The organism is Myxococcus sp. CA033, assembly GCF_013336625.1.
Taxonomy (GTDB): Bacteria; Myxococcota; Myxococcia; order Myxococcales; family Myxococcaceae; genus Myxococcus; species Myxococcus llanfairpwllgwyngyllgogerychwyrndrobwllllantysiliogogogochensis.
Genome location: NZ_JABUMU010000003.1, coordinates 343,059 through 571,528, shown reverse-complemented (window position 1 = coordinate 571,528; position 228,470 = coordinate 343,059). Strand labels below are relative to the sequence as shown.

General features: G+C 69.7%; 184 protein-coding genes (2 of these 184 cut by a window edge). 104 read left to right on the top strand and 80 right to left on the bottom strand.

The features are described 5' to 3' along the window. The 3 genes from ettA to HUA78_RS12605 form a co-directional block, all read left to right on the top strand. Nucleotides 1-261 carry the end of an energy-dependent translational throttle protein EttA gene (gene ettA / locus HUA78_RS12615; protein ID WP_141648596.1) on the top strand. 1,419 nt of this gene lie to the left of the window's left edge, so only the last 261 of its 1,680 coding nucleotides appear in the window; its start codon lies off the left edge, out of view; the stop codon is at nt 259-261. A gap of 94 nt (nt 262-355) precedes the next feature. Continuing rightward, on the top strand, nt 356-856 hold the full coding sequence (locus tag HUA78_RS12610; protein WP_174460037.1) for a hypothetical protein: 501 nt from the start codon (nt 356-358) through the stop codon (nt 854-856). Nucleotides 857-1,289: 433 nt separating this feature from the next. After that, complete coding sequence (locus HUA78_RS12605) at nt 1,290-2,930, top strand: LysM peptidoglycan-binding domain-containing protein (RefSeq protein ID WP_174476361.1); 1,641 nt, start codon at nt 1,290-1,292, stop codon at nt 2,928-2,930. A 169-nt stretch (nt 2,931-3,099) separates the two neighbouring features. Here the strand turns inward: HUA78_RS12605 and HUA78_RS12600 are convergent, their stop codons facing one another. Further along, nucleotides 3,100-3,894: a PH domain-containing protein gene (locus HUA78_RS12600; RefSeq protein WP_174476360.1), complete on the bottom strand. Its 795-nt coding sequence runs from the start codon at nt 3,892-3,894 to the stop codon at nt 3,100-3,102. Further along, entirely contained in the window at nt 3,887-4,486 is a 600-nt protein-coding gene (locus HUA78_RS12595; protein WP_174456921.1) for a PH domain-containing protein, read from the bottom strand. The genes HUA78_RS12600 and HUA78_RS12595 overlap by 8 nt, the downstream gene beginning before the upstream one ends. Before the next feature lie 357 nt (nt 4,487-4,843). Between HUA78_RS12595 and HUA78_RS12590 the strand changes: the two genes are divergently transcribed. From HUA78_RS12590 to HUA78_RS12580, 3 genes are all read left to right on the top strand, one after another. After that, on the top strand, nt 4,844-5,551 hold the full coding sequence (locus HUA78_RS12590; protein ID WP_246137801.1) for a hypothetical protein: 708 nt from the start codon (nt 4,844-4,846) through the stop codon (nt 5,549-5,551). Further along, complete coding sequence (locus HUA78_RS12585) at nt 5,544-6,596, top strand: GNAT family N-acetyltransferase (protein WP_174476359.1); 1,053 nt, start codon at nt 5,544-5,546, stop codon at nt 6,594-6,596. The genes HUA78_RS12590 and HUA78_RS12585 overlap by 8 nt, the downstream gene beginning before the upstream one ends. A gap of 155 nt (nt 6,597-6,751) precedes the next feature. Further along, nucleotides 6,752-7,915 carry an acetyl-CoA carboxylase biotin carboxylase subunit family protein gene (locus HUA78_RS12580; protein ID WP_141643072.1) on the top strand — a complete coding sequence of 388 codons (1,164 nt, stop codon included), beginning with the start codon at nt 6,752-6,754 and terminating at the stop codon, nt 7,913-7,915. A 10-nt stretch (nt 7,916-7,925) separates the two neighbouring features. On the opposite strand, the gene HUA78_RS12575 is transcribed toward HUA78_RS12580, so the two are convergent. Together HUA78_RS12575 and HUA78_RS12570 are read right to left on the bottom strand one after the other, a co-directional pair. Continuing rightward, on the bottom strand, nt 7,926-8,498 hold the full coding sequence (locus HUA78_RS12575; protein WP_174456919.1) for a TIGR02265 family protein: 573 nt from the start codon (nt 8,496-8,498) through the stop codon (nt 7,926-7,928). A gap of 10 nt (nt 8,499-8,508) precedes the next feature. Beyond that, entirely contained in the window at nt 8,509-9,282 is a 774-nt protein-coding gene (locus HUA78_RS12570) for an alpha/beta hydrolase (RefSeq protein WP_174476394.1), read from the bottom strand. A gap of 218 nt (nt 9,283-9,500) precedes the next feature. Between HUA78_RS12570 and HUA78_RS12565 the strand changes: the two genes are divergently transcribed. The 6 genes from HUA78_RS12565 (at nt 9,501) to HUA78_RS12540 (ending at nt 17,844) form a co-directional block, all read left to right on the top strand. Next, nucleotides 9,501-9,692 carry a hypothetical protein gene (locus HUA78_RS12565; protein ID WP_141643074.1) on the top strand — a complete coding sequence of 64 codons (192 nt, stop codon included), beginning with the start codon at nt 9,501-9,503 and terminating at the stop codon, nt 9,690-9,692. A 106-nt stretch (nt 9,693-9,798) separates the two neighbouring features. Further along, the gene (locus tag HUA78_RS12560; RefSeq protein ID WP_371745561.1) at nt 9,799-11,904 is read left to right on the top strand and encodes a hypothetical protein; all 2,106 of its coding nucleotides are present in this window, start codon (nt 9,799-9,801) and stop codon (nt 11,902-11,904) included. 75 nt (nt 11,905-11,979) lie between these two features. Then, the gene (locus HUA78_RS12555) at nt 11,980-13,836 is read left to right on the top strand and encodes a lamin tail domain-containing protein (protein ID WP_254623677.1); all 1,857 of its coding nucleotides are present in this window, start codon (nt 11,980-11,982) and stop codon (nt 13,834-13,836) included. After that, nucleotides 13,824-14,309: a thermonuclease family protein gene (locus HUA78_RS12550; RefSeq protein WP_174456917.1), complete on the top strand. Its 486-nt coding sequence runs from the start codon at nt 13,824-13,826 to the stop codon at nt 14,307-14,309. The genes HUA78_RS12555 and HUA78_RS12550 overlap by 13 nt, the downstream gene beginning before the upstream one ends. Before the next feature lie 284 nt (nt 14,310-14,593). Further along, nucleotides 14,594-16,861: a PAS domain-containing protein gene (locus HUA78_RS12545; protein WP_174468070.1), complete on the top strand. Its 2,268-nt coding sequence runs from the start codon at nt 14,594-14,596 to the stop codon at nt 16,859-16,861. 125 nt (nt 16,862-16,986) lie between these two features. Next, nucleotides 16,987-17,844, top strand: coding sequence for a hypothetical protein (locus HUA78_RS12540; RefSeq protein ID WP_174460033.1), 858 nt, complete (start codon nt 16,987-16,989; stop codon nt 17,842-17,844). On the opposite strand, the gene HUA78_RS12535 is transcribed toward HUA78_RS12540, so the two are convergent. Then, on the bottom strand, nt 17,841-18,821 hold the full coding sequence (locus HUA78_RS12535) for a TerC/Alx family metal homeostasis membrane protein (RefSeq protein ID WP_174456915.1): 981 nt from the start codon (nt 18,819-18,821) through the stop codon (nt 17,841-17,843). The two genes, HUA78_RS12540 and HUA78_RS12535, sit on opposite strands and share 4 nt — an antisense overlap. A 270-nt stretch (nt 18,822-19,091) precedes the next feature. Between HUA78_RS12535 and HUA78_RS12530 the strand changes: the two genes are divergently transcribed. Next, complete coding sequence (locus tag HUA78_RS12530; protein WP_141643080.1) at nt 19,092-19,499, top strand: low molecular weight phosphatase family protein; 408 nt, start codon at nt 19,092-19,094, stop codon at nt 19,497-19,499. Between the two features lie 136 nt (nt 19,500-19,635). Next, a complete protein-coding gene (locus HUA78_RS12525; protein WP_174476357.1) occupies nt 19,636-21,180 on the top strand; it encodes a DUF4153 domain-containing protein in 1,545 nt (514 codons plus the stop codon). Here the strand turns inward: HUA78_RS12525 and HUA78_RS12520 are convergent. The 3 genes from HUA78_RS12520 to HUA78_RS12510 all read right to left on the bottom strand — a co-directional run bounded on the left by HUA78_RS12520 (nt 21,161) and on the right by HUA78_RS12510 (nt 24,217). Next, a complete protein-coding gene (locus tag HUA78_RS12520; RefSeq protein WP_174476356.1) occupies nt 21,161-22,021 on the bottom strand; it encodes a TonB family protein in 861 nt (286 codons plus the stop codon). The genes HUA78_RS12525 and HUA78_RS12520 overlap by 20 nt on opposite strands. Before the next feature lie 290 nt (nt 22,022-22,311). Further along, complete coding sequence (locus HUA78_RS12515; RefSeq protein WP_174460029.1) at nt 22,312-22,959, bottom strand: hypothetical protein; 648 nt, start codon at nt 22,957-22,959, stop codon at nt 22,312-22,314. 148 nt (nt 22,960-23,107) lie between these two features. After that, complete coding sequence (locus HUA78_RS12510) at nt 23,108-24,217, bottom strand: ATPase, T2SS/T4P/T4SS family (RefSeq protein WP_174476355.1); 1,110 nt, start codon at nt 24,215-24,217, stop codon at nt 23,108-23,110. Between HUA78_RS12510 and HUA78_RS12505 the strand changes: the two genes are divergently transcribed. After that, nucleotides 24,208-24,816 carry a DUF1579 domain-containing protein gene (locus HUA78_RS12505; RefSeq protein WP_141643085.1) on the top strand — a complete coding sequence of 203 codons (609 nt, stop codon included), beginning with the start codon at nt 24,208-24,210 and terminating at the stop codon, nt 24,814-24,816. The genes HUA78_RS12510 and HUA78_RS12505 overlap by 10 nt on opposite strands. Nucleotides 24,817-24,826: 10 nt before the next feature. On the opposite strand, the gene HUA78_RS12500 is transcribed toward HUA78_RS12505, so the two are convergent. Continuing rightward, complete coding sequence (locus HUA78_RS12500) at nt 24,827-25,045, bottom strand: hypothetical protein (RefSeq protein WP_174456909.1); 219 nt, start codon at nt 25,043-25,045, stop codon at nt 24,827-24,829. Between the two features lie 260 nt (nt 25,046-25,305). Between HUA78_RS12500 and HUA78_RS12495 the strand changes: the two genes are divergently transcribed. After that, nucleotides 25,306-26,916: a hypothetical protein gene (locus HUA78_RS12495; RefSeq protein WP_174476353.1), complete on the top strand. Its 1,611-nt coding sequence runs from the start codon at nt 25,306-25,308 to the stop codon at nt 26,914-26,916. 7 nt (nt 26,917-26,923) lie between these two features. On the opposite strand, the gene HUA78_RS12490 is transcribed toward HUA78_RS12495, so the two are convergent. From HUA78_RS12490 to HUA78_RS12465, 6 genes are all read right to left on the bottom strand, one after another. Then, nucleotides 26,924-27,286: a cupin gene (locus tag HUA78_RS12490; RefSeq protein WP_141643088.1), complete on the bottom strand. Its 363-nt coding sequence runs from the start codon at nt 27,284-27,286 to the stop codon at nt 26,924-26,926. A 150-nt stretch (nt 27,287-27,436) separates the two neighbouring features. Beyond that, entirely contained in the window at nt 27,437-28,867 is a 1,431-nt protein-coding gene (locus tag HUA78_RS12485) for an efflux transporter outer membrane subunit (RefSeq protein ID WP_174476352.1), read from the bottom strand. Between the two features lie 13 nt (nt 28,868-28,880). Beyond that, the gene (locus HUA78_RS12480) at nt 28,881-30,062 is read right to left on the bottom strand and encodes an HlyD family secretion protein (protein ID WP_174456906.1); all 1,182 of its coding nucleotides are present in this window, start codon (nt 30,060-30,062) and stop codon (nt 28,881-28,883) included. Further along, nucleotides 30,062-30,514 (bottom strand): DUF3302 domain-containing protein, encoded by a 453-nt coding sequence (locus HUA78_RS12475; RefSeq protein ID WP_174465629.1) that lies wholly within the window; start codon nt 30,512-30,514, stop codon nt 30,062-30,064. Before HUA78_RS12475 ends, HUA78_RS12480 begins: the two co-directional genes overlap by 1 nt. 96 nt (nt 30,515-30,610) lie before the next feature. Continuing rightward, nucleotides 30,611-31,969 carry a glucose-6-phosphate dehydrogenase gene (locus HUA78_RS12470; protein WP_174465630.1) on the bottom strand — a complete coding sequence of 453 codons (1,359 nt, stop codon included), beginning with the start codon at nt 31,967-31,969 and terminating at the stop codon, nt 30,611-30,613. A 16-nt stretch (nt 31,970-31,985) separates the two neighbouring features. After that, the gene (locus HUA78_RS12465) at nt 31,986-33,833 is read right to left on the bottom strand and encodes a glycoside hydrolase family 15 protein (RefSeq protein WP_174476351.1); all 1,848 of its coding nucleotides are present in this window, start codon (nt 33,831-33,833) and stop codon (nt 31,986-31,988) included. A gap of 349 nt (nt 33,834-34,182) precedes the next feature. On the opposite strand from HUA78_RS12465, the gene HUA78_RS12460 reads away from it, so the two are divergent. Together HUA78_RS12460 and HUA78_RS12455 are read left to right on the top strand one after the other, a co-directional pair. Then, a complete protein-coding gene (locus HUA78_RS12460; protein ID WP_174476350.1) occupies nt 34,183-35,658 on the top strand; it encodes a Tox-REase-5 domain-containing protein in 1,476 nt (491 codons plus the stop codon). 12 nt (nt 35,659-35,670) lie between these two features. After that, the gene (locus HUA78_RS12455) at nt 35,671-36,387 is read left to right on the top strand and encodes an immunity 52 family protein (protein ID WP_174476349.1); all 717 of its coding nucleotides are present in this window, start codon (nt 35,671-35,673) and stop codon (nt 36,385-36,387) included. A 27-nt stretch (nt 36,388-36,414) separates the two neighbouring features. Here the strand turns inward: HUA78_RS12455 and HUA78_RS45930 are convergent, their stop codons facing one another. Next, nucleotides 36,415-37,104 (bottom strand): hypothetical protein, encoded by a 690-nt coding sequence (locus tag HUA78_RS45930; RefSeq protein WP_217439214.1) that lies wholly within the window; start codon nt 37,102-37,104, stop codon nt 36,415-36,417. A 242-nt stretch (nt 37,105-37,346) separates the two neighbouring features. On the opposite strand from HUA78_RS45930, the gene HUA78_RS12445 reads away from it, so the two are divergent. The 5 genes from HUA78_RS12445 to HUA78_RS12425 are packed head-to-tail and all read left to right on the top strand — an operon-like array spanning nt 37,347 to nt 47,421. Then, a complete protein-coding gene (locus tag HUA78_RS12445; protein ID WP_174456902.1) occupies nt 37,347-38,246 on the top strand; it encodes a DUF2135 domain-containing protein in 900 nt (299 codons plus the stop codon). A 33-nt stretch (nt 38,247-38,279) separates the two neighbouring features. After that, entirely contained in the window at nt 38,280-38,858 is a 579-nt protein-coding gene (locus HUA78_RS12440; RefSeq protein ID WP_141643096.1) for a DUF1175 family protein, read from the top strand. Beyond that, nucleotides 38,855-40,471: a hypothetical protein gene (locus tag HUA78_RS12435; RefSeq protein WP_217442443.1), complete on the top strand. Its 1,617-nt coding sequence runs from the start codon at nt 38,855-38,857 to the stop codon at nt 40,469-40,471. The genes HUA78_RS12440 and HUA78_RS12435 overlap by 4 nt, the downstream gene beginning before the upstream one ends. Next, complete coding sequence (locus tag HUA78_RS12430; RefSeq protein WP_174476347.1) at nt 40,468-45,186, top strand: MG2 domain-containing protein; 4,719 nt, start codon at nt 40,468-40,470, stop codon at nt 45,184-45,186. Before HUA78_RS12435 ends, HUA78_RS12430 begins: the two co-directional genes overlap by 4 nt. A gap of 3 nt (nt 45,187-45,189) precedes the next feature. Further along, nucleotides 45,190-47,421: a hypothetical protein gene (locus HUA78_RS12425; protein WP_174476346.1), complete on the top strand. Its 2,232-nt coding sequence runs from the start codon at nt 45,190-45,192 to the stop codon at nt 47,419-47,421. Here HUA78_RS12425 and HUA78_RS12420 read toward each other — a convergent pair. Genes HUA78_RS12420 through HUA78_RS12410 form a run of 3 tightly spaced genes read right to left on the bottom strand, consistent with a single transcriptional unit; the run spans nt 47,418 to nt 49,843 of the window. Next, complete coding sequence (locus HUA78_RS12420; RefSeq protein WP_174460020.1) at nt 47,418-48,776, bottom strand: HAMP domain-containing sensor histidine kinase; 1,359 nt, start codon at nt 48,774-48,776, stop codon at nt 47,418-47,420. The two genes, HUA78_RS12425 and HUA78_RS12420, sit on opposite strands and share 4 nt — an antisense overlap. Then, nucleotides 48,773-49,492 (bottom strand): response regulator transcription factor, encoded by a 720-nt coding sequence (locus HUA78_RS12415; protein WP_174457107.1) that lies wholly within the window; start codon nt 49,490-49,492, stop codon nt 48,773-48,775. Before HUA78_RS12415 ends, HUA78_RS12420 begins: the two co-directional genes overlap by 4 nt. Nucleotides 49,493-49,504: 12 nt before the next feature. Next, nucleotides 49,505-49,843: a hypothetical protein gene (locus HUA78_RS12410; protein WP_174460019.1), complete on the bottom strand. Its 339-nt coding sequence runs from the start codon at nt 49,841-49,843 to the stop codon at nt 49,505-49,507. A gap of 193 nt (nt 49,844-50,036) precedes the next feature. Between HUA78_RS12410 and HUA78_RS12405 the strand changes: the two genes are divergently transcribed. Then, nucleotides 50,037-51,362, top strand: coding sequence for a hypothetical protein (locus HUA78_RS12405; RefSeq protein WP_174476345.1), 1,326 nt, complete (start codon nt 50,037-50,039; stop codon nt 51,360-51,362). 147 nt (nt 51,363-51,509) lie between these two features. Here the strand turns inward: HUA78_RS12405 and HUA78_RS12400 are convergent, their stop codons facing one another. Then, nucleotides 51,510-52,400 (bottom strand): zinc metalloprotease, encoded by an 891-nt coding sequence (locus HUA78_RS12400; protein WP_174456895.1) that lies wholly within the window; start codon nt 52,398-52,400, stop codon nt 51,510-51,512. Between the two features lie 421 nt (nt 52,401-52,821). Between HUA78_RS12400 and HUA78_RS12395 the strand changes: the two genes are divergently transcribed. The 6 genes from HUA78_RS12395 (at nt 52,822) to HUA78_RS12370 (ending at nt 61,256) form a co-directional block, all read left to right on the top strand. Then, a complete protein-coding gene (locus HUA78_RS12395; protein ID WP_174476344.1) occupies nt 52,822-56,436 on the top strand; it encodes a DUF456 domain-containing protein in 3,615 nt (1,204 codons plus the stop codon). 10 nt (nt 56,437-56,446) lie between these two features. Then, nucleotides 56,447-56,875 carry a DcrB-related protein gene (locus tag HUA78_RS12390; RefSeq protein ID WP_141643105.1) on the top strand — a complete coding sequence of 143 codons (429 nt, stop codon included), beginning with the start codon at nt 56,447-56,449 and terminating at the stop codon, nt 56,873-56,875. Between the two features lie 221 nt (nt 56,876-57,096). Beyond that, nucleotides 57,097-57,771, top strand: a complete 675-nt coding sequence (locus HUA78_RS12385) for a DUF4142 domain-containing protein (RefSeq protein WP_246137214.1) — start codon at nt 57,097-57,099, stop codon at nt 57,769-57,771. A 168-nt stretch (nt 57,772-57,939) separates the two neighbouring features. After that, nucleotides 57,940-58,920, top strand: coding sequence for a hypothetical protein (locus tag HUA78_RS12380; RefSeq protein WP_174476343.1), 981 nt, complete (start codon nt 57,940-57,942; stop codon nt 58,918-58,920). A 30-nt stretch (nt 58,921-58,950) separates the two neighbouring features. After that, the gene (locus tag HUA78_RS12375; protein ID WP_174456892.1) at nt 58,951-59,703 is read left to right on the top strand and encodes an ATP-binding cassette domain-containing protein; all 753 of its coding nucleotides are present in this window, start codon (nt 58,951-58,953) and stop codon (nt 59,701-59,703) included. Nucleotides 59,704-59,762: 59 nt separating this feature from the next. Continuing rightward, nucleotides 59,763-61,256, top strand: a complete 1,494-nt coding sequence (locus HUA78_RS12370) for a glycine betaine ABC transporter substrate-binding protein (RefSeq protein WP_254623694.1) — start codon at nt 59,763-59,765, stop codon at nt 61,254-61,256. 4 nt (nt 61,257-61,260) lie between these two features. Here the strand turns inward: HUA78_RS12370 and HUA78_RS12365 are convergent, their stop codons facing one another. Together HUA78_RS12365 and HUA78_RS12360 are read right to left on the bottom strand one after the other, a co-directional pair. Then, a complete protein-coding gene (locus HUA78_RS12365) occupies nt 61,261-62,235 on the bottom strand; it encodes a heme A synthase (RefSeq protein WP_174476342.1) in 975 nt (324 codons plus the stop codon). Nucleotides 62,236-62,761: 526 nt separating this feature from the next. Beyond that, a complete protein-coding gene (locus HUA78_RS12360) occupies nt 62,762-65,716 on the bottom strand; it encodes a sigma-54 dependent transcriptional regulator (protein WP_174476341.1) in 2,955 nt (984 codons plus the stop codon). Between the two features lie 140 nt (nt 65,717-65,856). Here HUA78_RS12360 and HUA78_RS12355 point away from each other — a divergent pair, with 140 nt between their 5' ends. Further along, the gene (locus HUA78_RS12355; protein WP_371745560.1) at nt 65,857-66,861 is read left to right on the top strand and encodes a hypothetical protein; all 1,005 of its coding nucleotides are present in this window, start codon (nt 65,857-65,859) and stop codon (nt 66,859-66,861) included. Between the two features lie 3 nt (nt 66,862-66,864). Here the strand turns inward: HUA78_RS12355 and HUA78_RS12350 are convergent, their stop codons facing one another. Then, on the bottom strand, nt 66,865-68,277 hold the full coding sequence (locus tag HUA78_RS12350; RefSeq protein ID WP_174476340.1) for an NAD-dependent succinate-semialdehyde dehydrogenase: 1,413 nt from the start codon (nt 68,275-68,277) through the stop codon (nt 66,865-66,867). Nucleotides 68,278-68,412: 135 nt separating this feature from the next. On the opposite strand from HUA78_RS12350, the gene HUA78_RS12345 reads away from it, so the two are divergent. The 6 genes from HUA78_RS12345 (at nt 68,413) to HUA78_RS12320 (ending at nt 75,315) form a co-directional block, all read left to right on the top strand. Further along, nucleotides 68,413-70,155, top strand: a complete 1,743-nt coding sequence (locus HUA78_RS12345; protein WP_174476339.1) for a sigma 54-interacting transcriptional regulator — start codon at nt 68,413-68,415, stop codon at nt 70,153-70,155. A gap of 213 nt (nt 70,156-70,368) precedes the next feature. After that, the gene (locus HUA78_RS12340) at nt 70,369-71,103 is read left to right on the top strand and encodes a Dickkopf N-terminal cysteine-rich domain-containing protein (protein WP_174476338.1); all 735 of its coding nucleotides are present in this window, start codon (nt 70,369-70,371) and stop codon (nt 71,101-71,103) included. 106 nt (nt 71,104-71,209) lie between these two features. Beyond that, complete coding sequence (locus HUA78_RS46365) at nt 71,210-72,217, top strand: hypothetical protein (RefSeq protein WP_254623675.1); 1,008 nt, start codon at nt 71,210-71,212, stop codon at nt 72,215-72,217. Between the two features lie 46 nt (nt 72,218-72,263). Beyond that, on the top strand, nt 72,264-74,285 hold the full coding sequence (locus HUA78_RS12330) for a serine/threonine-protein kinase (protein ID WP_174476337.1): 2,022 nt from the start codon (nt 72,264-72,266) through the stop codon (nt 74,283-74,285). Then, nucleotides 74,285-75,010 carry a hypothetical protein gene (locus HUA78_RS12325; protein WP_217439211.1) on the top strand — a complete coding sequence of 242 codons (726 nt, stop codon included), beginning with the start codon at nt 74,285-74,287 and terminating at the stop codon, nt 75,008-75,010. Before HUA78_RS12330 ends, HUA78_RS12325 begins: the two co-directional genes overlap by 1 nt. 62 nt (nt 75,011-75,072) lie before the next feature. Next, nucleotides 75,073-75,315 (top strand): hypothetical protein, encoded by a 243-nt coding sequence (locus tag HUA78_RS12320; RefSeq protein WP_174460009.1) that lies wholly within the window; start codon nt 75,073-75,075, stop codon nt 75,313-75,315. Nucleotides 75,316-75,329: 14 nt separating this feature from the next. On the opposite strand, the gene HUA78_RS12315 is transcribed toward HUA78_RS12320, so the two are convergent. Together HUA78_RS12315 and HUA78_RS12310 are read right to left on the bottom strand one after the other, a co-directional pair. Beyond that, a complete protein-coding gene (locus HUA78_RS12315; RefSeq protein WP_174476336.1) occupies nt 75,330-75,896 on the bottom strand; it encodes an imm11 family protein in 567 nt (188 codons plus the stop codon). Between the two features lie 9 nt (nt 75,897-75,905). Then, a complete protein-coding gene (locus HUA78_RS12310) occupies nt 75,906-77,255 on the bottom strand; it encodes an AHH domain-containing protein (RefSeq protein WP_174476335.1) in 1,350 nt (449 codons plus the stop codon). A gap of 221 nt (nt 77,256-77,476) precedes the next feature. On the opposite strand from HUA78_RS12310, the gene HUA78_RS12305 reads away from it, so the two are divergent. The 6 genes from HUA78_RS12305 (at nt 77,477) to HUA78_RS12280 (ending at nt 84,209) form a co-directional block, all read left to right on the top strand. Then, on the top strand, nt 77,477-77,929 hold the full coding sequence (locus HUA78_RS12305; protein WP_174476334.1) for a biopolymer transporter ExbD: 453 nt from the start codon (nt 77,477-77,479) through the stop codon (nt 77,927-77,929). A 125-nt stretch (nt 77,930-78,054) separates the two neighbouring features. Further along, nucleotides 78,055-78,759: a phosphatase PAP2 family protein gene (locus HUA78_RS12300; protein WP_254623673.1), complete on the top strand. Its 705-nt coding sequence runs from the start codon at nt 78,055-78,057 to the stop codon at nt 78,757-78,759. A gap of 47 nt (nt 78,760-78,806) precedes the next feature. Beyond that, a complete protein-coding gene (locus HUA78_RS12295) occupies nt 78,807-79,235 on the top strand; it encodes a hypothetical protein (protein ID WP_174476332.1) in 429 nt (142 codons plus the stop codon). 204 nt (nt 79,236-79,439) lie between these two features. Next, on the top strand, nt 79,440-81,188 hold the full coding sequence (locus tag HUA78_RS12290; RefSeq protein ID WP_174460003.1) for a histone deacetylase: 1,749 nt from the start codon (nt 79,440-79,442) through the stop codon (nt 81,186-81,188). Between the two features lie 54 nt (nt 81,189-81,242). Continuing rightward, a complete protein-coding gene (locus HUA78_RS12285) occupies nt 81,243-81,902 on the top strand; it encodes an acyltransferase (RefSeq protein ID WP_174456881.1) in 660 nt (219 codons plus the stop codon). Nucleotides 81,903-82,172: 270 nt separating this feature from the next. Further along, on the top strand, nt 82,173-84,209 hold the full coding sequence (locus HUA78_RS12280; RefSeq protein ID WP_217439210.1) for an ATP-binding protein: 2,037 nt from the start codon (nt 82,173-82,175) through the stop codon (nt 84,207-84,209). A 71-nt stretch (nt 84,210-84,280) separates the two neighbouring features. Here the strand turns inward: HUA78_RS12280 and HUA78_RS12275 are convergent, their stop codons facing one another. Together HUA78_RS12275 and HUA78_RS12270 are read right to left on the bottom strand one after the other, a co-directional pair. Further along, nucleotides 84,281-85,435 carry a hypothetical protein gene (locus HUA78_RS12275; protein ID WP_174476331.1) on the bottom strand — a complete coding sequence of 385 codons (1,155 nt, stop codon included), beginning with the start codon at nt 85,433-85,435 and terminating at the stop codon, nt 84,281-84,283. Between the two features lie 131 nt (nt 85,436-85,566). Beyond that, complete coding sequence (locus HUA78_RS12270) at nt 85,567-87,543, bottom strand: HEAT repeat domain-containing protein (protein ID WP_174476330.1); 1,977 nt, start codon at nt 87,541-87,543, stop codon at nt 85,567-85,569. Between the two features lie 119 nt (nt 87,544-87,662). On the opposite strand from HUA78_RS12270, the gene HUA78_RS12265 reads away from it, so the two are divergent. The 4 genes from HUA78_RS12265 (at nt 87,663) to HUA78_RS12250 (ending at nt 90,475) form a co-directional block, all read left to right on the top strand. Then, nucleotides 87,663-88,121 carry a hypothetical protein gene (locus HUA78_RS12265; protein WP_174476329.1) on the top strand — a complete coding sequence of 153 codons (459 nt, stop codon included), beginning with the start codon at nt 87,663-87,665 and terminating at the stop codon, nt 88,119-88,121. A gap of 8 nt (nt 88,122-88,129) precedes the next feature. Beyond that, the gene (locus tag HUA78_RS12260) at nt 88,130-89,290 is read left to right on the top strand and encodes a VCBS repeat-containing protein (RefSeq protein WP_174476328.1); all 1,161 of its coding nucleotides are present in this window, start codon (nt 88,130-88,132) and stop codon (nt 89,288-89,290) included. A gap of 70 nt (nt 89,291-89,360) precedes the next feature. Then, nucleotides 89,361-89,792 carry a hypothetical protein gene (locus HUA78_RS12255; protein ID WP_174476327.1) on the top strand — a complete coding sequence of 144 codons (432 nt, stop codon included), beginning with the start codon at nt 89,361-89,363 and terminating at the stop codon, nt 89,790-89,792. Next, entirely contained in the window at nt 89,789-90,475 is a 687-nt protein-coding gene (locus HUA78_RS12250; RefSeq protein ID WP_174476326.1) for a hypothetical protein, read from the top strand. The genes HUA78_RS12255 and HUA78_RS12250 overlap by 4 nt, the downstream gene beginning before the upstream one ends. Nucleotides 90,476-90,540: 65 nt before the next feature. Here HUA78_RS12250 and HUA78_RS12245 read toward each other — a convergent pair whose 3' ends face one another. From HUA78_RS12245 to HUA78_RS12225, 5 genes are all read right to left on the bottom strand, one after another. Beyond that, entirely contained in the window at nt 90,541-91,377 is an 837-nt protein-coding gene (locus tag HUA78_RS12245) for a Hint domain-containing protein (protein ID WP_141643443.1), read from the bottom strand. Nucleotides 91,378-91,422: 45 nt separating this feature from the next. Further along, nucleotides 91,423-92,994, bottom strand: coding sequence for a M4 family metallopeptidase (locus HUA78_RS12240; RefSeq protein ID WP_371745559.1), 1,572 nt, complete (start codon nt 92,992-92,994; stop codon nt 91,423-91,425). A gap of 165 nt (nt 92,995-93,159) precedes the next feature. After that, entirely contained in the window at nt 93,160-93,972 is an 813-nt protein-coding gene (locus tag HUA78_RS12235; protein ID WP_174476325.1) for a hypothetical protein, read from the bottom strand. A 46-nt stretch (nt 93,973-94,018) separates the two neighbouring features. Further along, on the bottom strand, nt 94,019-95,764 hold the full coding sequence (locus HUA78_RS12230; protein ID WP_174476324.1) for a M1 family aminopeptidase: 1,746 nt from the start codon (nt 95,762-95,764) through the stop codon (nt 94,019-94,021). A gap of 87 nt (nt 95,765-95,851) precedes the next feature. Then, on the bottom strand, nt 95,852-96,688 hold the full coding sequence (locus HUA78_RS12225) for a Hint domain-containing protein (RefSeq protein ID WP_174459993.1): 837 nt from the start codon (nt 96,686-96,688) through the stop codon (nt 95,852-95,854). Between the two features lie 476 nt (nt 96,689-97,164). On the opposite strand from HUA78_RS12225, the gene HUA78_RS12220 reads away from it, so the two are divergent. From HUA78_RS12220 to HUA78_RS12210, 3 genes are all read left to right on the top strand, one after another. Then, nucleotides 97,165-99,198: a neutral/alkaline ceramidase gene (locus tag HUA78_RS12220; RefSeq protein WP_141643439.1), complete on the top strand. Its 2,034-nt coding sequence runs from the start codon at nt 97,165-97,167 to the stop codon at nt 99,196-99,198. 307 nt (nt 99,199-99,505) lie between these two features. After that, nucleotides 99,506-100,846 carry an AHH domain-containing protein gene (locus HUA78_RS12215; RefSeq protein ID WP_174476323.1) on the top strand — a complete coding sequence of 447 codons (1,341 nt, stop codon included), beginning with the start codon at nt 99,506-99,508 and terminating at the stop codon, nt 100,844-100,846. 19 nt (nt 100,847-100,865) lie between these two features. Then, a complete protein-coding gene (locus tag HUA78_RS12210) occupies nt 100,866-101,441 on the top strand; it encodes an imm11 family protein (protein WP_174476322.1) in 576 nt (191 codons plus the stop codon). Here HUA78_RS12210 and HUA78_RS12205 read toward each other — a convergent pair. Both HUA78_RS12205 and HUA78_RS12200 read right to left on the bottom strand, forming a co-directional pair. Next, nucleotides 101,438-101,866: a PilZ domain-containing protein gene (locus HUA78_RS12205; RefSeq protein WP_174476321.1), complete on the bottom strand. Its 429-nt coding sequence runs from the start codon at nt 101,864-101,866 to the stop codon at nt 101,438-101,440. The two genes, HUA78_RS12210 and HUA78_RS12205, sit on opposite strands and share 4 nt — an antisense overlap. A 191-nt stretch (nt 101,867-102,057) precedes the next feature. After that, nucleotides 102,058-103,128, bottom strand: a complete 1,071-nt coding sequence (locus HUA78_RS12200; RefSeq protein ID WP_174476320.1) for a DNA ligase — start codon at nt 103,126-103,128, stop codon at nt 102,058-102,060. Nucleotides 103,129-103,431: 303 nt separating this feature from the next. Here HUA78_RS12200 and HUA78_RS12195 point away from each other — a divergent pair, with 303 nt between their 5' ends. Next, a complete protein-coding gene (locus HUA78_RS12195; RefSeq protein WP_174476319.1) occupies nt 103,432-103,917 on the top strand; it encodes a gluconokinase in 486 nt (161 codons plus the stop codon). Between the two features lie 275 nt (nt 103,918-104,192). After that, entirely contained in the window at nt 104,193-106,535 is a 2,343-nt protein-coding gene (locus tag HUA78_RS12190; RefSeq protein WP_174476318.1) for a M12 family metallopeptidase, read from the top strand. Here HUA78_RS12190 and HUA78_RS12185 read toward each other — a convergent pair. After that, entirely contained in the window at nt 106,532-107,488 is a 957-nt protein-coding gene (locus HUA78_RS12185; RefSeq protein ID WP_174476317.1) for a LysR family transcriptional regulator, read from the bottom strand. The genes HUA78_RS12190 and HUA78_RS12185 overlap by 4 nt on opposite strands. A 120-nt stretch (nt 107,489-107,608) precedes the next feature. On the opposite strand from HUA78_RS12185, the gene HUA78_RS12180 reads away from it, so the two are divergent. Then, nucleotides 107,609-108,634, top strand: coding sequence for an NAD(P)-dependent alcohol dehydrogenase (locus HUA78_RS12180; protein WP_174459987.1), 1,026 nt, complete (start codon nt 107,609-107,611; stop codon nt 108,632-108,634). 27 nt (nt 108,635-108,661) lie between these two features. Here HUA78_RS12180 and HUA78_RS12175 read toward each other — a convergent pair whose 3' ends face one another. Both HUA78_RS12175 and HUA78_RS12170 read right to left on the bottom strand, forming a co-directional pair. Beyond that, nucleotides 108,662-109,696, bottom strand: a complete 1,035-nt coding sequence (locus tag HUA78_RS12175; protein ID WP_174457484.1) for a phosphotransferase — start codon at nt 109,694-109,696, stop codon at nt 108,662-108,664. Between the two features lie 68 nt (nt 109,697-109,764). Next, a complete protein-coding gene (locus HUA78_RS12170) occupies nt 109,765-110,391 on the bottom strand; it encodes a phenylalanine--tRNA ligase beta subunit-related protein (RefSeq protein WP_174476316.1) in 627 nt (208 codons plus the stop codon). A 353-nt stretch (nt 110,392-110,744) separates the two neighbouring features. Here HUA78_RS12170 and HUA78_RS12165 point away from each other — a divergent pair, with 353 nt between their 5' ends. Both HUA78_RS12165 and HUA78_RS12160 read left to right on the top strand, forming a co-directional pair. Further along, nucleotides 110,745-111,800, top strand: coding sequence for a zinc-binding dehydrogenase (locus HUA78_RS12165; RefSeq protein WP_141643427.1), 1,056 nt, complete (start codon nt 110,745-110,747; stop codon nt 111,798-111,800). A 261-nt stretch (nt 111,801-112,061) separates the two neighbouring features. After that, nucleotides 112,062-113,684, top strand: a complete 1,623-nt coding sequence (locus HUA78_RS12160) for an ABC-F family ATP-binding cassette domain-containing protein (protein ID WP_174459984.1) — start codon at nt 112,062-112,064, stop codon at nt 113,682-113,684. Between the two features lie 17 nt (nt 113,685-113,701). Here HUA78_RS12160 and HUA78_RS12155 read toward each other — a convergent pair whose 3' ends face one another. Genes HUA78_RS12155 through HUA78_RS12145 form a run of 3 tightly spaced genes read right to left on the bottom strand, consistent with a single transcriptional unit; the run spans nt 113,702 to nt 117,331 of the window. Then, nucleotides 113,702-115,141, bottom strand: a complete 1,440-nt coding sequence (locus HUA78_RS12155; RefSeq protein ID WP_174465264.1) for an aldehyde dehydrogenase family protein — start codon at nt 115,139-115,141, stop codon at nt 113,702-113,704. 25 nt (nt 115,142-115,166) lie between these two features. Further along, the gene (locus tag HUA78_RS12150) at nt 115,167-116,621 is read right to left on the bottom strand and encodes an aldehyde dehydrogenase family protein (protein ID WP_174459982.1); all 1,455 of its coding nucleotides are present in this window, start codon (nt 116,619-116,621) and stop codon (nt 115,167-115,169) included. Between the two features lie 29 nt (nt 116,622-116,650). Continuing rightward, the gene (locus HUA78_RS12145; RefSeq protein ID WP_174457479.1) at nt 116,651-117,331 is read right to left on the bottom strand and encodes a TetR/AcrR family transcriptional regulator; all 681 of its coding nucleotides are present in this window, start codon (nt 117,329-117,331) and stop codon (nt 116,651-116,653) included. A gap of 114 nt (nt 117,332-117,445) precedes the next feature. Here HUA78_RS12145 and HUA78_RS12140 point away from each other — a divergent pair, with 114 nt between their 5' ends. Genes HUA78_RS12140 through HUA78_RS12130 form a run of 3 tightly spaced genes read left to right on the top strand, consistent with a single transcriptional unit; the run spans nt 117,446 to nt 120,039 of the window. Next, a complete protein-coding gene (locus HUA78_RS12140; RefSeq protein ID WP_174457478.1) occupies nt 117,446-118,078 on the top strand; it encodes a phospholipase D-like domain-containing protein in 633 nt (210 codons plus the stop codon). Further along, nucleotides 118,075-118,680 carry a glutathione S-transferase family protein gene (locus HUA78_RS12135; RefSeq protein WP_141643421.1) on the top strand — a complete coding sequence of 202 codons (606 nt, stop codon included), beginning with the start codon at nt 118,075-118,077 and terminating at the stop codon, nt 118,678-118,680. The genes HUA78_RS12140 and HUA78_RS12135 overlap by 4 nt, the downstream gene beginning before the upstream one ends. Nucleotides 118,681-118,689: 9 nt before the next feature. Continuing rightward, nucleotides 118,690-120,039 (top strand): ATP-binding protein, encoded by a 1,350-nt coding sequence (locus HUA78_RS12130; RefSeq protein ID WP_174457477.1) that lies wholly within the window; start codon nt 118,690-118,692, stop codon nt 120,037-120,039. Nucleotides 120,040-120,133: 94 nt separating this feature from the next. On the opposite strand, the gene HUA78_RS12125 is transcribed toward HUA78_RS12130, so the two are convergent. The 3 genes from HUA78_RS12125 to HUA78_RS12115 form a co-directional block, all read right to left on the bottom strand. Next, a complete protein-coding gene (locus tag HUA78_RS12125) occupies nt 120,134-120,886 on the bottom strand; it encodes a helix-turn-helix transcriptional regulator (protein WP_174476315.1) in 753 nt (250 codons plus the stop codon). Between the two features lie 80 nt (nt 120,887-120,966). Beyond that, nucleotides 120,967-121,863 carry a fatty acid desaturase gene (locus HUA78_RS12120; protein ID WP_141643419.1) on the bottom strand — a complete coding sequence of 299 codons (897 nt, stop codon included), beginning with the start codon at nt 121,861-121,863 and terminating at the stop codon, nt 120,967-120,969. Between the two features lie 201 nt (nt 121,864-122,064). Then, on the bottom strand, nt 122,065-122,424 hold the full coding sequence (locus HUA78_RS12115; RefSeq protein ID WP_141643418.1) for a helix-turn-helix transcriptional regulator: 360 nt from the start codon (nt 122,422-122,424) through the stop codon (nt 122,065-122,067). A 697-nt stretch (nt 122,425-123,121) separates the two neighbouring features. On the opposite strand from HUA78_RS12115, the gene HUA78_RS12110 reads away from it, so the two are divergent. Genes HUA78_RS12110 through HUA78_RS12100 form a run of 3 tightly spaced genes read left to right on the top strand, consistent with a single transcriptional unit; the run spans nt 123,122 to nt 127,453 of the window. Beyond that, on the top strand, nt 123,122-125,227 hold the full coding sequence (locus tag HUA78_RS12110) for a HEAT repeat domain-containing protein (RefSeq protein WP_174457476.1): 2,106 nt from the start codon (nt 123,122-123,124) through the stop codon (nt 125,225-125,227). Between the two features lie 40 nt (nt 125,228-125,267). Continuing rightward, the gene (locus HUA78_RS12105) at nt 125,268-126,227 is read left to right on the top strand and encodes a ParA family protein (RefSeq protein WP_141643416.1); all 960 of its coding nucleotides are present in this window, start codon (nt 125,268-125,270) and stop codon (nt 126,225-126,227) included. Between the two features lie 8 nt (nt 126,228-126,235). Further along, nucleotides 126,236-127,453: an extensin-like protein gene (locus HUA78_RS12100; protein ID WP_174459978.1), complete on the top strand. Its 1,218-nt coding sequence runs from the start codon at nt 126,236-126,238 to the stop codon at nt 127,451-127,453. A 47-nt stretch (nt 127,454-127,500) separates the two neighbouring features. Here the strand turns inward: HUA78_RS12100 and HUA78_RS12095 are convergent, their stop codons facing one another. From HUA78_RS12095 to HUA78_RS12080, 4 genes are all read right to left on the bottom strand, one after another. Continuing rightward, nucleotides 127,501-128,496, bottom strand: coding sequence for a M48 family metalloprotease (locus HUA78_RS12095; protein ID WP_174457474.1), 996 nt, complete (start codon nt 128,494-128,496; stop codon nt 127,501-127,503). Beyond that, entirely contained in the window at nt 128,496-129,086 is a 591-nt protein-coding gene (locus HUA78_RS12090; protein ID WP_174476314.1) for an SH3 domain-containing protein, read from the bottom strand. The genes HUA78_RS12095 and HUA78_RS12090 overlap by 1 nt, the downstream gene beginning before the upstream one ends. 20 nt (nt 129,087-129,106) lie before the next feature. Next, nucleotides 129,107-131,563: a CHASE2 domain-containing protein gene (locus HUA78_RS12085; RefSeq protein ID WP_174476313.1), complete on the bottom strand. Its 2,457-nt coding sequence runs from the start codon at nt 131,561-131,563 to the stop codon at nt 129,107-129,109. Between the two features lie 250 nt (nt 131,564-131,813). Beyond that, the gene (locus tag HUA78_RS12080; RefSeq protein WP_174457471.1) at nt 131,814-132,404 is read right to left on the bottom strand and encodes a DUF924 family protein; all 591 of its coding nucleotides are present in this window, start codon (nt 132,402-132,404) and stop codon (nt 131,814-131,816) included. A 125-nt stretch (nt 132,405-132,529) separates the two neighbouring features. On the opposite strand from HUA78_RS12080, the gene HUA78_RS12075 reads away from it, so the two are divergent. The 4 genes from HUA78_RS12075 to HUA78_RS12060 all read left to right on the top strand — a co-directional run bounded on the left by HUA78_RS12075 (nt 132,530) and on the right by HUA78_RS12060 (nt 137,530). Beyond that, complete coding sequence (locus HUA78_RS12075) at nt 132,530-133,087, top strand: TspO/MBR family protein (RefSeq protein ID WP_141649192.1); 558 nt, start codon at nt 132,530-132,532, stop codon at nt 133,085-133,087. 199 nt (nt 133,088-133,286) lie between these two features. Continuing rightward, nucleotides 133,287-133,844 (top strand): RNA polymerase sigma factor, encoded by a 558-nt coding sequence (locus tag HUA78_RS12070; protein WP_246137869.1) that lies wholly within the window; start codon nt 133,287-133,289, stop codon nt 133,842-133,844. Further along, a complete protein-coding gene (locus HUA78_RS12065; RefSeq protein ID WP_174476311.1) occupies nt 133,841-136,822 on the top strand; it encodes a CHAT domain-containing protein in 2,982 nt (993 codons plus the stop codon). The genes HUA78_RS12070 and HUA78_RS12065 overlap by 4 nt, the downstream gene beginning before the upstream one ends. Nucleotides 136,823-136,927: 105 nt before the next feature. Further along, nucleotides 136,928-137,530 (top strand): hypothetical protein, encoded by a 603-nt coding sequence (locus tag HUA78_RS12060; RefSeq protein ID WP_174457469.1) that lies wholly within the window; start codon nt 136,928-136,930, stop codon nt 137,528-137,530. On the opposite strand, the gene HUA78_RS12055 is transcribed toward HUA78_RS12060, so the two are convergent. The 3 genes from HUA78_RS12055 to HUA78_RS12045 all read right to left on the bottom strand — a co-directional run bounded on the left by HUA78_RS12055 (nt 137,524) and on the right by HUA78_RS12045 (nt 142,619). Further along, nucleotides 137,524-137,691, bottom strand: a complete 168-nt coding sequence (locus HUA78_RS12055; RefSeq protein WP_174457468.1) for a hypothetical protein — start codon at nt 137,689-137,691, stop codon at nt 137,524-137,526. The two genes, HUA78_RS12060 and HUA78_RS12055, sit on opposite strands and share 7 nt — an antisense overlap. A 154-nt stretch (nt 137,692-137,845) precedes the next feature. Continuing rightward, on the bottom strand, nt 137,846-139,789 hold the full coding sequence (locus HUA78_RS12050) for a PAS domain-containing protein (protein ID WP_174457467.1): 1,944 nt from the start codon (nt 139,787-139,789) through the stop codon (nt 137,846-137,848). Between the two features lie 187 nt (nt 139,790-139,976). Continuing rightward, the gene (locus tag HUA78_RS12045) at nt 139,977-142,619 is read right to left on the bottom strand and encodes a M1 family aminopeptidase (protein ID WP_174476310.1); all 2,643 of its coding nucleotides are present in this window, start codon (nt 142,617-142,619) and stop codon (nt 139,977-139,979) included. 138 nt (nt 142,620-142,757) lie between these two features. Between HUA78_RS12045 and HUA78_RS12040 the strand changes: the two genes are divergently transcribed. After that, the gene (locus tag HUA78_RS12040) at nt 142,758-143,687 is read left to right on the top strand and encodes a DnaJ domain-containing protein (protein ID WP_174457465.1); all 930 of its coding nucleotides are present in this window, start codon (nt 142,758-142,760) and stop codon (nt 143,685-143,687) included. Between the two features lie 13 nt (nt 143,688-143,700). Here HUA78_RS12040 and HUA78_RS12035 read toward each other — a convergent pair whose 3' ends face one another. After that, the gene (locus HUA78_RS12035) at nt 143,701-144,699 is read right to left on the bottom strand and encodes an endonuclease/exonuclease/phosphatase family protein (RefSeq protein ID WP_141645408.1); all 999 of its coding nucleotides are present in this window, start codon (nt 144,697-144,699) and stop codon (nt 143,701-143,703) included. Between the two features lie 237 nt (nt 144,700-144,936). On the opposite strand from HUA78_RS12035, the gene HUA78_RS12030 reads away from it, so the two are divergent. Next, nucleotides 144,937-145,506 carry a hypothetical protein gene (locus HUA78_RS12030; RefSeq protein ID WP_141645409.1) on the top strand — a complete coding sequence of 190 codons (570 nt, stop codon included), beginning with the start codon at nt 144,937-144,939 and terminating at the stop codon, nt 145,504-145,506. A 17-nt stretch (nt 145,507-145,523) separates the two neighbouring features. Here the strand turns inward: HUA78_RS12030 and HUA78_RS12025 are convergent, their stop codons facing one another. After that, on the bottom strand, nt 145,524-145,922 hold the full coding sequence (locus HUA78_RS12025; protein WP_141645410.1) for a DUF3037 domain-containing protein: 399 nt from the start codon (nt 145,920-145,922) through the stop codon (nt 145,524-145,526). Next, entirely contained in the window at nt 145,900-146,685 is a 786-nt protein-coding gene (locus HUA78_RS12020) for a HipA family kinase (protein WP_174457463.1), read from the bottom strand. The genes HUA78_RS12025 and HUA78_RS12020 overlap by 23 nt, the downstream gene beginning before the upstream one ends. 184 nt (nt 146,686-146,869) lie before the next feature. On the opposite strand from HUA78_RS12020, the gene HUA78_RS12015 reads away from it, so the two are divergent. The 4 genes from HUA78_RS12015 to HUA78_RS45925 all read left to right on the top strand — a co-directional run bounded on the left by HUA78_RS12015 (nt 146,870) and on the right by HUA78_RS45925 (nt 150,823). Beyond that, a complete protein-coding gene (locus HUA78_RS12015) occupies nt 146,870-148,471 on the top strand; it encodes a S8 family serine peptidase (protein ID WP_141645412.1) in 1,602 nt (533 codons plus the stop codon). 295 nt (nt 148,472-148,766) lie between these two features. After that, nucleotides 148,767-149,204: an organic hydroperoxide resistance protein gene (locus HUA78_RS12010; protein ID WP_174457462.1), complete on the top strand. Its 438-nt coding sequence runs from the start codon at nt 148,767-148,769 to the stop codon at nt 149,202-149,204. Nucleotides 149,205-149,702: 498 nt separating this feature from the next. Next, complete coding sequence (locus HUA78_RS12005; protein WP_174457461.1) at nt 149,703-150,248, top strand: GNAT family N-acetyltransferase; 546 nt, start codon at nt 149,703-149,705, stop codon at nt 150,246-150,248. Nucleotides 150,249-150,376: 128 nt separating this feature from the next. Beyond that, nucleotides 150,377-150,823, top strand: a complete 447-nt coding sequence (locus HUA78_RS45925; RefSeq protein ID WP_141645415.1) for a hypothetical protein — start codon at nt 150,377-150,379, stop codon at nt 150,821-150,823. A 515-nt stretch (nt 150,824-151,338) separates the two neighbouring features. Here the strand turns inward: HUA78_RS45925 and HUA78_RS12000 are convergent. Then, entirely contained in the window at nt 151,339-151,671 is a 333-nt protein-coding gene (locus HUA78_RS12000) for a DUF4286 family protein (protein WP_174457460.1), read from the bottom strand. Then, nucleotides 151,659-152,888: a DUF6068 family protein gene (locus HUA78_RS11995; protein ID WP_174467619.1), complete on the bottom strand. Its 1,230-nt coding sequence runs from the start codon at nt 152,886-152,888 to the stop codon at nt 151,659-151,661. The genes HUA78_RS12000 and HUA78_RS11995 overlap by 13 nt, the downstream gene beginning before the upstream one ends. Nucleotides 152,889-152,993: 105 nt before the next feature. Here HUA78_RS11995 and HUA78_RS11990 point away from each other — a divergent pair, with 105 nt between their 5' ends. Beyond that, nucleotides 152,994-154,994, top strand: coding sequence for a hypothetical protein (locus HUA78_RS11990; protein ID WP_174467618.1), 2,001 nt, complete (start codon nt 152,994-152,996; stop codon nt 154,992-154,994). 7 nt (nt 154,995-155,001) lie between these two features. Here the strand turns inward: HUA78_RS11990 and HUA78_RS11985 are convergent, their stop codons facing one another. After that, nucleotides 155,002-156,687: an amidohydrolase gene (locus tag HUA78_RS11985; RefSeq protein WP_174476309.1), complete on the bottom strand. Its 1,686-nt coding sequence runs from the start codon at nt 156,685-156,687 to the stop codon at nt 155,002-155,004. A 362-nt stretch (nt 156,688-157,049) separates the two neighbouring features. On the opposite strand from HUA78_RS11985, the gene HUA78_RS11980 reads away from it, so the two are divergent. Continuing rightward, a complete protein-coding gene (locus HUA78_RS11980) occupies nt 157,050-157,580 on the top strand; it encodes a hypothetical protein (RefSeq protein WP_141645420.1) in 531 nt (176 codons plus the stop codon). 34 nt (nt 157,581-157,614) lie between these two features. On the opposite strand, the gene rnz is transcribed toward HUA78_RS11980, so the two are convergent. Next, nucleotides 157,615-158,541 (bottom strand): ribonuclease Z, encoded by a 927-nt coding sequence (gene rnz / locus HUA78_RS11975; RefSeq protein WP_141645421.1) that lies wholly within the window; start codon nt 158,539-158,541, stop codon nt 157,615-157,617. A gap of 112 nt (nt 158,542-158,653) precedes the next feature. On the opposite strand from rnz, the gene HUA78_RS11970 reads away from it, so the two are divergent. The 4 genes from HUA78_RS11970 (at nt 158,654) to HUA78_RS11955 (ending at nt 164,450) form a co-directional block, all read left to right on the top strand. Next, nucleotides 158,654-159,352 carry a DUF2293 domain-containing protein gene (locus HUA78_RS11970; RefSeq protein ID WP_141645422.1) on the top strand — a complete coding sequence of 233 codons (699 nt, stop codon included), beginning with the start codon at nt 158,654-158,656 and terminating at the stop codon, nt 159,350-159,352. A gap of 133 nt (nt 159,353-159,485) precedes the next feature. Further along, a complete protein-coding gene (locus HUA78_RS11965) occupies nt 159,486-160,214 on the top strand; it encodes a TetR/AcrR family transcriptional regulator (RefSeq protein WP_246137434.1) in 729 nt (242 codons plus the stop codon). Beyond that, a complete protein-coding gene (locus HUA78_RS11960; protein ID WP_141645424.1) occupies nt 160,211-161,323 on the top strand; it encodes an efflux RND transporter periplasmic adaptor subunit in 1,113 nt (370 codons plus the stop codon). Before HUA78_RS11965 ends, HUA78_RS11960 begins: the two co-directional genes overlap by 4 nt. Nucleotides 161,324-161,336: 13 nt before the next feature. After that, nucleotides 161,337-164,450, top strand: a complete 3,114-nt coding sequence (locus HUA78_RS11955) for an efflux RND transporter permease subunit (protein WP_174476308.1) — start codon at nt 161,337-161,339, stop codon at nt 164,448-164,450. Nucleotides 164,451-164,497: 47 nt separating this feature from the next. Here HUA78_RS11955 and HUA78_RS11950 read toward each other — a convergent pair whose 3' ends face one another. The 3 genes from HUA78_RS11950 to HUA78_RS11940 form a co-directional block, all read right to left on the bottom strand. Then, nucleotides 164,498-164,995 carry a hypothetical protein gene (locus HUA78_RS11950; RefSeq protein ID WP_174476307.1) on the bottom strand — a complete coding sequence of 166 codons (498 nt, stop codon included), beginning with the start codon at nt 164,993-164,995 and terminating at the stop codon, nt 164,498-164,500. A 6-nt stretch (nt 164,996-165,001) separates the two neighbouring features. Further along, the gene (locus HUA78_RS11945) at nt 165,002-165,457 is read right to left on the bottom strand and encodes a hypothetical protein (RefSeq protein WP_174476306.1); all 456 of its coding nucleotides are present in this window, start codon (nt 165,455-165,457) and stop codon (nt 165,002-165,004) included. Nucleotides 165,458-165,535: 78 nt separating this feature from the next. Then, nucleotides 165,536-166,261, bottom strand: a complete 726-nt coding sequence (locus HUA78_RS11940) for a hypothetical protein (protein ID WP_254623672.1) — start codon at nt 166,259-166,261, stop codon at nt 165,536-165,538. 80 nt (nt 166,262-166,341) lie between these two features. On the opposite strand from HUA78_RS11940, the gene HUA78_RS11935 reads away from it, so the two are divergent. The 3 genes from HUA78_RS11935 to HUA78_RS11925 all read left to right on the top strand — a co-directional run bounded on the left by HUA78_RS11935 (nt 166,342) and on the right by HUA78_RS11925 (nt 167,925). After that, nucleotides 166,342-166,899, top strand: a complete 558-nt coding sequence (locus HUA78_RS11935) for a DUF2378 family protein (RefSeq protein ID WP_174476304.1) — start codon at nt 166,342-166,344, stop codon at nt 166,897-166,899. Further along, nucleotides 166,883-167,368: a hypothetical protein gene (locus tag HUA78_RS11930; protein ID WP_174476303.1), complete on the top strand. Its 486-nt coding sequence runs from the start codon at nt 166,883-166,885 to the stop codon at nt 167,366-167,368. Before HUA78_RS11935 ends, HUA78_RS11930 begins: the two co-directional genes overlap by 17 nt. An 80-nt stretch (nt 167,369-167,448) precedes the next feature. Next, the gene (locus tag HUA78_RS11925) at nt 167,449-167,925 is read left to right on the top strand and encodes an NUDIX hydrolase (protein WP_141645431.1); all 477 of its coding nucleotides are present in this window, start codon (nt 167,449-167,451) and stop codon (nt 167,923-167,925) included. A 140-nt stretch (nt 167,926-168,065) separates the two neighbouring features. On the opposite strand, the gene HUA78_RS11920 is transcribed toward HUA78_RS11925, so the two are convergent. The 3 genes from HUA78_RS11920 to HUA78_RS11910 all read right to left on the bottom strand — a co-directional run bounded on the left by HUA78_RS11920 (nt 168,066) and on the right by HUA78_RS11910 (nt 169,557). Further along, nucleotides 168,066-168,485, bottom strand: a complete 420-nt coding sequence (locus HUA78_RS11920; RefSeq protein WP_141645432.1) for a hypothetical protein — start codon at nt 168,483-168,485, stop codon at nt 168,066-168,068. 205 nt (nt 168,486-168,690) lie between these two features. Beyond that, nucleotides 168,691-169,257, bottom strand: coding sequence for a DUF99 family protein (locus tag HUA78_RS11915; RefSeq protein WP_174457450.1), 567 nt, complete (start codon nt 169,255-169,257; stop codon nt 168,691-168,693). Between the two features lie 96 nt (nt 169,258-169,353). Beyond that, entirely contained in the window at nt 169,354-169,557 is a 204-nt protein-coding gene (locus tag HUA78_RS11910; protein ID WP_015346287.1) for a cold-shock protein, read from the bottom strand. 253 nt (nt 169,558-169,810) lie between these two features. Between HUA78_RS11910 and HUA78_RS11905 the strand changes: the two genes are divergently transcribed. After that, on the top strand, nt 169,811-170,365 hold the full coding sequence (locus tag HUA78_RS11905) for a hypothetical protein (RefSeq protein ID WP_174457449.1): 555 nt from the start codon (nt 169,811-169,813) through the stop codon (nt 170,363-170,365). A 69-nt stretch (nt 170,366-170,434) separates the two neighbouring features. On the opposite strand, the gene HUA78_RS11900 is transcribed toward HUA78_RS11905, so the two are convergent. Together HUA78_RS11900 and HUA78_RS11895 are read right to left on the bottom strand one after the other, a co-directional pair. After that, the gene (locus HUA78_RS11900; RefSeq protein WP_141649347.1) at nt 170,435-172,963 is read right to left on the bottom strand and encodes a sodium-translocating pyrophosphatase; all 2,529 of its coding nucleotides are present in this window, start codon (nt 172,961-172,963) and stop codon (nt 170,435-170,437) included. 290 nt (nt 172,964-173,253) lie between these two features. Continuing rightward, on the bottom strand, nt 173,254-174,339 hold the full coding sequence (locus HUA78_RS11895; RefSeq protein WP_254623671.1) for a hypothetical protein: 1,086 nt from the start codon (nt 174,337-174,339) through the stop codon (nt 173,254-173,256). A gap of 826 nt (nt 174,340-175,165) precedes the next feature. Here HUA78_RS11895 and HUA78_RS11890 point away from each other — a divergent pair. The 4 genes from HUA78_RS11890 (at nt 175,166) to HUA78_RS11875 (ending at nt 182,341) form a co-directional block, all read left to right on the top strand. Then, a complete protein-coding gene (locus HUA78_RS11890; protein WP_174457447.1) occupies nt 175,166-176,323 on the top strand; it encodes a substrate-binding domain-containing protein in 1,158 nt (385 codons plus the stop codon). A 134-nt stretch (nt 176,324-176,457) separates the two neighbouring features. After that, nucleotides 176,458-177,498 carry a Virginiamycin B lyase gene (locus tag HUA78_RS11885; protein WP_254613967.1) on the top strand — a complete coding sequence of 347 codons (1,041 nt, stop codon included), beginning with the start codon at nt 176,458-176,460 and terminating at the stop codon, nt 177,496-177,498. A 203-nt stretch (nt 177,499-177,701) separates the two neighbouring features. After that, entirely contained in the window at nt 177,702-180,476 is a 2,775-nt protein-coding gene (locus HUA78_RS11880; RefSeq protein WP_174476302.1) for a hypothetical protein, read from the top strand. A gap of 53 nt (nt 180,477-180,529) precedes the next feature. Next, a complete protein-coding gene (locus HUA78_RS11875) occupies nt 180,530-182,341 on the top strand; it encodes a DUF4397 domain-containing protein (RefSeq protein WP_174476301.1) in 1,812 nt (603 codons plus the stop codon). 105 nt (nt 182,342-182,446) lie between these two features. Here HUA78_RS11875 and HUA78_RS11870 read toward each other — a convergent pair whose 3' ends face one another. From HUA78_RS11870 to HUA78_RS11840, 7 genes are all read right to left on the bottom strand, one after another. Beyond that, nucleotides 182,447-182,956 (bottom strand): hypothetical protein, encoded by a 510-nt coding sequence (locus tag HUA78_RS11870; protein WP_141641836.1) that lies wholly within the window; start codon nt 182,954-182,956, stop codon nt 182,447-182,449. 93 nt (nt 182,957-183,049) lie between these two features. Further along, complete coding sequence (locus HUA78_RS11865; RefSeq protein WP_174457444.1) at nt 183,050-184,393, bottom strand: TIGR00366 family protein; 1,344 nt, start codon at nt 184,391-184,393, stop codon at nt 183,050-183,052. Nucleotides 184,394-184,486: 93 nt separating this feature from the next. Continuing rightward, nucleotides 184,487-185,200, bottom strand: a complete 714-nt coding sequence (locus HUA78_RS11860; RefSeq protein ID WP_174468063.1) for a hypothetical protein — start codon at nt 185,198-185,200, stop codon at nt 184,487-184,489. A gap of 134 nt (nt 185,201-185,334) precedes the next feature. Beyond that, nucleotides 185,335-186,777 (bottom strand): proton-conducting transporter membrane subunit, encoded by a 1,443-nt coding sequence (locus HUA78_RS11855; RefSeq protein ID WP_174476300.1) that lies wholly within the window; start codon nt 186,775-186,777, stop codon nt 185,335-185,337. Continuing rightward, on the bottom strand, nt 186,774-188,129 hold the full coding sequence (locus tag HUA78_RS11850; protein ID WP_174476299.1) for an NADH-quinone oxidoreductase subunit L: 1,356 nt from the start codon (nt 188,127-188,129) through the stop codon (nt 186,774-186,776). The genes HUA78_RS11855 and HUA78_RS11850 overlap by 4 nt, the downstream gene beginning before the upstream one ends. Continuing rightward, nucleotides 188,116-191,697 carry a DUF2309 domain-containing protein gene (locus HUA78_RS11845; RefSeq protein ID WP_174459961.1) on the bottom strand — a complete coding sequence of 1,194 codons (3,582 nt, stop codon included), beginning with the start codon at nt 191,695-191,697 and terminating at the stop codon, nt 188,116-188,118. Before HUA78_RS11845 ends, HUA78_RS11850 begins: the two co-directional genes overlap by 14 nt. A gap of 9 nt (nt 191,698-191,706) precedes the next feature. Continuing rightward, a complete protein-coding gene (locus HUA78_RS11840) occupies nt 191,707-193,353 on the bottom strand; it encodes a SulP family inorganic anion transporter (RefSeq protein ID WP_174464959.1) in 1,647 nt (548 codons plus the stop codon). A gap of 228 nt (nt 193,354-193,581) precedes the next feature. Between HUA78_RS11840 and HUA78_RS11835 the strand changes: the two genes are divergently transcribed. From HUA78_RS11835 to HUA78_RS11765, 15 genes are all read left to right on the top strand, one after another. Then, entirely contained in the window at nt 193,582-194,178 is a 597-nt protein-coding gene (locus tag HUA78_RS11835; RefSeq protein WP_141641829.1) for an RNA polymerase sigma factor, read from the top strand. Next, entirely contained in the window at nt 194,175-194,813 is a 639-nt protein-coding gene (locus HUA78_RS11830) for a hypothetical protein (RefSeq protein ID WP_174476298.1), read from the top strand. Before HUA78_RS11835 ends, HUA78_RS11830 begins: the two co-directional genes overlap by 4 nt. A gap of 60 nt (nt 194,814-194,873) precedes the next feature. Next, entirely contained in the window at nt 194,874-196,349 is a 1,476-nt protein-coding gene (locus tag HUA78_RS11825) for an ATPase domain-containing protein (RefSeq protein WP_174457437.1), read from the top strand. 25 nt (nt 196,350-196,374) lie between these two features. Further along, nucleotides 196,375-196,749 carry a two-component system response regulator gene (locus HUA78_RS11820; protein WP_141641826.1) on the top strand — a complete coding sequence of 125 codons (375 nt, stop codon included), beginning with the start codon at nt 196,375-196,377 and terminating at the stop codon, nt 196,747-196,749. A 23-nt stretch (nt 196,750-196,772) separates the two neighbouring features. Further along, the gene (locus HUA78_RS11815; protein WP_174457436.1) at nt 196,773-197,594 is read left to right on the top strand and encodes a hypothetical protein; all 822 of its coding nucleotides are present in this window, start codon (nt 196,773-196,775) and stop codon (nt 197,592-197,594) included. Nucleotides 197,595-197,774: 180 nt separating this feature from the next. After that, a complete protein-coding gene (locus HUA78_RS11810) occupies nt 197,775-203,678 on the top strand; it encodes a HAMP domain-containing protein (protein ID WP_174476297.1) in 5,904 nt (1,967 codons plus the stop codon). After that, on the top strand, nt 203,675-204,508 hold the full coding sequence (locus HUA78_RS11805) for a CheR family methyltransferase (RefSeq protein ID WP_174476296.1): 834 nt from the start codon (nt 203,675-203,677) through the stop codon (nt 204,506-204,508). Before HUA78_RS11810 ends, HUA78_RS11805 begins: the two co-directional genes overlap by 4 nt. Then, on the top strand, nt 204,505-205,059 hold the full coding sequence (locus tag HUA78_RS11800) for a chemotaxis protein CheB (protein ID WP_174459954.1): 555 nt from the start codon (nt 204,505-204,507) through the stop codon (nt 205,057-205,059). The genes HUA78_RS11805 and HUA78_RS11800 overlap by 4 nt, the downstream gene beginning before the upstream one ends. Continuing rightward, nucleotides 205,056-206,162 carry a two-component system response regulator gene (locus HUA78_RS11795; RefSeq protein ID WP_174476295.1) on the top strand — a complete coding sequence of 369 codons (1,107 nt, stop codon included), beginning with the start codon at nt 205,056-205,058 and terminating at the stop codon, nt 206,160-206,162. Before HUA78_RS11800 ends, HUA78_RS11795 begins: the two co-directional genes overlap by 4 nt. Before the next feature lie 30 nt (nt 206,163-206,192). Next, nucleotides 206,193-206,597, top strand: a complete 405-nt coding sequence (locus HUA78_RS11790; protein WP_141641820.1) for a hypothetical protein — start codon at nt 206,193-206,195, stop codon at nt 206,595-206,597. After that, nucleotides 206,590-206,850 (top strand): DUF5985 family protein, encoded by a 261-nt coding sequence (locus HUA78_RS11785; protein WP_141641819.1) that lies wholly within the window; start codon nt 206,590-206,592, stop codon nt 206,848-206,850. Before HUA78_RS11790 ends, HUA78_RS11785 begins: the two co-directional genes overlap by 8 nt. Nucleotides 206,851-206,862: 12 nt before the next feature. Beyond that, complete coding sequence (locus tag HUA78_RS11780) at nt 206,863-207,129, top strand: DUF5985 family protein (RefSeq protein ID WP_141641818.1); 267 nt, start codon at nt 206,863-206,865, stop codon at nt 207,127-207,129. An 83-nt stretch (nt 207,130-207,212) separates the two neighbouring features. Next, entirely contained in the window at nt 207,213-208,382 is a 1,170-nt protein-coding gene (locus HUA78_RS11775) for an alkaline phosphatase PhoX (protein WP_174464955.1), read from the top strand. Nucleotides 208,383-208,439: 57 nt separating this feature from the next. Next, nucleotides 208,440-209,393, top strand: coding sequence for an aldo/keto reductase (locus HUA78_RS11770; protein WP_174459952.1), 954 nt, complete (start codon nt 208,440-208,442; stop codon nt 209,391-209,393). 201 nt (nt 209,394-209,594) lie between these two features. After that, a complete protein-coding gene (locus HUA78_RS11765) occupies nt 209,595-212,027 on the top strand; it encodes a GAF domain-containing protein (protein ID WP_174476294.1) in 2,433 nt (810 codons plus the stop codon). Here the strand turns inward: HUA78_RS11765 and HUA78_RS47685 are convergent. Further along, nucleotides 211,996-214,284, bottom strand: a complete 2,289-nt coding sequence (locus tag HUA78_RS47685) for a S41 family peptidase (RefSeq protein ID WP_174476293.1) — start codon at nt 214,282-214,284, stop codon at nt 211,996-211,998. The genes HUA78_RS11765 and HUA78_RS47685 overlap by 32 nt on opposite strands. Nucleotides 214,285-214,628: 344 nt before the next feature. Here HUA78_RS47685 and HUA78_RS11755 point away from each other — a divergent pair, with 344 nt between their 5' ends. The 3 genes from HUA78_RS11755 to HUA78_RS11745 all read left to right on the top strand — a co-directional run bounded on the left by HUA78_RS11755 (nt 214,629) and on the right by HUA78_RS11745 (nt 219,107). Continuing rightward, on the top strand, nt 214,629-215,141 hold the full coding sequence (locus HUA78_RS11755) for a hypothetical protein (protein ID WP_174476292.1): 513 nt from the start codon (nt 214,629-214,631) through the stop codon (nt 215,139-215,141). Between the two features lie 744 nt (nt 215,142-215,885). Next, nucleotides 215,886-217,724 carry a protein kinase gene (locus HUA78_RS11750; RefSeq protein ID WP_371745556.1) on the top strand — a complete coding sequence of 613 codons (1,839 nt, stop codon included), beginning with the start codon at nt 215,886-215,888 and terminating at the stop codon, nt 217,722-217,724. A 78-nt stretch (nt 217,725-217,802) separates the two neighbouring features. Further along, nucleotides 217,803-219,107: an AarF/ABC1/UbiB kinase family protein gene (locus HUA78_RS11745; protein WP_174457426.1), complete on the top strand. Its 1,305-nt coding sequence runs from the start codon at nt 217,803-217,805 to the stop codon at nt 219,105-219,107. Nucleotides 219,108-219,120: 13 nt separating this feature from the next. On the opposite strand, the gene HUA78_RS11740 is transcribed toward HUA78_RS11745, so the two are convergent. After that, complete coding sequence (locus HUA78_RS11740; protein WP_141641810.1) at nt 219,121-219,525, bottom strand: response regulator; 405 nt, start codon at nt 219,523-219,525, stop codon at nt 219,121-219,123. Nucleotides 219,526-219,738: 213 nt separating this feature from the next. After that, entirely contained in the window at nt 219,739-220,959 is a 1,221-nt protein-coding gene (locus tag HUA78_RS11735) for a sensor histidine kinase (RefSeq protein ID WP_217442440.1), read from the bottom strand. A gap of 312 nt (nt 220,960-221,271) precedes the next feature. On the opposite strand from HUA78_RS11735, the gene HUA78_RS11730 reads away from it, so the two are divergent. Further along, nucleotides 221,272-221,973 (top strand): response regulator transcription factor, encoded by a 702-nt coding sequence (locus HUA78_RS11730; RefSeq protein ID WP_217442439.1) that lies wholly within the window; start codon nt 221,272-221,274, stop codon nt 221,971-221,973. Between the two features lie 193 nt (nt 221,974-222,166). On the opposite strand, the gene HUA78_RS11725 is transcribed toward HUA78_RS11730, so the two are convergent. From HUA78_RS11725 to HUA78_RS11705, 5 genes are all read right to left on the bottom strand, one after another. Beyond that, nucleotides 222,167-223,210: a methyltransferase gene (locus HUA78_RS11725; protein WP_371745555.1), complete on the bottom strand. Its 1,044-nt coding sequence runs from the start codon at nt 223,208-223,210 to the stop codon at nt 222,167-222,169. Further along, the gene (locus HUA78_RS11720) at nt 223,207-224,094 is read right to left on the bottom strand and encodes a tryptophan 2,3-dioxygenase family protein (RefSeq protein ID WP_174457424.1); all 888 of its coding nucleotides are present in this window, start codon (nt 224,092-224,094) and stop codon (nt 223,207-223,209) included. Before HUA78_RS11720 ends, HUA78_RS11725 begins: the two co-directional genes overlap by 4 nt. A 156-nt stretch (nt 224,095-224,250) precedes the next feature. Further along, nucleotides 224,251-224,646, bottom strand: coding sequence for a response regulator (locus HUA78_RS11715; protein WP_141641807.1), 396 nt, complete (start codon nt 224,644-224,646; stop codon nt 224,251-224,253). Then, a complete protein-coding gene (locus HUA78_RS11710; RefSeq protein ID WP_141641806.1) occupies nt 224,639-227,584 on the bottom strand; it encodes a response regulator in 2,946 nt (981 codons plus the stop codon). Before HUA78_RS11710 ends, HUA78_RS11715 begins: the two co-directional genes overlap by 8 nt. 3 nt (nt 227,585-227,587) lie before the next feature. Continuing rightward, nucleotides 227,588-228,470 carry the 3' portion of an FIST signal transduction protein gene (locus HUA78_RS11705; protein WP_174476291.1) on the bottom strand. Its footprint extends 281 nt past the window's final position, so 883 of the gene's 1,164 nt are visible here — the last part of the coding sequence; its start codon lies off the right edge, out of view; the stop codon is at nt 227,588-227,590.

Genomic DNA, 228,470 nt, shown 5'->3' with positions numbered 1-228,470 from the left:
CCCACCAACGATTTGGACGTGGAGACGCTGCGCAGCCTCGAGGACTCGCTCTTGAGCTTCGCCGGATGCGCGGTGGTCATCAGCCACGACCGCTGGTTCCTGGACCGCATCGCCACGCACATCCTCGCCTTCGAGGGCGACAGCAAGGCGTTCTTCTTCGAGGGCAACTTCCAGGACTACGAGGCGGACAAGAAGAAGCGCCTGGGCCCCGACGCCCTGGAGCCGCACCGCATCCGCTACCGCCCCATTTCAAAGAACTAGTCAGACGGGAATCTCTCCGCTCTCTCCCAGAGGGAGCGGAGGCCCGGTTTTTCGGGGGTTGATGAAGGTTCACTGGCGGTTCTACCGTTGGGGAATGAACCTTCGACTCGGATGGATGTGGAGTGGAGTGATTGCCGTGGCGCTGGGCCTGGCGGCCTGCAACGCGGGGGACGTGAGCGGCGAGGAGAATGGCTCGCTGGAGACGTCCGAGGCCGCGCTCTGCAGTGTGGAGCAGACGTGTCCGAGCGGGACGCCGGTGACGTGCTCCTCTCCGACGACAGGCTGTACTTCGGGCCCTGACAACGGTGGCTGGGTGGAGTGCGACGGCGTGCGCACCTACTGTCCGCCGGCGTGTACCTGCGGCACGACGCGCTACACGGCGACCCGGTCCGGTGAAGGGGCCACCTGTGGCGCCGCGGCCACCCAGGCGCGCAGCCTGCTGACCTCCACCGTGGCCGCGAGGTGCCCGGCGGGTGGCTGCGCCATCTCTGACTCCCTGGGCACCTGCGTCCCGCTGGGTCCCAACCGCACGGATGGTTTCCGCATGAGCATCACCCGCACGTACTCCTGCAAGGAGCCCGCGAACTGCCAGTAGCCGGAAGCCCCGCGGATTCCCACGTCCGAAGCCGCGCTGACGTGAGTACCGCAGTACGGAATCTTTTCAATCACAGTGCCCTGCTGGCTCCGGCCGGCGGGGCATTGTTGTCTTCAGGACAGACACCCTCGTGGTCAGCCCAGACTCCCGGCCCGCAATTGATTGCATCAGTTTGATCAAAAAATAGTCGTGAGGCTGAACGCGATTTGTGACGGATTGGTCACAGATTCTCCGGATTTGCTGGATTAACGCGTTGCATTAACAGGCGGACAGCCCGTGCGGGGTTGTAGCGCTCCCTCTGGGGCAGGGCGAAGTTCGGTGGGTTCGCAACTTTTCGCGGATGATCTTGAAAATCCGGGAGGTGTCTGTGGATGCCCTCCCTGGTGGCAGTGATTGGGGAGGGGCGCCTCGGACCTCATAGGGAGCCATCCACATGACTGTCAGGAACAACGTCAGCAACAGGGACAACAGCAACAGCTACCGCATCCGGGAGCGCGACACGCTCAGCAAGATCGCCGCCCGGAACGGCACCACCGTGGATGCGCTGGCCCAGCTCAACAACATCGCCGACCCGAACCGGATTCGGGCGGGGACGACCATCCAGCTTCCCTCGGCCCGCGACGGGTTTGAGGGCACGACGGCCAACCCCACGCAGACCAACGTGGGCGCGCGGCAGAATCCCGGCGACACCTTTGACGCGGGCACCACCGCGGCGGCGGGCCTGACGTCCCCCAACGCGTCGGGGACGAACAACGGCTACCGCAACATCCAGGACCTGGGCGCCTTCACCCGCGGCGGCTCCAACTCCGAGGCGGCCATCGTTGTCGGCACCTCCGAGGGCAACCGCCGTCCGGATGGCTCCTTCACGTCCAGCTACGGCGGCCACACGGACCCGGGCAACGCGGCGCACAACCGTGGCTCGTTCTCCTACCAGGGCACGGGCGCCAACACCCCGCAGCAGGCCGACCAGATCTGGAACCGCGAGCTGACCAACGCCACGCCGCGCTACGAGGCCGCCGCCCGCGCCGCGGGTCTGGACCCGAACAACGCGCTGCTGGCGTCCACGTACTTCGATTTGCACACCCAGTCGCCTCGCGCCGCGCAGAACTTCATCAACCGTGAGATGCCCCGGCTGGCGCAGGACCCGCGCGGCGTCACCCGCGACTCGCTCATCGATGCGCGCGTGAACGCGTACCGCAACGACCAGGGCGTCCTGCGCGCCGCCGGCTTCAACCACAGCGAGTCCCGCCTGCGCGCCGACCAGACGCGCCGCGAGACGGCGCTCGTCACGGCGCTGGATGCGCGTGGCTATCGCTCCGGTACGACGCAGGCCGACGGCGTTCCTCAGGGCCAGGTCCCGGTGCCCACGCCGCGCCCTGTCTCGGAGAACCCCACGGTCGCCCCGACGCCGCGCCCGGCCTCCGAGCGCCCCACGGCCGCGCCCACGCCGCGCCCGGCCTCCGAGCGCCCCGCCACCACGACCAACGGCGCGACGCCGACGAACCTCAACGACACCGAGCGCGTCGCGGCGACGACCGACCGCGCGGCCGTGCAGACGCGCACCCCGTGGATCAGCCAGTACGACGCCAGCCAGGTGGAGCGCGCTGGTGACAAGGCGTGCTTCCGCGCGGCGACGGCGATGGCTCGGCAGAGCGGCGCCAACGTGACGGACGTCACCCGCCGCATCCAGGTCGCCACGGGCGAGGGCCCCAACGGCATCACCGTGGACCGCCAGGCGGCGGAGCGTGGCCGGAACTACATCGACCAGCAGCTGGCCGCGGGCAAGCCGGTCGTCGTGGGCGTCAACCACAAGTCGACCGCCAACGTGGGCAACGCCGACGGCATCACCGACCACTTCGTCGTCATCACCGGTCGTGGCGTGGACCAGCAGGGCCGCACCTACTACACGTTCAACGACCCGGCGACGCGCAACCAGAGCCGTGGCGCGGACACCAACCCGAACAACCGCTTCTACGTCGACGAGAACACCGGCGGCCTCACCCGCCCGGGGCCCCGCACGGGCTACGTCGTCGGCCGCCAGTTCGACGTGTCGATGATTCGCCCCAACGCGTAGTCGTCGCCTGACGCGCGGAAGGACAGAAGCCCGGCGGCCCAGGTGGCCGACCGGGCTTCTTCATGTCCACGAACTGGAGCGGAGTGGCTCGTCGGCACCGCTCACGAGTTCCGAGGAGTCGAGCGAGGCGAGAGGGCGTCCCCGCCAGCGCACCGGCCAGGCGTGCCGCTCACGACGCCCGAGGAGTCGCGCGCGCCGCCGGTCGCTCCGCCAGCGTGCCTCGCAGCGCGCGGACCTCGGCAAGCACCTCGTGCGCCGCCTCCAGTGTCGACGGAGCCGGCGCGACTGTGGGCTCCGGACTCGTGGCCAGCTCCGAGGGCTCGCCCAGGCCGGTGTCCCGGTGTTGCCGAACGCACTCCATGATGGCGTCGCGAATCGCCTCGGGGTTGCTCACGCCCCGGAAGCGGGCCTCGTGCAGGTGCTCCTGCATGTCCGTGTCCGACTCGCGGGAGCGCGAGCCACTGCCTCCGCCCGCCGTCTCCACCTTCACGTCGGCGATGCCCAGCACCCGCTGGACGGGGTTCTGCTGGATGGAGATCTGCTGGATGTTGGCGAAGGTCATCGTCTTCTCCCGCAGCGACATGACGCCCTCGCGGACGCGCAGGCTCCGGTCCGTCAGCGCATACCAGCGCAGCTCGTAGTCGAGCCGGACCACGAAGAAGCTCAAGGGCAGCACCAGCACCAGGAAGCCCAGCCACGCGACGACCTCCACCGCGTAGATGAGCGTCGTCACGAGCGTCGTGGCGGGAAGGCCGCGAAGCATGGGCGCGAGCATCTGGCTCAGGAAGGCCCATGCCACCACCGCGCCCACGACGGCCACCACGTGCTTGAACCCCAGCAGCACCCGTCGATAGAGCAGGTACTGCGGCGCCGCGCGGAACACTCGCATTGTGCCCTCGGGAAGCTGGGGCTCGGGGTCCACCTTCAAGAACCGCAGGAGCCAGGCGTGGGGCACGTCACTCATCCGCCTGCTCCTTCGCGGTGCGCGCGCCCAGCTCCTGACGGAGCGCGCGGACCTCGGCGGCGACCTCGCGCAGCGCGGCCGTCAGCGCCTCCGACTCACCTGTCGCCAGCGCGGAAGACTTCGCCACGGCGGAGCCCCGGTCCCGGGTGCCGCGCATCTTCGAGTAGAGCAGGTCGCGCATCGCCTCGAAGTCCTGGATGCCCTCGATGGTGATTTCCGCCTGGGCGCTGCCGCTCGCCGTCTGAATCTGGATGCGCGCGAGTCCCAGCCACCGCTCCACGACATGGCTGGACAGGTGGATGTCCTGGATGCGCGCATAGGTGAGGGACACCTCGCGTCGGAAGAGGATGCCCCACCGCATGGTGATGCCCTCCTCGTCCAGCTCGTAGCGCAGCGTGCGGAACTTGAAGTAGCGCAAGAGCGCGAGGATGGGGAACCCAGGTCCCGCCAGCAGCGAGCCGAGCAGGTAGTTGGTGAGCAGGCTCGAGTGTGGCTGCAGCACCGTGGGCAGCTTCCACGGCGAGGCGGGCCGCGCGGGCACGAGCGCGGGCTGGGGTCCGGGCGGGGATGTCACGGGACCGCCGAGAGTCATGAAGGGCTCACCTGGGTGCTCCTCCGGAAATCGCTGTCTGTTCTCAACGTGTGGGCGCGACACCCATTTCATACGCTGGTCCACCTGTGCCGTCATGTCCCCCGGGATGAGGCTGCGTCCACCAGGCCACCGCGCCCGAGACTCGCGTGCGGCGCCTTGCGAGGCGTGGGCTCGTCGGCTCATGGACAGCGGTCCTTGAGAAGTCGAGAGGCCGCTTCGGCGGTGCCCCACTCCGAGACGTGTTGCCTGTGGAGCACGTCACGATTGCGGGCCAGGGCTGATTCATCAAAAACAGACCCGCGAGGATTCCGGCCCGCGGGTCTTTGCTCCGCATCCGCGCACCCTACCGTGGCGCGCATGAACCTGATGCGCTGGCTGAGTCTCGAGGAGATGTTGTCGGGGATTGAAACACCGGAGGGCTGCTCCGCGGAGCAGCTCGCGCGGGAGGACCTCCCTCGACTGACGGCCCTGCTGGAGAGCTGGTATCCGGACATCCGGGTCGGCACGGAGAGTCGTCACCTGGAGCCCTCGTTCTACGAGCGGGAGTTCTTCCTGCGAGGCGAGTCTCCGGACCGCTCGCTGTACGGCATCCTCGTGCGTGACCGCGCGAGCGGGGACATCATCGGCCTGCTGACGATGGAGCGGAACGTGCGCGGGCTGCAGCTCTCCGCGGCCCTGGGTGTCTTGGAGCCCTCGCGGCGCGGGCTGGGCATCGGCTTCCTGGGCACCGCGGCGCTGGAAATCGTGGGCCGCAACATCGGCGCGGAGGTGGTGCTCTACTACTCCACGCTGAAGACGGCGCGCGCGCAGCGCAACGCGGAGAACCAGGGCTTCAAGCTGGTGGGCCTGGTGCCCGCCTTCGACGTGGATGCCATCGCCCCGGGCAAGGTGAAGCGCGTCTACGAGGCGCTCTATTCGAAGGTCCTCGTGGAGTCGGAGCGCATCCATCTTCCCGAGTGGGAGGCGCTGACGCCCTCCACCCGCGCGCTCTACACGCACCTGTTCGGTCCGCATCCGGCGCAGACCGCCAGCGTCCCCGCTCCGTCGGAGCGCCTGCATGGTTGAGGTGCGGACCTACGAAGGGGACGCGGTGGATGCGTCCCAGTTCGTCAACCGCGTCTGGGGCAAATACTACGGAGCGCAGGGGCCGCTGACGGACTTCCAGCCTCGGATGCTGGACTGGTTTCTCTTCGGCAACAGGCTCGCGACGCGAGAGTACCGTCTGGCCGCGTACTCGGGCGGGAAGCTGGCGGGAGTCCTGTTCGCGGAGCCCATCCGGCTCCGGCTGGGGACTCGTACCGTGGAAGGCACATACGGGAGTTGGCTCAGTGTGGACCCCGCATTCCGAGGAACGGGCGTGGGGCAGAAGCTGACGGAGACAATGTCCTCGCGTCAGCGCGAGCGCGGGGCCTTGCTGATGCTGGGCTGTATGGAGGACGGCAGTGTGGCGGAGCGCTTCTGGAGGAAGACTCCTGGCCTGCGAGCCTTCGACACGCTGGGTCTGTGGCTTCGCGTGTTCGACGCGGCGGCGGTGGCGCGCTGGTCCAAGACGGCGGCCGAGCGCGCTCTCTTCACGCTCGCGCGGCCATGGCTGCGCGGGAGCGCTCCGTCCGTGGACACAGTGGAGGGCATCCGGCCCTATCGTCCGGAGGACCTGCCCGCGTGCATGGCGCTGGTGGAACGGATGATGGAGTCGGTGAGCCTGGGATACGCCTACACGCCCGAGCGGCTCGCGCATCAGCTCCAGTACCGGGACGTCCCACGCACCCTCGTCCTGGAACGCGACGGCGCTGTGCGAGGATTGGTCAACTTCTACACGCTCCAGATGAATGCCCGGGGCCCGCTGACCATCGCCCTGGTGGACCTGCTCGCCTTCCACGAGTCGGTGCCCCGCGCGGAGCAGAAGCGCCTCTTGCGCGTGGCCATGCGGGACATGGTGGAGCAGGGGGCGAGCTGCGCGGTGATGCTCCGGGGGCCGTGTGTGTCCAGTCGGCTGATGCTCGGGACGGGGTGGCTGCCCTGGGCGGGGGGCACCCGGGTGATTTGCGCGCTGCCATCTCCAGAGGTGGAGTGGCCCACCGCCCCGCGAGTCTTCACACACCTGCGCTGAAGGACTCCGAGCGGGCGGCCCGCTCAGGGTCCGAGTCCCGGGGCGAGGGCGGGCACGCCCCCCTCGGGGCGACAGGTGGGCGACGACAAGGAAGTGGGCGCGGGCGCGCATCGCGCTATGGTCCATGGGTACCGGGACTGTCGCCCCGAGGAGCCATGAACTTCGTCTTCATCTCTCCGCACTTCCCGTCCCACTTCTTCCACTTCGTCACCGCGCTGCGCGAGCGGGGCGTCACGGTGCTGGGCATCGGCGACGCGGCCTATGAGTCCCTGCGCCCCGAGCTGCGCGACTCCCTGCGCGAGTACTACTTCGTCTCCAGCCTGCACGACGAGGACTCCCTCACGCGCGCGGCCGGCTACCTCACGTGGCGCCATGGCCGGCTGGAGCGCATCGATTCGCTCAACGAGTCCTGGCTGGAGGTCGAAGCCCGGCTGCGCGAGGACTTCCATGTCCCGGGCCTCCAGCCGGCGGACATCCACCGCATGCGCTCGAAGTCAGGCATGGCGCAGGTCTTCCACCAGGCGGGCGTGCCCCACCCGGACCTCATCCGCGTGCGCGACGCCGCGCAGGTGAAGGAGTTCGCCAGCCGCGTGGGCTACCCGCTGGTGCTCAAGCCCGACGTGGGCGTGGGCGCGGCCAACACCTTCAAGGTCTCCAGCGACGCGGACGTGGACGCCGCCCTGGCGCACCCGCTGCCCACCACGTACGTGGGGCAGCCCTTCGTGCGCGGCACCATCGTCACGTACGACGGCATCGTCGACCGGCACGGCGTCATCGTCTTCACCCTCAGCCACGAGTACAGCGACGGGGGCATGGAGACGGTGGTGGAGCGGCGGGACATCTCCTTCTGGAGCCACCTGGAGATTCCCCCCGCGCTGGACGTGCTCGGCCGGCAGGTGGTGGCCGCCTTCGGTCTGCGCGAGCGCTGGTTCCATCTGGAGTTCTTCCGGCTGCCGGATGGCCGCTTCGTCGTGCTGGAGGCCAACCTGCGGCCTCCCGGTGGCTTCATCCCCGACATGATGAACTACACGTGCGACATCGACGTGTACCGGCTCTGGGCGCGGGTGATGACGGGGGACCCGGTGGCGGACTTCCGCTACACCCCGCGCTACCACGTGTGTCACAGCGCGCGCCGTCACGGCCGTCGCTACAAACACACGCATGAAGAGGTGGTGAAGCGGCTCGGGTCCGCGTTCATCCTCCACCGCGAGCTGCCGCCCATCTACCACAGCCTGCTGGGCGAGGAGATGTACCTCACGCGCCACACGGACCTGGACGCGATGCGGGACGCGGTGCGCTTCATCCAGGCCACGGCCTAGCGCCGCCGCGTCAGCGCTCCGTCCACGTGAGCAGGTAGGTGGTGTGGCTTTCCTCCACGGACAGCGTCGTCACCTTCGGGGACTCGCCGCCGCCCACGCGAATCATGTGCTCGAACAGCGACTCCGAGTAGCCGGGACAGTCGAGCACGGAGTTCATCCGCATCTCGTACGTGGTGGGGCCTTTCTCCACGAGCTCCACCTCCGTGTAGTTGTCCGTGCCGCGCAGGGTCTGCGGCATCCGCTGCACCAGCCGTTTCGGGCCCAACAGCCGCATGACGCCGTACACGGCGCGCCCGATGAGGGTGCGGCCGTAGCCATCCACGTGCGCGGCGGCCAGGTGGCGGAAGGACTCCTCCAGGGGCATGCCGGGCCAGGTCTCCTCGGCGATGACGCGCAGGCACTGCGCCCACATGAGCACGGGGTAGGCCGGCAGCAGGGGCCGGTCCACGTCGACGCCCACCTGGCGCAGTCTCGTCTTGAGGCGGGGGGAGATGCGGCCCTGGAGGCCGTGTTGGATGAGACCCTCCACGACCTGGACGTAGACCAACCGGTGTTCGAGCGGGACGTGCTTGCCGGACTTCACGCCGTGCGCCTCACGTCAGCAGCCAGCGCATCGCGGTGGGCAGTCTGCGCTGCCAGTCCTTCTCGTGGTGCTCACCCCCGGGCTCCAGCACGAGCGACACCTCATGGTCGGCGTAGCCCAGGCCCTTGAGGTGTTCGTAGAAGGCGCGCGTGGCCTCGCCGTAGTTGAGCGGGAGGCCGTCCGCGTCGATGAACTCCTGGGCGCCCGCGTCCAGGTAGATGCGCGTCCAGCGGCGGGGGTGGGCGCCCCACTCGGAGAAGAGGCGGCCGTCGCTCCACATGACGGTGGGGGACAGCGCGCCGATGCGGCCGAACACCTGCGGGTAGCGGCAGCCCAGGTACAGCGAGATGAGGCCGCCCAGGGAGGAGCCCATGGCTCCGGTCCACTCGGCGCCTTCGCGCGTGCGGTAGTTCAGGTCGACCAGCGGCTTGAGGTGCTCCACCAGGAAGCGGCCGTAGGCTTCGCCGCGCGCCTTCACCTTGCCGCTCGAGTCGTCCCAGGGCGAGTACTCCTGCAGCCGCCCGGTGCCCGAGTCCACCGCGACGATGATCCACGGCTCCAGGTGGCCTTCGCCCACGCCCTCTTCGAGCGCGAGGTTGGCGCACCAGGTGTCGAAGAGGGCGGACTCTGGATGCGCGAAGACGTTCTGCCCGTCGTGCATGTAGAGCACGGGGAAGCGATGCCAGGGCATCGAGTCATAGGCATCCGGCGTGTAGATGCGCACGGTGCGGGAGAAGCCCTCCTGAGGGGAGGGGAAGTCTCGGACGATGTGGACGTGGCCCATGAATGCGAGGCGCAGCATACATGGATGTCCCCCCATTGCTCCGCCCCTGGCCGGCCGGTGGTCATGGACCCCACACCCCACGGGAGGCCGTGGGCTGCTCGCACCTGGAGCAAGGAGGCTGGCCCCGGGGCTGCACGGGACGTCGGGAAACATGAGGCCGTCGGTCTCCCCTGCAATACTGACAATGCAGCGGGCCGCCCCCTCCGGAGTCCCCCTCGATGGAACTGAACCGACTGCACCTCTCCGCGTTGTTGATGTCGACCGAGGCCGACGTGCGTCGCGCGAGGGCCGCCTTGGATGGGAGTGAAGAGGCGCGCTTGCGTTATGCCGCCGCTCAGGCGCTCGCGGTGGCGGCGAAGTCCGTCACGGAGGAGCTGCTGCTGGCGGCGCCTCCCGATGTCCGGGTGTGACGCCGTTGCGTCTGGCCCGTGGACGGCCGGTCCGAGGCTCGGACGGCGTCGGGGCGAGGCGCTCCTGTAGGGAACGGTGGTCTCGGGCGTGCAGTGCCGGCGCCGCGTGCCTCGGTTCCTCGGGATGTTGTTCCATGGGTTGTTGGGTGGGTGGTTGCTCGGCGCGTCGCCGGTGCTCGCCGCGCCGTACGAGGTGGAGCCCGAAGTCGACGGTGAGCTGGAGCTGCTCGCGCTGCTGGAGGACGGGACGCTCTCCGCGGAGACGTGGGCCGCGCTGGTGGCGCTGCGGCGGGCGGGCGTGGAGCCCGAGCAGGCGACCCGGGCGGCGCTCTATTCACTGCCCGGGCTGACCTATGCGGAGGTCGATGAGCGATTGAGGGAGCGCGGGGCCTCGATGCCCGAAGTCCTCACGGACGAGGAGCGACGTCGACTCGCGCCCTTCCTGGTGAATCGAGTTCCAGGGGAACTGTCGGGGGACGCGAGGCTGCTGACAGCCTTCGCCCTGTCCGACTCGGTGCTTCCTCCGGTGGCCTTGCAGGTCCGGGCCGGTGGGCTCGCGGGACTTCGCGTGGGCGTGCTCGCGACGTGGGCACGTCGGAGGTTGGGGACACTTCGACGAGACGCGCGCACGCGGAGCCTCGTGGTGGACGCGCCCGGCTCGGCGGTGTTGCTGCCCAAGTTCCACGCGCAATGGACGGGCACGAGTGCTTCCGTGCTGGTGGGCACCTATCGGCTGGGGTTCGGACAGCGCCTCACGCTGGACACGACGGCGCTTCCTTCACCGGAGGGCTTCCTCGCGGACGATGGCGTGCGGCCTCCCGGCGCGCTAGAGCGGGAGTGTCTGTTGTCGAGCGCCGCGTGTGCCGAGGCCGAACGCGAGGCGGACGTCACCCCCGACTTCCGCTGGGACGAGGGCTTTCGTGGCGTGGCGGGCACCGTGCGCGGCGCGGTGGGTCGTGGCCTGGAGCTGTCGCTCACGGGCTTCGGCTCCTACCAGAGCCGTTCACTCCAGCGGTCCGCTGTGTTGGACCGGGCGACATGTGAGTCGTCGCGAATGGGCGCGTCGGGCTGCGAGGCGCCAGAGGTCCTCGTCCCCTTGTCGCGCGCTCGGCTGGAGCCGCTTCGGGCGCGCACGCTGCCTGGTGTCTTCAGCGAGTGGGCCGGTGGTGGCAACGCGACGCTCGCCCTGTCGCCGCGAGCGCAAGTGGGAGTGACGGGCTGGGCCGCGAGGCCCGTGTGGCCGGTGAAGGGCGCCACGCTCGACTTCCAACCGCACGCTCGTTACCCGATGGGTGGCGGCTTCGGCGCGGTGGGGCTCGATGCCTCGTGGGGGCTGGGAGCGGTGGACCTCTTCTTCGAGGGCTCGCGCAGCTTCGACTCCGCGCCGGCCGGTGGTGGGAGCTGGGCGGCCCTTCAGCGCACGGTGCTCTCCGGCACGGGTCAGGAACTGGAACTGGCACTGCGCTACTACGGACGTGGGTTCGCCAATCCCTACAGCGGTGCCACCTCGGGACCGGACCTGCTGGAAGGACAGCGGGTTCGCAACGAGCTGGGTGCACGGCTGCGCTATCTGTATCGCGATGCGGCGACGTGGCGGTTTCGCGGCCAGGTGGATGGTTGGACGTTGCCCGCCGATGGCGCGGTGAAGGGCACGGCGGGATTGACGCAGGTGAGAGCCTCCGCACGCGTGGACTGGCTGGCGTGGACGTGGCTGCGACCGTCCCTGCAATTGGAGGCGCGTGAGGCGGGGCTGGGGCAGGCCCTCGCATGCTCCGACACGGACGACAGCGCGGAGTTGGAGGAGGTGCCCGCCTGTTCCCGAGAGAGCCGGTGGGGCGTCACCGCGCGAGTCCGTTCAGAGTTCTCGGAGTCCGTCAGCGTCGCGGCGCAGTCCGGGTACACACGGGTGGTCGAGCCGGGGACCTCGAAGGCCCGAAACGATGGCCGTGCCCTCGTCGAGCTGAAGCTGCGTCCCGTGGAGTCCTTGCGACTGGGGGCCCGAATCCAGTGGAAGGATGAGGACCTCTCCGAGCGCACCCGACTTCGACAGGAGGTCCGTACGACGGTGGACCTGGGGTGGACGCTCCTGTCCGCGACGACGGTGCGTGGTCGGTATGTCTGGGTGGTGGACTTGAAGGATGCGCGAGCGGCGAGGACGCCGCCGGACGCGCCGAGACACCTGTTCCAACTGGAAGTGGAGACGCGCTTCTGACGCGTGTCCTGGAGACGCAGTGAGCCGAGAAGGGAAGGCATCGATATGAGGGGTTGGGGATGGAGGCTGGGGTGGATGTGCTTGTTGAGCGTGGGCGCGTGTGGCGCGCCGTTGGAAGAAGGGATGGAGGCCGCCTGCTCGGGCGTGCTGCCGGGGGACCTCGTCATCACCGAGTACCTGAATGACCCCGAGGGGACCGATACGGGGCGGGAGTACGTGGAGCTCCACAATTCCCTCAAGGTGCCCGTGAGCCTGGAGTCGATGACGCTGTACGCGGCTCGCTCGGACGGCTCGCAGGAGAAGGGGTTCTTCTTCGGGGGCCCGCTGGCGGTGGCGCCCGGTGACTACCTGGTGCTGGGAGATGTCCGCGAGGGACCCGTGCCCGCGCACGTGGACCAGTCCTATGGCGAGGAGCTGGGCGCGCTGGGCAACACGTCGGGGAGGCTGGGTGTTCGATGTGGCGAGCGGGTGATTGACGAGGTTTCGCTCTCGGCGCCGGCGAAGAGCGGCGTGGCCCGTGTCTATGACGGACGGCTCGTGCCGGACTCCGCCGGCAATGACGACCCGGCGCGCTGGTGTGATGGCGCGGGCTCGGACGTGGCAGGGGTGTCCCAGGGAAGCCCCGGCACCGCGAATCCCCCCTGTGCGCCAGCGGAAGGCGCATCCGAGGAGAGCGGGAGCACGGAGACCTGCCTCCCCCTGGGCTCCCAGGTTCCTCGCGAGGTGAAGCGTCCTCGCGCGGGTGAGTTGGTCATCACGGAGCTGATGGTGAATCCACTCGGGGACGACACGGTGGGCGAGTGGGTGGAGGTCCTGGCCACGGCTCCCGTGGACCTCAATGGCTTGACGTTGGGCACCGACACCACGAGCACGAAGGTTCAGGGCTCGAACTGTCTGTCACTTCCCTCCGGAGGGTACGCGGTGCTGGCCCGACGCTCCGAGGCCGTACTCAACGGAGGACTGCCCGCGCCCGTGGCCACGTTCGGTGTGGACCTGCGCAACACGGGAGGTGTCGTGCAGGTGCGGGCCGGTGAGGTGCTCGTCGATGCCGTCGCATATGGCGCGGCGGAAGACGGTGTCGCGATTCAGGTGTCCGCGGGGATGACGAATGCGTCCAGCAATGACTCAGCGGATGTGTGGTGTCGTGCCTCGGAGGCGTATGGCTCGCGCGGCAACCTGGGCACCCCGGGGCGCGCGAACCGGGCCTGCGTGTCGGGCGGGGGCGGGGTGGATTCCGGTGCACCGGATGGTGGCGCTCCCGATGGAGGGCGCGACCCGAGTGGTGGCTCCGACGCGGGCTCCACGGGTGGAGGAACCCGAGACGGGGGACAGGACGGCGGTCTCCGAGACGCCGGTGTTCCGGACGCGGGGAGCCCCGCGCGCACGTGTATCGACCGGGTGACGGGCACCCCGCGCCCGGTCCGGTTACCGGAGGTGGGCTCGCTCGTGCTCACGGAGTTCATGGCGGACCCGAGCGCGGTGGCAGACAGCGCGGGGGAGTGGGTGGAGGTCCTCGCGCTGCGCGAGGTGGACCTCAATGGCGTCACGCTGATGAATGAGGGAGGCATGAGTGTGGTGCTCGACGCGACGCTCTGTCTGTCGTTGAAGGCCGGCGCCCGAGGGGTGCTCGCGCGCGGCGCGGACACTGCGCTCAATGGTGGACTTCCCTCGGTGCTCGCCACGTTCTCCTTCAATCTGTCCAATGCCTCGGGCAGCCACTCGCTCCGCCTGGCACTGGGGAGCCGGGTGCTGGATGTCATCACCTGGACGAGCGCCGCGACGCCGGGGGTGTCGCTGCAGGTCAGCCCGGCGAGCAGCGACCCTCAGCGCAATGACGTGCCGGGGAGCTTCTGTCTCGCGCCCTCGTCGGCGCGCTATGGCCTGGGAGACCGGGGAACGCCGGGCCTGGAGAACCGCGCATGCGTGCCCTGAGCGCCGCGCTCGCCCTGCTGGGGCTGCTCGTGGCCTGTGGGGGTGACGCGGGGACGCGGTGTGGACCCGACACGGGCCGGGTGGTGGAGGTCATCGACGGTGACACCGTCTTGCTCGAAGGTGGTGAGCGCATCCGCTACCTGCTCGCGGACACACCGGAGAGCACGGCGGGAAGACACGACTGCTTCGGGCAGGAGGCCCTGGCCTTCAACCGGAGCCTCGTCGAAGGACGGCGGGTGACGCTCGTCGACGCGGAGGCGTGTGAGGACCGCTTCGGCCGACGGCTCGCCTACGTCACCGTCGATGGACATGACGTGAGCGCGCTGCTGGTGGAGCGGGGCTTCGCGTGCGTGCTCCATGTCCCGCCCGCCGGCGACTCCCGACGGGTCGAGTTCGAGGCGCTGGAGTTCCAGGCGCGAAGGGCCCGCCGGGGCCTGTGGGGCGCCTGCTCGCCGGTGCCGTGCTCGCGATGAGTCACTGGGACACGGAGCGCCCACGTGCCCGCCTCCCGAGCGGGGGGTCACCCATGCGGCCCGAGAAGACAGGAGCCTGGAAGCTTCGGGCTCCCTATTCCAATCCTGACGGCCATGCCTACGCGCCAATCATCCAGGTCGAGCCACTCCAGCGAGTGGCCGACGAAGGGCGGGCCAGCGGAAGCGCGCACCCGGGGGGGCATGCGCTGTCCGACTGGAACCTGCCCGGCCTGGCTTCACCCCCACCTGGACGACGCCTGGACCCAGACGGGCGGGGCGCTCGCATGAACCCCTGCCCCGCGCCCATCGGTCCGCTGTCGGACCTCCTGTCCTCCCGTCGGGAGGACATCGCGCGGAGGTGGGAGGAACGCGCGGGGGCGTCGCGCGGCGAGGGGCTGCTGCGGCTTCCGACCCAGACGACGGGCTCGCTGGAGTGGGTGGACTCGGTGGTGGACCTCCTGCGGCTCTTCGGTGTCTCGGCCGAGCACGAGGTCCAGCTCCCCACCGACGGACAGGGCGCCGAGCGCTACCGGGCGGGAGCGAACATCGCCGCGGTGGTGCGCGAGTACGGCCTGCTGCGCGACGTGCTCGTCGAGGTGCTGGAGGAGTCGGGGTGGCCGCCGGACTTCAAGGGCCTGCGCGCGCTCAACCGAGCCATCGACGCGAGCATCGCCGACGCGGTGACACGGCACGCCGCGGCACATGAGCAGACGCTGCGGCTCACGGAAGCGAAGCTGCATGACATCCTGGACCACGCACCGCCCGCCATCTATGCGAAGGACGCCACGGGCCGGTATCTCTTCGTCAACCGTGCCTTCGAGCGCGGGAGCGGCCTGATCAGCGAGAAGGTAGTGGGCCACACGGACGACGAGTTGTTCACTCCGGAGGCGGCGGCCGAGTTCTCCTCCAATGACCGGCGGGTCCTCGAGTCGGGTCAGCCCCTGGAGTCCGACGAACACGTGCGGTTGAGGGACGGCTGGCACATCTACCAGTCGCTCAAGTTCCCCCTGCTCGGTGTCGGGGGGCAGGCGCATGCGGTGTGTGGCATCTCCACGGACGTCACCGAGGTCCGGCGCATCCAGCGCGAGCGGGACGAGGCCCGCGAGCGCCTGCGCCGGGTCATCACCGAGCTGCCCGTCGTGCTGTGGGCCACGGACCCGGTGGGCAACATCACCCTCTTCGAGGGCGCGGGCCTGCGCGCCATGGGCGTGCGGACGGAAGATGTCGTGGGCCGGAACACCTCCGAGGTGTACGCGAGCCGACCGGAGCTGCTGGACGCCGCGCGGCGCGCCCAGGAAGGGGAGACGTTCTCCCTGGAGCTGGAGGTGGGCGGTGCCTGGTTCATGGCCTTCATCTCCCCGGAGCTGGGGCCGGATGGACGGGTGATGAGCGTGTCGGGCGTGTCCCTGGACATCACCGAGCGCCGCCGCGCCGAGGAGGTGCTGCGCCAGTCGGAGACGCGCTACCGGCTGGCCACGCTGGCCACGCGTGACGTCATCTACGACTGGAACCTGTCCACCGGGCACATCCAGTGGAGCGAGCTGGCCAACCGGCAGTTCCGCCTGCCCCCGGAGATGCCGGGGTTGGACATCGAGGGGTGGACGCGGTCCATCCATCCGGAAGACCGGGAGCGCGTTGGCCGGGACATGCAGCGCATCATCGACATGGGCCTGGACCACTGGCGCGACGAGTACCGCTTCCGCCGGGGAGACGGCTCGTGGGCCATCATCGAGGACCGGGGGCAGGTGGTCCGCGACGCGGCGGGACGGGCCCTGCGCATGGTGGGCGCCATGCACGACGTCACCGAGCGGCGGGTCGCGGATGAGGAGGCCCGGCGTCGCGCGGAGTTCGAGCAGCTGCTCATCGGCATCGTCAGCCACGATTTGCGCAACCCCCTCTCCGCCATCACCATGGCGTCCACCACGCTGCTGCGACGCGAAAGCCTGGATGAGCGGCAGCGCAAGGTCATCGACCGCATCCTCTCCAGCGCCGAGCGCGCCACGCGCATGCTTCGCGACGTGCTGGACTTCACCCAGGCGCGGCTGGGCGGCGGCATCCCCATGCAGCCCCGGCCGCAGGACCTGCACGAGCTGACGCGGCAGGTGCTGGATGAGGTGCGGCTGGCCCACCCCGAGCGGGTCCTGGAGCTGGAGTCCCGCGGTGACGGCGCGGGAGCGTGGGACCCGGACCGGTTGGCGCAGGTCATCACCAACCTGGTGAACAACGCCCTCGCCTACAGCCCCAGCCACTGCCCGGTGCTGGTGCGCACGCATGGCACGCGCGACGCGCTGATGCTCAGCGTGCACAACATGGGGACGCCCATCCCCCCGGAGCTGCTGCCGCGCCTGTTCGAGCCCATGAAGCGCGCCGAGCGCCTGGAGTCCCAGGACGGACGCGGTGGCCTGGGGCTGGGCCTCTTCATCGTCAAGCACATCGTGGATGCGCACGGCGGCCGGCTGCGTGTGCGCTCCTCGCAGCAGGGCGGCACCCTCTTCATGGTGCGGCTGCCACGCGCGCCCACTCCCCAGACACCCATGAATCCAGGGCCTTGAGGGCCTGCCCTCCGGTTGTTGCCCGCGAGGTGTCCTGCAGCGACCGGGCAGGCATCGGCCACTTGCTCCGGGAGGCGCACCCGGCTAGCACGGGGGCCTCAGTATTACTTCCCTCGGAGGGGTGAATGAAGAAGGTCTTCATCGGGCTCGGTATCGGTTGTGGCGTCCTCATCCTTGGCGTCATCGCCGCCGTCGTCGTGGGTGGCGTGTGGGTCGCGAAGAAGGCGGGCGGCAGCATCGAGGCCGTCCAGAAGATGCAGGTGCAGCAAAAGGAGATGGCGGAGCTGAACAAGAGCCACCCCTTCGAGGCGCCCGCCGAGGGTGACGTGCTGTCGCTACAGGAGGAGCGCCTGCTGACCTACCTCTCCGTGCGCGAGTCGGCGCTGCCCGTCTTCAAGACCTACGAGGAGAAGTCCAAGGCGTTCCAGGAGGAGCACGACACCAAGAACGCGGACGCGAACCCGTCCTTCAACGCCGCGATGGAGGCCGCCAACCTGGCGATGGGGATGATGGCGGACGTGCGCACCGCGTACATCGCCAGCCTGAAGAAGAACGGGATGTCGCCCAACGAGTTCCAGACCATCACCAGCACCGTCTACGCGTCGATGGTGGCGGAGGGCTCGGAGGCGGTCCAGAAGATGAGCGCCAAGGCCGTGGAGGCCATGCAGAAGCAGCTCAAGATGGTGGACGGCAAGCTGGAGAACGCGAAGCTGTCCGCCGAGGAGCGCGCGGAGCTCGAGGAGTCCCGCACCGGGCTCCAGGAGCAGATTGAAGCCCTGTCGGACGCCGCGAACGGCACCGGCGCCGAGGGCCTGTCCGACGCGGCGAAGCAGGCCGCCGCCGCCAACATGGCGCTGCTCAAGAAGCACGAGGAGCGCGTCAAGGTCATGGCCAACGCGGCCTTCGACGGCTTCGTGCTCGGCGGCGCCACCGACGAGCTGAGCGGCGCGGGCGCCGGCGCCGACGGGGAACTCCAGGACTAGCGTCGCGCTGGGGTCTCCGGCTCCGGCCCCTCCCCTTCGGAGGAGGCCGGAGCGGGGTGCCCCAGGGTGTCGCGACGCCGGGCGCGGACGCTCGCGATGACGGAGGCGCCCACCAGCGTGGCGATGATGGCCACCGAGGGCAGCGGCGGGATGTGGAGCCAGGGTTCCACCACCATCTTCAGGCCCGCGAAGCCCAGCACTCCCGCAAGGCCGTAGTGCAGGTAGCGCAGCTGGCCCAGCGTGCCCGCCAGCACCAGGTACAGCGCCCGCAGCCCCAGAATCGCGAAGGCGTTGGAGCTGTAGAGGATGAAGGTGTCCTGCGTCACCGAGAAGGCGGCCGGCACCGAGTCCACCGCGAAGAGGATGTCCGTCAGCTCCAGGCCCAGGAGCGCCAGCAGGAGCGGCGTGGCCACGCGGTGGCCGTCCTCGCGCCGGACGATGAACTTCTTGTCATGGACCTGCTGCGTCACTGGCAGGTGCTTGGCCAGCCAGCGCACCGCCCGGTTGTCCTTCTGCTTCGCCGGGTCCTCGCGCGCCACGCGCAGCGCGGTGACGAGCAGGATGGCGCCGAAGACGTAGGACACCCAGCTCCAGCGCGCCAGCGCGGCGGCCCCCACGAAGATGAAGAGGGCGCGGAAGACGAGCGCCCCGAAGATGCCGAAGAAGAGCACCTGGTGCTGCGCGCGCAGGGGGACCGACAGGCTCTGGAAGATGACGAGGAAGACGAAGGCGTTGTCCAGGCTGAGGCTCTTCTCGATGAGCCAGGCCGCCACGTACTCCTGGGCCGCGTGCCCCCCGAGCACCGCCCACACCAGTCCGCCGAAGCTCAAGCCCGCCGCAATCCACACCCCGCTCCAAATCCAGGCGGCCCGGCGTGACTCTCCGTGATGCCCCCGGTGCGACAACAGGTCCACCGCGAGCAGCGTCAGCACCGCCGCCCAGAAGACCCCCCAGAGCCATGTGGGAATCGCATGCATGTTCGTCGTCTGAACCTATGCATCCTCCCTGCGGGCGGAGGAGGTTCCCGCACGCGCCGCGTCAGGAATGGGGTGGGCCAGACACCCCTGGGCAAGGGGGATGTGGGCTGACGAACCCATACGGGCAGGCAGGGGGCTTTTCGCTCTCTTTGCGAGCATCCCTTCACGGGATGTGTCAGTTTCCGCGCGGGGCAGCCCGTGAGGGGAGGCCCAAGACGGTCGCGTGGGGGAGGGGCGCGACGAGCCATGGAATCTGGAGGAGTCGTACCGATGAACAAGGTCATCTTCGCCTGCGTGCGCAACGCTGGCCGCTCGCAAATGGCGGCGGCGTTCTTCAACGTGCTGGCGGACCCGGAGAAGGCGCGGGCCATCTCCGCGGGGACACAGCCTGGCGAGCGCGTGCATCCGGAGGTCCTGGAGGCGATGCGTGACGCGGGTCTGGATTTGAAGGACGCGCGGCCCCAGCAGCTCACGGAGGAGCTGGCCCGGGACGCCCACTGGCTCATCACCCTGGGCTGTGGCGAGGCGTGTCCGCATGTGAAGGGGCTCCAGCGCGAGGACTGGCCGCTGGACGACCCGCAGGGCAAGTCGGAGGTGCTGGTGCACCGCATTCGCGACGAGGTGGCCGCGCGCGTCGCGGGCCTGCTGGAGCGCGAGGGCTGGATGCGCGCCGGCTGAGCCGCCGGCCGGCCAGTGGGGCCGGGGAGCCGGCTGGGGTGGGGGGCCGACCGCTCGCCCGCTCTGGCCGCACGGCGCCGGGCCCCGGGCGCATCCTGCGGACGTTCGAGCCGATGTCCGTCCGAGGTGCGCCGTCATGTCTTCGACTCTCTCTCCCATGCCCCTGGTGGCGCCGTCCGCGCCGCCACCCCTGCCGTCCACGCCCTGGCTGCCCCAGGCGCGCGCGCCACGCCGCACGCTGGTGGCCGCCCTGGCGCTGGGGGTGCTGGCGGAGGTGCTGTTGGACCGGCCCCACTGGGGCGTGTCCTTTCCATTGATGGCGCTGTCGCTGGTGGCGGTGCTCGTGGGCCTGGGCGGACGCGAGGGCTGGCAGCGCGCGCGGCCCAACGCGTGGTTGCTGGCGCCGCTGCTCGCCGTGGCGGGCTTCGTGGCGGTGCGTGACAGCCCGTGGCTCGTGGTGCTGAACGTGCTGACGGCGGGGACGCTGCTCTTGCTGCTGATGCACTTCTGGGGCGCGGGCCGGGTGCAGCGGCTGGGGCTGGGAGGCTATCCCGGGGTGGTGCTGGGCACCGCGCTGCGCGGCCTGCTCCATCCGCCCGCGCTGGTGCGCGACTCGGTGGACCTGGGCGCCGCGAAGCGGCAGGCGCCGCGCCTCATGCCCTTCGCGAGGGGCGTGTTGCTCGCCGTGCCGGTGCTGGCGGTGTTCGCCATGCTGCTGTCGTCGGCGGACGCGATGTTCGCCTCGGCCGTGCAGCGGGTGTGGAGCGTGGACGTGGGCGCGCTGCTGGGCGCATCGCTCATCAGGGGGATGGGCGTGTTCCTCTGCGCGGGCCTGGCCGCGAGCGCGCTGGGGCACGCGCTGCGGCGGCGCACGGGGAGCGAGGCGGGAGAGGCGGAGGTGGCGCCCGCGTCGCCACGGTTGGGGCTCACGGAGGCGCTGACGCTCATCCTCGCGGTGGACGCGTTGTTCTTCGCCTTCGCGGGCTTCCAGGTGGCGTACCTCTTCATCGGCGACGCGTCGTCTCCGGCGCCCGGGTACTCGTATGCGGAGTACGCGCGCCGGGGCTTCTTCGAGCTGATGGTCGTGTCCATGCTGACGCTGGGGCTGGTCATGGCGCTGGCGCGGTGGACCCGCCGCGAGTCACCGCTGGCCAGGACGGTCTTCCAGGCGGGGGCCTCCATCATGGTGGCGTTGACGCTGGTCATCGTCGCCTCGGCGGTGCAGCGCATGACGCTGTACGAGGACGCGTTCGGCTACACGCGCCTGCGCCTGTTCACCCATGTCTTCATGTTCGCGCTGGGCGTGGTGCTCGCGTGGCGCGGCGTGACGCTCTGGTGGCGACCGGAGCGCTTCGCCGTGGGCGCCTTCGTCACGGCGCTGGGCGCGGTGCTGGCCGTGAATGTCATCAACCCCGACGCGCTCATCGTCCGGCTCAACCTCACGCGGGGGGAGCCGGGGGCCTCGGTGGATAGCGAGTATCTGCACTCGCTCTCCGGGGATGCCGTGCCGGAGCTGGTGCGTGGGCTCTCCTCGGGGAAGCTCGAGGGGGTGGCGCATCTGAAACAGCACTACGTGGACGTGTGCGAGGACGTGTCCTGGCCGGAGTGGAGCCTGGCGCGCTGGCGGGCGTGCCGGGCGCTGGAGTCGGCGGAGGAGCGCGTCAGCGCAGGTGGTAGTTGAAGGGCAGCTCCACCGTGACGCGAGGGCCGAGCGCGGCGGGCGGAGGCGGGAAGGGGGCCGCGTCACGCACCGCCGCCTGGGCCGCGTCGCACAGGACGAAGTGGGGGCAGTGGCCCACGACGGACAGCTCGAGCAACTGGCCCCGGGCTCCGACGGTGATGCGCAGCGAGAAGCGGCCTTCGATTCCGGCCATCGCGGCCTGGTGCGGGTAGCGCACGTTCTCGAAGCGGTCGCGGAACATCACCTCGAAGTACTCCTCCTCCCAGGCGTTGCGCTCCTCGCGGGAGGGGGGCGGCTGCGCGACGGGGAGCAGCCCCGCGCTGCTCGCGGCGAGGACGCTGTTCACCACGCCGCCGATGACCCCGCCCGCCACGCCACCGGAGACTCCGCCGGGCGTGGCCGTGGCGAGGGCCTCGTCCGCGGACTTCGCGTCGGCTGTCTCATGCGGAGGTGGCGCCTCGGGAGCCGGGAGCGGCCGAGGCTCCGAGGGCCGGGTGAAGGCCTTCGACGGGTGGGGCTTCGACAGGGGGCGTGCGCGTCGCGCGGAGGCCTGACGCGGCGTGGACGGCGAGCTGGCGGCGGGAGCGGGGGGCGGCGGCGGAGGCGCGGCGAGCAGGCGCAGGACGAGCATGTCCTCGTCTTTCGTGACGAGCCGGGGCGCGAGGGTGGAGCCGTGCCAGAGGGTGTCCAGTCCCACGAGCGCGAGCACGTGGAAGGCCACCGCGAGCGGCACCACCCAGAAGGTGCGTGAGTTGTCCGCGGCCCGGCGTGAGCGCGCGTGGGCGACGGAGGCGAAAAGCGGCGTCTCGGCGTGGCCGTCCTTCGGACGTTCGTCCGGCATGTCCCAACCCCCTTTCCTCCCGCTTGGAACGACAGTCTAGCGGGAGGCCCCATCCACCTGACACGTGGGTAGTGCCGGTCCTCGTCGCGGTGAAGGGGACCTGCCCCAGGGCGCCAGGCGACAGTGCTGAATTCCTGCCCGATTCATGCGCGTTCCATGAGGAACGTGTCCACCAGACCTCACTTCAGGACCCGTGAGGGTGGCCGCAGCTCCGGCACTGCCTCGCATCACCGGAGGCGGCGACGAACTGACGGCAGTCACAGTTCAGGACGAAGCAACTGTGCTGGTTGTCATAGCGCCCGCCAAAGGGGTGCGGGACGAGCGTCTGCACGGAGACCTTGGGGATGCTGAAGGTCGACCCGGAGGTGTTGTTGGAGAAGCCCACGAAGAGAGGCGTGGGGATGGTCGGGGTGCTCCAGCGCCGTCTGGAACTTCACGGTGCTGGCCTTCACCTCGAAGAAGGCCCACCGGGGGCTCGTCGGCGTGCAGGAGAGCCTGGCGGCGAGGTCCACGCCATTGCCCGTATTGTTCTGCACCGCGCCCCGGACGTCGAAGCCGAGGTGCTTGAGGAAGTCGTGGGCGATGCGCTCCCCGGTGTCACCAATCCAGGCGCTGTCCATGTACGTGATGCTGTCGCAGCGCTGGAGGATGACGACAGGCTGCCCGCCGCGTCCGCCGGTTTCGCCCCAGGGGTAGCACGTGGCGGTGATGGGGTTGCCCTGCCGGTACTCCAAGGTGCCGTTGCGGGGCATGGACACCCGGATGAGATGGAGCTCGAAGTCCGCGCCCCGTCCCATCGCCTGCTCGATGGTCTGCGCGCCTTGCTGGGCGGGGATGCCGTACTGGCCGTTGAGCGCGTTCTTGAGGCGGTCCTCGACGAACTCCTGGGCATTGCGCTGGGCTTTCGAGCACTGCGCGTCATTCACCTTCACTTCCATGTAGTGGATGACGGTGCCGCGCCTGGTGACGACCTGGGTCCGCGAAGCAAGGCATGTACGAGGGGCCCGAGAGGACGGGTGTCCCCGCCAGGATGCAGGGCCCGCGTTCGCGGAAGGCGCTCGTGCGTCACGCCAAGACGCGTGGGCTTCAGCCCTTGGCCACGGCGGGAGGTGCCCACGCCCCGACGTGGCTCTGTCCCGAGTCGTCCCGCGTGACGGTGTGCAGCGTGCGGACCGGCTTGCCGGTGGCCGCGTCCAGCACGTGGTGGACGATGAGCGGCGTGACGGGCACCTCGGGCAGGGCTTCGTGGAGCTTCGCGAGGACGGCCTCGGGGCTCTGTGCTTCGAGGACGAAGGCGGTGGCGTGGCCGGTGAGCGCGGAGTTGATGAGCACCTGGAGGTCCTGCGGGCCGCGAGGCTCGTCCGCCAGAATCACGTCCGGGTCCTGCCGGAGGAACGCGCGGACCACCTGCGCGAGCGGCGCGGTGTCACCCACCTTCACCATCCCGAGCCGCGCATCCACGGCGCGCGGTTGCTCCAGCGCGACGAGGACGTTGGTGAAGTCAGGCAGTGCTTCCATCGCCGCGTGGAGGGACGTGCCGCGCCCGGTGCCGCGCGCGCCGGAGAACACCACCGGCTGTCCCTGGAACAGCGTATCGAGCCGCAGGAAGCGCTCCGTGAGGAACGCGGCCTCCGAGGGCTGCATGCCCAGCGAGCTGAACGGAGGCTGCGCGGCGCGGAGCTGACGGTCCCGGGCGTAGACGGTGACGCTGGGGGCGACAGGGCCCTCCTGGAACGTCACCCAGAAGAGGACCTCCGGGTCCTCGGCGCCGGGCGGGAACTCGACGGTGCCACGCGCGGGGCGCGCCTCGTCCTGGCCTCGTTGGGACAGGGTGTGGAGGGCCTCGCTCAGCGACGCATGCAGCGCGGGAGCGAAGGGCTGACGCACGGGCAGCCGGTCTTGTCCGAGCATGCCCTGATGCCCGGGCGCATCGGCGCGGACGGTGAAGAACGAGGCGCCCGCCGTGAGGTCGTCCCCGTCGGCGTCGGCCCACACGGAGAAGACGAGGGTGCGCGTCCGCGCGGCGATGGAGAACAGGGCCGCCGCGGCCTCCTCGGGTGAAGCGGGGAGGGGCGGCGGACTGGGGACGGGGATGCCCTCGTCGGCGAACTGTTCGAGCAGACCGGCAATCAGCGCGGAGAGGGTCGTGGCGAGTGTGCTCAGGCGTGGGCTCCCGTGGGGTGCCGATGATGGCATGCGTCACGAGTCTTTGTGGTGACGATGACGAGGCTCGGGGCTACGAAGAGGGCATGAGCCAGGACTGGAATGCGACGAACGCGCCCACGACGGACTTCGACCCGGGCGCGGAGCACCGGGTGTTGACCGGAATGGTGGGCGCCTGGGAGGGCCTGACGCGCACATGGTTCGACCCGTCCGGTGCGCCCGAGGAGTCGCGCACCCACGCGAGCATCGAGCCGTTGCTCGGCGGGCGCTTCGTGCGCATCGACTACCACTCCACGGCGATGGGCAAGCCGCACGCGGGCCAGTTCATCCTCGGCTTCGACCGCACGGAGGAGCACTACACCGCGGCCTGGGTGGACAGCTTCCACATGAGCGCGAACATGATGGTCTCCACCGGCGCGCCTCGGGACGACGGACGCGTGTCGATGCTCGGAAGCTACACGGCGAGCATGTGCGACGAGCAGGGCGTCACGCAGAAGCAGCGCTGGGGCTGGCGCACGGTGATTCACCAGCCGGACGCGGACACCGTGGTTCTGGAGTCCTTCAACATCTGGCCCGAGGGCCGCGAGGACCGCGCGGTGGAGACGCGGCTGACGCGCCGCCGTCAGGGATAGTCACCGCGCTTCAGCGCACGCGGCGGAGCGAGGCCTTCGCGCCGGGCTCCACCGCCACCCGCATGTGCTCGGCCTCCTTGCGTGAGGGGAAGGTGTGCTCGAAGCCGCCCTCGACCGAGAGGAGGAGTCCCCTCGCCCGCGCGGCCAGCTCCACGCCTCGCACGGCGATGGAGCGCACTCTCCGCCGGTCCACTGCCACCCCGCCCTGGACGAGTTCGTCAGCCCGCACGGCAGGGTGTTCCAGGGCTCGGGCAGCGTCGCCGCTTCCTTCACCGCGCCCTGGGGCGTGAGCTGGACGCGTGTCCCGCGCGCCCCGGGAAAAATCCTGGGACGTGGACTCCTCGGCGCGGGCGGAGGTGAGGGCGATGGACAATAGCTGGAAGAGGAGCGCCCGCCGGGCGTTGCGCATGGGATAACCCTGGCGGACGGACGGCGTGCGCGACCGGAGGGACGCGCGGGCAGGGCCCAGGGCCCGGTGAGAGGACGTGCATGAAGCTGGATGACCTGGTGCTGGCGTTGACTGTCTCGTTGCTTCGCGTGGAGCGCGAGCAGTGGCTGGACGTCCTGACGCGGTTGGAGACGAACCTGGGGTCGGGGTGGACGCTGCGGCTCCTGGAGGTGCCAGGGACGTATTCGGTGGGCGCGCGCACGCGAGAGGGTCGGGAGCTGTCGCTGGAGGCGTGGCGCGAGGTGCTGGATGGCGAGGAGCTGGTGAGCGTCCGCGCCATGGACCTGGGGGGCCTGGGACCCGGTGAGCTGCCGGACCATGTGGCCGCGGCCTTCGTCAACTCGGAGGCCCTGGTGCTGGACGTGCGCACGAAGCAGGGCAACACCCTCTACCAGCTGGAGATCGTCTTCAGCAGCTCCTCGCTCATCACTCCCCGGCAGTTCGTGGACTTCGCCCGGGCCCAGTCGAACGCGGAGCGCGTGCTGGAGGCACTCTCACTTGTCATCACCGACTCCAATACGATGAACCAGCGTCCCGCCGTGTCGGCGTCACAGGTGGCGGACTACCTGTGCTCGCGCGAGGGGGCGGCGCTGTTCGATTTGATTGGCGGGGATCTGCTCAAGGAACTCCAGTCCACGGTGCTCCGCCACGGCGGCGCGATGGTGCTCTCCGAGGACTTCCGCCCCTTCTTCCAGACACTGGACCCGGACGACTTCGAGCGGAGCCTCTTGCCGCCGGAGCGACTGGCGGAGTTCGTCCCGTCGGACGAGCGGGTGTACCTGTCGGGCGATGACTTCGGGCGGGACTTCGTGACGCTGGTGGAGGCGCAGCCCTTCGCGGAGGAGGTCTGGGCGCGCGCGGCGGAGAACCTCAACCGGTTCACCGCGCCGGATGCGACGCCATACACCTCCCAGTCTCTGAAGGAGTTGCTGGCCACGGCGGAGCCAGCGGCGGTGCATGGGATTCCCTCCGGCAATCTCATGGAGGAGCTCCAGATGACCTGCAAGGCGCGCGGCGCGGAGCTCATCATCCCGGAGCCATTGCGCGAGCGTGTGCGGGCGCAGGGGTACACGAAGGAGCAGCAGGCGAAGGACCCTGGGTTGATTCCGGAGCGGGAGCGACTGCGACTGGTGCCCAATGACTCGCGCTACCAGATGTACCTGTTCAACGCGCTGAAGGTGGCGCGCTCGCCGCTCCTGTCACCGCGCGCGACGACGAACACGCGGGCGGAGCTGCTGTCGAGCCTGAAGGACGCGGAGGAGTTCGCCACGCGCAAGGGCTCGCCCTTCGCCGAGGCCTTCGGACTGGCGCGCTTCATCCTGGAGAACACCGGCTTCCAGTTGCGTGACGCCGCGCCGGAGCGGCTGGCCGCGGTGCGCGAGGCGCTGCGGAGCGTGGGGCTGGGAGAGCGGGCGTGCGACGCGTTCGAGCGGCGCTTCTCGCTCGTGACGCTGTTCCAGGTGTTCCCCTCGTCCGAGGAACGGCTAAGGGGCCTGCTGGCGTGCTCGGTGGCGGATGTCTTTGGCGGGATGGGCTCGTGGAACGACGAGTTCTTCGAGTCCGACGAGGACCAGGCCTGGTACGAGCGGGTGACGCAGCGGCTGTTCCGCGCGCTGCGCGAGTTCTTCGTGACGATGGTGAACGCGCGCTGAAGGCGCGTCAGGCGTCGCGGTGGACGGTGCCCGGGGAAAAGGCGGGCAGGCAGATGGCGACGTACTCGGCGCCCTCGGGCTCGGGGGTGCTGTAGCGGACCCACTCGCCCGGCTCGCAGATGACGGCCTGTCCGCCGCGCACGTCGAGGAACCCGCCCTTGTGTTCGACGCGCAGGACGCCGGCGAGGACGAGGGTGATTTCCTTGAACTCGGGCTTCTGGCCCGGCTCCTCCCAGCCGCCCGGGCTGTTCATGTGGGCGACGCTGACGTCGGAGGTCTTGGTGGTGGCCCGGCCGACGAACTCATGGATGAGCTTCGGTTTGTTGCCCACGGCTGTCACGCGCATGGGGGCGGGAATCAGGGTTGGCATCGAGGGCTCGGTGAGACGGCGGGGTGATGTGTCCGGGTGGGGCACGTTACAGCACGCGGCGGCGGACACCCACCCCTTCCGAGTGAACCGAGGCACCCGCCACTGTTCGACGCGACAGGAACAGTCCGTCGCTACCGGATGTCACGCGGGCTACTTCGCGGCGGGCTTCGGCTCGGCCGGGACGGAGAAGCCGCCACCCAGGGCGAGGTGGAGGTTGATGCGCTGAATCAACTGCTCGCTGCGCACGCGCAGCAGGGCGACTCGTGCCGCGTCCGCGAGGAGGGTCTGCTGGAGCAGCGCGAGCAGGTCGACCTTCCCGACGCGGTAGTCGACATTCAGGAGCTCCAACGCGCGCGCGTGCTCGGCGACGGCCCGCTCCAGGATGACGCGACGCTCGTCGAGCACGCGCGCGCTCGTCAGCGCGTTCTCCACCTCGTTCGTGGCGCGCAGGGCCGCGGACGCGTACGCGCCGAGCGCCGCCTCCTGCTCCGCCGTCCGCGCGCGCACCTGCGCCGCCAGGGCCCCGCCGTGGAAGAGGGGCGCGAGCAATCCCGCCGCCACGCCGCCCGTGGGATTGGTGAGCGTCTCCTTCAGCACCACCACGTCGCTGTCGACCAGGCCCACGGCGCCCGTGAGGCGCAGCGAGGGAAGCCGCGCGGCCTTGGCCTCCTGCACGTGGTTGAACGCGGCGGCCACGCGGCGCTCGGCGGCCATCAGGTCGGGCCTCCGCTCGAGCACCGAGGCGGGAATGCCCGCGGGCACCGGGCCGGGCAGCTCGACCAGGGTGCCCCTGGGCTCCAGGGTCCCCGAGGGATAGCGCCCCGCGAGCAGCTCCACCGCGCGCACCGCCTGCACCCGCGTCAGCTCCAACTGCTTCACGGTGTCGCGGTACGAGTCCAGGTTCGCCTGCGCCAGCACCAGCTCGTGCTCACTGATGACGCCGACCTGCAGCCGCGTGGTGGTGAGCTGGACCAGCTCCTCTCCCATCCTGACCCGCTCGACGGCGATGCATTGCAGGAGGTGGGCTTCGGTGGCCAGCAGCCAGCCCTTGGCCAGGGTCGCCGCGAGGGACTGCCGGGCGAACTCGAATTCGGCCTCTGCCGCGGCCAGCGTCTCCCGGGCCGCGTTGCGGCGATAGCGGAGCTTGCCCCACAGGTCGACCTCCCAGCCGGCGGAGATTTCGATGCCGCGCAGCACACCATCCAGCCCCTGGCCAAACCCGATGGATTCCTTCCCCTCCAGGTCGACTGTGGGAATCAGCCCCGCGCGGGCGACGCCGAGCATCGCCGACGCCTGGTCCACCCGCGCCGAGGCTGAGCGGAGGTCCGGGTTGTGTCCGAGCGCCTCGGCGACCAGTGCCTGGAGCTGTTCGTCCTGGAACGTCGCCAGCCACCCGTCCTGGATGCCGCCCTCCGGTGCGCCCGCCGCCGACCACGCGGTGGCGAGCGAGGTGTGAGGGAGTGCCTGTTTGACGACCTCGGGTCCTCGCGGCGGAGCGCGTGTGGGGCAGCCGCAGACGCCCCCGCCCACGACGAGCACCGCCCAGGCCCGGAGCCATCCCCACCGCCGGCGCTCGACCATGCTCCACCCTTCCTCAGTGCAGCTTGAGAATCAGCCAGTCCAGCTTGGTGCCCACCCGGAGAATCACCTTGCGCAGCACGTGCACCGGGTGGAACGACTGGGTGTAGATGGCGGCGTGGCCGCGCGCTCCCGCCGGGAGGACCTCGTCCGCCTCCGACTTCTCGACCTTGAGCGTGACGGCGTAGCGTCCGGGAGGCAGGGCTTCCCCGCCCGTCTCGGGCAACACCCCCGAGGTGGGGAGCTGCCCCTGTCCGGTCGCCCAGACCACGGATTTGACGTGGCACTTGATGACGCGGTTCGGGAACGCCTGGAGCGTGACCTCCGCCTCGTCGCCCGGCTGGACCTGGTGCAGCTCGTTCTGATGGAAGTAGGCGACCACGTTCTGCTCGTCCTCCACGAAGCTCATGACAGGCGAGATGGGCAGCGCCGCCGCGTAGGAGCCCGCGCGAAGCTGGAGGTTCACCACCGTTCCATCCGCGGGCGCGTACGTCACGGTCTCCCGGAGGCGCCACTCCGCATCCGCCAGCGAGGCGAGCGCCTGCTGCTGTCCGGCTTCGGCCTGGGCGAGCTCCACGAGCGTGCCGTCCACCGTCCGCGCCTCGAGCCTCTGGGTGACCTGCCCCACGGCGGCGTTCGCCGCGGCCAGCTCACCCTCCAGGTTGCGGACCTCTGTCTCCACCTGCTGCAAGTCGAACTGAGTGCCGGAGCCATTGGAGGCGAGGACCTTGTGTTGCCGCACGCGCCGCCGGGCCAGGTCCAGCCGGGCCGCGACGGAGGCCCTTCTGCCCTGGGCCGTCTTGCGCTCCAGTGACAGCTGCTTCTCGATGGCGCGAGCACCCGCGACCTTCGCGTCCAGCTCCCGCACCCTGGCCTTCAGCCCATTCACCTCCAATTGCGTGGACTCAGGGTCGATACGGAAGAGCACGTCCCCTTTCTTCACCGCGCTGTTGGGCTGGACGGGCACCTCGATGACGCGTCCGGAGATCCGCGGGACGACCTGCACGACGTAGTTCATCACCCGCGCGTCCGACGAGGACGGCGCGTACACGTTGGCCAGCAGGATGAGCACCGTGATGCCGATGATGGGCAGGGTGATGATGATGACCTGGGAGACGAAGTTCCACGGCAGCAGCTTGAGCTTGAAGAAGATCAGCCAGACGACGCCCGCGTAGACGAGGAGCAGCAGCAGTTCCATCAGTGCGGCTCCCCTCTCTCTTCGGGGGACGGTCCTTCGGAGGGTGTGCCTGGGGGGGCCGGAAGCGCGGCCTCGTCGGCCTCGGGGCCGTGCGGAGGAGGGACCCGGTCATGCCCGTAGGCCAGCTTGTACAGGGACGGCTTGGAGTAGGCCCAGAGCCATGCCAGCGGCCACAGGAGCCCGCCGAAGAACAGCGACAGCAGGCACAGGGTCTTGATGGCATCCAGCTGCGGGTGATGGCGCTTCTCCGCGATTTTTTCCGGGAGGATGTGGAGCAGCCAGAACCCGGAGATGAGAATCACCGGGCCGATGATGATGACAATCCAGCTGAACACCTCCGCTGCGGTGTCCATCGCGTCGCCGCTGAGAAGCGACGCGTGCGCTGGACGCGGAGCCCACGCCGCCAGCCCCCACCATCGCAGCGCGGTGGTGGCCCCCCTTGGCCATCTCATGATGTCCGCCCCCTTGCTCCGACGACAAGCTATGAGGGGTTTCCCTACCGTCAAGGGGACGTTCGAGCGCGCGGCACTCCCGTCTGGCATCACTGTTCAGCGACCGGAGGGCCCCGCGCTTCCCGCCGGATACTCGCGCAGGGGGACTTCACCTCGCCGCCAGCCCGCGAGCACCGGCTCGACGATTCGCCACGCCTCCTCCACCTCGTCGTCCCGGAGGGTGAGCATGGGCTGTGCTCTCAACATGTCGAGCAGGAGGTTCGAGTACGCGAGCCGTCCGGTGGCATGCGACCGCAGCTCCAGGTCCTGGGTGACCAGCGTCAGCTCCGGCCCGTTGATGTTCACCGCGAGGCGGACGTAGGGCTCCGACAGGCCGATGCGCAGCACGTTCTGGCCACCAGTCTGGCCTCGGTAGGCGTGGTCCGGCTCGAAGCGGAAGTACACCGCCACCTCGGCGTGTGACTGGGCCAGCGCCTTGCCCGTGCGCAGGACGAAGGGCACGCCCGCCCAGCGCCAGCTCGCCAGTTCGAGCGTGAGCTCCGCGAAGGTCTCCGTCTCGCGCGAGGCCTCGACTCCCCGCTCCCGGGAGTAGGCGGGCACCTTGTGTCCATCGATGCCGCCGTCCACGTACCGGGCGCGGACGCTGCGCTGGCGCACCTGCTCCGCGGTCATGGTCGGAATCGTCCGGAGCACGGCGGCGCGGGCGTCCCGGATGGAGCGCTCGTCGGAGCGCGCGGGCTGCTCCATCGCGACCAGCGCCAGCACCTCCAGGAGGTGGTTCTGAATCATGTCGCGGAGCGCGCCTGCGCGGTCGTAGTACGACGCGCGGCCCTCGACGGTGAGCATCTCGTCCCAGGTGATGGTCACCCGCTCGATGTGCTGCTGGCTCCAGATGGACTCGAGCACACGGTTGCCGAACCGCAGGGCGAAGACGCGCTGGACCAGTTCGTCCGACAGGAAGTGGTCGATGCGGAAGACCAGGGTGTCGGGGAAGCGCAGCCGCAGCAGTTCATTGAGGCGTTGGGCCGAGGTGAGGTCGACGCCGAAGGGCTTCTCGACCGCCACCACGCTGCCTTTCGGGAGGCTCGCCTCGGAGAGGGCCGCGAGCACCGGCTCGAACAGATGTGCTGGCAGGGCGAGGTAGGCGAGGACCGACGGGTGGATGCCGCCAAGCGCGCGCCGGAGGTCCTCGCCGCGCGTGGCATCCGCTCGCCGGTAACGCAGGCGGCGGAGGACCTCCGTGCGAGTCCGCGCGGAGGCGCGCGTCGCATGCGCGTCCAGGGCCTCGCGCATGCGCTCGCGGAATTGCTCCTCGGTCCAGTCCATCCGATCGACCCCGGTGAGGGTCAGCCCCTCGGGAGTCTTCTGCTGCTCGACGAGCTCCGCCACGGCGGGGAGGAGCAGCCGCGCCGTCAGGTCTCCCGAGGCGCCGATGATGACGAACGGGTCGATCATTCCCTCACCCTCCGGTCTACGAGTCCAGCGGGGGTTTGTATCCTTCAGCCAGGAGGTAGGCGCAGTTCACGAGCGTCAGGTGGCTGAACGCCTGGGGGAAGTTGCCGAACAGCCTGCGCTCCTTGGGCAGGTACTCCTCGGCGAGCAGGCCCACGTCGTTGCTGAGCGCCAAGAGCTTCTCGAAGAACCGCTGGGCGTCCTCTTGGCGCCCCATGAGGTGGTAGGTGTCCGCGAGCCAGAAGGAGCAGGCGAGGAACGCGCCCTCCTCACCTTCGAGCCCGTCCACGCTGTCCTCCGTCCGGTAGCGCAGCACCAGCCCGTCCGGCATCAGCTCCTGCTCGATGGCGAGCACCGTTCCCGCGACGCGAGGGTCGTCCGCCGGGAGGAACCCGCTGAGCGGGATGAAGAGCAGGCTCGCGTCCACTCCCTTCGAGCCGTAGTACTGGGTGAAGGTGTTGCGTTTGGCGTCGTAGCCCTTGCTGCACACCTCGTCGAAGATGGTCTGCCGCAGCTTCACCCACGGCGCCTTGTCCTCGCTCAAGCCGTACTCCTCAATCACTCGCACCCAGCGGTCCACGGCGGTCCATGCCGACACCTTGGAGGCGGTGAAGTCGTGCTTCGGACCGCGCATCTCCCAGATGCCATGGTCCGGATTTCTCCAGACCTCGGACACGCGCGTCGCGACGCTCTTGAGGGCCTTCCGGGCGCGCTCCGGCAACGTGCCCTTCAGCTTCGCGTGGAGGTAGAGCACCCCGGCGAACTCGCCGAGGATGTCGAGCTGGAACTGCGAGTAGGCCCCGTTGCCGATGCGCACGGGGCGGGCCCCCTCGTAGCCGTTCAGCCAGTCCAGCGAGACTTCGGTGAGGCGTCGCTCGCCCCGGATGCCGTACATGATTTGCAGCTGGGTCGGGGCGCCTCCAATGGCATTCACCATCCAGTTGCCGAAGGCCTCCGCCTCGTCGGTGAGGTTGCCGCGCATGAGCGCGTGCAGCGTCAGGACCGCGTCGCGAATCCAGCAGAAGCGATAGTCCCAGTTGCGCTCTCCGCCTGGAGTCTCCGGGAGTCCGAAGGTGGGCGCGGCGACGAGCGCACCCGTGGGTTGGAAGCTGCATGCCTTGAGGGTGATGAGGGAGCGGACGACCTCGTCCTGGTACTTCGCGGGCAGGCGGATCTTCGAGGCCCAGTCCTCCCAGAAGGACTGCGTCTCCCGCAGGGCGGCCTCCGCGTCCAGCACGTCGGGGATGTCGCTGTAGGGGCGGCCCCAGGACAGCACGAAGGAAATCCGCTGGCCGGCGCGAACCGTGAACTCCGATTCGAACGGCGGGGGCGCCTCACCGGCTCCGCCTCGCAGGTAGAGGGCATCCGGGCCGGCGACGGCCGCGGAGGCACCGTCTCGATTGCTGACCAGGGGCACGGTGTAGCCGTTGCCGAAACGGGGACGCAGATCGGAGCGCATCTTCACGGTGCCTCGGACTCCCTCCACCTGGCGCACCAGGTGCGGGCTGCCCTTCCGGATGGGCATGAAGTCCACGAGTCGCACCGCGCCTTCGTCCGTCACGAGCTCCGTTTCGACGATGAGCGTCTTGCCGCGGTAGCGGCGTTTCACCTCGCGCACGGGTGACGTCGGAGCCACCTTCCACCGCCCGTTGTCGGCGGTTCCCAGGAGCGAGGTGAAGCACGCGTCCGAGTCGAAGTCCGGGAGGCAGAGAAAGTCGATGGAGCCGTCCTTGGCCACGAGCGCGGCGGTGTACAGGTCGCCCAGGAGCGCATGGTCCTCGATGAGCAGGCCTGGTTCCGCCTGGGTCTCGCTGCCCCACCCGGTCCTCGGGGCCTCCCTCGTCTGCACGGTCTCTGTCGAAGCCATTTCATCCCCCCTGGGTATGTCTGTGCGTTGTGCGAGAAAGGTAGGCGCCGACACTTCGGATGCAATTCGAGCCCAGGGCTCGTCGTCGCGAAGCCCCAGCACGCGGGCGGCGGAGCGCTAGGGAGTTCGGGTCGGATGGCTCGGATGAGGGAGCCCTCCACACGTCGAGCGTTGGCCTTGGTTTCCGCCGGGAACGTCGAGTGTGGGCGTGGTCTTGGAGCGTACCAGACCTGTCGTGTCGTTCAGCTTGGCGTGGGCTGGCGATAGCTTGAGGCCGCCGTGGCTCATCCTCATGGAGGAATGAGTCCCACGGTCGAAGAGCCTCGCCTCGATGAGACTGGGATGGGCCATGCGCGCTGACGTGCGGTTGTTGGGAGTCGTGCTGCTGACCATCACCACGGGGTGTGCGGCGGGCACCTCCGCGTCGAGCAGGGGGAGGACTCTGAACCACGCGCAGCGAGTGGCCGCCACACGTGGGGGTGGAGAACTCACGTACCGTGGCTCGCCGCTTGCCTCCGTGGGCGCGGCTTCTCAGGCGGACGCGTGGGAGTCGCTGCTCACGAATGCAGGGTTCGAGGCACGGGACGAGCGTCCGATTCCAGGAGGCCCGCTCACCCCATCACTGGCGGCGCGACTGCTGAGAGGGCTGTTGAGGAAGCCCGTCACGCTGGGGCAGTTTCCCTCGCGTCTCGCGGTGGGGCACTTGCTGCGCGGGGTGCTGAAGGGGGGCGAGGTGTCGCGCGCCGAGTTGGTGCGTCGAGTGGGGCGCTTCACGCCTCTGGCGGTACTTCGTCCTGACGGCTGCCTTGCGTGGGTGCGAAGTGGGGCGACGCAACAGCGAGTCGCGCCTGTCCAATGGAGGGACGGCGCCTTCCGCGCGCACGGCTTCGAGCTGGGCCGTTTCTATGACGGGCGCACGGGTGTCTTCAGGTTGCTGGATGACGAGCTGCGGGAGGTGGATGGGCGTCTCTTGGCGGAGGTCCATGACGACGCGGACTACGTGGGCCGCACACTGGATGGGGCCGAGATGGCGTTCGTGAAGCTGGCGCTCTCCCTTGGCCACTTCTTCACCTACCCGTTGGACAGCATCGCCTCACTCAAGAATCTGCCCGCTGGTGTGGCCGCGCTCATCCAGTCATCGCCGGAATACTTCGAGCGCTTCCGGTACATGACGCGGGGCGAACAGGTTCAGGCGGTGGCGGAGCTGGCCACGAACCTCCTGCTCACGACGGGCACCGCCGTGGCGACGACGCGCACGGTGACCGGAGCGCTGGCGGGGGCCGAAGCCACGGTGCCGGTGCTGACCTTGTCAGCACAGGGGGCGCTGACCCTCGAGCGGGTAGCGGTGCCAGTGGGACGCGCGGCGGCGGTACTGGGCGGTGGCCCTGGCGCCGCCATCATTCTCCATCGAGAGAACGTGTCCGGCGGTCAGTCCTCGCCTTCGGATGGGCCGGGTAGATGGGAGGCAGCTCGGGAGTCGATGAGCGAGCACTCACGCCGGTACGAGAAGCAAGTGACGGGGGCCCCCAAGGGACAGATCTACAAGGTCGAAGACGTGAGTTTCGATGGGTTCAAGGACGGGGTTCTGCTGGAAGCCAAGGGGACGGGTTACGCCAAGTTCATCCCCGACGCCGTGGAAAACGGTGGTTGGTATCAGGGCTTCAGGAAAATAGTGCTTCAGGCCGAGCGACAACTCGAAGTGGCCAACGGCACTCCTGTTCGCTGGCACTTCGCGGAGCGCGAGGCCGCGGATTTTGTCCGCGAGATTTTCAGGAACGAAGATCTCGGTAGGATTACCGTCGTGCATACCCCGCCGTCCCTGTAGGTGCCTGGCCAGATGACTGAAAAGTACTACGCGGGGGTCTACTGGCCGGGACGGCGTTCCCCTGTGGAAGAGCATGCTCGTCGTGCCGAAACCTTCTTCCGAAACCTGGCCCTCGTGGACCCGGCCTTCGCGCAGTGGTTCGAGCAGGCAAACTCCCGGGACGCCGCGCGCGAGCGTGGATTCGAGCCGGACCTGAAGACCTTGTTGAGACTGTTCGGCCTGGAGAAGTATCAGCAAGGGGCTGGTGACGTTTCCTTCGCGGCCTGGAACGGCTCGTCCGAGGGAAACAGCGTGGTGAGCATTTCCTGTGGCTCGCGCTCACGTCATGTGGTGGACCGGTGCACCCTGACGCTTCCTTGGACGGGACCTGTCGCGGAGCGGCTCCTCTCGTCGCTGTCACTCCCCCAGATTGTGAGCGCCATGGCGCTGGCTTGGGAACCGGAGTGGGGCATCTCCACATCCATTGCCCATCGCGACAGTTCGTCGGAGTTCGCGGGCTCTGGCACGTTCGTGGGGTGGGTCATGTACATCTCTCGACAACGGGGCGAGGTGCCGACGCTCCCTGCCCCGGTGCGCATCGAGCCGGTGGGCAGCATTGGGACGCTCATCGTTTTGACCCCGGAGCGCTTCACCGCGTCCAACCCAGAGCATGTGGCCTTGGCTGAGACAGTGCGCGAGTTGTTGTCGAGGGCTGACCTCATGCGGCCCGTGACGGACTCACCTGCCTGACGCTCCGTACCTGGGCGACGCACACCCTCACGAAGGCAATCCCCACACGTCCATCGCGATGTCCGGCGGAGGCCGGTAGTCCTCGAGCCGAGGCATGGGCACGGGCTCGCCCGGTCCACCGGCGATGTCCTCGTACGTCAGCCAGCGTCCATCCGGCGCGGTGACGCGCGAGATGTAGTCCCACTCGCACGAGTCGTTGAAGATGACGAAGCACCACCCGTTGGAGCAGAGAATCGGCGTGTCGCCACCTCCGGAGTCCTCCACGAGCTGGAGCTGCCGCGTCGATATCGTGACCTCACCCCGCTCCAGCGCGTACAGCACCGCGAGCACCTCGTCCTCCGTCAGCTTGTGCTCGCTCGGCTGCTCCTGGAACTCCAGCCGGTTCCCGAACGGGTCCTCACCGTGGAACCGCCGCACCCCCGGCACCGCGAAATCCCACGTCACCGGACGCTTCGCCTCGTACATGCGCGAGGCCAGCGCATCCAGCGTCGCCACGCGGAAGGCCGGGTGCGCCTTCTTCGCCGGAAGAAACGGCTCCTCCACGCCGAGATGAAGCCCCCGCCCGTCCGGCAGCTCGAACCAGAGCCCGCCCCGCTTCGCGAGTTCTGGGGGTTTGGGAATCTCTCGCAGCCCGAGCAGGTCGCCGTAGAAAACACGGCCTCTTGCCTCCTCGCCTCGGGGCATCGCGAGCTGGATGTGATCGAGCCCTTGAATCATGTTCGCCGCTCCCCCTGTCGTGGCGCGTGAGTCTGCCGGGACTCCTGGTGCGGCAGAAGGGCCTCGTGCTGGCCCCAGCCACGTGTCCCCAGGCCCGCGCCTGGTGACACGCGTGGCCGTGATTCCACGGGGTTCCGCCCCTATTGACGATTGGCAGGCGACTTGAAATGGAAGGTGAAGCGGGCGCAGTGTGCCCATCACCGACGCCTTTGTCGGACCCCTTTCCCTTTCAAGGACGCGCGATGCTTCCCGTCATCCTCGCCCTGCTCCTGTCGCAGACTCCGCCCGCAGCCAACCCGCGCCAACAGGGCGTGCCCATCGGCAAGGGCAAGATACTGCCCACCGTGCGCCTCAGCGCGCCTTCCGGCGGTTGGACGGTGGACCGGATGCTGCTCATCGAGGGCACCGTCAGCGACCCCTCCATCGACCCCATCGTCGTGTCCCTCAACGGCGACCGCTACCTCATGCGCACCTTCAACGGGCGCTTCAGCCGCAAGTTCCCCGCGGCCAGCGGGAAGAACGTCGTCACGGTGATGGCCACGAATCAGGCCGGCACCGCGCGCACCCAGGCCACCAGCTACGCGCAGGTGCCGCCCGTCCCGTTCAAGGTCATCCTCACCAGCGACACCGACGGCGTGTACACGGACCTGCACGTCTACGAGCCCACCGACACCAGCGAGAAGGACGGCCAGCTCGCGGTCTCCTCCATGGCCCACGTGTACTGGGCGGACACCTCCAGCCCGTCCGGCGGAACCTTCTTCCTCAACTCGCAGGGCGGTGACTTCGACCAGCCCGCGTATGGCCCGTACCTCTACATCCACCGCGCGCCGCCCAAGGGCGTGTACCTGGTGGCGACCAACTACTGGCCCAGCGGCGACAAGGCCCACACCCTGGCCACGCTCAACCTCGCGCTCTTCGAGGGCACGCCGAACGAGGTCCGCCGCATGGTGCGCATCCCCCTGGCCACGCCCGGCACCACGCGCGTGCTCGCCTGGGTGAATGTCCTCGGCGACGGCCAGGCGGAGGTCTACGTCCCCTCGCAGGACCCGAAGCCCACGCGCAAGGGCTGGCCCACGAACCTGGACGCGGCCCTCAAGGAACTCCAGACGAATGGCGACGGCGGCGGCGAGGGCGACTACTGACGCGCGCTGTCTGACGCGCCCACGTCCACCGCCATGCTCGCCCTGTCCCTGCTCCTGCTGTTGGAGGCCGCCGCGCCCGCGCCCGAGTCGCGCGACGTGCTGCTGCGCCGGCAGGTGGCCCAGGTCGCGCTCGCGCAGCTGAAGCAGCAGGACGCCTTGTGGCACCCGGACCAGCGAGACTGCGCGGGCCTCATCCGCTTCGCCTTCCGCACCGCCTACAAGCGCATCGCCCCGGAGCGCCTCGCCACGCCACTGTGGACGGACGCGCGGGGCAAGCCTTCCGACTTCGCGGACGCGGAGACGTTGCTGCACCACAGCCTGGTTTTCCTGGGCCGGGACGAGGCCACGCGCGACGCGGTGCGCACCGGTGATGTGCTCGCGTTCCGCCAGGAGCAGGACTCAGGTCCCAACTTCCATCTCATGCTGGTGGTGCGCCCGGAGGACCGGGCCCATGCACCCGCGCGGGTCGTCTACCATCCGGGGGAGAAGGGCGCCGCCGTTCGCACCGGGCTCCTCCACAACCTCGCCGACGAGGCGCCACGAGAGTGGCGTCCGGTGCCCACCAACGGCGCCTTCCTCGGCTTCTTTCGTTTCAAGGAGTGGATGCCATGACATCTCCGTCGAGCCCTTCCCCGGGCACGCCGCCTCCGGCGAGCCCACCGCCTGGTCGCGGCGGTCCTCCCAAGGGCCTGTTGATTGGTGTGGGCGTTGTCGTCGTGGGCGCGGCGGTGGCGGGGGCTTTTGTCCTCGGCCGTCGCTCCAGCTCGTCCTCCGGCGGTGACGAGGGTCCCAGCACGCCGCTCATGAGCGGCGCGAGCACGAACCCGGCCGCGGCCGCGCAGGTGGAGGGATTGCCGGAGCCGACCACCGCGGAGCTGGAGGTGCCCGGTACTGTTGCTCCCCAGGCCGTCTGGTTGGACGTGCACCATCCGCCCAAGGTGCGTGACGCGCTGGCGCGCAACGCGTGGCTGCGCTCGCAGCTGTCGCAGCCGCTGGGGCAGGGCTTCGTGGGCGGCTGGGCCGCGTTCTTCGGCTCCACGGGCGAGGACCTGAAGGGCGACTTCAAGGGCGCGGTGCTGGACCTGCTGGTGGGCCGCGTGGGCAACACGCCGTTCCGCGTGGCATGGTTCGCTGGTGATGCGCGCGCGAGCACGCCCGCGTTCATCGTTCCCAAGGCGACGAAGTCCGCGACGGCGGCCTTCAACGCGCTGGACGCGGTGGCGAGCCGAGGCACCCTCACGGCGAAGACGTGCCCGGGTGGCACGCCCACCGCCGTCGCCGAGGGGCTGGAGCTGAAGCGCTGGCTGGTGGCGGAGCAGACGCTGTGGGCGGGCAAGACGCCGGACCGTCTGGTCATGGCGCGCCACCCCGTCGCGGTGCTCCAGGGCCTGTGCGCCGAGGTGCCGGAGCTGAGCGCCGAGGACAACGTGGACGTGGAGCTGGGTTTCCAGCCCGAGTCGTTCGGCCGAGACGCGCAGCTGTTCGCGCACGTGCTGGGGCTGTCGCCGGACACGCGCCTCCAGTTCGGCGTGGAGGGTGACCGCCTGGTGGGCCGGGGCATCGCCGGCGAGCTGATGGAGGGCACCGTGCGCCTGGACAAGGCGGCGCTGTCCGACGAGCTGCTGAAGCTGGTGCCGGAGGAGACGCCGGTGCTGCTGGCCATGCAGCTGAAGCTGCCGGAGACACTGTCGGCGGAGACGCTGAAGGCGTTCTGGAAGTCGGGCGGCGAGGGTGCGACGCGCACGCGGCAGGTGGCGGTGGTGTGGACGCCGCGCGGGGACTCGGCGCTGCCTCAGGAGGTGGCGGTGCTGTGGGGGCGGCCCGAGGATGGGACCGCGCTGGAGGGCTTCTTCTCCGGCGGCAGGCTGCGGCAGGCCACGCTGTGCAACCACGTGGTGCTGGCGTCGAGCGAGGCGGAGCTGAACGTGCTGCGCATGTCGTGCGCGGGCAGCAAGCCGAGCATGCTCGCCGCGCCGGGGCCGGTGCTGGCGGGGCTGCGTGAGCCGGGCTCGTTGGCCTTCGGGGTGAATCTGGGACGGCTGCTCAGCGGCCTCACCATGGACGGCTTCCTGTCCGAGTCCCGAGTGGGGCGCAACGCGCCGATTCCGAAGGCGGCGCCCCCTGAAATCGAAGCGGCGCGGCGCGACCTGGAGTCGCTGCCGTACCTGGGCCTGCGCGGCACCGTGCAGGGCGATTCGCTGGTTCCTGGAGGTTTCGGGTCATGAGGATGGTAGCTCGACTCGCGGTACTGACGGCGGTGGCGCTGTCCGGCGTGGCGATGGCCAAGCCGCTCTACATCACCGTGCCGCGCTCGTATGGCAGCGGCGAGCCGGTGGCGGTGGACGTGGCCTTCGAGGACAAGGGGCCGGTGGAGCTGCGCGTCCTCAAGCCCGACAACGTGGATGCGTTCATCCGCGCCCAGGGCGACCTGCGGCGCGCGTACCAGACGCCGCCGACGATGAACAACCCGGGCCGCGCGCTCAGCCGCGGCGTCAACGCGGTGGGCCTGCCGGGCCGGTGGTTGCTCGACGGGCTCAACCAGAACTTCCGCGAGGACATGCTGACCGTCCTGCCGCCCGCGCCCAACGTGCCCGGCTCCAACGAGCCGTTGGCCAAGGTGGCCGAGGGCGCCAAGAAGCTGGTGGGCGTGCCGCCGGGCTTCACCGTGACTCGCAGCCAGTGGCTCAACCTGGACCTGGGTGGCGCCGAGCGCGACTTCAACGTGCCCGGCTTCAACTCGAGCGGTGGCTACGGCTTCCAGGAGCGCCGCGTGCTGCTGGCGCCGCTGCCGGCCGGCACCTATGTCCTCCAGTTGGTGCAGGGGCTCGTCGAAGGTCAGGTGGTGCTCGTCGTCAGCGATTTGACGGTGCAGCTGAAGCAGACGGATGGCGAGGTGCTGGTGCGCGTGGCCGGCAAGGACCAGAAGCCGGCGGTGGGCGCGCAGGTGCAGGTGTACCTGCCCAAGGGCAAGGGCCCCGCGGGGAAGACGGACGCCAAGGGCGAGGTGCGGCTGGACGTGACGGAGCCGCGCATCATCGCCACCGCGTCGGTGGGTGCCGACACGGCGATTGTCGACACGGACTTCTACTCCACGCTGGCGGTGGCGCCGGACGTGTTCATCTACAGCGACCGGCCCATCTACAAGCCGGGCCACGAGGTGAAGTTCCGCGGCGTGCTGCGCCAGCCGGACACCTTCCTCGCGCGGCTGTTCACGCCGAAGAAGAAGGATGTCGTGGTGAAGCTCGTGTCCCAGGAGGGCCGCGCGCTCACCACGCGAGTGTCGGTGGACGAGTTCGGCGCCTTCCACGGCACGCTCAAGGTGCCTGACGATTTGGGCACGGGCGTGCTGCGCGTGGAGGCGGAGCTGGACGGTCAGCCGCACCAGGGCGAGGCGCGCGTGCAGGACTACGTGAAGCCGACCTTCTACCTGGAGGCGGAGCCCGAGTCGGAGACAGTGGTGCCCGGCCAGTCGCTGCGCGTGAAGGTGCGCGCGCGTCGCTACGCGGGCGGCGTGCCCGCTGGCGCGAAGTATGAGGTGTTCCTGTATCGCAGCCTGCTGGACGCGCCCGCATGGGTGGATGACGCCGGCAAGGGTGGCCAGGGCAGCGACGTGACGTACGGCTCGCAGTCCAGCAACGAGGGCAAGCTGAGCGTGCCCGAGCGGCTGTACTCCTCCGTGGCGGAGCGCGGAGTGACCGAGGACCCGTGGGCCAGCGCCACCGGTTTCGATGCGAGCGGCGAGGCGGCGATTGAGGTCGCGGTGCCGGAGCTGAAGGCAGGGGAGGAGCGGCTGCCGTATCGCTACTCGCTCACCGTGCGCGCGCGGGATGACCAGGAGACGTTCGCCAACTCGACGACGTCGTTCTTCCTGTCGAAGGTGGAGGTGCTGGGCACGGCGCGCTACTCGGACGCGGTGGTGGCCAAGGGCGGCGAGGCGCTGCTGTCGGTGCGCGCGACGACGCTGTCGGGCAAGGCCTACGGCGTCACGCAGGGCGAGGTGGAGTTCGTGCTGCGCAAGGCGGACGGCGCGGAGAAGAGCCTGGGCAAGCGCTCGTTCACCACGGCGGCGGACGGGACGCACCGCGAGAAGGCGCCCACGTCGGACGTGGGCGCGGTGCTGGCGCGCGTGGTGGTGAAGGACAAGCGCGGCGAGACGTGGCAGGGCGAGGAGTCGCTGCTCGTCATCGGCTCGGCGGACGAGGCGGTGGCCCAGGTGCCCAACCTCACGCTGGCGTCGCTGTCGGGCACGCTGGAGCCGGGGGACTCGGCGCGGATGGTGGCGCTGATGCCGGATGGCTGGGGCGCGGGCGGCCGTGACGCGGGCCCGGTGTGGGTGACGCTGGCGGGCGCCAGCATTCATGACACGCAGGTGGTGGAGCTGACGGGCCGCACGCTGGTGCACAGCTTCAGCGTGGAGAAGCGGTTCGGCGGCGCGGTGTATGCGTCCGTGGCGTACCCCACGGCGACGGGCCGCTGGGAGGAGCGCACGGTGGCGTTCCGCGTGATTCCGCGCGAGCGCACGCTCACCGTGGAGCTGCAGCCGCGTCGCGCCGAGGCCACTCCGCTGACCGAGCAGACCATCGACGTGCGTGTGGTGGACCACGAGGGCAAGGGTGTCGTCGCGCAGCTGTCGCTGGGCGTGGTGGACAAGGCCGTCTACGCCATCCAGTCCGAGTTCCGTCCCAAGGTGCTCGACTTCTTCTACCCGCCGACGCGCAACAACGTGTCCAACTTCTACTCCTCGGAGTTCCAGGGGTACGGGTACGGCGAGGCGCTGGCGCGGAAGATGGCGGGGCTGCCGGACCATGCCTTCGCGTCCATCAAGCCGCCCAGCCGTCAGGCGAAGGACATGGAGAAGGACACGGCGCACTGGGACCCGACGGTGGTGACGGACCGCGACGGGCGGGCCACGGTGCGCTTCACGCTGCCGTCCAACCAGACGTTGTGGGTGGTGACGGCGGTGGCGGCGGACACGTCCGGTCGCTTCGGCGAGGGGACGTCCGAGTTCGCCACGCGCGGCGGTCTCAACCTCTACGCGTCGCTGCCGCAGTTCCTGCGCGAGGGTGACGAGGCGCTGGCCTCCATCCGCCTGTCGGCGGGTGAGAAGTCGCCGGCCAGCCAGTTGCTGGAGGTGAAGCTCGCGTCGCTGGGTGCGCTGAAGGCGGACCAGTCGCAGCACAAGGTGGAGCTGGCGAAGGGCGGCGAGCAGGTGGTGCCGCTGACGCTGCGCGCTTCCTCGACGGGTGACGCGCAGCTCTCGGTGGACGTGTCGGGAGGCAAGGACCCGCTGAAGGACCGCAAGCTGTTCCAGGTGGAGCCGGCGGCGGTGGAAGACGTCGTCAAGGTGAGCGCCTGGGGCGGCGGCGCGCTGGAGGTGCCGGCGGCGAAGGAGGCGACGCTGACGCGCGTGGAGCTGGTGCTCCAGCCGTCCATCGTCGACGCGGCGCTGTCCAACGTGCGCGAGCTCCTGACGTACCCGTACGGGTGCCTGGAGCAGCTCGTGTCGACGACGGTGCCCAACGTGGCGGTGTACCAGGTGCTCCAGCAGGCGGGTGCGCTGGCGAAGCTGGACACGGACACGCAGGCGCTGCTCGCGGAGGCGCGCAGCCGTTCGGTGCAGGGCACCGCGCGCATCCTCAACCTGTCGGTGAAGGGCGGTGGCTTCACGTGGTTCGGCGGCTACAACACGCCGAGCCTGCCGCTGACGCTCATCGCGCTGGACGGTCTGGCGTACGCGGCGGAGGCGGGCCTGGTGGACCGCGCGGACCCGCGCCTCGTGGAGAGCGCGCGTTGGCTGGAGGCGCAGGAGGGCCTGCCGCCCGAGTACGAGGCCACGCGGGCCTACGTGCTGGCGCGGCTGGAGGGGCCGAAGCAGGCGGCGCGTGTGCGTGCGCTGGTGGAGGCTTCCGAGTCCGGTGAGCTGTACCCGCTGGCGCTGGCGGTGCTCGCGGCGGAGAAGGCGGGCGTCATCAAGGAGCCGGCGCTCCAGGCTCGCATCAACGCGCTGGTGAAGCGCAGCTCGGAGGGCTTCACCACGTTGGCCGCGTACAAGCCGGGCCAGGAGCTGGAGATGTCGGAGGCGTTCTTCCGCTTCCCGCTGCGGCGCGTGGGCATGACGGCGATTGCCGCGCACGCGGCGTCGTTCGGCACGCTGGATGTCACCCGTGCACGCAAGCGCATCCTGGAGATGCTGTCGGAGCCGGACCTGTCGACGTTCGACCGGAGCACCGCGCTCCTGCACTCGCTGTGGCTGCTGGAGCGCGACGCGAAGGCGTTCAAGGGCATGACGCCGCCGGAGGTGAAGGGCATCCAGGGCGGGGTGAAGTTCTCGCCGCGCGGCATGGGGCTCGTCGCGACGCTGGCTCCGGGGACGCGCACGGTGGACGTGGGCGGCTTCGACGGCGTGGCGACGTTGCAGGCCACCGCGCTCACGCCGCTGTCCGCGGTGCGTGCGCAGGCGGAGGGCATGTCGATTTCGCGTGCGTACTACGCGCTGCGCGAGGGCGGGAAGGTGAAGCTCGGCGCGGGGGACACGGTGTCCCAGGGCGAAGAGGTCTACGTGGAGCTGACGATGGACGCGCGCGGGAGCAACAAGGTGCGTTCGGCGTATTACGTGGTGGAGGACGCGGTGCCCGCGGGCTTCGTGGCGCTCCAGGAGGACAAGGCGTTCCGCGGTCCTCCGCACTCGCTGCCGCTGGTGCCGGAGGCGCTCAAGCGCCGGGTGCTGAGCCCGGAGCGGGCGACGTTCTTCTTCGAGGAGCCGGCGTGGTGGAGCGACAGCCCGCGCACGGTGGGCTACGTGCTGCGCGCGCAGTTCCCCGGCACGTTCTCCGCGCCCCCCGCGAGCATCGAGGACATGTACGCCGCGAGCATCCACGGCCGCACGGCCGCGGACTCGCTGAAGGTGGTGCCGTCGAAGAAGGGCACGGGAGACCTGTAGTCGATGGGGTGGGCCTCCATGGTGGCCGTGCTGCTGACGGCCACCCCCACCTTCGTCACGCGAGGTGACGTGACGCCCGAGTCGGACCTTCGCCGCGAGGCGGAGGCCGGCTGGGCGGCGCTGGAGTCGGTGTATGCGGCGGAGGCGGGCGGGGCGCCGGTGCGGGCCCCGGTCTCCATCGTCCTCCAGCGTGGCGTGGCCCTGTCACCCGAGCGCAACGCGCAGGGCCGGCCGGGCCTCGTGGAGCTGCGGCAGAACACGCCGGGCGTGCTGGATGAGCGGCTGCGCGTGGCGCTGCGGCACGAGCTGGCGCACCAGCTCCTGTGGTGGGCATGTCCCCAGTCGAGCGAGGACCGGCTCTTCCACGAAGCCTTCGCGGTGGCGCTGAGCGGCGAGCTGCCGGCGTGGCGCGAAGGGGCCTATCAATCCCTGTCACGCGCGGCGTCGGAGCTGGCGGCGGCGCCCGCGGTGGACTCGTCGAAGGCGCGGCGCGCGCTGGCGCGGCTCCTGAGTGAGACGGTGGGGTTTCCCAAGGCGCTGTCGCGTCGGCTGCGCCAGTGTCACGACGGGGCGCGGTGGGTGGTGCCGCTGTCCATCGACGAGCTGGCGGACGTGCAGGTGCGCGCGGCGGGGCCGGCCACGGTGGTGGTGAGTCGGCACTCGGGGGAGGTGTTGTTGTCGGAGGGCGAGGTGCGGCGCGCGCTGCCGTATGGCTCGGTGCTGAAGCCCTTCGTGTACGCGGCGGGCGCGGAGCATCCGGTGTTGGCGCCGCGCGTGGACGTGCAGGAGTGGGCGTGTGGCCCGGGGTTGCCGGCGAAGGTGGACGCGCGCACGGCGCTCCTGCGCTCATGCAACGGGTACTTCCTGGACTGGGAGACAGCGGGCTCGGCGCCCAAGGGGTTTGGCGCGTGGGAGCCGGTGCTGTCGGCGCTGGGGCTCACGGGGACACCGGTGGACATGGCGGATGCGGTGGGCCTGCGCTCCACGCTGGCGCTGTCTGCGTGGGGGATGGCGCAGGCGTATCGGCTGCTGGCGGAGGCGCGGCCGGACGTGGTGGCGCTGCTGGCGGACAACGCGGCGCGAGGGACGCTGGCGGAGCTGCCCGCGTCGAAGGCGCTGGTGGGCGTGGCGACGAAGACGGGCACGGTGCGGGACGCGGCGAGCCGTCCGCAGTACGGCTGGATTGCGGCGGTGGATGGGGACCTGGTGGTGGTGGCGGTGCGGCCGGGGAAGATGCCTCGCCAGTTCGCGGAGGAGATTCCCGCGGCCCTGGCGAAGGCGCGCAAGCAGGCGGGCGTGGAGGCGGCGCGGGTGCAGGTGTTGGGGCTGGTGCCGGCGCGCGAGGTGGAGGCGCGGTGCGCGGGCGTGGGCTTCACGGTGGACGCGGGGATGCCGAAGGCCGCTCCGGTGGAGTGGGCGCGGCTGGAGGGACTGACGACGCGCGGGGCGGCGGTGTGTCTGGGCGCGCCGTGGCGGGTGCGCTTTCCGAAGGGGCCGGAGGAGGGGAGGGATTACGCGGGAGTTTTTACGTGGTCGCCACCGCCGGCGTATCGGCCGCCCGTGGGAGTGCCCACGTCACCGAGCGCGCTGAAGGCGCGGCGGGGCTCGGACTTCGTGTTCCGCACGACGCGGTTGCAGTACACGTCGGGCGTGGTGGCGGCGGAGGACGTGACGCTGAAGGGCGAGGCGCGGCTGGCGTTGGCGCGCGTGGTGGCGCACAACGAGCGGCACAGTCGTCATCCGGGCCGGGCGGTCTGCGACACGACGCACTGTCAGGCCTTTCGAGGCACGGTGCGGGTGCAGCGAGACGACGCGAAGGCGCTGAGACTTCCGGCGCTCAAGTGGAGCGAGTGGCTGTTGTTCTCGCAGGGAGGACAGGAGCCCTGGACGCAGGAGCGGCCGCGTGTGGACGTGGAGCGGCTCCTGGGCAAGGGCCTGGTGTCGCTGCGTTTCGAGGCGGGCCGCGTTCAATACCTGCTCACGGAGAAGGAGGGCGCGTCGACCTTCGAGAGCGGGCGCTCACTGGCGTGTGAGCTGTTGCGCTCGGGCTTGAAGCTGCCGTCCTGTCCGCGCACGGCGTCGTTCAATGGGGACACGCTCGTGTTCGAGGGACGCGGGCGAGGACACGGTGAAGGCCTGGACGTCGAGGCGGCGAAGGCGAGCAGACTCCGCAGCGACGCGATTCTCGAAGGGGCCTACGGACGCTCTCGCCCCGAGCCCCGGGACGTGGACTAGGTCGTCGTGAGGGGAAGCACGAGCCGGGCGCGGATTCCTCCCTCGGTGACGCCCTGGAGGGACAGGGTTCCTCCGTGGGCCTCGACGATGCGGCGCACCAGCGTCAGCCCCAGGCCCGTGCCCCCTGTCTCCCGCGCGCGGCTGCGGTCGGTGCGGAAGAAGGGCGTGGTGAGCTTGGGCAGGTCCTCGTCGCTGATGCCGATGCCCCGGTCCTCCACGTCCAGGTGCACCGCCTGCGCGTCCACCTGTGCCCGCAGCGTCACCGGACTGCCGGGCTCCGAGTACTTGCGCGCGTTGTCGAGCAGGTTGTGCAGCGCGCGCCGCACCAGCACCGGGTCGGCCTCCAGCGTGGGCAGGTCCTCGGCCACGTCCAGTTGGAGGCGACACTCGGGGGCGCTCTTCTGGAAGCGCTCGGCGGCGTCCTTCAGGAACTCCGTCAGCCGCAGCGTCGCCCGCTGGAGGCGAGGCCCCGGCTGTCCCGCCTGGTTCGCCTCCAGGTCGAGCCGCGCCATCTGCAACACGCCATCCACCAGTTGCTGAAGCTCGCCAATGTCCCGCCGCAGCTCCGGCAATCGCGCCGCCAGCTCCTCCGGTTGTCCGTCCTCGACGAGGTCCAGCGTCACGCCCAGGCGCGCCAGGGGCGTGCGCAGCTCGTGGGACACGTTGGCCAGCAGCTCCTTCTGGCCTCGGATGAGTGACTCCGTTCGCTCGGCCATCGTGTCGAAGGTGTGCCCCAGCACCGCCACTTCGTTCCGGCCCTTCAGCCGCACGCGCGCGGACAGGCGCCCCTGACCGAACTCGCCCACCACCTTCGTCAGCCGCTCCAGCGGGGAAGCCAGCGCCCACGCCAGGGGCACCGAGAGTCCCGCCAGCACGACCAGCACCAGGGCCAGCACGCCGCCCAGCACCGTGTACGTCCGACGATTGTTGGCCTCATGCAGCAGATAGCCCACCACGGTGTTGCCTCGCCACGTGGGGGTGGCCCAATGGTTCTGCCCGTCACGTTTGAACCAGCTCTTGCCGGTGCGAAGCTCGCGCCACTCGGCGTCATCGAGCACCCTCAGGGGAGGTCGCGCTGATGAGGCCTTCACGGTGCCCTGAAGGTCATACAGCGTGGCCCGGAGCTTTCCTTGCGCGGCGAGGGACTCCATCAGGGGGGCGAGCTCGGGAGACTCCGCGGCGGCCAGCTCCACCAGTCGCTCGTATGTCTTTTCCGTGTCCTGTCCTACGATCTGTGACTCCACGAGGCTGGCGATGACCGCGAAGGACACGACGGCGCCCCCCAGCATCAACAGACCATACAGATAGATGCGCCAGAACATCCTTCGGGGACGGAGCCGCTCACCGAGCTTCATGACTCCTCACCTCGCTCCAGCACATACCCCACGCCTCGCACCGTCTTGAGCATCCGAGGGTTGCGCGCGTCGTCCCCCAGCTTCTGGCGCAGCCGGGACACATGCACGTCGATGGCGCGGTCCACCGGGCCGTCCGGGTCGTTGCCCTTCGCCAGCTCCAGCAACTGCTCGCGCGACAGCACCCGTCCCGCCCGCTCCGCGAGTCCGAGGAGCAAGGCGAACTCGTGCCGTGTCAGCGGCAACACCTGTCCATTCAGCGATGCCCGGAAGTCACTCCGGTTCAGCGTGAGCGCGCCCACGCGCACCACCTCGCGCGAGGGACCCAGCAAGCCCCGGCTGCGCCGCACCAGCGCCTGGATTCGCGCCAGCAGCTCCCGAGAGGAGTAGGGCTTGGGCAGGTAGTCGTCCGCGCCCAGCTCCAGTCCCATCACCCGGTCCGCCTCCTCGCCGCGCGCGGTGAGCATGAGGATGGGCACCGCCGAGCGCTCCCGCAGCTCGCGGCAGACGGTGAGCCCATCCTTCCGGGGCAGCATGATGTCGATGAGGATGGCATCGAAGGCGCGGCGCGAGGCCTCGACCAGGCCCTGCTCCCCGTCCCGAGCGAGACAGGTGCGCACGCCTTGTCGCTCCAGGTACTCGGCCGTGAGGCGGGCCAGGTGCGCGTCGTCCTCGATGAGGAGCACCTCGATGCCGGGTGACGGTGTGGCGGGTCCCATCATGTCCCCAGTCTAGTGCGGCGTGGCAGTGTAGGACTCGCAGCTCCCCACGAGCGTGGGCACCGCGAGCAGGCTCTTCCAGTCGCGCAGGGGCACACCCATCACGGAAGTGACGCCGTCATCCGGTGCCATGAGCTGCTTCACCCACTCCTGCGGCATCAGCCGGCGCGTCTGCCACACGCCACCGTCCACCAGGAGTTGTCCCAACTCCAGCAGGTCTCGCGGTCGGCTGGCGGACATGGCATCGAGGCTCGGCGTCATCGCGGCCCTCGACGCGAAGGCGAGCAGCAACAGGGCTTGGATGAGGAGTGGGGCGACTGCGCGGAAACGGCGAGTGGGGTGCGGAGACATCGAACCTCCCAGGGCCAGGACCTCGGGGTCCATTGGATGCTGCGCAGTTCAACGCCTCCATGTCGCGGGAGGATGTGCGGAATGTAAACGATTGTAACGGGCCGCTGATTCGGGCGAGTTCATTGGCACCTCTCCGAGAATCAGCGATGGTCCTGGTCAGAGGGGTTGGTCCATTTGCTTTGGGGAAGATGACATGCACGTCGCATCGCGCCGGTTCGCGCTTTCGTTGCTCTTGAGTGCCTCACTGTTCTCCGGTTGCTCCGAGGACTCGCAAACGCCGCATGAAGGGCCCGACACGGAGTCCAAGTGCCCCGCCGTCACCGGCGCGGTCATCGAGCATCAGGGCATCGTCTCCACCTCGGAGACCTGGGCCGCGGGCAGCCCCCATGTCATCACCAGCAACCTCACCATCCGGGGGCAGGTCACGGTGGAGGCCTGCGCGACGGTGCGTCTCGCGAAGGCCACCTCCATCCAGGTCGACAGCGGGGGCGTGCTTCGCGCGGAGGGGAAGCAGGACCAGGTGGTGCGTTTCGAGCCTCACGCTGACTGGCCGTGGGGGGAGTTGCTCATCGGGACGGGAGGTTCGGCGCGACTGGAGTGGACGGTGCTGTCGGGAGGTGGACTCTCGTCGACGATGGACTCCATGGTGCGTGTGAATGCCGGCGCGGAGCTCCCTGGCCCGAGGCCGCTGTTCGTCAGTCACGTCACCATCGAGGACTCACGGGGGCCTGGCATCATTCTCAATGGAACGGCGGGCTTCGCCGAGGGCTCCTCCGATTTGACCATTCGAGGGACAGGCGGCGAGTTTGGTCGGCAGCCCCTGGTCATCAATCCCAATGCGCTGGGGACGCTGCCGTCGGGCACGTACACGGGGAATCTCGAGGACGCCATTCACATAGGGCCGTCCATCGCAGCGGCCTCGGTGTTCTACCTGGGCTCCAGCGCCACCCTGAAGAACCTGGGCGTGCCCTATCAAGTACAGGGGCTCCAGGTGGGGGGACCGGGGGCTTCGGCGACGCTCACCATCGAAGCGGGCACGGAGCTGCGCTTCGAGCCGGGGACGACGCTGCGCGTCTACGACGGGGCGAGCGCGCTCATCGTGGCGGGGACGCCCTCCAGTCCCGTCATCTTCACGTCGAACCTGAGGAATCACCGGCCGGGTGACTGGGCGGGCATCCGCTTCGACGGGATGAACGCGGCCAACCGGCTGGAGTCGGCGGTGGTGAGGTACGCGGGTGGGCCGTGCCAGTGCTCCAGCTTTGGGTGCAACTACCTGCCGCCCGGGTTCGACGTCAGCTCGGCCATCCTCGTGTTCGACGAGCCGACGTCGCCGTTCATCGCGAACTCGCGCATCGAGGACAGCGCGGGGCACGGCATCCTGCGCGGGTGGAATGGCTCGGACCTCAGCCTCGCGACGAGCACCACCTTCGCGCGCATCGCCGAGTGTACGGAGACGGTGCCGAAGGACCGTGACGGACGCTGCCCCTCCGAGACGCCCGTCTGTCCGCGCAGTCCCTGAGTCACCGTGACGCCGTGGGACGCCGAGCACCTGGTCGGCGTCCATCACGGCCTGGGGCGCACGGGCATCGCTGAAAACAACGACGCCGGAGCCTCCTCGTGGGAGACCCCGGCGCCGAGCCGACAGTTCGTGCTGTCGAGAGACTTCCTAGCGGTAGGTCGCCGTCAGCTGGTCCGCGCGCTCCGACTGGCCCGCGCTGAACGTGTTCATGCAGTTGTCGTCGGTGTAGTCCATGAAGTTGGTGATGGGGTCCGCACCGCCACCCGCGCAGGTGTCGCGGCCGGAGGGGCAGCCGTACGCCGGAGAGGCCTCGGCCGAGGTGTCGCTGACCGAGTCACCCGCGCCGGTGCAGCCGCCCTGGAACGTGTGGTACAGGCCCAGCCAGTGGCCGACCTCGTGCGTGCCCGTGTCGCCCTCGTTGTAGGGCACCGCGGTGCCACCCGGCACGCTGCTGTAGAGGATGACCACGCCGTCCTGCTGCGGCTGCGCGGTGTAGCTGGAGGGGAACGTCGCCCAACCCAGCAGCCCGCCGCTCAGGTTGGCGGAGTAGATGTTGAGGCTCTCCTTGCCACCCTTGCGCAGGGCCTTCTTCATCGCCCGCTCGTTGGCACTGCCGCTCTTGAGCGCGAACCACTTCGAGTTCGTCGTACGGTCCGTGCCCTGGAGCACGAAGCGGAACGGCGTGTTGGCATAGGCCGCGTTCAGCACGTTCATCTGCGCGGTGATCTGCGAGTCCGGGATGTCGCCGTTCGCGAGGCCCGAGCCCTTGTTGATGACGTGGAAGTACGTGGGCACCGTCACCGAGCCCACCGCGCGCATCGCCGTCTTCTGCTCGGCCAGGAAGGCGTCGATGGCCGCGCGCTCCTCCACCGAGGGCTCCACCGTCGCGCAGCCGCGGTGCAACGACGTCTGCTCCACCGCCGGGTCCGCCGGCGACGGGGCCTCCGCAGCCTCCTCGCCCTTACAGGCGGCAAGGCTCATCAGGGCACCCGCAAGCACGGCCAGACGACCATTCCTCTTCGCGACGCTGCCAATCATTGTCATCTCCAGGGAAGATGGAGATTCAATGAATAGCTGAATGAAACAGCGAGAGTCAACGTCACCTTGAGACAATCCGTGGGCAATCCCCGGGGTGCGCCCGACGCCGCACTCCGGGGCGGATGAGACAGAAATGCTCCACTCGGGAGGGGCGATTGTAAAATGTCTTTCATTGTCTCGGCTCACCCCCGGAGTCGCCTGGGTATGTCTGGGCTTGCTCCAGCCGCCGCCTTGTCGGGATGGGTGGGTTCCCAGGACCCACCTCCGTGACGTGCCGCGTCACCAGACAGGTCCGGAAAAATCCCACCTTTCCTGAGCAACTCTTCCTCTCAGATGGCGAGAATCCATGACTGGATTCCGGAACAGCCCGGATTTCCTCTGCCGCTCTCCTCGGTCCGCCCCGCTTCTGAGAGGTCTCCGCATGTCTCCCCCCGTCAGTAACAACGGCAACAACGCCGCTCAGATCGCCGCCGCTGAGGCCCAACGCCGTCAGGCCGAAGAGGCCCGTCGTCGCGCGGAGGAAGCGCGCAAGGCCGCGGAAAACCAGAAGAAAGCCGCCGCCGAGGCCCAGAAGAAGGCCGCCGAGACGCAAAAGAAGAAGGCCTCCGAGGCCCAGCAGAAGGCGCGGACGGACGCCAGCCAGGCCAAGGTCGCGGCGGACAAGGAGAAGTCCGCGAAGGCCGCGAAGGAGACGGCCCAGACGAAGGCCAATGAGGCCCAGGCCAAGGTCGACACGTTGGGCAAGGGCCCGAACCTGAGTGACCAGGCGCGCAAGGACCTGGACGCGGCGACGAAGGTCGCCAAGGACACGAAGGCCGCGGCCACCAAGGCCAACGACACGTTCCTGCAGGCGCAGAAGGACGCCACCGCCGCCCGGCAGCTTTCCGACACATCGCACAACAAGGCGATTGAAGAGGGCAACAAAGCCATCCAGACGCAGAAGTCCGCCAACACCTCGGCGAAGGCGGTGGGCGAGCCGCCCCCGTACGCGGACGCCAACCAGGTGCGCGACGTCTTCGACGCCGGCAGCCTGGACCCCAAGGCCCAGGAGCGGCTGTTCGGAACGAAGTCGGTGGTCTCTCCGGAGGAGGCGGTTCGCGCGGATGCGAAGGCGGTGGGTGACGCCTCCATTCGCAGCCCGGCCGATGGCGCCAAGGAGCTGCGCCGCCAGGTAGAGGCGAACCCGGACCCCGCCTACCGCGAGGCCCTGATGAAGGAGTCCAGGGGCGCCATCAACCTCATGACCTCCAGCCTGGGGCGTCCCGAGGTGACCCAGGACCAGGCGAACCAGATCGTGAGCGACCTGAGCCACGCCGCGGAGCAGACCAGCCCTCAGGCGTCCCGCGACGTGGCGGACAGCTTCCGCCGCGCCGAGACCGAAGCGGGCTACGGCCACAAGGTGGAGGAGAAGCTCACCCCCGCGCTGAAGGCGGGCGCGAAGGACCCGGCGGTGACGAACGTCGCCAAGGGCCTGGTGGACGGCCTCCGCGCGGACGGCAAGTACGACCTGGCGGATGTCATCACCCGCCAGTCCCCGGAGCTGGAGAAGGTCTCCCCGCAGAACGCTGGCCAGACGAAGGCCCGCGCCGAACTGGACGTCCAGAGCGCGAAGGAGGGCAAGGACACCGTCGCCACGCAGCAGAAGCAACTGGATGAGGCCACGCGGGGCCAGGTCGACGAGCTCTTCACGGCCTCCAAGGACCAGAAGCCGCCCGAGGGCTTCGAGGCGGTGGACACGAAGGACCCCCACCGCGTCGAGTTCGTCCAGAAGGACCCGGCGGGAGAGGTCACCGCGCGCATCTCCGCGACGCGCGACGACAAGAACAACGTCACCCTGGACACCAGCACCGTCGACCCCCAGAGCAAGCAGGTCACTCGCGAGGTCGTGACGAGCAACGGGCCGGAGGGCACCACCACCAGCCAGACGGCGACCTGGACGCCCGCCAAGGGCCAGGACATCCGCAACCCTCCGTCCATCGAGGACCTGAAGAAGAGCCGCGACCCGGCCGTGGCCGTGGAGGAGAGCAAGGTCTCCCGCGACAACGGCGACCTGCTCACCACGACCTACAAGCAGGGGGGTGGTGGCGTCGAGGGTTCGGAGACGCGCTTCAGCCAGCAGGAGGGTGAGGGCGGGCTCGACGACAACTTCAAGGACAAGTTCAACGAAGACCAGCCCATCGACCGGACGGAGACGAAGAGCTACTCGATTCCTCCTCCGGGTACGAAGGGGCCTGATGGCAAGGACCTGGAGCCCTCCTACACGCGCACGCAGACGTTCTCGCAGGGCGAGGGCGTGAACGAGGTGCAGGCCACGGCCACCATGAGCAAGGCGCTCACGGCGGAGGATGGCTTCAACGTGGACAAGGGGCCGCGCAACGCGGGCGACCTGTCGAGCCTGTCCGGCAAGCTCAAGTCGGAGGACGGCGAGAAGGGCGAGGCCTTCGACGGCGACAAGGACAACCCCAAGCAGTGGGTGCTCGAGAAGACCGACGGCCGCAAGTACAGCAGCCAGACCTTTATCGAGGGCCACCCGGACATCTCGGTCGTCACCGAGCGCACCGCCAAGGGCAACACCGTCGAGGAGACGGTGAAGGGCAAGGTCTACGGCACCGAGGGTGACAAGAAGGGCGAGCCCGTCGACATCAGCTCCACGTCCAGCCATGCCTATGACGACAAGGGCATCCTCACCAACGCCAAGAGCGAGACGAAGGGCGCTGACGGCGTCACCACGAAGCAGGACTACCAACGGACCGACACGGTCGGCCCGGACGGTCGGCTCCAGGTGGACGAGCGCAGCAGCAGCACGCGCACGCCGCCCGGGGGACAGCCCACGACGGTGACGTCGGAGCGCCAGCGCCGCGAGTCGGACGCGGGCGTGCTCCAGCTCGTCAATGCGTCCAAGAACGTCACGGGGCCGGATGGCTCCTCGCAGGTGCGTGTCACCCCGGAGAAGACGGAGCTGTCCGTCAACGGCAAGCCCGTTCCGGAAGGGGACCTCGGCAAGCTGGACACGAAGGAGCGGGCCCTGCTGGACGTCACGCGGGGCGAGATGGCGAAGGAGCTCTACAACCTCGCCATGACGCCGGAGCCCGGGACCGCCAAGGAAGAAAGCGAAGGCCCCATCAGCAAGCCCGAGTCCACGGGCGACGTGACGACGGCGCTCTCCATCAACAAGGACGTGCTCGGGTTGATTGAGCAGGACGCGCTCAACACCCTGATGCAGGAGTCCACCCCTCCGGCGGACCCGGCGAACCCGCCCGCTTCGGGGCAGACGGACCCGGCGACTCCGCCCCCGGGGGACCCGGCGGCCCCGCCCGCTTCGGGGCAGACGGACCCCGCGGCCCCGCCCGCCACGGACGACACGACGACTCCGCCCGCCACGGGCGACGCGGACTCCTCTGGCACTCCGGACGGTGACACGGGCACGAATGACTCGGAGACGGCGCGCCTGGCGAAGTTCGCGCGCGGCGTCCAGGTGGGCGCGGAGAGCCTGGGCATCGTCGGCAACACGCTGGGCGCGCTGTCCTCGGGCGCGGACCTGGTGAACAACATCAGCCAGGGCAACTACGTGGCCGCGGCGCAGAACGTGGCGGATATCGGCGGGGGCGTCGGCGGCATCGTCCAGGGCGTCGCCGGCATTCGTGGTGGCTCCGAGCTGGCGACGGGTATCGCTGGCGCGGGCAACGAAGTGGGAGGGCTGGCGGGTCTGCGCGCGGCGTCCACCACGGCCTCGGGGTTCCGTGAAGCGCTCGCGGTGGGCGGCAAGCTCGGAGCCATCGGCACGGGGCTCGGCGTCGTCTCCGGCGGACTGGATATCGTCGGCGGCATCCAGGCAGGGGATGGGTGGCAGATCGCCAAGGGCGGCGTCAGCATCGCGGGAGCGATTGGCGCCGGCGTGGCGGTGGGCGCCATCGGCGGCCCGGTGGGCGCTGGCGTCGGTCTGCTCATCGGCGTGGGCGTCTACGGCGTGGGGAAGCTGTTCGACAAGATGAGTGAGGGTGACAAGGAGCACCAGATCGCCGGCGTGGAGATCTAGGCCCTACGATATGAGCACGAACACCATTCGACACGGCGACCTCACGATGCCCCTGCCCGACGGTTGGGCGGATGCCAGTCAGGTCGTCGCCATGGGCCCGGTGGAGGAAGGTTTCCGGGCCAGCGTCGTGGTCTCCGCCGAGCCCAGGCAGGGACAGGAGACGGCGAAGGACCTGGCGGCACGCGCGCTGCCGCAGCTGCAGCGGTCCGCCCAGGGCTTCGCGCTCGTGAGTGAGAAGCCCGCGACGTTCGGCGGGCGGCAGGGCCTCACGCGCGAGTACACCTGCCAGGCGGGCGCGCTGAAAATCGCGCAGCTCCAGTTCTATTGCGTGAAGGACAAGCAGGCCTACACCTTCACGTACACGCAGCGCGCGGACCGCATCGCCTACACCCGGGCGGTGGCGGAGCTGTTCTTCGGCTCGGTGCGCATCGGCGCCTGAGTCGAAGGGCGTCTCAACGGAGCGCGGCGTCCGGCACGAAGGTGTGTCGGGCGTCCGCGTCCCGGGCGAGGCCGTCGTGTCCACTCCGGTACGAAGCCAGGCCCCGACTTCGGGCAGCGCACGGAGGCGTGCTGCTCCGGGGAGGGGCGTGCTTGCGAGCGGCGATTGCCGAGGCAGGGGGGCTGACCCAGCTTCCGGCATTCCCTGTCCAGGAGGACGGCATGGCTCGAAGGATTCGTGGTGGTGGTGTGGCGGCCCTGGCGGCGGCGCTGGTGTTCGGCTCGATGACGGGCACCGCGCTCGCGGAAGACGAGGCCAAGAAGGCCCACAAGGAAGACAAGCGCGTTGGTGAGGCGGCGGCCGAGAAGGAGCTGTACGTCGGCAAGCTGGCCCTCTTCGACGCCAAGCAAATCGCGCTGGGCAACATGGCGCTGGAGAAGACGCAGGACCCGCAGGTGCGTCAGTTCGCCCAGAAGCTGGTGACGGACCACAAGCAGCACCTGTCCGACCTCAAGGCGTGGGCCGACAGCAAGTCCATCGAGGTGGCGACGGTCGACCTGGCCGGGTCTCCCGGCACCGGCGGCTCAGGTGTCACCCCCGGCATGCAGGAGGGCTACGACAAGAAGATGGAGGGCGTCGACGAGCGCCTGAACAAGGCCATCACCGAGGCGGAGAAGGAGCTGGACAAGCTCCGCGAGAAGAATGGCAAGGAGTTCGACAAGGGCTTCCTCACGCGCGTCGCCGATGACGGCAAGAAGGGGCAGGACCTGGCCAAGGACGGGATGGACAAATACAAGACCGACGCCGCCTTCAGCGCCCTCTTGAGCAAGACGCGCCAGGGCATCGCGAGCAACGAGACGATGGCCAAGGAGCTCGAGAAGACCCTGCGCCGCTGACAGCCGCACGGGCTCTCGAAAACCATGGGCGCGGTGACTCGGGGGAACCGGTGTTACCGCGCCGGTGTTTCAGCCCGGGCGGCGGATGTGCTCGGACGTGTGTGCGACGCCGGGCGCCGGGAACTCTCCTGGGTTGACGCAGCGGGCGGCGGGTGCCTATCCCGACGCATGGCGAATGCCTGGAAGTGGATGATGGTCTCGGGGTTCATGGTGCTGGGTGCATGCACGACCCCCGCGCCGCATGTGCCGCCCGTGTCGCCCGAAGGAGCCACTCCCGCGGGCCCCTTCCTGCCGGATGCCCGCGCGCTCTTCGCGGGGTGCACGCCCGTCCCCGACAGCGCCAGCTCGCGCATCTATCAGTGTGGTGACGCGACGGTGTGGCTCGTCGAGCGCAAGGACGTGCCCGCCGCGCGAGTGCTCACGCTCGCCAGGGCGCGTCTGGTGGAGCGACTGGGGGAGGGCGTGGTGGTGGCGGAAGGGGCGCTGCCGCTCGCGGAGCGCTCGTGGCCGGCGGCCCGCTTCGCCCTGTGTGATGTGGGGGACGCGGGCCTGGAGGGTCCGGCCTCGTGTCGCGCGGGGGGCTACCTCGTCTCGGTGGCGGGGTCGCTGGGTCGTCAGCGCGAGCTGGGGTGTGTCGCGAAGAACAACGCCCAGCCGGCGCTGACGCGGTGTCTGGAGCTCTTGGAGTATCTCGCGGCGCATGGCAATCCGGAGGGTGAGTCGCTGGATGAGGCGGCGCTGCTGCTTCCGCCCCGGCTGCCGTGGCGCACGCTCGCGGTGCCCGAAGGCTGCCAGCCCTCCCTGTCCACCAGTCGCGCGGGCCGCATCCGCTGTGACGACGCGTCGCTCGTGTGGAGTGTGTACCGGCCCGCGCGGGACGAGGTGACGGCGCGCTGGAGGGACCAGAGCGTGGCGGAGCTGAGGGCGGCGCTGCCCGGCTCGAGCCCCGTGGAGGAGGTGGCGTGTCTCCTGGAGGAGCGGCCCTCGCGGTGCATGCGCTTCACGGCGCCTTCTCCCCGTGGGCCGGTCGTCGTCTGGACGGGCGCCATGCAGTGGGATGACCGGGCGCTGTTCGCCGCGTGCAGCTTCCTGGCGTCCGCCGAGCCCGCGTTTCCGCCGGTCTGCAATGGTGCCTTCTCCGTACCCTGACTCCACCGTTTCGCGCGAAGGGGCCGTCTCGTGTACGCCTTGCAGGATGTCTCCAAGCGCTTTGGCACCACGCAGGCGCTGCACTCGCTGAACCTCACGCTGCCCACGGGGCGGACCACGGTGCTGCTGGGGCCGAGCGGCTGCGGGAAGTCCACGCTGGTCCGCCTGCTCAACGGGCTGTTGCACGCGGACACGGGCCAGGTGCTCTACGCGGGCAAGCCCCTGCCCACGGATGCGAAGGCGTTGCTGTCGCTGCGTCATCGGGTGGGTTACGCGCTTCAAGGGGGCGGGCTCTTTCCGCACCTGACGGGGGAGGAGAACGTCACGCTCATGGCCCAGCACCTGCGCTGGTCCGCCGCGCGGACTCGCGAGCGGAGGGACGTGCTGGTGGAGTTGACGCGGTTTCCCGCCGAGGCGCTCGCGCGTTATCCGGCGCAGCTTTCGGGGGGACAGCGTCAGCGGGTGGCGTTGATGCGCGCGCTCATGCTGGACCCGGAGGTGTTGCTGCTCGACGAGCCGCTGGGGGCGCTGGACCCGCTGGTGCGGCACGAGCTGCAAGCGGACCTGCGCGCCATCTTCGCGCGGCTGCGCAAGACGGTGGTCCTGGTGACGCATGACCTCGCGGAGGCGGGGTTCCTGGGCGACGACATCGTGCTCATGCGTGAAGGGCGCGTGGTGCAACAGGGGAGCCTCGTGGACCTGGAGACCCGTCCCACGGACCCGTTCGTCACCCGGTTCATCCAGGCCCAGCGGCTGGCTCCGGGGAACGGGGCCTCGGCATGAGCGCGCGGAGAGCATGCTCCACGGTATGGAGCGCACCGATGGGGCTCGTGCTGCTGCTCATGTTCTCGCTGGTGCTGGTCTCCTGCGAGCGCGCGAGCACGACCCACGGCGAGCCCAACGTGCGCGTGGGCTCCAAGAAGTTCACCGAGTCCGTCATCCTCGGAGAGATGGTGACGCAGCTCGCGCGGAGCACCGGCGCGAGCGTGCGGCACCGGCGCGAACTCGGAGGCACCGCCGTCCTCTGGGAGGCGCTGCGCCGAGGCGAGCTGGACGTGTATCCCGAGTACACCGGCACGCTGCGCCAGGAGCTGCTTTCCGGGCGCAAGCTGCCCGACGACGCGGCCCTCCGTGTCGCGCTGGCCGAAGAGGGCCTGCGCATGAGCGCGCCGCTCGGCTTCAACAACACCTATGCGCTGGGCATGAAGGAGGCCGAGGCCGAACGCCTGGGCATCCGCACCATCTCCGACCTGCGCGCCCACCCCGAGCTGCGCTTCGGTTTCAGCAACGAGTTCATGGAGCGCGGTGACGGCTGGCCCGCGCTGCGAGACAGCTACCGCCTCCCGCAGCGCGATGTGCGCGGCCTGGACCATGACCTCGCCTATCGCGGCCTGGATGCGGGCTCCGTCCAGGTGACGGACCTGTACTCCACGGACGCTGAAATCGCCGCCTATGGCCTGCGCGTCCTCGTGGACGACGTGCACCACTTCCCCGCGTACGACGCCGTGCTCCTCTACCGCGCGGACTTTGAGTCGCGCGCTCCAGAGGCCCTGGCGGCCATCCTGCGACTCTCCGGCACGCTGTCGGAAGAGAAGATGGTGAAGCTCAATGCCCGCGCGCGACTGGAGCGCGTGCCCGAGGCGCAGGTGGCCTCCGACTTCCTCTCGCGAACACTGGGCGTCTCCACTGTCGTTCGCGGCGAGGGCCTCGCCTCCCGCGTCTGGCTCCGAACCCGGGAGCACCTGTTCCTCGTCGGCGTCTCGCTGCTCGCGGCCCTGGCCCTCGCGGTGCCGCTGGGCGTGCTGGCCGCGCGCAGTCCCCGGCTCGGGCAGGGCGTGCTCGGCCTTGCCGGAGTCATCCAGACCATCCCCTCGCTGGCGCTGCTCGTGGTGATGATTCCGCTCCTGGGCATCGGCTCACGGCCGGCCATCGCCGCGCTGTTCCTCTACAGCCTGCTGCCCATCGTCCGGAACACGGCCTCGGGGCTCACGGGCATTCCCCTGGAGGTGCGCGAGTCCGCGGAGGCGCTGGGTCTGCCTCCGCTCGCGCGGCTGTGGCGCATCGACCTGCCCATGGCCTCGCCCTCCATCCTCGCGGGCATCCAGACGGCCGCCGTCATCAACGTGGGCACCGCCACGCTCGGCGCGCTCGTGGGCGCGGGCGGCTATGGCCAGCCCATCCTCACCGGCATCCGCCTGGACGACACGCGCCTCATCCTCGAAGGCGCCATCCCCGCCGCCGTGCTCGCCCTGCTCGTCAGCGGCGCGTTCGAGGCCGTGGGCCGCGTCCTCGTTCCCAAGGGACTGCGGCTGCGCGCGGAGTCGGAGTCGCGCTGAGCCGCTACACGGGCGACGCGTGCGTCGACACCGTCTCCACCACCGGCTCCGCCCTCGGCGCATCGGCCGCGAGCCCCGCCGCGCACAGGCTCACCACGGCCATCCACACGAAGTCCGCCAGCAGCAGGTGCACCAACTGCAGCCACACCGGCGCCAGCAACACCACGTTGACCAGGCCCGCCATGAGCTGCACCGAGTAGAGGATGCTGATGGCCAGCGCGGCCCGCTTCACCTCGGCCGACGGCCGCAGCCGCGCCATCCACCGTCCGATGAGCACCAGCAGCGCGCCCATGGACACCGCGAGCACCGGGTGCAGGATTCGCCGGCGGATGAAGACATGCGCCGTGTCGGACACGTCCTGGCGCAGCCCCTCCATCAGTGTCTCCGAGGGGAACAGCGTGTCGCCCAGCGCCGCCACCGCGCCGCTCACGCCGAGCAGCAACATGCCCGCCACGCTCGTGCCCACCAGCACGCCCACCCACCCCTGGCCCCGGAACGTCAGCGGCGCGCGCCCCCGGGCGAACCAGATGACCAGCGTCTGCGCGCCCACCAGCAGGAACGTGTTCACCAGGTGCACGCCCATCCACACCGCGCGGCCCAGGGACGCGTTGTCCGCCACGTACTTGAGCAACACGATGCCGGCGCCCACGAGGGCCTCCGTCAGCATGAAGAACAGCGCCCAGTTTGCCGCCTTGCGCACCGGGTGCCCCTTCGCATGTGCTCGAAGGGCCCACACGCACAGGGCCACCGCGAGCAGCATGACGAGGCCGCTCGTCACCCGGTGGGTGTACTCGATGAGCGTCTGCACCGTGGGCTCGCGGGGCACCACCTCGCCGTTGCAGTGCGGCCAGTGGTCACCGCAGCCCGCGCCGGAGCCCGTCGCCCGGACGAAGGCCCCCCACAGAATCACCCCCAGGGTGAAGAGCAGCACTCCGACGCTGAAGGCCTGGAACCGACGTGACGAGGCGGCGTGAGTCATCGCGGTCCCCTTAACCCACTTCGACCCCACCCGCTGCCCGAGCCCCCTCATCCAGTTTCAACCGGGCCATCAGCCGGCCTGCTCGCCTCCCCGCTCGCAGGGCGTCAGGCCATATCCGGATAGGGCCGGACGGATGTCCCACCCGCCCCATTGGATATACCTGCTCCCTTTGCCTACCCGATCGGATGATTTCCACTGAGCAGATCCATTGGCCTAAGGGCTGGCACGTATGGTGCTTAACGAATGGTCAGTGAGCGACGGACCTCTTCGGAGGCTGGCGACACACGATTTGAACAGGTGACCGCTCTCGAGTGGTCCCGGCACCCAGGGTCGAAGCTTCCCCCCTCTTTGGCCCGTGGGTGTGTTCTTTTAGAGGCTACGTTGGAAGCAGCACTGCGCTTCGGGCCGCGGTTCCCCCCCTCCTCGGCCCGGAGCGTGACCTCTTCCAGAGCCTTCGTAGGGTTCCCACAGGGGTGTGGGGAAACAGGGCGGGGCGCATCGCGGGTTGGGGATGATTCCTCAACCCTCAGCCCGCGATGCGCATCTGCTTTGCCCCCAGCACCGTCGGCAGCGGCCCGTAGGCCATGGAGCGCTCGATGACGTTGCGCAGCTCGCGCACGTTGCCGGGCCAGGAGTGTGCCATCAGCGCCGCCAGGGCATCCGGTCCCAGCCTCGGCGGTGTCTGCCCCTCGGGCGTGAGCTGCCGAACGAAGTGCCTGGCCAGCGCCACCACGTCCTCGCGGCGCTCGCGCAGCGGCGGCACTCGCACCGGAACGACTTGCAGCCGGTAGTAGAGGTCCTCGCGGAAGCGGCCCTCGCGCACCAGCTGGCTCAAGTCACGGTGCGTGGCCGCCACCACGCGCACATCCACCTCGACCGGCCGCGTCTCGCCCAGGGGGAACACCTCCCCGTTCTCCAGCACGCGCAGGAGCTTGGGCTGCACGTCCAGCGGCAGCTCGCCAATCTCGTCCAGGAAGAGGGTGCCGCCGTGGGCCGCGCGCAGCACTCCCGGGTGGTCCGATGCCGCGCCGGTGAAGGAGCCGCGCCGGTAGCCGAACAGCTGTCCCTCGAAGAGCTCCTTGGGGACTGCGGCGCAGTTGAAGGCGACGTAGGGGCGCTGCGAGCGGGTGGACAGCACGTGCAGCGCTCGCGCGACGACTTCCTTCCCCGCGCCGGACTCGCCGGTGACGATGACAGTGGAGCGGCTGGCGGACAGGCGCGCCAGCTCCACGCGCATCCGCTTCATGGAGGGCGAGGCGGCGATGAAGCCCGGCAGCTCCGCGTCCCGGGCCGTCTCCTCCGCCGCAGACTCGTTGGGGCCCGGCGCCTCCACGTCCACCGTCGCGAAGCCGCGCAGGGTCGCCACCTCCAGCGCGAAGCCGCCCAGCCGTGACAGCGCGGTGAGCAGCGCGCGGCCATCCGCGGGCAGGGGCCCGGCGACGCCCAGCCGCAGCCTGCGTCCGCAGCCGTCACCGAACTCCACTTCGTCCGTGCTCGGCACGGTGCCCAGCCCCGCCAGCAGGGTGATGCGGCCCTGGGAGTCCACTTCCTCCAGGCGCGGCGCGCAGCCGGGGAACAGGCCCTCCAGCACGCCCAGCAGCTCACGCTGGATGAGGGGCGCGCCCATGCCGCGCACGGACAGCCGCTCGAAGGGCACCACCAGCGCCTCCGCGCCCAGTCGCGTCGGGGGGGTGCTGTCGGTGCCCGGAGCGCTCGCGCTGGGGGGACGCACCGAGGGGGGAATGAAGTTGGGTGGCGGCGTCATGCCTCCCAGGCGGCGCAACTCCGCCTCGCTGGCGGCCAGCAGCTCGTCGGCGGCGGGGTCTCCCTCGTGCTTCGCCAGCCACGCCAGGAGGTTGCGCGTGTAGGCCGCCATGCACACGTCGCCGGAGAGGCGGAACGTGCCCAGCGACGCCTCCAGCAACTCGCGGGCCTCGCGGGTGCGACCCTCCAACACCAGCAACAAGGCCTCGAAGCGGTGCAGCAGCGCCGAGTGCCACGCGGACGGCATCCGCTCCAGGAAGGCGCGCGTGCGGCGCAGCACCACGCGGCCCTCCTCGCGGTGGCCCGCGTAGACGCGCGCGGCCGTCTCGTACAGCAGGCACTCGCGACGCAGGTAGGGCCAGCCACCCAGCTCCATGCTTCGCGCACCGGCGGCGGCGAAGCCCGCGGCGGCGTGCTCGGCGGGGCCGCTGGAGAGGTCCGCCATGGCCTCCACGAAGAGGGCATAGGCGCCGGTGAGGGAGCGCTGGATGGAGCCGTCATACGCGGACAGCTTCGCCGCCAGCCGGCGCAGCTCCGCGGGCTTGCTCGTCGTCAGCCACAGCCGCGCGCGTGTCACCGCGAGGTGCAGCGGCGTCCAGCTCAGCTCGGCCACCACCGCGTCGGCCTCGTCCAGAACCGCTTCGGCTTCCGTGAAGCGGGCCAGGCGCAGGAGCGCCTCGGCTTCCGCGCGCGCGGCGAAGATGAAGGAGAAGCCCCGCGCCATGCGTCCGCCGTACGCGGCCTCGCGCGTGCGGCGCACCAGCAGGAGCGCTTCTTCCGGCTCGCACGCCTCATCCAGGCGGCGCTGCGCGAGGAAGGCGAGGTTGCGCGCCTCCAGGAAGGCATAGCCCAGCCGCGCCGCGCCCTGTGCCACCTCGCGGAAGCGCCGCGTGGCCTGCGTGGCCTCGCCCCGGATGGCCTCCTCGTGCGCGCAGATGTCCTCGGCCAGCAGGCGCAGCGCCGGGTCCGTCACGCCCGCGAGCGCTTCCGCCACGCGGCCGGAGTAGCGCGCCACCCGCTCGGCTTCACCCAGGTAGAAGGCGCCCGCCATCTGCGCCATGCGCAACAGGCAGCGCGCGTCCGCGTCCGGATGCTCCGCCATCAACGCCTCGGCGCGAGCGACGTGCGCATCGGACCTGGTGGCGTCGAACAGCTTGCCGTCCGGTGACGCGTAGAGGTTGGCCGCGAGCGCGTGGACCTGCAGCTCCACCCACTCCGGCAACAGGCCCGTCTCGGCCTCGCCCAGGTGCGGCAGCAGCGTGGCGAAGGCGCCCCGGCTGTCCTCGCGTCCCCAGCGTTGAAGGTGGGCCAGGCCCACCGCCGCCAGGGCCCGTGCGCCCGGCGTCTTCAACACGCCCGAGGCGCCCAGCTCCAGCAGCTCCTCCTCCGCCGCGCGCCACTCCGCCCGCTTCAGGCGCTCCAGACAGGGCTGGAGCCGGACGCTCTCCTCGGGACGCAGGGGCTGACGGGACAGGGAGGGGAGCCGGGACACACCAGACAGGCCACCGGCGCCCAGCAACTGGCGCAGTGACTGGGCCACCCGACCTCGGGGCTTGCGCGCCTGGGGCGCCGACTCCGGCAGCTCCCAGCGGTACACGGTGAGCGGGGTGACACCGAGCATGCGGGCGAAGGCAGCACGACTGTGCCCTCCACGCAGGGCGCGGATGGCGTCAGGGCCCAACTCCCCGCGCTCCCCCTTTTCCTCCATGCTCTCCACGACACCGAACCCCTTGTGCCCCCCGCGGACGCAATCTCATGGGCCTTTTCCAGGGAGAATGCAAACGATTGAGCATTTCCCCGGATTAGCCCCGAAGTCTCACCCTCCCTCGTCGCGAGGTGAAGTCGTTATCGTACCGTGTGCCCCGCATTCCTGAGTCACCTCCGCCTCCCTCCCCGCAGCTTCAGGACGAGCGCCTGCGCAGGTTGGAGGGTGCCCTGTCGGAAGGGCGTGCTCGCGAGGATGCGGCCGTGGAGGCGTGGGTGCGGAAGACGGGTCGCCTGCCTCCTCGCAAGGTTCGACGGCAGTGGGAGAAGCAGTGGCGGAAGGAGGCCCGGCGGGCCGCGAGCAACGCGGTGCGGACCCGGCGTTCCTCCCAGCGCTCCAGGGACCCGGGGAAGGCCGCGGCCTTCATCGCGGTGGCGACCACGTGCCTGTTCCTGGCGATGGGGCAGCCCCGGCGGTTGTGGTGGCTCGTCTTCGTGGCGCTGGGCTTCTTCCTCGTCGCGGCGAAGTACCTGAAGCGCCCTTCGGAAGAGCAGGGGCCCCGGTTGCCGGAGCAGGCACCGGAGAAGCAGGCCGAGGTCTCAGGAGCCTCCGAGGACCCGAGGACGGCCCGGGTGGATGCGTTGTGCTCGCGATTGCTCGCGGAGTTGGGCCAGGGGCCCGCGGTGTTGCGCGAGGTGGTGCATGCGCCGGAGCGCACGGTGGAGGCGCTGCGCCAGGGGTGTCACGCGCTGGCGCGCCGGGAGCGGGAGCTGCGAGCGCTCGCGACGCCAGAGGAGGCGCGTCGGCTGGAGGAGGAGCGGCAGGCCCTGGCGGCGCGGGTGGAGGCGGAGAAGGACGCGGTGGTGCGCGAGCGGCTGCGAGGCGCGCTGACGGCGCTCGACGCCCAGCGGGAACAGCGCGCGGAGCTGGCCACGGCGGCGGACCGCCTGGAGGCCGAGCACACGCGGCTCTACTACACGCTGGAGGGGCTGTACGCGCAGGTGCTGCGGGTGCGCTCGGCGGACGCGGCCGGCGAGGACATCGCCGGGTTGGGCCTGCGCCAGAGCGTGGAGCAACTGGGCTCTGAAGTGGAGGCCGTGACGCAGGCGCTGGAGGAGGTCCACCGCCCGCCCGATGACCGGGTGCGCACGCGCTGAGGGTTACTCGCTGAGGGCGCGGCCCTTGGGCGACGACTCGCCTCCGGACGTGCTGGCCACGCGCACCGTCTTGGCGTTGAGGAACTCGTGGATGCCCAGGTCGGCCAGCTCGCGCCCGTGGCCGGAGTTCTTCACGCCGCCGAAGGGCAGCCGCGCGTCCGAGACGACCATCTCGTTGACGAACACCATGCCCGCCTCGACGCCGTCGATGAACTGGCGCTGCTCCGCCGCGTCCTTCGTCCACACGCTGGCGCCCAGGCCGAAGGGCGTCGCGTTGGCCAGCTCGATGGCGTGTTTCACGTCGCGCGCTCGCAGCAGCGTGGCCACCGGGCCGAACAGCTCGTCATGGAAGGCGGGCGCGTTGGGGGGCGGGTCCGCGAGCACGGTGGGCGGGTAGAAGTTCCCCGGACGCTCCAGCGGCTTGCCGCCGAGCAGCAGGCGCGCCCCGGCCTTCACGCTCTCCTCCACCTGTGCGTGCAGGCCCTTGAGGATGCCCTCCGTCGCCAGGGGCCCCACGTCCGTCTTCGGGTCCGTGGGGTCGCCCACGGTGACGCGCTTCATGCGCTCCACGAAGCGGCGCTCGAACTCGGCGGCGATGGGCTCGGCGATGATGAAGCGCTTGGCGGCGATGCAGGACTGGCCGTTGTTGATGAGGCGCGCGGACACCGCGGTCTCCACTGCCTTGTCCAGGTCCGCGCTGGGCATGACGACGAACGGGTCGCTGCCGCCCAGCTCCAGCACCACCTTCTTGAGGGACCTGCCCGCGGACGCCCCCACCGAGCGGCCCGCGGCCTCGCTGCCGGTGAGCGTCACGGCTCGCACGCGCGGGTCCTCGATGACGCGATTCACGTCCGCCGTCTCGATGAGCAGTGTCTGGAAGGAGCCGGCCGGGAAGCCCGCTTGCAGGAAGACCTCCTCCAGAGCGAGCGCGCATTGGGGGACGTTGTGCGCGTGCTTGAGCAGGCCCACGTTGCCCGCCATCAGCGCGGGGGCGGCGAAGCGCACCACCTGCCAGAAGGGGAAGTTCCACGGCATGATGGCCAGCACCGGGCCCAGCGGCTGGTAGCGGACGAAGGCGGTGTCGCCGCCCACTTCGATGGGCCGGTCCTTGAGCAGCCCCTCCGCCTTGGCCACGTAGTAGCGGCAGGCGGTGGCGCACTTGCGAGCCTCGGCTTTCGCGGCCTCCAGCGGCTTGCCCATCTCCTCCGTCATGATGCGGCCGAAGCGCTCCGCCTCCGCGTCCAGCAGCTCCGCGGCGCGGCGCATCCATCGGGCGCGCTCGGCGAAGGACGTCTGGCGATAGTCGCGGAACGTGTCCGCCGACAGCTGGAGCTTCAACTCCAGCTCGGCCGGGGTGAGGGCGTTGAACGTGCGCAGCGTCTTGCCCGTCGTCGGGTCGATGGTGGCGATGGCCATGGGAAGCTCCTTCCGGGGGCCCTGTGATAGCAGCCGGATGCGTCCGGACAATGCCTCGCTGGAGGGAGCGTCAGGCCCCGCACGCGCCCGCCTCCCTCATTCCTGATATGCGACACAAGTCGGTCCGCTCCCGCCATGCCCCAGCTCCTGGTCCTCCCTGACGGCCGCCGTCTCCCGCTGGACAAGCCCGTCGTCTCCGTGGGCTCTGATGCCACCTGCGACGCCGTGCTCAGCGCGCCCGGTGTGAAGCCGAGCCACGCGCTGCTGTTCCGCGATGCGCGAGGTTGGAGCGTGTCCCCGGCGGGCAAGGGCTGCGACATCAAGGTCCGAGGCAAGCGCGTGGACCTGGCGCCGCTGGAACCCGGGGACCGCTTCCGCGTGGGCACGGTGGAGTTGGAACTCGTCGACGCGGTGGAGCCCGTCGCGCGCGACGCGGCGGAGGTGGTGCCTCGGCGGGATGGCCGGCTGGTGGCGGTGCTGGCGGAGCTGTCCTCACGGCTGCTCGTGCAGCGCCCTCCGCTGGAGCTGCTGGAGGTGGCGATGCGGGGGCTCGCCGACGTGGTGGGCGCGGACGTGGGCTTCCTCGTCACCGCGGACTCTCGCGAGGGGCCCCGGCGCGTGCTGTGCGCCACGGGCACCAGCCCCGATGCGGCGGTGGTGGACAGCCTGGTGGACCGGGTGCTGACGTCCGGTGCGCCGGTGCGAGTGGCGGACGTGGAAGCGGACGCGGCGCTGGCGAGGGCGCCGAGCCTGGAGGCCCTGCGGCTGGGCTCCGCGCTGGTGGTGCCGCTGCGCGTGGAGTCGGTGCCGCTGTCGGTGGTGTACCTGGGGCGACGACTCGGTGCGCCGGCCTTCTCGTCGGTGGAGCTGGAGGAGGCCATGGCGCTCTGCGCGCTGACCGCGCTGCTCCTGTCGACCCGGCGCGAATTGACGGAGCTGCGCGCGCAAGTGGACGGCCTCACCCGTCGCATCGAAGCCGCGACGTTCGAAGGGCTCATCGGCGAGTCCCCGGCGATGCGCGCGCTGTACCGTCAGGTGGAGCGACTGGGGCCCACCCCACTCAACGTCCTCATCGAAGGCGAGACGGGGACAGGCAAGGAGCTGGTGGCGCGGGCGCTCCATCGGCGCAGCGGGCGGCGCGGACGGCTGGTGGCCATCAACTGCGCGGCGCTGCCGGAGAGCCTCATCGAGCGCGAGCTGTTCGGCCATGCGCGTGGCGCCTTCACCGGCGCGGGCTCGGAGCGGGCGGGACTGGTGGAGGCGGCCGACGGAGGCACCCTCTTCCTGGATGAGATTGGGGACATGCCGCTGTCGCTCCAGACGCGCCTCTTGCGCGTGGTGCAGGAGCGCGAGGTGACGAGGTTGGGCGAGCACCAGCCGCGCAAGGTGGACGTGCGCGTGGTGTCGGCGACGCACGTTGCACTGGAGGAGGCGGTGCGACGCGGCGGCTTCCGCGCGGACCTGCGCTTCCGATTGGAGGAAGTGCGAGTGGATGTGCCGCCGCTGCGAGAGCGCGGTGACGACGTGTTGCTCATCGCCCACCACGTGCTGACGCAGGAGTCGCGCAAGGCGCGAGGCTTCACGCAGAAGGCCACGGAGGCGCTGCGTGGCCATCCCTTTCCCGGCAACGTGCGGGAGCTGGCGTCCCGGGTGCGTCGCGCGGCGGTGCTGGCGACGGACGAGCTGCTGAGGCCCGAGGACCTGGAGCTGGGCGGTGACGCCACGCCGATGGTTCCCCTGGAGGACGCGAGGGAGGCGTTCGTCCAGCGCTACGTTCGCGAGGCGATTGCCCGCTGTGGCGGCAGCAAGAAGGACGCGGCGGCGGCGCTGGGCATCGGCCTGCGCTCGCTGTTCCGCTACCTGGGCGAGGGGGACTGACAGGCCGCCTCCTCGGGAGGCCCTGTCCGCGTGCCAGTCCTGGCACGTTTCCCCCGGCGCCGGGTCCTCTGAGGGCCTGGGCCGTCATGCAACCCCGTGGAATCGGGGCGATTCGGTGTCTCGCGAGGCCGCGGCACGCCCGTTGCGATGGGGGTCGTCATCGCACGCTGGCGGAGGGCCGCCACGGTGCAACCGAACCTCGGGGAGACGAACATGAAGCATTTCGCGATGGGGCTGTTCCTGGCGTTGGCGGTCGTGGGCTGTGGCAGCACGAAGGACGATGACGGCGGGGGGCCCGACGAGAACCCCAGCGAGCAGAGTGGCGCGCTGTGCAGCGCGAGCAAGGCCTGTCCCTCCGGGCAGTTCTGCTTCAACGGCCTGTGTGCGCTTGGCTGTCAGTCGAACGCCAACTGCGCGGCGGACCAGTACTGCGACGCCGAGGACACGGGCACCCTGGCCTCCTACTGCAAGAGCAAGAACGTGCCGACGTGCACCTCCAACAGCCAGTGCCTGAGCAACCAGGTCTGCATCGAGGGCCTGTGCAGTCTGGCGCCCCCGGCCAACCCGCCTTCGTGCAACCCGGAGACGAGCGACTTCAAGGACGGCTGCGACAACTACTCCGTCTGTCTGGACCCGGATGACGACGGCTCGCGGCAGCCGTACTGCGCCAGCTTCGCGCCGTGCGCCGAGGACGGTGCATGCCCCACGGGCCTGGGCGGCGCGGTGTGCAACGACGGCTACCTGGCCAACAAGGGCCGCTTCTGCATGCAGGGGATTTGCCGTGACAACTCGAACTGCCCCTCGTCGTGGAGCTGCGTGAAGCCCTTCACGGGCGCGGTCCTCGGTTTCTGCAGCCCGGGTGCCTTCGGCTTCCCGTGCTCGGAGAACGCGCACTGCAAGAGCGGCCAGTGCTTCTCCGCGCCGGGCGTCCTCGGCACCTGCATGTAGTGAGCGGAAGTGGCCCTGTGTTCCCGCGTCGGGGAGCACAGGGCCCTCCGGTGTGGGGGGCTGCGCTTCGAGCCTCCCTCCGCGTAGAGTCGACCGGGCCTTGGTGATGCGCCGCCTCCTCCTGCTCTTATTGCTGCCCGCGCTCGTGTTGCTCGTCGCGCCGGGCTGTCCGCTCGACATCCGCATCCGCTGCGACGAGTCCCAGGGTTGTTCCCAGGGACAGGTCTGTGTGCGGGGTGGCTGTGAACCCGTGGACTCGGAGCGGGTGGGGGAGGCCTGTGGCGCGGATTCGGAGTGTGGCGCGGGGCTGACCTGCGGCCTGGGCTTTCCGGGCGGGTATTGCCTGCGGGAGTGCTCCGAGGCGCGGGACTGTCCGCGAGGCACCGTGTGCGCGACGGAGCTGGGGCAGTGCCTGCGGGCCTGTGGCGAGGACTGTGCTCGTCCGGGGTACGGCTGTGGCGCGGTGCCCCAGGTGGTCGAGCCACTGACTGCTTGTGTGCCGGTGACGACGTCCGGGGACGGAGGCTGCACGGGCACGGGGTGCGAGGTGCCGGATGCGGGCTGTACGGGCACGGGGTGTGGGACGCCGGACGCGGGGTGTTCGAGCACGGTGGCGGTGGGCGGTGCGTGCTCGCGGGCGTGTGAGTGCGCGGATTCGGCCGCGGCCTGCGAGGACTCGAAGTGCACCCTGACGTGTGCGTCGGACTTCACGTGTCGGGCTGGGCGACGGTGCTCGAACGAGGAGTGTGTCGTGGGGCCTCGACTGGGGGAGGCGTGCGTGGACTCGCTCGAATGTCCCACCTTCGCGGGGTGCCCCAGGGAGCGACTGCGGTGCGAGGAGAAGTGCAACCCGAATGCGGGTGGCGGCCTCTGCGAGCCGGGCTACCAGTGCGCTCCGGACGGGCTGTGCGTGCAGGCGTGCTCGGGCGCGCCGGCGTCGGTGGGGGAGGTCTGCGAGAACTCGATGGACTGCTCGCCGTGTAGAGTGTGCCTGTCGTCGGGGGCGGCCTTGCGGTGTCGGCAGCCCTGCCGGCTGGACCGGGATTGTCCTGGGGGCGCGGTGGGGGCCTGCGAGCAGGCGGGGGACACGAAGGCCTGTCGGCTGTCGCTGTAATCCCCGAGTTGCTCGCGGGGGCCCGCTCCCCGAGAATGCCCGGGTGATGACGGGTGAGGTGCTTGCGGGCCGCTACCGACTCGATCGGGAGTTGGGGCGTGGGGGAATGGCCACGGTCTTCCTGGCCACGGACCTGCGGCTGTCGCGCCCGGTGGCATTGAAGCGGATGCATCCGGGAGGCGGCACGGGTCGCGCGGAGCGCTTCCGCAGGGAAGCGGAGCTTGCGGCTTCCCTCCACCACCCCAACGTCCTGGAGGTCCACGACTACGGCGAGGATGGCGCCCATGGTCCGTTCCTCGTCTGCGAGTGGGTGCGGGGCGAGGACCTGCGCGCGCTGGCGGGGAGGCTTTCGCCGGTGCCGCCCGAGGCGGTGATGGTGCTGGGCTGGGAGCTCGCCCGGGCGCTGGCGGCGGCGCACGCGCACGGCATCGTCCACCGCGACGTGAAGCCGGACAACGTGCTGGTGGCGGAAGGAGGGCCGCTGAAGCTGGCGGACTTCGGCCTCGCCGCGCTGGAGGAGCAGGAGCGACTCACGAGTACCGGCGCGGTGACGGGCTCGCTGCCGTACATGGCACCCGAGCGTATCGACACAGGCGCGTACTCGCCCGCCTCGGATGTGTATGCGGTGGGTGTCATCCTGTTCGAGCTGTGCTCGGGCACGACGCCGCACGCGGGCAAGGGCGCGGCGCACCTGGCCGCGTCGGTGATGACGAAGGAGGCTCCGTCGCTGACGGAGGTCGTGCCGGGAACACCCGAGCCGCTGGCGTCACTGGTGGCGCGGTGTCTGGCGAAGGACGCGCGGGACAGGCCTCGTGACGGGGCTGTGCTGGCGTCGGAGTTGGAGGAGTTGCTCCAGCGAAGGGTGGGACCTCCCGCGGATGTGGCTCGGGAGTTTTTCGGGAATCCGGTGGCAGGTGCCATGAAGTGGCGCCGGGCGCGCTTCGAGCGGTTGCTGGGGGAAGGGCGCGGACTGCTGGCGCGCGGCGAGGGTGCGCGGGCCGCGAAGGTGCTCAACGCCGCGCTGGTGCTGGAGCCGACTTCCGCCGAGGTGGTGGCGTTGCTGCGCGAGCGGCCGAGGCGCTCCGGGTGGAGGACTGGTGCCGTGGGCGTGGGGCTCGTGCTCTGCGCGACGGTGGGGTGGGGTGGATGGACGCTCGCTCGACGGAGCGGGGTTGAGCCCTCCGGTGTGGAGGTGGCGGGCGTCACCGTGCCTGGCGAGCGCGCGAAGTCCGCGCCTCGGGCCGATGAGGACCCCATCGCGACGGGGGCGCCCCAGGGAGTCGAAGGTGAGACGCCGTCGCGTGGAGCGGAGTCTCCGTCAGGGCAGGTGGCTCCAGAGCAGCGGCCCGTTGATGCCTCCTCCACTTCCGCCGCCACGCTGCCTGGTGCGCCTACGGATGATGAGGTGCCTGCTCCGAACTCAGACCTCCAGATACGGGAGGCCTGGCGAGCACGGGGTCGTTCGGGGGAAGTGGCTTCCGCGAAGCCCGTGCCGACGAGACGTTCGACGAGAGGGGAATCCGTTGATGCCTCCCAGTCCCCAGTGCCGACGAAGGGCTCGGACATGGGAACCCCCGGCTCTGATGCCTCTTCGTCCCCGGTGCCGACGACAACAGGTCCTGGCGTGGGAACCTCCGTTCCCGCGCGTCCCGCGGTGCTGAAGGTGACGGCGCGCCCGTGGGCGGAGGTGTTCGTGAACGGCGAGAGTCGGGGCTACACGCCTCGCGTGCGTGAACTCTCGCTGCCAGCGGGGACCTACCAGTTGCGCTTCGTCAACTCCCTGTGTGACGAGGTCAACGTGGAGGTGACGCTCGCTCCCGGGGAGACGGTGACGCGTGACGTGGTGTTGTCATTGCGCAAGGCGGAGGTGTTCATCCTCGCTCCCGAGGGTGCGCGACTCTTCGTGGACGGCCGGGAGGTGGGCGTCGCGCCTCTCTCGGGTCCAGTGCCGGTCGAGCATGGGCGACACACGGTGACGGCGCGCCGCGCGGGTGCGCTGCCCTTGCAGCGAGAGGTGGACGTGGTCGCGGGTCGTCGTCTCGAAGTGGCGCTGGACGTGACGCAGTGATGAGCGCGGCCCTGGTGATGATGGTGCTCGCGGCGTCTCCGCTCGACGGCGCGCGCGGTGCCTACCAGTCCGGCGAGCTACCGCGGGCCCGTGCCGAGCTGGAGTCCCTGCTCTATCCGCTGCGGCTCGATGGGGACGTGCTGGAGGCGGAGGCGCACCTGCTGCTCGCGGCCACCTTCCACGCGCAAGAAGAGCTCGCCCGCGCGGAGGATGAGGTGGTGCGAGGGTTGGCCGTGCACGGTGACTCGGTGCTGGACCCGTTGCTGTATCCGCCGGACTTCCTTGCGTTCGTGGAGCACGCGCGTGCCCAGCACCAGACGCGCATCGCGGAGCTGAGCGCGGAGCGGCGTCCTCGGCTGCTCCCGCCGCCGACACCCATCGTCGAGGCCGTGCAACGGGTCGAGGTGCCCGCCTCGCCGACGCTGACTCGCGCCTGGTATCTGGCGCCTTTTGGTGTGGGGCACTTCAAGCACGGGCGCTCGGGGATGGGGGCGGCGCTGGCGGTGACGCAGGGGTTGGGGCTCGTGGTGGCGGGAGTCTCGCTGGGGACCTCGCTCTCGATGCGGGGGGCGGACGGACGCTACAGCGCGAGTGACGCGGGGACGGCGCGGACGCTCAACGTGACGTACCTGGTGGGGGCCTATGCCTTCGCGGCGGCGTATGCGTATGGTGTCCTGGATGGGATGGTGTTGACGCCGGCCCCGTCTGCTCGCCCGGTGCCCTGAGGGACGGGCGGGATTTTCGTTTCGGGGAGCCCGCTTTTAAGAGCGGAGGACTGGAGGCCAACATGACCACCGACATCATCCGCGAGCGCCGCTTCAACCCCCTGATTGCCGGGGTGTTGTCGTTCTTCATCCCGGGCCTGGGCCAGCTCTACAAGGGCCAGTTGTTCCGGGCCATCCTGTGGTTCTGCTTCGTCGGCGCGGGGTACTGGTTCTTCTTGTTCCCCGGAATCGTGCTGCACTTCTTCTGCGTGTTCGGCGCGGCCCTGGGCAGCGCGGGGCAGGACCGGCTCCGGCTGGGCAGGTAGAAGACCCCAAGAAGCTACACCTGCGAGAACTTCACGCCTGTAGCCTTCGCTCGCTCCAAAGCCATCTTGATGCCCTCGGAGACGATGAGCGCGATGTCCCAGCCTTCCGTGCGGAAGACCTTGGCATCTCCCACCTTCCTGAGGTCGATGCGCATGTCATCGACGGCGTAGTACTGGCCTACCTTCTCGGGGAGTCCATCCTCTGGCTTCCAATGCTGCACCTTGGACGCTGCGTCATCGATGCAGCGGATGAGCTTCGTGGCCACGAGGATGAGGTACTGGTCCGGGTGCCCCTTGATGTCCACGGGGATGAACTGCACGTCATCGGGGGCCAGTTCCTTGAAAATCTCAGCCACCCTGACGTGGACCACAGGCGTCACGCCCGCGCCCGCCGTGGAGAAGTCCAGCGCCTTGCCTGGCTCGTCGATGGGTACTTTCAGAGGGCCTTTGAGCTGGACAGGCCGCCCCGCCCTGAAGACCCAGGGGTCCTCCACTTCCTGGCCGCGTTCGTCTTCGGGGTCCCCCAGGTACCAGCTCCCGGCCTGAACGTTCTCGGCAAGGTCGAAGAATCGAGTGGGCATGGTGTGGTTCTACCGCTGCTGGCGCTCGGTCAGGAGCTTGTTGATGTCCGTCCCTTTCGTGACAGCTTCCCTGGCCAGTCGTTGAAGCGCCTTCGTCAGGAGATTGCGGCACTCATCCACCGAGCGACAGCGTGCGGTCGCACTGTCCAGCCGCCTGAAGACCAGTTCGTGATACTTCTGCGGATGGGGCCCCTGGTGGCCCTCGACCGGCACGATGTTCTCGGGGTCTTTCAACTCCATCCCGGCCTTCTTGAAGATTCTCTTGAACCGTGGCGTCCAGGGCCCGCCGCGCGCGATGGAGACGCTGTTCTTGTCGGTGGCGAGGTGGTGGTCCCTGGTTCGACCGCCGCGCATGCCCCGGGCCGTCATGGCGACCGCATTGGGCGCAAGTGCGACGGTGAATCCCTCGGCCGCCATCGCCACCGACTTCACGCTTCCGACGGCCACGTATTGGTAGCCCGCCTGCGTCTCCAATGCGACTGCAGCCTGTGCCGAGCCCGGCAGTCGCGAGGCTTTGGCTGCCAGGCCCGCCGTATTGCCAATGGCGGCGGTGGCCAGCATGACGAAGATGCGGGCCGAGTTCTCTCCGAGGACTTCGCCATACGCCTCGCCGGCTTCGCTGAGCTGCTCGAAGGTGGTGGCCCGGTCTACCTCGCGCACGAGAGCCACCCATCCATCCAGCAGGGTCCACACGGTGTCCACGCCCAGGTAGGCGATGGCCGTGGCGGTCAGCAGTGCGGCAAGGCCCTTGCTCACCGGCTCGGGCAGCGACCAAAGGAGCAGGTACATGCTGACGGAGGCACTCACCGTCGCCAGCAGCGCCTGCGGGTCCGCCATGTCTCTCAGGGCCTCTGCTGTCTCCTCCCAGACGGAGTCCATGGCGATGGCCATGGCCAGTGAGTACTTGCCGTCACTGGCCAGCAGCGGGCCTTCGGCCAGCAGGCGCAGGCAGTCGCCGGGCTGTGACTTGCGCTCGCACCAGCGTCCATAGGCGTGTGTCAGTTCGTCATCCGCGTAGGACTCCAGGAGATGCGGGCCGTCTGGGTCCTTCTCTCTGTCCTGGGGAATGAGCCGGGGGCCGCGAGGCTGGTACAGGTACACGCCGCCTCTTTCGGGGACTCCAAAGAGTTGGCGGGCCTCACGCAGGGGGTTGGCGAAGGGCCGCACGTCCTGGGCGAGCGCCACCACGGTCTCCTCGAATTCATCGTCGTCCAGTTCCACGGGCTCGACGCCGTCTTCAACGAACGGTGTGTGGACAAGAGAATGTCCGTCCCCCGTGTCTAGGCGCACGCCCCGGCTTGTTGAACAGCCCGTCACGGCAAGTGCCAGCACCAGCCAGATCACCCCGCGCGCGCTCATCCAAGTCCTCCGGTTCCGAGGTCGGTCCCACGAGACCAGGCAAGGAATATCAGACGAGCCAGACACTACGTAGCGCGGGGCAGGACCGGCTCCGGCTGGGCAGGTAGCAGTTCTCCCATGTCGTGACGGAACGATGACCCGACGCGGGACGTCCGCCCGCCAACGGGTCTTCGTGCCCGTGTACCCATGAGGCTGTCCCTTCCTGCAAGGAGCAGTCGCGCATGGGCATGTCCATCGGTGGTGGCCGGGGTGGAGTGAAGAGTGACATCAACGTCACGCCCCTGGTCGACGTGGTGCTCGTCCTCCTCATCATCTTCATGGTGGTGACGCCCATGATGACGCGAGGCAAGGACGTGGTGCTTCCGCAGGCGGAGCACATCGAGAAAGAGGACGGGCCCGACCCGTTGGTCCTCTCGGTGACGCCGGACCGGAAGCTGTTCGTGGAGTCCGATGCCTATCCGGACGAGCGTGCCTTCCAGGCGAAGCTCAAGGCCGTGTTGCGGCAGGAACCTGGGCGGCGCCTGTTGCTCAAGGCGGACCAGTCGCTCACGTACGGGGACGTGAAGAAGGTGATGCAACTGGCGAAGGGCTCCGGAGCGGAGCGGGTGTCGCTCGCGGTGGTGAAGCCCGAGGGAGAGGCGAGTTCCGGTATGCCGTTTCCGTTGGAGCCCTGATGCGTGTCCGTGGGTTCCGGCGATGGGGCCGGAGCCCACGAGACGACAGTCCGTAAGTCACGCGGGCCTCCGTGCGTGAGCCCAGGCATAGTGCCACGGATATGTGGCGTGGCTTGTGGGCGAGGATGTCGCAGCAGAACGTGGCGGTGACGCGGCTCTTCGGGATGCTGCTGCTGCTGGGTGTGTGCTGCCTCGGGTTCATCGCGTTGTCGGACGAGGTGTCGGAGGGGGAGACGCAGGACTTCGACGAGCGGGTGTTGCGTGCGCTGCGAAGTCCGGAGGACCCGCTGGTGCCGAGGGGGCCGTGGTGGTTGCGGCTCACGGCGGAGGACGTGACGTCACTGGGGGGCGCTCCGGTGTTGTTCCTGGTGACGCTGGCGGTGTGCGGCTTCCTGGTGTTGGTGCGGCGCTATCGGACGTTGCTGCTGGTGCTCGTGGCGACGGTGGGTGGGACGCTGCTGAACGGGGCGCTGAAGCAGTTCTTCTCCCGGCCGCGACCCTCGGTGGTGCCGCACCTGAAGCAGGTGATGTCGACGAGCTTCCCGAGCGGACACGCGATGTTGTCGGCCATCGTGTACCTCACGCTGGGAGCGCTGCTGGCGCAGCTCGCGGAGAGCAGGCGCGTGAAGGCATACATCCTCATGGTGGCGCTGCTGCTCCCGCTGCTGGTGGGGCTGACACGGGTGTACTTGGGGGTGCACTACCCCACGGACGTGCTGGGCGGCTGGGTGGCGGGGCTCGCGTGGGCGCTGCTGACGGCGCTCGTGGCGCGCGGACTGCGCCGCCGCAGCCCGGCCTTGCGTGAAGAGACGCGGCGCGAGGTGGAATGACAGGTAATTGAGTCCTCGAAGGGCGCAGATGTTGTAGTGGTGGACGCATGGGTCGCATGTCGCTGGTATCGCTCGGGCTGATTCTGTTGTCGGGGTGCGCGCTGTTTCGCTCAAGCCCTCGACCCGCGAAGGTCACGCCTGAGGAAGCAGCCCACTACAAGTTCCCCGTCGTCCTGCCCACGGAAGGGCAACACGTGCTCCCTGGTCCCATCGCGGCGGCCATTGCCTTCGCCATGGAGGACTTTCTTCCCCTGGGAACCAAGCCTCCGCGAGACGCGACCCCCACCGAGCTTTGCGCCTTGCGCCGTGAGTCCTACGACGTGACCGCTGTTCCTGGTCCTGAGAATGTCGTCTTCGTCAGCTTCGCGGTTCGCGCGAATGCATGTCGCGACCTACAAGGCCCCAGCCTCTCGGACACGCCCATCGTCTACGCCGTGGATGTCGGCCGGTGGCTCATCCTCTCCGTGCAGAAGTAGGCCAACGACTCGTCCAGCGGGGCTGCTCGGCCTCCAGGAGACCGAGAGGGCGTCGGTCCCAGCGTCGGGCATGAACGCGCCCCACCCTGTGCCTCACGAAAAAGCCCCCACGAGGCGCCCTCTGGGCGAAAGTCACGGCCCCGTGCGCTGTCTCTCCCGTCCCTCCCCACCGCGACCGTTCCCCTCTTCCGCGAGGTTCGCGGCATGAGCGTCTGGAGCTGGCTGGGTCGGTGGTTCCCCTCGCTGCGCAGCGAGCACGTCCCCATCTTCTACGAAGAGGACTACCGACTCCCCCTCACCGGCATCGAGTCCACCGTCGGCGTCGAACCCCGCGGCGTCGACTTCACCACCTGGTACCTGCTGGAGAAGCACGTCGTCCGCCCCTCGGACGTCTACCGGCCCAGGCCCGTGAGCTACGCGGAGATGTCCCGCGTCCACGACGCGACCTACCTGGAGTCACTCAGCCTCCCGGAGACCCTGGCTCGCATCTACGCCGTGGACCCGTCCGAAGTGCCCGTGGACACCCTCCTGTCCAACGTGCGTCTCGTCTGTGGCGGCACCCTCGGCGCCGCGCGCCTCGCCTTCGGCCGCCGTGGCCCCGTGGTGAACATGTCCGGCGGCTTCCACCACGCCGCCCCCAGTCGCGGCGGAGGCTTCTGCGCCGTCAACGACATCGCCATCGCGCTCGCCTCTCTCAACGCGGATGGCTACGAAGGACAGACTGTCGTCCTCGACCTCGACGCCCACCCTCCCGATGGCACGGCCGAATGTCTCGCCGGACATCCGAAGGTCTGGATTGGCTCGCTGTCCGGCAGCGACTGGGGCTCGCTGCCCGAAGGCGTCGACGAGACGCGCGTGCCCGAGGGCATCACCGACGACGGCTACCTCGCGCTGCTCGAGGCCACGCTGTCGCGCATGCCCAAGCCCGACCTCGCCTTCGTCATCGCCGGCTGCGACGTGCTCGCTGGTGACCGCTTCGGACGCGTGGGCCTCACCGTGCAAGGCGCGCGACGACGAGACCAGCTCCTGGCGCGCGCGCTGCGCGGCGTGCCGAGCGTCTGGCTCCCCGGCGGCGGCTACCATGCCGAGTCATGGAAGGTCTTCGCCGGCACCGTGCTCGTGTTGTCCGGCATGGGCGGCCGCCGCATCAAGGCGCGCTATGACCCGCTGAGCGCCCGCTATCAGCGCATCTCCCGGTTGCTCTCGCAGGAAGGCGAGCCGCTCGATGAGCCGCTCACGCTGGAGGACCTGGAGGGCTCGCTCGGCCTGGGCGGCACGTTGCAGCCCCGCGTGCTCGGCTACTACACCGCGCAGTCACTGGAGTACGCCCTCTTCCGCTATGGCCTGCTGTGGCAGGTGGAGCGCCTGGGCTACAGCCGGCCGCGTGTCGAGGTGGGCTCCACCGGCGTCGGAGACCGCATCAAGGTCCTGGGCCGCGCGGGCGGACAGGAGCACCTGCTCGTCGACGCCGTCGTGGAGCGGCGCACCATCGCGGGCGAGCCCTTCTTCTTCGTCAACTGGCTGAGCCTGCGCCATCCCCGCGCGCGCTTCAGCGAGCGTCGCCCCCAGCTCCCAGGCCAGGACGTCCCCGGCCTCGGCCTCGCGCGCGAGGCCACCGAGATGTTCGTGCTGATGGCCAAACGACTCGGCCTCGCCGGCGTGGCCTCACGGCCCATGTGGTACCACCTCGCCGTGGTCGCCCGGGCCCGCTTCCGCTTCGTGGATCCCGCGCGTCAGGGCCGCTTCGAGGCGATGATGAGAGACTTGGCCCACCTGCCCCTGCTCGAAGCCACTCGCGCCGTGGCCGAAGGCCGCGTGTCGCTCAACGGCGAGCCCTACCGCTGGGAGCCGGATGACGTCGTCCTGCGCCTGGAGCCCGTCCCCGTCGACACCGACGTCATCGCCGCCGAGCGCGAGCGCTGCCACTTCACCGTGGAGTCCCGGCACGGTTGAGCCCCCGCCTGCTCGCCCACCCCGAACCCCCGGGGCTCATGGTAGGCAGGGGGCGTGGACCTGGACGCGCTCCGCCGTGAGCAGCACAAGCTCCGGCTCTCGTGGATGCCGTGGCTCTATTTCTCCCTCAAGCCGCGCCACCGCGAGTGGGCGGACGCGTGGCAGCGTGAGGTGCAGGAGCGCCTGCGTGAGCTGGAGACCGTCGAAATCGCCGAGGGCTGCTTCATCGCCCCGGAGGCGCGCATCTTCGCCGAGCCCGGCCGCGCGGTCGTCATCGGCCCCGGGTGCAGCATCGCCGCGGACGCGTTCGTCCACGGCCCCGTCGTCCTCGGGCCCCGGGTGAGCCTCAACGCCCGCGTGAGCCTGGACGGCGGCGCCGGTGGCATCCGCATCGGCGAGGGCACCCGCATCGCCACCGGCGCCACCCTCTATGCCTTCGACCACGGCCTCGCCCCGGACCGCCCCGTGCGAGACCAGCCCGTCACCTCCCAGGGCATCACCCTGGGCGCGGATGTGTGGATAGGTGCCAACGCGGGCGTGACGGATGGCGTCACGGTGGGGGACCACGCCGTGGTGGCCATGGGCGCCGTCGTCACTCGCGACGTGCCTGCCTGGGCCGTCGTCGGTGGGGTGCCCGCCCGTGTGCTCGGGGACCGTCGCCAGCGCCACCGCTCGGGGGCTCCGGGCGGGTGGGAACCGGGCGACCAGGAGTGAACCTTCTCCGCCTTCATTGACTTCCCGACATTCGCCGGCTCTATGCTGGAGAAGACGTCGCCACCGGGAGGGGCACAGGGTGTTGGACAGGCTTCTGGCAGCCATGTGCGCTGCCTGGACGCTGGACCCCCGCCGAGGGCGCAGGAGGCCGAAGTGGCAGACGAGCGGCGGGACGTGGGGCGTGTCGAGGCCCCGGTACCGGTTCCCGAGGCGAGCGCGGGTGGCCATTCCTCCCGAGCACCCTCGTCATCCCCAGACAGCGGGGCCGCGATGGCGCGGCGTCTCCAGGTGCTGGAGGGGCTGCTCAGCGAGGTGGTGTTCCAGCTCGACGCCCACGGCCGCGTCGCCTACCTGGGCCCCGGCTGGGAGAAGCTGACCGGGACGCTCGGCGCGGTGTTCCAGGGACACCCGCTGCTGGAGGCCGTACACCCCCCGGACCGCGAGGCGGCGAGGACCCTGCTGGAGGCGGTGGCCACGCAGCGGCTCCCGGACGCGCGCCAGGAGCTGCGCCTGTCCGTGGGCGACGACGCGCGGTGGGTGGTGCTGGCCGCCCGGAGCGTGCCGGGCCTGCCTGGCGAGGTGGTGGGCACGCTGCTGGACATCGACTCCCGCCGTCGGGCCGAGGAGGCCGTCGCCACGCGCGAGCGCTACCTGGAGACGATGGTGGAGGTGCAGCGGCGGATGATGCCGCACCAGCTCCCCGTGGACCTGTACGCCTCCGTGGTGGAGCCGCTGGGCCGCGTGTCCGCCGCCAGCCGCGTCTACGTCTTCGAGATGCACCGCAGCGCGGAAGGCGCGCCGCTCGCCTCGCAGCGCGCGGAGTGGTGCGAGCCGGGGATTCCTCCCAACCTGGAGGACCCGAACATGCACGGCCTGCCGCTCCTGGAGGCGCTGCTGCCCGAGCAGGCCTCCGCGCTGATTCGCGGCGAGCCGGTGCAGGGCCTGCCCTGGAGCTTCACGCCCGTGCTGAGGCCGATGCTGGAGGCGCAGGGCGTGCGCTCGGTGCTGCTCCTGCCGCTGCACGTGCATGGGCAGCTCTTCGGTGTCATCGGCTTCGACAACTGTCGCGAGGCGCGGCCCTGGGGGCCCATCGAGGTCAACCTCCTGTCGGGCGCCGCGGGCACGCTGTCGCTCGCGCTGGAGCAGCGCACGGACAAGGCGCTGCGCGTGCGCACGGAGACGACGCTGCGGCGCACCGAGGCCGGCGTCCACCTGCTCATCGAAGCCTTCCCGGACCCCGTCATGGTGCACGTGGGGGACGGCGTGCTGCTGTCGGTGAACCCGGCGCTGGTGCAGTACCTGGGTTACCGGGACGCGTCGGAGCTGGTGGGCCGGCACGTATTGGAGCTGGTGCGCGAGGAGGACCGGAGCGCGGCGCAGCTCTACCTGGGCCAGGCGCTGGAGGGAAAACGGGCGGCGCGCGCGGTGGAGGTGCCGCTGGTGCGCCGCGACGGCGAGACGGTGGTGGCGGACCTGGTGACGCTGGCCGTCGTCTTCGACGGGGCTCCCGCCTGGGTGACGATGGCGCGCGACTTCACGGAGCGGAAGCGCTCCCAGGCGCAGCTCATCCTCGCCGACCGCATGGCCTCCATGGGCCTGCTCGCCGCCGGCATCGCGCACGAGCTGAACAACCCGCTGGCCTACGTGCTCTCCAACCTGGACTTCCTGCACGCCACGGTGGGCCCGCGCGCGCGTCCGCTGACGCCCGATGACCTGGTGGAGTGCCGCCAGGTGCTGGACGACGCACGCGAGGGCGCCGAGCGGATGCGGCAGATTGTCCGCCAGCTGCGCGTCTTCTCCCGCGTGGAGGACAACCGCGAGGAGCCGGTGGACGTGCACCGGGTGCTCGACTCGGTGGCGCAGATGGCGGCCAGCGAGGTGCGTCCCCGGGCGCGGCTGGTGAAGAGCTACGGCGTGGTGCCTCCGGTGCGTGGCAACGAGGGCAAGCTGTTCCAGGTGTTCCTCAACCTGGTCATCAACGCCGCGCACGCGATTGAAGAAGGCCAGTCGGAGACGAACGAGATTCGCATCACCACGCGGCCGGAAGACGGCGAGCGCGTCCTGGTGGAGGTGCGCGACACGGGGGGCGGCATCCCTCCGGAGCACCTGCGCCGCATCTTCGACCCGTTCTTCACCACCAAGTCCGCGGGCCTGGGCACGGGCCTGGGCCTGTCCATCTGCGACACCATCGTCACCGCGCTGGGCGGCCACATCTCCGTGGAGTCGTCCGTGGGCGTGGGCACCACCTTCCGCGTGGCCCTGCACGCCTCGTCCCCGCTGGACACCGTCGCCCGTCACGGCCTGTGAGCCCGGGCGGCGACTGACTCCACCTCGCGCGCGTGACTGGCCCGCGAGGTGGAGCGTCTTCTTTCAGCGCGTCAGCTACAGATGCCCAGGGGCTGTGAGCCCTCGACTCCCAGCAGCGTCCGTTTGTGGGTGATGCCGGCCCACTGGGCAATCGTCACCCACCAGGTCTTCTTGAAGAAGAGGATGCGGACGCGGGCGAAGGCCTTCAGGGTCCCCGAGAGCGTGTTCAGGTCCAGGTCCGTCTTCAGCTTCCAGTCGAGCGTGCAGACAGGCCAGAACACCTCGCCCGAGGCGGGCAGGGTGGCGTTGATGAGCGCCAGGCTGCCCTCCACGCCGAAGGCGACGATGATGACATCCACTGACGCGGATGCGGCGACGTTGGACCAGCCGCCCGGTATCGCCGACAGCCGCGCCACCGTGGGGCCGATGAGCCCCTGCACCGCCAGCTTCACGCCGCCGGAGAGCGACGCCTTCACGGTGATGGGCACCGGCCCCACCATGAACGTCTTGGAGGCGGAGAAGAACGTCCGGCTCCAGTTGATGGGAGGCGGGGAGTACGTGGCGTAGAGGCTGGTGGACCAGACCTCCTGGCCCAGCACGTAGAGCGCCGCCGTGCCACTGTTGTCGCCGCCGTTCTGCCCCACCACCTGGGCGCGCCCGCGCACCACGTCGTGCTCCGAGGAGAACACGGCGGCGAAGAGCCTGCCGTCCGCCACCGCCACGACTTTCTTGTCCGCGTTGATGGTCGCCGTCTCGGCCGTGAGCAGCGCGCTGAGGTGGTAGCCCGCGCCGAAGAGGCTGTTGCCGAACTTCTCCGTGCGCACGTAGGACTTGTTGAAGGTCTGCGACGGGTTGGTCCACGGCATGATTTCCGTCGGCGGAGGGACCTGGTGCTGGAACGCCTCCGGGATGACCGCCTGCTGGACGTCGATGTTGTGCGTGAAATCCGACGCGTCGTACTGGAGCTGGCCTCCCGTCCGGTTCGTCTCGTCCTGGAGGATGGCGTACTCCTGGGTCGTCGTGTAGCTGGCACCCGGGACGAACGGCGCGACCTGCGACTCCCACGCCACCTTGTTGTTGAGCGTGTAGCCCGGGGCGTAGACGGCGAAGGGATACTTCGAGGGCTGGACGACGTAGGGGTTCGGGTCGACGTAGCTCTGCGCTGCGCCGAGTCCTGGAACCACGGCCAGCATCATCGCGACGAAGCGCGACAGTGCCCTGTTCATGTGGGCCTCCGGGGGATGGGTGGAAGGCCGATTATTTACTCCGGGTGAAGTCGTTGGATGTGATTGGTTCGTGAAAACACGGTGCGAGCCGGGTCGGTATGTCTGACTTTCCACGGTCCGTCGCGTCAACTTCAGGGCGCTGACTGAGAGGGAACAGGTGTGGTGGGGGTTTCCACGTACGTGGTGGCCATGCGACGGATGTCGGGATTGCGCTCGTGCTGGCTCGCCCAGCGCAGCAGGGCCAGGGCGCCGGGTGTGTTGCCCCGGTGCTGGCCCAGAAGCTGGATGATATCGGAGCGCACTCCGTCGGACACGTCCTCTCGCAGCGCCTGTCCCAGCACGGGCAGCAGCAGGGGCTCCAGGGGACGGAAGCCGCAGGCGAAGACCGCGCCCCGGCGCACCTCCGAGACAGGGTCGTTCACCAGACGCTCCAGCAGCAGGCGGTCCGCCTCCGGGCCGGGAATCCCGCGCAGCGCCACCATGGCCGCCTCGCGGACCTTCACGGAGTCGGAGCGCAGCGCGTCCGCGATGGACTCGAGCGCGCCCGGAGCCCGCGTGTTGCCCAGCGAGCGCAGCAGCAGGGCCCGCTGCTCCGCGTTCGTCGCGGCGCGGTAGTCGTTCTTCAACTCCTGCACCAGCGCCTCCGAGCCGCGCGCGTCGGTGTCGTTCATCTGGAGCGCGGAGTTGCCCAGGGCCAGCGTCGCCGTGCCCCGCAGCCTCGGGTCCTCGCTCCGCGACAACTGGCGCAGCGTGTCCACGCCTTCGCGGATGGGGTTGTCCGCCATGCCCAGCGCGGAGACCGCGTCCATGCGCACGTCCGTCGTCAGCGCGGTGTCGACGGTGGCCGACGCCAGGGCGCGCAGGGACTCGGGCGTGCTCGCCGCGGAGAGCGCGCCCAACATGGCGCTCGCGGCCAATGGGGACAGGTCCTTCGAGCGCAGCAGGGCGGGGATGCGCGCGGCCTCCTCGGGGTGGAGCAGCAGCAGGGCGCGCAGTTGCTCCAGGGCCCGCGTCCGCGCGTCGTCGCGGGCCTTCTCGTCGGTGGGCAGCGCGAGCAGGTCCGCGAGGATGTCCTCGAAGCGACGCGAGCCGAGCACCTGTCGATGATGGGCGAGCGGGTCCGTCGCCTGCCCCTGGAAGGTGGCCAGCGCGGCGGTGTTCAAGAAGCCCGCGCGCGCGGCGAAGGCGTCGCGCAGCGAGGGCTCCTGTCGACGCTCCAGCAGGCGCAACGTCAGCTCCGTCGCGTTCGTCACCGTGGGCAGGCCCTCGCCCGGCTCCACCGTGAGCTGCTCGCGCGTCTGGACGCTCTGGAGCCACGCGCCCTCACCCAGCTCGAACGTGGAGCCGCCGCCGACGCTCATGCGCAGTTCGGTGCCCAGCGGCTGGAGTCCCTGTGGCGTGGCCACGGAGGTATAGGCCCGCTTGCGCTTGTCGAAGCGGCTCGTCCCCTGGCGCTGGTACTCCGCGACGTACTGGCCGGAGGTGTCCTGCTCTTCGGTTCGCCACGTCGTCCCGGGGACGCCGTTCACCACGAACTGGGAGGACGCCAACACCGAGCGCAGCAGCCCGCGCGCCAGCTCGTCCACGCCCTGCTCGAAGTGTGTCAGCGACACCGCGCCCGTCCTGTCCAGCGTCGCGAAGAAGGGCAGCGACAGCGCCGTCACCATCGCCTGCCGCGTCTCGGGCGACAGCGCCCCTTGGCCCTCCACCTCCAGCCCGAAGCTCGCCGGTCTCAGGTGGAGGCGGACGAGGACGGTGTCTCCCTCGACGGAGACGATGCCCACGTCCCACTCACCCTGGAGGGCGAAGCGCATGCCCTGCGCCGTGGCTGTGGCCGGGGTCTTCTGTTGGCCAAAGGACACTGTCAGCCCCAGGCTCAACGCGTGACGGTGGAGCGTGCCCGGCACCCAGGCGCGCCTTCCGGCCTCGTCGCGCGCGTCCGGGATGGCCTCGGCGGGTGGTGGGCTCGTGGAAGCCCGCACCATCGGCGCCGCGTTTCCCACCGGGGCGGAAGATGCTTCCCCCGCTTGCTTCCACCACACGGCGCCCAGCCCCAACAGGAGCAGGAACGCCGCCAACCCGACAACGTGCAGCCGCTTGCGGCGCATGGAGTCTCCCGAGGACGCTTCCTTGACAGGGGTGTGTGTCCCAAACCACGCTTGTCATTGAATGACTGGGAACGCCAGCGTTCCGAGAATATAGCGAAACCCCTTATCGTGGGGCTGACATGCTGAATCGACTCCGCTTTCGTCATCTCATACCCGGAGTGTGCGAGGTTCGACGTGCTTCGCATCCGGGGCCGTGGCGCTGGCTGGTGGGGTTCTCGCTGGCGTTGCTCGCGGCCTGTGGCGCTCGGGAAGACCTCCCACCGCCTGGCGCGCTCGGCACGCAAGGCCAGTCCGTCCGCACGTGCCCTGTCGCCCAGGTCTCCTCGCTGTCCGACTCCTGCATGGGCTCCTGCCATCTGGGGTGCGGGGACGGCTTCTGTCAGGCGGGCGCGGAGACGGAGGCCACCTGTCCGGGCGACTGCTGGTGCGGTGACGGAATCTGCACCGCGGAGACGGTGAACACCTGCCCCGTGGACTGTGGGTGTCCCGGTGGGCTCACCGCGGCCTGTCCATCGTCGGACCCCTCATGTTCCCGCGCCCTTGGGGACCCCTTCGCGGTTCCCATCCTCCAGCCCTAGGACGCACCATGTTCCGCTTCCACCACCTCCTGCTGGGCTGCTGCGCGGGGCTGGCGTGTACGTCCTCCACCATCTCCCCGCGAGTCCTCTCGGACGCCCAATGGCTCGGCTTCCCGGAGGCCCGCGTGACGCTGTCGGCGGGAGGCTCCAAGGCGAGAGGGCTGCACGTCGCGGACGTGGACGGCGACGGCGTGAAGGACCTGGTCCTCGTGGCCTCGCAGGAGGAGCAGGTCTGCATCCACCAGGGTGTGGGGAGGGGAGGCTTCGCGGCGCCCCGGTGCCTCGCGGCGGGGACCACGCCCATGGACGTGGCCGTCAGCGACGTGAATGGTGACGGCCGCCAGGACCTGCTCATCGTCGGCCACTTCTCCAACGCCCTCACGGTGCGCCTGGGTGCGGCGGATGGCGCGTTCCTGGCGGGAATCCCCTACTCGCTGGGCAATCACTCGCAGCAGGTGCGGGTGGCGGACCTGGATGGGGACGGGCACCTCGATGCGATAACGAAGAACGCGGGCTCGGCGGGCTTCTGGAACATCACCTCCCTCAAGGGCCGGGGCGACGGCTCCTTCGGTGAGGCCGTGCCGCATTCCGTCACCGGACTGCCCCGGGATTTGGTGGTCGCGGACGTGAACGACGACGCGCTGCCCGACGTCCTGGTGCTCAACACCAACAGCTTCACCGTGGACATCCTGCTCGCCAGGAAGGACGAGAAGCTGACCGCCGTCCCTCCGCTCAAGCTCAGCGGGTCCGCGGATGACGAGCCCTTCCGGCTCGCTCCCGTGGAGGTGAATGGCGACGGCAAGCTGGACCTCGTCATCACCCACGGCCTGTCGGACAGTGGCTACCTCTCCCTGCACCTGGGCGACGGCAAGGGCGGCTTCACCTCCACCCAATCCATCCTCGCCAACGAGCCAGGAGAGGTGGTGGTCGCGGACTTCAACCAGGACGGGCGCAGCGACATCGCCCACGCCGGGATGTCCGGGGGCGTCTACCTGCTGCTCGGAGCGGCGGACGGACAGCTGGGGGCTCCGATGCGCGTGGCGTCCAGTGTGACGCCCACGTCCCTGGTCGCCGAGGACCTGGACGCGGATGGCTTCCCCGACCTGGCGTGGACGACGCCGGACTCCGTGGAGGTCCTCCTGGGCTCCACGACTCGTGGTGAGCCCTAGCCGCGCGGCACTCGGGAGCGACGTCGGTTTTTTCGCGGCACCTTGAGATGCACCCCTCGTGGAGGTTGGCATGAAGCAGCTCTGGCTCGTCGTTGGTCTGGTCTTTGTCGGCTTCGCGAGCCCCTCCTGGGCGCAGCTCAGCGGCCGGTGCGGCGGGGATGACAACCTCACGCCGCAGCAAGTCCCGGGGCGCAACGCGTGGGCGCGCAAGTGCGGCTACATCTCCGCCGCGAAGGAGGCCATCCTCAACGCGGACAGCGAGTACCAGGTCTTCGCCAACGGCTGTTTCCAGTACCCGTGCTCCACGAACAGCTGTCAGTTCTTCGTGCCCGTCTCCGCGAGCGCGCCCTGTGTGGCGGGGCTCGTCATGCTCGGCTCGTGTGTGGCGGCGAGCACCGTGTCGCTCCCGCGGGACTCCGTGCTGGCGTACCTGGACGACTCCGAGCCCGCGTGGCCCATGTGGCTCCAGCGCGCCCCGCGCGACTCGGCGGGCCCTACATGAGCGCGGCGGCTCCCGGCCGCTTCGTCCAGCGTCTCTCGGTGGTCGTGGCCTGCCTGACGTGGGTGGCCTGCAATCCCGTGGACCCCACGGGTTCGAGTGAAGCGCTCGGTGAGTCCTCCCAGGCACTCCCCTACTGCCAGTGCCCGCTGCAGTACCTCCGGCCGGGCGAGGTGGTGGATCCGCTGCAGCCCCAGTGCCCCTATTACGAGTGCGAGAACTCCTGCGGCGACGGGTACTGCGGCCCGCTCGAGGACTCGTGGAGCTGCTCCTGGGACTGCGGCGCGCCCACCGTGTGCGGAAACGGCACGTGTGACTTCGGCGAGAGCGAGGGGACGTGTCCCGCCGACTGCTACTGCGGAGACGGCTGGTGCAATGGCGAGTCGGTCTACTCGTGCCCGGTCGACTGCGGCTGCCCCAATCCCTGCGGCAACGGGACGTGCGGCGCGGGCGAGTCCACGGCCACCTGTCCCGGAGATTGCGGCTCGGCGTGTGGAGACGGCGCCTGCAATGGGACGGAGAGCGTGTACAGCTGCGCCGCGGACTGCGGTTACTGCGGTGACGGCTACTGCGCCGGCTCGGAGACGCGCTACTCGTGCAGCCAGGACTGCGGCTACTCCTACCCGTGCCTCCTGCCCGTCGAGCAGTGCCCCCTTCAGCCGCTCACCCCCGACGCGCCCCGCTGAGGGGAGGCTGGGACTCCGGCGATTCACACAGCCGGAGTCCCAACCCGAGGGCTCAACGCGCGGGCCTACAGGCCGCTGACGTCCACGTCGTCACGCAGGGACAGGCGGTAGTCGTCCTGGGCCCACTCGTTCTGGAAGCGCACGGAGCCGGTGAGGAAGCCCTCCGCGTTCATCACGTTCTCGAGCTTCACCTGGCTCTCCGGCCGGACGTTCCAGACCTGGCCCTTGAAGTTGAAGACGGTGACGCGGCTCAGGTGCAGCTTCACGCCGTCGGCGCCCAGCAGCGTGTCGCCGGCCTGCAGCGTGCGGGCCTTCACCATCGTCCCGTCCTCCAGGACCATCGGGTGCTCCGCCGTCACTTCCAGGCGGCGACCCTCCTGGGTCTCCAGGGTGAAGATGTCCTCCTGCGTGTCGCCCGCGACGAAGCTGCGGATGGTCTGCTCGCCATAACGCAGGAAGCCCGCCTCTGAGTCAGGGCTCAGGGCCGTCACGGTGGTGAGGCCGGACGCGTACGCCTCCGGCACCGGCAGCATCCGCCCACCGAAGGCGACCTTCTGGCTGGGCGTGGTGCAGCCGGCGACGCAGGTGCCCAGCTTGTTCAGGCCGGTGATGCACTCCGCGGACTCGACGGCGGGGACGAAGAACGTACAGGACGAGCCCGCGGGCACGGCCGGGTACGCGAAGCAGCCGTTGGTGAAGACCTGGTACTCGTTCTCCGTGTTCAGGTACGCCTCGCGCGTGGCGGTGATGAGGCCGCACCTGCGGGCCCAGGCGTTGCGGCCCCGCGCGAGGTCAATCGTGGTGAGCTGGTCATCCTGGAAGCAGCGCGTGGACAGCTGCGCCAGGGCGGTGCTCGAAAGACAGACAGAGAAGACTGCGACGGCGATGAAGACATTCTTCATGGGTTCTCCTTGAGGTGATTGGGAATGGACTGCGCTTGGAGTCGCCTACGGCACGCCCGCGGCGCCCCAGGCGTCACGCACCGCGTTCACGACGGAGGCGTCGTAGCGGTCCTGGGCGGCCTGGACGGTGTAGGCCTTGGCCTGGGACATCGTCGTGGTGGACGTGTAGTAGTTCGTCGCGGCGAAGTAGAAGGTCTGCGCCGCGCGGTTCATGCCCACGCCCGCCACGTTGATGGGCGTCTTGCCGCGCGGGTGCGTGCCGCCCGTCACGAGCAGCTTGAAGACCAGGTTCTGGATGCCCGAGTTCCAGTGCACACCGCCGTTGTCCGCGGTGCCCGTGTAGCGCTCGGGGTAGTAGTCCTTGGACGAGCCGTCCCGCGTGGGGTTGTCCATGTAGCGGAGCGCATCCCCGCCGATGTTCGGCGTCCAGATGTCCTCGCCAATCTTCCAGACGTCCGCGTCGATGGCGCCGCCGCGAGCCCAGCTCTCGCAGATGGCGGCGGCGATGTCCGACAGGCTCTCGTTGAGCGCGCCGGACTCGTTGCGGTACACGAGCCCCGACTCGTACTGCGTCACGGCGTGGGTGATTTCGTGGGACACCACGTCCAAATCCAGGCCGAGCTGACCGGAGTTCACTCCGTCGCCATCGCCGAACACGATTTGAATGCCGTCCCAGTACGCATTCACGTACGAGGCGCCGTAGTGCACGGTGCTGGTGATGGTGGCGCCCCGGTCATCGAACGAGTCGCGACCGAAAATCGTCTCGTAGCAGGCGTACGTCGTGCCGACGTGGTCGTAGTTCACGTCGACATGGTTGTCGCCCGTGGCCGCGCCGAGCTCGATGCGGCGCAGGGTGCCGGGCGTGGTCCACTGGTTGTTGGCCGAGTGGATTCGACGATTCTGGGCGGAGTGGATGAGCGGCTGCACGTCGAGCACCCGGCCCGACGCCGCGTCCACGTAGACGCGGTCCCTGGCGGGCGAGTCCTCGCGAGTGCCCGCGCGCGTCACCTCCCAGGCGGAGGCCAGCGAGCCCTCGGCGCCCAGGAAGTAGACGAAGCGGGGCTCGCCCTCGACGACGAGCGTGTCGAGCCCCTCCAGCGCCGCGCGCTTCACGTCGTCGATGGGGAACCGCGCGAGCGTCGCGGGCTCACCAGCGCCTCGGGCCGAGCCATTGGCCGCGTACACCAGGCCCGCCGTGTTGACGTGCAGCACCAGCTCGCCCCCCACGACGCGGATGCCCTGGCGCGTCTGGTCATAGCGGATATGCGTGAAGCCCAGGTCATCCACGCGGCTGGAGCGCACCGTCAGCTCCTCCGCGCGCAGCCCGAACACCGGGGCGATGGCGCGCAGCGCGGGCGCGAGCGCGTCACCGGCCCTGAGCGCCGCGAGCGCGGTGTCCGCCGTGCCCAACTGTCCCCGGATGAAGCTGGGGGTGCCGTCCTTCCCCACGTCGACCACTTCCACGCGGCCCAGCGCGGCGAGGGCGTCCTGCCGAGTCTGCCGAGCTTGCCGGGTGCTGTCCCGCGCCTCGGCCGGGTCCGCCGGGACGTCGCCGCACGCGACGCCCACGACGGCACAGCACGCTCCAATCAATCCCTGTTTCCAAGTCCGAGTCACGACGCGCTCCTGTCTTCTGGTGGGTGTTGCTTCACGGCTCCAGCGCGGGCGCGACCACCCGGCTCCGGATGGGTGGGCGAGCCCTCCTCGCTGGCACTTCGGGACACACGAGGCCCGCTCCGCCCTCGGCGGACAGGACGCTCCTGGGCCCATCACGGCCGCGGATTAGAGGTGTGCTGTCATCCGCTGGACTTCGTCGGGGCTTGCCCCCGACTCCGCCAGTCCGGCGACGAGCGCCTCGCGCAGCAGGTTCTTGAGCCGGGGGTTCTCCAGCTTCGAGTACGTGTCGACGGCCAGCTGCCGGTCCACCTGCGCGAGCCGGAACAGCAGGTCGTACTTCTCTCCGACGAGCCCCTTCTTCACCGAGTCCGGCAGCGCGCTGTCGATGGGCGACAGCGCCAGCGACGTCATCGCCTCGCGGGCGGTGGGCTCCTGGGGTGCCAGCTCGAAGAGCAGGTCAATCATCGCCATGCGCTCCAGCACAGGCTCGGGCTTGGTCTCCAGGAACTGGGCGCCGGCCGGCAGCTTCTGAAGCGCCGTGGGGTCCGCCAGCTCGTTCCTCAAGCCGATGATGCGCGCGCCGCCTTCCCGCGTGAGCTCCTCGACGAAGACCTCCTTGCGGAAGAACGCGTTGAAGCGTCCGGCCCGGTACTCCCGCGCGGACACCCGCGCGGCCTCTCGCTGCTCCTTCGCCACCCGGGCCTCGTCGGTGGCTGGCTCGGCCTCGGATGGCGTGGGAGCGGGCGCGCCCGGGCGTCGCGGGAGCGCCGCGGTGGGCTGTGGAGAACTCGTGGGCTTGTGCGCCTGGGACGCCGTGTCGGCGGGAGGCGGCGGGGTGGAGGGTGTGTCGGCGCCCTTCAGGGTGACGAGTCCGTAGAGTCCCGTGCCTCCGAGGACGAGCAACGCGAGCCCGGGTCCCATCATCCGCCAGCGTCTGGGAGGCTTTGGCTTGGCGCTCTCGGGGGGATGTCCGTTCATGGGGCCTGCGCTCCTTGTCGATGACGACGCGATTCGATGAGAGGGGTTAGAACAGCCAGCGCGGCGGAGGCGGCTCGTCGGAGACTCCGAGGAACCTGCGGTTGACCACCCGGTTCTCCGGGTCCACCGTCACCTGCAGCACGGGCTCGGGGAAGGGCACCGTCACGTGGAGGGTGTCCGACTCGGGCTCCAGGCCGTAGTCGAGCGTGACGAGCTTGGATTGCGTGGCGCCCTCGAGCAGCACGTCCACGGAGACCGGGTAGTGCGTTCCGGAGACCGAGCGCTGGATGGCGGTGAGGGTGACGTCGCCGTCGTCCTCCTCGGTGCTCACCTCGAAGTAGGGCCAGTCCGGGTCACCCGCGCCGTGGACCCAGGCGTCGAAGTACGGGCCCAGGTTCTTGCCTGATGCCTGCTCCAGCGCGGCGCGCAGGTCGTCGACGCTCCGGTCCCCGGGCTGGGCCAGGAAGCCCTTGATGCCCCGGAGGACGGCGTCCTGGCCGAGCAGCGGCTCCAGTTGGAGGAAGAGAATCATGGGCCCGGTGCCGTAGACGTCCGACGCGAGCGAGAGGAAGACGGGCGGCGGGTCGTCTTGCGGCTGCGGGTAGTACGCCGCGGTGCGCGCCAGCCGGTCCCAGTACGCGCGTGTCTGCTCCGCCTCGCCCGAGGGGCGCGCGCGCAGCTCGTACAGGTACGTGAGGTATTCGGCGATGGCTTCCTTCCACACGAAGTCGAAGGGCCGCGACAGCGTGGTGCGATTGCCCGCCCACTGGTGCACGACCTCGTGCATCAGCGTGTGCATCGTCATGTTCGCGTAGTCGCGCCGCAGGTCCGGCAGGTCCTCGCGGAGGATGAGGTTGGCGGGGTGCTCCACGCCCAGCCACTCCGTGGGCGCGCCCGCGACGCGCAGCTCCGTGCCGTAGGGCAGCGGCCCCAGCTCACCGATAATCCAGTGCAGGTACGCCTTCACGTCGTTGGCGTTGAGCGAGGCCGCCAGCTTCCCGCCGGGCACCTCGTAGAACACCAGCTTGAACTTGTTGGACACCTCCGTGAACGTGCTGGGGACCCAGGCGGGGTTGGAGGCCACGGCGAAGGACGAGTACGTGGGCGCCTTGGTGAGGCCGGTCAGCGTGCACTTCGTCGTGGTGTTGTCCGGACGGGTGCGCTGGCCCGGGCACACCACGCGCTCGTTCTGCGCGTGCTTGATGGTGAAGACATACTGCGCGAGCTGGTCCGTGCGGTCGTCACAGGGGCCGAACCTGTCGCAGCCCTCCACCCAGTTGAGCAGGTAGGAGAACGTGTTGCCCGCCTTGTCCGTGCGGCGGGAGAAGCCGACCTGCGTGAAGTCGTACGTCTGGAGGGGCACGGTGAAGCGCGCCTCCAGCTTCACCTGGCCCGCGAAGAGTCCCGGCCCACACACGCGGATGCCGTCCTCGACGGACTCGGACCGCAGCGGGGTGCTCCCGTTCCATTGGACCTCGGTGAGGCCCTGGGGGGCCTTCACCACGAAGCAGTCGCCGCCCGGGGGGTAGACGTCCATCAACAGCGTGGACTTCGCCGCGCCCGTCTCCGTCGCGAACTCGTATTCGTAGCGCGTCACATTGGCGGTGAAGTCGCCCGAGGGCGCCATCGGCGTGAAGGAGTGCGCCCGGGTGTCGAGCGGCGCCTCCTGCTCGGAGGCGTCCTCCGTCGGGCCGCACCCGGTCCCCGTGAGCACCAGGGGACTCCAGGTCAGCGCCATCACCGCGAGACCGCGTGCCACCTTCTTCGCAAACCATCCTGGGATGCTTCGCATGGCGTCCTTGTCGTGAAGTGACGAGCGCGGTGGGACGCGAGAGCCCATGCCCCCTGCGGGCTCTCGCGTCGGTTCAAGCAGGCTGCTTTAGAGGCCGTCGACGCTGGCCTCGTCACGCAGCGACAGGCGGTAGTGGTCGTCCGCCCACTCGTTCTGGAAGCGCACCGAGCCCGTCAACAGGCCCTCCACGTCGAGCACGTTCTCAATCTTCTCGTGGCTGACCGGCTGCACGTTCCAGGTCTTCCCCTCGTACCGGAACACGGTGACGTCGCGCAGCTCCACCTTCTCGCCCGTGGTGCCGAGCAGCAGGTCGCCCTTCTGCAGCGTCTTGGCCTTCACCATCTCACCGGAGGCGGTGACCATGGGGTGCTCGGACGTGACTTCGACGCGGCGGCCGTCCACCGTCTCGAGCGCGAACACGTCCTCCACGGTGTCTCCGGCCACGAAGGCGCGGATGGTCTGCTCTCCTGTCGTCGGAGCGACGAGCGACGCGTCCTTGGTGAGCGCCGTCACCGTGCGCACGCCCGCGGCGTAGGCGTCCGAGATGGGCCAGTACTCACCGCCGAAGGAGACCTTCTCCTTCGCCGTGTAGCAGCCCGTCACGCAGGTGCCGAGCTTGACCAGGTTGGGGATGCAGGGCGCGGCGGTGTCGGCGGGAATGTAGAAGGTGCAGGTGGCGGTGGGCCCCGTCGCGGTGAAGGAGAAACAGCCGCCGGAGAACACCTGGTACTCGCCTTCGGAGTTCAGGAAGTCGCGCTTCGCCGCGGTGATGTAGCCGCAGTTGTAGGCCCAGTTGTTGCGCCCCTGCGACAGCGTGTAGGTGGTGAGTTGATCATCCGTGAAGCAACGCGTGGACAACTGCGCCGACGCCGTCGTGGAAAGCACCGCGCACGCAAGGACAACCAGATACGACAGTCGCTTCATGGCTTGCTCCGGAAGGCTGATGGAAGTGCTTTGTTTTGCGAGGAAACTGGATATACCCGGGTTCACTCTGCGTAAAGTGTAAATCGACATCTAGTGGGAATCCCTGACTGAAATGTTGGGTGCAATTGATTTGCTGTGAACACGGGTAATCCAGACCGTGACGAAGGTGGCACTGGAGGCCCGTTCTGGTTCAAAAATCACAGCGAACTCCGTGGGTTGGGTGGAGGACCTGCCCCGGGTTCGCGGCCTGCGAGGACAGCTCACCGCGTCAGTCATTGGCGGTTTTGAGTGCGTCTGGTGGGGCCTTGTGATGTCCCAGGGAGGACGCACTCCTGGTGTGGTTCGTGCGTGCCTGGGGCCTGGTGGGAGTGTGGGCCGGCTGACGAGCGATGACGGGACGGGTGCGGGGGGCCAGCAGAGTCTTTATGAGGGGCTCCATCCTGGAGCGGCGCGTCCCATGCGCCTTGGAGGAAGGCATGCGCGCACATCTGTTCCGGCTCGTCCTGGCGCTGAGCTTCGTCCTGGGGACGGTGGCCCAGGGGGCTGTCGCTCCGCTGCGCGGTGCGTCCGGCGACACCTGTGCGGGCAACACGCGCTTCCTCATCGGTGCGGGCATGGGGGACATCACCGGCCCCGCCGCCGAGGTGGGGATGATGGGTTACGGACAGCTCTCGCAGCAGACAGCGGGCATCCACCAGCGCCTGCGCTCGCGGGCCTTCGTCGTCGTCTCGCCGTGCAACGGGCGGCGCGTGGCCTTCGTGAGCGCGGACCTGGGCATGGTCTTCCAGGCGGTGAAGACGCAGGTGGTGGAGAAGCTGCGCGCCCGCTTCGGCGACGTCTACTCCGATGAGAACGTCCTCATCAGCGCCACGCACACGCATTCGGGGCCGGGCGGCTTCTCGCACCACACCTTCTACAACCTGAGCACCTTCGGCTTCGTGCCGCAGAGCTTCGACGCCATCGTCTCCGGCATCGTCACCTCCATTGCCCGCGCGCACTCCCGGCTGGGAGCGGGCACGCTGCGCCTGGCCACGGGAGAGTTGCTGGGTGCCAGTCGCAATCGCTCGCCGGAGGCCTACCGGTTCAATCCCTCCGCCGAGCGTGCCCGCTATGCCCACGACGTGGACACGCGGATGACGCTGGTGCGCCTGACGCGGACGGATGGACGCGACGTGGGGCTCATCAACTGGTTCGCCGTCCATGCCACGTCCATGGGCAACGACAACCACCTCATCAGCGGCGACAACAAGGGCCTTGCCTCCTATCTCTTCGAGAAGGCGCACGACGCGGGTGACACCTTCGTCGCCGCGTTCGCCCAGTCCAACGAAGGGGACGTCACGCCCAACGTGCTCGGCGGGACGAATGGCGGCGGCGCCAACGACTTCGAGGACACGGAGCTGTCCGCGCGGCGCCAGCACGACTTCGCCGCGCACCTGTGGACGCTCGCCACGACGCCGCTCACCGGGGGCGTGGACTCCCGACGCACCTTCGTGAAGATGGATGCGGTGGACGTGGCGCCCGCGTACACGGATGGTCAGCCGCGCCGCACGTGTCCCGCCGCCATCGGTGTGTCGATGCTGGCGGGCGCGGAGGACGGGCCCGGCTATGGGGTGGAGGGAGCGTCGTGCTCCACCCTCCATGACCTCTGGAGCCAGTTCACCTGCGCGCTCACCACGACGCCCTGCCAGGGTGAGAAGCCCATCGTCCTGGAGATGGGCAGCATGCTGCCGCACCCGTGGACGCCCAACGTGCTGCCCCTCCAGCTCGTCACCGTGGGCTCGCTCGCGCTGGTGGCCGTGCCCTTCGAGGTGACGACGATGGCCGGGCGCCGCCTGCGTCAGACGGTGCTGGAGCGGCTGGGGCCCGTCGGCGTCACCGAGGTCGTCATCGCGGGGCTCGCCAACGACTACGCGGGCTATGTGGCCACGCGCGAGGAGTATGCCCGCCAGTCCTATGAAGGCGCGTCCACGCACTTTGGGCCCTGGACGCTCGCCGCGCTCCAGCAGGGCTTCGACGGGCTCGCCGTGGCGCTGCGCGACGGGCAGCCCGTGTCACCCGGCCCCACGCCTCCGGACCTGCGCTACATCCAGGCCAGCCTCCAGCCCGGCGTGGTGTTCGACGACAAGCTGCTCTGGGTGGAGTTCGGCGAGGTGCTCACCGACGCTCGTCCGGCCTACGCGCGCGGCGACACGGTGCGCGTCACGTTCTGGGGCGCGCATCCGAAGAACGACCTGCGCCTGGAGGACTCGTACCTGCGCGTGCAGCGCAAGGGCTCCATCGGCGCCTGGGTGGACGTCGCGGATGACAGTGACTGGGAGACGCGTTACCGGTGGGAGCGGGAGAACTGTCTGCCCACGCTGGGGTGCTCGCACGTCCTCGTGGAGTGGCGCATTCCTCGCGATGCCTCGCCAGGCACCTATCGCATCCTGCATGAGGGCGAATGGAAGTCGGGCTGGGATGGGCGCGTGCGCCCTTACTACGGCGCGTCGCGCGCCTTCACCGTGCGGTGAGTGGCTCGGGGCCGTGCTCGTGACGCGAGGCGCGTGCGCGCGCGAGCCATTCCCGTTGGCTGGTATTCGGAGGACGTTCATTGACAGGTTTTGGGTGGCCCCTGGGGCCTGGTTTCCAGCGGTGAGCGTAAGCCTTGCCGTGGATGTGGTGAGCAAGCCCCAACTCATGGACCCGAGTGCGACCGCAGCAGCATGAGGTAGGCCCGGCCCCAGGCGGTGCGGGTTAGCATTGGCGGGCTGCCAGAATCCTCTGGTATTGCAGGGGTGCGCCCGCTCTGTGTCGGGCCACTCGCTGGGGGGACATACCATGTTGCTTCGCTGGGCGGCGCCGCTGCTCTTGCTCGCGGCCATCACCGGCTGCGCGACGAGTCGAATCGTTCGGCTGGATACCGGAACGGACTCCTACGTCGTGACTCCTCGCGAGGAGCCAGGCGCGGAATTGGACGCCGCCGAACTCGAAGACGGCGAATACGAGGAGGCCATCGCGGAACTGGCCCGGGACGTGCGCCCGTTCCGCAGCCCCATGCAGGAGGCCCGAGAACTCTTCGGCGTGCCGTCCCGCAGCGGGGTGTACCGATACGAGAGTCGCCCCCCGCGCCTCATCCTCCAGCGTCGAGAAGACGCGGACGGACCCCACCTGCTGGAGTCCTACGCGGATGACGAGCTGACACGCGCCTATGGCCAGTGGTGCTCGCGGAAGGACCAACCCGGAGACTGCTTGCGGCTGTTGGAGGAAGGCCCCCTGCTCGCCAGCGACGGCAAGTACACGTGGGCCTTGGCCATCGCGATGGACTCCGTGTGGGAGGAGACAGCCGAGGCATTGGAGGGCATGACGGACCCCGGCGCGGTCATGGCCACAATCACCGCAGCCGCGACGATGTACCTGCTGCTCTGGTCGCTCCCCGAACCAGTGAGCAAGGGCGTGGCCGCTACCCTGACAGCCATCGCCATCGCCTACCTGGGAGTGGATACGATGTGGCGTCTGCTGGACGGGTGGTTGACCCTGGTACGCGAGGTGGACCAGGCCACGACTTTCGCGCAGCTCAGTGCGTCGGGTGAGGCGTACGGCGAAATTCTCGGAGAGAATGCGGCACGCGTCTTCGTGATGCTCGCCACGGCCGCTATTGGCAGCACGGCGGGGTTGGTCGCGAAGGCCGTGAGACTGCCGGGCTCCGCTCAGGCTGCGCTCGCCGTGGAGTCCCAGGCAGGCTTCCAGTACGCCGCGGTGGGGAGTGTGCAGTCGGTCGCGGTGGCGGCGGAAGGCTTCACCGTCGCGCTCGCCCCCAACGCCCTGGCCATGGCGAGTCGGGGGATGCGCAGCCAAGGAGAGCGCCACCACATCGCCACGAACAAGAACGAAGTCTCAGCGGCGCGCGGCGGGCCCTGGACGCCGAGATTCCGGGACCTCTTCACGCGGGCTGGGATGGAACTGAAGGACCCCGAGAACGTCGTGGAAGTCGTCGGTCACAAGGGGCCACATCCGCAGCGGTATCATGAACGCGTCCAGGAGCGACTACTCGAGGCTTTGGGGAGCTGTCGGAAGGTGGCAGATTGCCGCGAGGCCCTCACGGTTGAGCTTCGCAGGCTCGCCAAAGAGGCCGTGACCAAAGGAACGGAAATCCACAGGCTTTTGACTCAGGGCAAGTGACGCAGTGAGGGCGTCCACCATGTCGAATCACTCTCGATACTTCAGGCTCAAAGAGGACGTACAGGCCGGCAACTGGTACCTGGGAGAACCGTTGAACGGACAGGGCCGGGAGCCGGAAGACATCAGGGAGTTTAGTTCTGGGCGGCCCGTCCGAAGTGATGGCCGCCTGACGCTCTCTGTTCGTGAGCCTGGGCGTCAGCGCGATTTCAGCATGGCAGGCGTTGGCATGACTCCCGTTGTCCACATCCGGGTGGCCGCCATCTTCGCGGAGCTGGCACCCAATGATGTGCAACTCATCCCTTTGAATCTCAACGGCCACCCAGACGAATATCAAATCCTCGTTGCTACGAAGGTTGTCCGGTGCATCGATGACAATGCCTCAAATGAAGTGGAGTTCTGGCTGCCAGAGGACGCGCGACCGGACAAACTCGGCCAATACCGAAACGTGGTTGATATGCGGATTGACCGCACGAAGGTGGGCAACACGAAGGTCTTCCGCACCTGGGGGTGGACAGTTGCCCTCATCGTCTCGGAGGACATCAAGGTAGCCCTGGAGCACGCGAAGGTCACAGGAGCAAAATTCGAGGAGGTCTAGCCTGTGCTTTGGAACTGCCTTGTCTGCGCGAGGAAGTCTCGCAGCCGGGGTGAGGGCGGCAGCAGCTGCACACCGATGCCCGCTGAGACGCCCCAGGTGCGGGCGTGCGCGGAGTCGACGTGCCGCACCACTTCGCCCTCACAGGCGAACTCCTCGCCGGCCAGCCGCAGCGTCAGCTCCAGCCGGGTGAAGAGAGGAGGGAAGGGCTCCGAGCAGCTCAGGAAGAGGCCGCCCTTGCCCAGCTCCAGGCCGTGGACGTCCACGCCCTCGGGATGGCGAATCCACACGTCCCAGGACCAGGGCTCGGCGGCCTTGTCTCCATGGGGCAGGGATTCACCGAGCAGCGAGGTGCCGTGTCGTGCCCGGGGCTGGGGCGTGCACAGGGAGTCCGCGGAGTGTTCCGACAGGCAGAGCGCGCAGTGCATGGTCGCCTCGAGCAGACACCAGGAGGTACTGACTCCGCGGGGGCGGAGGGCTCTCCCGTTGCTCTATAAACCGTGCGGACGTCCACGTGCCGACGGCCCCCAGCACGCCACGCGGGTCCAGGTGCTTGCGATGATGGCTGGCGCACAGACCCAGCGGGACGGCTGCCCCGCACGGGTGGGTGTGCCCGTCTTCAGCCCTTCGCCTTCCCCTTGAACGGCGCCGCGTCGATGCGCACGCCGATGTACGACGGGAAGCGCGGCACGCCGTCGTTGGACAGCTCCTGGTAGCGGAAGGTGATGAGCGTGCCGATGGCCGGAGGTGCTTCGCGCTCGGCGTCCGACAGGCCGGTGCCCACACTGAAGCGCTTGCCGTTGCGCAGCTCCACCTCCAGCGCGCCCAGCCGGCCCTTATGTCGGCCTGCTCCCGCGACGTGGCCAATGACGACGGCCTCGTCGTCCTTGAAGCTCTTCACCTTCAGCAGCGTGTGCGAGCGACCGACTTCATAGCGGGAGCCCGGCTTGCGCAGCATCAGTCCCTCGCCGCCCAGCCCCTCCACGCGCTCCAGCTCCGAGCGCAGATGCGGAGTCCCCTGACAGCGCTCGTGCGAATGCCACTGCGCATACGCGGGCTTCGCGTCATCCAGCCACTTGCGACAGTGCTCCAGCCGCTGCTCGAACGCGGCGTCGAAGCTCGGCGCGTCGAACACGACGAAGAGCAGCTCCTTCCAGTCCTTGCTCTTGTCCTGCCGGCGCACCACGCTCACCGTGCGCTGGAAGCGCTTGCGCCCACCGAACAGCTCTCCGTCCAGCGGGAAGTCCGGCAGCCCCGCGGTGAACCAGTCCGGCGCGAAGAACTCGTTGCCCAGGCGCGACCAGAAGCGCTTGCCGTCCCAGTACGCGCGCACGCCGTCGAGCTTCTCGCTCATCCACCAGTCCGTGAGGTCCACGTCGTTCTCCCACGGGTGGGCGAGCAGCAGCGGTGGGGCCTTCTCGTCGTCCGCCTCGCCCTCGGCATCACCGGAGGTGGCCTTCACGCGCGTGGCCTTGACGGGGGGCGTGGAGGTGCCACCGGTGCGGGAGTCCTCGGCGGAGTCACCGCGCACGCGGCGCAGGTGCTTGCAGGTGCGTCGCTCGATGGCGATGGACTGGTTGCGCCACGCGGGGCAGGAGCACGAGTAGACGCCTCCCGTGTTCTTGAGGATGTAGGGCTTGGAACCCGAGCCCTGGACTTCCACCTGCTCGCCGTCCGCGATTTCCGCCAATGCTGTCCCCTCCGTGCCGCGTCTGTCGCGGCGACGAAGAGAAGAGTACCCCCCGGGTCTGACATCCCCAAGGCTCGTGGAGGGGCCTTGCATCATTCGTGTGCCGGGGGGGCGTTCTTCTCCTGGATTCCGAAGCTGTGTCTGCCATTGCCGGGTCTCAGCGAGGCTTCACGGCTGGCTGCTCGGTCCTTGAGCATGTGCGGGGACGTGGAGAGGTGGGCACTTGCCGAGGATGGGAGTGGCGCTCTGTCGGGAGGCGTCGCAACCTGTCTGGAGGTCCACGATTCGAGGAGGCCGCACCGGATGGTCGTCATCATCATGGGAGTGTCGGGCGCGGGGAAGACGACAGTGGGGCAGGCCCTGGCGCGGAACCTGGGCTGGCGCTTCCTGGACGCGGACGACCTGCACCCCCGGTCCAACGTGGCGAAGATGGCGGCCGGAGTCCCCCTGACGGACGAGGACCGAGCGCCCTGGCTCGCCGTGGTGCGCGGCCAGCTCCAGGCGGCCATGGAGCGTGACGAGGACCTGGTGCTCGCCTCGTCCGCCCTCAAGCGCGCCTACCGGGACCAACTGGAAGTGGACCCCGCGCGGACGCGGTGGGTGTACCTGAACGCTCCGCGCGAGGTGCTGGCGGGCCGGCTCGCGAAGCGGCATGGGCACTTCATGCCGCCGTCGTTGCTGGACAGCCAGCTCGCCACGCTGGAGGTGCCCACGCAGGCGCTGGAGGTGGATGTGTCGCCGCCCCCTCCGGAGGTGGTGGCGCGCATCCGCGAGGGCCTGAAGCTCTGAGTCCTCGAAGGGCCCCGCGCGGGCCGCGACTCGGGGTCCGTCTGTCTTTGCCATGTGACATCGGTCCCGTGGAAATGTTCCCGGCTTCGCCCGTGCTCGGCCCGGGCTCTTGCGCCCGGAACCGAAGTCGGCGTGGAGCGCGGCATGTCAGACCGCTGCTCTAAATATTCATCCGGATGCAGATGCATATCGGGTTGCACGTATGCCGCCCCGCATCTCGCGGGGCGCCGTGCCCGACTTCTGGGGGATACATTCCGATGTCGAGACTTCCGGGGATGAAACATGTTTCACGTGGCTGGGCGGGTGTGGTGCTGGGCGTGCTCGTCGGGAGCGCGAGTGGTTGTGGCGGCGAGGTCGACGCCGATGCTTCGAGCGAGGTCATCCGGCAGGAGCGAGCCTTCCCGGGTCGCACGGGTGAAGTGCGCCGAGCGAACTTCCAGGTCGCCGGAGGACCGCGAGCGCTCGCCTACGAGCGCATCGACGGCGAGCGTGTCTTCCAGGGGGACATCCTCCTGCCGCCCGAGGTCCCGGCCAGAGAGCTCTCCGCGCTATCGGTGGAGGCGCAGGGCGCGGTGTCCACGCGCGCGATGACGCGCTGGCCGGGCGGCGTGGTGCCCTACACGGTGGACGCGGCCTTGCCGAACATCGGGCGTGTCACGGCGGCCCTGGCTCAGTGGGAGGCCCTCACGCCCATCCGGTTCGTGCCACGCACGACCCAGTCGGACTACGTCACCTTCCGGCCGGGCACGGGCTGCTCGTCACACGTCGGTCGCATCGGAGGGCAGCAGTTCGTGACGCTCGCGCCGGGCTGCACCACGGGGAGCACGCTCCACGAGGTGGGGCACACGCTGGGACTGTGGCACGAGCAGGCGCGCACGGACCGGGACAGGAACGTCGTCATCCACTTCGAGAACATCGAGGCAGGGTATGCCCACGCCTTCGAGACCTTCGCGCAGGAGGGCGCGGCCGGACGCAACCTGGGGCCCTATGGGTTGGACTCCCTGATGCACTACGCGCCGGAGGCCTTCTCCGCGAATGACTCGCCGACCATCACCCGGTTGGACGGCTCGTTCTTCACCGCGAACCGCACCGCGCCGACTCCGGCTGACGCCTGCGCCGTGAAGCGCCTGCATGGCTACGGGCGCCACTCGGACGTGAATGGAGATGGCTACGCGGACCTCGTCGTCGGCGCGCCGGACGAGGACGTGGGCCTGGGGTTGGACCAGGGGGCGGTGAGCGTCGTGCTGGGCTCGGCGACGGGGCTGGGGACGGCGGGCCTGTGGCTGCATCGCGACGTGTCGGGCGTGGAGGACACGGCGGGTTTCGCCGACCACTTCGGCGCCGCGGTGGCGGTGGGTGATTTCAATGGCGACTGCTTCGCGGACGTGGCCGTCGGCGTGCCCGAGGACGACGTGAATGGGATTGTCGACGCGGGCTCGGTCCACGTCTTCCTGGGGTCGGCGCAGGGCGTGGACTTGTCCACGGACAAGGTGCTGCATCAGAACAGCGCGAGCGTGCCTGACAGCGCCGAGGCGTTCGACGGCTTCGGCGCCGTGCTGGCGGTGGGGGACTTCAACGGCGATGGGTATGACGACCTGGCCGTGGGCGTTCCCGCCGAGGACTATGGCTCATCGGCGCTCGACTCCGGGCTGGTGACGGTGTTGTTCGGCTCCATCTCCGGGCTCACGGGCACTGGCGCGCAGAGCTGGAGTCAGGCGGCGGCGCACGTGCTCGAAGTCACGGAGACGGGAGACCGCTTCGGCTCCGCGCTGGCCGCGGGTGACTTCAACGGAGACGGCTTCGACGAGCTGGCCGTGGGTGTGCCCTCCGAGGACGTGGGCACCGTCGCGAACGTGGGCGCGGTGAACGTGCTGTCCGGCTCCATCGATGGCCTGACGAGCACGGGCAACCAATTGTGGACTCCGGGAAGCGACGGGGTGCCCGGTGTGGCGAGCGAGGAGGTGCTCTTCGGTGCCGCGCTGGCGGCGGGGGACTTCAATGGCGATGGTCGGAGTGAGTTGGCCATCGCGGCTCCGGGTCAGACGGTGGGCTTCATGGCGGGGGCGGGCGCGGTGACGGTGCTGCGCGGCGGAAGCGCGGGGCTCCAGTCCACGGGGGCCCTCGCCTGGAGTCAGGATTCGGCCGGTATCTCGGACGTGGCCGAGCAAGGCGATGCCCTGGGCTCCGCGCTGGTGGCCGAGGACTTCGATGGAGATGGCCATGTGGACCTCGCCATCGGCGTGGCGTCCGAGAGCGTGGGGGCTGTCGTCGGCGCGGGCATCGTGCACGTGTTGCACGGCGCGCCGGGTGGGCTGTCCACTGCGCGTGAGCAGCGCTGGTCTCAAGTGGGCTCCACCGTGGAGGAGGGCGCGGAGCTCCAGGATGCGTTCGGCTCCCGGCTGTCCTCGGGGGACTACGACGGGGATGGCTTCGTGGACCTGGCAGTGGGCGTGCCGTACGAGGACGTGGGGAGCGCGACCGACTCGGGCGCGGTGCAGGTGCTGTACAGCGCGGGTGTCACGGGCCTGTCGCGCGCGGGGGAGCAGCTCTGGTCCCAGGCGCCGTCGGAGCAGACGGACTCGGTGGAGACGGGAGACCGCTTCGGCGAGGGACTCTAGGCCTTCCGGCGCAGGGGCTTTCTCCGTGCCCCCTTGGACTGGTTCTCCCCGGAGGACAGCCGCTCGGGGATGCGCGCGACCAGGATGTCGATGGCCGCGCGCACCTTCGACGGCAGGTGCTTGTTCTGGGGCCACACGGCGAAGATTTCATTGCCGTGGCGGCCCTCCGTCTCCAGCAGCGTCACGAGCTCGCCCTTATGCACCCGCTCGGCGACGAGCCAGCACGGAAGCCACGCGAGCCCGGCGCCCTGGACGGCGGCATCGGCGATGGCCTCCAGGTCATCGAAGCGCAGGCTGCCCTGGACGGGGATGACCCGCTCTCCGCCCTGGCTGTCCGGAAAACGCCAGGGCTTGCTGATGCCCTGGCGCCCGTAATTGATGGCCTCGTGTTTCGCGAGGTCCGCGAGCGTCTTCGGTCGGCCATGGCGGGCGACGTAGCGAGGCGAGGCGCAGACCACCATCATCTGCGCGCCGAGTCTGCGCGCGGTGAGGCCCGCGTGGTCCGCGAGGGGCGCGACGCGGATGGCCAGGTCGAAGCCCTCCTCGATGAGGTCCACCACGCGGTCGCTGAAGCACAGCTCCAGTTCGAGGCCCGGATGCTGGCGCGTCAGCTCCCAGAGCAGGGGCGCGGCGCAGTGCCGACCGAACAGCACGGACGCGGCCACGCGCAGGCGGCCCGTGGGTGCGCGGCGGCCGGAGTCCAGCGCGGCCTCCGCCGCTTCCAGCTCCGCCAGCGCGCGGACACAGCGCTCGTAGAAGACCTGTCCGTCCTCGGTGAGGCTCTGCCTGCGCGTGGTGCGCTGGAACAGGCGGGTGCCCAGTCGCTCCTCCAGCCGGGCGATGCTCTTTCCGACGGCGGAACGGGACAGACCCAGCCGCTCGGCCGCGAGCGCGAAGCCACCAGCCTCGGCGGCCTGGACGAAGGTGAGCACTCCACTGAGTCGGTCCGTCACGGTGTGGTTCCCATTGGTGAATTCCTGTCCCCAGTGAGGCGCCGAAGTCTCGTCACTGGGGACACTTCCGCGTCCGTATATCCCCCGCGCCTCTCGATGGCACGGCAACGGAGCGAAACGATGGATGGCGTGATGAAGCGGTGGGAGCTGCGGCGGCCTGGCCGAGCGAACCTGGAGCTGGCGAGCGTGGCGATTCCCACGCCGGTCGCGGGCGAGGTGCTGGTCCGAGTCTCGGCGGTGTCGCTGAACTACCGCGAGAAGTTGTTCCTCGACGGGGCTGGCTATTCGGATGTGCCGTGGCCCTTCGTGCCCACCTCCGACATGGTCGGTGAGGTGGTGGCCACGGGTGGCGGTGTCACCCGGTTCAAGGTGGGGGAGCGGGTGCTCGCCGCGTTCAACGCGGACTGGGTGGACGGGCCCGTGCCGCGCGTGAATGGCTCGGTGCGCAGCCTGGGAGGGAGTCTGCCGGGGGTGTTGTCCGAGTATGTGGCGATGCCGGAGAGCTGGCTTGTCGCCGCGCCCCGGACACTGGATGACGTGCGCGCCAGCACGCTGCCGTGCGCGGGGCTCACCGCGTGGACGGCGCTCGTGGAGCTGGGCGGGGTGCGGCCCGGGCAGACGGTGGTGACCCAGGGTACGGGCGGCGTGTCGCTGTTCGCCGTGCAGCTCGCCTCGGCGCTGGGAGCGCGGGTCATCGTCACGTCGGGGGATGAGGAGAAGCTTGCGCGCGCGAAGAAGCTGGGCGCGGCCCACGGCATCCACCGGCGCCAGACGCCGGACTGGGAGAAGGCGGTGGTGGAGCTGACGGGTGGGCGCGGCGCGGACCACATCCTGGAGATGGTGGGCGGCGACAACCTGGCGCGCTCGGTCAGCGCGCTGGCGCCCGGTGGACGCGTCACGCTCATCGGCGTGCTGGACGGCTTCGACATGCGCTTCCCGGTGGTGCCGTTGTTCCAGACCCAGGGCGTCATCCAGGGCGTGCTGGTGGGGAACCGACGCGGCCTGGAGAACTTCGTGCGCGCGGTGGACGCGCTGCGCCTGGAGCCGGTCGTCGACGCGACGTATGCGCTGCGCGAGTTCCCGAAGGCGCTCGAGCACCTGGACCGGGGGCCCTTCGGCAAGGTGGTGGTGCGCGTCCGCGAGTGAGCGCGAAGGCGAGCGTCCTCCGGCGCGCTATCGGAACGCGGGCCAGGTGAAGGACGGAGTTCCCGCCCAGCGCGCCACGAGTCGTTCCTCCAGGGCGGCGAGGGTGCGTGAGAGGGCGGGGACCAGGCTCGTGGGCTCGCGCAGGACGCGGGAGCGCGCGAGGTGGCGCAGCAGGGCGGCGCGCTCGGAGTAGCCCGGTGCCCAGTCCCTGTCTCGCTCCAGCGCCTTGGGCGACAGCCACTGGAACATGTTCACCGTGCGCGCCGTGGCGACCAGGGCGCGCGCGTGGGTGTACGTGGCGTCCGTCTGGGCCGCCTCGCAGACGGGGGCCAGGGTGATGCGATAGGTGAGGTCGGCGCGAGTGACGAGCTCGTCGGGCAGCGGCACCACGATGAGCCACATGAGCGCGTCGTACAGCGCGTGGCGCATGCCGCAGTACTCGAAGTCGAGCAGGCGCGGGCCGCTGGTGGTGAAGAGGGTGTTGCCCGGGGCCATGTCCCCGTGGGTGAGCGCGAGGAAGGGGCCGGGCTCGGCCAGCTCACGCGCCAGTTGCTCCACGTCCTCCTGGGTGCCGGCGGCCACGGTGGTGCCGACGGCGTTCGTCCAGCGATGCAGCCGGTCCGCGTGCTCCACCAGATAGCGCGCGTTGTCGATGCGCACGCGCAAGGGGCGTGGGTGCAGCGAGTGGCGGAGCAGGTCGAAGTCACCTTGCAGGCCCCGGGTGCGCGCGTGGAGCTGGCCCGTGAGTCGGGCCACGGCGAGCAGTCCTCCGGTGGCGGCGCTCGCGTCCACCGAATTGAAGAGGTCTTCCAGGCTGGGGCCGATGCCCAGGTCCTGGAGGACGAGGAGGCGGGAGTGGATGTCGCCGGCGATGAGGCCCGGGGCGGTGGTGAGGTTGTGGCGGCCGAGCAGCTCCAGCCCGGCCCACTCGTCCAGGCCGAGCACGGGGTCCGCGTGGAAGTGCTTGAGGATGACGGTGGGCACATCGCCGCCGCGGACGCGGGCGCGCACGACATGGCAGCGGGACTCGGTGCGGAGGACCTGGGGCTCGGCCAGGAGCACGGGTCGTCCCCAGGCGGCGGAGAGGGAGCGTGCGCCGTCGGCGAGCAGTTGCTCCAGGTCCAGGGCGCTCAGGGGAGCCGCTCCACGGTGGCGCCCGCGCGTTCCAACAGCTCGCGGTACCACGTGAAGGCGCGCGCGGTGCGGTCACCCAGGCCCCTGGCGCCCCAGAGGACGGTGAGGGTGCGGCGGGTGTCGGCGTTCGTCTTGGTGCGCTGGGCGTCCTTCACGGCATTGGCGCAGGGGCCCTCGGCGTCGAAGAGGCACAGCAGGCCCGCCAGGTCGATGCTCTGGCCGGAGGCATTGAAGACGTACTGGGAGCCCTCGGGGGCGATGCCCACGCGGAAGGGCGCGGTGGCCCGGTCCAGGTCGACGACGCTGATGGGCAGGCCGCTGTGCAGGGACACGGCGTTGCAGAGGTCCACGGCGGTGTTGATGGAGCCGAGCGTGCCTTCCGTCGCGGCGCGCACCAGGTACTCGGAGGCGGGCTTGCCGCGGCCTGTGGGCTTGTAGCCGCCGTGGCGGAGCATGTCGCGCACGGCGCCGCGCACGGCGTCGTCGCTGGAGAGTGGCGCGGCCGCATCCGATTTCAGCAACGCCACCAGCCACTCCGGCGAGGCCAGCGAGCCCAGCGGTGCGGGGAACGTGGTGGTGAAGGCCAGGGTGTCCAGGGACGGATGCGGTTCGACGGTCAGCACGGCTGGGCACTCTACGCCACACGGCGCGCCCGTGCTGGCGGTGGTGCGCGCAAACGGCCGTGATGCCGCCTACGCCACAGGGCGAGGCGTTGCACGGAAACGGGCGCGAGTGCGCGGGCCTCCCGTGCCGCGACGCCCATGGGGAAGCGGACTGGCGCGCCCGCCAGTTTCGCGGTGCGAGTCGTTCCAGACCGCTCGGAGCCGAACCGGTGCGGTGGAAGTGTCGTCCTCGCGCCAGAGTGAAAGGCTCGCTTCGAGTCAGCGAGCAGCCCCGAGGGTGCGTGCTACGGTCGCGCCTTCCGAGCTTGGGTGCCCGCTCGTGTTCCACGATGCGCGGCCAGGAGGAGCAATCGATGGCAGACGCGAACCAACGGACGATGCGGGCGGCGCGCTTCGATACGGCCACGCGGACGTTGACGGTGACGGAGGTCCCCGTGCCCCAACCGCGTCCGGGCGAGGTGCGGGTGCGAGTGAAGGCGTGCGGCATCTGCTTGTCGGATGCGCATCTGCTCGACGGCTCGCTCCGCTCTCCGCTGCCCGTGGTGACACCGGGCCATGAGTCCTCGGGTGTCATCGACGAGGTGGGCGTGGGCGTGCCGCGCTGGAAGGAGGGGCAGCGCGTCGCGATGGCCGGTGGCAAGCCCTGCGGTCGCTGCCCGAAGTGCTCCAATGGCCAGCCTCAGGAGTGCCTCGACTTTCAAATCATGGGCTTTCACTACGACGGCGCCTGGGCCGAGTACGTCGTGGTGCCGTACTTCGTGCTGTCCTCGATTCCGGACCACCTGCCCTTCGAACAGGCGGCCATCCTCGCGGACGCGGTGGCCACGCCGTACGCGGGACTGGTGGAGAGCGCGAAGTTGCGGCCCGCGCAGTCGGTGGGCCTGTGGGGCATCGGTGGGCTTGGGGTCCACGCGGTGCAGATTGCCCGGATGATGGGGGCGACGCCCATCATCGCGTTCGACACGAACGAGGCCGCGCGAAACCGCGCGCTGGAGTTCGGCGCGGACGTGGCGTTGGACCCGCGTTCTCCGGACGTGCGTGCGCAGATTCTCCAGCACACGAATGGGCTGGGGTTGGATGTGGCGGTGGACCTGGTGGGCGCGAACTCGGTGCTGGCGCAGGCGGCGTTGAGCCTCGGGCGCTACGGGCGCGCGGTGATGGTGGGCCTGTCGCCGGAACCCATCCAGTTGGGCGCCGGGGTCAACTTCGGCCTGCGCTCCCAGGCGCTGGTCGGACACCTGGGCTACGAGAAGAAGCACCTGGACCAGCTCGTGACGCTGGTGAGCACCAAGCGTCTGGACGTCTCGCGCTCCGTGACGGCGACGATGCCGCTGGAGGATGTGGCGAAGGGCGTGGAGCGGCTGGTGAAGAAGGAAGGCAATCCCATCCGCCTCGTCATCACGCCCTGAGGCACGGCAGGGGACCAGGCGGCCGGGCACCCAGGGCGGGGTGTCCGGCTCCCTGTGCCCGAGCGGATCCGCTCACGGCGGAATGGCGCCTGGGGAGTGACGGGGTCATGTAGGTCTCCCTCCCGGCTCCAGGGCGAACGCCCCCCTGGTGGGCCGCCCCCGGGCATGGGAAGCGGAGGTCGAGGGTTCGGAACAATCCTCCTTCGGCGTCCCCCATGGCATAAGGGCGCCGCGCCCGCCTTCCGGGCACCCCCTACGCACATGATTCGTCTCGACAACATCAGCAAGCAGCACGGCCAGCAGATTCTCTTCATCGAGGCTTCGGCCGCTCTCCACAAGGGGGAGAAGGTCGGCCTCGTCGGGCCCAACGGGGCCGGCAAGACGACGCTGTTCCGGATGATTACCGACCAGGAACACCCCGACGAAGGCCAGGTGGCCGTCGACCGTGGTGTCACCATCGGCTACTTCAACCAGGACGTCGGCGAGATGTCCGGCCGCAGCGCCGTGTCCGAGGTCATGGACGGCGCGGGCCCGGTGAGCACGGTCGCCGCGGAGATGAAGGCGCTCGAAGCGGACATGGCCGACCCGGACAAGGCCGACGACATGGAGAAGCTCGTCGAGCGCTACGGCCTGGTGCAGGCGCGCTTCGAGGAGCTGGGTGGCTACGCGCTGGAGGGCCGCGCGCGGGAGATTCTCGCGGGCCTGGGCTTCAGCGAGGAGATGATGGACGGCGACGTCGGCGCGCTGTCCGGTGGTTGGAAGATGCGCGTGGCGCTGGCGCGCATCCTGCTCATGCGTCCGGACGCGATGCTGCTCGACGAGCCGAGCAACCATCTGGACCTGGAGAGCCTCATCTGGCTGGAGGGCTTCCTCAAGGGGTACGAGGGCGCGCTCCTGATGACGTCGCACGACCGCGAGTTCCTCAACCGCATCGTCACCAAGATGGTGGAAATCGACGGCGGCTCGCTGACGACGTACTCGGGCAACTACGACTTCTACGAGCAGCAGCGCGCGCAGAACGAGAAGCAGCAGCAGGCGCAGTACGAGCGCCAGCAGGCCATGCTCGCCAAGGAGCTGAAGTTCATCGAGCGCTTCAAGGCCCGCGCCTCGCACGCCGCGCAGGTGCAGAGCCGCGTGAAGAAGCTGGAGAAGATTGAGAAGGTGGAGCCGCCCAAGCGCCGCACGACGGTGCTGTTCGAGTTCCAGCCGGCGCCGCGCTCGGGTGACGACGTGGTGAGCCTGAAGGCGGTGCACAAGGCCTACGGCTCCCGGCGCATCTATGACGGCATGGACTTCCTCGTGCGCCGCGGCGAGCGCTGGTGCGTCATGGGCGTCAACGGCGCGGGCAAGTCCACGCTGCTGAAGCTGGTGGTGGGCTCGACGACGCCGGACACGGGCGCGGTGACGGTGGGTGGCAGCGTGAAGCTGGGGTACTTCGCCCAGCACGCCATGGACCTCCTGAACGGTGAGCGCACGGTGTTCGAGTCACTGGAGGACGCGTTCCCCCGCGCGGGACAGGGCTCGCTGCGCGCGCTGGCCGGGTGCTTCGGCTTCTCCGGTGACGAGGTGGAGAAGAAGTGCCGCGTGCTGTCGGGTGGTGAGAAGGCGCGTCTGGTGATGGCGAAGATGCTCTTCGACCCGCCCAACTTCCTGGTGCTGGACGAGCCCACGAACCATCTGGACATGGCGACGAAGGAGATGCTGATTACCGCGCTGGCCCGCTACGAGGGGACCATGCTCTTCGTCTCGCACGACCGTCACTTCCTGGGCGCGCTGTCCAACCGCGTGCTGGAGCTGACGCCGGATGGCATCCACCAGTACGGCGGTGGCTACACCGAGTACGTGGCTCGCACCGGCCACGAAGCTCCGGGCCTTCGCAGCTGAGTTGACGGCGGGGCCGCCTACTCGAACAGGCGGCTCGCCAGTCGCGCGAGCTTCCGGGCCTTGCCGGTGTACGGCGGGAAGAACAGGTTCGCCAGGGACGTGCGTCCCTGGCGCAGCACCGCGCGCTCGTGGCTGAAGGTCTTGAATCCCGTCTCGCCGTGGTACGCGCCCAGGCCGCTCGCGCCCACGCCGCCGAACGGCAGGTTCGGGTTCACGTTGTGCAACACCACCGCGTTGATGCACGTCCCGCCCGCGCTCGTCTCCTGGAGCAGCCGCTCCACCACCGCCTCGTCATGGCTGAAGATGTAGAGCGCCAGCGGCTTGCCGCCCGCGCGCACGTGCGTCACCACCTCGTCGAGCGACTCGAAGCGCAACACCGGCAACACCGGCCCGAAGATTTCCTCCTCCATCAACGGCGCATCCGGTGCCACGTCCGCCACCACCGTCGGCGCGATGAAGCGCGTCTCCGCGTCCACGCCGCCGCCGACAACCACTCGCGCTCCCGCCGCCACCGTGCGGTCCAGCAACCCGCGCACCCGCGCGAAGGCGCCGTCATCCACCATCCGGCAGAGGTCGGAGCTCGCGCGCCGCGCTTCCTCGGAGCGCCCGTAGAAGCGCTCCAGCGCCGCCTTCAGGGCCGCGAGGAACGCCTCTTCCTTCGACGCATGAACCCAGACGTGGTCCGGCGCGATGCACGTCTGCCCGCCGTTGAGGAACTTGCCCCAGGCCACCCGCTCCGCCGCGGCTTCGATATCCGCTGACGCATCCACGATGGCCGGCGACTTGCCGCCCAGCTCCAGCGTCACGCTGGCCAGGTGCTTCGCCGCGGCCTCCATCACCCGCCGCCCCACGCGCGGCCCTCCGGTGAAGAAGAAGTGGTCGAACGGCAGCCGCAAGAGCGCCTCGCCCACCTCCGCGCCACCCTCCACCAGCGCCACCTCGTCCTCGGGGAACGTGTCGCGCACCAGCTCCGCCAGGAAGCGCGACGTGTTCGGCGTCTTGTCGCTGGGCTTGCACATGACGGTGTTGCCCGCCGCCACCGCGCCCACCAGCGGCATCAGCAGCAGGTTGAACGGGTAGTTCCAGGGCGCCATCACCAGCACCACGCCGCGCGCCTCGTGACGCACGTGGCTGGTCGTCCCAGTGAGCACCAGCGGCGTCGTCACCTTGCGCGGCTTCATCCACGCCTTGAGGTGCTTGCGCACGTGCTCCAGCTCCATCAGCACCGGGAGGATTTCCGTCGCCTCCACCTCCGCGGGCGGCTTGCGGAAGTCCGCGTGGATGGCGTCGGCGAGCGCCTGCCTCCGCTCGACGATGAGCGCCTTGAGCTTCTCCAGCTTCGCCAGCCGCTCGCCGGGGCCCCGCCGCGCCACGTCCCAGCGCCGGGCCCGCAGGCGGTCGAACGCCTCCTGCATGCCCCGGGGAATCAGCTCCTCCTCCTGCTTCACCACGCGCATCCCGGCTCCTCTGGCTGTGTGGGGCCTACTCCAACAGCCGGCTGGCGCGGGAGGCCCACTCCTGCGCCTTTCCGCGGTACGGCGGGAAGAACACCGCCGCCAGCGACTTCATCCATTGAACCGACACGGCGCGCTCGTGACTGAAGGTCCGGAAGCCGTAGACGCCGTGGTAGTGCCCCAGGCCGCTCATTCCCACCCCGCCGAAGGGCAGGTTCGGGTTCGCCACGTGGATGAGGACGTTGTTCACCACCGCCCCTCCGGAGGTCGTGTTGCGGAACACGTCCTCGATGGCCCGCTTGTCCTGGCTGAAGACGTAGAGCGCCAGCGGCTTCTCCCCACCCTGGATGTGCGCGTACACCTCGTCACGCGAGCGGTACGTCATCACCGGCAACACCGGCCCGAAGATTTCCCCCTCCATGATGGCCATGTCCGCCGTCACGCCCGTCAGCACGGTGGGCGCCAGGTAGCGCGAGGGCCCGTCCGCCACCCCGCCCACCTCGACCTTGGCTCCCGCCGCCACCGTCCGGTCGACCAGGTCCTTCACCCGCCGCCACGCCGTCGCGTCCACCAGGCGCGAGAAGTCCGCGCTCGCCTGCCGCTCCGGCTCGGTGGCGCCGTAGAAGCGGGCGATGACCGCCTTGAGCGCGTCAATGAAGGCCTGCTGGCGGGACTCGTGAACGAACACGTAGTCCGGCGCGACACAGGTCTGTCCGCCGTTGATGAACTTGCCCCACGCGAGTCGCTCGGCCGCGGCCCGCACGTCCGCCGTCTCGTCGACGATGGCCGGTGACTTGCCACCCAGTTCCAGCGTCACGCTGGCCAGGTGCTTCGCCGCGGCCTCCATCACCTTGCGGCCGATGCGCGGGTTGCCCGTGAAGAAGAAGTGGTCGAACGGCAGCTCCAGGAGCGCCTCCGCCGTCTCCGCGCCGCCCTCGAACAGCGCGACCTCGTTCTCCGGGAAGACGTCGCGCACCAGCCGCGAGAGGAAGCGCGCGGTGTGCGGCGTCTTCTCGCTGGGCTTGCAGATGACGGTGTTGCCCGCGGCGATGGCGGCGATGAGCGGCGCCATCAAGAGCTGGAAGGGATAGTTCCAGGGGGCCAGCACCAGCACCACGCCGCGCGCCTCGTAGCGCACGTGCGCGGAGGAGCCCGCGAGCAGCATCGGCGTGCCCACCCGCGTGGGCTTCATCCACGACGACAGGTGCTTCACCGTGTGGTTCAGCTCCTCCAGCGTCGGGTGGATTTCCGTCAGCTCCACCTCCAGCGCGGGTTTGCGGAAGTCCTGGTGGATGGCCTCCGCCAGCTCATCGCGGCGGGCGATGATGGCCTCGCGCAGGCGCTTGAGCCGGGCGATGCGCTCGGCCGTGGTGGTGCGGGACATCACCCAGCGATTCGCGCGCTGGGCCTGGAAGGCGGCCTGGATGCGCGCGAGGTCCGCGGAGGGCTTCGACTCGGTGGCGACGGGGACGAGCTCCAGCATGGTTGGCTCCTGGGGTGTGGTGACGTGTTTCAGCGGGACTCGAGCCCGCGCAAGAGGGTGGTGAGGGCCGCCGTCAGCTCGGCCGTGAAGTCGATTCGCAAGGGGGCCATGTGCGGTGACGCCAGGACTTCGCGCGCCACGGGCGCCACGTCCGCCATCTGCCGCAGGCCCGTCACCAGCGCGTGCAGATGCACGAGCACCCGGGGGCCTTCGCCCGGCTTTAGGAAGTCCAGCCGCGCCTCCAGCAGCGCGCCGATGTGCAGCATGGCCTGCAGCAGCCGCTCCTTGAACCGGCGCGCCTGCTCCACGGACACGTTCTGCTCGAGCACCGTCTGCAGCATCGCGAGCAGCCGCGTGAGCGAGGTCTCCGCCTCCAGCGACTGGGCCACCGAGCGGGCCAACCAGGGGCCCGTCCACGGCGCGTCCGGCTGACACAGCCGCGCATCCAGTCGGGCGAACCAGGAGAAGAGCAGGTCCTCCAGCAGCGCCAGGAACAGCGCCTCCTTGGTCGGGAAGTAGAGGAACACCGTCCCCTTGGCCAGGCCGGCGCGCTCCGCCACGTCCGCCATCTTCACCTCCGCGTAGGAGGTGGCCGCGTAGAGCGCCAGCGCTTCATCCAGGAGCAGCCGACGTCTCGCTTCCTTGTCCTCGTCCTTGCGCGCCCGCTGAGGCGCCGCCCGCTCCCCCTTCACCCCCGGATTGCTGACCATGGGTCATTGCTAGGTGACCCCGGGTCAGTCGTCAAGTGACTGGAGGTCAGTTTCCAGCGGCGGACAATGGGCTCCGACTGGAGGGCGGTAGGTATGTGTGTGAGGATGGCCTTCATGCGTCCCATCCAGGCGGAACTGCTGTCCGGCAGTGAGCTGTATCGGGAGGTGGTGCTGGAGAAGCTGCTCCACGCGCGCGAGTCGGTGTGGATTGCGACGGCGAACGTGAAGGCGATGTACGTGGAGTCGAAGGGGCGCTTCGTTCCGTTGGTGGAGGTGCTCGACGGACTGTCGGCGCGAGGGCTGTCGCTGCGGCTCTTGCACGCGGAGCTGCCGAGCCGTCCGTTCCGCGCGGCCTTCGACGAGCGGGCCCGGCTGGTGGCGGGGGGACTGGAGCTGAAGGTCTGCCCGCGCGTGCACTTCAAGGCGGTCGTCGTGGACGGGGCGTGGGCCTACCTGGGGAGCGCCAACCTCACGGGCGCGGGCCTGGGCGCGAAGGGCGACGCGGTGCGCAATTTCGAACTGGGGTTCGTGACGGAGGACTTCGACGTCATCGACCGGGTGACGGCGCTCTACGAGGCGGTGTGGAGTGGGGCCGAATGCAGGGGGTGCAAGCTGCGCGCGGTGTGCCCGGATCCAATAATCCCCGCACCCGCGAGGAGGGGCGAGATGCGAAGCTCGCGCGGCGCCGTGCAGCTCGGAAAGGCTCGCCGGCTCAAGCGACACACCTCGGAGTCCCGACGACGATGATGAAGCTCTATTTCGCCCAGCACACGCGCGCCACCCGCCCCCGCTGGTTGCTCGAGGAACTGGGCGTGCCCTACGAGCTGGTGCCGGTGGACCTGCTCCAGCGAGAGCACAAGAGCCCCGAGTACCTGCGCGTCCATCCCATGGGCTCCATGCCCGCGCTGGAGGATGACGGACACGCGGTCTTCGAGTCGGCCGCGATTCTCCTGCACGTCGCCGACAAGTTCCCGGACAAGGGCTTTGCTCCGGCGCTCGGCACCGTGGAGCGCGCCGAGTACTACCAGTGGATGATGTTCTGCATGGCCACCATGGAGCCGCCCCTGTCCGCGTACTCCGCGCACAGCCGCTTCCTGCCGGAGCACGAGCGCGTGCCCGCGGAGGCCGACCGGGGCAAGAAGCGCTTCACGGACATCGCCCGCATGTTGGAGGAGAAGCTCAAGGGGCGGCCGTTCCTGGTGGGCGAGCGTTTCACCGCGGCGGACGTGGTGATGGCATCCATCCTCAACTGGGGTGGGGGCATGGGGCTCTTGGAGGACTTCCCCGCCCTGCGCGCCTATGTGGAGCGGCAGATGGCCCGTCCCGCCGCGCAGCGCGCCCAGCAGTAGGACGGCTCCGTGCATCTACCCGTCGTACCCAGTCCCTCGGCCTCCGAGCTCGAAACCCATCTGCGGCTCAAGCGCAGGGGCTTCATCGTCTCCGCGGGCGTCCTGCTGCTCTCGCTGACCACGCATCCGCTGCTGTTCGGGGGCTTCGTCCCCGAGGTGGCGTTGATCCACGTGGGCTGGGCCGCCCTCCTCGTCGCGTGTGCCCTGGCGGCGGGCTCGCGCTGGCTGCCGTCCCAGCGGGCCAGCACCGTGGGCGGCGTCTTCAGCCTGGCCGCGCTCGCGCTGGACATCCACTTCACCGGAGGGCTGGCGAGTCCGCTGTTCCCGCTGCTGTTCGCGATGCCGCTCATCATCGCCGTCTTCACGCCGGGCGATTTGGTGACGGTGTGGGCGTCCATCGTCCTGACGCTGGTGGGCGTGGTGCTGGCGTCGTGGCTGTCGGGTGGCTCGGAGCGACAGCTCATTGGCCAGGTGACGGTCTTCCTCTTCATGGCCTGGATTTCGGTCTTCAGCGGGAAGCTGTTTCAACGCATGCGCGACGCGGAGCGCGAGGCCGTGCGGGAGCGGTTGGCGGTGCTGGAGCGGCTGGCGCGCAGTGAGCGGTTGAGGGCGGAAGCGGAGGTCAGTCGCGCGGAGACGGAGCGGCTGGCGCTGGTGGGGCGACTGGCGGCGGGCGTGGCGCACGAGGTGAACAACCCGCTGGCCTACGTGAAGTCCAACCTGGGCTACCTGGGTGACGTCGTCGAGGAGCCGACGCCGGACCTGGAGGAGATGCGGCGCGTGCTGGAGGAGACGCAGCAGGGGGTGCTGCGCATCCAGCAGATTGTCACCGACCTGCGCCGTTTCTCCCGGGACTCGGTGGACACGGAGGAGGCGTGCGGCGTGGTCGATGCGCTGGACGAGGCGGAGCGGCTCGCGTCGGTGCGACTGCGGAGCCTGGGGCAGGTGGTGCGGGAGCTGTCGCCGGAGCTGAGCCGCGTGCGGCTGGGGCAGCGACACCTGGTGCAGGTGGTGTTGAACCTGCTGCTCAACGCGGCGGACGCGGTGGACTCCGCACAGCCTCCGCGCGTCGCGCGCATCGTCCTGCGAGCCCGCGCTGAAGCTGGAGGTGTGCGGCTGGAGGTGGAGGACAACGGGCCGGGCATTCCGGAGGCCGCGTTGTCGCGCCTCTTCGAGCCCTTCTTCACCACCAAGGCCCCCGGCAAGGGCACCGGCCTGGGGCTGGCCCTGTGTCGCGAGTACCTGGCCCGCGTCGGCGGCACGCTGTCGGTGGCGAACCGTCCGGAGGGCGGCGCGTGCTTCACGCTGCACCTGCCGTCGGCGCCCCCGACTCCGGAGCACCGTCCAAGTCCGAGCTGAGCGTGCTCTTCAACGCGGCGACTTGCCCGAGGGTGTGGTCCCACGCGGAGGGGATGTTTGACCGGACCCGAGCTGAGCGGGCTCCTCGGCGCGGCTACTCGCCCGAGGAGCCGTCGCGGCGGGGCTCCGGTGCGGCGGCGGAGGCATCGAGCGCGGGGCTCGCCTCGGCGGACGTCTTGCCTTGCTGCCGCTCGCGCCACGAGCTGGGGGAGTCTCCCACCAGCTTGCGGAACAGGCTGCTGAAGTGCTGCAGCGACGCGCAGCCCACCTCCACCGCGACAGCGGTGAGCTTCATGTCCGTCTCCAGCAGGAGCGCCTGCGCCATGCGCACCTGCACGGCGTTGAGCTCCGCCTGGAAGGACGTCCCGGCCTCCTTCAGCCGGCGCTGGAGCGTGCGCTCGGACATGCCCATCTCCCGGGCCACGTCCGACAGGTTGATGTCCGGCAGCTTGCCGCGCATCGCCTGGTGCAGCTCGCGCAAGAGCGGTGACTGACCGGTGGCCTCCGCCACCAGATCATTCAGCTTGGACAACAGCGGCGCCGCCCGGCCCTCCGGCTGGCCCAACCACGCGAGCGCGTTCGCCGGGTCGGTGAACACCTTGCTGGGATAGGCGCCTGTCAGCAGCGTGTAGAAGCCGCCCACCACCGCGCCCGCCACGCCCTCCGGACGCACCAGGGCCTGCCGCTGCACGGACGTGCTGAAGGACTTCTCGCGCGCTTGCATGTACTTCACCAGCACCGCGAAGGCCGCCGGGTCCGCCGCCTCCAGCCGGCGCGCGTCCACCAGCGACGCATGCGGCGCCGCGGGGGCCAGCTCCACGTCGAGCACATGCACCAGCCGGCGCACATGGCTCTCCGAGGGGCGCCCCCAGAGAATGAAGCCGCACAGGTCCGCCGAGGCGTACCAGTGCAGGAAGCCTTCCCCGACTAGGTAACGGCCGTGGGGGTCCCTGAAGTAATCGTCGACGCCGTCTGCCGATCGCACGGCTCGGCAGAATAGCGCTTCGCCACCTTGGCCACCCAGAAGGGATTGATGGGGGACAGGGAAGTCACCAGCTCCGGCCTGACCAGCGAGGCACCCGCCAGCTCCTGGGTCGTCCCCGGCAGCTCCCGCCAGGGCACCTGGGGCTTCACATGGTGGGCCTGGTGATAACCGGCATTGAAAAAGAACAGGTTGTACAGACGGGAGGTGGACGTGGTGCCCAGGGCCCCCCGCTGGGTGGAGTCCGTCTCGAAGTGGGCCGCCAGGTTGAGCCAGTGGATGCAGACCTGCCCCACCAGCAGCACCCCCCACCACGCCAGCCCCAGGGCCGGCCGCCAGAGGATGACCGCCAGGATGCCCCCGTCCACGACGAGGAAGTCGAGGACGAGCTCCGTGCGCTGGTTGCGCTTCTTGGCCCACCGCCAGACGTTGGCCACCGCCTCGAACGGCCAGAACCACGGCGTCAGCGCCGAGCGCAGGCAATAACGCAGGGCGCCTTCACCCGGCCGCCGCTGGCCCCAGTCCCCCGGGCCGTCGTTGTACCGGTGATGGTTGAAGTGGTGGATGTAGTAGCCCCGGTAGGGGAACCCGCACGCCAGGCCCAGCGTCCGGGACACGACCCAGTTCACCAGCCGGGGGCGCGCCATGGACACGTGCATGTGGTTGTGCAGGACGGCGTAGTTCCAGAACAGCACCGCCCAGCCGACGGCGCACATGCCCACGCGACCCCAGAGGCCCAGGTGGTCCCAGCTCAACAGGAAGGAAGGGAACCACACCCACCACAGCGCGTGTACCGCGAGCTGCGGCAAGTCGAGAGCGGGGGCGGGGGAGGGGCGAGTCATGAAGCACGAAGGTAGGCTCGCGCCTGCCTCGCCGCTTCATTCCATGCGCCAAGCGCTTGCGAAAACGCGCAACCTTCAGCGTCGTCCCCCTCAATCCGTTTCAACCCGGGTCCACCCCGCCCCGGTGCTGATTCCGCCCGCGCTCGCTGTCTTCCACGGATGCGGAATGGAAGCAGCGTATCGCGGGCGTGCTGCGGGTGCTCACGTCTCGAGTGCGTTGGCGACCTGTCCCAACAGCCGCAGCCGGGGCGCATCCAGCTTGCGCACGGTGCGCAAGAGGCGGCGCACCTCGGGACGCTCGCGGTACTCCGGAGGATCCTCGGCGAGCGTGGGCGCGCCTTCCACGCCAGACATGCCGAGCAGCACGTCCGACGAGCAGTTGAGAACCAGACACAGCTTCCTCAGCGTGCGGACGCTGGGGAGCATGTGACCGCGCTCCAGCCGCCCGTACACCTCGGTGGCGATTCCCACGCGCTCGGCCACGTCGGCCTGGGTGAGCTCCAGCCGCTGCCGCGCCGCGCGAACTGCATTTCCAATGATGGTGGCCAATCGTTGTTCCATGGCGTGCGGAAACCTGTCGAAAAGAGGGCTTCTCCCCCCGCGCCTTGGCGGAGAGGTACCGGAGAGAAGTGACTGCGAGTTCCTTGCCTCGTGGAACACAGACTACGGGTGGGGTCTGACATTCAGGTGCATCCGGAAGGGCGTGCGAAAGCGCTTGAAACCGGAGGCGTTTCGGAGCCTGTCGGGACACGTGTCCGAGGCCGCTCGCGGAGGGCTCTGGAAGTGGGGTGCGACGCGCTCGGAAGTCACCCCGCGGGCGGTGGACGCGGAAGTCGTCGGATGCCGCGGGAGGCCGAAAAATCGGCCCGCGGGAGATCAGCGCGCGATGCATGTGGATCAGCGCGGCGCGCGTGCGGGCGGCGCTTCACGCGGAGCGCTTTCCGGATGCGTCCGGCTCACCGTGGGCGTCGCTCCGGAGCGACGTCCGGTGCTCAACGTCACCCGACCCACGGCCGCACTCACGGTGCAGGTGTTCAGCGGGCCTGGCGCGTCCGTCGGCGAGCGATGAAAAGACGGTGTTCACCTCCGAGGCCGAAAAATCGGCCTGCGCGGCGTTGTCAATGGAGAGGCCGGGAGTTCACGGAAAAGCCCTGGTGTTTCCGTGGTTTACGAAGGTGGGACGTCTGACGTAGGGTGGGTGCCCCCCCGGTGGGTCGGGGGTGCACCGCGCTGCCTCGCGGGGAGGGCCGTTGAGGTCGTGAGCGACGAGCGTCCGGACGCGCTGCTCAAGAGCGCACTCGAGAAAATTGTCTACTTCGAGGCGCGCGCGGAGCAGTTGCTCAGCGAGCTGGGCTCGACGCGCGAGGAGATGGAGCACCTCAAGCGTGAGCTGACGGAGACGCATCAGCGGGAGCTGGAGCTGCGCCGTGAGGTGGCGGAGCTGGAGGTCCGCGCCGGGCGGTTCCAGGCGGAGCGCGAGGAGTCCGTGCGGCTCACGCAGGCGCTGCGGGGCGAGCGCGACCAGCTCATGGACCGGTTGCTGAACGCCAGTCGGTTGCGCACGTCGACGAAGGACGGCGACGACGAGGACGACGACCTGGGGTTCGACCTGGCGTCGTTCATCTCCCAGCTTCGCAGCGAGGCGCTGCTGCGCGGGGAGTCGGACCGCGTGGCCTCGACGCTCGTCAAGGTGCCCATGCGCGGGCCCGCCGTGCCGCTCTCCGAGGCCTCCGCCAAGGCACAGGCTGTCGCTGCCGCCGCTCCGAGCGCGCCGGCGCGGCCCGCGTTGCTGGAGCCCTTGCTGGAGGGGCTGTCTCCGGTGGCTCGCGAGGCCCAGCGCTTCCTCCATGCGGGGCGGCTCGGCGTCAGCCCGGCGCAGTTGGCGGAGCTGTCCGGACAGCGCGTGGGAGCCCCGACGGACGAGTCGCTGTTCGGGTTCTCCGTGCGCGAGCTGTCGGCGCCGGACGCCGCCGCGCGGATTCGTGCCGCCGAGCGACTGAAGGCGCTGTCCCAGCCGGCCGCTGCTCCGGCGCTGGCCAGTGCGCTGCACGCGGAGACGGACTCGGCGGCGCAGGTGGCGCTGCTCCAGGCGTTCGCGGCGCTGTGCCGGGAAGAGGGCGCGCAGGTGGTGTCGCCGCTGTTGGCCTCGCCGGTGCCGGAGGTGCGCATCGCGGCGCTCAAGGCGCTGCTGACGCTGGCGCCTCGGGACGCGGCGCCGCATCTGGCGCAGGCGATGAAGGACCCGGACCGCTCCGTGCGTCGCAGGGCCTCGTTGCTGGCGCTGGGGTTGGAGGGTGAGACGGCGCGGCGGCTGGGCGAGGAAGCCATCCACGACGCGGACTCGGAGGTGCGCTCGCTGGCGGCGCTCGCGCTGGGCGCTGGGAGCGGGGAGAACGCTCGCACGCTGTTGCTGGAGGCGCTGGGTGACCGCGAGCCGCGCGTGCGCAAGGCGGCGGCGCAGAGCCTGTCGCGCATCCTGGGCCACGATGTGTCCGCGGTGGTGTCGCTCGATGATACGCACCGGCGCCGCGAGATTCGCCGGCTGGCGACGCTGCCCGTCAAGCCCGTGCGCGCCCGGCTGGAGGATGCGGCTCGACCGATGGTCGCGCGGACCCTGGTTGTTCCGGCGCAGGTGGCGGCTTCCGCGCAGGTGACCTCCGCGGGCGTGGCTCCCGCTGGCGCCTCACACGGGATGGCCTTCGTGGGCGCGGTGCAGGGCGCGGGTGCCTCCGCCGCTTCGCCGCAGGCCGTGGGCGCCCGGCAGGTCGCGGGTTCCTCCGCTTCGCCGCAGGCCGTGGTCGCGGCGGGCGCCCGGCAGGCCGCGGGTTCCGCCGCTTCGCCGCAGGCCGTGGTCTCGGCAGGCGCGCGACAGGTCTCCGCACCGGCCTTCGTGGGGCAGGGGGGCGCTCCGATGCATGCCGGTGGGCCTCCGCCTTCCGCGCCGCTGTCCCCCACCGCGCAGTCGGGTCAGCGCGCTCCGGGACAGTCGGCGGCGGGTACGCCCATGCAGCCGATGGCCCCGCCTGTCGTGGCGCCTCAGGCCGCCCGGCCCGTGGGTTCACCTCGACTTTCCCCCGTGCAGGCGGCATTGGTGGCCATGGGGGCTCCAGCGCCCGTGCCCGCCGCCGCTCCCGCGCCGCGCGCCGCGGAAGCACGTCCCCCCTCGGGCCGCCCGGGTGCTTCTCCCGTCGAGGCCCTGTGTGCGCAGATGCTGATGGAGGTCCGCGTGGCGGTGCGCGGACGCTCGCTCGCCGAGCTGACGACCGCCCTGGGGGCCCCCGTGGAACTCGCCCAGGAAGCACTCACCCTGCTATCAGCCCGAGGCTCCGTGGTCCGAAGGGGACACAAATACTTCGCCGCTTGAGGCAAGGTATCCGTCCCGTACGTCTTTCGAAGGGTCGTTCATGGAAGCGCCGACATACAGCTCGAAGCAGGTGGCCGAGATGCTCGGCGTGTCTCCGAAGGCCATTCCGGAGGACGCGAGGAAGGACGTGTACACCCCGGACGACGTCTGGGACCTGCGCACCACCCTCAACCGCTTCCCGGACAAGATTGGCCACCGCCGGCAGCTGTTCCTGAACTTCAAGGGCGGCACCGGCAAGACGTCCCTGTCCACCTCGTACGCGTGGCGCATCGCGGAGCTGGGCTACTCGGTCCTCCTCATCGACCTGGACAGCCAGGGCCACGCCACCAAGTGCCTGGGCTACGAGGGCGAGGAGTTCGAGAAGACGCTGCTCGACGTGCTGGTGCGCAAGACGCCCCTGGTCCAGGTCATCCAGAAGTCCTCCCTGCCCAACCTGGACTTCGTCCCGTCCAACCTCAGCATGTCCACCATGGACCTCTCGCTGATGCCCATGGCCGGCCGCGAGTTCAAGCTGCGCAACGCCCTCAAGGACGTGGAGGCCCAGTACGACGTCGTCGTCTTCGACGCGCCCCCGTCCTTCGGCCTGCTCAACCTCAACGCGCTGATGGCGGCGAACGACTTGTTCGTCCCCGTGCTCGCGGACTTCCTCTCCTTCCACGGCCTCAAGCTGCTGTTCGAAACGGTGCAGAGCCTGGAGGAGGATTTGAACCACGTGCTCGACCACGTCTTCATCGTGGTCAACTCCTTCAACGCCACCTTCAAGCTGGCGAAGGAGGCGCTGGAAGCGCTCCAGACGCACTACCCGGAGTTCCTGCTGCCGACCATCATCCGGCAATGCACCAAGTTCGCGCAGGCCTCCAGCGAGGGGCGCCCCGTCTTCGTCGCGGACCCCACGTCGAAGGGCGCCAACGACATCCAGGCCATGATTGACAACGTCCTGCCGCGACTGGTCGCCGCGGCCGCCGCCGCCCCGAAGAAGGGCACCCAGCAGGCCGGCTGAGATTCGCCATGAAGAAAGCCTTCGAACAGAACGTGTCTCGCGCCAAGCCGCGCCTCCGCTTGGGCGCGTTCACCGGCGTCGCCGACCCGGGCGAGTCCGCTCCCTCCGAGCAGGAGCCCGCCGCCTCGGCCCCGCCCGAGCCTCCTTCCGCGGACCTGTCCGCCGAGGTCCGCGCCCGCATCGAGCGAGCCCGCGCCCCGCGCCCCACCGCCGCCGAGGCGATGGAGGTGGCGCTGGGCTCGCAGGAGGCGCCGCGCGCCCGGGAGCCGGTGTTCACCTCGCAGGCCTCTGAGCCCGTCACCTATGCGTCTCCGGAGCCGGAGTCGGCGCGCTTCGAGGACGAATCAGGCGAGGTGCCTGTCACCTTCGCGGCTCCTCCCGCCGTTGCGTTCCACCTGGACGGCTTCGCGGCCGGGCACTCTCAGGAGGCCCACTCCATGACGCAGGGCTCGTCACACGCTTCGCTCCCCCATGTCACCGCGATGGTCGCCGAGCCGGTGGCCCGCGTCGAAGCCCCGCCCCAGGAGATGGAGGTGCAGACGCCCGCGCCTCCGCGTGAGGAGCCGGTGGATGACTCCGAAGCGCGTCGCGAGCGACTGAAGGCACGCCTCAAGGCGGTGCGCGAGAATCCGCGTCCGGAGCCGCTCCCGGCCACGGTGGCCGAGGCGGGTCAGCGCGCGGTGGAGCGCATCACCCACCTCCAGGCGGAGCTGGTGAAGGTGAAGGCCGCCAACCTCTCGCTCACGCAGGAGCTGGAAGTGGCGCGCCGTCAGGCGGAGAAGGCCACCGAGGAAGCCCGGCTGCGCATGGACGAGGCGCGCCGGCTGTCTTCCGAGATGGAAGGCCGCGTGAAGCTGCTGGCGGACCTGGAGCGGGAGCTGGCCGCGCTGGAAGGTGAGCGCGACGAGGCGCTCTTGTCCCTCCAGGAGAACCGTCAGGCGCTCCAGGCCTCCGCGAAGGAGCACGAGGCGCTCGAGGAGGCGGTGTCTCGCGGCAAGCAGGCCCTGGTGGACAGCCTCGCCGAGGAGGAGCGGCTCGCCGGTGAGCTGGAGTCCGCCAAGGACGAGTCGACCTCGCTGCGCCGGGCGGTGGAAGCGCTCCAGGGCGAGCGGGACGTGCTGGCCCAGCAGGTGGCCTCGCTCACCGCGGAGCGGGCCGAGCTGCTCGAGGCGCGCAAGGCCCTGGAGTCCGTGCACCGCGCGCTGAGCCAGGCCGTCGCGCGCTGAAGTCGCTTTACTCGGGGCGCCCCCTTTCGGGCGCCCCAAGAGGGTCCCTACTTCCCGTCCTTCGCCACGCCGCGCGAAGGGCTCTTCAGGGCGGCGACCAGCTCCGGCTTGAGCGGCGGGCTGTGCAGTCCCTGCAACGACAGCTCCGCGAACTCCCCCTGAGAGGACTTGAGCCCGTTGAGGAACGCGACCAGTCGCTTCTCGCGGTCCGCCTTGTTCGGGTGCCGTGAGCCCAGGCGCGAGCCATCCGTCGTCTTGCGCAGCAGCACGATGTACTCGTCGGGGTCATAACCGGCGGAGAGCATCATCTTCGCGGCGAGCAGGTCCGCCTCGTACTCCTGCTCCTTGTCGTTCCCGCTCTCCGCGAACTCGATGACCTTCTCCGTCAGGCTGCCGAGCAGCGCCGAGTCGCCATCCAGGTCCAGGTTGCCGCCGCTGTCCGTCGAGGCGATGAGCCCCCCGGAGCCTGGGATGCCGGCCTCCATCGTGACGGCCGTCTTGCAGAGGCTCACCTTGGCGGCGTTGTACTGCTTGATGGAGTGCTTGAGCACGACGTGGGCAATCTCGTGCGCGAGCACGCCCGCGAGCTGGCTCTCGTTGCCCAGCTCCGACAGCAGCTTCCGGGTGACGAAGACGTAGGCACCGGGCGTGGACACGGCGTTGAAGTTCTTGTCGTCGTTGAGCACGCCGAACGTCCACTCCAACGTGGGCCTCGCGGACTGCGCACCCAGGTTCTTCCCCACGACGTTGAGGTACTCGTGGAGGTCGTGCACCCCGGTGCCCTTCGCGCCGTCCGTCGGGGCCATCAACCCGCCACCCCCCTGCACCCAGTGGATGGCCATGGCACTGCCGATGGCGTACTCCTCCGTCACGGTGGGCTCCACGTCCAGCTTCTCGCAGGAGGCGCGCTCCTTCTTCGCCGCCGCCGAGTCGTTCACCACCGTCCCCGCCTTCTGGGCGACCTGCGCCCATGTCACCCCCTTGCACGACGAGGCCAGGAGGCCCAGGCCCGCCAGCGCCACCGTCCGCCAATGCGCGCGCATCACGTGCCCCCCTTCGACTTGCTCTTCGCCGCGCCCGACTTCGCCGTGGCCTCGGCGCCCACGACGGGGAACAGCCCCGCGTCCTTCACGTGCTTCGCGATGTCAGCGGTGGAGACGTCCTTGGCCTTCTTCTCCAGGCTCTGCAGTTGCGCCACCGCCTGCTTGTGGTCGCCGCCCTTCTTGTTGCCGTACTCGACGGCGCCGGGGCTGAGCGCCTTCACCGCGGCGCCACTGGCGACGAAGCCCGCGGGGTTCACCTGGCGCTTGCCCTTGTCCTCCACGACGAGCTCCATGTTGGGCGCGGTGGTGGACAGGTTCGACTGGAAGACGAAGCCCTTCTTCCCCGCCGCCGTCTTCACCTTGTGCCACTGCTTGTTCTTCGGGTCCGCGCCCTCCCACTTCACCTGCTCACCCGGCTGGAGGATGACCACCGCGTTCGCCGTGGGCGAGGGGCTCTCCATCACCCGTGTGTTCTTCGCCTTCACGTACAGCGAGCCCCCCACCGCCACCGCCGACGCGAGGTTCGGAAGGCCCAGTGCCAGCAGCGCCAGCATCAGGGCCACCCCGGCCGCGCTCGTTCTCATCGTCATCGCTCCGACTCCTTTCCCGCTCACTTGTCCAGGCTCGCCACGCCGTCGAAATCCGGCGGCGGCGCCTTCGCATACTTGTGACAACGCTCCAGCAACGCCTTCGTCGGTCCGTCGTCTGGGTCCTCTGTCCCCAGCTCCTCCAGCATCGACACGGCCTCGTCGAAGCGAGCCTCGCGATACACGGCCAGCGCCGCGTGGTAGCGCTCCACCGTCGCCCGCTTGCGCGCATCCAGGCCGCCCTTGAGCGAGAGCAACTCGTACACGGTGACGGCCTCCGTCTTCCCGGCCACCCGCACGCGGTCCAGCTCGCGCACCTCGATGTGCTCGCGCGCCAGCTCGTACGTGCGCGGGCCAATCATGATGACGGAGCCATACGCCTTGTTGGCACCCTCCAACCGCGCGGCCAGGTTCATCCCGTCGCCGATGGCCGTGTAGCTGAAGAGCTGCTCGCTGCCGAAGTTGCCCACGAAGTTCACCGCCGAGTTGACGCCGATGCGCGTGTAGACATCCGGCAGGCCCTTGGCGCTGAACTCCTCGCGCATCCGGTCCACCTCCGCCTTGGCCGCGAGCGCTCCCCGGCACGCGCGCACCGCATGGTCGTCCTGGCGCATGGGCGCGCCGAACAGACACACCACGGCGTCACCGATGTACTTGTCCAGGCACCCGCCCTCCTTCAACAGCACGCCACTCACCCGCGTCAGGTACGTGTTGAGGATGCGCACCAGGCTGCGCGGGTCCTCCTTGAAGCGCTCGCTGAAGGTGGAGAAGCCTCGGATGTCGCTGAAGAAGGCGCTGATTTCGACGTTCTCTCCGTCGAGCCTCGGCAGCTTGCGCTCCGAAATCATCTGCTCCACGAGCTTGGGCTCCATGAAGCGGCTGAACGCGGCGCGAACGAACTCCGTCTCCCGGTTGGCCACCAGGTGGTTGAACGCCACCGCCGTGACACTGGCCAGCAGGCCCGCCATGGACGGCAGCGCCGTCAGCACGTGCGTGCCCGAGGACAGGAAGCGCCCCGTCACCAGGGACATGCCCAGCAGCAGCGCCACCGGCCACAGGATTTCCAGCGGCGTCCAGCGCGTCGTCATCAGCAATACGACGGAGACCAGCGCCACCAGCAGCGTGAGCGACAGGTCCACCGCCAGCGGCGTCCGGGTGATGAAGCGGCCGTTGCCGAGCAGCGTCTCCAGCACCGCCGCCTGCTTCATGACGCCGGGCACCTCCGCCTGGAAGGACGTGGCCTTGATGTCGCTGAGTCCCAGCGCCGTGCCGCCGATGACCACCACCTTGCCCCGGAACGCCTCCGACGGAAGCTTCGAGGGCTGGCCCTTGTCCCGGTGCACCCAGCCGTCGAGCACGTCCAGCAAGGGCACCGTGTGGAAGCGCTCGTGCAGCTCGCCCCCGCCGTAATCAATCGCCGCGCCACCGTCCGTGTCCACGGCGTAGGTCCGACTGCCCAGCCGCAGCTTGCGCCCGGACAGCGTCACCTCACTGACGCCCAGCAGGCCCGCGGCTACTCGCACCGGCAGCGTCGGGTATGCGTTGACGCCGTCCGTGTACGCGAAGCGCGTGCGGCGCATGAAACCGTCGGGGTCCGTCTCCGTGTCCACCAACCCGAAGCCATCCACCGCGCCCACGAGCACGGGGATGGGAGGCACGGGATGGCGCAGGGCGTGGGCGTGATTCCCGGCGGTCGACTCGGCCGTCTCACCATCGACGTCCCGACCATCCAGGGTCGCCAGGGTGAAGCCCCGCGTGCGCACGGGGAAGGCGAGAGCGCGCGCCATCTGCTCGGGCGTGACGGAGGCGACGGCGCTGTCCTTCGGCGCGTCCGCGAACCCGGCGCCCCCTTCTTCGGGGAAGGCTTCTTCACCGCCCTCGTCCGGGAACGTCTCCTCGGCGCGCTCGGGCGGCAGCGCCTCCTGGGGAAGCGCCTCATCGGTGGAAGCCACGGGGGCGGCCGGGAGGGGCGCGAGCGGGGAGGCGGGGACCTGGTCGAAGTCCGCGCGCGGCAATGGCTGCGCGTTGGCGTTGGTGGAGACGCCCAGGAAGAACGGGATGCGTGTGTCGCGCAGCATCTGGGCGAAGGCCAGGTCCGTGGACTCGTCGGAGGAGCGCTCGTCCATCACCGCGTCGAACACGACGGCGCGCGCGCCCTCCGCCTCCAACTGCTCCACCACGCGGGCCCACAGGTTGCGGCTGTAGGGCCAACTGCCGAAGTTGAGCGCATAGCGCTCGTTGGCGCGGATGCCGTCCAGCGTCGACTGGTCGATGACCACCACCGACACATGGGGAGACTTCCCGCGCCCGTCGGTGAACGTGGTGAGCGCCTGGTCGTACGCGCCGCGCTCCAGGTCGTCCAGCCAGCCGCCGCGCCACGCCAGCGCCGCCAGCGCGGTGGACAACACCGCCACGCCCAGCATCAACCGCCAGTGGTTGCGCCAGCGCAGCCGGATGATTTTCCAGGTCTCTCCCGCCACGGCCCCCTCTTGCGATGTGCGTGGGTCGTCACACTAACCCAGCACGCACTCGCGTCAGGCATCTCCCCGGCCGGAAGGACGCTGATAAAATCACGAATACATTGAATTCACATCCATGTGACGAGCGCACATGACGAGCCCACGAGTGCTCGCCCGGCGTCGGACGCACGCGCGCCCGGCTTATTCGCGCCGGTCTTCAGGCATGGGCCCAGGTGAGGGCCTTGGGCCCGTCGGGAGCGCGCGGCGCCCGTCAGAAGGACGAGCCCGGCTCCTGGAGGAAGCGCGTCTCCTCGGGCGTGGACGGCCGGCCCAGCGCATCATTGCGGTGCGGGAAGCGTCCGAAGCGCGCGATGACATCCAGGTGGCGCTTCGCGTAGTCGAGCGGTTCGTGGCTGCCGGAATGATGCAGCGTCAGCATCTCGAAGAGGGAGACCGACAGCCGCTGGTCATAGAGCTCCTCGCTGTGTTCGAAGGGCAGGTAGATGAACCAGCGCCACACGGAGGGCAGCGTGAGGTCCAGGCCCCGCGCCAGCGCGTGACGCGCCACCGAGCGCGCCATGGCATCCGTGGCGAACGCGCGCGGCGTGCCCCGGAAGATGTTGCGGGGTAGCTGGTCCAGGAGCAGCACCAGGGCCAGGCTGCTGCGGGGTTCATTCCGCCAGGCGCTCAGCTCCCCGGCCGCCGCGCGCTCGTGGGCGTCCAGGAAGCGGTCCCGGGACTCCGCGTCGAAGGCCGCGTCGCGCCGGAACCACGCGGCGCGAGGACGAATGCAGGCCGGGTTGCGAGCCGGGTCCGCCGGTTGACCGAACCAGAAGTCGAGCACTTCCTCCGCGCTCACCATGTCGTTCCTCCCCAAAGGCTCGATAGAGCGCCCACCCGCCAACAGTCAACAGGGGTGGCAGGCGATGCGGGCCATCACCACCTTGCACCGAACACTGGCGCGCATCGCGCGTGGGAGAACGTCCAATGCACACCCCGTGGGAGCCCTCGACGCGAACCGTTCCGGGGCCGGTGAAGCGCGCCGCCCTCAACCCCACGCTGCGCACCGAGTCCGTCATCGCGCTGGGCGCCTTTGGTGCGCTCACGCTGGGCGCGGCGGTCCTGGGGGCACGACACAGCTCCGCCGACACCCGCTGGTACCGACACCTGCGCAAGCCTCCCTTCCAGCCCTCGCCCAAGGCCTTCGCGCCCGTGTGGACGGCGCTCTATGCCCTCATCGCCATCTCCGGCTGGCGGGTGTGGACGGCGCCCGCGGGGCCCTCTCGTTCCCGGGCGCTGGGATGGTGGGGGGTGCAACTGGGTCTGAATGCCGCGTGGTCCTGGCTCTTCTTCGGTCGGCATCAGCCCCGACAGGCCCTGGCGGACAACGTGGCCCTGCTGGGCAGCATCGGTGCCTACATCGCCGCCACGCGCGAGGTGGACCGGCCCGCCGCGTGGCTGGTGGCGCCGTATCTGGCGTGGGTGGGCTTCGCCAACGTCCTCAATGGCGAAATCGTCCGGCGCAATCCCCAGGCGGGGGCCTGAAGCCCGTCCGCTTGGAGGGCCCCGATGGGGGCGGATGAATTCGCCCGGAAATTCCTTCGGGAAGATGGCGGGGGGGCGGCGTTGAGTGGGGCAAGCCGCCATGGATGCCTTCGCCCTGCAAATACCCGTCGCACTCCCCCGCCGAGCACGGTCTCAGGGCTTGACGGGCACGGACAGGACGGTCCAGCCTGCATCCCACGTGGAAAGCAGGCCCCTCTCAACGCCGACCCTGGACAGCCGCTGGTTCGCGGCCTTCGCCCGGGAGCACGAGGCGGCGTTGCACGCCACGGCGCTCCGACTGTGCGGAAACGCGACGGACGCCAGGGACCTGGTCCAGGACACCTTCGAGCGCGGGCTGCGCAACCTGGCCCGCTACCGCCCCGGCACGGACGGGCGCGCGTGGCTCTTCACCATCCTCCATCACCTCTTCATCGACCGGTGTCGTTCCCGGACGCGTGAGCGCCGCTCGGATGTGTCGGCGGAGGAGCTGGAGGAGCGCATCGCCGCGCCGGAGCCCGAGGCCGCGCCCGCGTGGGCCGCCATTGGTCCCGAGCAATTGCGCGAGGCCCTGGAGCGCATCCCCGAGGAGTTCTCCACGGTGTACCGCCTCCATGCGTTGGAGGGGCGCCCCTACCAGGAAATCGCGGAGCGCCTGGGGATTCCCAAGGCCACCGTGGGCACGCGCCTCATCCGCGCGCGCCGCAAGCTGAAGGAGCTGTTGATGCCCGGTGGCACCGGCAAGGCGGAGACGCCATGAGCGCTCCGGAGCCCATGGACATCCACGACCAGGTGCATGCCTTCGCGGACGGCGAGCTGTCCGTGGAAGAGGCCGATGCGTTCCGCGAGCACCTGGGCACGTGCGAGACGTGTCAGGCGGACCTGGACGACATCCTCCAGCTCCAGGCGCTCGGGGGGCAGCTGGCGCAAGTGGACGCGAAGGCGGCCGTGAGTGGAGCCGTGGCGCCTGCGTCCCGTGTGGAGGCCGCGCCCGTGAGGGCCTTCCGTCCCGCGTGGAGCCGCCGTCGCAACTGGGTGGCCGCCGCCGCGCTGTCCGGCTCGCTGGCCGCCGTCTTCGCGGTGGTGGTGCTGCGCACCCGAAACACGGGGGGCGACGAGACGCAGTTGCTCGCCCTGGCGCCGACGCGCTCGATGGAGGCTCGACTGAGCTGGGTGGGCGCGAGCGCGCATCGGCCCTATGGCGTGCTGCGCTCCGGTGACGAGCGCCCCCGGGAGCTGGTGCCCCTCCAGATGTTGGCGAAGCTGGAGGCCGAAGGCGACCTGCAGGGCCTGGCGGTGGGACACCTGCTGCGCGGCGAGCGCGAGCAGGCGGCGGACTACCTGCAACGCGCGTCCTCGTCACCGGACGTGGACAGCGACAGGGCGGTGGTGGCGCTGACGAAGGGCGAGCTGGAGTCGGCCCTCATCCTCCTGGACGGCGTCCTGGAGAAGCACCCCCAGCACCCGCAGGCGCTGTGGAACCGCGCGCTGGTGCTGCACGAGCTGGGGCTGGACGCGCTGGCGGCGGAGGCCTTCGACGCGGTGGCGCTGCTCGGTGAGGTGGGCTGGGCGCAGGAGGCGAAGGAGCGCGCGGCGGTGCTGCGGCGTCAGCTCGACGGGCGACGGGGCGCGTGGGAGTCCGCGCAGCAGGCCGGCCGGGTGCTGGCCTTGGAAGGCACGCCCTTCCCCGACGAGGTGGCGCGCGCGGTGCCGGGCACGGCGCGCAACTGGTTCAACATCGCGGTGTGGACGGCCCCGTCCGCCGAGCGCGTGAGGGCCCTGCTGCCGCTCGCGCGGGTGCTGGATGCGCACTACGGCGGGGAGACGATGGCGCGCTACGCCGAGCGCGTGGCCACCCTCGACTTCCATCGCCGCGCGCCGCTGGCCGCCCGGTTCCGCGACGTGCTGTTGGGGAAGTTCGATGGCGCGCGACTGGCGCCGCTCGCGAAGGAGTTCGCCGGGTCCGCGCACCAGGACATCCTCCTGGGGTTGCTGCCCCTGGCGGGTGGCTTGCCGGCGCACCTGGACGTGTATGAGCAGGCGGCGAAGTCGCTCGGCGACGCGTGGCTGACGCTCAACGTGGAGCGCGAGCGCGCCCTGGCCGAGTATGCCCGGGGCGACCTGGCCGGCGCCGAGGCTCGGCTCCTGCGCGCGGTGTCGGCGTGCGAGAGCGCGAAGGCGGACTACCGCTGCGGCCAACTGGAGCACCTGCTGGCGCACATCTACAAGGACGAGCACCGACTGGTGGAGTCGCGCGAGCACGCCCTGGCGGGCCTCCAGTGGGCGCGCCAGTCGCAGGAGTGGAAGCTCCAGGCGGACCTGCTGCTGGTGCTGGGCGACCTGGCGCGCTTCCGCAACGCCTTCGCCCTGACGCGTGCCTATCTGGGCGAGCAGGCCCTGCGTGACAGGAGCTGTTCCGCCCGGCGACATGTCCACGAGAGCCTGGCGTCCCTGCATGTCTTCGCGCTCCAGCCGAAAGCCGCGCGCGAGGAACTCCAGAAGGCGCCGAGCTGCGACGTGCCGTTCTTCCTCAACGGCGGCCTCGTGCTGGCGGACCTCGCTCGCCTGGACCCGAAGCCCGGGGACGTGGAGCAGGTGCGCGAGGGTCTGAAGAAGCTGGACGCCGCGGGCTGGCTGCGTCCGGGCGAGAAGGTCATCGCCACGCACATCGAGGGGCGCGCCGTCATCGGCTCGGACCGCGAGGCGGGCCGCGCGCTCCTGCGAAAGGCCATCGACGAGGGCGCGCGCCTGGGCTCGCAGGACCCGGTGGCCGCCAAGGCCCGCGCCTACAGTTATTCGTCCCTCATCCTGGATGCGGGCTCCACCGGCGACTGGGCGGGCGCGCTGACCCTCTTCGCGGAAGAGACGGGCGTCGCCGCTCCCACCCGCTGCGCGCTGGGCGTGGAGGTGCATGACGAGCGCACCCTCGTCGCCGCGCGAGGCCCCGCGGGCGAGCTGCTCGGCCATCAGGACGCGAGCCGCCGCTCGCCCGACTTCGACGTCGCCGCGCTGGTGCCTCCGGCGATGGCCTCCGCGCTGAAGCCCTGCGAGCACGTGCATGTGTTCGCGCGGTATCCGGTCCACGGTCAGGCGGGCCTGCTGCCGCCGGAGCTCGCCTGGAGCTACGACACGGGCCGGAAGCCCACGGCGCCTGGTGTGTCCGCGCCGCGCCCGCTGGTGGTCTACGACGTGGATGCCCCCGCCTCGCTGCGCCTGCCCCGGCTGCGCAGCTGGGAGCTGTCGGGGGGTCCGTCTCCGCGCCGAGTGGAGCTGACGGGCGCGGCCGCCACGCCGTCGCGCCTGCTGGCCGAGCTGGCCGAGGCCACCGAGGTGGAGATTCACGCGCACGGCCTGGTGAACCTGGGCGTGTCGGATGCATCGCTGCTGGTGATGGCGCCCGAGGCCGGTGGCCGCTACGCGCTCACCGCGGGCGAGGTGCGCAAGCAGAAGCTCAAGGGCGCGCCGGTGGTGTTGCTTGGCGCCTGCCAGGCCGCGAGGACGGCGCCGTACCTCCACGCGCCGTGGAGCCTTCCGGTGGCCTTCGCGGAGGCGGGCGCGCGCGCCGTCATCGCCTCACCCATCGACATCCCGGACGCCGAAGCCGGGCCCTTCTTCGCGCGGGTCATGGAGCGAATCCGCGCCGGCGCCAGCGCCGCCACCGCGCTCCGGGATGAACGCCTGCGCGAGCTGTCCGCGCGGCCCGACAGCTGGGTGAAGACAGTCGTCGTCTTCGAATAGCCCGGCCTCACCGCTTCACTTCACCACCGCCACACCAACACAGGCGACCTCGGCTCCCCAGGGCCGTGGACGCTCGACGTGTCACTTCACACCGAGGAACACACCATGAAGAATCTCCGCTCCGCGCTGCTCTGCATCCTCTCGCTGTCCACCGCCGCCTGCGGTGGTGACCCCTCCGACGTGTCGGCCTCCGAGGACCTCGCGGCCCTGGGCTCCACCGAGCAGCACGCGCTCCCCGTTCCTCCGCCGCTGTCCAACTACTGCCCGGGCACCATTCCCGGGACGCCGTACGCCATCCCCACCGCGCCCACGCCCCTGTCGAGCATCCCCACCGGCACGCCGCTGTATCCCCACAGCCCCTACCTGCTCAGCGCGCACACCGTCATCGTCACGGACCCGAGCAACTCGGGCGCCTTCTACGCGTTCGGTTTCGACGTGCGCGCCCACCGCATCATCTTCTGGGTGTCCGGCACCAATTCTGAGATTCGCCGGTTCAACACCCAGCTCGCCACGGACCTCACCGTGCAGGAGACGTCCACCGGCGTGGACATGGGCTTCACCTGGGGCACCAGCGGCCAGATTGGTGGCCCCCTCATCCCCCTGCCCGGTGTCCACGAGGGCGCGTGGAAGGTCGCGTACAACAACTGGTACCACCTCGACGCGTACCTGGTCAGCCCGCCCACGGGCCCTCTCGGCCTGGCTCAGTGACGCAGCTTCGAGGCGGGAGGCGGATTGAAGGCCAGCACGCCCGCGATGTAGCGCGCCTGCACCTCCGTGGTGCAGCGGACCTCCTGGATGCGCCCGCCCACCTTCACCCGCACGAGCCAACCGTCATTGTCGCGAGTCCAAGCAGCCGTTTCCGTCGTCATGTGCCTGCTCCTCTCGGGTTCATCCTCTGGCTCTCGGTAGAGCAGCCCGCGTGCCAGCGCCTGGGACCCGCGAATCCAGGCGATTGGCGCCCTGGGATGCGAAGGGATGGACAGGCGGGCCTGTAGTTCTTTCGGATGCGAGGGTGGCGGAGCTTCAGTGAACGTGCCGGTCCGGCTGGGTGGCGGGCGGGTGGGCGGAGGTGCCACTGAGCAGGGGCAGGGCGACGTGGAAGGTGGACCCCTGGCCCACCTGGCTCTCCACCCAGATTCGACCGCCGTGGCGCTCGACGATGTCGCGGCTGATGTACAGGCCCAGGCCCAACCCCCCATACGAGCGGGAGGAGACGTTGCGGGCTCGGAAGTAGCGCTCGAAGAGCAGCCTCTGCTGGTCCTCGGGGATGCCGATGCCCGGGTCCTTCACCGACAGCAGCGCCAGCTCTCCATGCGTCTCCAACGTCACCTGGATGACGCCGCCGTCGGGGCTGTACTTGAAGGCGTTCTCCACGAGGTTGGAGATGACCTGCTCCAACCGGTACGGGTCCGCGAACACCTGCACGGCGTTCTCGGGCCGCTGGTAGCGCAGCTCGTGGCCACCGCGCTGCGCGTCCATGGCCTGGAGGACATGCTCCACCAGGCTGTCCATGCGCGTGGCCTGCGGGTGCAGCGCGAGCCGGCCGGCCTCGATGCGCGAGGCATCCAGCAAGTCATTGATGAGCCCTGTCATCCGCAGGAGGTGCTGGCGCGCATGGCGCAGGAGGGTGGGGTCCACGCTCTCTCCCCGCTCCAGCCTCCGCTCCAGGGTGGCCAGCCGGAGGCTCAGCGGGGTGAGGGGTGTCTTCAACTCGTGCGAGGCGATGGACAGGAAGTCGTCGCGCACGCGGATGGCTTGCTGGGCCTCGTGATACAGCCGCTCGCGCTCTTCCTCGGCGAGCTTGCGTTGGGTGATGTCCTCCACCAGCACGCCCACGCCCAGCGTCCGCCCATCGGGTGCGCGCACCGGATAGCAACTGCCCGCCAGCAGCCGCCGTGGGCCGGGAACGCCCATCACCTTCGTGTCCACTTCCTCCTCCACCACGGGCTCGCCCGTTTCGAGCACCCGTCGCAGCATCTCCTCGACAGCGGGCCCGCCCGGGCCGAGCACCTGATGGGGGTCCTTTCCCAGGTGTTCCTCGGCGGGCCTGCCGTTGATGCGCGCAAGCCGCTCGTTGACGCGCACGTAGCGCAGCCGCGCGTCCACGAAGCCCAGGCCCACGGGGGCGCTGTCGAAGAGCATGGTGAGCAGCGCCAGGCTCTCGTCGCGCTCCCGCTCCGCGAACCGCCGCTGGGAGACGTCCTCGACGATGCCCACCCCGCCCTCGACGGCGCCCGCGTCGTTGTAGCAAGGCGCGAAGCGCACGTGGACGGGCGTCACCTTGTGGCCGGTGACGGAGACGTAGTCGCCCTCGTAGTCCGCGCTCCGGCCCGCGAGCGTCTCGCGCACGCAGCGCATCATCCCCTCGTCGCGCAGCGACAGGAGGTTCAGTCCCACGATGATGCGCTTGGTGGCGCCGAGGATGGTGACGAAGCGCTCGTTGCAGGCGGTGATGACGGGTGAGGTGTCGTAGTGGAAGATGCCCAATGGCGCGTTCTCCACCACCAGCCGGTAGAGGTCTTCCCCCCGGGCCCGTGTTTCGACGAGCCTCGCCGCCCCTGCGTGGCGAGGGTGCTCCAGCGGCTCACGCAAGGTGTCGATGACCTCGTGCAGGCGTCGGAGGCTGAGGACGATGCGCTCGTCGTCACCCTGGCCCGACGTGCCCACGGTGAGCTCCACCAGGATTTCCACGCCGTCGCGACGGCTCGCGAAGACCCGTGTGGGGCGACCTTCCAGGGCGTCCCCGCGCGACAGCAGGTAGCGCACCAGGCTCTGGCCTTCATGGCGCCGCATGCGCTCCGGGAAGAGTTGGGAGACGGGCTGCCCCTGGAGGTCCTCGCGCTTCCAGGCGAACAGCCGCTCGGCCGCGCGGTTGAGGAAGCACACCCGCTCACTCGCGTCGCAGGCGACCAGCGGGTCGACGGCGGCATCCAGCCAGGCGCTGAGCTCGGCGTTGGCTCCGGCCATGTTCTCCCCTGGGCTCCGCGTCGGCCGGCCCTGAGCGACCGCTGGCGCCCACGACGTGACTCGCGAGGGATTTCCGTCCCCCTGGCCTAGAGGTAGCCATCGGCGGCAGCGGGCGCGTCGGCCCGCGTTCCCGGACGTCGCGAAGCCGGCACGTTCGTGTGCCGGGCGGCCGGCCGCGCGAAGGCGCCTAGCGTCGGCGGCCGCCGGCTCCGGGCTTGCCCGCCTTCTTGCGCGCCGGAGCCTGCTTGCTCCGGGCCTTCGGGGCCTTCTTCTTCGCGCTCTTCGGCGACGAGGGCAGCGGCGCGGGACGCGTGGGTGAGAGCACCTCGAGCCGCTCCCTCAGCGCGCGCGTCACGTCCTTCAGCGCGTCCACCTCCTCGCGCAGCGAGGCCAGCTCCCGTGCCTGGGGCTCACCCTCGCGCAGCGAGCGCACCGTCTCCCGGGCGGCGCGCCGGGCGCGGGCATCACTCAGGGGCGTGCTCTCCAGGGCGGAGACGATGCGCCGGTCTCCGAGCGTCCGCGCGGCCTCGAAGACGCCCATCTGCACGCGGAACATCGAATCCCGGAGCAGCTCCGTGAGCAGGTCCACGGCCTCGCGCTGTCGGCCAGCGACTTCCGCCAGCTTCGCCACGGCCTGGGTGGCGGCGCGGCGCAGGAAGGCGGGCTGGCCGTACGCGGTGCGAGCCTCCACCAGCGGGAAGGCGGCGGGGTCCTGCGACTCGGCGAGCCCGTCCATGGCGCCCACGGCGATGACGTCCTGGAAGGACGCGCGCGTGGCGGCCGTCTCCAGCACCGTCAGCGCGTCCGCGGCTCGCAGCTTGCCGTAGCTGCGCGCGGCCTCTGCCTCCACGAAGTAGCTGGTGTCTCCAGATTGCAGGAGGGCGCGAAGGAGCGCGATGACCTCCGCGTCGCGGCGGAACTCGCCCAGCGCGGCGACCACGGCGCGGCGCACGCGGGGGTGCTCGGCGCGCAGGGCCAGGAGCAGGCGCGCGCGGGCCTCGGGTGTGCGGATGCGGCCCAGGGCCCTGGCGCTCGCGGCGCGGGTGCCCCAGAACAGGCGCGTGTCGGTGAGGGCGGTGCCCAGCGCCTCCACGGCGCGGAAGCCTCCGTCCCGGCCCAGGGCGTGCGCGGCCTCGGTGCGAGCGCGCGACTCCGGCGCGGCGCGCAGTTCCTCCAGCCAGAGGCCCCCGGACTTGTCGACCTCCAGCGTGCCGAGCACGTCGCGACGCGGGTCCACGCGCACCTGCGTGGGCGCGGTGGGGCAGGGCAGGTGGAAGAAGTGCTCCGCGTCCGTCACCTCCAGCCGGTGCGAGGTGTCCTGGCCGTCGGTGGTGACGAGGACGTCCAGCGGCAGGCGGAACAGGGGCGTGCCGGCGTCGGTGCGCTGCGTCTGCCGCACCTTGAGGCGCAGGCGGCGGTCCTCCGCCTCGTAGCGCACCTCCACCTTGAGCTCCGGGTGGCCGGGCGCGAAGACGTACTGGTCGAAGAAGGCGTCCAGGTTGTGGCCGGTGGCCTGCTCGAAGGCGCGCGACAGGTCCACCGTCTCCACCGAGCCATGGCGGTGGCGGGAGACGTAGTGGCGCATCCCCTGGAAGAACAGGGCATCACCCAGGCGGCGGCGCAGCTCGTGGAGGACCAGGCCGCCTTTCTCATAAAGGTGCCGGTCGAAGACATCGAGAGGCGCGTGGAAGCGGCGCGAGACGATGGGGCGCGCGTAGCGCTCCTTCACCTCGCCCAGGTACGCGTCCAGGTCCGCGAGGCGGTGCTGGTCGGCCTCGTCCTGTCCGTCGGCGCGCTCCTTCCACAACACCTCGAACCAGGTGGCGAAGCCCTCGTTGAGCCAGCCGTGGGGCCAGTCGCGGCAGGTGAGCAGGTCGCCGAACCACTGGTGCGCCAGCTCGTGGGAGATGAGGGGCTCCGCGTTGTAGTCGGCGTGGGCGCGCGCGTCGTGGAGGACGGAGTCGGTGAGGCTGGTGGCGGTGGTGTTCTCCATGCCGCCGAAGATGAATTCGGTGAGGAACACCTGCGCGTAGCCGCTCCAGGGGTAGGGCTCGCCGGTGGCCTCCTGGAACACGCGAATCATCTCCGGAGTGCGGCGCACGCAGCGCAGCGCGTCCTCGCGCCGGCCGCGCGGGAAGAGGTAGCGCAGCGGCACGGTGCCCGACGTGTCGGTGAGCTCCTCGAAGTCGCCCACTGCGAGCGTGACGAGGTAGGGCGCGTGCGGCTGCTCCATCCGGTAGTGCTGCGTGCGGCGGCCGTCCTGGACGCTGTCACTCACGAGCACGCCGTTGGACAGCGCGGTGAGGCCCTCGGGGAAGGTGGCGATGAGCTCCGAGGTGGCCTTCTGCGCGGGCGTGTCCAGACAGGGGAACCAGCAGCGCGCGTCGGTGTCCTGGTTCTGAGTCCACGCCTGACGGGGCCGGTCCGGATAGGCGGCCTCGGGTCCCCAGAAGTACAGGCCCCGGCGCGGACGGGCGGCGTAGTGGACGGCGACCTCCGCGGCGTGACCGGGCTCCAGGGGCGAGGGCAGGTCCACGCGGACATGTGTCCCGGAGTTGGAGAAGCGGGCGGGGCGCCCGTCGACGAGGACGCGCGAGACGTCCAGGTCCACGGCGTCGAAGGTGAGGGTGGACAGCGAGCGGACGGCGGAGACGCGGGTGGTGCAGACGCCCGTGACGCGGCCTTGCTCGAAGTCGAGCTCCAACTCGATGCGGACGTGCTCGGCGCGGACGGGCCGCTCCGCGGCGTAGTGCTCGGTGGCGCCAGGCAGGCCAAAGGCGCGGGACTGAGGGAGGGCGGGCTCGGAGGAGTGACGGTGGCAGCAGCGCATAAGCAGGGAGGACTCTTTCCCAAGCGCGAGCCACCGTCGAGACGATGTTTCGTCGCACTGTCTCTCCCTGCACCCTCGCGCGGGGGCACCGGACGTATCATCTGCCGGGTGGGGGCGCTTCGGACTACGTTGTCCACCGTGCAGTTCGTCCTCTTCTTCTCCGACAAGCAGGTGCGCGAGCAGCTCTTCGCCCATGTGGATGGGACGCGAGGGTTGTTGCTCGTGACCGGGGTGCGTCATGGGCCGGCCATGCGCTCGCCAGAGGCGCGCGAGCCCTTCGCCACCCTGGAGTTCCTCCATGGCCGCGTGCTGACGCAGGTGCTGGTGGCGGACGAGGGCACCGCGGACGGCATGTGGAGGGACCCGCTGGGGGATTTGGGCGACCGGCTCTACCCGGAGAGTCGGGACGACGCGTACGCAGTCACCAGCGGCTACCTCCTGCTGGAGGACGGACGGCCGCGCAAGGTGGTGCGCAAGCACGGCCTGCCCGCCAGCGACCTGTGGTTCCTGGAGGACGCGCTCAGCCAGCTCACCTCCCGCGTCCCCGCGCCGGACCCGGCGCGGAAGCCCGGCACGAAGCGGCCGGAGCGCGCGCCCAGGTCCCCTCGTCGCCCGGCGAGCACCGGCGCCTCGGAGGCGTCAGGGCCCCCGCCGGACGAGGAGGGCTGGCGCCGCCGCGCGGGTGGCGAGGGCTCGCGCGTTCCAGGAGGGAGCCGGCGCGTCAGACCCGAGCAGGCCGCCGCCTCGGAGCCGTCGAGGCCCTGGGATGATGCATCGGGCCAGGACACGCGGGAGACTCATGCGGCGGACTCGGAGGCGACTCCGCCGCGAGGCACCCGCGCACCGCTCCGCATGCCCGCGCGGAAGGACGCCTGGGCGGTGCTGGGGCTCGCGCGCGACATGTCGCTGGATGAGGCGCGCAAGGCGTTTCGCGCGCTCATCGCCGGCTACCACCCGGACAAGGTGGCGCACCTGGCGCCCGAGTTCCAGGAGCTGGCGGAGCGCCGCACGCGCGAAATCCTGGAGGCGTGGGAAGAGGTGGAGGACGAGCTCAAGTCGGGGACGTGAGCGGGTGGCTGTCTCAGCCCACGTCGGGCACGGGCGCGCCGGGCAGGGCGAGGATGGCGGGCGCGGACTCCAGCGCGAAGCGCGCGACGATGGGCATGTGGTCCGACAGCCCGTGGAAGCGGCTCTTGAAGTCCCCGAAGGGGCTGGTCTCCTGCGTGTCGAGCCAGCGCACGCCGCCGCCGGAGAACATGTGGTCCAGGTGCATGCGCATGTGCATGAAGCCGGCGGTGGGGAAGCCCCGCGACACGTTCGGGTCAATCTGCCCGACGGCGGCCTGGGCGCAGGTGAAGCGCACGTCGCCCGTGAGGTAGCGGAACACGGGCGTGGCCGGCGGCGAGTTGAAGTCCCCGCAGACGACGAACGGCTCTTGCGCGGAGAGGATGCCCACGAAGTCCGCCAGCTTGCGCGCCTCGTGGAGCTGGTTCACGCCGCAGCCCATCTTGTCCTTGGTGGACCAGAACTCCCGCGCGAAGGGCGTGGGCAGGCTCAGGTGCGTGTTGAAGACGTGGAAGGGGCGGTTGTCCTCGCGCCTCAACAGTCGCATGTGCGCGCAGATGCGGCTCTGCTTGCGGTCCTTCAGTCGCTGGACGTGGTGGTGGGTGATGGCCTGGGGCGCGTCCACGTTGTGCTTGTCCACCTGGAGGGTGCGCTTGTTGACGAGCACCGCGAGTCCCGTGGTGTAGAGCGACACCTCGCCCAGCTTGTAGTGGTGGGCGCGGAAGTAGAACGCCTCGTAGGGCATCTCCCGACCCTGGGCGGTGAAGGTCTCCTCCATGCGCCCCATGAAGGCCATCAACTGCGTCTCGCCGGGCAGCTTGGGCCGGTGGGCGATGGTGCTGCGCAAGGACGTCGTCTCCACTTCCTGGAGACAGACGACGTCGGGCAGCGGGTCCAACGACGCCAGCGCGGCGGCCACGCGGCGCTTGGGGCCCACGGTGCTCGCGAGGCCCCGGAGCATGTGGCCGAAATAGCGGACGTTGTACGTGACGATTCGCAACGAGGAGTCGGGCATACGAGGTCCGTGCCCGTCCCGGGCACAGGCAGAAGGTACTCACATCCCGGCCGTCGCGCCCTCTCTTCCTTGTCGGTCGGCCTCCCGTCAAACAGTCGACGCTGGCCCGCGCTCGCCGTGCCGCCGCCGCCGTGCTTTCCTTCCCCCGAGGATGGAGGCGTCTGCCTGCCCGACGGGGTGGCGGGCGTCCCGCGCGCGAAGGGCCGGCACGGGGCATTCCTCAAGGGAGACACAGCGATGTTCAAGGTTGCGAGGAAGTGGGGCTTGCCGCTGATGCTGGTGATGACCGGCTGCGGCAAGTTCGAGCAGGAGCAGTACGACGTGACGTTGGACGAAGCCCAGGCGCAGGCCGTCCCCTATGCGTGCGTCGACAAGACGGACAAGGAGGCCCAGCCGATTCCGGGCACCGGCGGACCCTCGGGGCTCGCCCTCCAGCAGCGATGGATTGTGCGCGCCGAGGAGTATGGCGCCACGAGCCTGGAGGTGCCCGACGTCGCCTTCACCCTGCACCGGGGCGACCAGGCCATCGTCGACAAGGATGACGCCCCGGACGTCCTCGGCGGGACGACCTCCGACAGCGGGCCGTTTCAATACGTCCACCTCCGCAGCGTGCCCGGGGTGGGTGCGGGCACGCCGTCGGTGAGCTACGTGCTGCGCTTCTACATCGCCAACGACTCGCTGGAGGACGACACCATCGAGGGCTTCATCGACGCGCGCGCCACGTCATACGAGGGCGCCGGAACCGACACGGTGGACCTGGAGGAGTGCACCGCCAAGGTCCGCTTCACCGGGCGCCGCGTGAAGTAGGCCCGCGGGCCCTCGCGTCACGGCGCGCGCTTCACCCGCACCACGGTGTCCAGCAGGTGCTCCAGGGCCTGCTGGGGCTCCTGGCTCAGCCCCGAGTGCACCGGCCCCGTCTGGAGGATGGTGCTGCGCGGGGCCACCAGCCAGTGCCAGCGGTCCTTCTGGGGGAGCTGGCCGATGGGGCCCGCGTGTTTGCCACCCTCGCAGACGCGGCGGAAGCTCTCCAGGTGGCAGCGCACCGTGTCCACGTCCACGTCGGGCGCGAGCGCCTTCAAGCGCGCCTCGTCCAGCTCCACGCGGGCGCCGAGGAAGCGCTGCGTGGTGCAGAAGAGGACGACGCCCACGTTGATGAACTCCTCGCGCTCCACGCGGGGGACGACGCGGATGATGGCGTAATCAAACGAGCTGTGCGCGGGCACGTGCCGCCTCCTCGATGAAGGCCGGCAGGGCCTCGATGCGCTTGAGCAACCAGGTGACGTAGCCCGCGCGGTGCGCGTCCACGCTGGGGAAGGGGGACTCGGCGGCTTGCAGCCAGCCCTCCGGGATTCCGGCGACGGTGGCCTCCACCCGCTCGCGCGTGAGGTGGGCCTTCAGCGTGTCCTGGGCCTGGGGCAGGGCGTTCGCCCAGGGCAGGAGCACATGGTCCTTGATGGGCGCGAAGCGGCTCTGGCTGCGCTCCTCCCAGTCCTCCCACGCGTGGTGGAAGTAGAGCGAGGCGCCATGGTCGATGAGCCACAGCTCCCGGTGCCAGCACAGGAGGTTGGGGTTCTTCGGCGTGCGGTCCACGTTGGTGATGAAGGCGTCGAACGCGACGAGGGCGGAGGCCACGGCCGGGTCTGGCGCCGGGCCCGCCACCGGGTCGAAAGTCACCGAGCCCGGCAGGTAGTCCAGCGCCAGGTTCAGCCCCGCGCTCGCCTTGAGCAAGTCCCGAATCTCGCTGTCCGGCTCGTTGCGGCCCAGCGCCGGGTCCAGCTCCACCAGCACCATCTCCGGCACCCGCAGGCCCGCCGCCTTCGCCAGCTCCGCGGCGATGAACTCCGCGATGAGCGCCTTGGCGCCCTGTCCGGCACCCCGGAACTTCACGACGTACAGCCCCGCGTCGTCCGCCTCGACGATGGCGGGCAGCGAGCCCCCCTCGCGCAGGGGCGTCACATAACGCGTGGCGACGATGGTCCTCGGCATCCTCCGCTCCCGTCCTCACTCGGCCCGTCTTCCACCCGGGGCCCGAGGGCCGCGCTCTACCACGCCCCCTCGCCTCACGAGGGCTTCACCGGCAGTGGAAAAAGCAGCCCCGAGGAAACTGCCCCGGATGAGGTGCGACAATGGGTGACAGGCCGTTCGATTCCGATCCCCCACGGAGCCCATCATGACCGTCACCCGCAAGCCCACGTCGCTCCCGTCGCCCGTCACCCGTACCCAGGAGTCCACCCGTCCGGAGGCTCCCGCGACGACCGAGTCCCGCGTGGTGGCCCGGCCCGGCAAGAACGGCACCGACGGCTTCGACTCCGGTAAGACGGCGCGTCCCAGCAACTTCGTGGACCGCCCCACGGGCCAGCGTCCGGACCCGAGCGCCCCGGTGCTGCCGGCCACGGCCTTCGCCTTCGGCCCTGGCAAGGTCTCCATCGCCGGCCGCGACGCGTCCACGCCCGTCACGCTGACGGCCTCCGCCACGCCGAACGCGGCGGTGAAGGACCTCCAGACGGTGACGTCCACGGTCAGCTTCGACCAGGACGTGGCGCTGGACTCGCTGAAGCTGAACCTGGACCTGCCGCACACCTACCGCGGCGACCTGGTGGTGAAGCTGACCAGCCCGTCCGGCAAGACGGCGACGGTGTCGGACCGCCAGGGTGGCAACGCGGACGACGTGAAGGGCACGTTCGACCTGAGCACCGCCTTCAAGGGCGAGTCGGCCAAGGGCACCTGGACGCTGTCCGTGGAGGACAAGGCGCGCGCGGACACGGGCACGCTGAAGAGCTGGGGCCTGGAGGCCGCTGGCAAGACGGCGGGCCCGGTGGACCCCAAGCCGCCCAAGCCCACGGGTGAGCCGATTGTCGCGGTGTTCGACGGCGGCGTGGACTTCAAGCACGCGGACCTGGACAGCGCCATGTGGACCAACCCGGGCGAGGTCGCCGGCGACGGAATCGACAACGACGGCAACGGCGTGAAGGACGACATCCACGGCTTCAACGTCGGCTTCAACAGCGGCGACGTGATGAAGGGCCAGGGGACGGACCACGGCACGCACGTGGCCGGCATCATCGCCGCCGAGGACAATGGCCAGGGCAACACGGGCATCGCCGCGGGCAAGGCGAAGGTGATGAGCATCGGCGGCCTGTATGACGGGGCGGACCTGCTCACCAACTTCGAGCGCGGCGTGGACTACGTGGTCAACATGAAGCAGAACCACGGCGCCAACATCCGCGCCCTCAACGCCAGCTTCGGTGACGAGTACCGCGACGCGGCCTCGCAGGCCCGCTGGACGGCGGCGGTGCAGAAGCTGGCGGACGCGGACATCCTGCTCGTCGCGGCCACGGCCAACGGCAATGGCAGCAACATGAACAACGTGGCGGACATGCCCGCCAACCTGAACCTGCCCAACGTCCTCACCGTGGCGTCCATGGACCGGAACAACGACAAGCTGGCGCGCTTCTCCTCGCACGGCGACAAGGTGGTGGAGCTGGCCGCCGTGGGCGAGGACGTGCTGAGCACCGTGCCCGGCGGCGACTGGGAGAAGATGAGCGGCACCTCCATGGCCACCCCGACGGTGGCGGCCGCCGCGGCCCTGATGTTCGCCGCGAACCCCGACCTGACGGCCGCCCAGGTGCGTGATTTGCTGGTGAAGACGGTGGAGGTCGACCCGGACCTCAAGGGCAAGGTGAGCACCAGCGGCAAGCTGGACATCGCCGCCGCCGTGAAGGCCGCCAAGGAGTTCGTCGCCACGCCGCCCACGACGGTCGCCGAGCGCTGAGTCCCCGCGCGACTCGCTCGAGAGGGTGAGTCCCAGGTCCCCGGTCGCCGCCAGCTTCGCGGCCCGGGGACTTTTTTTGGGCTCGATTTGATTGCGCGCAATTTAATTGCGCCCTAATCATAGGCCATGGCGTAGGACGCGGTGCCCGTCGGAGACGGGGTGGCCCTGTTGTTGGGGGTTGAACGGAGCAGGCCGGAGGTTGTGGTGAAGGGGCTCCCGCCGTCGTGTGTCGCCGCTATCTGAGTCCACCGTTTCGCTTTTACGAACCCGAGCTGGAATTCCAGGAGAGAGAACCATGGCCCCCGTCACGATTTCGCCGCTGTACACCGCCCACGCCACCGCTCACGGAGGCCGCAACGGGAAGGTCCAGTCGTCGGACAAGGTCATCGACCTGCCGCTGGCGATGCCCAAGGAGCTGGGCGGGGCGGGTGGCGCGGTCACCAACCCCGAGCAGCTCTTCGCGGCGGGCTACTCCGCCTGCTTCGAGAGCGCGCTGCGGCTGGTGGCGGGCAAGGGGGGCAAGAAGCTGGGGCCCGAGGTGGGCATCACCGCGAACGTCACCATCGGCAAGACGCCGGACGGCGGCTTCGGGCTGGCGGTGGAGCTGCAGGGCATCCTCCCGGGCATTCCCCGCGACGAGGCGGAGAAGCTGATGCACGCGGCCCACGAGGTGTGCCCGTACTCGCGCGCCACGCGTGGCAACATCGACGTGAAGCTCTCCGTCGCGGAGTAGTGGAAGGCCCCGTGTCGCCGCGGCGCGTGGGTGCGCCGTGTCGCGGCGGTACGTGGGGACACCGTGGCTGCACGTGAGTGCACCGTGGCACGGCGGCGCGTGAGTGCACCGTGTCGCGGCGGGTACGTGGGCACACCATGTCGCGCACGTGAGTGCTCCGTGTCGAGGTGGTGAGTGAATCCATCCTGTCGCGGCGATGCGTGAGCGCTCCGTGTCGAGGCGCGCGGGTGATCCATCGTGGCGCGGGGATGCTCCATTCCGGTGCGTGAGTGCTCCATCCTGGCGCGGGGCCTGAGCGCGTCCGTGTCGTGGCGGACACGATGTGCACCGTGGGACTCGCGGGGTTTCCCCTAGTGCTGGCCAGGCGCTCGCGTGCTGGTGACACGCGCGTGCGTCGCGCCCCGACGCGCCCCCTCCGAGCGGGCCTCGCGGCGTGCCCCGCGGAGGCCCTCTGGCATGCCCCTTGAAGTCGGGTGGGGTCGAAGGGGGGAAGTCAGCATGCGTGAGCGTCAGCTCATTCCGATGGAAGTAGCGGGTGTGGCGGTCTCGGGAGCAGCGCGGATGTTGCTGGAGGAGCCCGACATCGAGGAGTTCTTCGGGTGGTTGCGGCCGGAGGCGGGAGGAAATCCTCCCGGCCGGTGGAGCGCGGCGGAGGGCACCCGGCTGTTCGCGGTGGCGGAGCGGGGCTCGGGCATCATCGGGCTCGCGGCGCTCACGAACATCCGTCGCGAGGAGCGCTACGCACGGGTGAGCTGCGCCATCGCGCCGGAGTATCGCCGGGAGGGCGTGGGGCACTGGACGATGACGGAGCTCATCCGTCAGGGCGTGCGACTGGACGGACTGCGCCACCTGGAGACCTGCGTGCGCGGGGGGAGGGGGACATCGCTCCAGCTCATGGAGTCCCTGGGCTTCCGCGCGCTGGAGGTGCCGGGCTTTCCGCCCATGGACGCACGGCCCGGTGGCTACGTGTACCTGCGTCTGGATTTGCCCGTCGAGTCCCGGGAGCATCTCCTGCTGGTGCCCACGCGCAATCTTTGCGCGTGAAGACAGATGGGCGATGAAGGTTGGCGTCGGGCTGGGGGACTTAGAACTGGAACCGGAACGACGACCCGAGCATCGGCAGGTATCTCCAGCCGGAGCCGATTCTCCAGGACCCAGGCTACAGCCGAGAGATGGCCGAGAAGGGGTATGGCGTGCCCGCGTACGCGTACGCGGCAAACAACCCTCTGTACTGGTCCGACCCGACCGGCCTCGCGTTTGATGAGACTTGCTGGGCGGCATGCATCGACGAGGTCAATCCCCTGGAGAACAATCCCCTGATGTGTGGGGACTCAGATTCGTCGATGGGGAATGATGGCTCCGACTTCCCATGGGGCTCGGCAATCTCGCTCGCGGCGGGACCGTACTGGAAGCCGTTTGGTTATCAGGCCGGCGCTTCGCACTTCACCTCTCCCTGGCGGCTCATGAACATCGCGTCACGAAGTGTTTCCGGGCGTCCCGTGTTCCCGGGTCCCGCGACGAAGCTGATGGGGCGTGCCAGTGTCATGTGGATTGTCGCCGCGGGCATTACGTCATGGGGCGTCATTGGCGCCTGTGCCGCTGAATGCTCGGGACGATAGGGAGCCTCATGGCAAGCACCGCTCATGTGGATGTCGTCGCCCGCCGCAGGATTGCTGGTCTGCTTCGGGGGTTCATCGAGGGACAGCTCTCCAACATGGAGCTGGATAGGGACTACCCGGGGCAATCCCTGGACCCAGCCGTGCATGAGGTCTATCGGCGCACCTTCCGGTTCCAGGACGACTTCCGCGAGTATCGGACCACGGGGCAGTTCGCACTCCCTGACGAGCAGAGGGACCTTCTGGGTCGCTGCGCTCTCTTCATGGAAACCGAACTGCCCTACGAGTGGCCGTTGCCCCTTCAGTCCGTGGCCTCGTGGTTCTCTTCGCTCTTTCGGCGGAGTCCACGTGGGACCGTCAGGCACTCGCGTGGCGAGCGCTCGGCGTGGCCATTCTTCCGGCAAGCGGACCTTGATGCTGCCGCCAGAGGGGTACCTCCAGCGGCGCGGGGAGGTGATTGATGCCGACCGATGGATTGCTCTCAACGGTCGGCACCAAAGGCGGTCAGGCCGTACGAGCTAGAACCGCTTCACCTCGGTGAGCACCTGTCTCGAATACCGTGTCACCGCGCCGAATCGAGCCATCGATTCGGCGCGCAGGTGCTTCGCCGCGTCGCTCGCAGTGTAGCGCTGGAAGTCCGCTTCACTGGCCAGTTCGAAGTGACACACGTACCGGGCCCACCCGTCCTTCGCGGGCTCGGTGTCGCGCCACTTGCGGCAGCCGAGGAACCCGGGCTCCCGCAGCACCTCGGGGACATGCGTCCCCTCGTGCCACGGGTTCCACGCGTCCTCGGCGCCGGGCTCCACTTCGATGACCACCGTGTAGAGCGCGAGCACTGTCACGGCTGCCACGCGCCCCAGTCCACCAGCTTCCGGCCACCCATCGACTCACGCTTGCCCTTCGGCGCCACTCGGTAGAGGAAGTCGGAGAGCGGCGAGAAGCGCGCCTCGTGCGCCAGCCCGCTCAGCGTCTTGTCCCACGGGTCCGCGGCGAACATCCGTGAGCCCACCTGCTTCAACCCTTCCGCGCCCTCCGCCGAGTCGAGCTGGAGCACCGCCAGCTTCTTCGTCCCCACCGTCAGCGTCTCGCGCACCGGCGGCGCCGCGTTGTGAATCGCGGGCGGCCACTGCTTCGGGTCCAACGCATCCCAGAGGAAGGACAACAGCGCCTCCTCCAGTGGCACCGCGCCCGCCTGCGCGAAGTCCTTGCACGGCTCGCCACCACTGCCCGCCGGCGCCAGGCCTTCCGAGCGCAACACGAAGCCGCGCTCGGCGCCCAGGCACGTGCGCAGCACCGACTTCGTGCCCTCCGACTCCGCCTCGAAGTCGAACCACGTCCCCGGCCCCAGCGGCGACTCGCGCTCCGGCACCTTGCCCGCATCCCCCGTGCCCTGCTTCACCTCCACCAGCGTGAGCTGATAGCTGCCCGGCACGCGGAAGCCCGCAAGCGTGGTGCTCGCGTCCAGCAACCCGTTCGTCAGGTACAGCGGCCCCGCGTCCACCGCGTACAGCCGATTCTCCAGCGGACCGTCCACCGGGCGATTGTCACGCAGGTAACGTTTCGCCTCCCACGTGCGGCCCGCGGCCGTGGGCTGCTCGGCGCTCTGCGTGCCCTCGCGCTCCGCTTCCAACGTCCGCGTGGTGTCCGTGCGCATCGGAAACGTCAGCACGCGCGAGAGCTTCGGCTGCTCCAAGGGCTTGCCCGAGTCGCTGGTGAAGCCGAGCGTCAACCACACCCACGCGCCCTCCACCGCCGCCACTTCCAACGTCAGCTTCCCCGCCGCCGCGGCGCCATTCGCATCCCCCGGCTGGCCTCGAATCCCGGAGAACGCATAGACGACCTTGTCGCCCACGCGGGCCCGCTGCCAGGGGGAGTTTCCCTTCTGGGGCGCGGGTGACTCCGGGGTGGCCGCCTCCGTGGGGCCCTCCGCGGCGCCGCCTTGCGTCACGGGCACGCCGTCAGTGGGACTCACGGCGCGCGGCTTCGTGCTCTCACAGCCTGCGCCGAGCGCCAGCGCCGCGCACACCAGCGCGGAACGGGACAGGAAGGTTGCGGTGGGCTTTCGCATTCGGGCGTCACCTCGCGGGGCCTGAGCGCGGCATTGCGCGACCCCTGGGCGGGCTTGATACACCGGAGCGCAGGCTGTCCCCAACTTCCTGGAGTTCCATCACTCATGGCCACGAACCTGCCCATCCGTCGTGTCGTCCTCTACAAGCATGGCGTCGGCTACTTCGAGCGCCGGGGCGGAGTGACGGGCAGCGACACGCTGCACCTGGACTTCAAGGCGCGCGACATGAACGACGTGCTGAAGTCGCTGACGGTGTTGGACTTGTCGGGCGGCTCGGTGTCGGCGGTGAGCTACGACTCCACCAAGCCGCTGGAGCAGTTGCTCTCGGAGGCCACCATCCGGATTCCGGAGGACGGCAGCCTCACGGCGCTGCTCGGTCAAATCAAGGGTGCTCGCGTGCGGGCGCGCGTGGGGGGCGGTCAGGTGGAGGGCGCCATCATCGGCCTGGAGTCGCTCGCGGTGGCGGCCGGGGAGACGAGCGTCGTGCGGCCCTTCCTCACGCTGCTGGTGGGCGGCTCGCTGCGCACGTTCGACGTGCTCGACATCGCGGAGCTGGAGTTCCTCGATGAGGCGGTGCGCAAGGATTTGGAGTTCTACCTGGCCACGGTGTTGTCCTCGTACAAGAAGGACAGCAAGCGCATGTCCATCCTCACCTCCGGCGAGGGCGAGCGGGAGGTCTTCGTCAGCTACGTGCTGGAAGCGCCGGTGTGGAAGACCAGCTACCGCATCCTCCTGGACGAGGGAGAGTCGCCGCTGCTCCAGGGCTGGGCGCTGGTGGACAACACGGGCGACGAGGACTGGGTGGACGTGTCGCTGGCGCTCGTCGCGGGCCTGCCGGTGTCCTTCGTGCACGACCTCTACAACCCCCGCTACATGAAGCGGCCGGTGGTGGAGGTGCAGACGGAGGCCGCCGCCGCGCCGGTGATTCCCGAGGAGAGCTTCGGCGGCTCGATGGACATGATGGAGAGCGAGGCCATGCCGATGATGGCCGCGCCCGCCGCCGCCCCGGGCCGCTCCAAGAAGATGATGCGCAAGGAGGCGAGCTTCGTGGGAGGCCCGGGCGGTGGCGGTGGCCCCCGGCTGCGCGAGGTGCTGGAGCAGAGCAACCCGGTGACGACGCTGACGAAGGAGGTGGGTGACCTCTTCGAGTACGGCGTGGACCGCCCGGTCACGGTGCACCGCAACCAGAGCGCGCTGGTGCCCATCCTCCACAAGCCCTTCGAGGGTCGCCGGGTGCTCCTCTACAACCGCACGACGCGCGAGAAGAACCCCATGGCCTGCATCGAGCTGAAGAACACCACGGGCCTGACGCTGGAGGGCGGGCCGGTGACGGTGTCGGAGGACGAGCGGTACGTGGGCGAGGCGATGCTCGACACCATGAAGCCGCAGGACACGCGCTTCGTGCCGTACGCGGTGGAGCTGGGCTGCGTCGTCTCCGTGGAGGACCGCACGGAGGACGGGCCGGTGTTCCGCGCGGTGGTGAGCCGGGGCACGCTGGTGGTGGAGTACTTCCACGTGCGGCGCACGAAGTACCTGGTGCGCAACAAGGCGCAGCGGCCGCAGGTCCTCTTCGTGGAGCACCCGCGCTCGGGCTGGGAGCTGGAGAAGGACATGCCCGCGCCCGCGGAGACGACGGACGGCTTCTGGCGCTTCAAGCGGGACCTGGCGCCGGGCTCACAGGACGAACTGGTGGTGTCCGAGCGCACGCGCGGCCACCGGCAGTACTCCATCTCCAGCGCGGGGCCGGACGAGGTGGCCTTCTTCCTGTCGCAGCGCTACGTGGACGCGAAGATGGCGGACGCGCTGCGCGAGGTGATTGCCATCCGCGAGCGCGTGGCGGCGCTGACGCGCGACGAACAGCAGCTCACCGCGGAGCGCGCCCAGCTCTTCAAGGACCAGGAGCGCATCCGCGCCAACATCGAGTCGCTCAAGAGCGGCGTGTCCCAGCGCGAGCTGGCCGAGCGCTTCGTGGCCAAGCTCAACGAGCAGGAGGACCGGCTCGAGGCCATCACCCGCGAGCTGGAGCGACTGGCGAAGGAGCGGCAGGCGGCGCAGGAAGAGCTCAACCGCCGCGTCCAGTCGCTCAGCTCGGAGGCGGCCTTCTAGGCGGGGCTCACTTCTCCGCCGCGCGATAGACTTCGTCGCCGCCCACGACGGTCAGGCGCACCTGGGCGCCTGGCAGCTCGGCGACGGGCGCGTCCACCGGGTCCACCGACAGCGCGACGAAGTCCGCGTCCATGCCGGGCTGCAGCCGTCCCCGCCGCGCCTCCGCGAAGGAGGCGTAGGCCGCGCCCACGGTGAAGCCCTCCAGGGCCTCCTCGCCGCTCAGCCGCTGGTCCGCATACCAGCCGCCCTCGGGCGTGCCGCGCGCGTCCTGCCGCGTGCGCGCCGCGTAGAGACCCGCGAGCACGTCCGGCCGCTCCACCGGGAAGTCACTGCCCAGCGCCAGCACCGCGCCAGAGGCCTTCAGGCGCTGCCACGCGTAGGCGCCTCGAATCCGCTCGGCGCCCACGCGGGCCTCCGCCCAGGGCATGTCGCTGGTGGCGTGCGTGGGCTGCACGCTGGCCAGGAAGCCGCCGCGCCCCAGCCGGTCGATGTCCTCCGGGCGCATCACCTGCGCGTGCTCCACGCGGTGGCGACCGTCACGCGTGCCCGTGGCCTCGGCCGCGCGCAGCAGCGTGTCCAGCACCAGCGTGTTGGCGCGGTCTCCAATCGCATGCGTGCACACCTGGAAGCCTCCCGCCATGAAGGACCTCACGCGCCGCTCGTACTCCTCCGGCGTCATCATCAGGAGCCCCCGATGCCCGGGCTCGTCGCTGTAGTCCTGGTGCAGCGCCGCGCCCCGGCTGCCCAACGCGCCGTCCAAAACGAGCTTCACCGCGCGCAGCGTGAGGCGCTCGCCCTGGTAGGGGCCCTCGCGCAGGTACGTCTCGCGGTCCGCGGACTGCCCGTCCGCCATGGCGTAGACGCGCAGGGGCAGCTTGCGCTCCTTGTCCCAGCGCTGGAGCAGGCGGAAGGTGCGCAGGTCCATGCCCGCGTCGTGGACCCCCGTGAGGCCCGCTCGCGCGGCCCGGGAGAGCGCCGCGGTGAGCTGCGCGGCCAGCTCCGCCTCCGTGAGCGAGGGCAGCACGGCGTAGACAAGGCCCATGGCGTTGTCCACGAGGATGCCGGTGGCCTCACCGTCCGCGCCGCGCAGAATCCGTCCGCCCTCCGGGTCCTTCGTGTCGCGGGTGACGCCCGCGCGCCGCAACGCCTCGCTGTTGACCCACGCCGCGTGTCCGTCGATGCGCGCCAGCATCACCGGCACATCGGGGTGCTTCGCATCCAAATCCTGCCGCGTGGGGAACGCCTTCTCCGTCCAGTCGTTCTGGTCCCATCCCTGGCCGACGAGCCACTCGCCCTGGAACGAAGTGCTCGGCGCCGAGGCGACGCGCGCCAGGGCCTCCGCCTTGGACGTCGCGCCCAGCAGGCTCACCGTCGCCTCCCACTGGCCCAACGCGGACAGGTGGCCGTGTGAGTCCGTCAGGCCCGGCACCACCGTGGCATCGCCCAGGTCCACCACGCGCGCGCCCACGCCCGCCGCGGCGAGCACCTCATCCCGTGTGCCCGTGGCCAGCACCTTGCCCTCGCGCACCGCGAGCGCCTCCACCACCGGCCGCGCCGCGTCCAGGGTGCGGATGCGCCGCGCCACGTACACCGACGTGCCCGTGGCTTCCGCACCGGGCGTGTTGCGCGTGCAGCCGCTCGAGGCCGAGAGAAGGACCACCGCACCGAGGAGTCCGCCGAGTCGTCGCAGCATCTTTCGCGCACCTGCCTGGGAGACCGCCCCGAGCGTGGGACGGGCGCGCGACACTCTGGCGCACCCGCACCGCACGGGCCAGCATCCGGCGCGTGACGCGCCGCGGCCCGGGCCCACGGAGAATCCCACCGACTGGCTCCGGGCAGCCCCTTCACTCCAGGAGGGACCAGGCGACTGCTCCAGGTGTCGGGCTCGGGCGCGCCCACCCTCCGTCGCACCGCACGCGGAGCGAGGGCAGGCGGCGAAAAGATGGTTGCGCCACGCAAGCTTCCTGTCCGGGGGACTTGACGTCAGAGAGGGGGACTTGGCGACGAGCCGGGGCGTGAGGGATGTTGCGGCGTCTCACGTTCCCTGGAGTCGTCATGAACCTGAACCTGTCCAAGTCCCGGCTCGGGCCCACCGCGCTGCTGGTCGTCGCCGCCCTCTGTCTGACCACCGCCGCGGGTTGCGCCGGCCGCCGCCGCGAAGCCTTCCTGCACGACAAGACGCGGACCCACGTGTACCGCAAGCCCATGGCCGAGGTGTGGCCTCAGGCGCTGGCCCTCCTCAAGGAGAAGGGCTACTCGCTGCGCGTGGGCGCGCAGGGCTTCGAGGCGACGTCCGAGTGGCTGATGCACGGCGCCCCCTCGTCGCTGGGCACCACGCAGGTGCGCTACCACGTCAAGGGGACAGAGCGTGGCCCCGGCCAGTGCGCCATCGAGTTCCACAAGCAGTTGGCCACGGAGACCAAGAGCGCCAGCTCCGGAGGCCGTTCCCAGGAGCTGAATGACCCGGGCGTCCGCGCCGACGGCGGCAACATCAACCGCGACGCGGAGATGGAGTGGGAGCTGCTGCAGAAGGTGGACGCCGAGTCCGCCGCCGCGCTGCGCGCCGAAGCGGACAAGGTCCAGTAACGCTGTCCCCGACAGGAGCCGCCGCTGACGCGCGCTACTCGTCGCGCAGCGGCAGCTCCAGGGTGAGGCCGTCGTACGCCACTTCCAGGGGCCCCTTGAACTCCTCCCTCGCCTGGTTGAGGAGTTTCGCGGGGTCCGTGTCGTGGCGGCTGGACAGGTGGGTGAGAATCAGTCGCCGCGCTCCCGCCTCGCGCGCCACCCATGCCGCCTCCCGGGCCGTGGAGTGATGCGTCTCCTGGGCCCGCTCCTGCTCGTCATCGGAGAAGGTGGACTCGTGGATGAGCAGGTCGGCGTCCTTCGACGCGTTCACCACGGCGGCGCACGGCCGGGTGTCTCCGGAGATGACCACCCGGCGTCCGGCGCGCGGAGGGCCCAGCACGTCCTCCGGCTTCACCGTCCGCCCGTCCTCCAGCGTCACGGCCTCGCCCTTCTGGAGCTTGCCGAAGCTGGGGCCCGGGGGCACGCCCAACTCGCGCGCCTTCTCCACGTTGAAGCGCCCCGGCCGGCCATCCTCCACCAGTGCGTACGCCAACGCGTTGATGCGGTGGTCCACGCCCACCACGTGCAGCGCGTAGCCGTCGCGGCGGATGACGTCGCCGTCCTTCACCTCGTGGATTTCGATGGGGAAGGACATGGCCTCCACGCCCAGGTGCACCGCCTGGTGCAGGAGGCGCCGCGCGGGGGGCGGGCCGTACAGGTGGATGGCGTGCTCGCGCCCCATCATCCCCAGCGTGCGCAGGAAGCCGATGATTCCCAGGTAGTGGTCGGCGTGGAAGTGCGTGAAGAAGACCGCGTCCACCGTGAAGCCGGTGCCAAAGCGAACCATCTGCCGCTGGCTGCCCTCGCCGCAGTCGAACAGGAGCAGGTCCGTGTCCGCCTTCACCGCGAGCCCGGACAGGTTGCGGTGAAGCGTGGGCTGCGCGGCGGAGGTGCCGAGGAACGTGAGCTTGAGGAGGGACATGCCGGCACTTCCCACGCGAAGAGAGTCTCCCGCGCCACACCCACGGCGCGAGGCGCCATTTAGCAGGGTTTGGACCCTCCCGTGCTATGAGGCCGCGCTCCCAGACACCGCCATGCCTGAATCCCTGACGTTCGCTCCCACCCCCGACCCTCGCCGCGTGCGCGCTCCGGATGGACGCGTGCTCACCGTGCCGGAGGGCTGGGCCCTGCTGCCCCCCGGTGACGCCGGCCTCACCCGCCGTGTGAAGGCCGCCGGCCCCACCTGGACGGTGGTGGAGAAGGTGGGCCGCAAGCTCTTCTCCCGGGGCGTGTGGGCCCCCGAACCCCACATCCACCAGGCCCGCGCCGCGCTGGACTCCGAGCGCGCCACGCCCGCCTACGCGAAGAAGCTGGCCGCCGGCCGAGAGCGCCGCGCCCGCGAGCAGGAGCAGTACGAGGTCGACTTCGCCAACGCCGTGCTGCGCTTCCTCGCCTTCTCTCCCGCGTGGCTGCCCCATGCGAAGCGCCTGGCCGTGCTCGTCGCCGCGCATGCCACGCCCGTGGGCAGCGGCACCGTGGCCCGCACGGAGCGCATCCCCGTGGAGCGCCGCGCGGAGGCCGCCGTCATCGCGTGGATGCGTCACCAGACGACCAGCTACGACAACCTGAAGATTGCCCGCGTGAAGGGCGCGCGGCGCGAGGTGCGGCGCGAGCTGGCGGAAATCTCCCGCGCCGTCCTGGACCTGCACCGCCGTGACGTGCCCCACGGGCCCACGGCGTGTCCGCTCTGCACCGCCCTGATGAATGTGGGTGGTGGTGCGCGGCAGGGCTGACCCGGGCGCTGGGGCTGGAATACCGACGGGTTTCTGACCCGCCGTTCAGTCAAGTTGCGCCATTAATGACCGCCGGGTTAGTAACGGGTCCGCCATGCCGAGACCCGCTGACCCTCATGCGAGGGAAGCCCTGATGACCGCGGCCCGAGCGGAGCTTGCCCGCAAGGGGCTGCGCGGGGCGCGAATCGAGGACATCACCGCCGCGTGTGGGCTCTCCAAGGGCGCCTTCTATCTGCACTTCCCCTCGAAGGAGGCGCTGTTCGCGGAGGTGCTGGCCCTGTTCGAGTCACACCTGACCGAGGTGAACACGCGGCGGATGGCGGAGGTGGAGCGCCACTTCCGTGAGCAGGGCGTGATGGGGCCGCGCGACAGGCTGGAGCGCAGCGCGCGTTATCAACAGTTCTGCGAGCTGGAGGCGGCGTTCGATTTGGAGTCGCTCGAGCTGATGTGGTCCTACCGGGACGTCGTCTCGGTGCTCCTCAGCGGCAGTCAGGGCACGCCCTTCGAGTCGCTCCTGTGGCGCATGACGGACGCGCAGGTGGAGCGCGTGGCGGGAGACTTCCGGCGATTGCAGGAGGCGGGCGCGGCGGACCAGGAGATGGACGCGAAGCTGTTCGCCTCCGTCATCGTCGGCGCGTACGTGCTCCTGTCCCAGCGCATGGTGCACCTGCCGGAGAAGCCGGACCTGTCCGCCTGGGCATACACGCTCCAGCGCCTGTGCGAGGGCGGCACGCTGCCCCGCTTCGATGCGCCCGTGCCCGTGTCCGAGCCTGTTGTCTCCCGGGCCAAGCGCCCCACGACTTCCCAGCGCCGGCCTCCCGCCCGCGCGAAGACCCGCCACACCCCGAGGAAACGCCCGTGAACCCCACCTGGAAACCTTCCGCCCCGCGCGCGCTCGCGGCGTTGGGTGTCGTCGTCACGGCGCTGTCGCTGCCCGCTTGTAGCAAGGCGGATGCTTCCTCCACGCCGGCCGCTGTCGCGAAGACGGACGCGGCGGCGCCCACGGTGAAGCTGGTCGCCACGCGCACGGTGCGAGCCGCGCCCCGCGAAGAGGTGACGGGCACGCTGTTCCCCGCGCAGGCGCTCCAGGTGGGCTTCGAGGTGGGGGGCCGGCTCGCCGCCGTGAAGCTGGGCAAGGGCGCGGCGGTGAAGAAGGGCGACGTGCTGGGGCAGCTCGACGTGGAAATCGTCGACGCGCAGGTGGCGCAGGCGCAGGCGGCGGTGGCCGCCGCGGAGGCCGGTTCGACGATGGCGTCCGACGTGGCCTCTCGCAACGAGGCGCTCCAGAAGGAGGGCGGGGTGAGCGACTTGCAGAACCGCTCCACCTCCGCGACGGCGGCGCAGGCGCGGGCGCAGTTGCTGGCGGCGCAGGCGCAGCTGGCGCAGGCGCGAGCGGCGCGGAGGCGGCATGACCTGCGCGCGCCCTTCTCGGGCACGCTCATCGACGCGCCCGAGCAGACCGGCGCCACGGTGGGGCCGGGCACGCCGCTGTTCAATCTGGAGAACCTGGACACGCTGCTGCTCAAGACGACGGTGTCGGAGTCGCTGCGCTCGCGGCTGAAGCCCGGCGCGAAGGTGCGGGTGGAGTCGATTGGGAGCGCGGGGGTGTTCACCGAGGACGCGACGGTGCGCACCATCCTCCCTTCCGCGGACCCGGCCACGCGCCGGGTGCCGGTGGAGTTGTCGGTGCCCAACGCGGATGGCCGCTTCGTGGCGCACACGCTGGCGCGCGCGGTGCTGCTGTTGGGCGAGGACCAGGACGCGCGGGTGTTGCCGGGCACGGCGCTGTCGTCCTCCAACGGAGACCATGTCTTCGTGGTGGGGAGCGGCGGCGAGGTGAGCCGTGTGGACGTGCAGGTGTTGGAGCGGCGTGAGCGCGAGGTGGTGGTGCTGGCCCGCTCGCCGCTCGAGTCCGTCATCGACCACCCCACGCCGGGCCTGTCACAGGGCTCGCGCGTCACCGTGAAGTAAGGGGAGGCCGTCCATGTTCCTCAGCGACGTCTCCATTCGCCGGCCGGTGTTCACGGCCATGTTGTCGCTCTGCCTCATCGTCCTCGGACTGATGGGCCTGGGGCGCCTGGGCACGGACCTGTATCCGGACGTGTCCTTCCCCGTCGTCGTCGTCACCACCGTCTACAAGGGCGCGGGTCCGGGTGAAATCGAGACCCAGGTCGTCAAGCCCGTGGAAGACGCCGTCGCGGGCATCAGCGGCGTGGACAAGATTCACTCCTGGAGCCGGGAGAATCTGGGCACGGTGGTGGTGCAGTTCACCCTGTCCACCAACGTGGACCGCGCGGTGCAGGAGGTGCGCGACAAGATTGCCGGCATCGCGAACAAGCTGCCGCAGACGGCGGACGCGCCGGTGGTGGGCCGCGTGGACCTCTCCGCGACGCCCATCCTCACGTATGCCGTGTCGGCGGACATGCCGTCGCAGTCGCTGCGCCGGCTCATCGACGACCGAATCAAACCCGCGCTCGCGCAGCTCGAAGGCGCGGCCGAGGTGCGCATCACCGGTGGCGACACGCGCGAGATTCAAATCGACGTGGACCTGGACAAGGCGCGGTCGGCGGGGGTGTCGCCGCTGGACATCGCTCAGCGCGTGGGCGCGGAGAACCTGGACCTGCCTGCGGGGCGACTGGCGCTGGGCGCGAGCGAGCTGACGGTTCGCTCGCTGGGGCAGTTCCGCGACGTGGACGAGATTCGCGCGTTGCCCGTGGCGCGCAGCCGGACGGGTTCGCAGGTGCGGCTGGATGAAATCGCCACGGTGACGGACGGCGTGGCGGAGCGGCGCACGGTGGCGCGGCTCAACAGCCAGGACGCGGTCATCCTGGAGGTGGTGAAGCAGCCGGGCTCGAACACGGTGGCGGTGAGCGACGCGGTGAAGCAGGTGCTCAGGGACATGGCGCCGGAGGTGGGGCAGGGCTTCACGGCCACGCTGCTCATCGACCAGTCGGAGCTCATCCGGGAGAACGCGCACGAGGTGTGGATTGCGCTCGTCTTTGGCGGGGCGATGGCGGTGCTCATCATCCTGATGTTCCTGTTGGACGGGCGCGGCACGTTCATCTCCTCGCTGGCGCTGCCCACGTCCGTCATCGGCACGTTCTTCGTGATGTACCTGTTGGACTACACGCTGAACCAGATGACGCTCCTGGGGTTGTCCCTGGCCATCGGTCTGCTCATCGACGACGCGGTGGTGGTGCGCGAGGCGATTACGCACCGGCTGGAGAAGGGCGAAGACCCGATGAGCGCGGCGGCCAACGGCACCAACGACGTGGGGCTCGCGGTGCTGGCGACGACGCTGTCGCTGGTGGCGGTGTTCGTGCCGGTGGCCTTCATGCCCGGAATCGTGGGGCAGTTCTTCAAGCAGTTCGGCATCACCATCTCCGCGGCGGTGCTCGTCTCGCTGTTCATCTCCTTCACGCTGGACCCGATGTTGTCGGCGCGGCTGGCGAAGAAGCGGGTGCCAGGAGCGGTCCACAAGGAGAACGCGGTGGCGTCGGGGTTGCGGCGCTTCCTGGACGGCACGGAGCGCGTCTACGCGCGCATCCTGGGCTGGGTGCTGGCGCACAAGTGGGCGACGGCGGGAATCACGGTGGTGGTGCTGGTGCTGTCCTTCGGAGCGGCGAGCCGGCTGGGCGCGGAGTTCATCTCGCCGGAGGACCGCTCGCAGTTCCTGGTGGATCTGCAACTGCCGGACTCCGCGAGCCTGTCGGAGACGGAGGCGCGCACGGCGGAGGCGGAGGCGTTTCTGCGCAAGTTGCCGGAAGTCACGGCCATCTATTCCATCGTCGGCACCAACGGCGATGTGAACAAGGCGCGCATGCGCGTGCTGACGGTGGGCAAGGGGCAGCGCACCAAGGGCATCCCGGTGCTGAAGGACGAGGCGCGCGCGCTGTTGACGCCGCTGGTGGCGACGCGGGTGAACCTGAGCGACCCGCCGACGATTGAGGGCCTGGGCGATTACTACCCCATCATGGTGCGCATCACCGGGCCGGACCTGTCGCGCGTCAATCAGGAGGCGGAGCGCGTCGCGGGCATCCTTCGCGGGCTGAAGGGTACGGAGGACGTGCGGGTGGAGGCGAACCCGCCGAAGCCGGAGCTCCAGGTGCGCATCGACCGGGCGCGCGCGAGCGACGCGGACATCAACGCGGCGGGGCTGGCGACGCAGCTGCGGCTGGCCATCAGCGGCGACGTGGTGGCGAAGCTGCGCGAGGGGACGAACGAGACGGACATCCGTGTGCGGTTGGCGGAGCGGGACAGGAGCACGCCGGAGCGGGTGCGGCAGTTGGAGGTGTACACGCCGCGCGGGTTGAGGCCGGTGTCGGACCTGGCGCAGGTGGAGCTGCGGGACGGGCCGAGCGTCATCGAGCATGAGAATCGGGAGCGGCAGATTGCCGTGTACTCGCAGCTCGCGAAGGGCGCGGCGCTGGGCGACATCGCGAAGGCGTTGAGGGAGCAGGTGGCGGTGGCGCCGCTGCCTCCCGGCTACGCCATCGTCTACGACGGGCAGATGAAGAGCCTGGATGAGCAGAACGAGGCCTTCAGCCTGGCGTTCGGTCTGGCGTTCGTCTTCATCTACATGGTGCTGGCGAGCCAGTTCGAGTCCTTCAAGCACCCCTTCACCATCATGGCGTCGCTGCCGTTGGCGCTGGTGGGCGCGCTGCTGGGGTTGGTGGTGACGGGTTACCACCTGTCGATGGGCGCGATGATTGGCGTCATCCTGTTGATGGGCTTGGTGACGAAGAACGCGATTCTGCTCATCGACGGTGCGTTGCAGCACCTGCGTGAGGGGGACTCGGTGGACGTGGCGCTGATGAAGGCGGGGCCCCGGCGGCTGCGTCCGATTCTGATGACGAGCGCGGCGATGGCGATTGGCATGGTGCCGACGGCGGTGGGCTCGGGGACGGGCTCGGAGTTCCGCGCGCCGATGGCCATCTCGGTGATTGGTGGCGTCATCACCTCGACGTTCCTGACGCTGCTGGTGGTGCCGGTGGTGTTCGCGGCGATGGAGAAGGTCGGCTTCTGGAGGACCACGAAGGCGGAGGCGCCCGTGCCCGAAGAAGCCCCCGTGTCACCCGGGCCCAGCCCGGCCGCGTGACGACAGCGCCGGGCCCGAGCGTGGGTGTCTCGGGCCCGGTGTCCGGCTCAGTCCTTGAGGCCCGCGAACTTGCGCGCCTCGGCGAGCGCGCTGGAGTCAGGGAACAGCGTACGGGCGAGGGTGGCCGTGGTCGCGGCGCCCTCGGTCTTCCCCTGCTCCCCAAGGGACTCGATGAGGCCGGCCCAGGCTTCTTCGAGGACATTCAACGCTCGGGTGGCGGCCTCTCGGTAGAGGGCCTCCGCCTCCAGGGGGGCGTCGCGGACGACGCTCTTGAAGCGGGCCAGTCCGATGAGCGCCTCGGGCGTTCTGTCCGAGGCGTCGACGGCGCCCAGGAGCAACTGCTCGACCTCCGCGAAGAAGGTGGCGGGGTCCGCGAGGTCTTCCTTCCCCCAGAGCAGGGCCCTGCTGGAGAGCAGCAGCCCTGGCACATGGGCGGGGCATTGGGTTCGCACGCGTTCGAGCAGTCGCAGTTGCTCCTCGCTGCCCCATTCCAGGCGCTTCGCCTCCGACAGTAGCTCCAGCAGTTCGTGGGGGCTTGGGTGCATGGGGGCTCACAGCTTCTGAAGCAATCGGGAGTTGTCCTTCGCCACATCTTTCAAGAGCTTCAGCGCGGTCTGAAGCTCCTTCTTCGTTCCGATGCTGAAGTTCTCCGCGTCATACATCTTCTGGAGCTCATGCCGCGTGAAGTCCTTGAGCCGGGAAGGGAAGCTCGGCACGCGCTGCAGCCGGGCAGGTATCTCTCCCAGCTTCATGGAGAGGTCGGCAATCTGTCGGCGAAATGCCGTCGCCGCGGCCTGCTCGATGAGTCCCGACGAGGTGGACTCGGCCACGAGCGCTTCGGCTTGCGCGAACTGGCCATCCGAAATCAGGTGGGTGATTCGCGCTTCCGCGCTGTTGCGGCCGAAGCCGCCACCGCTGCCCTCATCGACGTGAGCGCAGGAGAGCAGGCCGCATCCGATGAGGACGAGCGCGAGAGCCCAGCTCTTTCTTCGTGCCCGCGAAGTCATGCGGACGAGGGTACCTACAGGCTTCGGTGCGGCCCAGGTCATGGGCGGACACCTGTCTGCTCGTGAGCGCTCGAAACCTCAGCCGCCCGTGTACACGGGTGTCATCGCGTCGATGATGCCGTGCATGAGGCTCTGGCCGTCGGGGGTGTCCGGACACAGTCCGCCCCAGACGAGCGTGAGCCGGTCGGCCACCGGGCGCCAGTACATGCGGCCTCGCATGGCCACCGGCTCGTAGCTCTCCCGTCCGCCCGCGAGGTAGTCCTCCTCCGGCATCCCGAACACCGCGTAGTAGCTCAGGTCCGGCGCGTCCGCGTCCTCCGTGCGGTGCAGCCCGCTGGGAATCACACAGGCCACGTCCGCGCTGTGCCACGCACCCTGCCGGCCCGTCGTCACCTCGCGGACCTCGAAGCACATCCGCGACGCCGGACACCCCAACTCCCCCGCCGTCAGGAAGTTGTAGTCCAGCCGCGGAATCTCCAGCATCTCCTCCACGTCTGGCCGCCCGTCACTCCGGAAACCCCACGGATTGCCGTCGCGCTTGTACGAACGCACCCCGTACGCGCCATAGAAGACGTTGTACCAGGGGCTGTGCGGATTGAAGTAGTCCGAGCACCCCGCGCCATCCGGGAAGTCCGCGATGGTGAACGCCACCAACAAGTCGAACAGCCGCTTGTTGTCGAACGCCAGGAACGGCTCGCGCGCCACCGCCCCTATCGAACCCCGGATGCGTGGCACCGGCGTCGCGATACCCACCTCGTCCAGGAAGTTCGTCTTGCCCGGCAGCGGCGTTGCATTCATGGCCATGACGGCCAGCTCTCGTTGTAAACCCATGGAATTCCGTACCCCGCTGCCACAGCTTATGGGACCGGAGTACACTGGTGAACATGCCGGAGAAGCTCGTCTTCGAGCACACCTTCGAAGGCCTCTTCGTTCGCGGGCTCGCGGGACGTGTCACGCCGGCCTTGAGGGAACGGCTGCGGGAAGTCGGCCTGGACCTGGAGAGCAAACTCCAGCCCGCCTACGGCTTCGACACCTGGTGCTCCGCCGTCCGTGTCACCGCCCACGAACTGCACCCCGAAGAGCCGCCCGAGGTCGGCTACGCCCTGCTCGGCGAGCGCATGGTGGACGGCTACCGCGAGACCATCATGGGCCGCGCCCTCTTCAGCGTCATCCAGCTCCTGGGCCCCCGACGCGGCGTCGGCCGGGCGCGGCAGATGTTCCGCTCCGGCAACAACTACACCGAGGCCCGCGTCGACGACGTCACCTCCCGGGAGGTCGACGTCTGGATGAACGAGGCGGGCCCCATCCGCTACTTCACCCAGGGCGCCCTGCGCGCGGGCCTGCGCGCCACCGGCGCCGTCCAGCCGCTCGTCACCGTGCGCGACTTCACCGCCCAGGACGTCACCTACCGCTGCACCTGGCGCGATGGGCTCGACCCCTGAGCCGGGCCTGCTCGCGGTGGACCTGGGGCTGCGCTCGGGCCTGGCCCTCTATGGCCGCGACGGCCGCCTGCGCAACTACCGCTCCCAGAATTTCGGCAGCCAGTCGCGCCTGAAGCGCGCCGTGCCCTCCGTGCTCGCGGGCACCGGGCCGCTGGCCTTCCTGGTGCTCGAAGGCGGCGGGCCGGTGGCCGACGTCTGGGAGAAAGAGGCCCTGCGCCGCGCGCTGCCCGTGCTGCGTGTCTCCGCCGAGGACTGGCGAGAGCGGCTGCTCTACGCACGCGAGCAGCGCAGCGGAGGCCAGGCCAAGGACGCCGCGGATGGCCTTGCCCGCCGGGTCATCGACTGGTCCCACGCCTCGAGGCCCACCTCACTGCGCCACGACGCCGCGGAGGCCATCCTCCTGGGCCTGTGGGGCGTGCTGGAAGTGGGCTGGTTGCCCCTGGTGCCCGCCGAGGTGCGGGCAAGATAGGTGGACGCGCGCACCCCGGGGCCGCGAGCGGACACCGCCTCCTGGTATGACAGCCAGATGCCCTGGACCTGGAGCCGTCGATGAAGCGTTGGGTGGATGCGCTCGCGCGCACGGGCTACCGGGGCGCGTACGCGCTGGCGCGGGTGTACTGGCTCGTGCGCCACCCCCGGACGCAGGGCGTCTTCGTGGGCGTCTGGCACGAGGGGCGCGTGCTGCTCCTCCAGAACTCCTACAAGCACCCGCTCAGCATGCCGGGCGGCGGCATGGACGCGCATGAGTCCCCCGCCGAGGCTGGCGCGCGCGAGCTGCACGAAGAAGTGGGCGTGCGCGTGGACCCCGCGTCGCTGCGGCCCGCCTTCGAAACCGTGGGCACCTCCGAGAACAAGGAGGACCATGTCCGCTTCCTGGAGCTGGACGTGGACTCCGAGCCCTCGCTCACCATCGATGACCGGGAGGTCACCTGGGCGGCGTTCATCGACCTGGACACCGCCTTGAGACTTCCTGTCTCCCCGCTGGTGCGGGCATACCTGGAGCATGCGCGTCCGCGCCGGAAGTGAGTCACCTCCGTGAGCGGTTGTCCCGGTGCAGGGCTATCGCCAGACGGCGCGAGCCGCGCGGTCGAGACAGGCTGTGAAGACAACCGCGCGCGACAAGACAAGGCGTCGAGGAGGGGGTCGCGCGCGGGTAGAACGAGACGTCAGCGAGCGTGCGCGGCGGCCTGCTCGTTCACCAGGAAGTGGCGGGTGCGGGCCTTGGTGAGCTGCCGCTCCGCCTCCTCCAGGGACACACAATCCACGGTGATGTCGTCGTTGGGCGCGGCCTCGGAAGCCACTCGCGCCGTCTGCAGCCGGGCGATGGTGGAATCCGACACATGCGCGCACATGAGACAGCCTCGCTGACGACCGTAGGCCACCACCTCTCCGAAAATCGTGGCGGACTCCGGCTCCAGCGCCTTCAACCCCCGCATATCCGCCAGCACCAGGTGCCGGCCTCCCGCATACGCATCCGTCGCGGCCCGATAGGCCGTGGCGAAATCCTTCATCTCATTGGGTCGGACAAAGCCCTTCAGACGAACGGTGACCGTGCGACGGTTCGTATCGTTGGTGACCTCGAACATGGGCCCTCCCTCCTAGGGAGAGAAAACAATAACAAACATCGGGGCCCGCTCGAAACCACCCCCAGAAACTTTGTCCGCCCTGGAATAGTCGAAAGGAATTGTGTCGAGACAGACCCAGTACGATGGAACATTGCCGCCACCCCACAGCGCGTTCCACGCCAACGCGAATGCTCCACGCCGGATGTGAAGTCGAGTCCGGGATGACTCAGGCGCGCTGACTGCTCTCACCGGTGAGGACGGCCGAGCCGATGAGATGCGCCAGCCGCAGCGCCTCCGGGACGCGGCCCTTGTCCGTCACCAGCGCGAGCGCGTCCGCGACAAAGGAGGGCTCCGCGCCCCGCACCTGGAAGGTGAAGCCGCCCAGTTGATGGATGTCGCCCGCACGTCGCAGCCTGGCCCAGCGTGCATCAGCCCGAGGAAGGCGCCGCAGCGCGCGCTCCACCGCGTCCAGGTCCGGAGGTCGCCGCATCACCGCCACGCAGGGTTTGCCCAGACGCGCCGCCAGCTCCGGCAGGTCCACGACGTTGAAGCCCCCGAAGGCGATGCCGTCCAGCAGCACCAGGTGCAGCTGCGGGAGGAACTTGCCGCCTTCCAGGAGCCGGCACACCTCGCGCGTGGCGTTCCAGCCGTCGCGCCGCACGCGTCCCCAGACGAGCCCCTCGAAGCGCGTGCCCGCGCACACCACGCCCGCCAGCTGGACCGCGGAGCCCGCGCGGCGAGCGAAGGGCGCATCGTCGAAGCCGATGACTCGGGGGAAGCGGGGCAGGCGCATGGCCTGTCAGCCTCGCAAAGCTTGGACCGCGAAAGGAAGAAGCCCGACCCCGCGCACGCGGAAGCCGGGCTTCAGGGAACACCGTGTCGGGACGCTTCAGGCGGCGCGCACGTTCTGCGCCTGCAGGCCCTTGGGGCCGCGGCCGACCTCGAACTCCACCTTCTGGCCTTCCTGCAGCGTGCGGAAGCCATCCATGTTGATGGCCGTGTGGTGGACGAACACGTCCTCACCGCCACCGTCCTGCACGATGAAACCAAAGCCCTTCGCATCGTTGAACCACTTCACGGTACCAGTTGCCATGTATCGCGTTCTCTCGGGTGGTGCGGCGCGCCGCGGTTATCGGCCTTTGAGAAACTAGAGGCCGTAAGTCGGGACGTAGTTTGCCCGGGCCGACCGTCCGAGTGGAAGCCCCCTTGGCTGCTTGCCAGCAGGGTGGGGTGCGGAGTGGTGGCTGCCATTCCTACTTCCGGGGGATGGACAGGCACCGCGCGCGCCTGGGGATGCGTGCCTACCGTCATGGAAGCCCCTGGCTTCCCTTGGAAAGGAGCGTCCCATGGCCGTGCCGACCCCTCCGAATCCCACCCTTCCCCCGGTGTCCGCCCCGCCTCACCGGGAGCCGGGGCCCCGCCGGATGGCGCGGCACGTGGCGGACAAGAGCGCCCGGGCGGGCATCCTCTCCCGGCCCCTCTTCGAGCGGCTCCCCCTGCGCCGGTGGGTGCCCTCCGAAGTCCACACCCTGCTGGACTACCGGGGAGGCGTGGCGGCGATGGTGTCGGGGCAGCTGTCCAGGGACAGCCGGGCGCGCCGGGCGGGGAGGGTGCTGGGGGCGACGGCCATTGGCGTGTCCCTGTTCACCGACGCCCGGCTGAGTCTGGCCAGGCTCATCCCCATCGAAGCGCACGAAATCTTCGACTACGTCCACGGCACGGCGGCGGTCCTGGCGCCCTTCGTGCTGGGGTATGCCCGGAAGCACCCCGTCGTCGCCACGGTGCACGTGCTCCTGGGGCTGTCGTCGCTGGCGGTGGCGCTGGTGACGGACTACCGCTGCCAGACGGGCATGCACCTGGGCGGGGAGCTGCGCACGGACCCGGAAGGCATTGGCGCATGAAAGCGAAGCGGCGGGGCCCCGTGAGGGCACCCCGCCGCTTCAATCACTTCAGGCGTGTGAGTGGACGGCTCAGGCCGTCTTCACGGCGGCCTGGGGCTTCGCGTCGGAGGACGACGCGCCGCTGTTGCCGCTGACGCTCTGGATGCGCATCTTGTAGAAGCTGCGGTAGACGAACACCGTCGACAGGGCGAAGAACACCACGGAGAAGATGCGGGTGAGACTGCCCTGGCCCGCGGCCTCCAGCTCCACCGCCAGCTCCACGGCGAGCAGGCCGAAGAGGGTGGTGAACTTGATGACCGGGTTGAGCGCCACGGAGGACGTGTCCTTGAACGGGTCGCCGACGGTGTCACCGACGACGCAGGCCGCGTGCAGCTCCGTGCCCTTGGCCTTCAGCTCCACTTCCACCAGCTTCTTCGCGTTGTCCCAGGCGCCACCGGCGTTGGCCATGAAGACGGCCTGGTAGAGGCCGAAGATGGCGATGGAGATGAGGTAGCCCACGAAGAAGTACGGCTCCAGGCAGGCGAACGCGAGCGTGCTGAAGAAGATGGCCAGGAAGATGTTGATCATCCCCTTCTGCGCGTACTGGGTGCAGATTTCGACGACCTTCTTGGAGTCGGCCACGCTGGCCTTCTCCACGCCCTCCAGCTTGATGTTGGCCTTGATGAACTCCACCGCGCGGTAGGCGCCGGTGGACACCGCCTGCATGGACGCGCCGGAGAACCAGTAGATGATGGCGCCGCCGGTGATGAGGCCCAGGAGGAACGGGGCGTGCAGCAGCGAGAGGAACTGCGTCTTCTCGGTGTTGAGCTGGCCGTTGGTGATGCCGACGAGCAGCACGATGATGGAGAAAATCATCGTGGTGGCGCCGACGACGGCCGTGCCGATGAGCACCGGCTTGGCGGTGGCCTTGAAGGTGTTGCCCGCGCCGTCGTTCTCCTCGAGGAACTGCTTGCCCTTCTCGAAGTCGAGGTCGAAGCCGAAGTCGCGCTTCACCTCCGCCTTCACGTCGGGGACGTTCTCGATGAGCGACAGCTCGTAGACGCTCTGCGCGTTGTCCGTCACCGGGCCGTAGGAGTCCACGGCGATGGTGACCGGGCCCATGCCCAAAAAGCCGAAGGCGACGAGGCCGAAGGCGAACACGGGGGCTGCAATCATCAACTGGCCCACGTCCGCGCCGGGCACGCCGGAGCCGCTGAACCAGAACGCCAGGCCCATCAGGCCGGCGATGATGAGACCCATCCAGTACGCGGAGAAGTTACCCGCGACCAGACCGGAGATGACGTTCAGGGATGCGCCACCCTCGCGGCTGGCCGTGACGACCTCGCGAACGTGACGGCTCTCCGTGGAGGTGAAGACCTTGATGGCCTCCGGGATGATGGCGCCCGCCAGCGTGCCGCAGCTGATGATGAGCGACAGCTTCCACCACAGCGTCGGGTCGCCGTTCAGGGTGGGGATGAGCAGGTAGCTGACCAGGAAGGTCAGCGCCACGGAGATGAGCGACGTCACCCACACCAGCGCGGTGAGCGGGTGCTCGAAGTTCATGTGGTCCGCGTTCTTGTACTTGGCGGACTGGTACAGGTTGTTCAGGCCGTAGGCCGCCAGCGACGCGAGCACCATCACGATGCGCATCACGAAAATCCAGACCAGCAGCTCGACGCGGAAGCCCTCGCCCACGGCCAGCAGGATGAAGGTGATGAGCGCCACGCCCGTCACGCCGTAGGTCTCGAAGCCGTCCGCCGAGGGGCCCACACTGTCGCCGGCGTTGTCGCCGGTGCAGTCCGCGATGACGCCCGGGTTGCGCGCGTCGTCTTCCTTGATTTTGAAGACAATCTTCATCAGGTCGGACCCGATGTCGGCGATCTTCGTGAAGATGCCGCCCGCGATGCGCAGCGCGGAGGCGCCCAGCGACTCGCCGATGGCGAAGCCGATGAAGCACGCGCCCGCGAAGTCCGCCGGGATGAAGAGCAGGATGGCGAGCATCAGCAACAGCTCGGTGCTGATGAGCACCATGCCGATGGACATACCCGCCTGCAGCGGAATGGCGTACGTGGGGTAGGGCTTGCCTCGCAAGCTGGCGAAGGCGGTGCGGCTGTTGGCGAACGTGTTGACGCGGATGCCGAACCACGCGACGCCACACGAGCCGGCGATGCCCACGAGGCTCGCCACCAGGATGATGACCACGCGGTCCACGCCCATGTGACGCAGGAACCCGAAGTAACCCACCATCACCACGGCGATGAGCGCCCACAGCACGGCGATGAACTTCAACTGCGTCATCAGGTACGTCTTGCACGTCTCATAGATGAGCTCGGAAATCTCGAGCATCGCCCGGTGCACGGGCAGGTTCTTGAGCGAGGCGTACTGCATGAAACCGAACACCAGTCCGATCACGCAGACCGCGATGCCGGAGAGCAACAGTTGGTGTCCGTTGATGCTGCCGCCAAAGAATGACTTGGAGGCGAAGTCAGGGAGAACGAGGTCCGCCTCACTGGCGTGGGCGACGCTGGATGCGAACACCGTCAGCAGCCCGAGGGCCCTGGCGGCGACACCAGTGACGCCCCTACGCAGGGCGTCCATCCGTGGAACAGTGCGTGTCATGGGGGTGCAACTCCTCACAGAGGCTCGTCCAAAGCGCGGCCCACAACGCCGCGCCCCGGAGTGAACAGGGAGTGGTGTCGAGGGGTTGGCCGCCTGCGAGCGAAGTTGCCGCGCGCCGACGCTTCAGCACAGCCTCGCCCTTCAGGGTGCAACGTCACACGCCTGAAGGCGGGCTCGCGAATAGCATGGACAGGCGCTGAAAGTCGAATTCCGGGGTGTGTTTGTCCACAACCTGATCCAACTATGAGGGGAGCTGGGGGCCCCGCAACCCGTCAGGTGGTGTGTGTATGTCAGGGGCGCAGACTGAACAGAAAGCCATCCTGGGGATGCGGGTAAGGGGTTCCCACAGGTTGGGCGCGCCGCAGCGCGACAGCGACCAGGGTATTGCCAGATCCATCCACTGACACCGAGCGGGCTGTCGGGGGGAGGGGACTGGAGAAGCCTCGCACCCAAAGGGAGTCTCCCTTTTCGGACAGGAGGCGGGCGACATAGAGGCCAGCGGGAGAAGGCGCCCGGCCCAAATCCAGTCCTCCGTCATGGGTGCCGGTGAGCGTGAGCTGTCCCGCGTCATCCGTGGCGAGCGCCGTGGCGGTGGCGGCGAAGGAGCGCGCCCAGCGCTCTTGGCCTTCCGCGTTGAAGGCCGCCACGAAGCCGTGATGGGCGCCCGCGTCATGAGGTTTGTTCTGAAAATAGAAGCGGGTGGAGAAGGAGCCCGCGACGAAGACGCGGTCCGGGCCGACCGCCAGCGCGGAGACAGCTCCGGTGGCGCCTCGGAAGTCCCGGCTCCACGCGTGGGTGCCATCCGGATGAAGCTTGAGGACGAAGGGCGTGCGTTGGCGCACGGTGAGGAACGAGCCTCCGCCGAAGCACACCGCGCCCGCGTATGCGCCACCAATATAGATGCCGCCGAAGGCATCCACCGCCGTCGCGCGCGCCGTCAGGAGGCCCTGTGGCCCCGCGGACCAGACGCGGCTCCAGCGCGTGTGGGCGTCCGCGCCCAGCCGCACCACGAAGGCGCCCCGCTCGCCATCGGGTGGCTCGCGCACGGCGTCGCCGAAGTCCCGCGCCCCGGAGAAGTCTCCCACCACCACCACGCCCGCGTCGTCCCGGGCGACGGCGTGCACGGTGAGCGTGCCCTCACCCGCGAAGCCCTTCACGTGTTCGACGGCGCCCTCGGCCGACAGGCGCGCGACGAACGGCCCGTCCGGCAGGCGCGCGGTGCCCCACTGGGAGCCCGCGGAGGCGCCGCCCAGCCAGACCCTGCCCTGGGTGTCGATGACGAGTCCGCCCACGCGCGCGTTGGACGTGCCCTCACCTGGTACGAGCCCATGCGCCCAGCGCAGGGCCCCGTCCGGGGAGAAGCGCGCCACCATCATGTGAGCTCTGGCTGCACTCCGGTTGAAAGGCAGGGGGCCGCCCCCCACGTCCAAAGGCTCTCGGTATGTCGCCGCGACGAGGACGTCCCCGTTGGGGGCCGTCACCGCGTGTGGCGCCTCGCTGTCCCCGTTCGCCAACGGGCGCGACCACGCCATGACCCCCTCGCCCTCGTTTGTTCCTTCCGCCGCCGCCGCCACCCTCAAGCCCGGAGCACGTGGAGCCGCCAGGGCTTGCTCCCCGCACGCCGCGAGGAGAGGACCCATCAGACACACCACGCTCACCCAACGCCACCCGACCATGCCCGCCCCGACCTCTCCCGCCCCCGACCCCCGACGACCCCCTGCCCTTCAACCGCGGGGACGCTTCTGCAAGGTGATTGCCAGCAGTCCTTCCGAAAGGCGCTTCCCTCTGGGCGCGAGAGGGACCCCGGCCTGGGGGACGAGAAAGGTGTTCGTTCTCCTGAAAAAATCCCTGTCCACCAGCCAACGCTGGAGGAAAAACGACGCGCCCGGCCGGAAGGCAGACAGGCCTGTAGCGCTTCGAGCAGGCAGGTGGGCGTGGCGCGTGGCCCTCATCTGTCCTGGGGATGACAGGCGTCGTGAGGGACTCGGTTTCATCCCGGCGCGTGGACAAGGCGGGTGACGGGGCGGATGCGAACATCACGATTCGATGAAAAACACGAACATGCAACGAATTGGGTTTCGCGTGTCAGTGCTGGCGTGACGTGACGCTGGCCAAGATTTGACAGAGTTGAGTCAGTGATTGTCTGTCCATTCAGGCACCTTGCGTTGCGTTGAATCCAGCACAGCAGCCAAGGAGCCGTCCATGAACAGCATGAAGTGGGTGATGTCCGCCACGGTGGTTGCCATGTCGGTCGTGGGTTGTGGAGGTCAGTCCGGCGCGGGGGCTCAGACTGCCCAAGCGGTGGAGCAGAAGGCGTCGCTGGCCATTCCGAACTTCCATGGTTCGGACACGCTGAAGGAGGCCCTCATCGCGGCCAACATCCAGTCGGGTGCCGGGCTGAACATCGAGGGCAAGGGTTCTGGCGTGGGCGAGGCCTGCCTGCGCAATGGCGTGGGCTCCAGCGGCTTCTGCGGCTCGGGGGCGCAGACGCTGGCCCCCATGTCGCGTGACTTCGCGGCGCCGAAGACGGCGTCGGGTGCGGCCTGTGTGAGCGGCACGGCGACGGGCGCCTGCTGCCCTGGGGAGCGCAGCAACACCATCGCCCTGGACGCGGTGAGCGCGTTCGTGTCGTCGGCACGGTTCGCGCTGTTCCCCGACTTCGACCCCAGTTCCGGCGTGGAGAAGGGCCTCACCACGGAGGAGCTGCGCCGCATCTTCTTCGCCACCGACAGCGCTGGCGTCGCCATCACCGGTGCGTGCCCCACCAACTGGAACGCGTTCGGTCAGCCGTCCGCCACCATCGTCAAGTACCGCCGCGATGACCTCTCCGGCACCACCGACACGTTCAAGTCGCTGCTCAAGGGCGGCACCTTCTGTCCTGGCATCACCGTCATCGTCGACGGCTCTGTCTCCAACCCCAGCCCCTGCACGTCCTCGGACAGCGCCACCACCTGCATCGGCAAGCTGACGGTGAGCAACAACAACGCCATCGCCTACGCCGGTGACTCGGCCACGCAGACCGGCAACGACAAGCTCCACCTGAAGGCCGTGGCCCCCATCACCCCGACGACCAGCAAGTATATTGCTCCCAGCGAAGCCAACGTGCGCAAGCTGCTGCAGTCTGGCGCGACGGATGTCTATCCTCTCTCTCGCCGCATCTTCCTGAACGAGAACGTCAACCGCGCCAAGTCGTTCGAGGAGGGCGTCCTCTACGAGTGGATCTACGACACCAACTCGACCGAGTTCGAGGAGATCCTGACGCAGCAGGGCTTCATCGCGTGCGCGCCTGAAGAGCTCCTGACGCCGCTGGCCTGCGGCGGCAACCTGGGCCGTGGCGCGGGACTCTGCTCCGGCATCTGATGTGACGTCACGCCTCGACAGTCTTTGTCACTGAATGCTTCGGGCCGGAGGGCACCTGTCTGCCTCTCCGGCCCGTCTCTCGTGGAGGGAAGACCCTCCGCGCCCACCTGTGTCAGACGAAAGCCCCATCCACCATGCGCTCTCAGCTTCGCGTCCTGTTCCGCTCCTCCCTGTTGTTGCTCTCCACCTCCTGGCTCGGCGCTCCCGCGCTGGCCTCGGACCTCCACGCGGCGCCCTGGGTGTGTCGTGATTCGCGTGGCGCCGTGGGCGACGTCGAGGAGATTTCCCTGTCCACCGGCGCGGGCCCGCTGAGCATCACCCTGGGGCCCGACCTGGCGCTCTGGTACACGCAGGCTGGCTCCGGAAAGATTGGCCGAGCCACCCGCGCTGGCGCCATCTCCGAGTTCTCCCTGCCCACCACTGGCGCGGGCGTGCAGCAGATTGCCGCTGGCTTCGATGGCAACCTCTGGTTCACGGAGCTGGCCGCCAACCAGATTGGCCGCATCACCCCGGCCGGCGTGGTGACGGAGTTCCCTCTGCCCAACCGGGGCGCCAGCCCGGCTGGCATCGCCGCGGGTCTGGACGGCAACGTCTGGTTCACGGAGGTCATTGGCAACCGCATTGGCCGCATCACCCCCTCGGGTGAAATCACCGGGTTCGCGCTGCCCACCCCCGCCGCCCAGCCGCGCGCCATCACCCAGGGCTTCGACGGAAATCTGTGGTTCGTCGAGCAGGCGGCCAACAAGGTCGGCTCCATCTCCTTCGAGGGTGTCATCACCGAGTTCGCCCTGCTCACCGAGCGCTCCTCGCCGTCCTCCATCGTCGCGGGCCTGGATGGCAATCTCTGGTTCACGCAGCAGGCCGCCAACCAGATTGGCCGCATCACCCCGGACGGCGTGGTGACGGAGTTCCCGCTCCCCACCGCCGGAAGCCAGCCGAACGCCATCGCCCTGGGGCCGGATGGCCAGCTCTGGTTCACCCAGCTCGCGGGCAACCGCATTGGCCGCATCACCTACGCGGGCGCCATCACCGAGTTCGCCCTGCCCACGCCCGGCAGCCGACCGTCTGGCATCGTCATCGCGCCTCCGGGCAACTGGTGCCTGGACGCGCATGTCTGGTTCACCGAGCGCGGTGGCCACAAGCTCGGGAAGCTGCGCGCCATCGCCGTTCCCTGACGTTCCGGGGCGTGACGATTCCGAGACAGACATGCTTCCGGGTGTGCGGGGTGGTGTCTGATTTTGTTGCAAGGACTTGTCATTCCCTGTCGGAACCCACGGCTAGGGTGCACCCATCCTGGCAGGTCCTCCGTGTCTGACATGACTCGGAGGGCCTGGGGGCGACCACGGTGCATCCAAGGGGATGCGGGAGGGACATCAACATGGGGATGACTCGGATGGGGCCTGCCCCAGGCCGCGTGCTGGTGGTGTGTCTGTCGTTCTTCCCCGCCTTGCTGGCATGTACGTCGGAGCCGGCGGGCGTGGTGGAGGTGCCCGTGGTGGTGCCTCCCTTCCAGCGCGGCTGCACCCCGGCGCGCTCCAGCGAGAAGATTCCCCTGCGGCGGGCCGCCACCCGGGCGCCGGTGACGGAGAACTTCGACAACCTGCTGGCGCGCGTGGGAACGCAGTGTGCCTCCTGTCATCTGCCTCCGAACATCCAGGGAGGTTTCCAGTACACGGCGGACCTGGAGGGCCTCAAACGCGACGGCGCGCGGATGGCCCTGAAAGCCTCTCAAGGAGAGATGCCGCCCAGGGCCTCGCCCCAGCAGCTCAAGGAGGCGGTGGAGCTGTCCTGCGCGCTCAATGCCTGGCTTGCCCGGGGCTCGCCGACAGGCACGTTCCCCGTCGTGTGCGAGGCCAGCTCGGAGGGCGGCGTCACCGTGGCGCGGGAGGTGGGCGACTCGCTGACGGACATTGGCAACTGCATCCCCCAGGTCGCCAAGGACCATCCGCTGGGAAGCGACCCGCAGAAGGACACCTTCTTCGCCGGGCTCACGAAGCTGCCCCGCTTCCTGTCGGAGACCGACAGCGACATCGTGACGTTCGACGCGGACACGCTGGCCGACCACGGCACCGTGGCCTTCGCGCCCACCTATCCGCTCTTCTCCGACAACGCCAAGAAGCTGCGACTGGTCCATGTGCCACAAGGACAGTCCATCCGGTACGACGAGCAGACGCAGAAGTTCCACATCCCGCCCAACACGCGCTTCTACAAGACGTTCTTCAAGTCGGTGACGGACCTCCAGGGTCAGCGGCGCTACCGGAAGATGGAGACGCGGCTCATCATCGTCCGCGAGCCCTGGAACCAATCGCTCTTCGGTACGTACCTCTGGAACGAGGACGAGACTGTGGCGGAGCTGCATGACCTGCGCTACCGGAACAACGAGCCCTTCTCCGACCGCGTGCTCGTCTACAAGGCGTATGAGATTGGCGGCGCCACGCGCAACTACGCGATTCCGGGCGCCCACCGGTGCATCCAGTGCCACACCGGTTCCGAGGCCCAGAACTTCATCCTGGGCTTCACCCCCCTGCAGCTCAACCGCCGGGCCCCTGGCGAGGCCGGGGTGGATGCGAAGGCACTGATTGACGAGGACGAGCTGAACCAGATGGACCGGCTGGTGCGCTACGGCGTCATCACCGGCGTGCCCGCCTACCGCCAGTTGGAGGCGCTGGAGACGTCCCTGCCCCGGCTGGAGCGCTTCGCCGAGGCGGCGCAGGCGGAGGCCCCTTCACCGGAGGCCCACAAGGCCACGCTGGAGCTGCAGGGCTACTTCGTCGGCAACTGCGGCCAGTGCCACAACCCCAACGGCTTCGCGGTGCGGAGCAACCCCGCCATCGCCTCGCTGGATTTCTCCGCGGGCGGCGTCCTCTTCGGCTGGAAGCCGTGCGGCGTGAAGGAGAGCAACGGCCAGCGTGTCTATGTGGACTGCGAGGTGAAGGACTACTCGCAGGACCTGCTTTTGCGCACGCCCTCCAGCACGCTCTACCAGCGCGTGGCGCGGGACACGGATGCTCGCGTCATCCACATGCCCACCAACGTGCCGGGCAAGGACTGCCGGGCCTCGCTGCTGGTGGCGCGCTACATCGCGGCGCTGGACTGGCCCGCCGACAAGCTCCTGCCGCCCGCCCAGCAGGCCGAAGCCCGGCAGGCGCGCCTGCGTCAGGCGGACACCGTCGTGGCTGGCGCGTGTACGGACCCCGCGGACGTGCAGTGGATTGCCGAGGACTTCACCGACAAGGTCCCCTACGAGCCGCGCAATCCCGCCTGGAAGGACGCCGTCGGACAGGGAGAGTTCGAGTACCTCACCCGATACGCCATCACCGAGCGGCACGAGCAGCTCGCCAGGAAGCTCTTCCCCACCAACTGGTGGTTGCCCAAGCGCACCTGCCGCTTCCCGCAGCGCGACAGTCCTCCGGCGGGGCATGACCCCTGGAATGACTCGCGCGACAAGTGGATGGTGAATGCGCTGGGCAATCCCCGGGCGCCCTGGGGCGAACTCTACTACACGACGCCGGGCGCGACGGCCTTCCAGGGCATCTGCTCCAACTGCCACGGCCGCGTGGGAGATGGACAGACGGGCGCGGCGAAGGTGTTGGTGGCGCTCAATGGCGGTCGAGTGGCCAACCTCGTCGCCGGCCTGTTCGGCTCCAGGGATGGCGTCTCCCACCTGACGCGGTTCGACAGCATCAACCCGCACGGGGGCGCGCGCTACCTGGCGTACATGGCCTCCGGTGGGACGGCGGTCCAGTTCACTCCGGAGTTCATGAGCGCGTGGATCAAATACGGAGAGGTGGACATCGACTTCTCCCCGCGCACGTCGGACTGGAGCAAGTGGGGCGCGAACATGCTGGGCGCCGGGCGCGGCGCCTGCGACCTCATCCGCACGGGCAACTTCGGCACGGCCTCCGCCGAGCCTCCGAGCGGCAACCGCAACGCCATTGGCGGCGTGCGCATGTGGGAAGAGGTCTGCTCGCTCGACAACCCGCTGACGGACGCGGTCCGGGCGGGTCAGGAGCCCGCGCTGGGTGAGTGGCTTCAGCGCGCGCAGTTCAACGTGGGGGTGATGGCGTACTTCTACCTGCGCGATGAGCTGTCCAAGGGACCGGGCGCCATCTACCCCCTGCGGACCGAGTGTGAGCGACAGGTGGCGCCATGAGCCGCGCCGTCCCTGTGAGTCCTTCAGCGAGTCGATTCCTCCGGAGCGTCAACGTGAAGAGAAACGTCCTGGGTTCGTGGCTGTTGATGGTGGGACTCGCCCTCGGGGTGGGCGTCACCGGTTGTGGAGATGATGACGAGGGGCCGCCGGACTCCGGGAGTGTCGACTCGGGATACGACGCCGGGCGAGACAGTGGCGCGCCTCCGGTGGATGCGGGCTGTGACGGAGGGCAGGGTGGTTGCGACGGCGGCCATCCCCCCGTGGATGGCGGAGAGGACGGCGGCCCCACGTCGACGGATGGTGGAGAGGACGGGGGGCCCACTCCAACGGATGGCGGTGAGGACGCGGGCCCTCCCGACGCGGGCCCTCCCGATTTCCGAGCGCACGTGCGCTTCATCAATGCCTTCGTCGGATTGAAGAACAACCCCACCGACGTGGCGGACCGGCCGTGGGAGCCCTTCCACGTCACCCTGCGCGTGGGCGACGCGGAGACCTTCCCGGTGGTGAAGGCAGGCGCGGCGGCCGTGTCGGAGTTCCGGGAGGTCATCCTGACGGGGCCCACCCAGAGCGTGCGCGTGGTGGCTCGGGACGCGGAAGGCACGTCGGAGGCCCCGGACCTCGCGGCCCTGGCGGAAGTCACCCTGGCGGATGACGAGTGGGTGACCGTCGTCGGTGCCGGCTCGCTGCTCCAGGTCGGGCAGGAGCGCCCGGACAAGCCCAGGCTCGTGGTGCTCAGGGACCATGCGTTGACCCTCTCCGCGCAGCCGGGGAACGTGCACGTGCGCTTCATGTCCGCGGACCGGGTCCTCTCGGCCTCGGCCAGGCGCCGTCTCGCGAACGAGGCGGGCGAACCCTACGAGAACAACAGCGTGGATGCGTACTCGGCGGATGTCGTCGAGCAAGGCGTTCTGGTCCCCGTCGACACGAAGCGCGTGGCTGTCATTGGAACCTCGCCCATCTTCGCGCCCGCCCAGAGCGGCTGGCTGTTCTACTCCCTGGCGGACGGGACGCTGACGGAGGGCAAGGCGTACTACGCCATCAACACCGGCGAGGACCGACGCACCCTCTCGGACGAAGGGGCTCCCGCGTTGTTGTTCGTGACCGCGAAGGAGAACACGGTCGCGCGCTTCCAGCGTGGCCCGCTCGTGTACTTGTTCAACGGCCTGCTGCCAGCCACCGTCGGAGGGACGACGCCGCAGCTCCAGGCCATCCGCGGTTCGTCGAACATCGCGACCGCCATGGCCTACGGCGCCGCGCCAAAGGTGGCGGACCTGCCGGTGTCGACCGCGGGCTTCTCGCTGCGCTTCACGGTGAATGGCCAGCCCGGGCAAGGGGTGCTGGAGGGCGCGGCCACAGGTCCCCTGGAGGCGGGTCGTCGCTACCTGGGCGTGCTGTGTGGCCGGGTGGAGGCTTCGCCCACGCTCACGGTTGTCAGGGACGAGTTCTCGGCGGAGGGCGCGCAGTCACCGTTCCTGCGCTTCATCCACTGCTCGGCCAGCTCGCCTGCGCCACTCACCTTCGGCTCCTATTCGTTCCAGGCCGACGGCTCCAGCCGGGAGGTCTTCACGCCGCTCTTCACGGGGGCGACCTTCGCCACGGCCACGCAGCCCGCCACGGGCGCGGCGTTCTCTCCGCCCGTGTCCACGACGACGCCGGTCTACACCTGGCTCGGCTTGAGGACCGCGGACGCGACGCCCATCGAGCGCACCATCCGGGGCCGCGTGCTGGGCACGCCCACCTTCCTCGTCCTCATCGGAGAGTGGGAGAACACCCTCACGTACCGCGCCATCAACACCCGCGTGAATGCCTGGAGCCCGTCCGCGCCGAACGACCCGTTCTTCAGCCCGCTGACACCCGCGCCATGAGCCGGAAGGCCTGACGCTGAAAACACCGACGCCCGCTCGGGGCCTGTTCTGGCCACCGGCGGGCGTCGCGTGTTTCTGGAAGCCCGGTGACGGGCCTTCCGGAGACTAGTTCACCTTGACCTGCAGCTCCTTGAGGACCTGGTCGCCGCGCATCACCGTCACGGTCCAGGTGCCGGGCTTGTTCAGTCGCACGCCCGTCCACTGCCGCGCGCGCCAGCCGTCGCCCTTGAGCTTCACGTCCTTCGTCTCGCGCACCACCGCGCCCTGCTTGGTCTGCACCATGACGTCCTCGTAGGAGTCGCCCTGGGGCACCAGGTAGGCCTGCCACAGCATCACGGTGGTGTTCGCCTTGATGCCCTCGGCGCCGACCTCGGCGATGCACTCGTACTTGTTGGGGCCGTCCTTGGCCACCTCCGTACAGAGCTTGGCCTCCACCAGCACAGGACCTTGCTTCTGGCCGTTGTAGAAGTAGTTCCAGGTGTCACGCACCGCGTCGGCGCTCGGCGCCTTCGCGGGCTCCTTGGCCGGAGCCTCCGGCGCCGCGTCCTGCGCCAAGGCCAGCGACGACATCCCCAGCACCGCGCACACCATGCTCCGCGTCAGAAGCTTCTTCATGTTTCGGGGTCCCCTCGTTCGGTGAGTTCGAGCCGGCCTTCCCCGGCCGGCCTGGGCCCTGTGTAGCACGAAAGGCGCGGCCCTCGCCCAGCCTCACCCGAGAAGGAAGAAGGCCAGCGTCACCAACGGCAGGTACACGAGGAAGGCCACCAGCAGGAAGCCGAGGATGTCCTTGAACTCGAGCCGCGCGACGGCCAGCAGCGGCAGCGCCCAGAAGGGCTGGATGAGGTCGGTGGCCATGTCGCCCCACGCATACGCGAGGACCACCTTCTCCGGCGCGACGCCCAGTCGACTGGCCGCGTCGAGGAGGTAGGGCGCCTCGATGGCCCACTTGGAGCCGCCCGAGGGGACGAAGTAGTTCACCACGCCGCTGTACAGATAGACGACGGCGGGGAACGTCTCCTTCGTGGACAGCGACACGAACAATTCGCCGATGCGGTCCGTGAGGCCCGTGGCCTTGAAGATGCCGTAGATGCCCGCGTAGAGCGGGAACTGGAGGACGATGCCGTGCAGCACGCTCCCGGCCTCCTCCGCCGCCTTGATGAGCCGCGCGGGGGTGCCGTGCAGCAGCACCGCGAGCACCAGGAAGGTGAAGTTCACCACGTTGAGGTTGAGCGCGCGCCAGCCGCCGTTCAGCCACAGGTAGCGGGAAAGCCACAGCAGGCCCAGCACGCCGAAGATGACGTTGAGCAGCCGCGCGTGGTCCAGCCAGATGGCCAGGCTCTTCTCCGCGGGGCGCTCGGGCGGGACGAAGTCTCCGAGCTTCTCCAGCACGGCCGGGTCCACGCGCACCACGTGTTCGGGCTTTGGGTGCAGCGCCCACGCGAGCAGCGTGAGGCCGGCGACGACGGACACGGTGAGCACCACGTTGAAGGTGGAGAAGAGGGTCCGGTCGATGGGGATGAGGCCGATGCTCTTCTCCAGGAAGTGGCCCGGCGTGGCCACCAGCAGCGGCGCGGAGGCGGACAGGCCCGCGTGCCACGTCGCGCCCAGGCCGAAGTACGCGCACGCGACGAGCAGCCGGTAGTCCACGTCCGGCCTGCGCCGCGCGACGTAGCGCACCAGCATGGCGCTGGCGACCAGGGACAGGCCCCAGTTGATGTACGCCAGCGCCATGGAGACGAAGGCCATCATCGCCACGGCGCCGCGCGGCGTGCGCGCCAGTCCGGAGACCTTCTCCAGGAGCGCGCGCACGGGCGTGGTGAGCGCCAGCAGGTAGCCGGTGAACATCACCAGCGCCATCTGCATGGAGAAGGTGAGCAGCTCCCAGAAGCCGCCGCCCCAGGCGTCGAGCACCTTGGGGGCGGGCGCGTCCGCCCAGCCCATGGCGAGCCCCATGGTGAGCAGGCTCAGCAGGACGGCGATGGAGAAGGCGCTGGGCACGAAGCGCGCGGAGAAGCGACCGAGGGCTTCGGCGATGCGAACGAGGGTCTCCACGCGGGCGGGCGCTCCTGGACGGTGTGCCCCTCGTTCTATGGCATCCCCGCACGCCGCGACCACTGTTGTCCGCGCGGCGCCTGACTCACCGCGCTACGGCTCGCCGCTGCCGCCGTATGCCTGGGTCTGCGCGTCGAGCTGCTCCCACGTGGCCTGGGCCTGCTCCTGTTCCGTGATGTTCGCGTCCACCTGGTCCCCGGCGTCCCGAGCCTTGGCGCGTGCCTCCTCGAGATTCCGCGCGAGCTCATCGCCGTCCACCTCCTGTGCTCGGACGTCTCCGGTGCGCTGGAGGGTGAGGAAGCGGGCCTGCGCCAGCTCCGCGTTCGCGACATCCCGCTCGCGCTCCCGCACCTGCACCACCGACTCGCGCGTGGTGACGGTCTTCTCATTCAGGGCCGTCTCCGCCTTCGCGGCGGCGAGCTCCGTGTTGGCCTGCGCCAGGTCGTTCTGCGCCAGGTCGATGGCGTCCGCCTGCCCCGTCTCCTGGGCCGCCGACAGCGCATCCACCGAGGCCTGCTGGCGAGCCTCCGCGGCCTGCTCGCGCCCCTGTGCCACCTGCAGGTCTCGCTTGCCGTCCTCCACGGACACGTTCGCCCGCTCCTGTTGTTCCTCCGCCGTGCTCACGACGAGCTGGGCCTGACGCACGTCCTCCATCTGGTCGGGAGGCACCCGCGCCATCCAGGAGTCCTCCACCTTCGCGGTCTCCACCTTCTTGTGGGAGTGGCTGGAGCTACAGCCGCCTCCCAGCCCGAGAAGGAGGGCCGCGGCGACTCCTCCCAGGACTCTTCGTCTGCTCACCTGTCTCATGATGACCCCTCCGATTCCACGTGGCCTCTGGTTGACGGTAGGCACGTCCGCGAGTGATGCCAGACACCCCTCGCGCATTGGCACGCGGCAGGGAGGCGGGCGCCTTCGGGGTCACCTGTTTCCTGGAGCGGTCCTCAATCCCCAGGAATGGAATGAGGCGGAGAGCGACGAGTAGCGCCCGGCGCGATGGATGGATGCGCGAGCACGGAGGGCCACAGGCCGCTCACGCAGAGGAGGGCGACCAGCGTCAGCATCGTCCAGCGCTCGCGGGGCAGGAGGTCCTCGGTGCAAGCAGGCATGCTGGGGACTCGGCGCGGGCCCAGGAAGGTGTGCTGGAAGGCTCGCAGGAGCGTGATGGCATTGAGAGCGAGCGCCGGCAGCAGCGGCAGCGCGAGCAGGGGATTTGCTCCGAGCGTGCCTCGAAGGAGGAGGTCCTCGCTCACGAAGCCGAGCGTGCCCGGGAAGCCCAGGGCGGCGAGGCCGAGCAGCAGGAAGACCGTGGCCATGCGTGGCGCTCGGACCGTGAGCCCGCTGCGTGGGTCCAGGTTCGTGGTGCCCGTGCGCGCCTCGATGGCGCGGACGACGAGCTCCAGGCCCGTGAAGGTGAGGCCCATGGACAGACATTGGAGCCAGGCCCCGGGGAGCCCGGTGGGACCGCCCAGCGTCACGCCCGCGAGCAGCAGGCCGGACTGACTCACGAGGAGGAAGGCCAGCATGCGGCGCAGGTCTGCCTGGACGAGCGCGAGCAGCGCGCCGTAGAGCGCGGCGCCGGCTCCCAGGCTTCCCAGCGCGGGAGCCGCGGTGGCCCACTCCGCGGGCAGAAGCGGTCGGATGACTTGTGTCAGCAACTGGAGGCTCGCGGCGAGGTTCATCCAGAGGACGCCGACGCAGAGGGGGCCTCGGGTCATCAGGACGGGCAGCCAGGAATGGAAGGGCACCACCGCCAGCCGCGCGCAGACGCTCACGAGGAGCAGCGTGCAGAGTCCCATGCGCCAGCCGTGAGGGAGGTCTCTGACGAGCGAGTCGCGCGGTGTCTCAACTCCCGCGTGCCAGCTCAGCAGCCCCACCAGCGCCACGGCCAGCATGAGGGGCAGGGTGCCTGCGAGCAGGTACGCGCGGACCGGGCGCCAGGCTCGTCCTTCGCGAGCGAGCTGTGCCGCCAGAGGGGCCGCCATGGCGAGGAAGAAGCCGAGTCGGAGCGGCAGGTCGCGTACGCAGAAGAAGCCCAGTGTGGCGCTCTCGGTGAGGAGCAGTGCGGTGAGGAACCGCTGGCCGGAGGAGTGGCGGGGACTTGCGACGATGGTGACGAGGGTGAGCAGCGCGGTGAATGGCAGCGCGAGCGCGCTCGCTTCGTCCACGCCAACGCGCCAGGTCACGCCGAGCCAGGGCACTGGAATTCCGGAGGCAGGTGTCTCACGCCCCGCGATGAGCAGCGCCGCGATGGAGAGGCCCAGGGTGAGGGTCGCGGTGCCCGTGGCGGTGATGCGAGCCGACGTGTGTTGACGCGGCACCGTGAGCAACAAGGCGCCCACGAGGGGGAGTGACGCCAAGAGGACCAGGAGAAGCGTCGGGCTCATGCGGCCCCCGGGGTGGGATTGCTCGATGCGGACTCGGTGGGACGTGACGCGGGTTGGGGAGGAACCGGGCGTGGTGCTCCGGCATCGAGCACGTCCATCCAGCGGCGCTCTGCTCCATCCAACCGGTGCCCCAGGCGCAGCACGGGCTTCACCAGCCAGCGCTCCGTCAGGACCTCGAGCGCGAAGCGCTCCAGTGCGAAGCGGTAGAGCCTCGTGGGTAACGACCTGTGGGCCGTGACGATGGAGGGTGCCCGTGTAGCTCGGAGCGCAGCGCGCCGTGCCTGGACATCCCTCAGGGCGGAAGGTGCTCGGAGGAGTTGGAGACAGCGCAAACAGGCATGCGCCACCAGATGGAACAGCGCGAGCGTGTACAGCCCGAGGCCCACCTCCGCGAACAGCAAGCCCACCTGCGTCAGCACGCCATACGCCAACGCGCTCTTCACATCTGTCTGCACCCGCCACACCAGGGTGGCGTGAAGGGCCGTGAGAAGTCCGACCAGCACCAGCGCTCCCCTGGCCAGGGGTGCCTGCTCCAGCAGCGGTGCCGCGCGCAGCAGCAGGTACGGGCCGGCGTGCACGGAGAGCGCTCCGTAGAACAGCGCGCTGGACGGCGTAGGACCCTCCATGGCCCGAGGCAGCCAGCCACTGAAGGGGAACTGCGCCGACTTCCCCATGGCCGCCAGCACCAGACACAGGCTCAGCGTCGTCGACGGAATCGCGGAGAGGTGAGTCCACTCGGTCGTGCCCGCGAGGTGATGCAGCCACACCAGCCCCGCCAGCAAGCCCACGTCACAGAGTCGGTAGGTGCCAAAGGCCCGGAGCCCCGCGCTCAGTGGTGCGGCCCGTTCATGGAAGAAGCCGATGAGCAGCGCCGACGCGAGCCCCACCCACTCCCAGCCCACGAACAACATGTCGAGGCTGCCGCCTTCCACCAGCAACAACATCCCCGAGGAGAACATGGCCAGCAGCAGGAAGAACCGCGCGAAGCCCGGCTCTCGATGCAGGTAGCTCACCGAGAAGCGGCCGATGAGCAGGGTCAGGGTGCTCGTCATCAGCATCATCGTCGCCGACAACCGGTCAATGTGGAGTGTCACCTCGAAGCTCGACTCACCCGAGGAGAACCACGGGCCCAGGCTCACCTGCACGTTCCCGGGTTGGGAGTGCCAGTGGAGCACCGTGGCCACCGCACATGCCAGCGACAGCCACAGCGCCCCCAGTACCCAGCGCGCCATCCAGCGTTCGCTGGGAGCGCGGTGGAGCAGCATCACCGCTCCGAGGATGAAGAAGGCGAGCAGGGGACTCAGCGGCACCGCCGCCGCGAGCCAGTCCACGGGAAGCTCAGGGAGCGGCATGACGGTCTTCTCCGAAGGAGCGCGGCGCGAGAATGAGGGCAGGGGGCAGGAAGTCGCGGTGGCCTCGGTACCAGTGGGGCGAGGAGGCCACCTCCGGCAACGACGTCTCAGGTGTCGCGAGCCACTGGAACCCGGAGGGCGTGAAGCGATGCTGTGCGCCCGTCATCGGGTCCACGCTCACGAGCTGCACCCACTGATGATGGATGAGTTCGTGGAGCGTGGGCTGTCGCGCGAGGATGGCCGACAGCACCGAGGTGCTTGCCTCGACAACGAGGAGCAATCGCATCGGCTCGTGGATTTCAATCATCTGTCGAGGCAGCCCCGTGCGCAGGTCACTCTCGGCGCCGTCCATCACTCCGAGCAGGCCCGTGAGGTTGTGGGGCAGCTTGGTGCCGCAGCCGTAGCGCTCGTTGTCGACGCAGGAGAAGTAGTACTCCAGGCTGATGCCCGCGCCGACGGGGCCCGCCGCCAGGAGGATGCGCTCGACGATTTCGCCGCTCGCGTCCCGCGTCGGGTCGTAGGAGATGAGGAACGCCCTCCGGTCCAGGAACAGACCTCGCGTGAGCGCACGACGGCCCACGATGCAGGAGGCGATGGTGACATGCCCCAGTTCGGGCCGGGGCTGACCCAGGTCCTCCGCGCGAGCCTCGACATGCCGGAGCGCCGCGGAGGTGGACAGTCCGAGGGGCGCGGACTCGAAGCGCCGACAGCGCTCCTGGGCTGACAGTGCGCGGGCCCGGTCCAACGCGGCACGCAGCGCGGACAGCTCACCGTGGAGGGCTTCGGGGAGGGCCTCGGTGTCGTGGAGGCACACTTCATCGGTGGTGGTGTTGTGCAGCCCTCCGATGAACCAGGTGGTCTCAGGGATGTGCAGGCCACGCTCCCTGAGTCTCGCCCGGACCTCCGGACGATTGGCCATCTCCGCGAAGAGTCGTGCGTTCGGTCCTCCGTGCCGACCGCCACACGCGCCGCAGTCATAGGCCGCCTGATGGGGATTGTTGACGCTCACCGCCCCATGGCCGAGCACCACCACCAACGGCGCGAAGTCCTTCACCAGTCCCAGGCTCTCCAGTGACGCGGCCACGCGCGCCGCCTTCTCGTCGAGGGTGAAGCCCAGGGGCTTGAGCGTGGGTGAGGGACAGTGGGCGGTTGGCTCGCGCAGGCTCGTGAGTCGAGTGGGTGGCCTGGGAAGGAGTGTCGCGGAGAAGGTCCTCCGCAGCCGGCCCAGTGTGCGTGGAAAGAGGAGCTGCCAGGGCAGGAGCAGCGCGGACAGCAGGCCGAGCAGCGGCACGAGCAACCAGGAGACCTCCAGGGCGTGGGTGCCCTGCTGCAACGTCTGGTCGAGGCGTGCCCACGTCCCTCGTCGCCTGACTCGGATTTCCGCGAGGGGTTGGTGCTCCGGTCGCGCTTGTTCTTCCACGACGTGTGCCGGGGTGACGACCACCGGGCACAGCGCGACGTGGCCCGCGTCGTCCAGTCCCCGGTAGTCGAAGGCCACACCGAAGAAGCCCGCGATGCCGAAGGTCTCGTGTCGCGCGTCCAGTTCCTCGAAGTGGCGGCGAAAGGACTCCTCGCGGTCGTCCATGCAGAACATCACCTGGAAGCGCGCTGCCGTCACCGTGCGCTCGGACTCCGGGCGGAGGCGGTTGCGCGCGAGACCTCGACAGACGTCTCTTCGGTAGTGATGCTCGTACGCCGCTTGCCACACGCGTTGGCGCGCGCTGGCGTCGAAGGCTTCCAGCCACGTGAGCAGCTCGTGTCGGGCTCGGAGGGGAAGCTCGGCCACGTCCATCGCGGACAGGCCCATGAGCTGAGCCCACTGGAAGAGTCGCCAGCTTCCCTCCAATGTCGAGCGCGCTGAAACCCGCCTGGACTCGATGGTGCGTCTCGCGGCCTCCGCCAGTCCCGACAGGGGACCTTTGTAGTCGAGTCGCTGCCTCGCCACCTCGCGCAGTGCATGTTGTTCCAGGGTGAGCCGCACCGCGACGAAGTCCATCAGTCGCGCGGGTGGTGCTCCACTGGGGCGGTCCCCGGGGTGGTGCTCCAGTCGATGAAACATCCCCGCCCAGCCCGGCAGCGCGAGCAGCACGCGGACGAGATAGGGCTCCCAGTCGGCGTCGGGAACACCCAGCGCGTCGAGTGCCTCCAGTACGGCATCCTCTGGCGCGAGTGACGGTTCGTCTTCCAGTCCCTCCAGCCAGTCCGGTGCGGCGCCAAGCCCGTCGCACGTCATTGACCTCCATGCCGCGTGGAAGCCGTGCTCCCGGCTTGGCAGGTTCCAGTGCGAGACGCCTTCGTCCAGGAAGGCCGCGCAGGCACGGATGAGCAGGGGATGAAGCAGGTCGTTCACATCCTCGCCCGTGGCCTCGCACAGCAACTCGCGGTGGCTGCGCACGTCCGTCAGCGGAGGCTTGTCGTGTCCCTGGGTCGTCAGCAGCGGCGTGCGGCAACTGGACCAGAGGGCGCTCACCGCGAAGGGCTCGGGATTGGTCTCCATGCGCTCACGGAGTGAGCCCAGGCTCCCATCACCTCCGAAGGCCGAGGCCAGCGCCGAAGTGACGCAGGACGCCTCCGCGCTCAACCAGCCTTCCCTCGTGAACGAGGTCTCTCCATCGAGCAGGGCGGAGACCCGGTCGACATACGCGCTCGCACAGGCTGCGGGGATGCCCAGCAGTCGCAGCGCCACGTCCACGGGAAGAGGACGGGGGACGTGGCTCGCCACCGCGCGAACGGTGGACCCCACATCGGGACCGAGCAGCGCGCACGCCAGCTCCGTCATCGTCCAGCCGCGTCCCACCCGGTCCATCCAGATGCGCAGCCCCTGGGCTGAGCGCTCCAGCAGCGCGTGACGCGTCGTCGGAGAGAGGTCCGCTCGAAGGCGGTACGCGGCGGAGTGCTCCTCCAGCTTCCAGCGCAGTGACGCCTCCGACTCCACTTCCACGGGGTGGAGCAGGGCGAGCCGCATCAGCTCCATGGGGGCGCGTGGCGGCAAGCCTCCCAGCACCGATTGCGCGTCTCGTAAAAGTCTCGACGCGGGTGCGCGTGCGTCTCGCCGCGCGGCCGGTGCCAGGCCTGGCTCGAGGGTGAAGTGGACAGCCTGTTCTGTTGGGGCCGCGACCGCCTGCGCCGAGCATGGCTCGTCGGTGACGAAGGCACCCCATTTCGTTGAGTCCGCGAACCGCGCCGCTTGCTCGGCGGGAGCCGCGTCCTGCGCCGTGAGTGCGGCGCTCTGTCTCTCCGCATCGGCGGAGAAAGGACATGGCGGCACGCGGTGCTCGGGCTCAGCGAGCACTGCTCGCAAGTCCTCGTCGGTGATGCGGCCTCGCCGGTACAGCTCAAGAAAGCGCGCCTCGGACAGATACCCCTCCGCGCCGAACGTCTTGCTCGCGGTGGCCACTGCCTCGTGGAACGGGAGGTGTTGATACGCGTGCAGCGTGTTGTGGTGCACGAACACGCCGATGGGCCCCTGCGCGGGAAGGACGTGGCTGGCGCCGGCCAACGCGGCGCGCAGCCTTGAACCCCGGTCCTCCGGGGACGGGGACGAAGTGGGACAGGGAGCATGGCTCATGGTGTCCCCTCAGGGCGTGAGCCCCAGGTTGCCGCTCGGCGCCTTCTTCCGCGCGGACAGCGGATGCGAGGACATTCCCCGGTGTTGCTCCAACCCGAGCACTCGAAGCTGTCGCCCCTCCCGCGATAACTCCGCCTCCAGCTCGTGCAGCCGCTGCATCACCGTGTGGTCCACGAGGCGGGCTTCCGTCAGGTCCACCTCGATGAGCCGGACGAGAGCGTGCCGGTTCAGCAGCTTCTTGAACGTCAGGAAGTTGGTGAACACCGCCGCGCTCCGCACCCGCAGCACCACCTGGTCCGCGCCCACCTGCTCCTGGATGTCGGGTCGGAAGAGCTCCCTCGGTGAAGCCCCATTGAGCAGATGCACGCCCGCCTTCAGGACGATGCCCGAGGCCACGCCCACCAGCAGGTCCGTGGCCAGCGTGACGATGAGCGTGAAGCAGAAGATGAGCACTTGCTCCGCACCAATCCGGTACGCCTTCACCAGCTCACCCGGCGACGCGAGTCGGACGCCCGTGAAGATGAGCATCCCCGCGAGCGCGGCCAACGGAATGCGGTGGATGAGTCCTGGCGCGAAGGCCACGAACCCCCACAGGAACACGCCGTGGAAGAAGTTCGACAGCCGGCTCCTCGCTCCGTAGCCCAGGTTGGCGGAGCTGCGCACCACCTCTGAAATCATCGGCAGCCCGCCCAGCAACCCCGCCACCAGATTGCCCAGGCCCGTGGCCAACAAGTCCTTGTCCAAATCCGAGCGGCGCTGCTCCGGGGCCAGCAGGTCCACCGCCTTCACCGTCAACAGCGACTCCACGCTGCCCACCAACGCGAACATCACCACGTACTTGAGCCCCAGCGCGCTCGGCACGGCGGAGAAGTCCGGGAAGGTGATGGCCGCGAGCAGGTTGCTCGGCAGGTTCACCAGATGGCTCGGCCCCACCGAGAAGACGGCATGGGAGAACGTGAACGTGTGCGCGTGCTCCAGGTCGAACCCGAGCGCCAGCGGTACAGCGACGGCCAGCACCAGCAGGGGCGCCGGCACCCGCTTGAGCCACGCCACCCGCTGGGAGAGCGCCGCATGGCCGAACAGCAACAGGAGGCTGAGCCCTCCGATGAGGGCAATCTCCGGGTTCAGCCGCGCCACGCTGCTCGGCACCTCCGCCAGCAACCCCAGGGGCGTCCGCGCCACGGGTGACACCCCGAGCAGCACGTGGAGCTGTCTGGCGCAGATGGTGACGCCGATGGCCGCGAGCATCCCGTGCACCACCGCCGAGGGGAACAGGTCCCCCAGCCTCCCAGCGCGCAGCACCGCGAAGAGCACTTGAAGGCACGCGGCCACCACGATGGTCGCCAGCGCGCGCCGGTAGCCGAGCACCGCGTCCCCTCCGCCCAGCTCCGTCACCGCCCCGAGCGCGATGACGATGAGCCCCGCGGCCGGGCCCTTGATGGTCAGCCGCGCGCTGCCCACCCACGTCGACAGCACTCCGCCCACCACCGCCGTGAGGATGCCCGCCACGGGCGGAAAGCCGCTCGCCATCGCGATACCCAGACACAAGGGCAACGCGAGCAGGAAGACGAGGAAGCCCGCGACGAAGTCCTGCTTCCAGGAAGCCTGCCCCGGGGTTCCATGAGAATGACTGACATTGGACTGCGAGCCTCGCATGACGTCACGGCCTCCCGTGTACACGGGCGGACATCGCCTCCCAGCGCGAGCCCAGCCCCCTCGACAGCGAGAGATGGAACGAGACGCGCCCCGGTTCCCGGACTTGCTTTACTTCGCGTTTTTACGGCTGATGCGGGACGCGCTCTTTATGAGCAGGTCATCACCCGTCTGGGATGTCTTGGTTTCTTGGGGGATGGGTTCGTGGGCGGTGTCGTGTCTGGATTGAAAATGAAACAGAGTGAGTCGCCCGCGGAGCTCGGTGCGCGAGAGCGATTCGAGGTCGTGGTGGAGCCGCTGTTGCCCCGGCTCCATCGCTTCTGCCTGGCCTTGTGTCGCAGCCGGCAGGAGGCGGAGGACCTGCTCCAGGACTCGCTGGTGCGGGCCTTCCTGAACTGGGATTCGCGAGACTCGGGTTCGTGGCTGGGCTGGTTGTGTGGCATCGCGCGACACCAGTTCCTGGAGAACCGGCGCACGCAGGCGCGGCGTCGCTCGCTGTTGGACTCGGTGCTGGAAGGAGCCTCGTCGGTGCTGGGCTCTCTCTTCGAGGGCGGAACCGAGCAGCCGGACCCGGAAGCACGGCTGTGCGGCGCCGAGGAGGCGGAGTTGGTGCTGGCGTGTCTGCACGCGCTGCCGGAGAAGTTCCGGCTGGTGGTGCTGCTGTGTGACGTGGAGGACCTGGACTACGAGGAGGTGGCGCGAGTGCTCGCGCTGCCCCTGGGCACGGTGAAGAGTCGACACTCCCGAGGCCGGGCGCGCCTGGGCGTGTTGTTCACGGCGGCCTCCAGCCGTCAGGCTCAGACCGTCAGCGAGGGAGGCCGTCCATGAGCACCGAGGATGAGGGCAGGCCACCGCCACTTGCCGACGAGGTCCGCGCGGCGCTGGAGGCGCTTCGGGGCGAGAAGCCCTCGCCCCACCTGCGGGCCCGGCTCCAGGCCGCGCTCATCCGGGCCGAGCACTCCCGTGGGCGCGAGCCAACGCAGTCACCTTCCCATCGAGCCCTGTCGCACCATCCCGCCGCGCGCGTGCTGGTGGGCGCGGCGCTGGCGGGCGCGGTGGCCCTGCTGCTGCTCGCGCGAGGGGATGCGAGTGGACCCTTGAGCCCTGAACTCCTGCCCGCGAGGGAGGTCGCCTTTCGACTTCCAGGCGATGGAGCCGGCTGGCTGGAGTTGCCCTGGGCCCACGGCGTCCACTCCGGAGAGCCCGCCACCGTCTGGCTCGAGACGCCGCCCCCGCTGGATTTCCATCCCCGGCTGCGAGATGCGCCCTCGCTCGCGAAGGTGGACTGCGACGAGGCCCGCTGCGTGCACGAATTCACCGCGCGGACCGGAGCCGCCGCCACGCCCCTGCGCGTGCGCATCGACAAGCCGGGCCGCTACGAGTTCCGGGTGTCGCACGCCTCGGATGTGCGGCACGTCCAGGAGCACTTCGTGGTGGTCGCCGACCAGGCCGGTCCCCCCTGAGTCGAACCCTGTAACCAATCCAGGGGCGCGGACGACGGGTTTTGCGGTATGAGCCCGTCCATGTCTCCTTCCGAGCAAGCGCCGCGGCAGGACGCGCGCGTGACCACTGGCGTGCCCGGCCTCGACGGCGTGCTGGGTGGTGGCCTCGTCACCTCGGGTGTCTACATCGTCGTGGGTGAGCCCGGGGCGGGCAAGACGCTCTTCGCCAACCAGCTCTGCTACCACCAGGGACGTGGAGGGGCGCGGTGCCTCTACGTCACGCTGCTGGCCGAGTCGCACGCTCGCATGCTCGCCAACATGCGCGACATGGCGTTCTTCGACTCCGCGCTACTGCCCGAGAGTGTCTATTACGTCAGCGGCTTCCGCACGCTGGAGGAGCAGGGCCTGCCCGGCCTGCTGGAGTTGCTGCGGCGCGAGGTGCGCAACCACAACACCAGCATCCTGGTGTTGGACGGTCTGGTGCAGGCGCAGGAGGCGGCCGGCAGCAGTCGCGACTTCAAGAAGTTCATCCACGAGCTGCAGGTGTCCGCGGGCCTGTCCCGCTTCACCGCGCTGATGCTCACCAGCTCCAACGGCCCCACCGTCCATCCGGAATACACCATGGTGGACGGCATCCTGGAGTTGCGCGAGCGCACCCTGGGCGTGCGCTCGTGGCGAGAGCTCCAGGTGCGCAAGTTCCGGGGCGGCGCCACCCTGAGCGGCGTGCACACCTTCCGCATCTCCAATGATGGGCTGGAGGTCTTTCCCCGGCTGGAGGCGCGCATGCGGCGCACCCCGCCGCCGGACCCGGGGAGCGAGCGGGTGCATTTCGGCATCCCGTCGATGGATGCGCTCTTCCCGGGTGGGCTGGCCAAGGGCTCCACGTCGCTGATGCTCGGGCCTCCGGGCAGTGGCAAGACGCTGATGGGAAGCAGCTTGCTCGCCGAGGGGCTGAAGCAGGGTGAGCGCTGTTTGTACATGGGCTTCTATGAGTCGCCCGAACGGCTGCTCCACAAGGCGGCTGCCGCCGGCATGGACATGGGTGGGGCGGTCAAGGACGGGAGGATGCACATCCTCTGGCAACCCCCCGCTGAATCCATCCTGGATGTGCTGGCGGACCAACTCTTGAGCGCGGTGCGGCGGCACCAGGTGACACGGGTGTTCGTGGATGGGTTGAGCGCGATGAGCCAGGCCGCGCCGGACAGCGCGCGGATGGCGTCGTTCTTCGCGGCGCTCACCCAGGAGCTGCGCCTGTCGTACGCGACGACCATCTTCAGCCTGGAGACGCCCCGCCTCTTCGGGCCCGCGCTCGATGTGCCGCTGGAAGTCGGCCCCTCCGCCGTGGCGGAGAACCTCTTCTTCCTCAGGCACGTCGAGCTGGAGGGGCGCCTTCGCCGCCTGCTGACCATCTTCAAGCTGCGGGACACCGACTACGACCCGTCCATCCGGGAGTTCCGTATCTCCCGACAAGGAATCGAGGTGCTGCCTCCCTTCGACGTTGCCCTGGACACCCTGTTGACGGGCCTTGCCCGACATCGGACCGGTGGCCATCCCTGATTCGTGAGGAGTGAAGCCCGCCCGTATGGAGACGGTCCTGGTGGTGGATGACGAGCAGGGCATCCTGGAAGCCCTCGCGGACCTCCTGAGGGAGGAGGGCTACCGTGTGCTGACGGCCTCTCATGGCCGTGAGGCGCTGGAGCGGATGAGCGAGCTGCGTCCGGACCTGGTCCTCACCGACTGGATGATGCCGGTGCTGGACGGCCCCGCCCTCATCGAGCGCATCCGCGCGGAACCGAACTGGGCCGGTGTGTCGCTCTTGTGCATGAGCGCGGTGGACGTGGGAGCCTTGCGGGCCCAGTACCCGGGCATTCCCTTCCTCCAGAAGCCCTTCGACATTCCCGCGCTGATGAAGCAGGTCCGCAAGGCCCTGGACGGCAAGCGCGCTCTCTCCGGCTGACGCGAAAGCCGCCGACAGGCCCCATGTTCTATCTGCTCAAGCTCGGTCCCGTGCCGCTCTCTCAAGGGAGCACGCAGGTCTATCTGCGCATCACCGAGACTGGCGAGCCGTCCCAGCCCGTCTTCGAGCAGGACGACACCGCGGGCCTGCGGGTGTTGCTGGAGGGACTGGAGGACCTGGGCGGGGTGCGGTGTGAGCCCCAGCTCGCGGAAGCGGGCGCGGTGTTGGGCGTGGCGGTGGCGGAGCCTCCCCCGGCGGCCCTCTCGTCGCGCGCGGCCATCGCCACGTTCCTGGCGTGGGGACAGCGAGGGTTGTCCGCGCTGGGCTCGGACAAGGCGCTGCTCTTCGTCCAGGCGGCGACCGAGTACTGGGATGCGCGGCCCTGGACGCACTGGGACGACAGCCAGCCCTTCGAGGTGGCGGTCTCAGGGCCGCTGACGCACACCTTCGAGGGGTGTGTCTTCAACATGGACGACGGCCGGGCGGGGCTGGCGCTGTACTTCAAGCCGGGCGCGCTCCAGATGTTGATGGAGATGCAGGCGCGAGGTCAGGCCGATGCGGCGCAGGAGCTGCCCGCCATCGCCGTCACGCTGGACACGTCGCCGGCCTATGCCGTGGAGGCGCTGGCCTCCGCGGGCCGGGTGCCCCGCTTGCCCATGCCGCTGAAGACGGGGCCTGAGGGCGTGGGCGTGCCGTCCTCGGTGGAGGCGCTGCTGCTGGTGGCCGCGCTGCGGGCCGTGGCGCGGCTGTCTCCCGAGCAGCAGGAAGTCTTGAGCAGCGTGGTGGCGGGGGATGCGCGCATGGAGGTCCATGTCCGGGCCCCGGTGCCCCGGCTGCGACACTAGACCCGCGGGCAAGTGTCGGCTGGCTCACGAAGCGAAGCCGCAGTGTCGAGTGCCTGTCAGCCGGCCCTCCCGAGGGGACTATCCCCGCCCGGAGAGTCGCGGGAGAACGGAGCCCTTCCGAAACATTCCGTTCCCGACAGCCGAGGGGGCTGTGCTCGCGGGAACGCGCTGGGGCTCTCAATGACTGTGAAGAAGGGTGTCTCTCGGCGCGCCGCGCCTCCGCCGCCGTCGCGCTCCGTGGAGGACGACTCCGACACACTGGACTCGCGCCAGCTCCTGCGTGTGCTGACCGCCGTGCGCAAGGGGGACTTCTCCGTGCGCATGCCCGTGGACAAGGTGGGCAACGCCGGCAAGGTGGCCGACTCGCTCAACGAAATCATCGAGCTCAACGAGCGCATGGCGCACGAGTTCGAGCGCATTGGCAGCGGGGTGGGCAAGGAGGGCCGCATCACCCAGCGCGCCAACGTGGCGAGCGCCGTGGGCTCCTGGGCGGACTGCGTGGAGTCGGTGAACACGCTGGTGGCGGACCTGGTCCAGCCCACCACGGAGATGGGCCGCGTCATCGGCGCGGTGGCCAAGGGCGACCTGTCCCAGACGATGGCGCTGGAGGTGGACGGTCGTCCCCTCAAGGGCGAGTTCCTGCGCACCGCCCGCCTGGTGAACGGCATGGTGGAGCAGCTGGGCGCGTTCGCCTCGGAAGTGACGCGCGTGGCGCGCGAGGTCGGCACGGAAGGAAAGCTCGGCGGACAGGCCCGGGTGAAGGGCGTCGCCGGCACGTGGAAGGACCTCACGGACAACGTGAACTCGATGGCGTCCAACCTCACGTCCCAGGTGCGCAACATCGCCGAGGTGACGACGGCGGTGGCCAAGGGCGACCTCTCCAAGAAAATCACCGTGGACGTGCGCGGTGAGATTCTGGAGCTGAAGAACACCATCAACACGATGGTGGATCAGCTCTCGTCCTTCGCCTCGGAAGTGACGCGCGTGGCGCGTGAGGTCGGCACGGAAGGAAAGCTCGGCGGACAGGCCGTGGTGAAGGGCGTGGGCGGCACGTGGAAGGACCTCACGGACAACGTGAACTCCATGGCGTCCAACCTGACGTCGCAGGTGCGCAACATCGCCGAGGTGACGACGGCGGTGGCCAATGGAGACCTGTCCAAGAAAATCACGGTGGATGTGCGCGGCGAGATTCTGGAGCTGAAGAACACCATCAACACGATGGTGGATCAGCTCAACTCGTTCGCGTCCGAGGTGACGCGCGTGGCGCGCGAGGTCGGCACCGAGGGCAAGCTGGGCGGTCAGGCCGTGGTGAAGGGTGTCGCCGGCACGTGGAAGGACCTCACCGACAACGTGAACTCCATGGCGTCCAACCTGACGTCGCAGGTGCGCAACATCGCCGAGGTGACGACGGCGGTGGCCAATGGAGACCTCTCCAAGAAAATCACCGTGGACGTGCAGGGTGAAATCCTGGAGCTGAAGAACACCATCAACACGATGGTGGACCAGCTCAACTCGTTCGCCTCGGAGGTGACTCGCGTCGCGCGTGAAGTCGGAACCGAGGGCAAGCTGGGTGGACAGGCCGTGGTGCGCGGCGTGGGTGGCACATGGAAGGACCTCACGGACAACGTGAACTCCATGGCCTCCAACCTCACCGCGCAGGTGCGCAACATCGCGGACGTGACGACGGCCGTGGCCAAGGGCGACCTGTCGAAGAAAATCACCGTGGATGCGCGCGGCGAGGTGTTGGAGTTGAAGAACACCATCAACACGATGGTGGACCAGCTCTCGTCGTTCGCCTCGGAGGTGACGCGCGTCGCGAAGGAGGTCGGCACCGAGGGCAAGCTGGGTGGACAGGCCGTGGTGCGTGGTGTCGGTGGCACGTGGAAGGACCTCACCGACAACGTGAACTCGATGGCGTCCAACCTCACGTCGCAGGTGCGCAACATCGCCGAAGTGACGATGGCGGTGGCCCGCGGAGACCTGTCGAAGAAAATCACCGTCGACGTGCGCGGCGAGATTCTGGAATTGAAGAACACCATCAACACGATGGTGGACCAGCTCAACTCGTTCGCGTCCGAGGTGACTCGCGTGGCGCGCGAGGTCGGCACGGAAGGAAAGCTGGGCGGTCAGGCCGTGGTGCGCGGCGTCGGTGGGACGTGGAAGGACCTCACGGACAACGTGAACTCCATGGCCTCCAACCTGACGGCTCAGGTGCGCAACATCGCCGAGGTGACGACGGCGGTGGCGAATGGAGACCTGTCCAAGAAAATCACGGTGGATGTGCGCGGCGAGATTCTGGAGCTGAAGAACACCATCAACACGATGGTGGACCAGCTCAACTCGTTCGCGTCCGAGGTGACGCGCGTGGCGCGCGAGGTCGGCACCGAGGGCAAGCTGGGTGGCCAGGCCATCGTGAAGGGCGTGGCCGGCACATGGAAGGACCTCACGGACAACGTGAACTCCATGGCGTCCAACCTCACCGCGCAGGTGCGCAATATCGCCGAGGTGACGACGGCGGTGGCTCGCGGTGACCTCTCCAAGAAAATCACCGTGGACGTGCAGGGTGAAATCCTGGAGCTGAAGAACACCATCAACACGATGGTGGACCAGCTCTCGTCCTTCGCCTCGGAGGTGACGCGCGTCGCGCGCGAGGTCGGCACGGAAGGAAAGCTGGGCGGACAGGCGGAGGTGAAGGGTGTCGCCGGTACGTGGAAGGACCTCACGGACAACGTGAACTCCATGGCGTCCAATCTCACCACGCAGGTGCGCGGCATCGCCAAGGTGGTGACGGCGGTCGCCAACGGTGACTTGAAGCGCAAGCTCGTCGTGGACGCGAAGGGGGAAATCGCCGAGCTGGCGGACACCATCAACGGCATGATTGACACGCTGGCGGTGTTCGCGGACCAGGTGACGACGGTGGCCCGCGAGGTGGGCATCGAAGGGAAGCTGGGCGGACAGGCGCGCGTGCCCGGCACGGCCGGCATCTGGCGCGACCTCACCGACAACGTGAATCAGCTCGCCGCGAACCTGACGACGCAGGTGCGCGCCATCGCCGAGGTGGCCACGGCGGTGACGAAGGGTGACCTCACGCGGTTCATCACCGTGTCCGCGCAGGGCGAAGTGGCCGCCCTGAAGGACAACATCAACGAGATGATCCGCAACCTGAAGGACACCACGCGGAAGAACACGGAGCAGGACTGGCTGAAGACGAACCTGGCCAAGTTCACCCGCGTCCTCCAGGGGCAGCGGGATTTGCTCACGGTGTCCAAGGTCATCCTGTCGGAGCTGGCGCCGCTGGTGGACGCGCAGCACGGCGTCTTCTACATCTCCGACCGCGCCGAGGCCGGAGAGCAGATTCTCAAGCTCCTGGCGTCCTACGCGTACCGGGAGCGCAAGGGGCTCTCCAATTCCTTCAGGCTGGGCGAGGGGCTGGTCGGCCAGTGCGCGCTGGAGAAGGAACCCATCCTCCTGTCGGACGTGCCGGACACCTACATCCGCATCTCCTCCGGCCTGGGCGAAGAAATTCCGCGCAACATCGTCGTGCTGCCGGTGCTCTTCGAAGGGGAAATCAAGGCCGTCATCGAGCTGGCCTCGTTCCATCGCTTCAGCGACGTGCACCTGGGCTTCCTGGAGCAGCTCACGGAGTCCATCGGCATCGTCCTCAACACCATCGCCGCGAACATGCGCACGGAGGCGCTGCTCAAGCAGTCGCAGGCGCTCACCGACGAATTGCGCAAGCAGCAGGAGGAGTTGACGGAGACGAACAAGCGCCTGGAGCAGCAGGCCACGTCGCTCCAGCAGTCCGAGGAGCTGCTCAAGCGTCAGCAGGAGGAGCTGCGCCGCACCAACGAGGAGCTTCAGGAGAAGGCGAAGCTGCTCTCCGAGCAGAAGACGGAGGTGGAGCGGAAGAACGGCGAAGTCGAGCAGGCCAAGCGCGCGCTCGAGGAGAAGGCGGAGCAGCTCAGCCTGACGTCCAAGTACAAGTCGGAGTTCCTGGCGAACATGAGCCACGAGCTGCGCACGCCGCTCAACTCGCTGCTCATACTCAGCCAGACGCTCAGCGACAACGTGGAGGGCAACCTCACGGGGCGGCAGGTGGAGTTCGCCCGGACGATTCACGCCTCCGGTGCGGACCTCTTGGAACTCATCAACGACATCCTCGACCTGTCGAAGATTGAGTCCGGCACCATGACGGTGGACGTGGGCCCGCTGCGCTTCAGCGACCTGCGCGAGTTCGTGGACCGCACCTTCCGGCAGGTGGCGGACAAGAAGGGCCTCCAGTTCGACATCGACCTGACGCCGGGCATGGCGGGCGAGGTGGAGACGGACGCCAAGCGGCTCCAGCAGGTGCTCAAGAACCTCCTGTCCAACGCCTTCAAGTTCACCGAGTCCGGCTCCGTGTCGCTCGACATCGGCATGGCGCGGGGTGGCTGGACGGCGGACCACCCGGTGCTCTCCACCGCGCCCTCGGTGGTGTCCTTCTCCGTGCGAGACACGGGCATCGGCATCCCCAAGGACAAACACCACATCATCTTCGAGGCGTTCCAGCAGGCCGACGGCTCCACCGCGCGCAAGTACGGCGGCACCGGCCTGGGCCTGTCCATCAGCCGTGAAATCGCGAGGCTGCTCGGTGGCGAAATCCGACTGGAGAGCGAGCCGGGCCAGGGCAGCGTCTTCACCCTGTACCTGCCGCTCGACTTCGTCGCGGACCGTCCGGGACAGGACTCCTCGCGGCCCGTGCCCGCGGCCACCGCCCTGGCCCACACGGCCTCCCTGGTGCCGCCGCTCCACATCGAGGAAGTGACGCCCCCCGTCTCGCTGGCGTCGCTGGGCATCGACGACGACCGGGGCTCCATCCAGCCCGGTGACAGGGTGCTGCTCGCGGTGACCCACGCCGCCGAACACGCGGCGCGGCTGCGAGCGGCCGCGCAGGGGGCGGGCTTCAAGGTGCTTGTCTCCACGGAGGTGGAGGGCGCGCTGGACGCCGTGCGCAACGCGCGGCCGGTGGCGGTGGCGGTGGACCTGGACCTGCCGGAGATGGCGGGCTGGGTGGTGCTGGACAGGCTCAAGCACGACGCGGGCACTCGCGCGCTGCCCGTGTACACGGTGTCCGACGAGGACCACCGCGAGCGCTCGCTCAACCTGGGCGCCATCGGCCACCTGCGCGCGGCGGCAGACCCGGATGCCGCAGCCGCGGCGCTGGCCTCCCTGCGCGACTTCGTGGAGCGCAAGGGCCGGGGCCTGCTCATCGTCGAGGACGACGCCGTCCACCGACAGACGCTGCAGGAACTCCTGGGCAGCGAGGACGTGCAGACGGTGGCGGTGGGCACAGCGGCGGACGCGCTGGCCGCGCTGGCGGAGCGCAGGTTCGACTGCATGGTGTTGGACCTGGGCCTGCCGGACCTGCCCGGCACGGAGCTCATCCGCCGCGTGCGCGACGTGCATGGCGCGGGGGGACCGCCCATCATCGTCTACACGGGCCGCGAGCTGTCGCGCGCGCAGGAGACGGAGCTGCGCCGCGTGGCGGAGGCCATCGTCGTCAAGGACGCGCAGAGTCCCGAGCGCCTCTTGGAGGAGACGAGCCTGTTCCTGCACCGCTCGCCCGCCAACCTGTCGGAGTCCAAGCGCCGCATGCTGGAGAAGGCGCGCGAGAGAGACCCGTTGCTGGTCAACCGCAAGGTGCTGGTGGTGGACGACGACGTGCGCAACATCTTCGCCCTCAACACCGTGCTGGAGCGCTACGGCATGAAGGTGGCCTTCGCGGAGAGCGCGCGCGAGGGGCTGGGGCTCTTGGAGAAGGACGCGGACATCGAGCTGGTGTTGATGGACGTGATGATGCCGGAGATGGACGGCTATCAGGCCATGCGCGCCATCCGCCGCATGGAGCGCGTGGCGCACCTGCCGATTCTCGCCCTCACCGCGAAGGCGATGAAGGGGGACCGGGAGAAGTGCCTGGAGGCGGGCGCGTCCGACTACATCACCAAGCCGGTGGATATCGAAAAGCTGCTCAGCCTGCTGCGCGTGTGGCTGCACGCGCCGCGAGGCGCCCAGGCGCGTGGCTCACGCACGGAGGTCTCCGGGTGAGCGCGGGCGCTTCGGTCGCGGCGCTGGAGGCCCTGGAGGCGGACCTGCTCCTGGAGGGCGTGGCCCGACACTGGGGCTTCGATTTGCGCAGCCACTCCCGGCCGCAGTTGCTGCGGCGGCTGCGGCGCCACCTGCGCGAGGAACGCCTGGAGTCCTTTTCCGCGCTCCAGGCCCGCGTGCTGCACGACGGCGAGGCGCTGGAGGGACTGCTGCGCGCGCTCTCCAGCACGCCGCCCGGACTCTTCTCGGACGCGGCCTTCTTCCGAGACTTCCGCACGCGTGTGGTGCCCGTGCTGCGCACCTGGCCGTCCGTGCGCGTCTGGCACGCGGGCTGCGGCACCGGTGAGGACACCTATGCCCTGGCCATCCTCCTGCACGAGGAGGGCCTGTGGAGCCGCTGCCGGCTCTATGCGTCCGATGCCAGCGAGGGACTGCTGGCGGACGCTCGCACCGGCGTGCTGCCCCTGCCCGGCGAGGACGACGCGCGCCGCCACGCGGAGTCGGGTGGGCGGGGCTCGCTGTCCGACTCCTACACCCGCGACGGCAACTGGGCGCTGCTCCACCCCAGGCTGCGCGACGGCATCTTCTTCACCCAGCACAACCTGACCATCGACGGCTCGTTCAACGAGTTCCACGTCATCGTGTGTCGGGACACGCTGCTGTCCTTCAATCGCGCCCTGCACAACCGGGTGCACTCGCGGCTGTACGAGAGCCTCGCCCGCTTCGGCTTCCTGTGTCTGGGGCGCAAGGAGTCGGTGGTGCGTACTCCACACGTCGCCGCCTACGAGGAGCTGGAAGGCAGCGGTCGCATCTTCCGGAGGGTGTCATGAGCGTGGGGCTGCTGGTGGTGGGGGCGCCCCGGAGCGCGGGCGCGGACGTGGAGACGCTGCTCTCCCAACTGCCGGCGCACCTGCCGGCGCCCGTCGTCGTCGTACTGCACCGGGGGCCGCATGACGTGCTGGCCGCGCCGCTGGCGCGCCGCTGCGCGCTGCCCGTGGTGGAGCCGGATGACAAGGAGGACCTGGTGCCGGGGCGCGTGTACCTGGCGCCCTGGGGCTACCACCTGCTGGTGGACCGGGGCTGCGTGGCGCTGTCCGTGGAGTCGCCGGAGCACGGCTGCCGCCCCGCCATCGACGCCCTCTTCGAGTCCGCGGCGGACAGCTACGGCGCCGCGGCCGCGGGGCTGCTCTTCTCCGGCCACGACGACGGCCAGGAGGGCTTGAGCTTCCTGCGGGGCCGGGGCGGACGCGTGGCGGTGGTGATGGGCGAGTCCGACGGCGGCGAGGGACAGGAGGGCGAGGTGGAGCGCCTGTCTCTCGCCGAGGTGGGAGGGTGGCTGACGCGACTGGCCTATGTGTCGCGCGGCCGGGTGCAGCCATGAGCGCCGCGCCCTCGCGCGAGCGCGGCCCCGTGTTCTCCATGGAGCCCGTCCACATCCTCCTGGTGGACGACCAGCCGGAGGGGCTGCTGGCGCTGGAGGCGACGCTGGCCCCGCTGGGGCAGAAGCTGGTCTCCGCGCGAAGTGGCCGTGAGGCGCTGCGCCATCTTCTCACCCAGGACTTCGCCGCCATCCTCCTGGATGTCGTCATGCCGGGCATGGACGGCTTCGAGACGGCGAGCCTCATCCGCGAGCGCGAGCGCAGCCGCAACACGCCCATCCTCTTCCTCACCGCCTTGTCGCGCGGCCAGCTCCCGGAGCTGCGCGCGTACGCGGTGGGCGCGGTGGACTACCTGCTCAAGCCCTACGAGCCGGAAATCCTCTGCTCCAAGGTGGGCGTCTTCGTGGACCTGTTCCGCAAGACGGAGCTGGTGCGGCGTCAGGCGGAGGCGCTGCGCGAGACGCAGCGGCGCGAGCACGAGGGCGAATTGGCGGAAGCCCACCGGCGCATGGAGGCGGAGCGGACCCGGACGCGCGAGGAGCACCTGCGACGGGAGATGGAGTCGCACCGCAACCAGCAGCGTTGGCTGGAGGCCGTGCTCGCCGCGCTGCCCACGCCCCTGGCCCTGGTGGAGCCGGGCAGCGGCCACACCCTGCTGGCCAACCGGGCCGCCCAGGGACTGGCCGGCGGATGTCTGGCGTATCGCGAAGCCCCAGGCCTGCATGAAGGCGTCATCGTCCGGGGACGCGATGGCGACCCCTTGCCCCAGGATGCGCAGCCGCTGATGCGCGCGGCCCGGGGCGAGACACTCCACGGGCTTCACGTGGACTGGGAGCTGGGCGAGCAGCGGGGCTCGGTGCGCGCCTACAGCACGCTGTTGCCGAAGATGTACGGGCATCCGGAGACGGTGCTGCTCGCGCTCCTCGATGTGACGGGCCCCAGCGCCACACAGCAGCTCGTCGAGGGCCTGCGACACCTGGTGCCCCCCGTCTCCACGCCGACGGAGCAGGAGGCCGCACAGGGCCCGCTCCCCACGATGCGGAGCGACCAGCCGAAGGACCTCCCCGCGACCGAAGCTGAACACCCCCGTGCGGGAAAAGGTTGACGCACAAAATAACGGGAGCATGTTGGCTTCGTGAGCGACGCCGGACTACCCCCGCGGGTCCAGCGCTTCATCACGACGCATATCGACTCGCTGGAGAAGCTGGAGGTGCTTCTCTTGCTCCGTGCCCAGCCGGGACGGGAGTGGACCGCGTCATCGGTGAGCCTGGAGCTGCGCATCACAGAACCCTCCGCGGCCGCGAGGCTGGCGGACCTCACCGCGAGCAGGTTGCTGGTGAGCGACGGCGGAGCCGTGCCCGTCTATCGTTTCAGTCCCGAGAGTTCCGAAGACGTGCAGGCGGTGACGGAGCTGGCGGCGGTGTACGGTGCGCGGCGGGTGACGGTCATCTCCTTCATCTTCTCCCGGCCGTTGGACAAGGTCCGGGGCTTCGCGGAAGCCTTCGTGCTCAAGAAGGACAAGGACGGCGACCATGGCTGAGGCGGTCTACATCCTCTGTGCCTTGACCAGCGTGGCGTGCGCGGTGCTATTGCTGCGCGCCTGGAAGAGCAGCCAGTCCCGACTGCTCCTGTGGAGCGGGCTGTGCTTCGTGGGCATGGCGGTCAGCAACGTGCTGCTCTTCGTGGACCTGGTGATTCTGCCGACCACCATCGACCTGTACATGCCGCGCCTGCTGGCCACGTTGGCCAGTGTCTCCATCCTGTTGTTCGGCCTCATCTGGGACGCCTCGTGAGGTAGCTCGCCCATGCTCAGGTCCATGCTCAACGGTGCGACGGCGATGGGATGGCTGGCGTGCGCCTTGTTCTTCCTGCGCTTCTGGAAGCAGTCGCACGAGCGCCTGTTCGGCTTCTTCGCGGTGGCCTTCGCGCTGCTGGGCGCGAACTCGGCGGTGTCGTCGCTGATGGACTCGTTGGACGAGCGCCGCTACTACCTCTACGTGGCGCGGCTTGTCGCCTTCCTCATCATCCTCTACGCCATCTGGGACAAGAATCGCGCGAGTCGACGCGGGTGATGTCGCGGGCCTCACGCTCGCCTCGCGTTCAGTGGTGAGGGGAGGGGTGGGTGGTTTTCCTGCTCGCACAGGAGAACCCACACATGCGTCTGAGTCGCCGTGGCTTCCTTCGTCTTTCCGCGCTCGGAAGTGGAGCGCTCGCCTGGGGCCCCTCGTTCTGGAAGGAGGCCTATGCGGCGCCGGCCCAGTCGGGGCCCAGTCCCTACGGGGCGATGTCCGGGAGCGCGGACGTCAACGGCCTGCGACTGCCCGCGGGCTTCACCTCGCGAATCATCGCCCGCTCGGGCCAGACGGTCGGCAACACGGGCTACGTGTGGCACACCGCGCCGGACGGTGGCGCCTGTTTCGCGCGGCCGGACGGCGGCTGGGTGTACGTGTCCAACAGCGAGGGCCTCCCCGGGGGCGCCAGCGCGCTGCGCTTCAGCGGAGGCGGGAGCGTGGTGGCGGCGTACCGCATCCTGTCCGGCACGCGGATGAACTGCGCGGGAGGACCGACGCCCTGGGGCACGTGGCTGTCGTGCGAGGAGCACAGCGGCGGGCGCGTCTGGGAGTGCAACCCGGCCAAGGCCTCGCAGGGCGTGGTGCGCGGCGCGCTCGGCACGTTCCCCCATGAGGCGGTGGCGGTGGACCCGGACGGTGGACGGCTCTACCTGACGGAGGACCAACCGAAGGGGCGCCTGTACCGCTTCACTCCGTCCGCGTGGCCGGTGCTGGCGGCGGGCACGCTGGAGGCGGCCCGGGTGACGGGAGATGCGCTGACGGGAACGGCGACGGTGAGCTGGGTGGCCTGCGCCGCGAACAAGCCGGCGTCGCTCCAGCCGGAGGTGGCGGCGCGGACGACGGTGTTCAACGGCGGCGAGGGTTGCTGGTACGACGGCGGCGTCATCTACGTCACCACCAAGGGCGACAACCGCGTGTGGGCGCACACGCCGGCCACGGGGAAGCTGGAGGTCATCTACGCCGCGTCCCTGTATCCGGGCTCGCCGCTGAGGGGCGTGGACAACGTGGTGGTGTCGCGCTCGGGGGATTTGTTCGTGGCGGAGGACGGCGACAACCGGGAAATCTGTCTCATCACCCCGGGACCCCAGCGCATCGTCGCCAGCTTCCTGCGGGTGCTGGGCCACGCGGGCTCGGAGCTCACGGGCCCGGCCTTCAGCCCGGATGGACGCAGGCTGTACTTCAGCTCGCAGCGCGGGGCGACGAACTCCAGCAACGCGGGCGTGACGTTCGAGGTCTCCGGTCCCTTTCGGTGAACCTTCCCGCGCCGAGCGCCTTGACGACGTGAGGGGCGCTCTTGCACAACCGGAGGCATGTCCGCGAATCCGCTTCCCCGCTTCACGCCCCGCCGCGCGCTGGGCCGCACCGGCTTCGTCGCCACGGCGGTGGGCATTGGTGACATCGCCGACCGCTCGGCGCCCCGGGAGTCGCTCGTCGCCACGCTGCGCCGCGCGCTGGACGCGGGGCTGAACGTCATCGACACCGCGCCCAACTACGAGGAGGGGTTGAGCGAGGAGGTGGTGGGCGAGGCCCTGCGCGGCCGGCGCGAGGGCGTCTTCCTCATCGACAAGGTGGACGTGCTCGACGCCCCGGTGGCGCCGCAGGTGGAGGCCAGCTTGCGGAGGCTGGGCCACGCGGCGGTGGACCTGTTCGCCTTCCACGCCGTATCGGAGCTGGCCGCGTGGGAGCGGTTGGCTTCTCCGGGCGGCGGCCTGGAGCAACTGGGCCGGTGCGTGAGCGCGGGGCAGGCTCGCTTCCGGGGCATCTCCAGTCATCACCCGGACGTGCTGCGCGCGGCGGTGAACTCCGGGCTGTGCGACGTGGTGATGTTTCCGCTGGGGCCCTTCGTGGACCTTCGCTACGTGCGGGACGTGCTGCCGCTGGCGCGCTCGCGCGGCGTGGGCGTGGTGTCGTTCAAGACGTTCGGCGCGGGCAAGCTTTTGGGCGACACGGAGGGCTATGGCCGACCGCTGGAGGCCCGGCCGCGCGGCAAGGTGGGCTCTGGCGGACGCGAGGACCGCGACGCGCCCGTGCTGCCGCACCTGAGCGTGGAGGAGTGCGTGCATTACACGCTGACGTTGGACCCGGACGTCATGCTGATGGGGATGAGCCACCCCAACGAACAGGACGCGGCGCTCGGCGCGGTCCACTCGGCGCGGCCCCTGTCCGTGGAGGAGCTGACCGACGTGCGCGAGCGCGCGAAGGCGGCCATCGATGGGAAGGGCGCCGTGTGGTGGAACCCGTCGATGGCGTCCGACGTGGGCTGAGTCAGCGACCTCCCGGCCCGAGTCATTCCGTACGCGCCGCGCGCGGAGCCCTTCACTCGAAAGGCACTCAACGTCCCGCGGGTCCGACACTGGACAGTCTCCCCGTCCGCGGAGACGGGCGGCATTGTTGCCGCGTCCGGGACGCTTTTAGCTCGGGGTCTGATGTCGCGCGGCGCTTCTCTTCCATCGTGGTCCACCTGCATGCCCGCCGAGCCGATTTCTTCTCCTGAAGCTTCTCTCGATGTCGCCGGGAAACCCCGGCCCACCCCGGCGCCGCCGGAGCCCGAGCATGGGGTGGAGGCGGCCTCGTCCGAGGCGGCGCGCCTGGCCTTCCTGTCGCGCGCGGGCGAGCTGTTGGGCGCGTCGCTGGAGTGGCGCACGGTGCTGCACCGACTGGCGGAGCTGGCGGTGCCGGTGCTCGCGGACTGGTGCGCGGTGGATGTCATCACGGAGGACGGGAGCGTGGAGCGGGTGGCCGCGGCGCACCGTGAGCCGGAGAAGACGGCGCTGGTGCACGAGTTGTCCCGACTGCGGCCCGTGGACCTGGTGTCACCCGGTGGCATCTCCGAGGCGCTGCGCACCGGACGTCCGGTGGTGATGCCGGTGGTGACGGAGGAGATGCTCCCGGCGATGGTGCGAGAGCCCGCGCAGTTGGATGTGGTCCGTCGCCTGGGAATCCGGGCGGGGCTCGTGCTGCCGTTGCTGGCGCGGGGCCGGGTGCTGGGCGCCGTGTCGCTGGTGCGAGGCGACGAGCAGGTGTCCTTCGATGCGCCGGAGCTGGAGGTGGCGATGGAGCTGGCCCGCCGCGCCAGCCTGTCCATGGACAACGCGCTCCTGTACGAGGAGGCGCGCACGGCCCAGTCCTTCTCCGCGCGGCTGCAGACGGTGACGGCGGCGCTGTCGCGCGCGGCCACCGCCGAGGACGTGGCGCGGGTGATGGTGCGCGACGGGCTGGAGGCCTCGGGAGCGGCGCGGGTCGCCATCGCGGAGCTGAGTGCCGACGGGTGTCTGCGCGTGCTGGGCTCCGTCGGTTATTCACAGGCGTGGATGGAGGGCCTGGATGGTCAGCGTGTCGCGGGCCTGCCCGTGCTCGCGCGCGCGGCGGAGCAGCGCGAGGCGCAGTGGTTCTCCCGACTGGAGGAGCTGCTCCCCTCGGCGGGTCTCGTGGAGAGCGACGTGGCGGCGCTGGGCGAGGGCTCGCGCGCGTTCCTCCCGCTGCTGACCGAGAGGGGCATCCTGGGCTTCGTGGCGCTGGCGTGGGGTGAGCCGCGCATGTTCCCTCCGTTGGAGCGCGCGTTCCTGGACGCGCTGGCCCACCAGTGCTCGCAGGCGTTGGAGCGCGCGGCGCTGTACGGGACGCTGCGTGAGCGGGGCGAGCGACTGCATCACGCGCTTCAGATGGGCAAGGAGGCCGAGGAGCGGCTGTTCTTCTTGCTGGAGGCGAGCCGCGCGCTGGCGGAGCACCTGGACGACGTGGAGTGGACGCTGGAGCACGTGGCCCGCGTGGCCGCCAGCAGCGTGGCGTCCAGCTGCCTGGTGGAGCTGGTGGGGCCGGACGGCACCCTGCGGTGCGTGGCGTCCGCGCACCAGGAGCCATCGCGAGACGCGTCCGTGCTCTCGGTGCTGGGCGGCGAGGGCGCGCTGTCCCTGTCGCGCGAGTGCTTCCAGTCGGGCGAGCCGCGCTTCGTGCCGGACGTGGACGCGGCCCTGTGCGAGCGACTGGCGGAGCGCTCCGAGCAGCAGCGCGCGCTGCTGGAGGCCCTGAGGCCCGCGTCGCTGCTGGTGGTGCCGGTGCGCACGCGCGGGCGCACGCTGGGCGTCATCACGCTGGGCACGTCGCCGCCGCAGCGGCCCCTGGCCATGTCGGACGTGTCGATGATGGAGGAGCTGGCGCGGCGCGTGGCCGTGGCGCTGGAGAACGCGTCGCTGTACCGCGACGCGCAGGCGGCGGTGCGGCTGCGTGACGAGTTCCTGTCGGTGGCGAGCCACGAGCTGAAGACGCCGTTGACGAGCCTCAAGCTCCAGCATGGCCTCATCGACCGCGCGCTCGGCCCGGACTCGCGCGAGAAGGTGGCGCCCCGGCTCTCCACGGCGATGCGACAGGTGCAGCGGCTGGCCACGCTGGTGGACCACCTGCTCGACGTGAGCCGGGTGTCGCTGGGGCGGCTGGCGCTGGAGCCCACGGAGGTGGACCTGGGGCAGGCGGTGCGCGACGCGGTGGAGCGGATGGAAGAGGTGTTCGCGGTGGCGGGGTGCTCGGTGCGGGTGGATATCCCGGAGCCGCTCCAGGGCCGGTGGGACTCGCTGCGGTTGGACCAGGTGCTGGTGAACCTCCTGACCAATGCGGCCAAGTACGGCGCGGGCAGGCCCGTGCAGGTGACCGCGGCGGAGGCCGGCGACGGGGTGGTGCGGCTGTCGGTGCGGGACGAGGGCATCGGCATCTCGGAGACGGACCTGCCGCGGCTGTTCGGTCGCTTCGAGCGCGCGGTGAGCGACCGGCACTATGGAGGGCTGGGTCTGGGGCTCTACATCAGCCGGCAGATTGTGGAGGCGATGGGCGGTCGCATCGAGGTGGAGAGCCGCGAGGGCGTGGGCTCCGTCTTCACCGTCCACCTGCCTCGCGCAGCAGGGTGAGGGCGCGCTCCAGCACCTCGTCGCGTCCTGCGCGCAGTCCGCGCACGGTGGGGTGGACCTCCACGTCCGGGCGCAGTCCCACGCCCTGCACCGTGCGGCCGTCGGGGGTCTCGAAGCGCTGACCGGTGAAGAGGACGCAGACGTTGCCGGGCAGGCAGACGTTGGTGGTGTCGCCCACGGCGCCCGCCGTGACGCTGCCCACCAGCCGCGCGCCGGACGCGGCCTGAATCATCATCGCCGTGTATTCGCCCTGGCTCAGCGTCCGCGCGTCGATGAGCACGACGACGCGGCCCGCGTATCGAGGTCCGTCGCCAGAGGGCAGGGTGGCGGGGAAGCGCACCTCGCGAGCCTCTCCCGCTTCCACCAGCGGGCGGGCGATGAGCGCGGACGCGGTGGCGCCTCGCGTGTTGAGGCGCGGGGCCAGCGCCCACGCGCTCCCCTGCGGATAGCCGCGCAAATCGAAGACGAGCGCGCGCGTGTCCTTCATCGCCTCGAACATGCCGGGCACCGAGTCGGCGCGCAGCCGTCGCAGGTCCACGTAGCCCACGTCGCTGTCGAGCCGCTTCCACGGCGCGTCGTCCTGGACGGGGGGACGGAGAAACGGGAGGTAGTCGCGCGAGCGGGGCAGCCGCGATTCCTTCATGCGTCCATCCACGCCCTGGAGCATCACCTCCACGGGTTTCCCGTCCGAGCCCGCGAGCAGCAGGCTGGCCACGCGCTCCGCCCGCGCCGCGTCGTGAGAGGCGCCGAGCAGCTCCCGGAAGCGCGCGGCGCGAGTGGCCACCGCCTCGCCGTCGATGGACACCACCTCGTCCCCCACGCCGATGCCGGCGGCGCGAGCGGCCTCGGGCACGGGCAGCTCCGACACGAGGAAGCGTCCCTCCACCGAGCGCAGGACGAGCGGCGCGGTGGCCTCGGCGAGCGAGCGCAGGGGCTGGCCCTGCTCCGCGATGAAGACGTGGCCGTCGGAGACCCGCGCGGACAGCGTGTAGAGCAAATGCGTGTACGCGCGCGCATCCTCCACCGCGCGAGCACGGCCGAGGAACTCTGGCAGCACCGCGTCCCAGTCCCTCAGGGCCTTCGGGTCCGGATGGAAGAAGCGCATCACGTTCCAGAAGCGGACGACGGCGAGCAGCCGGTAGGGCTCGGAGGGATACGCCATCGCCTCGTAGGCGTCGTCCGGTCCTCCCGTGGGGAGCACCGCGTCCTTCGCCGAGACGCGCGCGGAGGCCTTCGGAGTCCCCGCGCGCAGCAGCCGGAGCGCGGCCTGGAAGGCGGGGCCGTTATCGCCCTCGTCCGCGCTCGCGGGCACGGTGACGTCCGCGCGCAGCCCCGATGAGCCCGAGGGGAACACGAGCTCCGAGGCGCGCACCACCGCGCGCTGGCCTCCGGGCAAGGGCACCGTGCGGGTCTTCACTGTGGAGGACTCATCGAGCGCGCCCTGCGCGACGAGGCGCGTGCGTGACGAGGAGAGCAGGGCCAGCAGCAACGGCGACAGGGGCGTGCGGCCGTTGACGAGGAGGACCAGCGAGCGCTTCGGCGTCCGGGGCGCGGGCGTGAAGGTCCGCGCGAGTCGAGTCTCCACCGAGGCGCTGTAGCCGCCCGAGCTGGGCCCCAACTGCACGGGAAAGCCGGAGTACACGCGGAAGCGCTCGGCGGGAGCCGTCACGGTGTCCGACGGAAGCGAGCGCTCCAGGAAGCCCAGCGCCAGCTCCATCCAGATGGCCTCATCGGGTCCACTGGCGCGCAGGTCGATGACGACGCGGCGCGCGCGCTCGAGCTCAGGCCCCAGCGCCGTCATCGCCGGATACAGCGCGTTGAAGTTGGAGAAGCGCCGGTCCAGGTCCAGCACCAGCACGTCACCGGACCAGCGGGAGAGCGGGCCGGACGGCTCGTGCGGGGATGGGGGCGCGCCCGGCTCGCGCTCGACGTGGGTGAGAGGGTCCTCCAGCCGGCGCAGCATGTCGCTCACGGAGGTGGCGAGCGCCTCCGGGGTGCTCGCCGCGAGCGCGCCCGGGAGTGACTCCACGAGGGCCGCGTCCCAGTCCACCGCGCGGAAGGCGAGGGCGGGGTGCACGTACTTCACCGTGCCCCAGACCCGGCCCAGTACGGCGGCGTTCTCCAGGGCCGCATCGGGCTTCGCGCGCGGGAGGGACTGCTCCTGCGCGAATGCACGCCCCGAGACACCCAGCATCAGCGCCACCGCGAAGACACAACCCATCCAGGCCGGCATCCGCCGGACTCGCGCGCGTTCCACATCCACCTCCCGATACGGCCCCGCGCGCCAGACACCCTCTCCGTGAGAAAGGTTCCCAAGGACGCGCGGTGACATCCGGGCTCGTCCGCACACATCCTGTCCGGAACTGTCCGCGCCCCCTGGACGGCGTGGCCGCGAGCCGCGAGCGCGGGTCTCTTTTGCGTGGTGGATGTGCTCGCGGGGGCAGGCGGTTGAAGGGGCCCAAGCCCTGATTCCAGGCGTGACGCTCGAGCATGTCCCGGCGGTGGCCGTGGGGCACGAGTGCGCGAACGGACCGTCGTCTGTCTCGGATGTTTCACGCACGCGACGCTCGACACCCGTACACCCGGAACCGGAGAACGTTCATGCGAAGTCTGGATTTCATTGCGAAGCCCGCCCTGGCGGTGGCCCTGTGCACGCTGCTGGTGAGCGGGTGTGGTGGCTCGCCCCAGCCCGAAGGGGGCCCCCTTCCGGGAGATCCTCAAACGGGTGGACTGGAAGGCGCGCCGGGTTCGAAGGGAAGCGGGGACACCGGTGACGGAAACGAGGGCGGCTCGGGTGGCGTGTTCAATCCGGCCAAAATCGACATCTGCCACATTCCTCCGGGCAACCCGGACAACGCGCACACGATTTCCGTGGGCGCACCGGCGTTGAATGCCCACCTCAAGCACGGCGACACGCTGGGCGCATGTGACAGTGAGCCGGACGCGGGCACGGGCGAACCTGACGCGGGCACGGGCGAGCCGGACGCGGGCACGGGCGAGCCGGACGCGGGTTCCGAGTGTGTGTCCGAGGAGGGCGCCTGTGGCACGGGCACCACGTGCTGTGAAGGCCTGACCTGCTCCGAGTCGGGCTACTGCGAGCCCATGATCGGCTGAGGTCGCTTCAGGAGGCCGTCCCGCTCATCCTGGAGTGGGACGGCCCTCCCACCATGATGCCAGGGGCCCAAGCGCGTGGCCCCGCGCGGGTCGCCCTCGCCAAGCAGCAGACTCCCGGTCGAGGCCCTCCCGCGGCGCCCACGAGGCCCTGCTCGGAGGCGCTTCCCGTTTCAGTCCAGGCCGTCACCCACGTGCGCGCCGCGCACGGTTCCTCGCGTCGCGAGCCCCAGGCTCATGTCGGCGTGAGCACCCCGCGTGGCGACCTGTAGCGGCGCGTTCCGGGCGCCCGTGCACTCCCGTCACATCTTTCGACTCAAGGAACCCCACCCCATGCGTCTTCACGAGGGGGATGGGGCGCGGACTCCGGAAAGGCATGGAACGTCTTCCGGAAAACATGAGAGTGCGACAGAGAGAAATGGATTCCCCGCATCCAGGCCTCCGAAAGCGAGGCAGGCGGTAATGTTTTCAACCGAATGGCTGTAGTTTCTGCGGAGAGAGAGGGGGACAATTTCAGTCAGACGGGAGGTCTTCTCCCGCCACTGTCCGGAACCCGAAGTCCATCCAGCCTTTCCGCATGAAGATTGAGCGCCAGCACGGTTGAATCGTGGGTGGCACATGGCTCGCAGAGACACCGCGCAATAGACCCCTGTCCCAGTTGTCCCCATCCCGCTCCCCGTGTTCCTCCAGAACGCCACCTGCTCTTGCGTGCCTTCGCACTCCGACCCAAGCGAGTGCCCGACCTGGGTGCGCCCGCATCGGAACACGCCCGCGGAGGGCAACACGATGCTGTACGCGGGGACGCCGCCGCCGATGCTGGTGGAGCCCACGCCGGTGCCCGCCACGCCCACCAACTCGCTGGTGGGGCAGCAGTTGGGACACTTCAAGCTGCTGAAGGAGCTGGGCCGGGGTGGCATGGGCACGGTGATGCTGGCCGAGCACGCCCTCATCCAGAAGCGCGTCGCCATCAAGGTGCTGCACGCGCACCTGGCGCAGGACCCGGACCTCGTCGCCCGCTTCTTGTCGGAGGCGCGCACGCTGACGGTGGTGCAGCACGAGAACGTCGTCGCGCTCTACGATTTGGACGTGCGTGACGGGCGCCCCTACCTCGTCATGGAGTACCTGGAGGGGCAGAGCCTGGCGGCCTTCGCGAAGGGGCCGCTTTCGCCGTCGGTGGTGGTGGATCTTCTCTCGCAGGTGTGTGACGCGCTGGGCGCCGCGCATGCGCACGGCATCGTCCATCGCGACTTGAAGCCGGCCAACGTCTTCCTGGTGCCGGGCCTGCTGGGCCGCCAGCGCGTGAAGCTGTTGGACTTCGGCATCGCCAAGCTGCTGTCGCGTCCGGCGGGCCTGCACACCACGGAAGTGGGAGTGCTCCTGGGGACGCCGGAGTTCATGGCCCCCGAGCAGTGCGGCGACGACGTGGTGGACGCGCGCACGGACATCTACGCGGTGGGAGTGCTGGGCTACTTCCTGCTCACCGGGCGCGTGCCCTTCGCGGGCCGCACGGCGGCGGAGGTGCTCATCGGTCACCTCCAGAAGCAGCCGGTGCCGCCGCACGAGGTGCAGCCCGGCGTGCCGCCCTCGTTGTCGCGCGTGCTGCTCCGCGCGCTGGCCAAGCGTCCCGCGGACCGTTTCGCCCAGGCCTCGGACCTGCGCGCGGCGCTGGCCACCGCGCTCGCGCCCGAGCCCGAGCCCGTGACTCCCGGCTTCACCGCGCGGGTGCGCATGGCGGGCACGCCGCACTCGCAAGAGCTGCGCTGTGAATGGGTGGGCCGCGCCGGCCTCTTCCTCCACACCACCGCGTCGCCGCCGCCGCTCCTGTCCGACGTGGGCCTCCTCTTGCGACTGCCGGGTGGTGAGCTGGCCTGCACGGGGCAGGTGGTGCGCCACGTGACGGAGGAGCAGGCGCGAGGGTGGCGCATGACGCCGGGCTTCGGCGTCCAGCTGCGCGACACGTCGCCCGCCTTCCAGGAAGCGCTGACCCGGCTGAAGTCCGGCGTGCGGTTGGAGCCACCCACGCCCCCGCCGTCCCCCATGCAGGAGGACGCGGTGGCGGAGCGGGTGCTCCAGGGCTTCAGGGCCCGCCTGGCGGGTGACCACTACTCGGTGCTGGAGGTGCCTCGCGACGCCACCCCGGAGACGCTGCGGGCCGCGACCCAACGCGCTCGTACGGCGCTGGAGCCACTCAAGAGCCGCAACCTGTCGCTGGGCCAGCGTGCCCAGCTGGAGCGGGTGAACGAGCGGGTGACGTCCGCGCTGCACGTGCTGGGTCACGTGGAGCGGCGGGCCGAATACGACGCCAGACTGGGCAACGTGGAAGGGGTGGAGCGCTGCCTCTCCGCGGGCCTCACCGTCACCGCGCTGGAGAACTGCCGCCGCCGCTTCCTCGCGGAGAACCCGGGGCGGGATGGCCGCGCGGCGGTGCAGCGGCTGTCCGGGGACGCGCTGTCGTCGGTGGGGCGGCTCCAGGAAGCGCTCGCCGCCTATGAGCAGGCGGTGCGGATGGACCCGTTGGATTTGGAGGGCCTCAAGCGCTGGCGCTCGCTGCGGGCCCGGCTGCGCAACACGCCCACACCGCGATAGGCGGGCGGCCGGGCGCGTGCAACGCGGAAGCGGTGTCTTGCGTCTGGGGGGTGGCTCCTCGTTAATCCAGGGGTACCCATGGCCTCCGACTCCGACGACTCGCTTCCTCCCCAGGGCCGCTTCACCCGGCTGCGCAAGTTGGCGGGCCTCTCCATGCAGGTGGGCACCGACGTGCTCATGAGCAGCGCGAAGCGCCTGGCTGGCGGCACGCCGGATTTGCTCAGCAAGAGCTCCGCGGAGAAGCTCGTCGCCACCCTGGGAGAGCTGAAGGGCGCGGCCATGAAGCTGGGCCAGGCCATCTCCATGGACCCGGACCTGCTCACCCCGGAGGTGCGGCAGGTGCTGGCGCGGCTGCAGAACCAGGCGCCCGCCATGTCCTACGACATGGTGACGCGCGTGGTGCGCCAGGAGCTGGGCGCGGCCCCCGAGGACGCCTTCCGCGAGTTCAGCCGGGAGCCCCTGGCCGCCGCGTCGCTGGGACAGGTGCACCGCGCGGTGCTGGAGGACGGCCGCGTCGTCGCCGTGAAGGTGCAGTACCCGGGCATCGCCGAGTCGCTCACGCACGACATGGAGAACCTGGGCCTCGTCGTGAAGACGGTCTCCAAGGCGTCGCGGTTGATGGACGGCTCGGCCTACTTCAACGAGTTCCGCGACGAGCTGCTGCTGGAGCTGGACTACCGCCGAGAGGCGTCGCTGGCGGAGGGCTTCGCGCGCGGCGTGGCGGAGCTGAAGGACCTGTATGTCCCCCAGGTCATCGCCAGCCACAGCGCCGAGCGCGTGCTGACGCTGGAGTTGTTGGAGGGGCCCACCCTCAAGGACTGGGTGACGACGGTCGACTCCAACGACGAGCGCTTCCGCGTGTCGCGGCAGCTCATCCGCGCGACGTACGGGCCCTTCTTCGGCTCGGGCGAAATCCACGCGGACCCGCACCCGGGCAACTTCATGGTGATGCCGGACGGGCGGCTGGGGCTGTTGGACTTCGGCTCCATCAAGCGCTTCAGCCCGCGCTTCGTGGACGCCAACCGGCGCATGTTCCTGCAGTCCATGCGGCTGGAGCCCATGGACATCCTGCGGCTGAGCCAGGAGGTGGGCTTCACCGTGGAGCTGCCGGGCGAGGAGGCCGCGGACCTCATCCGCGAGGTGCTCCACATCGCCGGCAGGCCCATGCGGCTGACGCCGTACGACTACATGTCCTGCGAAATCACCCGCGACATGCGCAACCACTTCACCCGCAACGCGGCGCGCTTCCTCAAAATCAAGCCGCCGCCGGAAGCGGTGATGTTCTTCCGCTCCACGGGAGGGCTGGCGCAGAACCTGCGGCTCATCGGCGCGCGGGGTGACTTCCGCGGCGTCTTCCTGGAGATGGCGGAGCTGTTGAGCTGAGCCGCGCCCGAGGCTACGGGGCCGGCGCGGCCACGACGGCGCGGCCCTTGGCGTAGATGGCGTGGAGCTTCTTCGCCAGCTCCTCGCCCTGGGTGCTCTTGGTGATGTAGCCGTCCGCGCCCGAGGCCAGCGCCAGCGCGCGCAGCTTGGACTCGTCCGAGGCGGAGAAGAGCACGAAGCGCGTCCCCGCCGGCGCCTGTCCCCTCGCCAGCGTCAGCACCTTGTCGCCGGTGAGCGCGGGGATGTTCACGTCCAGCAGCACCAGGTCCGGCAGCGTCGTGCGCACCAGGTTGGACACGCCCAGTGACGAGCGGTGCGTCCGAACATCGAAACCAAACGCGGACAACGAGCGCTCCGCCAGGGTGAGTTGCTCCTGGTCATCATCCACCACCAGCACGCGGATCTTCATCTCCGACATGACGCCTCCCCCTTGAGAGCGCGGATTGGGTGCCGCCGCCCACCGGATATCGCCACCAGGCCGGGTGGCCTACGGATTATCACCTAGGCTCGCGTCCCTGTCGCCACCCTCCTGTCCTCCGGGGGCCCGACTTTCTCGTGCTGGCGGCAGGACGTGCCGGGGTGTCCGGGTGTGTCTCCACCCGCCCCGCTGCCTCATGGACCCGGGCCGTCTTCAGCCGGAGCGGTAGGTGGCGGGGCGCTCCCGGGAGGCCGCCTTCCTCTGGAGGGCGGGCAGGGTGATGGTGAACACGGCACCCCCCTCCGGGCGGTTGGCGGCGGTGAGGGTGCCCTGAGCGCGCGTCACCACGTCATGGGCCATGGACAGGCCCAGGCCCGTGCCGTGCTGGCCCTTGGTGGTGAAGAAGGGCTGGAAGATGGAAAGCAGGTGCTCCTCGGGGATGCCGGTGCCCTCGTCCTCCACGGTGATGATGGAGTGCCCCAGCGCCAGGCGTCCGCGCACGCGCAGGGTGCCGCCCTGGGGCATGGCGTCGCGCGCGTTGCGCAGCAGGTTGAGGAAGACGCAGCGCAGGTCCGCCGCGGAGCTCTCCACCAGCGGCAGCCGGGGCACGTCCACGTCCAACAGCAAGGTCAGCCCCTGCTTCGCGGCCCGGGACTCCAGCTCGTCGCGGGCAATCTCCACCGAGTCGCGCACCACGTCCGCCAACTGCACGGGCTCCACCGGGGACTCCGGCCGCTGGCGCGCGAAGTCACGCAGGCGCGACAGGCGGGTGGTGGCGTCGGCGACGATGCGCAAGAGCGTGTCCACGTGCGCGGGCGGCGCCGCCGCGGGGGCCGCCTGCTTGAGGTCGCTCATTTGGAGCATCTCCAGCCGGAGCTTCATCGCCACCAGCAGACTGCTCAGGTCATGTGCGATGCCGGAGGCCTGCTCGCTGAGCATGCGCAGGTGCTCGCGCTCGGCCAGCGCGCGGCGCTCGCGTGCCAGCGCCTCCTCCAAGTGAACCTGCTCGGTGACGTCCCGGGCGAGCACCAGCACCACGGGCGCCTCCCGGCTCACCCGACATACCCGCACCTCCATCTGCTGGTGACCTCCCGCGTAGCTGTAGCGCGCGGTGCGGGCCGTCTGTTCCACCCCGAGCGCGCGGGCCTCCGCGGCCACGACGCTGCGCAGGGTGAGCAGTGCGGGCCCTTCCTCCTGCCCGCTGTCCGTCACATGGCGCCAGGGACCTCGCGCCAGTGTCAGGGATTGCCATCGCAGGTTGACCCACAGCACCACGTCCTCTCGGAGCACCGCGAGCGCTCCCGCGACACCTTCCAGGGCCCAGGAGTGTCTGGCGGGCGCCTGGGGCTCGTGCGCGAAGTCAGGGCCGTGTGTCTTCCTCACCTTTTCAGCGATGGCCGAGAGTTCATTCTCAGGCAAAGACGCGGGTGACATGATTTGAGCTGTAACCCAGGCCGTGGACAGCGGCAAGAGCGGGGGACCCACGAGTGCGGACGTTCAGCCCGCACGGGTATGGGTTGTGTGGACTGCGTGTCCAAATCCCGCTGCGCGGAGTCTGGATGTCTGACATACGGATGAAGGTCCGCCATCGATTTCGTCTTGTGAATGGAGGGCCCCAGGAACGATGGAAACTCCTCACCTTGAACGTTCCTTGAACACTCTTTGAACATCCTCTGATGAACACGGCAACTGGTGCGGTGCTCGGCGCGCTGAATCGCGAGAGCACGGACTGCATCTGGAGTGGTGATGACAACAGACATTTCCAACGAGCGAATCCGAGTGGCCCTCCTGGAAGACCAGCAGGTCTTCAGGGAGAGTCTGGTATTGGTACTGGAGAGCGCCGGGATGGACGTGGTGGCGCGCTGCGCGCAGACACCGCCTTTCCTGGCGCGGGTGCGGGAGCAGATGCCGCACGTGGCCGTGCTGGACCTCCGCCTGGAGCCGCCGGACCAGGATGGAACGACCACGGGCATGACGGCGCTGCAGTGTCTGCATGACTTCTATCCGACGGTGAAGGCGCTGGTGCTGTCGAGCCACCACGAGCCCGAAGTCGTGGAGCAGTGTCTCCAGGCGGGCGCGGCGGGGTACCTCTGGAAACACAACGTGGGTTGCGCGGAGGTGGTGGAAGCGGTGACGCGCGTGGCGCGCGGCGAGCGGCTGATGCCTACGGGATTGTCCTGGGTCCCTTCCGTCCCGGGCTTCATGCCGCAGGAGGAGGTGCCCATGGGCGGCGTGGAGTTGGGGCTCCTGACGCCGCGCGAGCGGGAGGTGCTGGGCTACGTGGCCGCGGGCGCGGACAACCTCAAAATCGCCGCGTGTCTGAGCATCACCGAGCGCACGGTGAAGGCGCACATCACCAGCATCTACAAGAAGCTGGGCTCGGAGAACCGCACGCAGCTGGCGGTGCTCGCATGCCAGCTGGGTGTTCACCGCCCGGCAGGAGTCTGAGTCCCCGGGGCCGGCACTTGCAGGCAATGGGCACGTGCGCGCGGGCGTGTCAGGGTGTGAAGACCCTGGCGCTCCTCCCCCCTCCCCCCAAGCGCACGGGTCGTCGCGAGGAAGGTCCCCAGCGGGCCAGGGCAGAGCAGGACGTGGTGTCTGCCCTGGCCCGTGCTGTCGTCTCCGGGATTGGACGACGACGTCAGGGCTTCACGGCCGTCACCAGCTCGAAGGGCCCGCCGCGCAGCACGTCGACGCGCTGGAAGCCCGCGCCCTCGAGCATCTGGACGTAGAGCTCCACCTCGCGCAGCCGGCTGACGCACGAGTCCACGCCGATGAGGAAGTACGTCCAGAAGAACTGCGCGGCCAGCCGCTCGGGTGTGCGGAACTCCTCGCAGATGACGACGCGTCCTCCGGAGGGCAGCGCCTCCCACGCGGCCTTCAGCAGCGCCTGCGCCGTCTGCGCGGACCAGTCGTGCAGCACGCGGACGAACGTCATCACGTCGTAGCCGGAGGGCAGGGGCTCCGTGAGGAAGTCTCCGCCCACGAAGCCCAGCTGGGACGCGGTCAGGCCGAAGCGCTCGCGCGTGCGCTCCACCAGCGCCTGGGTGGCCGGCAGGTTGTAGACGTCCACGCGCGCGGCGGGGTGCTCGCGCGTCATCAACGCCGCGAGGCTGCCGTCACCGCCGCCCACGTCGAGCACGCGCACGCCGTCCTTCCACAGCCTCGGCGCGTGCAGGCGCAGCGACTCCAGGATGGGAGGCAGCCCCGCGGCCATGCTCGTCTCGAAGCCCTCCAACTGCTCCGGCGTGCGCAGGGGCCAGTCGAAGTCGTCGGGGGAGATGGAGTGCTGACCGCGCAGCACCTCGGGCAGCCGCCCGTGCAGCGTGTGCCACGCGAACTTCTCGCGGTCCTTCTCCCGACCCTGCGGCCCCACCACGGCGACGGCCGCCTCGCGCAGCCCCGGCACCGCGTGGTAGCGCGCCGACGCGAGCGCGTCCGTGTCCTGCTCGCGCGTCACCAGTCCCAGGCTCTCCAGGCAGTCCAGCAGCTTGTAGAGCCGGCCCGGCAAAAGGCCGTGCCTCGCGGAAAGCTCCGCCAGCGAGACGGGGGCGGGCCCCTCCAGCGAGTCGAGCAGACCCAGCTGGAGCGACGCCTCCACCACGTCCACCGCCTTCGCGCCGTTGTAGAGCAGGTGCAAGAGCGCGCGCGGAGAGTCCGCCACCGTGCGCGGCTTCGACGTCACGACTCGCCCCGGGGCGGAGGGAAGCCCGCGTGGTGTACCGGACACACGGCGCTGGCCGGAGGCGCGGCGTAGGCGTCCAGCGCGCCTTCCATGCAGCCCTCGCGACGAGCGCCTGGCGCATGGCCTCCCTCGCGCCGCCACCCGGACGTCAGCTCCACGCGCACGTCCCAGAGCTGACGGAACAGGGGCAGCGTCATGCGCCCCGCCAGCACCTGCGTGGGCAGGCCGTCCAGCGCCTTCACCGCGCGGTCCACGCCGATGGTGCGCCGCACCAGCTGGAAGTGCGCGTGCAACCAGCCCTGGAAGGCCTCGTCCACGTCCACCAGTTGCTCGCACAGCCGCTTCAGGTCGTCCGGTCCGCCCTGGTACACCGCCAGCAACGTCCGGGCGCGTCGCGCGAGGAGCCGCTCCAGCGCCTGCTCCAGCCCCTCCGCCGCCTTGCGCAGCATGTTGTAGCCGGGAGACTCCTGCCCGCTGCCATTGCCCAGGCTGCGACGGATGACCTGATAGGTATCCGGCGTCATCGTCTCCAGCACGGCCAGCTCCGACTTCAGGCCCTGGACGATGCGCGACACCCGCTCCAACCTCGCGGACGCCGCCCACAACGCGTCGCGGTCCAGCTCCGCCACCACCTCCACCACCTCGCGCGAAGCCAGCTTCAGCCACAGCTCCTGCGCCTGGTGCACCACCTGGAACATCAGCTCGTCATGCGAGACGCGCTGCTCCTCCGGCGCCTGCAACGCCAGGAGCTGCGGTGTCTTGAGGTACACCTCGTAGTCCAGCTCTCCGCGGCCGACCCACTTCTTCAGCATCGGGTTGAAGAGAGGCTCATCCAGTTCCTGCCGCAACTTTTCCGCATAACTGTAACCATGTGGCGTGTGCATGGTGCCCTCCGAAGGGAGAGGTGGGCATTCAGAGGTGGGAGCGCGAAGGAGACGTGCCCGACTTGGGACAGCGGACGTGGCTCGCTACGACGGTGGGTACGGCGGGTGCCCGTGCCCCGGGCCGTTGGGTGGCCCGGAGCACGGAAGGACAACGGCTCAGGTGGCCGGTGGCGGACGCGGCTTGAGGCGGAAGGTGCGCAGCCGGTTGGCCAGCTCCTCGCCCTGGACGCTCTTGGAGATGTAGCCGTCCGCGCCGGAGGCCAGCGCGAGCGAGCGCAGCTTCGACTCGTCCGAGGCCGAGTAGAGGATGAACTTCGTCTTCGCGGACGCGTACTGGCGCGCGAGGTTGACGACCTTGTCGCCCTTGAGGGCGGGGAAGTTGACGTCGATGAGGACGAAGTCTGGTTCGGAGGCGCTCACCAGATTCGACACGCCCAGCGCCGAGGTGTGGGTCAGCACCTCGAACCCATAGGAGCTCAGCGAGCGCTGGACGAGGTCGAGCAGGTCCGGGTCATCGTCCACCACCAGGACGCGTGCTTTTTCTTCAGCCATGGCTTCTCCCTAGATGCTTGCGGATCATCTCGAGCAACTGGTCACGATCAAGGGGCTTGGTGAGGTACGCGGTGCAGCCCGCCGCGTGTGCCTTGTCCTGATATTCCCGCCCCGCGTGAGCCGTCACCGCGATGACCGGCACGTTGGCCACGGAGGGTACCGCACGCAAGCGACGTGTTGCCTCCCAACCATCCAGTCGTGGCAGGGAGAGGTCCATCAGGATGAGGTCCGGATTGTCGCGCGTCGCGCGCTCCAGTCCATGCTCTCCGTCCTCCGCCTCGATGACCTCGAACAGTCCGCCCAGGTAGCGGCGGACGATGTCGCGATTCTGGGCACTGTCTTCTACATACAGGATGCGAGGCAGCCTGCCGGCGCTGGCGGCACGCTGGGACAACAGCAGGCCCTTGGCCTGGGCGATGACGTCCTCCAGCGCATGGCCGCCCTTCTTCACGAAGCCCGCGAAGCCGTCGCGCAAGAGCGACTCCTCCTCGTGGGTGAGCGACTTTCCGGTGAGCACGACGACGGGCACCTGGAGCTTCTCCGCGCGCAGCCGGCGCAGCACCTCGAAGCCATCCAGGTTGGGCATCATCAAATCCAGCACGACGAGCGACGGCGGTGAGACGCGCGCCTTGAGCAGCGCGTCCTCGCCGTTGCGAGCCTCGGCGGTGGAGAAGCCGGCGCGGCGCAGGTTGCGGCTGACCAGCTCACGCGTGGCGGAGTCGTCGTCCACCACCAGCACCTCGCCCACGCCAGCGGACGTCCCCGACGGCTGGCCCAGGCAGCGCTGCACCACTTCGACCAGGCGCTCGGGCTCCACCGGCTTGACCAGGTACTCGCACGCGCCCAGCGAGAAGCCTCGGGCGCGCTGCTCCTCCACGGAGATGAGGATGACGGGGATGCTGGCCAGCGCCTGGTCACCCTTGAGCTGGCTGAGCACGGACCAGCCGTCCAGCTTGGGCAGGTGGATGTCCAGCAGGATGGCCTGGGGCTTGAGCTCCCGGGCGCGCTTGAGCGCGGCGATGCCGTCCTCGGCCACCACGACCTTGAAGCCCGCGGGCTCCAACTGGCCGGTGACGAGCTGCTGGATGAGCGGATCATCATCCACCACCAGCACGGTGCTGCCGGGCTGCGCCAGCGCGCCCACGTGCTGGGCGACCTCCGCCACGGGCACGCCGCGCTCGTGGGCCACCTGAGGCGCGCTGGTCGGCCGGTTCGCCGTGTTGGGCAGGCGCACGGTGAAGGTGGTGCCCCGGCCCAGCGTGGACACCACGTTGACGGTGCCACCGAGCACCCGCGACAGCTCGCGCACAATCGCCAGGCCCAGGCCCGTGCCGCCGACCTTGCGGGTGGTGGAGCCGTCCACCTGGCGGAACTTCTCGAAGATGAAGGGCAGCTGGTCCGCGGGGATGCCGACGCCGGTGTCCTCCACCGTCATCACGACTTCGTCGCCGGACGGCACCAGGCTCAGCGCGACCTCGCCCGTGTCGGTGAACTTGGCGGCGTTGCTCAGGAGGTTGAGCATGATCTGCCGCAGCTTCAGCGCATCGGTGCGCAGCATGCTCGCCTGGCCGTCGATGTGCGTCGTCAGGGCCACGTCCTTGCCCTTGAGGTACTCCTTCACCGTGGCCATGCACTCGTCGGCCAGCTCCTGCACGTCCACCGGCTCGGTGACGACATCCACCTTGCCCGCTTCAATCTTGGACAGGTCCAGGATGTCGTTGATGAGCGCGAGCAACGTCTTCGCGTTCGTCTTGACGACGTTCAAGTCGCGGCGGCCGTGGGCCGTCAGGCGCGAGCCCTCCTCGCGCATCAAGAGGTCGCAGTAGCCGATGATTCCGTTGAGCGGCGTGCGGATTTCGTGGCTGAAGTTGGCCAGGAACTCGCTCTTGAGGCGGGCGGCGGCCTCGGCCTCGCGGGCGCGCTCCTCCTCGTTGCGCTTGGCCACCGCCAGCTCCTGGGCCAGCCGGTCCAGGTCCTCGTTCTGCTGGCGGATGATCTCCATCTGCAGCGCGCGCTGCTGGTAGGACGCCAGCGAGCGGGCGGACACGGCGCGCGTGCGCTTGATTTCCTCCAGGCTGGCGGCGAGCTGCTTGTTGGCCGCCTCCAGCTCCGCCTTGGACGCGCGCAGCATCTCCTCGTTCTGCTTGCGCTCGGTGATGTCCTCGGTGACGCCCAGCACGTAGCGGGCCTCGCCTCCGCCATCCAGGAGCGGCAGCTTGCGCGTGGCGAAGATGCGGTCCACGCCGCCCGCGCGCGCCACCTCCTCGAAGGAGCGCATCTTCTTGGTGGCGAGGATGTCGGAGTCGATGGCGACGAACGAGTCCGCCTGCTCCTGCGGGAAGTAGTCGTGGTCCAGCTTGCCGAGCAGCCACTCCTTGGTGACGCCGAACGCGTCCGCGAAGGTCTTGTTGGCCACCACCAGCCGGCGCGTCGCCGCGTCCTTCACGAAGAGGACGAAGGGCAGGGCGTCGATGATGTTGCCCAGAATCCAGTTGGTGCGGTGCAGCTCCTCCGCGGTGGCGTCATGGCGGAGCCTGTCCCCGGCCAGGGGCAGCTCGCGGCGCAGCACGGGCGCCATCCGGTTGAAGCGGTCCTCGCTGACGTAGTCGCGAGCGCCCGCGCGGGTGCTGGCCTCCAGCGTGTCGTCGCTCCAGTCGCGCGACAGCACGACGAAGGGCAGCTCGCGCGAGTGCTGGCGCCACAGCGCCTGCGCCTCCGCGAAGCCCAGGCCCGGCACTTCCGAGCCACACACGACGAGCGACCAGGAGCGCCCCAGCGCGGCCGTCAGGGCCTCGGTGCTGGTGGCGCGCTCGGTCCGGGCGACGACACCCGCGTGGCCGAGCGCCTCTTCCACGCGCTGGCACTCGCGCTCGCTCGCCACGAGCAGGAGGGTGGCGGTGTCCGTCGGAGGGACGGAGGAGGTGAGGGAGGTGGCCATGGCTCAGTTCGCCCCGAACACCAGCGTCGTCAACGTGGTGTTGATGTGGAACCCCGAGTAGATTTCGAAGTGCACGTTCATCCCAGCGGCGGTGGGTGCGGCCTTCAGGGTCTCCGCGAGTTCGGCCACGGAGTTGGTCGCATGCGCGTACCACATGCGCCCGCCGCAGTGGAACAGCAGAGCGGCCTGGGGGTTGTGTACCCGGCGGGGCATCTCCTCGGTGAAGAAGCTCCGCGTCATTCCCGCCATGTCACCCAGCTTCATCAGCTCCAGCTCGGTGCCTTCCTCCAGCAGGTTGGCGAAGAGGATGGAGCCGTCCTCCTGGGGCCTCCACGCCGCGCGGATGAAGTACTCGCGGCCCACGCGCAGCGCCGTGGGGCGCACCGCGAAGCCCCGGGGCGTGCCGAACTCCAAGTCACGCACGTCCTCCACGCCCAGGATTTCGGCGTAGCGCTTCGCGGCGGGGTGGCCGTCGATTTCGAGCGCGCGCGTGTGGCTCTCGTCCACCTTGGTGATGGTGAGCTTCTCGCCGGTGGGCACGTACCAGTGCGAGCGCAGCGCGGCCCAGGGGGCGCTGGTGCGGAACAGGGCGACGAGCACCGCGTCGGTGGCGACCTCGCCGTCCACGTGCACCAGCGCGGACTGTTTGGCCGGGTCCCGGTTGTCGTCGCTGGCGCCGCCGCCCACGAGCACCAGCGTCTGGCTGCGCTCCAGGATGCCGAGCAGCAGCTCCTCTTTTTTGTAGCGGAAGCCGTCGTCGATGACGAGGCCGACGTAGCGGCGCGGGTCCAGGTCCTGCTGCCGCACGCCCAAATCCTCGCAGGCGCGCCTGATGGCCACCTGTCCCGCTGAAATCGCATCCACGGAGAGCTGGGTGCCCAGGCCC

What these genes read in the sequence shown, in the direction of transcription:
- HUA78_RS12610 (WP_174460037.1), top strand. Translation starts at nt 356, where the DNA reads ATGAACCTTCGACTCGGATGGATGTGGAGTGGAGTGATTGCCGTGGCG.
- HUA78_RS12605 (WP_174476361.1), top strand. Translation starts at nt 1,290, where the DNA reads ATGACTGTCAGGAACAACGTCAGCAACAGGGACAACAGCAACAGCTAC.
- HUA78_RS12600 (WP_174476360.1), bottom strand. Translation starts at nt 3,894, where the DNA reads ATGAGTGACGTGCCCCACGCCTGGCTCCTGCGGTTCTTGAAGGTGGAC.
- HUA78_RS12595 (WP_174456921.1), bottom strand. Translation starts at nt 4,486, where the DNA reads ATGACTCTCGGCGGTCCCGTGACATCCCCGCCCGGACCCCAGCCCGCG.
- HUA78_RS12590 (WP_246137801.1), top strand. Translation starts at nt 4,844, where the DNA reads ATGAACCTGATGCGCTGGCTGAGTCTCGAGGAGATGTTGTCGGGGATT.
- HUA78_RS12585 (WP_174476359.1), top strand. Translation starts at nt 5,544, where the DNA reads ATGGTTGAGGTGCGGACCTACGAAGGGGACGCGGTGGATGCGTCCCAG.
- HUA78_RS12580 (WP_141643072.1), top strand. Translation starts at nt 6,752, where the DNA reads ATGAACTTCGTCTTCATCTCTCCGCACTTCCCGTCCCACTTCTTCCAC.
- HUA78_RS12570 (WP_174476394.1), bottom strand. Translation starts at nt 9,282, where the DNA reads ATGGGCCACGTCCACATCGTCCGAGACTTCCCCTCCCCTCAGGAGGGC.
- HUA78_RS12565 (WP_141643074.1), top strand. Translation starts at nt 9,501, where the DNA reads ATGGAACTGAACCGACTGCACCTCTCCGCGTTGTTGATGTCGACCGAG.
- HUA78_RS12555 (WP_254623677.1), top strand. Translation starts at nt 11,980, where the DNA reads ATGTGCTTGTTGAGCGTGGGCGCGTGTGGCGCGCCGTTGGAAGAAGGG.
- HUA78_RS12550 (WP_174456917.1), top strand. Translation starts at nt 13,824, where the DNA reads ATGCGTGCCCTGAGCGCCGCGCTCGCCCTGCTGGGGCTGCTCGTGGCC.
- HUA78_RS12545 (WP_174468070.1), top strand. Translation starts at nt 14,594, where the DNA reads ATGAACCCCTGCCCCGCGCCCATCGGTCCGCTGTCGGACCTCCTGTCC.
- HUA78_RS12540 (WP_174460033.1), top strand. Translation starts at nt 16,987, where the DNA reads ATGAAGAAGGTCTTCATCGGGCTCGGTATCGGTTGTGGCGTCCTCATC.
- HUA78_RS12535 (WP_174456915.1), bottom strand. Translation starts at nt 18,821, where the DNA reads ATGCATGCGATTCCCACATGGCTCTGGGGGGTCTTCTGGGCGGCGGTG.
- HUA78_RS12530 (WP_141643080.1), top strand. Translation starts at nt 19,092, where the DNA reads ATGAACAAGGTCATCTTCGCCTGCGTGCGCAACGCTGGCCGCTCGCAA.
- HUA78_RS12525 (WP_174476357.1), top strand. Translation starts at nt 19,636, where the DNA reads ATGTCTTCGACTCTCTCTCCCATGCCCCTGGTGGCGCCGTCCGCGCCG.
- HUA78_RS12520 (WP_174476356.1), bottom strand. Translation starts at nt 22,021, where the DNA reads ATGCCGGACGAACGTCCGAAGGACGGCCACGCCGAGACGCCGCTTTTC.
- HUA78_RS12515 (WP_174460029.1), bottom strand. Translation starts at nt 22,959, where the DNA reads ATGGAAGTGAAGGTGAATGACGCGCAGTGCTCGAAAGCCCAGCGCAAT.
- HUA78_RS12505 (WP_141643085.1), top strand. Translation starts at nt 24,208, where the DNA reads ATGATGGCATGCGTCACGAGTCTTTGTGGTGACGATGACGAGGCTCGG.
- HUA78_RS12510 (WP_174476355.1), bottom strand. Translation starts at nt 24,217, where the DNA reads ATGCCATCATCGGCACCCCACGGGAGCCCACGCCTGAGCACACTCGCC.
- HUA78_RS12495 (WP_174476353.1), top strand. Translation starts at nt 25,306, where the DNA reads ATGAAGCTGGATGACCTGGTGCTGGCGTTGACTGTCTCGTTGCTTCGC.
- HUA78_RS12490 (WP_141643088.1), bottom strand. Translation starts at nt 27,286, where the DNA reads ATGCCAACCCTGATTCCCGCCCCCATGCGCGTGACAGCCGTGGGCAAC.
- HUA78_RS12485 (WP_174476352.1), bottom strand. Translation starts at nt 28,867, where the DNA reads ATGGTCGAGCGCCGGCGGTGGGGATGGCTCCGGGCCTGGGCGGTGCTC.
- HUA78_RS12480 (WP_174456906.1), bottom strand. Translation starts at nt 30,062, where the DNA reads ATGGAACTGCTGCTGCTCCTCGTCTACGCGGGCGTCGTCTGGCTGATC.
- HUA78_RS12475 (WP_174465629.1), bottom strand. Translation starts at nt 30,514, where the DNA reads ATGAGATGGCCAAGGGGGGCCACCACCGCGCTGCGATGGTGGGGGCTG.
- HUA78_RS12470 (WP_174465630.1), bottom strand. Translation starts at nt 31,969, where the DNA reads ATGATCGACCCGTTCGTCATCATCGGCGCCTCGGGAGACCTGACGGCG.
- HUA78_RS12465 (WP_174476351.1), bottom strand. Translation starts at nt 33,833, where the DNA reads ATGGCTTCGACAGAGACCGTGCAGACGAGGGAGGCCCCGAGGACCGGG.
- HUA78_RS12460 (WP_174476350.1), top strand. Translation starts at nt 34,183, where the DNA reads ATGCGCGCTGACGTGCGGTTGTTGGGAGTCGTGCTGCTGACCATCACC.
- HUA78_RS12455 (WP_174476349.1), top strand. Translation starts at nt 35,671, where the DNA reads ATGACTGAAAAGTACTACGCGGGGGTCTACTGGCCGGGACGGCGTTCC.
- HUA78_RS45930 (WP_217439214.1), bottom strand. Translation starts at nt 37,104, where the DNA reads ATGATTCAAGGGCTCGATCACATCCAGCTCGCGATGCCCCGAGGCGAG.
- HUA78_RS12445 (WP_174456902.1), top strand. Translation starts at nt 37,347, where the DNA reads ATGCTTCCCGTCATCCTCGCCCTGCTCCTGTCGCAGACTCCGCCCGCA.
- HUA78_RS12440 (WP_141643096.1), top strand. Translation starts at nt 38,280, where the DNA reads ATGCTCGCCCTGTCCCTGCTCCTGCTGTTGGAGGCCGCCGCGCCCGCG.
- HUA78_RS12435 (WP_217442443.1), top strand. Translation starts at nt 38,855, where the DNA reads ATGACATCTCCGTCGAGCCCTTCCCCGGGCACGCCGCCTCCGGCGAGC.
- HUA78_RS12430 (WP_174476347.1), top strand. Translation starts at nt 40,468, where the DNA reads ATGAGGATGGTAGCTCGACTCGCGGTACTGACGGCGGTGGCGCTGTCC.
- HUA78_RS12425 (WP_174476346.1), top strand. Translation starts at nt 45,190, where the DNA reads ATGGGGTGGGCCTCCATGGTGGCCGTGCTGCTGACGGCCACCCCCACC.
- HUA78_RS12420 (WP_174460020.1), bottom strand. Translation starts at nt 48,776, where the DNA reads ATGAAGCTCGGTGAGCGGCTCCGTCCCCGAAGGATGTTCTGGCGCATC.
- HUA78_RS12415 (WP_174457107.1), bottom strand. Translation starts at nt 49,492, where the DNA reads ATGGGACCCGCCACACCGTCACCCGGCATCGAGGTGCTCCTCATCGAG.
- HUA78_RS12410 (WP_174460019.1), bottom strand. Translation starts at nt 49,843, where the DNA reads ATGTCTCCGCACCCCACTCGCCGTTTCCGCGCAGTCGCCCCACTCCTC.
- HUA78_RS12405 (WP_174476345.1), top strand. Translation starts at nt 50,037, where the DNA reads ATGCACGTCGCATCGCGCCGGTTCGCGCTTTCGTTGCTCTTGAGTGCC.
- HUA78_RS12400 (WP_174456895.1), bottom strand. Translation starts at nt 52,400, where the DNA reads ATGATTGGCAGCGTCGCGAAGAGGAATGGTCGTCTGGCCGTGCTTGCG.
- HUA78_RS12395 (WP_174476344.1), top strand. Translation starts at nt 52,822, where the DNA reads ATGTCTCCCCCCGTCAGTAACAACGGCAACAACGCCGCTCAGATCGCC.
- HUA78_RS12390 (WP_141643105.1), top strand. Translation starts at nt 56,447, where the DNA reads ATGAGCACGAACACCATTCGACACGGCGACCTCACGATGCCCCTGCCC.
- HUA78_RS12385 (WP_246137214.1), top strand. Translation starts at nt 57,097, where the DNA reads ATGGCTCGAAGGATTCGTGGTGGTGGTGTGGCGGCCCTGGCGGCGGCG.
- HUA78_RS12380 (WP_174476343.1), top strand. Translation starts at nt 57,940, where the DNA reads ATGGCGAATGCCTGGAAGTGGATGATGGTCTCGGGGTTCATGGTGCTG.
- HUA78_RS12370 (WP_254623694.1), top strand. Translation starts at nt 59,763, where the DNA reads ATGTTCTCGCTGGTGCTGGTCTCCTGCGAGCGCGCGAGCACGACCCAC.
- HUA78_RS12365 (WP_174476342.1), bottom strand. Translation starts at nt 62,235, where the DNA reads ATGACTCACGCCGCCTCGTCACGTCGGTTCCAGGCCTTCAGCGTCGGA.
- HUA78_RS12350 (WP_174476340.1), bottom strand. Translation starts at nt 68,277, where the DNA reads ATGGCCATCGCCACCATCGACCCGACGACGGGCAAGACGCTGCGCACG.
- HUA78_RS12345 (WP_174476339.1), top strand. Translation starts at nt 68,413, where the DNA reads ATGCCCCAGCTCCTGGTCCTCCCTGACGGCCGCCGTCTCCCGCTGGAC.
- HUA78_RS12340 (WP_174476338.1), top strand. Translation starts at nt 70,369, where the DNA reads ATGAAGCATTTCGCGATGGGGCTGTTCCTGGCGTTGGCGGTCGTGGGC.
- HUA78_RS46365 (WP_254623675.1), top strand. Translation starts at nt 71,210, where the DNA reads ATGCGCCGCCTCCTCCTGCTCTTATTGCTGCCCGCGCTCGTGTTGCTC.
- HUA78_RS12330 (WP_174476337.1), top strand. Translation starts at nt 72,264, where the DNA reads ATGACGGGTGAGGTGCTTGCGGGCCGCTACCGACTCGATCGGGAGTTG.
- HUA78_RS12325 (WP_217439211.1), top strand. Translation starts at nt 74,285, where the DNA reads ATGAGCGCGGCCCTGGTGATGATGGTGCTCGCGGCGTCTCCGCTCGAC.
- HUA78_RS12320 (WP_174460009.1), top strand. Translation starts at nt 75,073, where the DNA reads ATGACCACCGACATCATCCGCGAGCGCCGCTTCAACCCCCTGATTGCC.
- HUA78_RS12315 (WP_174476336.1), bottom strand. Translation starts at nt 75,896, where the DNA reads ATGCCCACTCGATTCTTCGACCTTGCCGAGAACGTTCAGGCCGGGAGC.
- HUA78_RS12310 (WP_174476335.1), bottom strand. Translation starts at nt 77,255, where the DNA reads ATGAGCGCGCGCGGGGTGATCTGGCTGGTGCTGGCACTTGCCGTGACG.
- HUA78_RS12305 (WP_174476334.1), top strand. Translation starts at nt 77,477, where the DNA reads ATGGGCATGTCCATCGGTGGTGGCCGGGGTGGAGTGAAGAGTGACATC.
- HUA78_RS12300 (WP_254623673.1), top strand. Translation starts at nt 78,055, where the DNA reads ATGTCGCAGCAGAACGTGGCGGTGACGCGGCTCTTCGGGATGCTGCTG.
- HUA78_RS12295 (WP_174476332.1), top strand. Translation starts at nt 78,807, where the DNA reads ATGGGTCGCATGTCGCTGGTATCGCTCGGGCTGATTCTGTTGTCGGGG.
- HUA78_RS12290 (WP_174460003.1), top strand. Translation starts at nt 79,440, where the DNA reads ATGAGCGTCTGGAGCTGGCTGGGTCGGTGGTTCCCCTCGCTGCGCAGC.
- HUA78_RS12280 (WP_217439210.1), top strand. Translation starts at nt 82,173, where the DNA reads ATGGCGCGGCGTCTCCAGGTGCTGGAGGGGCTGCTCAGCGAGGTGGTG.
- HUA78_RS12275 (WP_174476331.1), bottom strand. Translation starts at nt 85,435, where the DNA reads ATGAACAGGGCACTGTCGCGCTTCGTCGCGATGATGCTGGCCGTGGTT.
- HUA78_RS12270 (WP_174476330.1), bottom strand. Translation starts at nt 87,543, where the DNA reads ATGCGCCGCAAGCGGCTGCACGTTGTCGGGTTGGCGGCGTTCCTGCTC.
- HUA78_RS12265 (WP_174476329.1), top strand. Translation starts at nt 87,663, where the DNA reads ATGCTGAATCGACTCCGCTTTCGTCATCTCATACCCGGAGTGTGCGAG.
- HUA78_RS12260 (WP_174476328.1), top strand. Translation starts at nt 88,130, where the DNA reads ATGTTCCGCTTCCACCACCTCCTGCTGGGCTGCTGCGCGGGGCTGGCG.
- HUA78_RS12255 (WP_174476327.1), top strand. Translation starts at nt 89,361, where the DNA reads ATGAAGCAGCTCTGGCTCGTCGTTGGTCTGGTCTTTGTCGGCTTCGCG.
- HUA78_RS12250 (WP_174476326.1), top strand. Translation starts at nt 89,789, where the DNA reads ATGAGCGCGGCGGCTCCCGGCCGCTTCGTCCAGCGTCTCTCGGTGGTC.
- HUA78_RS12245 (WP_141643443.1), bottom strand. Translation starts at nt 91,377, where the DNA reads ATGAAGAATGTCTTCATCGCCGTCGCAGTCTTCTCTGTCTGTCTTTCG.
- HUA78_RS12235 (WP_174476325.1), bottom strand. Translation starts at nt 93,972, where the DNA reads ATGAACGGACATCCCCCCGAGAGCGCCAAGCCAAAGCCTCCCAGACGC.
- HUA78_RS12230 (WP_174476324.1), bottom strand. Translation starts at nt 95,764, where the DNA reads ATGCGAAGCATCCCAGGATGGTTTGCGAAGAAGGTGGCACGCGGTCTC.
- HUA78_RS12225 (WP_174459993.1), bottom strand. Translation starts at nt 96,688, where the DNA reads ATGAAGCGACTGTCGTATCTGGTTGTCCTTGCGTGCGCGGTGCTTTCC.
- HUA78_RS12220 (WP_141643439.1), top strand. Translation starts at nt 97,165, where the DNA reads ATGCGCGCACATCTGTTCCGGCTCGTCCTGGCGCTGAGCTTCGTCCTG.
- HUA78_RS12215 (WP_174476323.1), top strand. Translation starts at nt 99,506, where the DNA reads ATGTTGCTTCGCTGGGCGGCGCCGCTGCTCTTGCTCGCGGCCATCACC.
- HUA78_RS12210 (WP_174476322.1), top strand. Translation starts at nt 100,866, where the DNA reads ATGTCGAATCACTCTCGATACTTCAGGCTCAAAGAGGACGTACAGGCC.
- HUA78_RS12205 (WP_174476321.1), bottom strand. Translation starts at nt 101,866, where the DNA reads ATGCACTGCGCGCTCTGCCTGTCGGAACACTCCGCGGACTCCCTGTGC.
- HUA78_RS12195 (WP_174476319.1), top strand. Translation starts at nt 103,432, where the DNA reads ATGGTCGTCATCATCATGGGAGTGTCGGGCGCGGGGAAGACGACAGTG.
- HUA78_RS12190 (WP_174476318.1), top strand. Translation starts at nt 104,193, where the DNA reads ATGAAACATGTTTCACGTGGCTGGGCGGGTGTGGTGCTGGGCGTGCTC.
- HUA78_RS12180 (WP_174459987.1), top strand. Translation starts at nt 107,609, where the DNA reads ATGGATGGCGTGATGAAGCGGTGGGAGCTGCGGCGGCCTGGCCGAGCG.
- HUA78_RS12165 (WP_141643427.1), top strand. Translation starts at nt 110,745, where the DNA reads ATGGCAGACGCGAACCAACGGACGATGCGGGCGGCGCGCTTCGATACG.
- HUA78_RS12160 (WP_174459984.1), top strand. Translation starts at nt 112,062, where the DNA reads ATGATTCGTCTCGACAACATCAGCAAGCAGCACGGCCAGCAGATTCTC.
- HUA78_RS12155 (WP_174465264.1), bottom strand. Translation starts at nt 115,141, where the DNA reads ATGCGCGTGGTGAAGCAGGAGGAGGAGCTGATTCCCCGGGGCATGCAG.
- HUA78_RS12150 (WP_174459982.1), bottom strand. Translation starts at nt 116,621, where the DNA reads ATGCTGGAGCTCGTCCCCGTCGCCACCGAGTCGAAGCCCTCCGCGGAC.
- HUA78_RS12145 (WP_174457479.1), bottom strand. Translation starts at nt 117,331, where the DNA reads ATGGTCAGCAATCCGGGGGTGAAGGGGGAGCGGGCGGCGCCTCAGCGG.
- HUA78_RS12140 (WP_174457478.1), top strand. Translation starts at nt 117,446, where the DNA reads ATGCGTCCCATCCAGGCGGAACTGCTGTCCGGCAGTGAGCTGTATCGG.
- HUA78_RS12135 (WP_141643421.1), top strand. Translation starts at nt 118,075, where the DNA reads ATGATGAAGCTCTATTTCGCCCAGCACACGCGCGCCACCCGCCCCCGC.
- HUA78_RS12120 (WP_141643419.1), bottom strand. Translation starts at nt 121,863, where the DNA reads ATGACTCGCCCCTCCCCCGCCCCCGCTCTCGACTTGCCGCAGCTCGCG.
- HUA78_RS12115 (WP_141643418.1), bottom strand. Translation starts at nt 122,424, where the DNA reads ATGGAACAACGATTGGCCACCATCATTGGAAATGCAGTTCGCGCGGCG.
- HUA78_RS12105 (WP_141643416.1), top strand. Translation starts at nt 125,268, where the DNA reads ATGGAAGCGCCGACATACAGCTCGAAGCAGGTGGCCGAGATGCTCGGC.
- HUA78_RS12100 (WP_174459978.1), top strand. Translation starts at nt 126,236, where the DNA reads ATGAAGAAAGCCTTCGAACAGAACGTGTCTCGCGCCAAGCCGCGCCTC.
- HUA78_RS12095 (WP_174457474.1), bottom strand. Translation starts at nt 128,496, where the DNA reads ATGCGCGCGCATTGGCGGACGGTGGCGCTGGCGGGCCTGGGCCTCCTG.
- HUA78_RS12090 (WP_174476314.1), bottom strand. Translation starts at nt 129,086, where the DNA reads ATGACGATGAGAACGAGCGCGGCCGGGGTGGCCCTGATGCTGGCGCTG.
- HUA78_RS12080 (WP_174457471.1), bottom strand. Translation starts at nt 132,404, where the DNA reads ATGGTGAGCGCGGAGGAAGTGCTCGACTTCTGGTTCGGTCAACCGGCG.
- HUA78_RS12075 (WP_141649192.1), top strand. Translation starts at nt 132,530, where the DNA reads ATGCACACCCCGTGGGAGCCCTCGACGCGAACCGTTCCGGGGCCGGTG.
- HUA78_RS12065 (WP_174476311.1), top strand. Translation starts at nt 133,841, where the DNA reads ATGAGCGCTCCGGAGCCCATGGACATCCACGACCAGGTGCATGCCTTC.
- HUA78_RS12060 (WP_174457469.1), top strand. Translation starts at nt 136,928, where the DNA reads ATGAAGAATCTCCGCTCCGCGCTGCTCTGCATCCTCTCGCTGTCCACC.
- HUA78_RS12055 (WP_174457468.1), bottom strand. Translation starts at nt 137,691, where the DNA reads ATGACGACGGAAACGGCTGCTTGGACTCGCGACAATGACGGTTGGCTC.
- HUA78_RS12050 (WP_174457467.1), bottom strand. Translation starts at nt 139,789, where the DNA reads ATGGCCGGAGCCAACGCCGAGCTCAGCGCCTGGCTGGATGCCGCCGTC.
- HUA78_RS12045 (WP_174476310.1), bottom strand. Translation starts at nt 142,619, where the DNA reads ATGCGCTGCTGCCACCGTCACTCCTCCGAGCCCGCCCTCCCTCAGTCC.
- HUA78_RS12035 (WP_141645408.1), bottom strand. Translation starts at nt 144,699, where the DNA reads ATGCCCGACTCCTCGTTGCGAATCGTCACGTACAACGTCCGCTATTTC.
- HUA78_RS12030 (WP_141645409.1), top strand. Translation starts at nt 144,937, where the DNA reads ATGTTCAAGGTTGCGAGGAAGTGGGGCTTGCCGCTGATGCTGGTGATG.
- HUA78_RS12020 (WP_174457463.1), bottom strand. Translation starts at nt 146,685, where the DNA reads ATGCCGAGGACCATCGTCGCCACGCGTTATGTGACGCCCCTGCGCGAG.
- HUA78_RS12015 (WP_141645412.1), top strand. Translation starts at nt 146,870, where the DNA reads ATGACCGTCACCCGCAAGCCCACGTCGCTCCCGTCGCCCGTCACCCGT.
- HUA78_RS12010 (WP_174457462.1), top strand. Translation starts at nt 148,767, where the DNA reads ATGGCCCCCGTCACGATTTCGCCGCTGTACACCGCCCACGCCACCGCT.
- HUA78_RS12005 (WP_174457461.1), top strand. Translation starts at nt 149,703, where the DNA reads ATGCGTGAGCGTCAGCTCATTCCGATGGAAGTAGCGGGTGTGGCGGTC.
- HUA78_RS45925 (WP_141645415.1), top strand. Translation starts at nt 150,377, where the DNA reads ATGGCCGAGAAGGGGTATGGCGTGCCCGCGTACGCGTACGCGGCAAAC.
- HUA78_RS11995 (WP_174467619.1), bottom strand. Translation starts at nt 152,888, where the DNA reads ATGCGAAAGCCCACCGCAACCTTCCTGTCCCGTTCCGCGCTGGTGTGC.
- HUA78_RS11990 (WP_174467618.1), top strand. Translation starts at nt 152,994, where the DNA reads ATGGCCACGAACCTGCCCATCCGTCGTGTCGTCCTCTACAAGCATGGC.
- HUA78_RS11985 (WP_174476309.1), bottom strand. Translation starts at nt 156,687, where the DNA reads ATGCTGCGACGACTCGGCGGACTCCTCGGTGCGGTGGTCCTTCTCTCG.
- HUA78_RS11980 (WP_141645420.1), top strand. Translation starts at nt 157,050, where the DNA reads ATGAACCTGAACCTGTCCAAGTCCCGGCTCGGGCCCACCGCGCTGCTG.
- rnz (WP_141645421.1), bottom strand. Translation starts at nt 158,541, where the DNA reads ATGTCCCTCCTCAAGCTCACGTTCCTCGGCACCTCCGCCGCGCAGCCC.
- HUA78_RS11970 (WP_141645422.1), top strand. Translation starts at nt 158,654, where the DNA reads ATGCCTGAATCCCTGACGTTCGCTCCCACCCCCGACCCTCGCCGCGTG.
- HUA78_RS11965 (WP_246137434.1), top strand. Translation starts at nt 159,486, where the DNA reads ATGACCGCGGCCCGAGCGGAGCTTGCCCGCAAGGGGCTGCGCGGGGCG.
- HUA78_RS11955 (WP_174476308.1), top strand. Translation starts at nt 161,337, where the DNA reads ATGTTCCTCAGCGACGTCTCCATTCGCCGGCCGGTGTTCACGGCCATG.
- HUA78_RS11950 (WP_174476307.1), bottom strand. Translation starts at nt 164,995, where the DNA reads ATGCACCCAAGCCCCCACGAACTGCTGGAGCTACTGTCGGAGGCGAAG.
- HUA78_RS11945 (WP_174476306.1), bottom strand. Translation starts at nt 165,457, where the DNA reads ATGACTTCGCGGGCACGAAGAAAGAGCTGGGCTCTCGCGCTCGTCCTC.
- HUA78_RS11940 (WP_254623672.1), bottom strand. Translation starts at nt 166,261, where the DNA reads ATGGCCATGAATGCAACGCCGCTGCCGGGCAAGACGAACTTCCTGGAC.
- HUA78_RS11935 (WP_174476304.1), top strand. Translation starts at nt 166,342, where the DNA reads ATGCCGGAGAAGCTCGTCTTCGAGCACACCTTCGAAGGCCTCTTCGTT.
- HUA78_RS11930 (WP_174476303.1), top strand. Translation starts at nt 166,883, where the DNA reads ATGGGCTCGACCCCTGAGCCGGGCCTGCTCGCGGTGGACCTGGGGCTG.
- HUA78_RS11925 (WP_141645431.1), top strand. Translation starts at nt 167,449, where the DNA reads ATGAAGCGTTGGGTGGATGCGCTCGCGCGCACGGGCTACCGGGGCGCG.
- HUA78_RS11920 (WP_141645432.1), bottom strand. Translation starts at nt 168,485, where the DNA reads ATGTTCGAGGTCACCAACGATACGAACCGTCGCACGGTCACCGTTCGT.
- HUA78_RS11915 (WP_174457450.1), bottom strand. Translation starts at nt 169,257, where the DNA reads ATGCGCCTGCCCCGCTTCCCCCGAGTCATCGGCTTCGACGATGCGCCC.
- HUA78_RS11910 (WP_015346287.1), bottom strand. Translation starts at nt 169,557, where the DNA reads ATGGCAACTGGTACCGTGAAGTGGTTCAACGATGCGAAGGGCTTTGGT.
- HUA78_RS11905 (WP_174457449.1), top strand. Translation starts at nt 169,811, where the DNA reads ATGGCCGTGCCGACCCCTCCGAATCCCACCCTTCCCCCGGTGTCCGCC.
- HUA78_RS11900 (WP_141649347.1), bottom strand. Translation starts at nt 172,963, where the DNA reads ATGACACGCACTGTTCCACGGATGGACGCCCTGCGTAGGGGCGTCACT.
- HUA78_RS11895 (WP_254623671.1), bottom strand. Translation starts at nt 174,339, where the DNA reads ATGATGGTGGCGCGCTTCTCCCCGGACGGGGCCCTGCGCTGGGCGCAT.
- HUA78_RS11890 (WP_174457447.1), top strand. Translation starts at nt 175,166, where the DNA reads ATGAACAGCATGAAGTGGGTGATGTCCGCCACGGTGGTTGCCATGTCG.
- HUA78_RS11885 (WP_254613967.1), top strand. Translation starts at nt 176,458, where the DNA reads ATGCGCTCTCAGCTTCGCGTCCTGTTCCGCTCCTCCCTGTTGTTGCTC.
- HUA78_RS11880 (WP_174476302.1), top strand. Translation starts at nt 177,702, where the DNA reads ATGGGGATGACTCGGATGGGGCCTGCCCCAGGCCGCGTGCTGGTGGTG.
- HUA78_RS11870 (WP_141641836.1), bottom strand. Translation starts at nt 182,956, where the DNA reads ATGAAGAAGCTTCTGACGCGGAGCATGGTGTGCGCGGTGCTGGGGATG.
- HUA78_RS11860 (WP_174468063.1), bottom strand. Translation starts at nt 185,200, where the DNA reads ATGAGACAGGTGAGCAGACGAAGAGTCCTGGGAGGAGTCGCCGCGGCC.
- HUA78_RS11855 (WP_174476300.1), bottom strand. Translation starts at nt 186,777, where the DNA reads ATGAGCCCGACGCTTCTCCTGGTCCTCTTGGCGTCACTCCCCCTCGTG.
- HUA78_RS11850 (WP_174476299.1), bottom strand. Translation starts at nt 188,129, where the DNA reads ATGCCGCTCCCTGAGCTTCCCGTGGACTGGCTCGCGGCGGCGGTGCCG.
- HUA78_RS11845 (WP_174459961.1), bottom strand. Translation starts at nt 191,697, where the DNA reads ATGAGCCATGCTCCCTGTCCCACTTCGTCCCCGTCCCCGGAGGACCGG.
- HUA78_RS11840 (WP_174464959.1), bottom strand. Translation starts at nt 193,353, where the DNA reads ATGCGAGGCTCGCAGTCCAATGTCAGTCATTCTCATGGAACCCCGGGG.
- HUA78_RS11835 (WP_141641829.1), top strand. Translation starts at nt 193,582, where the DNA reads ATGAAACAGAGTGAGTCGCCCGCGGAGCTCGGTGCGCGAGAGCGATTC.
- HUA78_RS11830 (WP_174476298.1), top strand. Translation starts at nt 194,175, where the DNA reads ATGAGCACCGAGGATGAGGGCAGGCCACCGCCACTTGCCGACGAGGTC.
- HUA78_RS11825 (WP_174457437.1), top strand. Translation starts at nt 194,874, where the DNA reads ATGTCTCCTTCCGAGCAAGCGCCGCGGCAGGACGCGCGCGTGACCACT.
- HUA78_RS11820 (WP_141641826.1), top strand. Translation starts at nt 196,375, where the DNA reads ATGGAGACGGTCCTGGTGGTGGATGACGAGCAGGGCATCCTGGAAGCC.
- HUA78_RS11815 (WP_174457436.1), top strand. Translation starts at nt 196,773, where the DNA reads ATGTTCTATCTGCTCAAGCTCGGTCCCGTGCCGCTCTCTCAAGGGAGC.
- HUA78_RS11810 (WP_174476297.1), top strand. Translation starts at nt 197,775, where the DNA reads ATGACTGTGAAGAAGGGTGTCTCTCGGCGCGCCGCGCCTCCGCCGCCG.
- HUA78_RS11800 (WP_174459954.1), top strand. Translation starts at nt 204,505, where the DNA reads ATGAGCGTGGGGCTGCTGGTGGTGGGGGCGCCCCGGAGCGCGGGCGCG.
- HUA78_RS11795 (WP_174476295.1), top strand. Translation starts at nt 205,056, where the DNA reads ATGAGCGCCGCGCCCTCGCGCGAGCGCGGCCCCGTGTTCTCCATGGAG.
- HUA78_RS11785 (WP_141641819.1), top strand. Translation starts at nt 206,590, where the DNA reads ATGGCTGAGGCGGTCTACATCCTCTGTGCCTTGACCAGCGTGGCGTGC.
- HUA78_RS11780 (WP_141641818.1), top strand. Translation starts at nt 206,863, where the DNA reads ATGCTCAGGTCCATGCTCAACGGTGCGACGGCGATGGGATGGCTGGCG.
- HUA78_RS11775 (WP_174464955.1), top strand. Translation starts at nt 207,213, where the DNA reads ATGCGTCTGAGTCGCCGTGGCTTCCTTCGTCTTTCCGCGCTCGGAAGT.
- HUA78_RS11770 (WP_174459952.1), top strand. Translation starts at nt 208,440, where the DNA reads ATGTCCGCGAATCCGCTTCCCCGCTTCACGCCCCGCCGCGCGCTGGGC.
- HUA78_RS11765 (WP_174476294.1), top strand. Translation starts at nt 209,595, where the DNA reads ATGCCCGCCGAGCCGATTTCTTCTCCTGAAGCTTCTCTCGATGTCGCC.
- HUA78_RS11755 (WP_174476292.1), top strand. Translation starts at nt 214,629, where the DNA reads ATGCGAAGTCTGGATTTCATTGCGAAGCCCGCCCTGGCGGTGGCCCTG.
- HUA78_RS11745 (WP_174457426.1), top strand. Translation starts at nt 217,803, where the DNA reads ATGGCCTCCGACTCCGACGACTCGCTTCCTCCCCAGGGCCGCTTCACC.
- HUA78_RS11740 (WP_141641810.1), bottom strand. Translation starts at nt 219,525, where the DNA reads ATGTCGGAGATGAAGATCCGCGTGCTGGTGGTGGATGATGACCAGGAG.
- HUA78_RS11735 (WP_217442440.1), bottom strand. Translation starts at nt 220,959, where the DNA reads ATGTCACCCGCGTCTTTGCCTGAGAATGAACTCTCGGCCATCGCTGAA.
- HUA78_RS11730 (WP_217442439.1), top strand. Translation starts at nt 221,272, where the DNA reads ATGACAACAGACATTTCCAACGAGCGAATCCGAGTGGCCCTCCTGGAA.
- HUA78_RS11720 (WP_174457424.1), bottom strand. Translation starts at nt 224,094, where the DNA reads ATGCACACGCCACATGGTTACAGTTATGCGGAAAAGTTGCGGCAGGAA.
- HUA78_RS11715 (WP_141641807.1), bottom strand. Translation starts at nt 224,646, where the DNA reads ATGGCTGAAGAAAAAGCACGCGTCCTGGTGGTGGACGATGACCCGGAC.
- HUA78_RS11710 (WP_141641806.1), bottom strand. Translation starts at nt 227,584, where the DNA reads ATGGCCACCTCCCTCACCTCCTCCGTCCCTCCGACGGACACCGCCACC.